General features: G+C 70.0%; 195 protein-coding genes, 7 tRNA genes, 3 rRNA genes, 8 pseudogenes and 1 riboswitch (2 of these 214 only partly in view). Of the genes and pseudogenes, 69 read left to right on the forward strand and 144 right to left on the reverse strand.

The window, feature by feature from the left end; genetic code table 11:
- Positions 1–500, reverse strand: the 5' portion of a protein-coding gene (gene recX, locus QFZ58_RS10305) for a recombination regulator RecX (protein ID WP_307124631.1). Its footprint begins 193 nt before the window's first position; only the first 500 of its 693 coding nucleotides appear in the window; the start codon lies at positions 498–500; its stop codon lies off the left edge, out of view.
- 3 nt (positions 501–503) lie between these two features.
- Positions 504–1,637: a recombinase RecA gene (gene recA / locus QFZ58_RS10310; protein WP_307124632.1), complete on the reverse strand. Its 1,134-nt coding sequence runs from the start codon at positions 1,635–1,637 to the stop codon at positions 504–506.
- A gap of 538 nt (positions 1,638–2,175) precedes the next feature.
- Between recA and QFZ58_RS10315 the strand changes: the two genes are divergently transcribed.
- Entirely contained in the window at positions 2,176–2,367 is a 192-nt protein-coding gene (locus QFZ58_RS10315) for a hypothetical protein (protein ID WP_307129097.1), read from the forward strand.
- Here the strand turns inward: QFZ58_RS10315 and QFZ58_RS10320 are convergent.
- Both QFZ58_RS10320 and QFZ58_RS10325 read right to left on the reverse strand, forming a co-directional pair.
- On the reverse strand, positions 2,326–3,447 hold the full coding sequence (locus QFZ58_RS10320) for an AI-2E family transporter (RefSeq protein WP_307128820.1): 1,122 nt from the start codon (positions 3,445–3,447) through the stop codon (positions 2,326–2,328). The two genes, QFZ58_RS10315 and QFZ58_RS10320, sit on opposite strands and share 42 nt — an antisense overlap.
- Before the next feature lie 126 nt (positions 3,448–3,573).
- Positions 3,574–3,768, reverse strand: a complete 195-nt coding sequence (locus tag QFZ58_RS10325; protein WP_307124633.1) for a DUF3046 domain-containing protein — start codon at positions 3,766–3,768, stop codon at positions 3,574–3,576.
- Between the two features lie 79 nt (positions 3,769–3,847).
- On the opposite strand from QFZ58_RS10325, the gene QFZ58_RS10330 reads away from it, so the two are divergent.
- Complete coding sequence (locus QFZ58_RS10330; protein ID WP_307124634.1) at positions 3,848–4,762, forward strand: hypothetical protein; 915 nt, start codon at positions 3,848–3,850, stop codon at positions 4,760–4,762.
- 19 nt (positions 4,763–4,781) lie between these two features.
- Here the strand turns inward: QFZ58_RS10330 and QFZ58_RS10335 are convergent, their stop codons facing one another.
- From QFZ58_RS10335 to QFZ58_RS10345, 3 genes are read right to left on the reverse strand one after another with little or no spacing between them, the layout of a single operon-like run.
- Complete coding sequence (locus tag QFZ58_RS10335) at positions 4,782–5,087, reverse strand: AzlD domain-containing protein (protein ID WP_307124635.1); 306 nt, start codon at positions 5,085–5,087, stop codon at positions 4,782–4,784.
- Positions 5,084–5,878: an AzlC family ABC transporter permease gene (locus QFZ58_RS10340; RefSeq protein ID WP_307124636.1), complete on the reverse strand. Its 795-nt coding sequence runs from the start codon at positions 5,876–5,878 to the stop codon at positions 5,084–5,086. The genes QFZ58_RS10335 and QFZ58_RS10340 overlap by 4 nt, the downstream gene beginning before the upstream one ends.
- Positions 5,879–5,888: 10 nt before the next feature.
- The gene (locus tag QFZ58_RS10345; RefSeq protein WP_307124637.1) at positions 5,889–6,758 is read right to left on the reverse strand and encodes an AraC family transcriptional regulator; all 870 of its coding nucleotides are present in this window, start codon (positions 6,756–6,758) and stop codon (positions 5,889–5,891) included.
- A 125-nt stretch (positions 6,759–6,883) separates the two neighbouring features.
- Between QFZ58_RS10345 and QFZ58_RS10350 the strand changes: the two genes are divergently transcribed.
- Together QFZ58_RS10350 and QFZ58_RS10355 are read left to right on the forward strand one after the other, a co-directional pair.
- Positions 6,884–11,611 (forward strand): DEAD/DEAH box helicase, encoded by a 4,728-nt coding sequence (locus QFZ58_RS10350; protein ID WP_307124638.1) that lies wholly within the window; start codon positions 6,884–6,886, stop codon positions 11,609–11,611.
- 63 nt (positions 11,612–11,674) lie between these two features.
- The gene (locus QFZ58_RS10355) at positions 11,675–12,484 is read left to right on the forward strand and encodes an Fpg/Nei family DNA glycosylase (RefSeq protein ID WP_307124639.1); all 810 of its coding nucleotides are present in this window, start codon (positions 11,675–11,677) and stop codon (positions 12,482–12,484) included.
- A 33-nt stretch (positions 12,485–12,517) separates the two neighbouring features.
- On the opposite strand, the gene QFZ58_RS10360 is transcribed toward QFZ58_RS10355, so the two are convergent.
- From QFZ58_RS10360 to QFZ58_RS10410, 11 genes are all read right to left on the reverse strand, one after another.
- Positions 12,518–12,742, reverse strand: a complete 225-nt coding sequence (locus QFZ58_RS10360; RefSeq protein WP_307124640.1) for a hypothetical protein — start codon at positions 12,740–12,742, stop codon at positions 12,518–12,520.
- 263 nt (positions 12,743–13,005) lie between these two features.
- Positions 13,006–13,200, reverse strand: coding sequence for a CsbD family protein (locus QFZ58_RS10365; protein ID WP_307124641.1), 195 nt, complete (start codon positions 13,198–13,200; stop codon positions 13,006–13,008).
- 64 nt (positions 13,201–13,264) lie between these two features.
- Entirely contained in the window at positions 13,265–13,735 is a 471-nt protein-coding gene (locus QFZ58_RS10370) for a Dps family protein (protein ID WP_307124642.1), read from the reverse strand.
- Positions 13,736–13,952: 217 nt separating this feature from the next.
- A complete protein-coding gene (locus QFZ58_RS10375) occupies positions 13,953–14,336 on the reverse strand; it encodes a helix-turn-helix domain-containing protein (RefSeq protein ID WP_307124643.1) in 384 nt (127 codons plus the stop codon).
- Between the two features lie 109 nt (positions 14,337–14,445).
- The gene (locus tag QFZ58_RS10380) at positions 14,446–14,958 is read right to left on the reverse strand and encodes a CinA family protein (RefSeq protein ID WP_307124644.1); all 513 of its coding nucleotides are present in this window, start codon (positions 14,956–14,958) and stop codon (positions 14,446–14,448) included.
- A complete protein-coding gene (pgsA, locus tag QFZ58_RS10385) occupies positions 14,955–15,749 on the reverse strand; it encodes a CDP-diacylglycerol--glycerol-3-phosphate 3-phosphatidyltransferase (RefSeq protein ID WP_307124645.1) in 795 nt (264 codons plus the stop codon). The genes QFZ58_RS10380 and pgsA overlap by 4 nt, the downstream gene beginning before the upstream one ends.
- A complete protein-coding gene (gene rimO / locus QFZ58_RS10390; RefSeq protein WP_307124646.1) occupies positions 15,746–17,224 on the reverse strand; it encodes a 30S ribosomal protein S12 methylthiotransferase RimO in 1,479 nt (492 codons plus the stop codon). The genes pgsA and rimO overlap by 4 nt, the downstream gene beginning before the upstream one ends.
- A gap of 166 nt (positions 17,225–17,390) precedes the next feature.
- A complete protein-coding gene (locus QFZ58_RS10395; protein ID WP_307124647.1) occupies positions 17,391–18,191 on the reverse strand; it encodes a helix-turn-helix domain-containing protein in 801 nt (266 codons plus the stop codon).
- A gap of 212 nt (positions 18,192–18,403) precedes the next feature.
- Positions 18,404–21,184 (reverse strand): DNA translocase FtsK, encoded by a 2,781-nt coding sequence (locus QFZ58_RS10400; RefSeq protein WP_307124648.1) that lies wholly within the window; start codon positions 21,182–21,184, stop codon positions 18,404–18,406.
- A gap of 141 nt (positions 21,185–21,325) precedes the next feature.
- Positions 21,326–22,006 (reverse strand): two-component system response regulator, encoded by a 681-nt coding sequence (locus QFZ58_RS10405; protein ID WP_307124649.1) that lies wholly within the window; start codon positions 22,004–22,006, stop codon positions 21,326–21,328.
- A gap of 242 nt (positions 22,007–22,248) precedes the next feature.
- On the reverse strand, positions 22,249–27,681 hold the full coding sequence (locus QFZ58_RS10410) for a HAMP domain-containing protein (protein WP_307124650.1): 5,433 nt from the start codon (positions 27,679–27,681) through the stop codon (positions 22,249–22,251).
- 413 nt (positions 27,682–28,094) lie between these two features.
- On the opposite strand from QFZ58_RS10410, the gene QFZ58_RS10415 reads away from it, so the two are divergent.
- Complete coding sequence (locus QFZ58_RS10415; protein ID WP_307124651.1) at positions 28,095–30,710, forward strand: SpoIIE family protein phosphatase; 2,616 nt, start codon at positions 28,095–28,097, stop codon at positions 30,708–30,710.
- A 58-nt stretch (positions 30,711–30,768) separates the two neighbouring features.
- Here the strand turns inward: QFZ58_RS10415 and QFZ58_RS10420 are convergent.
- The 7 genes from QFZ58_RS10420 to thyX form a co-directional block, all read right to left on the reverse strand.
- Positions 30,769–30,841: transfer RNA gene (locus QFZ58_RS10420), tRNA-Thr, on the reverse strand.
- A 297-nt stretch (positions 30,842–31,138) separates the two neighbouring features.
- Positions 31,139–31,255, reverse strand: a 5S ribosomal RNA gene (rrf, locus tag QFZ58_RS10425).
- Between the two features lie 79 nt (positions 31,256–31,334).
- Positions 31,335–34,459: ribosomal RNA gene (locus QFZ58_RS10430) — 23S ribosomal RNA — on the reverse strand.
- Between the two features lie 298 nt (positions 34,460–34,757).
- Positions 34,758–36,283 (reverse strand): 16S ribosomal RNA (locus QFZ58_RS10435).
- Together the 16S, 23S and 5S rRNA genes with 1 tRNA gene alongside form the textbook arrangement of a ribosomal RNA operon.
- Before the next feature lie 623 nt (positions 36,284–36,906).
- Positions 36,907–38,592: a ribonuclease J gene (locus QFZ58_RS10440; RefSeq protein WP_307124652.1), complete on the reverse strand. Its 1,686-nt coding sequence runs from the start codon at positions 38,590–38,592 to the stop codon at positions 36,907–36,909.
- Between the two features lie 130 nt (positions 38,593–38,722).
- On the reverse strand, positions 38,723–39,622 hold the full coding sequence (gene dapA, locus QFZ58_RS10445; protein ID WP_307124653.1) for a 4-hydroxy-tetrahydrodipicolinate synthase: 900 nt from the start codon (positions 39,620–39,622) through the stop codon (positions 38,723–38,725).
- 152 nt (positions 39,623–39,774) lie between these two features.
- Positions 39,775–40,512, reverse strand: coding sequence for an FAD-dependent thymidylate synthase (thyX, locus tag QFZ58_RS10450; RefSeq protein WP_307124654.1), 738 nt, complete (start codon positions 40,510–40,512; stop codon positions 39,775–39,777).
- Positions 40,513–40,687: 175 nt separating this feature from the next.
- On the opposite strand from thyX, the gene QFZ58_RS10455 reads away from it, so the two are divergent.
- Together QFZ58_RS10455 and QFZ58_RS10460 are read left to right on the forward strand one after the other, a co-directional pair.
- Positions 40,688–40,927, forward strand: coding sequence for a hypothetical protein (locus tag QFZ58_RS10455; protein ID WP_307124655.1), 240 nt, complete (start codon positions 40,688–40,690; stop codon positions 40,925–40,927).
- 93 nt (positions 40,928–41,020) lie between these two features.
- The gene (locus QFZ58_RS10460) at positions 41,021–41,572 is read left to right on the forward strand and encodes a hypothetical protein (protein WP_307124656.1); all 552 of its coding nucleotides are present in this window, start codon (positions 41,021–41,023) and stop codon (positions 41,570–41,572) included.
- Positions 41,573–41,694: 122 nt separating this feature from the next.
- Here the strand turns inward: QFZ58_RS10460 and QFZ58_RS10465 are convergent, their stop codons facing one another.
- From QFZ58_RS10465 to eccD, 6 genes are all read right to left on the reverse strand, one after another.
- Complete coding sequence (locus QFZ58_RS10465; protein ID WP_307124657.1) at positions 41,695–42,147, reverse strand: hypothetical protein; 453 nt, start codon at positions 42,145–42,147, stop codon at positions 41,695–41,697.
- Between the two features lie 14 nt (positions 42,148–42,161).
- Complete coding sequence (gene dapB, locus QFZ58_RS10470; protein ID WP_307124658.1) at positions 42,162–42,914, reverse strand: 4-hydroxy-tetrahydrodipicolinate reductase; 753 nt, start codon at positions 42,912–42,914, stop codon at positions 42,162–42,164.
- Between the two features lie 26 nt (positions 42,915–42,940).
- A complete protein-coding gene (locus tag QFZ58_RS10475) occupies positions 42,941–44,320 on the reverse strand; it encodes a pitrilysin family protein (RefSeq protein WP_307124659.1) in 1,380 nt (459 codons plus the stop codon).
- Positions 44,317–46,533: a polyribonucleotide nucleotidyltransferase gene (locus QFZ58_RS10480; RefSeq protein ID WP_307128821.1), complete on the reverse strand. Its 2,217-nt coding sequence runs from the start codon at positions 46,531–46,533 to the stop codon at positions 44,317–44,319. Before QFZ58_RS10480 ends, QFZ58_RS10475 begins: the two co-directional genes overlap by 4 nt.
- A gap of 269 nt (positions 46,534–46,802) precedes the next feature.
- A complete protein-coding gene (gene rpsO, locus QFZ58_RS10485) occupies positions 46,803–47,093 on the reverse strand; it encodes a 30S ribosomal protein S15 (protein WP_003965855.1) in 291 nt (96 codons plus the stop codon).
- Between the two features lie 178 nt (positions 47,094–47,271).
- Complete coding sequence (eccD, locus tag QFZ58_RS10490) at positions 47,272–48,753, reverse strand: type VII secretion integral membrane protein EccD (RefSeq protein WP_307124660.1); 1,482 nt, start codon at positions 48,751–48,753, stop codon at positions 47,272–47,274.
- A 184-nt stretch (positions 48,754–48,937) separates the two neighbouring features.
- Between eccD and eccCa the strand changes: the two are divergent.
- The 3 genes and pseudogenes from eccCa to QFZ58_RS10505 all read left to right on the forward strand — a co-directional run bounded on the left by eccCa (position 48,938) and on the right by QFZ58_RS10505 (position 54,082).
- A pseudogene (gene eccCa, locus QFZ58_RS10495) lies at positions 48,938–52,892 on the forward strand (type VII secretion protein EccCa).
- A 73-nt stretch (positions 52,893–52,965) separates the two neighbouring features.
- On the forward strand, positions 52,966–53,658 hold the full coding sequence (locus QFZ58_RS10500) for a hypothetical protein (protein WP_307124661.1): 693 nt from the start codon (positions 52,966–52,968) through the stop codon (positions 53,656–53,658).
- A 190-nt stretch (positions 53,659–53,848) separates the two neighbouring features.
- A complete protein-coding gene (locus QFZ58_RS10505) occupies positions 53,849–54,082 on the forward strand; it encodes a DUF397 domain-containing protein (protein WP_072489308.1) in 234 nt (77 codons plus the stop codon).
- 79 nt (positions 54,083–54,161) lie between these two features.
- Here the strand turns inward: QFZ58_RS10505 and QFZ58_RS10510 are convergent, their stop codons facing one another.
- The 4 genes from QFZ58_RS10510 to eccB all read right to left on the reverse strand — a co-directional run bounded on the left by QFZ58_RS10510 (position 54,162) and on the right by eccB (position 57,926).
- Complete coding sequence (locus tag QFZ58_RS10510) at positions 54,162–54,467, reverse strand: WXG100 family type VII secretion target (protein WP_307124662.1); 306 nt, start codon at positions 54,465–54,467, stop codon at positions 54,162–54,164.
- Positions 54,468–54,524: 57 nt separating this feature from the next.
- Positions 54,525–54,875, reverse strand: coding sequence for a hypothetical protein (locus QFZ58_RS10515; RefSeq protein ID WP_307124663.1), 351 nt, complete (start codon positions 54,873–54,875; stop codon positions 54,525–54,527).
- 224 nt (positions 54,876–55,099) lie between these two features.
- Positions 55,100–56,329: a type VII secretion-associated serine protease mycosin gene (gene mycP, locus QFZ58_RS10520; RefSeq protein ID WP_307124664.1), complete on the reverse strand. Its 1,230-nt coding sequence runs from the start codon at positions 56,327–56,329 to the stop codon at positions 55,100–55,102.
- Positions 56,330–56,378: 49 nt separating this feature from the next.
- Positions 56,379–57,926: a type VII secretion protein EccB gene (eccB, locus tag QFZ58_RS10525; protein WP_307124665.1), complete on the reverse strand. Its 1,548-nt coding sequence runs from the start codon at positions 57,924–57,926 to the stop codon at positions 56,379–56,381.
- Between the two features lie 223 nt (positions 57,927–58,149).
- On the opposite strand from eccB, the gene eccE reads away from it, so the two are divergent.
- From eccE to QFZ58_RS10565, 8 genes are all read left to right on the forward strand, one after another.
- On the forward strand, positions 58,150–59,502 hold the full coding sequence (gene eccE / locus QFZ58_RS10530; RefSeq protein ID WP_307124666.1) for a type VII secretion protein EccE: 1,353 nt from the start codon (positions 58,150–58,152) through the stop codon (positions 59,500–59,502).
- Complete coding sequence (locus tag QFZ58_RS10535; protein ID WP_307124667.1) at positions 59,502–60,224, forward strand: hypothetical protein; 723 nt, start codon at positions 59,502–59,504, stop codon at positions 60,222–60,224. The genes eccE and QFZ58_RS10535 overlap by 1 nt, the downstream gene beginning before the upstream one ends.
- A gap of 431 nt (positions 60,225–60,655) precedes the next feature.
- Positions 60,656–63,766: an SCO5717 family growth-regulating ATPase gene (locus QFZ58_RS10540; RefSeq protein WP_307124668.1), complete on the forward strand. Its 3,111-nt coding sequence runs from the start codon at positions 60,656–60,658 to the stop codon at positions 63,764–63,766.
- Between the two features lie 198 nt (positions 63,767–63,964).
- A complete protein-coding gene (locus tag QFZ58_RS10545) occupies positions 63,965–65,842 on the forward strand; it encodes an ABC transporter substrate-binding protein (protein ID WP_307124669.1) in 1,878 nt (625 codons plus the stop codon).
- 3 nt (positions 65,843–65,845) lie between these two features.
- Positions 65,846–66,937, forward strand: a complete 1,092-nt coding sequence (locus QFZ58_RS10550) for an ABC transporter permease (protein ID WP_307124670.1) — start codon at positions 65,846–65,848, stop codon at positions 66,935–66,937.
- Entirely contained in the window at positions 66,934–67,857 is a 924-nt protein-coding gene (locus tag QFZ58_RS10555) for an ABC transporter permease (protein WP_307124671.1), read from the forward strand. The genes QFZ58_RS10550 and QFZ58_RS10555 overlap by 4 nt, the downstream gene beginning before the upstream one ends.
- Positions 67,854–68,915, forward strand: a complete 1,062-nt coding sequence (locus tag QFZ58_RS10560) for an ABC transporter ATP-binding protein (RefSeq protein WP_307124672.1) — start codon at positions 67,854–67,856, stop codon at positions 68,913–68,915. The genes QFZ58_RS10555 and QFZ58_RS10560 overlap by 4 nt, the downstream gene beginning before the upstream one ends.
- The gene (locus QFZ58_RS10565; RefSeq protein WP_307124673.1) at positions 68,912–69,913 is read left to right on the forward strand and encodes an ABC transporter ATP-binding protein; all 1,002 of its coding nucleotides are present in this window, start codon (positions 68,912–68,914) and stop codon (positions 69,911–69,913) included. Before QFZ58_RS10560 ends, QFZ58_RS10565 begins: the two co-directional genes overlap by 4 nt.
- 223 nt (positions 69,914–70,136) lie before the next feature.
- Here the strand turns inward: QFZ58_RS10565 and QFZ58_RS10570 are convergent, their stop codons facing one another.
- The 10 genes from QFZ58_RS10570 to rimP all read right to left on the reverse strand — a co-directional run bounded on the left by QFZ58_RS10570 (position 70,137) and on the right by rimP (position 83,320).
- Positions 70,137–71,252, reverse strand: coding sequence for an XdhC family protein (locus tag QFZ58_RS10570; RefSeq protein ID WP_307124674.1), 1,116 nt, complete (start codon positions 71,250–71,252; stop codon positions 70,137–70,139).
- Positions 71,253–71,329: 77 nt separating this feature from the next.
- Complete coding sequence (locus QFZ58_RS10575) at positions 71,330–72,283, reverse strand: bifunctional riboflavin kinase/FAD synthetase (RefSeq protein ID WP_307124675.1); 954 nt, start codon at positions 72,281–72,283, stop codon at positions 71,330–71,332.
- 43 nt (positions 72,284–72,326) lie between these two features.
- Positions 72,327–76,019, reverse strand: a complete 3,693-nt coding sequence (locus tag QFZ58_RS10580) for a serine protease (RefSeq protein WP_307124676.1) — start codon at positions 76,017–76,019, stop codon at positions 72,327–72,329.
- A gap of 211 nt (positions 76,020–76,230) precedes the next feature.
- Positions 76,231–77,136 (reverse strand): tRNA pseudouridine(55) synthase TruB, encoded by a 906-nt coding sequence (gene truB, locus QFZ58_RS10585; RefSeq protein WP_307124677.1) that lies wholly within the window; start codon positions 77,134–77,136, stop codon positions 76,231–76,233.
- Positions 77,133–77,597 (reverse strand): 30S ribosome-binding factor RbfA, encoded by a 465-nt coding sequence (gene rbfA / locus QFZ58_RS10590; RefSeq protein ID WP_307124678.1) that lies wholly within the window; start codon positions 77,595–77,597, stop codon positions 77,133–77,135. Before rbfA ends, truB begins: the two co-directional genes overlap by 4 nt.
- 19 nt (positions 77,598–77,616) lie before the next feature.
- Positions 77,617–77,913, reverse strand: coding sequence for a DUF503 domain-containing protein (locus QFZ58_RS10595; RefSeq protein ID WP_307124679.1), 297 nt, complete (start codon positions 77,911–77,913; stop codon positions 77,617–77,619).
- 165 nt (positions 77,914–78,078) lie between these two features.
- Positions 78,079–81,198: a translation initiation factor IF-2 gene (gene infB, locus QFZ58_RS10600; RefSeq protein ID WP_307124680.1), complete on the reverse strand. Its 3,120-nt coding sequence runs from the start codon at positions 81,196–81,198 to the stop codon at positions 78,079–78,081.
- 140 nt (positions 81,199–81,338) lie between these two features.
- Entirely contained in the window at positions 81,339–81,626 is a 288-nt protein-coding gene (locus tag QFZ58_RS10605) for a YlxR family protein (RefSeq protein ID WP_307124681.1), read from the reverse strand.
- Between the two features lie 153 nt (positions 81,627–81,779).
- Complete coding sequence (gene nusA / locus QFZ58_RS10610) at positions 81,780–82,820, reverse strand: transcription termination factor NusA (RefSeq protein WP_307124682.1); 1,041 nt, start codon at positions 82,818–82,820, stop codon at positions 81,780–81,782.
- A gap of 2 nt (positions 82,821–82,822) precedes the next feature.
- Positions 82,823–83,320 (reverse strand): ribosome maturation factor RimP, encoded by a 498-nt coding sequence (rimP, locus tag QFZ58_RS10615; protein ID WP_307124683.1) that lies wholly within the window; start codon positions 83,318–83,320, stop codon positions 82,823–82,825.
- 171 nt (positions 83,321–83,491) lie between these two features.
- On the opposite strand from rimP, the gene QFZ58_RS10620 reads away from it, so the two are divergent.
- From QFZ58_RS10620 to QFZ58_RS10630, 3 genes are read left to right on the forward strand one after another with little or no spacing between them, the layout of a single operon-like run.
- Positions 83,492–84,043, forward strand: coding sequence for a hypothetical protein (locus QFZ58_RS10620; RefSeq protein ID WP_307124684.1), 552 nt, complete (start codon positions 83,492–83,494; stop codon positions 84,041–84,043).
- The gene (locus QFZ58_RS10625; RefSeq protein WP_307124685.1) at positions 84,040–84,585 is read left to right on the forward strand and encodes a ferritin-like domain-containing protein; all 546 of its coding nucleotides are present in this window, start codon (positions 84,040–84,042) and stop codon (positions 84,583–84,585) included. Before QFZ58_RS10620 ends, QFZ58_RS10625 begins: the two co-directional genes overlap by 4 nt.
- 28 nt (positions 84,586–84,613) lie before the next feature.
- Entirely contained in the window at positions 84,614–85,534 is a 921-nt protein-coding gene (locus tag QFZ58_RS10630) for an aminoglycoside phosphotransferase family protein (RefSeq protein ID WP_307124686.1), read from the forward strand.
- A gap of 64 nt (positions 85,535–85,598) precedes the next feature.
- On the opposite strand, the gene QFZ58_RS10635 is transcribed toward QFZ58_RS10630, so the two are convergent.
- From QFZ58_RS10635 to QFZ58_RS10695, 13 genes are all read right to left on the reverse strand, one after another.
- Complete coding sequence (locus tag QFZ58_RS10635; RefSeq protein WP_307124687.1) at positions 85,599–87,299, reverse strand: proline--tRNA ligase; 1,701 nt, start codon at positions 87,297–87,299, stop codon at positions 85,599–85,601.
- Positions 87,300–87,373: 74 nt separating this feature from the next.
- Positions 87,374–87,946, reverse strand: coding sequence for a GNAT family N-acetyltransferase (locus QFZ58_RS10640; protein ID WP_307124688.1), 573 nt, complete (start codon positions 87,944–87,946; stop codon positions 87,374–87,376).
- 29 nt (positions 87,947–87,975) lie between these two features.
- Complete coding sequence (locus QFZ58_RS10645) at positions 87,976–88,821, reverse strand: DUF4081 domain-containing GNAT family N-acetyltransferase (RefSeq protein ID WP_307124689.1); 846 nt, start codon at positions 88,819–88,821, stop codon at positions 87,976–87,978.
- 148 nt (positions 88,822–88,969) lie between these two features.
- Positions 88,970–90,127 carry a flavodoxin-dependent (E)-4-hydroxy-3-methylbut-2-enyl-diphosphate synthase gene (gene ispG / locus QFZ58_RS10650; protein WP_307124690.1) on the reverse strand — a complete coding sequence of 386 codons (1,158 nt, stop codon included), beginning with the start codon at positions 90,125–90,127 and terminating at the stop codon, positions 88,970–88,972.
- A gap of 190 nt (positions 90,128–90,317) precedes the next feature.
- The gene (locus tag QFZ58_RS10655; RefSeq protein ID WP_307124691.1) at positions 90,318–91,628 is read right to left on the reverse strand and encodes an RIP metalloprotease; all 1,311 of its coding nucleotides are present in this window, start codon (positions 91,626–91,628) and stop codon (positions 90,318–90,320) included.
- Positions 91,625–92,887 (reverse strand): 1-deoxy-D-xylulose-5-phosphate reductoisomerase, encoded by a 1,263-nt coding sequence (gene dxr / locus QFZ58_RS10660; protein WP_307124692.1) that lies wholly within the window; start codon positions 92,885–92,887, stop codon positions 91,625–91,627. Before dxr ends, QFZ58_RS10655 begins: the two co-directional genes overlap by 4 nt.
- A 147-nt stretch (positions 92,888–93,034) precedes the next feature.
- Entirely contained in the window at positions 93,035–93,529 is a 495-nt protein-coding gene (locus QFZ58_RS10665) for a nucleotidyltransferase domain-containing protein (RefSeq protein WP_307124693.1), read from the reverse strand.
- Between the two features lie 37 nt (positions 93,530–93,566).
- On the reverse strand, positions 93,567–94,199 hold the full coding sequence (locus QFZ58_RS10670; RefSeq protein WP_307124694.1) for a hypothetical protein: 633 nt from the start codon (positions 94,197–94,199) through the stop codon (positions 93,567–93,569).
- A gap of 54 nt (positions 94,200–94,253) precedes the next feature.
- Positions 94,254–95,492: a 3-phosphoshikimate 1-carboxyvinyltransferase gene (gene aroA / locus QFZ58_RS10675; protein WP_307124695.1), complete on the reverse strand. Its 1,239-nt coding sequence runs from the start codon at positions 95,490–95,492 to the stop codon at positions 94,254–94,256.
- Positions 95,493–95,571: 79 nt separating this feature from the next.
- Positions 95,572–97,518: an acyl-CoA dehydrogenase family protein gene (locus QFZ58_RS10680; protein WP_307124696.1), complete on the reverse strand. Its 1,947-nt coding sequence runs from the start codon at positions 97,516–97,518 to the stop codon at positions 95,572–95,574.
- A gap of 185 nt (positions 97,519–97,703) precedes the next feature.
- A complete protein-coding gene (locus tag QFZ58_RS10685; protein WP_307124697.1) occupies positions 97,704–99,149 on the reverse strand; it encodes an aldehyde dehydrogenase family protein in 1,446 nt (481 codons plus the stop codon).
- 164 nt (positions 99,150–99,313) lie between these two features.
- Positions 99,314–100,912 (reverse strand): PucR family transcriptional regulator, encoded by a 1,599-nt coding sequence (locus QFZ58_RS10690; RefSeq protein ID WP_307124698.1) that lies wholly within the window; start codon positions 100,910–100,912, stop codon positions 99,314–99,316.
- Between the two features lie 103 nt (positions 100,913–101,015).
- Entirely contained in the window at positions 101,016–103,463 is a 2,448-nt protein-coding gene (locus QFZ58_RS10695) for an ATP/GTP-binding protein (protein WP_307124699.1), read from the reverse strand.
- A gap of 245 nt (positions 103,464–103,708) precedes the next feature.
- On the opposite strand from QFZ58_RS10695, the gene gabT reads away from it, so the two are divergent.
- Together gabT and QFZ58_RS10705 are read left to right on the forward strand one after the other, a co-directional pair.
- The gene (gene gabT, locus QFZ58_RS10700) at positions 103,709–105,049 is read left to right on the forward strand and encodes a 4-aminobutyrate--2-oxoglutarate transaminase (RefSeq protein ID WP_307124700.1); all 1,341 of its coding nucleotides are present in this window, start codon (positions 103,709–103,711) and stop codon (positions 105,047–105,049) included.
- A gap of 383 nt (positions 105,050–105,432) precedes the next feature.
- Entirely contained in the window at positions 105,433–106,008 is a 576-nt protein-coding gene (locus QFZ58_RS10705) for a phosphatase PAP2 family protein (protein ID WP_307124701.1), read from the forward strand.
- Here the strand turns inward: QFZ58_RS10705 and QFZ58_RS10710 are convergent.
- Positions 105,993–106,589: pseudogene (locus tag QFZ58_RS10710) on the reverse strand (chitinase); the annotation flags it as partial. The gene QFZ58_RS10705 and the pseudogene QFZ58_RS10710 sit on opposite strands and share 16 nt — an antisense overlap.
- Before the next feature lie 38 nt (positions 106,590–106,627).
- On the opposite strand from QFZ58_RS10710, the gene QFZ58_RS10715 reads away from it, so the two are divergent.
- From QFZ58_RS10715 to QFZ58_RS10745, 7 genes are all read left to right on the forward strand, one after another.
- Positions 106,628–108,136 (forward strand): recombinase family protein, encoded by a 1,509-nt coding sequence (locus QFZ58_RS10715; RefSeq protein ID WP_307124702.1) that lies wholly within the window; start codon positions 106,628–106,630, stop codon positions 108,134–108,136.
- Between the two features lie 1,098 nt (positions 108,137–109,234).
- The gene (locus QFZ58_RS10720) at positions 109,235–109,648 is read left to right on the forward strand and encodes a hypothetical protein (RefSeq protein WP_307124703.1); all 414 of its coding nucleotides are present in this window, start codon (positions 109,235–109,237) and stop codon (positions 109,646–109,648) included.
- A 3-nt stretch (positions 109,649–109,651) separates the two neighbouring features.
- Entirely contained in the window at positions 109,652–110,215 is a 564-nt protein-coding gene (locus QFZ58_RS10725; protein WP_307124704.1) for a hypothetical protein, read from the forward strand.
- Between the two features lie 71 nt (positions 110,216–110,286).
- Positions 110,287–111,657 (forward strand): phage portal protein, encoded by a 1,371-nt coding sequence (locus QFZ58_RS10730; RefSeq protein WP_307124705.1) that lies wholly within the window; start codon positions 110,287–110,289, stop codon positions 111,655–111,657.
- Complete coding sequence (locus QFZ58_RS10735; RefSeq protein ID WP_307124706.1) at positions 111,654–112,484, forward strand: hypothetical protein; 831 nt, start codon at positions 111,654–111,656, stop codon at positions 112,482–112,484. The genes QFZ58_RS10730 and QFZ58_RS10735 overlap by 4 nt, the downstream gene beginning before the upstream one ends.
- Before the next feature lie 614 nt (positions 112,485–113,098).
- A complete protein-coding gene (locus tag QFZ58_RS10740; RefSeq protein ID WP_307124707.1) occupies positions 113,099–113,479 on the forward strand; it encodes a hypothetical protein in 381 nt (126 codons plus the stop codon).
- Positions 113,479–115,095 carry a terminase gene (locus tag QFZ58_RS10745; protein ID WP_307124708.1) on the forward strand — a complete coding sequence of 539 codons (1,617 nt, stop codon included), beginning with the start codon at positions 113,479–113,481 and terminating at the stop codon, positions 115,093–115,095. Before QFZ58_RS10740 ends, QFZ58_RS10745 begins: the two co-directional genes overlap by 1 nt.
- 108 nt (positions 115,096–115,203) lie before the next feature.
- Here QFZ58_RS10745 and QFZ58_RS10750 read toward each other — a convergent pair whose 3' ends face one another.
- Positions 115,204–115,425 carry a GntR family transcriptional regulator gene (locus QFZ58_RS10750; RefSeq protein ID WP_307124709.1) on the reverse strand — a complete coding sequence of 74 codons (222 nt, stop codon included), beginning with the start codon at positions 115,423–115,425 and terminating at the stop codon, positions 115,204–115,206.
- A 186-nt stretch (positions 115,426–115,611) separates the two neighbouring features.
- Here QFZ58_RS10750 and QFZ58_RS10755 point away from each other — a divergent pair, with 186 nt between their 5' ends.
- Positions 115,612–115,932, forward strand: coding sequence for a hypothetical protein (locus tag QFZ58_RS10755; RefSeq protein WP_307124710.1), 321 nt, complete (start codon positions 115,612–115,614; stop codon positions 115,930–115,932).
- Between the two features lie 281 nt (positions 115,933–116,213).
- Here QFZ58_RS10755 and QFZ58_RS10760 read toward each other — a convergent pair.
- From QFZ58_RS10760 to QFZ58_RS10795, 8 genes and pseudogenes are all read right to left on the reverse strand, one after another.
- A pseudogene (locus tag QFZ58_RS10760) lies at positions 116,214–117,467 on the reverse strand (carbohydrate binding domain-containing protein); the annotation flags it as partial.
- Between the two features lie 86 nt (positions 117,468–117,553).
- Entirely contained in the window at positions 117,554–118,024 is a 471-nt protein-coding gene (locus QFZ58_RS10765) for a hypothetical protein (RefSeq protein WP_307124711.1), read from the reverse strand.
- A 131-nt stretch (positions 118,025–118,155) separates the two neighbouring features.
- On the reverse strand, positions 118,156–119,571 hold the full coding sequence (locus QFZ58_RS10770; protein WP_307124712.1) for an FAD-binding oxidoreductase: 1,416 nt from the start codon (positions 119,569–119,571) through the stop codon (positions 118,156–118,158).
- A 25-nt stretch (positions 119,572–119,596) separates the two neighbouring features.
- Positions 119,597–120,397 (reverse strand): ABC transporter permease, encoded by an 801-nt coding sequence (locus QFZ58_RS10775; protein WP_307124713.1) that lies wholly within the window; start codon positions 120,395–120,397, stop codon positions 119,597–119,599.
- Entirely contained in the window at positions 120,397–121,320 is a 924-nt protein-coding gene (locus QFZ58_RS10780; RefSeq protein ID WP_307124714.1) for an ABC transporter permease, read from the reverse strand. The genes QFZ58_RS10775 and QFZ58_RS10780 overlap by 1 nt, the downstream gene beginning before the upstream one ends.
- A complete protein-coding gene (locus tag QFZ58_RS10785; protein WP_307124715.1) occupies positions 121,317–122,468 on the reverse strand; it encodes an ABC transporter ATP-binding protein in 1,152 nt (383 codons plus the stop codon). Before QFZ58_RS10785 ends, QFZ58_RS10780 begins: the two co-directional genes overlap by 4 nt.
- Before the next feature lie 51 nt (positions 122,469–122,519).
- Positions 122,520–123,767: a PotD/PotF family extracellular solute-binding protein gene (locus tag QFZ58_RS10790; protein ID WP_307124716.1), complete on the reverse strand. Its 1,248-nt coding sequence runs from the start codon at positions 123,765–123,767 to the stop codon at positions 122,520–122,522.
- A 47-nt stretch (positions 123,768–123,814) separates the two neighbouring features.
- Positions 123,815–125,329, reverse strand: coding sequence for a gamma-aminobutyraldehyde dehydrogenase (locus tag QFZ58_RS10795; protein ID WP_307128822.1), 1,515 nt, complete (start codon positions 125,327–125,329; stop codon positions 123,815–123,817).
- Between the two features lie 203 nt (positions 125,330–125,532).
- Here QFZ58_RS10795 and QFZ58_RS10800 point away from each other — a divergent pair, with 203 nt between their 5' ends.
- Positions 125,533–126,087, forward strand: a complete 555-nt coding sequence (locus QFZ58_RS10800; protein ID WP_307124717.1) for an NADAR family protein — start codon at positions 125,533–125,535, stop codon at positions 126,085–126,087.
- A 54-nt stretch (positions 126,088–126,141) separates the two neighbouring features.
- Here the strand turns inward: QFZ58_RS10800 and QFZ58_RS10805 are convergent, their stop codons facing one another.
- Positions 126,142–126,816: a DUF4190 domain-containing protein gene (locus tag QFZ58_RS10805; RefSeq protein WP_307124718.1), complete on the reverse strand. Its 675-nt coding sequence runs from the start codon at positions 126,814–126,816 to the stop codon at positions 126,142–126,144.
- 117 nt (positions 126,817–126,933) lie between these two features.
- Between QFZ58_RS10805 and QFZ58_RS10810 the strand changes: the two genes are divergently transcribed.
- The 3 genes from QFZ58_RS10810 to QFZ58_RS10820 all read left to right on the forward strand — a co-directional run bounded on the left by QFZ58_RS10810 (position 126,934) and on the right by QFZ58_RS10820 (position 129,610).
- Positions 126,934–127,968 (forward strand): adenosine deaminase, encoded by a 1,035-nt coding sequence (locus QFZ58_RS10810; protein WP_307124719.1) that lies wholly within the window; start codon positions 126,934–126,936, stop codon positions 127,966–127,968.
- Between the two features lie 23 nt (positions 127,969–127,991).
- Entirely contained in the window at positions 127,992–128,744 is a 753-nt protein-coding gene (locus QFZ58_RS10815) for a glycerophosphodiester phosphodiesterase (RefSeq protein ID WP_307124720.1), read from the forward strand.
- A gap of 65 nt (positions 128,745–128,809) precedes the next feature.
- A complete protein-coding gene (locus QFZ58_RS10820) occupies positions 128,810–129,610 on the forward strand; it encodes an SAM-dependent methyltransferase (RefSeq protein ID WP_307124721.1) in 801 nt (266 codons plus the stop codon).
- Between the two features lie 168 nt (positions 129,611–129,778).
- On the opposite strand, the gene QFZ58_RS10825 is transcribed toward QFZ58_RS10820, so the two are convergent.
- Both QFZ58_RS10825 and QFZ58_RS10830 read right to left on the reverse strand, forming a co-directional pair.
- The gene (locus QFZ58_RS10825) at positions 129,779–130,318 is read right to left on the reverse strand and encodes a hypothetical protein (RefSeq protein ID WP_307124722.1); all 540 of its coding nucleotides are present in this window, start codon (positions 130,316–130,318) and stop codon (positions 129,779–129,781) included.
- A gap of 201 nt (positions 130,319–130,519) precedes the next feature.
- A complete protein-coding gene (locus QFZ58_RS10830) occupies positions 130,520–131,959 on the reverse strand; it encodes a gamma-aminobutyraldehyde dehydrogenase (RefSeq protein WP_307124723.1) in 1,440 nt (479 codons plus the stop codon).
- Between the two features lie 177 nt (positions 131,960–132,136).
- Between QFZ58_RS10830 and QFZ58_RS10835 the strand changes: the two genes are divergently transcribed.
- The 5 genes from QFZ58_RS10835 (at position 132,137) to QFZ58_RS10855 (ending at position 137,244) form a co-directional block, all read left to right on the forward strand.
- Positions 132,137–132,628: an Lrp/AsnC family transcriptional regulator gene (locus tag QFZ58_RS10835; protein ID WP_069170433.1), complete on the forward strand. Its 492-nt coding sequence runs from the start codon at positions 132,137–132,139 to the stop codon at positions 132,626–132,628.
- Positions 132,613–133,992, forward strand: coding sequence for an aspartate aminotransferase family protein (locus QFZ58_RS10840; protein WP_307124724.1), 1,380 nt, complete (start codon positions 132,613–132,615; stop codon positions 133,990–133,992). The genes QFZ58_RS10835 and QFZ58_RS10840 overlap by 16 nt, the downstream gene beginning before the upstream one ends.
- A 216-nt stretch (positions 133,993–134,208) precedes the next feature.
- On the forward strand, positions 134,209–134,946 hold the full coding sequence (locus QFZ58_RS10845) for an ABC transporter ATP-binding protein (protein ID WP_307124725.1): 738 nt from the start codon (positions 134,209–134,211) through the stop codon (positions 134,944–134,946).
- Positions 134,928–136,091: a hypothetical protein gene (locus QFZ58_RS10850; protein ID WP_307124726.1), complete on the forward strand. Its 1,164-nt coding sequence runs from the start codon at positions 134,928–134,930 to the stop codon at positions 136,089–136,091. The genes QFZ58_RS10845 and QFZ58_RS10850 overlap by 19 nt, the downstream gene beginning before the upstream one ends.
- A gap of 34 nt (positions 136,092–136,125) precedes the next feature.
- Positions 136,126–137,244 (forward strand): LOG family protein, encoded by a 1,119-nt coding sequence (locus tag QFZ58_RS10855; RefSeq protein WP_307124727.1) that lies wholly within the window; start codon positions 136,126–136,128, stop codon positions 137,242–137,244.
- 13 nt (positions 137,245–137,257) lie between these two features.
- Here the strand turns inward: QFZ58_RS10855 and QFZ58_RS10860 are convergent, their stop codons facing one another.
- The 10 genes from QFZ58_RS10860 to rpsB all read right to left on the reverse strand — a co-directional run bounded on the left by QFZ58_RS10860 (position 137,258) and on the right by rpsB (position 148,079).
- A complete protein-coding gene (locus QFZ58_RS10860) occupies positions 137,258–137,710 on the reverse strand; it encodes an SRPBCC domain-containing protein (protein ID WP_307124728.1) in 453 nt (150 codons plus the stop codon).
- Between the two features lie 155 nt (positions 137,711–137,865).
- Positions 137,866–138,891 carry an ABC transporter ATP-binding protein gene (locus QFZ58_RS10865; protein WP_307124729.1) on the reverse strand — a complete coding sequence of 342 codons (1,026 nt, stop codon included), beginning with the start codon at positions 138,889–138,891 and terminating at the stop codon, positions 137,866–137,868.
- A gap of 2 nt (positions 138,892–138,893) precedes the next feature.
- On the reverse strand, positions 138,894–140,507 hold the full coding sequence (locus QFZ58_RS10870; RefSeq protein WP_307128823.1) for an iron ABC transporter permease: 1,614 nt from the start codon (positions 140,505–140,507) through the stop codon (positions 138,894–138,896).
- A gap of 56 nt (positions 140,508–140,563) precedes the next feature.
- On the reverse strand, positions 140,564–141,658 hold the full coding sequence (locus QFZ58_RS10875; protein ID WP_307124730.1) for a thiamine ABC transporter substrate binding subunit: 1,095 nt from the start codon (positions 141,656–141,658) through the stop codon (positions 140,564–140,566).
- Positions 141,659–141,729: 71 nt separating this feature from the next.
- A riboswitch (TPP riboswitch) is annotated at positions 141,730–141,846 on the reverse strand.
- Between the two features lie 77 nt (positions 141,847–141,923).
- Entirely contained in the window at positions 141,924–143,030 is a 1,107-nt protein-coding gene (gene rlmN / locus QFZ58_RS10880; protein WP_307124731.1) for a 23S rRNA (adenine(2503)-C(2))-methyltransferase RlmN, read from the reverse strand.
- Positions 143,031–143,489: 459 nt separating this feature from the next.
- A complete protein-coding gene (locus QFZ58_RS10885; RefSeq protein WP_307124732.1) occupies positions 143,490–144,578 on the reverse strand; it encodes a phosphatidate cytidylyltransferase in 1,089 nt (362 codons plus the stop codon).
- Positions 144,578–145,135 (reverse strand): ribosome recycling factor, encoded by a 558-nt coding sequence (gene frr, locus QFZ58_RS10890; RefSeq protein WP_073726823.1) that lies wholly within the window; start codon positions 145,133–145,135, stop codon positions 144,578–144,580. Before frr ends, QFZ58_RS10885 begins: the two co-directional genes overlap by 1 nt.
- A 115-nt stretch (positions 145,136–145,250) precedes the next feature.
- Positions 145,251–146,027: a UMP kinase gene (gene pyrH, locus QFZ58_RS10895; RefSeq protein ID WP_307124733.1), complete on the reverse strand. Its 777-nt coding sequence runs from the start codon at positions 146,025–146,027 to the stop codon at positions 145,251–145,253.
- 159 nt (positions 146,028–146,186) lie between these two features.
- Entirely contained in the window at positions 146,187–147,023 is an 837-nt protein-coding gene (gene tsf / locus QFZ58_RS10900; protein ID WP_307124734.1) for a translation elongation factor Ts, read from the reverse strand.
- A 102-nt stretch (positions 147,024–147,125) separates the two neighbouring features.
- Positions 147,126–148,079: a 30S ribosomal protein S2 gene (gene rpsB / locus QFZ58_RS10905; protein WP_307124735.1), complete on the reverse strand. Its 954-nt coding sequence runs from the start codon at positions 148,077–148,079 to the stop codon at positions 147,126–147,128.
- 477 nt (positions 148,080–148,556) lie between these two features.
- Between rpsB and QFZ58_RS10910 the strand changes: the two are divergent.
- Positions 148,557–148,991 (forward strand): annotated as a pseudogene (locus QFZ58_RS10910) (peptidoglycan DD-metalloendopeptidase family protein); the annotation flags it as partial.
- Between the two features lie 241 nt (positions 148,992–149,232).
- Here QFZ58_RS10910 and QFZ58_RS10915 read toward each other — a convergent pair.
- The 4 genes and pseudogenes from QFZ58_RS10915 to QFZ58_RS10930 all read right to left on the reverse strand — a co-directional run.
- Entirely contained in the window at positions 149,233–149,790 is a 558-nt protein-coding gene (locus QFZ58_RS10915; RefSeq protein ID WP_307128824.1) for a TetR/AcrR family transcriptional regulator, read from the reverse strand.
- Positions 149,791–149,887: 97 nt separating this feature from the next.
- Entirely contained in the window at positions 149,888–150,724 is an 837-nt protein-coding gene (gene whiG, locus QFZ58_RS10920) for an RNA polymerase sigma factor WhiG (protein WP_307124736.1), read from the reverse strand.
- Between the two features lie 252 nt (positions 150,725–150,976).
- Positions 150,977–152,150: pseudogene (gene dprA, locus QFZ58_RS10925) on the reverse strand (DNA-processing protein DprA).
- Positions 152,147–152,791 (reverse strand): annotated as a pseudogene (locus tag QFZ58_RS10930) (ATP-binding protein); the annotation flags it as partial. The pseudogenes QFZ58_RS10930 and dprA, both read right to left, overlap by 4 nt.
- Before the next feature lie 65 nt (positions 152,792–152,856).
- Here QFZ58_RS10930 and QFZ58_RS10935 point away from each other — a divergent pair.
- Positions 152,857–154,503: a recombinase family protein gene (locus QFZ58_RS10935; RefSeq protein ID WP_307124738.1), complete on the forward strand. Its 1,647-nt coding sequence runs from the start codon at positions 152,857–152,859 to the stop codon at positions 154,501–154,503.
- A gap of 78 nt (positions 154,504–154,581) precedes the next feature.
- On the opposite strand, the gene QFZ58_RS10940 is transcribed toward QFZ58_RS10935, so the two are convergent.
- A complete protein-coding gene (locus tag QFZ58_RS10940) occupies positions 154,582–155,181 on the reverse strand; it encodes a hypothetical protein (RefSeq protein WP_307124739.1) in 600 nt (199 codons plus the stop codon).
- Positions 155,182–155,248: 67 nt separating this feature from the next.
- Positions 155,249–155,443 (reverse strand): hypothetical protein, encoded by a 195-nt coding sequence (locus tag QFZ58_RS10945; protein WP_307124740.1) that lies wholly within the window; start codon positions 155,441–155,443, stop codon positions 155,249–155,251.
- 504 nt (positions 155,444–155,947) lie between these two features.
- Here QFZ58_RS10945 and QFZ58_RS10950 point away from each other — a divergent pair.
- From QFZ58_RS10950 to QFZ58_RS10970, 5 genes are all read left to right on the forward strand, one after another.
- Positions 155,948–156,136 (forward strand): helix-turn-helix domain-containing protein, encoded by a 189-nt coding sequence (locus QFZ58_RS10950; protein WP_307124741.1) that lies wholly within the window; start codon positions 155,948–155,950, stop codon positions 156,134–156,136.
- Entirely contained in the window at positions 156,133–156,411 is a 279-nt protein-coding gene (locus QFZ58_RS10955) for a hypothetical protein (RefSeq protein WP_307124742.1), read from the forward strand. Before QFZ58_RS10950 ends, QFZ58_RS10955 begins: the two co-directional genes overlap by 4 nt.
- Complete coding sequence (locus tag QFZ58_RS10960; RefSeq protein WP_307124743.1) at positions 156,408–156,599, forward strand: hypothetical protein; 192 nt, start codon at positions 156,408–156,410, stop codon at positions 156,597–156,599. The genes QFZ58_RS10955 and QFZ58_RS10960 overlap by 4 nt, the downstream gene beginning before the upstream one ends.
- A gap of 173 nt (positions 156,600–156,772) precedes the next feature.
- On the forward strand, positions 156,773–157,693 hold the full coding sequence (locus tag QFZ58_RS10965) for a hypothetical protein (protein WP_307124744.1): 921 nt from the start codon (positions 156,773–156,775) through the stop codon (positions 157,691–157,693).
- A gap of 485 nt (positions 157,694–158,178) precedes the next feature.
- Positions 158,179–158,418, forward strand: coding sequence for a hypothetical protein (locus QFZ58_RS10970; RefSeq protein ID WP_307124745.1), 240 nt, complete (start codon positions 158,179–158,181; stop codon positions 158,416–158,418).
- A gap of 4 nt (positions 158,419–158,422) precedes the next feature.
- Here QFZ58_RS10970 and QFZ58_RS10975 read toward each other — a convergent pair whose 3' ends face one another.
- Entirely contained in the window at positions 158,423–158,635 is a 213-nt protein-coding gene (locus QFZ58_RS10975; protein ID WP_307124746.1) for a hypothetical protein, read from the reverse strand.
- Between the two features lie 611 nt (positions 158,636–159,246).
- Here QFZ58_RS10975 and QFZ58_RS10980 point away from each other — a divergent pair.
- The 5 genes from QFZ58_RS10980 (at position 159,247) to QFZ58_RS11000 (ending at position 162,635) form a co-directional block, all read left to right on the forward strand.
- Positions 159,247–159,468, forward strand: coding sequence for a hypothetical protein (locus QFZ58_RS10980; protein ID WP_307124747.1), 222 nt, complete (start codon positions 159,247–159,249; stop codon positions 159,466–159,468).
- 3 nt (positions 159,469–159,471) lie between these two features.
- On the forward strand, positions 159,472–159,903 hold the full coding sequence (locus QFZ58_RS10985) for a hypothetical protein (RefSeq protein ID WP_307124748.1): 432 nt from the start codon (positions 159,472–159,474) through the stop codon (positions 159,901–159,903).
- Between the two features lie 499 nt (positions 159,904–160,402).
- The gene (locus QFZ58_RS10990) at positions 160,403–160,867 is read left to right on the forward strand and encodes a hypothetical protein (RefSeq protein ID WP_307124749.1); all 465 of its coding nucleotides are present in this window, start codon (positions 160,403–160,405) and stop codon (positions 160,865–160,867) included.
- A gap of 425 nt (positions 160,868–161,292) precedes the next feature.
- Positions 161,293–161,889, forward strand: coding sequence for a hypothetical protein (locus QFZ58_RS10995; RefSeq protein WP_307124750.1), 597 nt, complete (start codon positions 161,293–161,295; stop codon positions 161,887–161,889).
- Between the two features lie 86 nt (positions 161,890–161,975).
- Positions 161,976–162,635: a hypothetical protein gene (locus QFZ58_RS11000; protein ID WP_307124751.1), complete on the forward strand. Its 660-nt coding sequence runs from the start codon at positions 161,976–161,978 to the stop codon at positions 162,633–162,635.
- Positions 162,636–163,824: 1,189 nt separating this feature from the next.
- On the opposite strand, the gene QFZ58_RS11005 is transcribed toward QFZ58_RS11000, so the two are convergent.
- The 17 genes and pseudogenes from QFZ58_RS11005 to QFZ58_RS11085 all read right to left on the reverse strand — a co-directional run bounded on the left by QFZ58_RS11005 (position 163,825) and on the right by QFZ58_RS11085 (position 175,074).
- Complete coding sequence (locus QFZ58_RS11005; protein WP_307124752.1) at positions 163,825–164,658, reverse strand: helix-turn-helix transcriptional regulator; 834 nt, start codon at positions 164,656–164,658, stop codon at positions 163,825–163,827.
- Positions 164,655–165,170, reverse strand: a complete 516-nt coding sequence (locus tag QFZ58_RS11010) for a DUF6879 family protein (protein ID WP_307124753.1) — start codon at positions 165,168–165,170, stop codon at positions 164,655–164,657. Before QFZ58_RS11010 ends, QFZ58_RS11005 begins: the two co-directional genes overlap by 4 nt.
- Positions 165,154–165,360, reverse strand: a complete 207-nt coding sequence (locus QFZ58_RS11015) for a hypothetical protein (protein WP_307124754.1) — start codon at positions 165,358–165,360, stop codon at positions 165,154–165,156. The genes QFZ58_RS11010 and QFZ58_RS11015 overlap by 17 nt, the downstream gene beginning before the upstream one ends.
- 295 nt (positions 165,361–165,655) lie before the next feature.
- Positions 165,656–166,654, reverse strand: a pseudogene (locus QFZ58_RS11020) (YifB family Mg chelatase-like AAA ATPase); the annotation flags it as partial.
- Entirely contained in the window at positions 166,654–167,013 is a 360-nt protein-coding gene (locus QFZ58_RS11025; RefSeq protein ID WP_307124755.1) for a YraN family protein, read from the reverse strand. The pseudogene QFZ58_RS11020 and the gene QFZ58_RS11025, both read right to left, overlap by 1 nt.
- Positions 167,014–167,147: 134 nt before the next feature.
- On the reverse strand, positions 167,148–167,456 hold the full coding sequence (locus QFZ58_RS11030; protein WP_003965949.1) for a DUF2469 domain-containing protein: 309 nt from the start codon (positions 167,454–167,456) through the stop codon (positions 167,148–167,150).
- A 63-nt stretch (positions 167,457–167,519) separates the two neighbouring features.
- Positions 167,520–168,008, reverse strand: coding sequence for an NUDIX hydrolase (locus QFZ58_RS11035; RefSeq protein WP_307124756.1), 489 nt, complete (start codon positions 168,006–168,008; stop codon positions 167,520–167,522).
- Positions 167,998–168,792, reverse strand: a complete 795-nt coding sequence (lepB, locus tag QFZ58_RS11040; RefSeq protein WP_307124757.1) for a signal peptidase I — start codon at positions 168,790–168,792, stop codon at positions 167,998–168,000. Before lepB (QFZ58_RS11040) ends, QFZ58_RS11035 begins: the two co-directional genes overlap by 11 nt.
- Positions 168,793–168,842: 50 nt before the next feature.
- A complete protein-coding gene (gene lepB / locus QFZ58_RS11045; protein ID WP_307128825.1) occupies positions 168,843–169,769 on the reverse strand; it encodes a signal peptidase I in 927 nt (308 codons plus the stop codon).
- On the reverse strand, positions 169,687–170,745 hold the full coding sequence (gene lepB, locus QFZ58_RS11050; protein ID WP_307124758.1) for a signal peptidase I: 1,059 nt from the start codon (positions 170,743–170,745) through the stop codon (positions 169,687–169,689). Before lepB (QFZ58_RS11050) ends, lepB (QFZ58_RS11045) begins: the two co-directional genes overlap by 83 nt.
- Complete coding sequence (gene lepB / locus QFZ58_RS11055; protein ID WP_307124759.1) at positions 170,738–171,508, reverse strand: signal peptidase I; 771 nt, start codon at positions 171,506–171,508, stop codon at positions 170,738–170,740. Before lepB (QFZ58_RS11055) ends, lepB (QFZ58_RS11050) begins: the two co-directional genes overlap by 8 nt.
- 45 nt (positions 171,509–171,553) lie before the next feature.
- The gene (gene rplS, locus QFZ58_RS11060; RefSeq protein ID WP_307124760.1) at positions 171,554–171,904 is read right to left on the reverse strand and encodes a 50S ribosomal protein L19; all 351 of its coding nucleotides are present in this window, start codon (positions 171,902–171,904) and stop codon (positions 171,554–171,556) included.
- Between the two features lie 124 nt (positions 171,905–172,028).
- Positions 172,029–172,850 carry a tRNA (guanosine(37)-N1)-methyltransferase TrmD gene (gene trmD, locus QFZ58_RS11065; protein ID WP_307124761.1) on the reverse strand — a complete coding sequence of 274 codons (822 nt, stop codon included), beginning with the start codon at positions 172,848–172,850 and terminating at the stop codon, positions 172,029–172,031.
- The gene (rimM, locus tag QFZ58_RS11070) at positions 172,850–173,539 is read right to left on the reverse strand and encodes a ribosome maturation factor RimM (RefSeq protein ID WP_307124762.1); all 690 of its coding nucleotides are present in this window, start codon (positions 173,537–173,539) and stop codon (positions 172,850–172,852) included. Before rimM ends, trmD begins: the two co-directional genes overlap by 1 nt.
- 106 nt (positions 173,540–173,645) lie before the next feature.
- The gene (locus QFZ58_RS11075; RefSeq protein ID WP_014153811.1) at positions 173,646–173,885 is read right to left on the reverse strand and encodes an RNA-binding protein; all 240 of its coding nucleotides are present in this window, start codon (positions 173,883–173,885) and stop codon (positions 173,646–173,648) included.
- A gap of 2 nt (positions 173,886–173,887) precedes the next feature.
- The gene (rpsP, locus tag QFZ58_RS11080; protein ID WP_307124763.1) at positions 173,888–174,325 is read right to left on the reverse strand and encodes a 30S ribosomal protein S16; all 438 of its coding nucleotides are present in this window, start codon (positions 174,323–174,325) and stop codon (positions 173,888–173,890) included.
- Between the two features lie 155 nt (positions 174,326–174,480).
- On the reverse strand, positions 174,481–175,074 hold the full coding sequence (locus QFZ58_RS11085) for a hypothetical protein (RefSeq protein WP_003965961.1): 594 nt from the start codon (positions 175,072–175,074) through the stop codon (positions 174,481–174,483).
- A 555-nt stretch (positions 175,075–175,629) separates the two neighbouring features.
- Here QFZ58_RS11085 and QFZ58_RS11090 point away from each other — a divergent pair.
- Positions 175,630–176,505 carry a methyltransferase domain-containing protein gene (locus tag QFZ58_RS11090; protein ID WP_307124764.1) on the forward strand — a complete coding sequence of 292 codons (876 nt, stop codon included), beginning with the start codon at positions 175,630–175,632 and terminating at the stop codon, positions 176,503–176,505.
- A 144-nt stretch (positions 176,506–176,649) separates the two neighbouring features.
- On the opposite strand, the gene ffh is transcribed toward QFZ58_RS11090, so the two are convergent.
- The 6 genes and pseudogenes from ffh to QFZ58_RS11115 form a co-directional block, all read right to left on the reverse strand.
- Positions 176,650–178,197 (reverse strand): signal recognition particle protein, encoded by a 1,548-nt coding sequence (ffh, locus tag QFZ58_RS11095; RefSeq protein WP_307124765.1) that lies wholly within the window; start codon positions 178,195–178,197, stop codon positions 176,650–176,652.
- Positions 178,198–178,328: 131 nt separating this feature from the next.
- The gene (locus QFZ58_RS34455; RefSeq protein ID WP_373428541.1) at positions 178,329–179,276 is read right to left on the reverse strand and encodes an ACT domain-containing protein; all 948 of its coding nucleotides are present in this window, start codon (positions 179,274–179,276) and stop codon (positions 178,329–178,331) included.
- A gap of 19 nt (positions 179,277–179,295) precedes the next feature.
- Positions 179,296–180,918, reverse strand: a pseudogene (locus tag QFZ58_RS34460) ([protein-PII] uridylyltransferase); the annotation flags it as partial.
- On the reverse strand, positions 180,839–181,177 hold the full coding sequence (locus tag QFZ58_RS11105; RefSeq protein WP_307124766.1) for a P-II family nitrogen regulator: 339 nt from the start codon (positions 181,175–181,177) through the stop codon (positions 180,839–180,841). The pseudogene QFZ58_RS34460 and the gene QFZ58_RS11105, both read right to left, overlap by 80 nt.
- On the reverse strand, positions 181,174–182,526 hold the full coding sequence (locus tag QFZ58_RS11110) for an ammonium transporter (protein WP_307124767.1): 1,353 nt from the start codon (positions 182,524–182,526) through the stop codon (positions 181,174–181,176). Before QFZ58_RS11110 ends, QFZ58_RS11105 begins: the two co-directional genes overlap by 4 nt.
- Positions 182,527–182,874: 348 nt before the next feature.
- Positions 182,875–184,350, reverse strand: coding sequence for a hypothetical protein (locus QFZ58_RS11115; protein ID WP_307124768.1), 1,476 nt, complete (start codon positions 184,348–184,350; stop codon positions 182,875–182,877).
- 421 nt (positions 184,351–184,771) lie between these two features.
- On the opposite strand from QFZ58_RS11115, the gene QFZ58_RS11120 reads away from it, so the two are divergent.
- Positions 184,772–185,419, forward strand: coding sequence for a bifunctional DNA primase/polymerase (locus QFZ58_RS11120; RefSeq protein ID WP_307124769.1), 648 nt, complete (start codon positions 184,772–184,774; stop codon positions 185,417–185,419).
- A 75-nt stretch (positions 185,420–185,494) separates the two neighbouring features.
- On the opposite strand, the gene ftsY is transcribed toward QFZ58_RS11120, so the two are convergent.
- The 5 genes from ftsY to QFZ58_RS11145 form a co-directional block, all read right to left on the reverse strand.
- Positions 185,495–186,700 (reverse strand): signal recognition particle-docking protein FtsY, encoded by a 1,206-nt coding sequence (gene ftsY / locus QFZ58_RS11125; protein ID WP_307124770.1) that lies wholly within the window; start codon positions 186,698–186,700, stop codon positions 185,495–185,497.
- Positions 186,701–187,104: 404 nt separating this feature from the next.
- Positions 187,105–188,523 carry a sugar porter family MFS transporter gene (locus QFZ58_RS11130; RefSeq protein WP_307124771.1) on the reverse strand — a complete coding sequence of 473 codons (1,419 nt, stop codon included), beginning with the start codon at positions 188,521–188,523 and terminating at the stop codon, positions 187,105–187,107.
- Positions 188,524–188,777: 254 nt separating this feature from the next.
- Positions 188,778–192,473 carry an AAA family ATPase gene (locus QFZ58_RS11135; protein WP_307124772.1) on the reverse strand — a complete coding sequence of 1,232 codons (3,696 nt, stop codon included), beginning with the start codon at positions 192,471–192,473 and terminating at the stop codon, positions 188,778–188,780.
- A gap of 279 nt (positions 192,474–192,752) precedes the next feature.
- A complete protein-coding gene (locus QFZ58_RS11140; RefSeq protein ID WP_307124773.1) occupies positions 192,753–192,965 on the reverse strand; it encodes a hypothetical protein in 213 nt (70 codons plus the stop codon).
- A gap of 437 nt (positions 192,966–193,402) precedes the next feature.
- Positions 193,403–193,684: an acylphosphatase gene (locus tag QFZ58_RS11145; protein WP_307124774.1), complete on the reverse strand. Its 282-nt coding sequence runs from the start codon at positions 193,682–193,684 to the stop codon at positions 193,403–193,405.
- Between the two features lie 154 nt (positions 193,685–193,838).
- Between QFZ58_RS11145 and QFZ58_RS11150 the strand changes: the two genes are divergently transcribed.
- The gene (locus QFZ58_RS11150) at positions 193,839–194,801 is read left to right on the forward strand and encodes a CAP domain-containing protein (protein ID WP_307124775.1); all 963 of its coding nucleotides are present in this window, start codon (positions 193,839–193,841) and stop codon (positions 194,799–194,801) included.
- Between the two features lie 16 nt (positions 194,802–194,817).
- On the opposite strand, the gene QFZ58_RS11155 is transcribed toward QFZ58_RS11150, so the two are convergent.
- Positions 194,818–194,890, reverse strand: a tRNA-Ala gene (locus QFZ58_RS11155).
- A 67-nt stretch (positions 194,891–194,957) separates the two neighbouring features.
- On the opposite strand from QFZ58_RS11155, the gene QFZ58_RS11160 reads away from it, so the two are divergent.
- Positions 194,958–195,368 (forward strand): helix-turn-helix domain-containing protein, encoded by a 411-nt coding sequence (locus tag QFZ58_RS11160; protein ID WP_307124776.1) that lies wholly within the window; start codon positions 194,958–194,960, stop codon positions 195,366–195,368.
- 48 nt (positions 195,369–195,416) lie between these two features.
- Here QFZ58_RS11160 and mutM read toward each other — a convergent pair whose 3' ends face one another.
- The 9 genes from mutM to QFZ58_RS11205 all read right to left on the reverse strand — a co-directional run bounded on the left by mutM (position 195,417) and on the right by QFZ58_RS11205 (position 204,541).
- Entirely contained in the window at positions 195,417–196,274 is an 858-nt protein-coding gene (mutM, locus tag QFZ58_RS11165; RefSeq protein WP_307124777.1) for a bifunctional DNA-formamidopyrimidine glycosylase/DNA-(apurinic or apyrimidinic site) lyase, read from the reverse strand.
- Positions 196,275–196,351: 77 nt separating this feature from the next.
- Positions 196,352–197,176: a ribonuclease III gene (gene rnc, locus QFZ58_RS11170; protein WP_307124778.1), complete on the reverse strand. Its 825-nt coding sequence runs from the start codon at positions 197,174–197,176 to the stop codon at positions 196,352–196,354.
- A 19-nt stretch (positions 197,177–197,195) separates the two neighbouring features.
- Complete coding sequence (rpmF, locus tag QFZ58_RS11175; RefSeq protein ID WP_003965982.1) at positions 197,196–197,369, reverse strand: 50S ribosomal protein L32; 174 nt, start codon at positions 197,367–197,369, stop codon at positions 197,196–197,198.
- 2 nt (positions 197,370–197,371) lie between these two features.
- On the reverse strand, positions 197,372–198,037 hold the full coding sequence (locus tag QFZ58_RS11180) for a DUF177 domain-containing protein (RefSeq protein ID WP_307124779.1): 666 nt from the start codon (positions 198,035–198,037) through the stop codon (positions 197,372–197,374).
- Positions 198,038–198,185: 148 nt separating this feature from the next.
- A complete protein-coding gene (locus tag QFZ58_RS11185) occupies positions 198,186–199,355 on the reverse strand; it encodes an ATP synthase F0 subunit B (RefSeq protein WP_307124780.1) in 1,170 nt (389 codons plus the stop codon).
- A gap of 98 nt (positions 199,356–199,453) precedes the next feature.
- Positions 199,454–199,933: a pantetheine-phosphate adenylyltransferase gene (gene coaD, locus QFZ58_RS11190; protein ID WP_307128826.1), complete on the reverse strand. Its 480-nt coding sequence runs from the start codon at positions 199,931–199,933 to the stop codon at positions 199,454–199,456.
- Between the two features lie 26 nt (positions 199,934–199,959).
- Positions 199,960–200,544, reverse strand: a complete 585-nt coding sequence (rsmD, locus tag QFZ58_RS11195) for a 16S rRNA (guanine(966)-N(2))-methyltransferase RsmD (protein ID WP_307124781.1) — start codon at positions 200,542–200,544, stop codon at positions 199,960–199,962.
- Between the two features lie 87 nt (positions 200,545–200,631).
- A complete protein-coding gene (gene recG, locus QFZ58_RS11200; RefSeq protein WP_307124782.1) occupies positions 200,632–202,842 on the reverse strand; it encodes an ATP-dependent DNA helicase RecG in 2,211 nt (736 codons plus the stop codon).
- Between the two features lie 73 nt (positions 202,843–202,915).
- Complete coding sequence (locus QFZ58_RS11205) at positions 202,916–204,541, reverse strand: DAK2 domain-containing protein (RefSeq protein WP_307124783.1); 1,626 nt, start codon at positions 204,539–204,541, stop codon at positions 202,916–202,918.
- 256 nt (positions 204,542–204,797) lie between these two features.
- On the opposite strand from QFZ58_RS11205, the gene rpmB reads away from it, so the two are divergent.
- Complete coding sequence (gene rpmB, locus QFZ58_RS11210) at positions 204,798–204,983, forward strand: 50S ribosomal protein L28 (protein ID WP_003965989.1); 186 nt, start codon at positions 204,798–204,800, stop codon at positions 204,981–204,983.
- A 90-nt stretch (positions 204,984–205,073) separates the two neighbouring features.
- Here the strand turns inward: rpmB and thiD are convergent, their stop codons facing one another.
- On the reverse strand, positions 205,074–205,892 hold the full coding sequence (gene thiD / locus QFZ58_RS11215; protein ID WP_307124784.1) for a bifunctional hydroxymethylpyrimidine kinase/phosphomethylpyrimidine kinase: 819 nt from the start codon (positions 205,890–205,892) through the stop codon (positions 205,074–205,076).
- Between the two features lie 10 nt (positions 205,893–205,902).
- Positions 205,903–206,874, reverse strand: a complete 972-nt coding sequence (locus tag QFZ58_RS11220; protein WP_307124785.1) for a thiamine-phosphate kinase — start codon at positions 206,872–206,874, stop codon at positions 205,903–205,905.
- A gap of 317 nt (positions 206,875–207,191) precedes the next feature.
- Between QFZ58_RS11220 and QFZ58_RS11225 the strand changes: the two genes are divergently transcribed.
- Both QFZ58_RS11225 and QFZ58_RS11230 read left to right on the forward strand, forming a co-directional pair.
- Positions 207,192–207,425: an Lrp/AsnC family transcriptional regulator gene (locus QFZ58_RS11225; RefSeq protein ID WP_307124786.1), complete on the forward strand. Its 234-nt coding sequence runs from the start codon at positions 207,192–207,194 to the stop codon at positions 207,423–207,425.
- A 20-nt stretch (positions 207,426–207,445) separates the two neighbouring features.
- Entirely contained in the window at positions 207,446–207,934 is a 489-nt protein-coding gene (locus QFZ58_RS11230; protein WP_307124787.1) for a DUF3515 domain-containing protein, read from the forward strand.
- A gap of 58 nt (positions 207,935–207,992) precedes the next feature.
- Here the strand turns inward: QFZ58_RS11230 and QFZ58_RS11235 are convergent, their stop codons facing one another.
- The 3 genes from QFZ58_RS11235 to QFZ58_RS11245 are packed head-to-tail and all read right to left on the reverse strand — an operon-like array spanning position 207,993 to position 210,992.
- On the reverse strand, positions 207,993–209,198 hold the full coding sequence (locus QFZ58_RS11235; protein ID WP_307124788.1) for a D-alanine--D-alanine ligase family protein: 1,206 nt from the start codon (positions 209,196–209,198) through the stop codon (positions 207,993–207,995).
- A 34-nt stretch (positions 209,199–209,232) separates the two neighbouring features.
- Positions 209,233–210,243 carry an NAD(P)H-dependent glycerol-3-phosphate dehydrogenase gene (locus QFZ58_RS11240; RefSeq protein ID WP_307124789.1) on the reverse strand — a complete coding sequence of 337 codons (1,011 nt, stop codon included), beginning with the start codon at positions 210,241–210,243 and terminating at the stop codon, positions 209,233–209,235.
- On the reverse strand, positions 210,240–210,992 hold the full coding sequence (locus QFZ58_RS11245) for a 1-acyl-sn-glycerol-3-phosphate acyltransferase (protein ID WP_307124790.1): 753 nt from the start codon (positions 210,990–210,992) through the stop codon (positions 210,240–210,242). Before QFZ58_RS11245 ends, QFZ58_RS11240 begins: the two co-directional genes overlap by 4 nt.
- Positions 210,993–211,130: 138 nt before the next feature.
- On the opposite strand from QFZ58_RS11245, the gene cofC reads away from it, so the two are divergent.
- Together cofC and QFZ58_RS11255 are read left to right on the forward strand one after the other, a co-directional pair.
- Complete coding sequence (cofC, locus tag QFZ58_RS11250; protein WP_307124791.1) at positions 211,131–211,835, forward strand: 2-phospho-L-lactate guanylyltransferase; 705 nt, start codon at positions 211,131–211,133, stop codon at positions 211,833–211,835.
- A gap of 10 nt (positions 211,836–211,845) precedes the next feature.
- Positions 211,846–212,049, forward strand: a complete 204-nt coding sequence (locus QFZ58_RS11255; RefSeq protein ID WP_147959669.1) for a hypothetical protein — start codon at positions 211,846–211,848, stop codon at positions 212,047–212,049.
- 81 nt (positions 212,050–212,130) lie between these two features.
- On the opposite strand, the gene QFZ58_RS11260 is transcribed toward QFZ58_RS11255, so the two are convergent.
- From QFZ58_RS11260 to leuC, 4 genes are all read right to left on the reverse strand, one after another.
- The gene (locus QFZ58_RS11260; RefSeq protein ID WP_307124792.1) at positions 212,131–212,784 is read right to left on the reverse strand and encodes an HU family DNA-binding protein; all 654 of its coding nucleotides are present in this window, start codon (positions 212,782–212,784) and stop codon (positions 212,131–212,133) included.
- Positions 212,785–212,927: 143 nt separating this feature from the next.
- Positions 212,928–213,155 (reverse strand): hypothetical protein, encoded by a 228-nt coding sequence (locus QFZ58_RS11265; protein WP_307124793.1) that lies wholly within the window; start codon positions 213,153–213,155, stop codon positions 212,928–212,930.
- A 104-nt stretch (positions 213,156–213,259) separates the two neighbouring features.
- Positions 213,260–213,853 carry a 3-isopropylmalate dehydratase small subunit gene (gene leuD, locus QFZ58_RS11270; RefSeq protein ID WP_307124794.1) on the reverse strand — a complete coding sequence of 198 codons (594 nt, stop codon included), beginning with the start codon at positions 213,851–213,853 and terminating at the stop codon, positions 213,260–213,262.
- 5 nt (positions 213,854–213,858) lie between these two features.
- A complete protein-coding gene (leuC, locus tag QFZ58_RS11275) occupies positions 213,859–215,283 on the reverse strand; it encodes a 3-isopropylmalate dehydratase large subunit (protein WP_307124795.1) in 1,425 nt (474 codons plus the stop codon).
- 175 nt (positions 215,284–215,458) lie between these two features.
- On the opposite strand from leuC, the gene ndgR reads away from it, so the two are divergent.
- Positions 215,459–216,175, forward strand: coding sequence for an IclR family transcriptional regulator NdgR (gene ndgR / locus QFZ58_RS11280; protein ID WP_014048551.1), 717 nt, complete (start codon positions 215,459–215,461; stop codon positions 216,173–216,175).
- 333 nt (positions 216,176–216,508) lie between these two features.
- On the opposite strand, the gene QFZ58_RS11285 is transcribed toward ndgR, so the two are convergent.
- The 9 genes from QFZ58_RS11285 to QFZ58_RS11325 all read right to left on the reverse strand — a co-directional run bounded on the left by QFZ58_RS11285 (position 216,509) and on the right by QFZ58_RS11325 (position 220,437).
- Positions 216,509–216,581, reverse strand: a tRNA-Glu gene (locus QFZ58_RS11285).
- An 18-nt stretch (positions 216,582–216,599) separates the two neighbouring features.
- Positions 216,600–216,671: transfer RNA gene (locus QFZ58_RS11290), tRNA-Gln, on the reverse strand.
- A gap of 12 nt (positions 216,672–216,683) precedes the next feature.
- Positions 216,684–216,756: transfer RNA gene (locus QFZ58_RS11295), tRNA-Glu, on the reverse strand.
- A 60-nt stretch (positions 216,757–216,816) separates the two neighbouring features.
- Positions 216,817–216,889, reverse strand: a tRNA-Glu gene (locus QFZ58_RS11300).
- An 18-nt stretch (positions 216,890–216,907) separates the two neighbouring features.
- A tRNA-Gln gene (locus tag QFZ58_RS11305) sits at positions 216,908–216,979 on the reverse strand.
- A gap of 86 nt (positions 216,980–217,065) precedes the next feature.
- Positions 217,066–217,785, reverse strand: a complete 720-nt coding sequence (locus QFZ58_RS11310; RefSeq protein ID WP_307124796.1) for an HAD family hydrolase — start codon at positions 217,783–217,785, stop codon at positions 217,066–217,068.
- Between the two features lie 146 nt (positions 217,786–217,931).
- On the reverse strand, positions 217,932–219,404 hold the full coding sequence (gltX, locus tag QFZ58_RS11315; RefSeq protein WP_307124797.1) for a glutamate--tRNA ligase: 1,473 nt from the start codon (positions 219,402–219,404) through the stop codon (positions 217,932–217,934).
- Positions 219,397–220,173, reverse strand: coding sequence for a fumarylacetoacetate hydrolase family protein (locus QFZ58_RS11320; protein ID WP_307124798.1), 777 nt, complete (start codon positions 220,171–220,173; stop codon positions 219,397–219,399). The genes gltX and QFZ58_RS11320 overlap by 8 nt, the downstream gene beginning before the upstream one ends.
- 81 nt (positions 220,174–220,254) lie before the next feature.
- Entirely contained in the window at positions 220,255–220,437 is a 183-nt protein-coding gene (locus tag QFZ58_RS11325) for a hypothetical protein (protein WP_307124799.1), read from the reverse strand.
- A gap of 607 nt (positions 220,438–221,044) precedes the next feature.
- Between QFZ58_RS11325 and QFZ58_RS11330 the strand changes: the two genes are divergently transcribed.
- From QFZ58_RS11330 to QFZ58_RS11360, 7 genes are all read left to right on the forward strand, one after another.
- Positions 221,045–224,728 (forward strand): nitrate- and nitrite sensing domain-containing protein, encoded by a 3,684-nt coding sequence (locus QFZ58_RS11330; RefSeq protein WP_307124800.1) that lies wholly within the window; start codon positions 221,045–221,047, stop codon positions 224,726–224,728.
- A gap of 9 nt (positions 224,729–224,737) precedes the next feature.
- Positions 224,738–225,151 (forward strand): roadblock/LC7 domain-containing protein, encoded by a 414-nt coding sequence (locus tag QFZ58_RS11335; protein ID WP_024495006.1) that lies wholly within the window; start codon positions 224,738–224,740, stop codon positions 225,149–225,151.
- 134 nt (positions 225,152–225,285) lie between these two features.
- Positions 225,286–225,693 (forward strand): DUF742 domain-containing protein, encoded by a 408-nt coding sequence (locus QFZ58_RS11340; RefSeq protein WP_003966010.1) that lies wholly within the window; start codon positions 225,286–225,288, stop codon positions 225,691–225,693.
- Entirely contained in the window at positions 225,674–226,255 is a 582-nt protein-coding gene (locus QFZ58_RS11345) for an ATP/GTP-binding protein (RefSeq protein WP_203182662.1), read from the forward strand. The genes QFZ58_RS11340 and QFZ58_RS11345 overlap by 20 nt, the downstream gene beginning before the upstream one ends.
- A gap of 349 nt (positions 226,256–226,604) precedes the next feature.
- On the forward strand, positions 226,605–229,808 hold the full coding sequence (locus QFZ58_RS11350) for a nitrate- and nitrite sensing domain-containing protein (protein ID WP_307124801.1): 3,204 nt from the start codon (positions 226,605–226,607) through the stop codon (positions 229,806–229,808).
- 10 nt (positions 229,809–229,818) lie between these two features.
- Positions 229,819–230,232 (forward strand): roadblock/LC7 domain-containing protein, encoded by a 414-nt coding sequence (locus QFZ58_RS11355; protein WP_006127847.1) that lies wholly within the window; start codon positions 229,819–229,821, stop codon positions 230,230–230,232.
- A gap of 89 nt (positions 230,233–230,321) precedes the next feature.
- Positions 230,322–230,686, forward strand: partial view of a DUF742 domain-containing protein gene (locus QFZ58_RS11360; protein ID WP_307124802.1) — the 5' portion only. The gene runs 295 nt beyond the window's last position; only the first 365 of its 660 coding nucleotides appear in the window; its start codon is at positions 230,322–230,324; its stop codon lies beyond the right edge, outside the window.

Consider the following 230,686-nt stretch of genomic DNA (forward strand, 5'->3'; position numbering starts at 1 on the left):
TCCTGCTCCGGGTCGAGCTGCCCGACCGCCTCGTCGATCACCGCGGAGTCCACGCCCTTGGTGCGCAGCTCGCGCACGAGGGCGCGACGGGCCAGCCCTCTGCCGTGGTGCCGGGACTCGACCCAGGCATCTGCGAACGCCGCGTCGTCGATCAGGCCGACGTCCTCGAACCGTGACAGCACTTCTTCCGCCGCCTCGTCCGGGATCTCCCGCTTGCGCAGGGCGTCGGCGAGCTGCTTGCGGGTGCGTGGCGTCCCGGTCAGCAGACGCAGGCAGATGGCGCGCGCCTGCTCCACCGGGTCGCGCGGCTCCCCCTTCCCGGCCCTCGACGAGGAGGGGGAACCGCTGCTTCTGGAACGGGAGCGGGAACGACGGCCCGCCCCCTCGCCGAACCCGGCCCCCGGAACGGTCCCCGAGGAGCCGTCGGCGGACTCTGCGGCGTTTTCGGGACCGGGACCCGCACCCGCGTCGGCACCCGGCCACTCCGTACGACGCGTCACGGCCTAGCTCTTGGCCGCCGGAGCCTTGGCGGGCTTCGCCTTGGTCGCGGGAGCGGGCACCGCCTTCGCCGCCCCGTCGGCCGCCGCCGCACCAGGTGCGGCCGCCACCTCGGCAGCGGGCTCCGCCGCCGGTTCCTCCGGGCGGACGCCGACACCGAGCTTCTCGAGGATCTTCTTCTCGATCTCGTCGGCGAGGTCGGGATTGTCCTTGAGGAAGTTGCGGGCGTTCTCCTTGCCCTGACCGAGCTGGTCGCCCTCGTAGGTGTACCAGGCACCGGCCTTGCGGACGAAGCCGTGCTCCACACCCATGTCGATCAGGCCGCCCTCACGGCTGATGCCCTGGCCGTAGAGGATGTCGAACTCGGCCTGCTTGAACGGCGGCGCGACCTTGTTCTTGACGACCTTGACGCGGGTGCGGTTACCGACGGCGTCGGTGCCGTCCTTGAGCGTCTCGATCCGCCGGATGTCCAGCCGGACCGAGGCGTAGAACTTCAGCGCCCGGCCACCCGTCGTGGTCTCCGGCGAACCGAACATCACGCCGATCTTCTCGCGGAGCTGGTTGATGAAGATCGCGGTGGTCTTGGACTGGTTGAGCGCACTGGTGATCTTGCGGAGCGCCTGGCTCATGAGACGGGCCTGCAGACCGACGTGCGAGTCACCCATCTCACCCTCGATCTCGGCACGGGGCACCAGGGCCGCGACGGAGTCGATGACGATCAGATCCAGCGCACCGGAGCGGACCAGCATGTCCACGATCTCCAGTGCCTGCTCGCCGTTGTCCGGCTGCGAGAGGATGAGGTTGTCGATGTCGACGCCGAGCTTCTTCGCGTACTCCGGGTCCAGAGCGTGCTCCGCGTCGATGAACGCCACCGAGCCACCGAGCTTCTGCGCGTTCGCCACGGCGTGCAGCGTCAGCGTCGTCTTGCCGGAGGACTCCGGCCCGTACACCTCCACCACGCGGCCGCGCGGCAGACCGCCGACGCCGAGCGCGACGTCGAGCGCGGTCGATCCGGTGGGGATCACCTCGATCGGCTCGTTCGGCCGCTCACCGAGGCGCATCACCGCGCCCTTGCCGAATTGCCGTTCAATCTGTGCGAGCGCGGCGTCCAACGCCTTCTCGCGGTCGGTTCCTGCCATGGGTTCCACCCGATTTGCTTGAGTCGATCGCTTCACGTGACAGACGCTAACCCCTGCCACTGACAATGGGCCTCGACGTCCTCCCGGCCTGTGGACAACTCCACGGCCGAGCCCGGGAATCCCCGGCCGGAATCCCATATGAATGGATGTTCGATTTTAGTGTCAAGCGCACCACGCTGACCTGCCGCGCTCCCACACCTCCCCCACCGGACGACCCCACAGTGGACTGCGAGCCGCCTTGCCGGCCATGACCGACCACCCCGCGCGAAGGCGGCGGCCCCATGACAGCCGGGGGCACCCGGATCAGTTAGCTGCGATGTACACCATGTTACGTTCCGACCATATGGAGACACGTTCATACGATCCGCAGGGAAAGGTCGCTCTTGTCACCGGAGGCACCCGCCGCACCGGCCGGGGCGTCGCCTCGCAGCCAGGCGCGGCAGGCGCGGCAGGCGCGGCAGGCGCGGCAGGCGCGGCAGGCGCGGCAGGCGCGGCAGGCGCGAGCGTGCGCCAAGGCCGAGATTGAGATCGAGATCGGGTGAAGCAGGACCGTTCGGAGATCGTCACTGGACGCCGGTCCCACGCACCGTGCCCGGCCGTCGACACGCACGCGATCACCGGCCGTTACGCGATCCCGCTCCTCATCGGGACGCCGGGCGGTCTGGTCGTCGTCGAGGCCGCCCCGTCCTCACCTTCCGCGGACGCGCCCGACCGCGCGGCGGATCCGTGACAGGACCGGCTCGCCGCGGCGCGAGCGGTGGTCGCCGTGCACCCGCGGGTCGTCCGTCACCTCGTAGCGCCTCACATACGCGCCGAGGAACGCCTGGAGCGTCGCGACGGCCGGAATGGCGATGAGCGCGCCGACGGCACCCATCAGCGCGGTCCCCGCCACCACCGATCCGAAGGCCACCGCGGGATGGATGTCGACCGTCTTGGAGGTGAGCTTCGGCTGCAGCACGTAGTTCTCGAACTGCTGGTACACGACGACGAACCCGAGCACCCACAACGCGTACCAGGGGTTGACGGTGAAGGCGATCAGCATGGGCAGCGCACCGGCCAGGTACGTACCGATCGTGGGGATGAACTGCGAGACGAGGCCGACCCAGACCGCGAGCGCCGGCGCGTAGGGCACATCGAGGACGACCAGCAGGATGTAGTGCGCCACCCCTGAGATCAGCGCCATCAGTCCGCGCGAGTAGAGGTAGCCACCCGTCTTGTCCACCGCGATCTCCCAGGCGCGCAGGACCTCGCCCTGCCGGGCGGGGGGCATGACGGAGCACAGCGCACGCCGCAGCCGGGGACCGTCCGCCGCGAAGTAGAACGAGAACAGGAAGATCGTGAGCAGCCGGAACAGTCCGCCGAGCACCGTGGTGGAGACGTCGAGGACCCCGGTCGCACTGTTCTGGACGTATCTCTGGAGCCAGTCGGAGTGCAGCACGCTGTCCTGCACCTGGACCCGGGACAGTTTCGTGTGGAAGGTCTGGTTGACCCACTTGATCACCGAGTCGAGGTACTGGGGGAAGTCGTCGACCATGTTGACGATCTGTCCCGCGAGCATCGAGCCGAGCAGGACGACGAAGCCCACCCCCGCGATCAGCACCCCGAGGGAGACCAGGAAGGTCGCGAGTCCGCGCCGCATTCCGCGGCCGGCCATGCGGCTGACCGCCGGCTCGATCGCGAGCGCCAGGAAGAAGGCGATGAGGATGTTGGTCAGCAGCCCGATGAGCTGGTCGAACGCCCAGCTGCCCAGCCGGAAGCACCCGTAGAGCGCCAGGGCCAGGACCATCGCGCGAGGCAGCCAGCCGGGCATGCGGACCGGACCGTTGCCGGACGGCGGATTCGGTGGCGCGGCCGGCGGGACGGGCGGAGGGGTGGACGGCTGTGTCTGGGCGGTCTCGTCTGTCGGTGCCACGGGGCAAGTCTCGCTCACCTGGGGTCAGCGTTTGTCCGCGGGAACGCCCACCGCGGAGCAGACCGCCCGCCAGACGTCCTTCGTCTCCCATCCCGCGGCCAGGGCCTCCCGCACCGTGCGACCGCCGAGTTCGGCCATCACATGGTCGCGTGCGAAGGAATCCGCGTACGTCTCACCGAAGTGGTCCGCCATCCGCTCCCAGAAAATCGTCAACCGCATGACTTCAGTATCCCGCTCCTGGGGGTGCAGCCGGACCGGGAGGACCATGCCGGCGGTTCTTCCCCTCTACGGTCGGTCCATGGCTGGAACCGGAGAAGATCCTCTCGCCCGTGCCGAACAGTTCGTCTGGCTCACCGCACGCGTCCTCGAGCAGCGTCGGTTCGCCCACCTCTTCCTGGGCGGGAGCGCGGACGCCGTCGAGACCGCGCTCGCGGCCTATCTGAACGAGGACGGCGGCTACGGTCACGCGCTCGAACCCGATCTGCGCGGACCCGTGAGCCAGCCGCTGCACGTCGCCCACGCGCTGAAGGTTCTCGACTCGATCGGCCGTTGCCGTGGTCTGGGGGTGGAGCGGATCTGCCGCTACCTGACGGATGTGTCGACCAGGGAGGGCGCCCTGCCCGCCCTGCTCCCCTCGCAGCGCGGCTACCCCGCCGCCCCGTTCATCCCCGTCGTCGACGACCCGCCCGCCGAACTGCTGGCCACGGGCCCGGTCGTGGGGCTCCTGCACCGCAACCAGGTGTGGCACGCCTGGCTCTTCCGGGCGACCGACTTCTGCTGGGCCGCAGTCGACGCGCTGGAGCAGTCGCACCCGTACGAGATCGAGGCGGCCGTCGCCTTCCTGGACGGCGTCCCCGACCGTGGGCGGGCCGAGGCCGCTGCCGACCGGCTGGGCCACCTGGTACGGGAGCGGCGCCTGGTGGTCCTGGACCCGCTGCGGCGCCCGGACCACCCGGTGGCGCCCGGTTACGCGCCGGGGGAACACCACTTCCCGCACGACTACGCCCGGACACCCGGGTCGCTGGCACGCCGGTGGTTCAGCGACGGCGAGATGGCGAGCTCCCTGGAGCACTTGGCGGCCGAGCAGGAGGAGGACGGCGGCTGGCCGGTCACCTGGCGGCAGTGGGCTCCCGGAACGGCCCTGGAAGGGCGCCCGATCGTGACGCTCAAGGCGCTGCAGACACTGCGTGCGTACGGGCACGGCCCCGGCTGAACCGGCGGCGCCGTATGCGCTACGCCAGGGCGCGTACGCCCGCGGTGACCACGACGGCCGCACCGACCACGACGAGGAACGGGGCCCGCAGGACCAGGGCGACCGCCGCCGCCCCGAGCCCGGCCGCTCGTGCGTCCAGCACCACCTGCTGCCCGTCCCCGAACGTCTGCTGGGCCGTGAGGGCCGCGAGCAGCGCGACCGGGAGGAGTGCTGCCAGCCGCTGTGCGAGCGGCCGCTCCAGCAGACCGGCGGGCACCAGGAGCCCCAGGAGCTTGGCGAGGTAGCAACCGGCCGCGGTGAGCGCGATGGCGATCCAGATGTTCATCGGCTCTCCCGGGTGTTCTCGGTGCCGTCGGTGGCGGTCTCGTCCGGGCCCCGCTTCCCGCGCCCCAGCAGGAAGAGGACGACGGGTGCGGCAGACGCGGACACGAGGACCGGCACACCTGCCGGCAGCACCGGCAGCAGCCCCAGGGCCAACAGGACGGCCAGTCCGGCCGTGGCGCGTTCCGTGGTGGTCTTCAGCATCGGTGCGAGCAGGGCGAGGAACACCGCGGGACTCGCCGCGTCGAGACCCCAGGCGTCGGTGTCGCCGAGCGCTTCGGCGCCCAGCGCGCCCACCAGGGTGGTCAGGTTCCACAGGGTGTAGAGGGTGAGCCCCGTGACCGTGAAACCGATGCGGGCGGCGCGCCGGGTGGGCTGGGCGAGCGTGACCGCGGTCGTCTCGTCGATGACCCATTGGGCGGCGAGGGGCCGCAGCGCGCGTGGCAGGGACAGCAGCTGCGACAGCCGCAGCCCGTAGAAGGCGTTGCGGACGCCCAGGAAGAAGGCGCCGGCCGCCGCGGTGTACGGGTTGCCACCCGCTGCCAGCGCGCCCACCAGTGCGAACTGCGAGGCGCCGGTGAAGACGAGCAGGCTGAGCAGGCAGGTCTGCAGGAGGGTGAGCCCGGAGCCCGCCGAGGTGACCCCGAAGGCGAATCCGGAGAGACCGACGGCCATGCCCACGCCGAGTGCGTCCCGGACGACGGCCGCGTCCGGTTTCGCGCCGGCCGTGCGCGGGGCGCCGGCCGCGGTGCCGGAGGCTCCGGCACCCTGAGGAGGTGTTGTTCGTTCTGCCACGTCAGGCACGTTACGGGGAGGCGTCCGGGCCGGTCTTGTACGTTCTTGCGCGCTCCCGCCGGTAGGCGCCCGGGGGCACTCCCACGATCCGGGTGAAGTGGCGGTTGAGATGGGCCTGGTCGGTGAAGCCGACCGCGGTGGCGGCCTCGGCCGGCGCGGCCCCCGCCTCGAGCATGCGGCGTGCGCGGCGCACCCGGGCGTCCGTGAGCCAGGTGTGCGGGGGCATGCCGTACTGCTTCCTGAAGGCCCGCAGCAGGGCGAACGAACTGGTGCCGACCTCCGCCGCCAGGCTCTCCAGGGTGGGCGGCCGCTGCATCCGCTCCTCCAGCGCGGCGCGTGCGAGGGCCGCCCCGGAGGCTCCTGCGGAGTGGGGCGTACGTATGGGCAACGGCGCCGCCCTGCCGTGGCGGCCGAGCAGCCGGGCGACCGTGGCGCGCAGCACGGTGTCGGCCGCCAGGGCGTTGCCCTCCTCGGCGGCCCGGTGCACCTCGGTGATCAACCGGGCGGTCGGTGGATCGATGACGCTCGTCTCGGTGAAGCCGACGGTGCCGCGCAGGCTCGTGAGCTCGGCCGCGATGTCGTTGACGACCTGGGCCGAGGGGTAGAGCGTGGCGTAGACCCAGCCTTCGGGCACTCCTGCCCGGGCGGTGTGCGCCACTTCCGGATTGATCATGACGACGCTGCCGGGGCCGGCGTGCACGGTGTCGTGGGGAAGGCCGATCGTCTCGACTCCGCGGGTGACGGCGGCGAGGACGTAGCCCTCGTGGCTGTGCCGGGGGAAGGTGTGGCGTACGTACCGGGCACGCAGCAGATCGAGGCCGGGCAGTGCGTCGGGCTGCCAGTGCCTCGCCCACTCCCCTGTCGCGCCCGCTGCCGCCATGGCGGCATTCTCGCAGGTCCGGGGCAGCGGTATGCCGTTCGGTCCTGTCGGCGGGGGCACGCGGTGAGCACGCCGGGAGGCGTGCGCAACGGCCGTTGTCAGTGCCGGGGTGCACGATGGGTGGCATGGCCGGTTCCGCACTCGACTCGTTCTCGCCCGCGACCCGCAGCTGGTTCGCGGGCGCCTTCGACGCGCCCACGGCGGCACAGGAGGGTGCCTGGCGGGCCATCGGCGAGGGCTCGGACGTACTGGTCGTCGCGCCCACCGGTTCGGGCAAGACGCTCGCCGCCTTCCTCGCCTCGCTGGACCGGCTGGCAGCCGAGCCGCCGCCCGCCGAGGCGAAGAAGCGCTGCCGCGTGCTGTACGTGTCTCCGATGAAGGCGCTGGCGGTCGACGTGGAGCGCAACCTGCGCTCCCCCCTGATCGGGATCCGCCAGGAGTCGGTGCGCCTGGGTCTGCCCGAGCCGGAGGTGCGGGTGGGGATCCGTTCGGGCGACACCCCTCCGGCCGAGCGCCGTGCGATGGCGACCAGGCCCCCGGACATCCTGATCACCACTCCCGAGTCACTGTTCCTGATGCTCACCTCTTCGGCCCGGGAGGCACTCGCCGGGATCGAGACGGTGATCCTGGACGAGGTGCATGCCGTGGCCGGCACGAAGCGTGGCGCGCACCTCGCCGTGTCGTTGGAGCGGCTGGACGAACTGCTGGCCCGCCCTGCCCGCCGTATCGGGCTGTCGGCGACGGTCCGCCCGGTCGACGAGGTGGCGCGATTTCTGTCGCCGCAGCGGAAGGTGGAGATCGTCCAGCCTCCTTCGGCCAAGGAGTTCGACCTGTCCGTCGTCGTCCCGGTGGAGGACCTGGGGGAACTGGGCGGCTCGCCCGCGACCGACGGCGGGGCGGAGCAGGCGGAGAAGCCGTCCATCTGGCCGCACGTCGAGGAGCGGATCGCCGATCTCGTCCAGTCGCACCGCTCCACGATCGTCTTCGCCAATTCGCGGCGCCTGGCCGAGCGCCTGTGCAACCGGCTCAACGAGATCGCCTACGAGCGGGCGACCGGCACCGCGTTCGACGACAAGGCGTCCGTGGGAGCCCTTCCCGAGGCTCATTCCCCCGCCGAGGTCATGGCGCAGTCCGGGGCGGCCAAAGGGGCGCCCCCGGTGCTCGCCCGGGCCCACCACGGCTCGGTGTCCAAGGAGCAGCGCTCCCAGGTCGAGGAGGACCTCAAGGCGGGCCGGCTGCCCGCCGTGGTCGCCACCTCGAGTCTCGAGCTGGGCATCGACATGGGCGCGGTCGACCTGGTGATCCAGGTCGAGTCCCCGCCGTCCGTCGCCTCGGGACTCCAGCGGGTGGGCCGCGCGGGACACCAGGTCGGCGCCGTGTCCACCGGAGTCGTCTTCCCCAAGTACCGCGGCGACCTCGTACAGGCCGCCGTCGTCACCGAACGGATGCGCCAAGGGGCCATCGAGGCGCTGCGGATCCCGTCCAACCCCCTGGACGTGCTCGCCCAGCAGATCGTCGCCATGGTGGCGCTCGACAGCTGGCAGGCCGACGACCTCCTGGCCCTCGCCCGCCGCGCCGCCCCGTTCGCCTCGCTGCCCGAGTCCGCCTTCACCGCCGTGCTCGACATGCTCGCCGGACGCTACCCGTCCGATGCCTTCGCGGAGCTGCGCCCGCGGGTCGTGTGGGACCGCGTCGCCGGCACGGTCACGGGCCGCCCCGGCGCCCAGCGGCTCGCCGTCACCTCGGGCGGCACCATCCCCGACCGCGGACTCTTCGGCGTCTTCCTGGCCGGGGCCGACCCGAAGAAGGGGGGCGGCCGCGTCGGCGAGCTGGACGAGGAGATGGTGTACGAGTCCCGCGTCGGCGACGTCTTCACACTGGGCACCACGTCCTGGCGCATCGAGGACATCACCCGGGACCGGGTCCTGGTCTCGCCCGCCCCGGGCGTACCGGGCCGGCTGCCGTTCTGGAAGGGCGACCAGCTGGGCCGCCCGCTGGAGCTGGGACGCGCCCTGGGTGCGTTCCTGCGGGAGATCGGCGGGCTGTCCGCCGAGGACGCCCGCCTCCGGCTGCTCGCGGCCGGGCTCGACGCCTGGGCGGCGGACAACATCCTGTCCTACCTGGACGAGCAGCGCCGGGCATGCGGACACGTCCCCGACGACCGGACCGTTCTCGTCGAGAGATTCCGGGACGAGCTGGGTGACTGGCGGGTCGTGGTGCATTCGCCGTTCGGCGCCCAGGTGCATGCCCCGTGGGCACTCGCGCTGGCGGCACGGCTCGGCGAGCGGTACGGCATGGACGCCCAGGTCATGCATGCGGACGACGGCATCGTCCTGCGGCTGCCCGACGCCGACCTCATGGGCCTGGACCTCTTCGACTTCGATCCCGCCCAGACGGGTCCCGGCAGTGGGACGGGCGGCGCGTCGGCCGGCGGTGGAGCGGGCGGTGCGTCCGCCGGCGCAGGGTTCCCCGGCGGCGGGTTCGACGGCGAACAGCCGCCCGTGGGGGCGACCGACGTCGTCTTCGACAAGGGCGAGATCGCCCAGATCGTCACCGAACAGGTGGGCGGCTCCGCCCTGTTCGCCTCCCGTTTCCGCGAATGCGCGGCGCGCGCCCTGCTGCTGCCCCGGCGCAGCCCCGGCAAGCGCACCCCTCTGTGGCAGCAGCGCCAGCGCGCGTCCCAGCTGCTGCAGGTGGCCTCCGAGTTCGGCTCGTTCCCGATCGTCCTGGAAGCGGTCCGCGAGTGCCTCCAGGACGTATTCGACGTCCCGGGCCTCACGGAACTGATGGGTGATCTGGAAGCCCGCCGGGTCCGCCTGGTGGAGGTGACCACTCCCGAGCCCTCGCCGTTCGCGCGTTCGCTCCTCTTCGGCTACGTCGCGCAGTTCCTGTACGAGGGCGACTCCCCGCTCGCCGAGCGGCGGGCCGCCGCGCTCTCGCTCGACTCCCACCTCCTGGCCGAACTGCTGGGCCAGGCGGAGCTGCGCGAGCTGCTCGACGCCGATGTACTGGGCGAACTCGAACGTGAGCTCCAGTGGCTGACCGACGACAGGAAGATCAAGGACGTCGAGGGAGTCGCCGACCTGCTGCGCGTCCTCGGCCCCCTGACGGACGCCGAACTGGCCGAGCGCGCCGCCGAGCCGCACTGGGCTCCCGAGCTGGCCACGGCCCGGCGGGCCATCCAGGTACGCATCGGCGGATCCCCGCACTGGGCGGCGATCGAGGACGCGGGCCGGCTGCGGGACGCGCTCGGGACGGCACTGCCCGTGGGTGTGCCCGAGGCGTTCACCGAACCGGTGAAGGATCCACTCGGCGACCTCCTGGCCCGTCATGCCCGTACCCACGGCCCGTTCACCACCACGCAGGCGGCCGGCCGCTTCGGCCTCGGCACCGCCGTCACCGAGGGGGCACTGCAGCGCCTGGCCGCGTCGGGACGCGTCGTCCAGGGCGAGTTCCACCCGGCGGGCATCGGCCAGGAGTGGTGCGACGCCACGGTCCTGCGCCGGCTGCGCCGGCGTTCGCTGGCCGCGCTCCGCCAGGAGCTGGAGCCGGTCCCACCGGCCGCCCTGGCCGGCTTCCTCCCCCAGTGGCAGCACCTCGGCGGCAACAGCCTGCGCGGGATCGACGGGCTGGCCCGTGCCATCGAGCAGTTGCAGGGCGCCCCGGTCCCCGCTTCGGCTCTGGAGAAGCTGATCCTGCCGAGCCGCGTCGCGGGGTACACCCCCGCCATGCTAGACGAGCTCACCACCACCGGTGAGGTGGTCTGGGCCGGGTCGGGCGCGCTCCCCGGAAAGGACGGCTGGCTCTCCCTCTACCTCGCCGACAGTGCCCCTCTCCTGCTGCCGCCGCCCCGTCCGCTGGAGCTGACCGCGCTGCACGAGTCGGTCCTCACGACGCTTTCCGGCGGATACGGCCTCTTCTTCCGCCAGATCGCCGATCAGGTACGCGCCACCACCCACCCCGACTGCGCAGACCCGCAGCTGGCCGACGCCCTCTGGGACCTGGTCTGGTCCGGCCGGCTCACCAACGACACCCTGGCACCGCTGCGCTCGCTGCTCGGCTCGGGGCGCACGGCGGGCTCCACCGCCCACCGCGCCAAGCGCAGCGTGCCACGCGGCCGTTACGGGTCGTTGACCGCGGCCGCCCGCCCCGCGTCCCGGACCGGCCCTCCGACCGTCTCGGGCCGCTGGTCCCTTCTGCCCCCTGCCGAGCCCGAACCCACCCACCGCGCACACGCCCTCGCCCGCACGCTCCTGGACCGCCACGGTGTGGTGACGCGCGGCGCCGTGCAGGCCGAAGGGGTGGAGGGCGGGTTCTCCGCGACGTACCGCGTCCTGGCCGCGTTCGAGGACAGCGGGCAGGCCCGCCGCGGATATGTCGTCGAAGGCCTGGGTGCGGCGCAGTTCGCGATGGACGGCGCCGTGGACCGGCTCAGGGCCGTGTCCACCGCCCGCGACCGTACGGACCCCGGCGCGACTCCCCGCGCCCTCGTCCTCGCCGCGGCCGATCCGGCCAATGCCTACGGTGCGGCGCTGCCCTGGCCCGAGTCGCCCGACGGGGCCGGACACAAGCCGGGCCGCAAGGCGGGGGCGCTGGTGGTCCTCGTCGACGGCGAACTCACGCTCTACATGGAGCGCGGCGGCAAGACACTGCTCGCGTGGCCCACCGAACCGGCCGATCCGGCGCTCCGGGCGGCTGCCGAGGCGCTCGCGTCGGCGGCACGTGCGGGGGCGCTCGGTACGGTCACGGTGGAGCGCACGAACGGCGCCTCCTCCCTCACCTCCCCGCTGGGCCGCACCTTGGAGGAGGCGGGATTCCTCGCCACCCCGCGAGGGCTTCGGCTGCGCGCGTGAGGCCGGCGTCGGCGCGGGAGCCCGGCTCTCCCGCCGACGCCCCGGCCCGCGCATGATGGAGGCATGCCCGAAGGTGACACGGTCAAGCAGACCGCCAAGCGTCTCGACACCGCACTCGCCGGCCACGTCCTGACGCGTTCGGATCTGCGGGTCCCCCGGTTCGCCACGGCCGACCTGACGGGGCGGAGGGTCCTGGACGTCACCGCGCGCGGCAAACACCTGCTCACACGCGTCGAGGACGGGCTCACCCTGCACAGCCATCTGCGGATGGACGGCGCGTGGCGCATCTACGCTCCGGGCGAGCGCTGGCGCGGCGGTCCGGCCCACCAGATCCGGGCGATCCTCGCCACCGCGGACCACACCGCCGTCGGATACCGCCTGCCCGTGCTCGAACTGCTGCGTACCAGGGACGAGGCGAACGTCGTCGGGCATCTGGGCCCCGATCTGCTCGGCCCGGACTGGGACCCCGAGGCCGCGCTGCGCAACCTGCTCACCGGTCCGGCGCGCTCCGTCGGTGAGGCTCTCCTGGACCAGCGGAACCTGGCCGGGATCGGCAATGTCTACAAGTGCGAGCTCTGCTTCCTGGCGCGCGTCACACCCTGGACACCGGTGGGCGAGCTGCCCCTGCCGATCGTCTCGCGCATGGTCACCGTGGCCAAGCACCTACTGGAAGCCAATCGTGACCGTCCCACGCGGACCACCACCGGCGGCCCCACAGCCGCCCTGCCCCATCCGCGCGCCCGCGAGCCGCTCTTCGTCTACGCCCGGGCGGGCCGCCCCTGCCTGCGCTGTCGCACACCGATCCGCAAGGCGGACCAGGACACCCGGCCCACCTACTGGTGTCCGCACTGCCAGTCCGGCCCCACCGGCTGAGCCCGGGGCCGTACAGCGAGCTGCACCGCCGGTCTACGGCAGGGGGCGCTCCGGCCCGGCGGCACCGGTGGCCTCCTCCGGTTCGCCCGCGGGCCGCACGGCCGCCACCACGTGCACGGGCAGCAGGCTCAACCCCCACCCACCCGCCGCCACCGCGCCCTCGACCAGTCCCGCGTGCTCCGGCTCGAGCAGCATGCGCAGCACCGCCCACCACCACGCGCCACCGAGGACGAGCGCCGGCACCCATCGCCGCACCATGGCTGCCTCCTTCGGCCGACGCTAGTACGGCTCGCTCTCCTGCGGGGAGGGCGCACCGGTGCACCATCGGCGTACGCGGCGCGCAGAGGACGGCGGTACGCGCTCTCCTGGGCCGCGTGCGGGACAGGTGGACCACAGCCCTTCCAGGCAGTTTCTCCCGGACCCGCGCCGCCTGCATCCCGCCCTCACGCGCCTGTGCCCCCGCCGAACGGATCGGCGAGGGCACATCGGCGCCTGCCAGGCGCCCTGCGTGGGACTCGAGGTCAGCGGCGGTCCTTGTCGGACATGGAGTCCTTCATGCCCTTGGCGCGCTCACCTGCATCGTCGAGGGCGCCGCCGGCCTTGGCCTTCGCCTGGTCGGTCTTGCCCTCGGTCTCCTTGCGGCGGTCGCCCGTGAGCTTCCCCGTCGCCTCCTTGGCCTTGCCCTTCATCTTGTCCATGGCCTTGTCGTCACTCATGTCGCGCTCCTCACTCGTCGGCGGGCACTCGGTGCAGGACACCGCGGGGGTGTTCCGGCCCCTCTCAAGCACTCTCCGCCTGGAACATCCACGCGTGCTTCTCAAGATCGGCTGTCAGGGTGATCAGGATGTCCTGGCTGACGGGATCCGGGTCCGCGGTCGCATCGATCCGCTCCCGCATCCGGTCGATCACCACACGCAGGGCGTCCACCAGTACCTTCACCGCATCCCCGTCCTTGATCCAGCCGTCGGGCACGGAATCGATGGCCGTGGTCCGCGAGAGGGTCCGGGTCCGCCCGTCCGGGTTGACACCGACCGCCGAAGCCCTCTCCGCGACCGTGTCCGAGTGCTGTCGCGCCGTGTCCACGACCTCGTCGAGCTGGAGATGGACGGACCGGAAGCGCGGACCGACGACGTTCCAGTGGACCTGCTTCGCCACGAGGGAAAGGTCGATCAGGTCGACCAGAGCACCTTGCAGTGCGTCTCCGACAACCTTGCGGTCGTCCTCGGTCAGCGGGCTCTTCACGACAGACATGCACTTCTCCGATCAGGTAGCTGTTCGGCATACCACCCGTCCACGATGGCACATATGACTCAAAACAGTCATGCGGGCGACTGCCTCGATACGGGGCGGCCCCCCGGCCTCACTACGCACCTGCCCGGCAACCCGCGCCGCACACACAAAAGCCGGAAGCCCCGGCCGACCCCTTGTGGGGCCGGCCGGGGCTTCCGTTCACCACGGACCACGCAGGTCAGGCGGCGACGACATCCACCGCCTCCGCGGGCGCCTTGATGGTCACCCGTCCCGTCGGTACACCTGCCACCGACGTCACAGAGACAGAATTGAGCATTGGGCGTACCGGTACAGACACCGGGTCACTGGCTGCTGCCGACTCGGCCAGCTCGGCCAGCGACAGTTCATCGCTCACTTCACGCATGAGCTCGGACATCCGTACGTCAAGCGCGTCGCAAATGGCGGAGAGCAGCTCGGAGGATGCCTCCTTCTGCCCCCGCTCCACCTCGGAAAGATAGCCGAGCGAGACTCGGGCGGACGAGGAGACTTCGCGCAGAGTACGGCCTTGGCGCTGGCGCTGCCGACGCAGCACGTCACCAAGCAGGCGACGGAGCAGGATCATCGGTGGCTCCCTCCTCGGACCGCGTAGCCGCATCCTTCACGCCCCACCGTACCGCCTCGCGCTGCGGCCGTGCGGGGAGCGATGTCGTGTTCACTCAGGGCTGCAAACATCAATTCCCCCCGTTCTGTTCCGTATCCTGTGCCCTCGCATTTTCGCCGAGTTCGCCGGAGAGCAGCTCGAGCACGCTCCGTACACTCTCTCTACGGATGTCCGCCCGCCCGCCGTTCAACCTCAACCCGGCGACTTTCTGTATGCCGCCGGGTCCCGAAACGGCCACGTAGACCGTCCCCACGGGCTGTCCGTCCTGTGGTTCGGGGCCCGCGACGCCCGTGGTCGACACCCCCCAGTCCGCGCCCAGCACCTCCCGCACCCCTGCGGCCATCGCGCCGGCCACATCGGGGTCCACCGCGCCGCGCTCGGCGAGAAGCGCTCCGTCGACACCCAGCACCTGCTGCTTCAGGGGCGTCGCGTACGCCGTCACGGACCCCCGGAAGGATTGCGAGGCGCCGGGCACCGAGGTCAGCTCCGCGGCCACCAGGCCGCCGGTCAGGGACTCGGCGACGGCGAGCGTCTCACCACGCTCCTGAAGCAGTCGCAGCACCAAGGCCGCCTCGGACGTCACCGCTCGGCCTCCGCCGCGCCCCTGGCGCCCGCAACGCGCTCCTCGACACCGCCACTCGGGCGGCGGCCCCCGTCATGCCGCCTGCCGTCCGTCCCGGCGCCGTCGGCGTCCGCTGCCGCCGTGACCGCCTCCAGGGCCGCCGCCCGGTCGGCTGCGAGCCCCTTGCGGCGCAGCACCACGGCCTGGCGCACGTAGTCGAGCCCCGTCACGACCGTCAGCACCACGGCGGCCATCATCATCCAGAAGCGCAAGGTCGCCAGCGGTCCCGTCAGTGCCAGGACGTACATTCCGACGGCCGTGCCCTGAGCCAGTGTCTTCAGCTTCCCGCCGCGGCTGGCCGGAATCACCGCATGGCGGATGACCCAGAACCGCATGAGCGTGATGCCGAGTTCCCGGAAGAGGATCACGCCGGTGATCCACCACGGCAGATCGCCCAGCAAGGACAGGCAGATCAGTGCCGCACCCATGATCGCCTTGTCGGCGATCGGGTCGGCGATCTTCCCGAAGTCCGTGACCAGGTTGTAGGCGCGGGCGAGATGCCCGTCGAAGAGATCCGTGATCATCGCGACGGCGAAGGCCGCCCAGGCGAAAGAGCGCCACACCGGGTCGTATCCGCCGTCGTGCAGGAGCAGCATGACGAACCCGGGGACGAGCAGCAGCCGCACCATCGTGAGGATGTTGGCGATGTTCCACAGGCCGGCCTGGTTGACGGCCGACGCACCCAGCTTGCCGCCGCGGGGCGCCGGCGTCGAGCCGGAGCCGCCTGCCGCGGATGCCGGGGCTCCCGTCATCTGGCTGCCTCCGCAAGCTCGTGGTGTTCGGCCACGAGGTCCACTCCCTCGGTGCCCACTGCCTTAGCCTCGACCATACGGCCCGGCACGAGCCCCTCGCGTGTGGTGAAGACGACCTGCCCATCCGTTTCCGGCGCCTGGTGGGCCGCGCGGCCCACCGCGACCGGCCCGTCCTCCTCGGACTCCACGGACTCCACCAGGACCTGCAGGGTCTCTCCGACCCTCTCCTCGGCGCGCTGAGAGGTCAGCTCCTCCGCGAGCTGCGAGATGTGGGCGAGGCGTTCGGCGATGACGTCGGCGTCCAGCTTGTTCTCGTAACCGACGGCCTCGGTGCCCTCCTCGTCGGAGTACCCGAAGACCCCGATGGCGTCCAGGCGCGCTCCGGTGAGGAAGCGTTCCAGCTCCGCGAGGTCGGCCTCCGTCTCGCCCGGGAACCCCACGATGAAGTTCGACCGGGCGCCGGCCTGCGGCGCCTTGCTGCGGATCGTGTCCAGCAGCTCGAGGAACCGGTCCGTGTCGCCGAACCGGCGCATCGCACGGAGCACCCCGGGGGCGGAGTGCTGGAAGGACAGGTCGAAGTAGGGGGCGACCTTCGGCGTCGAGGTGAGGACGTCGATCAGGCCCGGGCGCATCTCCGCGGGCTGCAGGTAGCTGACGCGGATCCGCTCGATGCCGTCGACGTCGGCGAGCTCGGGCAGCAGGGTCTCGAGGAGCCTGATGTCACCGAGGTCCTTGCCGTAGGACGTGTTGTTCTCGGAGACCAGCATCACCTCCTTGACCCCCTGCTCCGCGAGCCAGCGGGTCTCCCCCAGGACGTCGGAGGGGCGCCGGGAGATGAACGAGCCGCGGAAGGACGGGATGGCGCAGAAGGAGCAGCGGCGGTCGCAGCCGGAGGCGAGCTTCACCGAGGCGACCGGGCTGGTGCCCAGCCTGCGGCGCAGCGGTGCCCGCGGCCCGGAGAGCGGCGCGACGCCTTCCGGCAGGTCGGCGGGGGCCGGGGCGACGTCCTGGGCGTGCCCGGGCAGCGCGACGGCGGCGTCCTGCCGCGCGGCCGGGCTGATCGGGAGCAGCTTGCGCCGGTCACGCGGGGTGTGGGAGGCGTGGATGCCGCCGTTGAGGATGGTCTGCAGGCGGTCGGAGATGTCGGCGTAGTCGTCGAAGCCGAGCACTCCGTCCGCTTCCGGCAGAGCCTCGGCGAGGTCCTTGCCGTAGCGCTCGGCCATGCAGCCGACGGCCACGACGGCCTGGGTTCTGCCGTGATCCTTGAGATCGTTGGCTTCCAGCAGGGCGTCGACGGAGTCCTTTTTGGCGGCCTCGACGAAGCCACAGGTGTTGACGACGGCGACATCCGCGTCGGTGGCGTTCTCGACGAGCTCCCAGCCGTCCGCTGCCAAGCGGCCTGCGAGCTCCTCCGAGTCCACCTCGTTACGGGCGCAGCCAAGAGTGACAAGGGCGACGGTACGGCGTTCGGGCATGGGCTCAAGACTACTTTGTCCCGGCACCCGCCCTGCCGTGCAGGGTTCACCGCTACAGGCTGTGACCGAACGGCCGGGGGAGAGCGGTCGAAAATGAGGACGGGGGCCGGCCGGCAGTGTCGCCGGTCGGCCCCCGTCCCCGGTGTGGCGGAGTGGGAGGGAGAGGTCAGCCGACCTCGGGGTCACCCTTGGTGTACGAGAGCCGTTCGACCTGACCCGGCTCGAACTGGTCGTCGACCTTCTTGCCGTTCACGAAGAGCTCGACCGCCCCGGCGTCGCCGAGGACGAGGTCGACCCGCTCCTTGTCCTGGAAGGTCTTGGACTCGCCCTTGAGCAGCAGCCCGTCGAACAGCAGCCGCCCGTTGTGGTCCTTGGCGGAGATCCAGCTCTTGCGCTCGGTGGCGCTCAGCTTCACCGTCACCTTGTCCCGCGGGGCCGCGGCGATGGCGCTGTCGGAGGGCACGGGCTTGGGGTCGGCGGGCTTGGTGGCCGTGGGCGTGGGAGTGGTCCTGTCCGGCGTCGAGCCCTCGGCCACCTGGGCCGCGCCCGAGTCGTCGTCGCCGCCGGTGAAGAGGGTGAAGCCGACGAAGCCGACCACGGCGACGATCGCCGCCACCATCGCGGCGGTCCAATTGGGCCGACGGGGGTCGGACCGGATGCGTTCCGCCTCGAACAGCGGCGCCGCGGGGGTGGGCGCGGGGCGCCCACCGTGCTCGGCGTCGTACTGCGCGACGAGCGGGTCCGGGTCGAGCCGGACGGCGCGCGCGAACATGCGGATGTGACCGCGTGCGTACACGTCGCCGCCGCAGCGGGAGAAGTCGTCCGTCTCGATCGCGTGCACGATGGGCATGCGCACCCGGGTGGAGTTGCTGACTTCCTCGACCGTCAGACCCGCCGCGATGCGTGCCTGCTGAAGCGCGAGTCCGATGGAAGGCCGGTCGTCTTCGGGGGAGTTGCCGATGGACACGGGGGCGCCTTTCGAGCGTGAGCCACCTGCTGGATGTTCAGTCTAGGGGTGGTACGAAAGGGTGGGGCAACCGGGAGCGACGACTTTGTACGCCATCGGGTTCGCCGGGCAGCCCCTTGGGCAGGGCACGGGCCGGAGCAGCGGATGGATCACCCGCTGCCCCCTTCTTCAACTTGACGTACGGCCGGGCGAAACGGTTGCCCGTAAAACTCTTACGAAGCGGTTTCCCCACGGATGACGGCCAGCACCCCGTCGAGTTCGTCCGCCTTGACCAGGACGTCGCGCGCTTTCGAACCCTCGCTGGGGCCCACGATGTTGCGCGATTCCATCAGGTCCATGAGGCGGCCGGCCTTCGCGAAGCCCACGCGGAGCTTGCGCTGGAGCATCGACGTGGAGCCGAACTGCGTGGAGACGACCAGCTCGGCCGCCTGGCAGAGGAGATCGAGGTCGTCACCGATGTCCTCGTCGATCTCCTTCTTCTGCTTCGTGCCGACCACCACGTCGTCACGGAACACCGGCGTCATCTGATCCTTGCAGTGCTGGACGACTGCCGCGACCTCGTCCTCGGTGACGAAGGCTCCCTGCATACGGGTGGGCTTGTTCGCCCCCATCGGCAGGAACAGTCCGTCACCCTTTCCGATGAGCTTCTCGGCACCCGGCTGATCGAGGATGACCCGGCTGTCAGCCAGTGACGAGGTCGCGAAGGCCAGCCGGGAGGGCACATTGGCCTTGATCAGACCGGTCACCACGTCGACCGAGGGGCGCTGAGTGGCGAGGACCAGGTGGATCCCGGCCGCGCGCGCCAGCTGGGTGATGCGGACGATGGAGTCCTCGACGTCGCGCGGGGCGACCATCATCAGGTCCGCCAGCTCGTCGACGATGACGAGCAGGTAGGGATACGGGGACAGCTCCCGCTCGCTGCCCTCGGGTGCCTTGGCCTTGCCGTTGCGCACCGCGTGGTTGAAGTCGTCGATGTGCCGGTATCCGTACGCCGCGAGGTCGTCGTAGCGCAGGTCCATCTCCCGCACCACCCACTGCAGCGCCTCGGCGGCCTTCTTCGGGTTGGTGATGATGGGCGTGATGAGGTGCGGAATGCCTTCGTAGGCGGTGAGCTCGACCCGCTTGGGGTCGACGAGCACCATCCGGACGTCCTCGGGGGTCGCCCGCACCATGATCGAGGTGATCAGGCAGTTGATGCAGGACGACTTGCCGGAACCGGTCGCGCCGGCCACCAGCACGTGCGGCATGTGCGCGAGGTTGGCCATCTCGTAGCCGCCTTCGACGTTCTTGCCGAGCGCCACCAGCATCGGGTGGTCGTCCTCTGCCGCGTCCGCGAGGCGCAGCACGTCACCGAGGTTGACCATCTCCCGGTCCGAGTTGGGGATCTCGATGCCGACCGCGGACTTGCCCGGGATGGGGGAGATGATCCGGACGTCCGGGCTGGCGACGGCGTAGGCGATGTTCTTGGTCAGGGCGGTGATGCGCTCGACCTTGACGGCCGGACCGAGTTCCACCTCGTACCGGGTGACCGTCGGGCCGCGGGTGAAGCCGGTGACGGCCGCATCGACCTTGAACTCGGTGAAGACCGTGGTCAGCGAGGCGACGACCGCGTCGTTGGCGGCGCTGCGCGTCTTGCCCGGGCCGCCACGCTCCAGCAGGTCGAGCGAGGGCAGGGAGTAGGTGATGTCGCCGGCGAGCCGGAGCTGCTCGGCCCGGGAGGGCAGCGCCCCGGAACGCTCGGGGACGGGTTTGGTCAGATCGGGCACGGCGCCGGAGGGCGACACGTCCTGCCCCGCGCCGCTCCTGGGCGCGGGCCTCGTCTCGGCCGACCTGGCCCCGGGCACCGGGGTGGCCGTCCGCTCGCCGTCCCGGTCGGTGAAGACGCCCTGCGTCAGGTCGGCGACCACCGGCGAGGGCGGCATGCCGTTGAGCACCGCACCGTCGAGCGCGGCGGCGGCGGCCGCCGCCACGTCCACGGCGTCCATCGAACGGTTCATCGCGGGCTGGGCCGAGGTCCGCCGCGGACGGCGCCGCTTGGCCAGGGCCTCCCCCTCGGCCTGATCCGGGCCGTACGCGCCGTCGGGCGCCGGGCGACGGCCCGGTGCTCGGCGCGTGGGCTCGGGAAGCGCCTCGCGCCACTGCTCGTCGTACCGCTCGTCGTCGCTCTCCTCGTACTCCCCCGGTACGTGTACCGGGGCGAGGACGCCGAGCCGGACACCGAGCTGCCGCAGCCTCTGGGGAATGGCGTTGACCGGGGTCGCGGTGACGACCAGGAGGCCGAAGACGGTCAGCAGCAGAAGGAGCGGCACGGCGAGGACCTCGCCCATCGCGAAGATGAGCGGCTTGGAGGCGGCCCAGCCGATCAGACCGCCCGCGTCCTGCATCGCGTCGGTCCCGTCCTCGCGCCCCGGCGATCCGCAGGCGATGTGGACCTGGCCCAGCACCCCGACGACGAGGGCGGAGAGCCCGATGACGATACGGCCGTTGGCCTCGGGCTTCTCCGGATAGAGGATCAGCCGCACCGCGACGGCGCCCAGCAGTATCGGCAGGAGCAGGTCGAGCCGGCCGAACGCCCCGGTGACGAGCATTTCGACCAGGTCGCCCACCGGGCCCTGGAGGTGCGACCACGTGCCGGCCGCCACGATCAGCGCGAGACCGAGGAGCAGGAGCGCGAGGCCGTCCTTGCGGTGCGCCGGGTCGAGGCCCTTCGCGCCCCGCCCTATGGAGCGGAAGAGCGCGCCGACGCCGTGGGCCGTACCGAGCCACACGGCACGGACGAGGCGGTACACACCCGCGGTGGGGGACGGCGCAGGTCGGGGCGGCGCCTTCTTGGCCACCGCCTTCCTGGCGGTGGCCTTCCTGGCGGGCGCGGTCTTCTTCGCGGCGGTCTTCCTGGCGGGCGCGGCGTTCTTCGCCGGCCCTTGGGTACGACCGGCACGCTTCGCGGTGCCCGCCGTGCCCTGGGAACCCTTGCCGGACGTACGTGAGGCCATGTGACTGAGGTTACCGGTGTCTACGGCGGTGGACACGGTGCCTACCGCTTCACCCGACCGTGTCGCCGTGACGAGGCACGAAACTGACGCGTTCTCAGTCGCCGCCGGACGGTCTCCGCGAGGGCGGAGCCGAGGCCGGTGTCAGTGCTGCGAGGGCAGAGCCGACGCCGATCCGCCCGTCCCGGGCTCCAGGGCGTCGAGTGCGCGGCGCAGCCCGGTGAGCTTGCGCTCGAGGTGAGCGGCGGTGGCGACGGCCGCGGCGTCCGCCGATTCGTCGTCCAGTTGCTTGGAGAGCGCCTCCGCCTGCTCCTCGACCGCGGCGAGGCGCGCGGAGAGCTCCGCGAGCAGCCCGGCCGGCTCCTTCTCCACGACGCCCGGGTGCGTGCCACCCTCGAGTTGCAGCCGCAGCAGCGCGGCCTGCTCCCGGAGCTGGCAGTTCTTCATGTACAGCTCGACGAAGACCGAGACCTTGGCACGCAGCACCCAGGGGTCGAACGGCTTCGAGATGTAGTCCACCGCACCCGCCGCGTACCCACGGAAGGTGTGATGCGGACCGTGGTTGATCGCTGTGAGGAAGATGATCGGAATGTCGCGGGTCCGCTCACGCCGCTTGATGTGCGCAGCCGTCTCGAACCCATCCATCCCAGGCATCTGGACATCCAGCAGAATGACTGCGAAATCGTCTGTGAGCAGCGCTTTGAGCGCTTCCTCCCCTGACGATGCCCGTACCAGTGTCTGATCCAGCGCGGAGAGGATGGCCTCCAGCGCCAGCAGATTCTCCGGCCGGTCATCGACCAGGAGGATCTTGGCCTTCTGCACCATGGCCCGCCCTCCTCGCCCCGGAATCGCACCGGGGGCCGCCCCAGGGGACGACTCCCTTTCGCCGTCCGTCCTTGTGCCGGTCATGGTAGCCGCACCCCGCCCGTCGCCACACCCTGTCACCGCGATGTCACTGTGCACATAGCGCAAACGCGGTGCGGGACCAGAAGGTTCCCCGGATCCGCGCGCTCACACCCTCCGGGGCGGGGAAGGCGCGCGACCCGCGAGGGCCCCGCGCCGCCGGGTCACTCTCCGCTCATCCAGCGCTCCATCACCGACAGCAGGTGGTCGGAGTCGACGGGCTTGGTCACGTAGTCCGAGGCCCCGCAGTCGATCGCCTTCTCGCGATCACCCTTCATGGCCTTCGCGGTCAGCGCCACGATCGGCAGTCCGGCGAACTGCGGCATCCTGCGGATGGCCGTGGTCGTGGCGTATCCGTCCATCTCGGGCATCATGATGTCCATCAGGACGATCGTCACATCGTCGTGCTGCTCCAGGACTTCGATGCCCTCGCGGCCGTTCTCCGCATACAGCACCGTCAGCCCGTGCTGCTCCAGCACGCTGGTGAGGGCGAAGACGTTGCGGATGTCGTCGTCGACGATCAGCACCTTCTCCCCGCGGAAGCGGAACGTCCTGCGGGACTCCTGCTCCTCCGGGACGCTCTGCACCCACTCCTCGGGAGTGACACCCTCCTGTCCCGCTCCCGCCCTGCCGTTCGCCGGGGCGGGCCGCTGCGCCGCTGCGCCCAGCGCCTTGCGCCGGCGCCTGAACACCCCGGCGGAGTTGCCCGGGTCACCCAACGGCAGCTCCGTACCGCGCCGGGAGGCCTCCAGGTGCAGCGCCTCGGTGGCGCCCGCGCGAACCTCCGCCTGGCCGGGCCCTGTCTGCGGGTATCCCTGGGGCGGCAGTTCGCTCGGGTGCAGCGGCAGGTACAGCGTGAACGTCGAACCGCGTCCCGGTTCGCTCGCCGCGTGGATCTCACCGCCCAGCAGCCGGGCGATCTCCCGGCTGATGGAGAGGCCGAGGCCCGTGCCGCCGTACTTGCGACTCGTCGTGCCGTCCGCCTGCTTGAAGGCCTCGAAGATCACCAGCATCTTGCTGGACGCGATGCCGATCCCGGTGTCGGTGACCGAGAAGGCGATCAGGTCCCCGTCGGCCTCACGCAACGAGCCGGCCTCCAGCAGATGCTCCCTGATGGAGTCGGGCACGTCCGCGCCGGCCGGCCGGATCACCAGCTCCACCGCCCCGCTGTCGGTGAACTTCACCGCGTTGGACAGCAGGTTGCGCAACACCTGGAGCAGGCGCTGTTCGTCCGTGTGCAAGGTGGCGGGCAGTTCCGGGGACACCCGTACGGAGAAGTCGAGCCCCTTCTCCGCGGTGAGCGGCCGGAACGTCGCCTCGACGTAGTCGACCAGCTGGACGAGGGCGATCCGGGTCGGGCTGACGTCCATTTTCCCCGCCTCGACCTTGGACAGGTCGAGGATGTCGTTGATCAACTGGAGCAGGTCGGACCCCGCCCCGTGGATCGTCTCGGCGAACTCCACCTGCTTCGGCGACAGGTTGCCCTCGGCGTTGTCGGCGAGCAGCTTGGCCAGGATGAGCAGCGAGTTCAGCGGGGTACGCAGCTCGTGCGACATGTTGGCCAGGAACTCGGACTTGTAGCGCATCGAGACCGCCAGCTGCTCGGCCCGCTCCTCGAGGACCTGCCGCGCCTCCTCGATCTCGGTGTTCTTCACCTCGATGTCGCGGTTCTGCTGCGCCAGCAGCTCGGCCTTCTCCTCGAGTTCGGCGTTGGAGGCCTGGAGCGCCTTCTGCCGGTTCTCCAGCTCCTGGGAGCGGTCGCGCAGCTGCTCGGTGAGCTCCTGGGACTGCTCGAGGAGCTTCTCGGTCTTCGTGTTGACGCTGATGGTGTTGACGCTCGTCGCGATCATCTCGGCGAGCTGGTTGAGGAAGTCGCGCTGGATGTGCGTGAACGGCTGGAACGAGGCGAGCTCGATGACTCCGAGGACCTTGCCCTCGAAGAGCACCGGCAGCACGATCACATGTGCGGGCGGCGCCTCGCCCAGGCCGGAGGAGATCTTCAGGTATCCCGGCGGAACGTTGTCCACCTGGATCGTCCGCTTCTCCTCGGCCGCCGTCCCGATGAGCGTCTCCCCGGGCCGGAACGACGTCGGCATCGAGCCCGCCGAGTAGCCGTAACTCCCCCGCATACGAAGCTCGTAGGAAGTGTCGTCGTCCCCGTCGACCCCCACCTCGTCGGTGTCCCCCGTGGTCATGGCCAGGAAGAAGGCGCCGTGCTGGGCCGAGACGACCGGGGTCAGCTCGCTCATGATCAGCGAGGCGACGTCGTCCAGGTCGCGGCGGCCCTGCATCAGGCCGGAGATCCGGGCGAGGTTGCCCTTGAGCCAGTCCTGCTCCTTGTTGGCGAGGGTGGTGTCGCGCAGGTTGGCGATCATCGTGTTGATGTTGTCCTGCAGCACCTGGATCTCGCCGGCCGCGTCGACGTCGATCTTGAGGTTCAGGTCGCCCCTGGTCACCGCGGTGGCGACCGCGGCGATGGCACGCACCTGACGCGTCAGGTTCCCCGCCATCTCGTTGACCGATTCGGTGAGGTCGCGCCACGTCCCGTCGACGTCCCGCACCCGGGCCTGTCCGCCCAGCTGGCCCTCGGTACCCACTTCCCGGGCCACCCGGGTCACCTGCTCGGCGAACGAGGAGAGCTGGTCGACCATCGTGTTGATGGTGTTCTTCAGCTCCAGGATCTCGCCGCGCGCGTCGATGTCGATCTTCTTCGTGAGATCACCCTTGGCGATGGCCGTGGTGACCGTGGCGATCTGACGCACCTGACCGGTCAGGTTGGACGCCATCGAGTTCACCGACTCGGTGAGGTCCTTCCAGGTGCCGGAGACGCCCGGAACCCGCGCCTGGCCGCCCAGCTCGCCCTCGGTACCCACCTCGCGCGCCACCCGGGTGACCTCGTCGGCGAACGACGACAGGGTCGTCACCATCGTGTTGACGGTGTCGGCGAGTTCGGCGACCTCGCCCCGCGCCTCGACGGTGACCTTCTTCGTCAGGTCGCCGTTGGCGACCGCGGACGAGACCCGGGAGATGTTGCGCACCTGGCTGGTCAGGTTGTTGGCCATCAGGTTGACGTTCTCGCTGAGGTCCTTCCAGATGCCCGTCGCACCGCGCACCCGAGCCTGGCCTCCGAGGATGCCCTCGGTACCCACCTCACGGGCGACGCGCGTCACCTCGTCCGCGAAGTTCAGCAGCTGGTCGACCATCGTGTTGACGGTCGTCACCAGTTCGAGGATCTCGCCCTTGGCGTCGACGGTGATCTTCTTGGACAGGTCACCCTTGGCGACCGCGGTGGTCACCTCGGCGATGTTGCGTACCTGGAGGGTCAGGTTGTTCGCCATGCCGTTGACGGACTGGGTGAGGTCCTTCCACGTACCGGAGACGCCCTGCACCTCCGCCTGGCCGCCCAGCATGCCTTCCGTGCCCACCTCACGGGCGACCCGGGTCACCTGCTCGGCGAAGTTCGAGAGCTGGTCGACCATCGTGTTGAGCGTGTTCTTCAGCTCCAGGATCTCGCCCCGGGCGTCCACGTCGATCTTCTGCGACAGGTCACCCCGCGCCACCGCCGTCGCGACCTGCGCGATGTTGCGGACCTGCGCGGTGAGGTTGCCCGCCATGCCGTTCACGGAGTCGGTCAGATCGCGCCACACGCCGGCCACACCCGGCACCTGCGCCTGGCCGCCGAGCCGTCCGTCCGTGCCCACCTCGCGGGCGACCCGGGTCACCTGGTCGGCGAAGGCGGACAACTGGTCGACCATCGTGTTGATGGTGTTCTTCAGCTCCAGGATCTCGCCCCGGGCGTCCACGTCGATCTTCTGCGACAGGTCGCCCCGCGCCACCGCCGTGGTCACCTGGGCGATCTGACGCACCTGGGAGGTCAGGTTCCCCGCCATGAAGTTGACGGAGTCGGTGAGCTCCTTCCACGTGCCGGACACGCCGTCGACGCGGGCCTGGCCGCCGAGGCGGCCCTCCGTGCCCACGTCACGCGCCATGCGGGTCACCTGGTCGGCGAAGTTGGACAGCTGCGCCACCATCGTGTTGACGGTGTTCTTCAGCTCCAGCATCTCGCCGGCCACGTCGACGGTGACCTTCTGCGACAGGTCACCGTTGGCGACCGCGGTGGTCACCTGCGCGATGTCGCGCACCTGTCCCGTCAGGTTGCGGAAGGCGGTGTTCACCGAGTCGGTGAGGTCCTTCCACGTCCCCGCCGCGCCCGGCACCTCGGCCTGGCCGCCCAGCCGGCCTTCGACGCCGACCTCCCGGGCGACCCGGGTCACCTCCGAGCCGAAGGACTGGAGCTGGTCCACCATCGTGTTGACGGTGTTCTTCAGCTCGAGCATCTCGCCGGCCACGTCGACGGTGACCTTCTGCGTCATGTCACCACTGGCCACGGCCGTGGTCACCTGCGCGATGTCGCGCACCTGGGTCGTGAGGTTGCGGAAGACCGTGTTCACCGAGTCGGTGAGGTCCTTCCACGTGCCCGCCGCACCCGGCACCTGCGCCTGGCCGCCGAGCAGACCCTCGCCACCGACCTCGCTCGCCACCCGTGTCACCTCGTCGGCGAAGGTGCGCAGCGTCTCGGTCATCTGGTTGATCGTCTCGGCGAGCTGCGCGACCTCTCCGCGCGCGCTCACCGTGACCTTCTGGGTCAGGTCGCCGTTGGCGACCGCCGTCGTCACCTCGGCGATACCGCGCACCTGGGAGGTCAGGTTCCCCGCCATCGTGTTGACGGAGTCGGTGAGGTCCTTCCAGACGCCTGCCACCCCGGGAACCGTGGCCTGGCCGCCCAGCTCGCCCTCCGTGCCCACCTCGCGGGCGACCCGGGTCACCTCGGAGGAGAACGAGGACAGCTGGTCGACCATCGTGTTGACGGTGTTCTTCAGCTGCAGCATCTCGCCGGCCACATGGACGGTGACCTTCCGCGACAGATCCCCCTTGGCGACCGCCGTCGTCACCAGGGCGATGTCGCGGACCTGAGCGGTGAGCCGGTACGCCATGGTGTTCACGGAGTCCGTGAGGTCCTTCCACGACCCGGACATGCCGCGCACCTGGGCCTGACCGCCCAGCTTGCCCTCGGTCCCCACCTCGACCGCCACCCGCGTCACCTGCTCGGTGAAGGCCGCCAGCTGGTCGACGAGGTTGTTGACCGTGCGCGCGACCTTCAGGAACTCGCCGCGCAGCGGCCTCACCGTCTCGTCGGACGTGTGCGACCGCAGTTCCATCCGCTGCTCGAGGTCACCGTCGGCCACTGCGGAGAGCACCCGCCCGACCTCGGACACCGGTCGCGACAGATCGTCGACGAGCTCGTTGGAGGCGTCGATCGCGGCGGCCCAGGAACCCTCGCAGGCGCCGGTCTCCAGCCGCTCGGTGAGCTTTCCCTCCCGTCCGACCATCCGCCGTACCCGGGCGAGTTCGCCCGTCAGGTGAAGGTTGCGGTCGGCCACCTCGTTGAAGACGGCGGCGATCTCCGTGAGCACGCCGTCACCGGAGACGGTCAGCCGCCTGCGGAAGTTGCCGTCGCGCATCGCCACGAGAGCCGCAAGCAGTCTGTTCAGAGCTGCCGCATCCACGTCGATGGTCCCATTGCGCTGTTTTCTCACGGGCTGTCCGCCTTTTGTGCGCATTCCTGAACCCCGCGCCGCCACGCCAGACTCCACCGTGTCCCTCCCGCAGGGGTTGACCGTATCGCTCGGGCCGTTGTCGGAAGTTTGCCCACTTCCACTTTGGCTCACCGCCACAGCACACCGTCGACGGGTGACTATGCGGACGTCAAATCGTTGAAACGTACCAGGCCGGAACCAGGTGGAGGGGAAAGTTCCATGGTTGCCTCATTCCCCTCACCCCGCACCCCTGGTTCGTGCGCCCCGCGCACAACTGCGGGCGGGCCCGAGCGCTCAAGTCTGCCCTCGTGTACCCGGGACACCGGCCGAGCGTCTAGCCTGGCAGCGAATCGAAGCGGCGAGAAACGGGCACAGGACTCGGGAAAGCGACGAGACACCATATGGGGAGTGCTGTGATCACCGCGCGCGCGGCTGCCACCTTCGATCCGGTCGGACGCTCGGTCGCGACGGCCCGCGCTTTCGTCCGCGACACCCTCCAGGGGTGGGGCTACACCGACGTGGTCGACGACGCCGTCGTCCTGACCAGCGAACTCGTCACGAATGCGGTCGTCCACGCGGGCACGGCCGCCGATGTTCTGTGCCTGCGCACCGAGGACGGCGTACGCGTCGAGGTGTCCGACCACTATCCGGAACGGGAGATCCCGCTCCAGAGCTCCGGCCTGGACTTCGGAAGCCCCGACCGGGAGGGCGGCCGGGGCCTGCTGCTGTGCGCGGCCCTCGCCTCCCGCTGGGGCGTCGAGTACTCCCCGACCCACAAGCACGTCTGGTTCCAGCTCGATCTGCCCGACCGCCCCGTGGGCATCCGCTCGGCGGGACCTGTCCTGCCGACGGCCCTGCTCCCGGTCACGGACGAGCGTGTGCGGGTGGCCGTCGTCCAGATCGACCGTTCCGGTTCCATCGCCGCGTGGAACGACGACGCCGCCTTCCTCTTCGGTCATACCGCGGACCAGGTCACGGGCAAGCAGCTCACCGACTTCGTGGCCTGGCCGCACACCCCGGGCACCAACACCGGGATCGCCGACGCCCTGCAGCTCTCCCGCTGGGAGGGCAGCTACGGCGTCCGCGGCGCCGACGGCCGGGTCATCCCGGTGTACTCCTCGCACCTCAGGGTCCGCGACACCCAGGGGGAGCCGTCCACGGTCTGCCTCCTGGTGCGTGACTACGAGCGTGCGGTGATCCAGACCCCGGCCCGCACCCCTGTCTCCGACGGCACGGCCGAGAACCGCTCCACGGACCCGTTCGAGGTCTTCATCGGTTCACCGGCCCCCGACGACCTCGACGGGCTGCTGCAGCGCACCGTCGAGCGGGCGCGGGACATGCTCGACGCCGACTCCGCCTTCCTGCTGCTCGCCACCGACGACGAGACGGAGCTGGAGGTGCGGGCGACGACCGGCCTCCCCTCGGCCCGTCAGCGCTTCGCACGGGTCCCTGTGGAGGCCGGGACGGGCCGCTACGGCTCCGCCCGCATGCCGGCGGTCCACGAGGACCTCATGGCCGTTCCGGGCGCCGTACCGCTGCTCACCGACACCGGCATGCGCTCCGTGGTCACGGTGCCTCTGAAGGTCGAGGGCCGGCTCACGGGTTCCCTGGGTGTCGCGGCCGAGGCGGCCGGGCGGTACTCCAACGAGGAGGCGCTGCGCCTGCAGTTCGCCGCGGACCGCATCGCGCTGGCCGTCGAGTCGGCGCGGCTCGGCGAGCTGGAGCGTCTGCGCCGCGGCTCGTTGTCCTTCCTCGTCGAGGCGTCCGACCTGCTCGCCGGCACGCTGGACAGGGACCAGACCCTGGCGCTGATGGCCCAGATGACGGTCCCCACCCTGGCGACCTGGTGTGCCGTCTACACCATCGCCGACCAGTCCTCGGAGCCGTTCCTCTCCTACGTCCTGCACGAGGACGAGGAGCGGATCGACGGGCTGAAGGCTCTGCTGTCCTCGATCGATCCGCCGGAGCCCGTGCCGACGCCGGGCGCCCGCATCTGGCCCGCTCCGGCGGCCGCCGGGCACAAGGCGGCCCTGCACATGTCCACGCGCAGCCTCGGCCGGGACGCGCCCCTGAGCATGGGCGCCGCGGCCCGGAACACGCTGGCCACCGCGGCTGCCGTGGGCGGTGAGACCGTGGTCCTGCCGCTCGTGGCGAGGAACCGTGTGATCGGCATGCTGACGCTCGGGAAGCCGTCTGACGACCACTTCCGCCAGGAGATCCTGGAACTGGCCGAGGACCTGTCCCGGCGGGCTGCTCTCGCCCTCGACAACGCCCGTCTGTACTCCGAGCGCATGGCGATCAGCCAGTCCCTCCAGCGCAGTCTTCTGCCGCCCGGCCTGCCCGACGTGCCCAATGTCGAGATCGAGGTCATCTACCGCGCGGCGGGCGAGGGCAACGAGGTCGGCGGCGACTTCTACGACGTGTTCCCGATCCGCGACGGAGCGTACGGCTTCGCCATCGGCGACGTCTGCGGTACGGGGCCGGAGGCGGCGGCCGTCACGGGTCTGGCCCGGCACGCCCTGCGTCTGCTGGCGCGGGAGGGCTTCAACGGCCCGGCGGTGCTGGAGCGGCTCAACGCCGCGATCCTGGACGAAGGGGCCCGCAGCCGCTTCCTCACCCTGCTGTACGGCGAACTGTGGCCCCAGGAGGACGGCAGCGCCCTCCTGAAGGTGGTCTGCGCCGGCCATCCCCTGCCGTTGCGCCTGCGCCAGGACGGGTCCGTCGAGGCGGCGGCCGAGCCGCAGCCGCTGCTGGGCGTGATCGAGGACCTCGAACTGTACGAGGAGGAGGTCGTCCTCGAGCCCGGGGACGTGCTCCTCTGTGTGACCGACGGGGTCACCGAGCGGCGTGAGGGGGCCCGGATGCTCGGCGACGACGGCCTGGCCGACGTCCTCACGATGTGCACCGGGCTGACGGCCGGCGCGGTGGCCGGAAGGATCCTGCGGGCGGTCGAGCGCTTTGCCGCGGAGCCGGCCTCGGACGACATGGCCATTCTGGCCATGCGCGTCCCGGAGCCGCAGACGTTCTAGAAACGGAGAAACATGAGAAAGGCCCCCCGCCTGAGGCGGGGGGCCTTTCTTCTTGCCGAGCCCCAATGCGGAATCGAACCGCAGACCTTCTCCTTACCATGGAGACGCTCTACCGACTGAGCTATTGGGGCCTGTCGCCTTGCGGCAACGAGGTAAAGCATACCCCGGGAGAATGGGTGTTCATAACCATCCGGCCCGGCTGATCGCGCGGGTCTCCTCGGGCTCCCTCCCGATGCTCGGGGTACCTGCCGGCCTGTTCGCGGCCCACCGGCTTCTTCGCGGCCTGACGGCCCGCCGGCCGGCAGAGAGGGTGCGACCGGCGGGTCGGCGACTCACCTGGCCCCTCCCGGCCGGGTCGTGAACGCAGTCGGGTCGTGAACGCAGAAAAGCCCCGTGCCACAAGGGCACGGGGCTTTCCCGGAATAATTGTTCGGCGGCGTCCTACTCTCCCACAGGGTCCCCCCTGCAGTACCATCGGCGCTGAAAGGCTTAGCTTCCGGGTTCGGAATGTAACCGGGCGTTTCCCTAACGCAATGACCACCGAAACACTATGAAATTAACCAACACCGGATGAAAACACGGCCGTTCGTTATTTCAGAACTAACACAGTGGACGCGAGCAACTGAGGACAAGCCCTCGGCCTATTAGTACCAGTCAGCTCCACCCGTTACCGGGCTTCCACATCTGGCCTATCAACCCAGTCGTCTACTGGGAGCCTTAACCACTCAAGGTGGTGGGAATACTCATCTTGAAGCAGGCTTCCCGCTTAGATGCTTTCAGCGGTTATCCTTTCCGAACGTAGCCAACCAGCCATGCCCTTGGCAGGACAACTGGCACACCAGAGGTTCGTCCGTCCCGGTCCTCTCGTACTAGGGACAGCCCTTCTCAATATTCCTACGCGCACAGCGGATAGGGACCGAACTGTCTCACGACGTTCTAAACCCAGCTCGCGTACCGCTTTAATGGGCGAACAGCCCAACCCTTGGGACCGACTCCAGCCCCAGGATGCGACGAGCCGACATCGAGGTGCCAAACCATCCCGTCGATATGGACTCTTGGGGAAGATCAGCCTGTTATCCCCGGGGTACCTTTTATCCGTTGAGCGACAGCGCTTCCACAAGCCACTGCCGGATCACTAGTCCCGACTTTCGTCCCTGCTCGACCCGTCGGTCTCACAGTCAAGCTCCCTTGTGCACTTACACTCAACACCTGATTGCCAACCAGGCTGAGGGAACCTTTGGGCGCCTCCGTTACTCTTTAGGAGGCAACCGCCCCAGTTAAACTACCCATCAGACACTGTCCCTGATCCGGATCACGGACCCAGGTTAGACATCCAGCACGACCAGAGTGGTATTTCAAGGACGACTCCACAACCACTGGCGTGGCCGCTTCAAAGTCTCCCACCTATCCTACACAAGCCGAACCGAACACCAATATCAAACTATAGTAAAGGTCCCGGGGTCTTTCCGTCCTGCTGCGCGAAACGAGCATCTTTACTCGTAGTGCAATTTCACCGGGCCTATGGTTGAGACAGTCGAGAAGTCGTTACGCCATTCGTGCAGGTCGGAACTTACCCGACAAGGAATTTCGCTACCTTAGGATGGTTATAGTTACCACCGCCGTTTACTGGCGCTTAAGTTCTCAGCTTCGCACACCCGAAAGTGCACTAACCGGTCCCCTTAACGTTCCAGCACCGGGCAGGCGTCAGTCCGTATACATCGCCTTACGGCTTCGCACGGACCTGTGTTTTTAGTAAACAGTCGCTTCTCGCTGGTCTCTGCGGCCACCCCCAGCTCATGGAGTAAATCCAATCACCAGTGATGGCCCCCCTTCTCCCGAAGTTACGGGGGCATTTTGCCGAGTTCCTTAACCATAGTTCACCCGAACGCCTCGGTATTCTCTACCTGACTACCTGAGTCGGTTTAGGGTACGGGCCGCCATGAAACTCGCTAGAGGCTTTTCTCGACAGCATAGGATCATCCACTTCACCACAATCGGCTCGGCATCAGGTCTCAGCCTTAATGTGTGACGGATTTGCCTACCACACGGCCTACACCCTTACCCCGGGACAACCACCGCCCGGGCTGGACTACCTTCCTGCGTCACCCCATCGCTTACCTAATACAAGTCTGGTTCGTCGGCTCCACCACTACCCTCAACTCCGAAGAGATCGGGCCGGCTTCACGGACTTAGCATCGCCTGATTCAGTATTGGGCGTTTCAAAGCGGGTACCGGAATATCAACCGGTTGTCCATCGACTACGCCTGTCGGCCTCGCCTTAGGTCCCGACTTACCCTGGGCAGATCAGCTTGACCCAGGAACCCTTAGTCAATCGGCGCACACGTTTCTCACGTGTGTATCGCTACTCATGCCTGCATTCTCACTCGTGAACCGTCCACAACTCGCTTCCGCGGCTGCTTCACCCGGCACACGACGCTCCCCTACCCATCCATACTCCCGTTGGGGATATGTGTATGAATGACACGACTTCGGCGGTACGCTTGAGCCCCGCTACATTGTCGGCGCGGAATCACTTGACCAGTGAGCTATTACGCACTCTTTCAAGGGTGGCTGCTTCTAAGCCAACCTCCTGGTTGTCTCTGCGACTCCACATCCTTTCCCACTTAGCGTACGCTTAGGGGCCTTAGTCGATGCTCTGGGCTGTTTCCCTCTCGACCATGGAGCTTATCCCCCACAGTCTCACTGCCGTGCTCTCACTTACCGGCATTCGGAGTTTGGCTAAGGTCAGTAACCCGGTAGGGCCCATCGCCTATCCAGTGCTCTACCTCCGGCAAGAAACACACGACGCTGCACCTAAATGCATTTCGGGGAGAACCAGCTATCACGGAGTTTGATTGGCCTTTCACCCCTAACCACAGGTCATCCCCCAGGTTTTCAACCCTGGTGGGTTCGGTCCTCCACGAAGTCTTACCTCCGCTTCAACCTGCCCATGGCTAGATCACTCCGCTTCGGGTCTAGAGCGTGCAACTCAATCGCCCTATTCGGACTCGCTTTCGCTACGGCTTCCCCACACGGGTTAACCTCGCTACACACCGCTAACTCGCAGGCTCATTCTTCAAAAGGCACGCAGTCACGACTGCATGTGCAAGCACATACAGCGACGCTCCCACGGCTTGTAGGCACACGGTTTCAGGTACTATTTCACTCCGCTCCCGCGGTACTTTTCACCATTCCCTCACGGTACTATCCGCTATCGGTCACCAGGGAATATTTAGGCTTAGCGGGTGGTCCCGCCAGATTCACACGGGATTTCTCGGGCCCCGTGCTACTTGGGTGTCTCTCAAGCAAGCCGTTGATGTTTCAGCTACGGGGGTCTTACCCTCTACGCCGGACCTTTCGCATGTCCTTCGCCTACATCAACGGTTTCTGACTCGCCTCACAGCCGGCAGACTGTGAAAGAGAGATCCCACAACCCCGTATGCGCAACCCCTGCCGGGTATCACACGCATACGGTTTGGCCTGATCCAGTTTCGCTCGCCACTACTCCCGGAATCACGGTTGTTTTCTCTTCCTGAGGGTACTGAGATGTTTCACTTCCCCTCGTTCCCTCCACACTGCCTATGTGTTCAGCAGCGGGTGACAGCCCATGACGGCTGCCGGGTTTCCCCATTCGGAAACCCCCGGATCAAAGCTTGGTTGACAGCTCCCCGGGGACTATCGTGGCCTCCCACGTCCTTCATCGGTTCCTGGTGCCAAGGCATCCACCGTGCGCCCTTAAAAACTTGGCCACAGATGCTCGCGTCCACTGTGCAGTTCTCAAACAACGACCAGCCACCCATCACCCCACCCTTACAGGCGAGTTCACTGGGGCCGGCAACCGAAGGCGACCTCACGGCCATACCTTCAGATACCCAACAGCGTGCCCGGCACAATCAACCCGTTCTCGTGTTCCACACCGAAGCAGTACTAACGAAAACCAGCCAACCGTGCCGAATAGTCAACGTTCCACCCATGAGCAACCAGCACCGAACATTCGCCGGTGTACTGGCCTCTGACCCGGAAAACCGGGTAAGAAGTGCTCCTTAGAAAGGAGGTGATCCAGCCGCACCTTCCGGTACGGCTACCTTGTTACGACTTCGTCCCAATCGCCAGTCCCACCTTCGACAGCTCCCTCCCACAAGGGGTTGGGCCACCGGCTTCGGGTGTTACCGACTTTCGTGACGTGACGGGCGGTGTGTACAAGGCCCGGGAACGTATTCACCGCAGCAATGCTGATCTGCGATTACTAGCAACTCCGACTTCATGGGGTCGAGTTGCAGACCCCAATCCGAACTGAGACCGGCTTTTTGAGATTCGCTCCGCCTCGCGGCATCGCAGCTCATTGTACCGGCCATTGTAGCACGTGTGCAGCCCAAGACATAAGGGGCATGATGACTTGACGTCGTCCCCACCTTCCTCCGAGTTGACCCCGGCAGTCTCCTGTGAGTCCCCATCACCCCGAAGGGCATGCTGGCAACACAGAACAAGGGTTGCGCTCGTTGCGGGACTTAACCCAACATCTCACGACACGAGCTGACGACAGCCATGCACCACCTGTATACCGACCACAAGGGGGGCACCATCTCTGATGCTTTCCGGTATATGTCAAGCCTTGGTAAGGTTCTTCGCGTTGCGTCGAATTAAGCCACATGCTCCGCTGCTTGTGCGGGCCCCCGTCAATTCCTTTGAGTTTTAGCCTTGCGGCCGTACTCCCCAGGCGGGGAACTTAATGCGTTAGCTGCGGCACCGACGACGTGGAATGTCGCCAACACCTAGTTCCCAACGTTTACGGCGTGGACTACCAGGGTATCTAATCCTGTTCGCTCCCCACGCTTTCGCTCCTCAGCGTCAGTAATGGCCCAGAGATCCGCCTTCGCCACCGGTGTTCCTCCTGATATCTGCGCATTTCACCGCTACACCAGGAATTCCGATCTCCCCTACCACACTCTAGCTAGCCCGTATCGAATGCAGACCCGGGGTTAAGCCCCGGGCTTTCACATCCGACGTGACAAGCCGCCTACGAGCTCTTTACGCCCAATAATTCCGGACAACGCTTGCGCCCTACGTATTACCGCGGCTGCTGGCACGTAGTTAGCCGGCGCTTCTTCTGCAGGTACCGTCACTTTCGCTTCTTCCCTGCTGAAAGAGGTTTACAACCCGAAGGCCGTCATCCCTCACGCGGCGTCGCTGCATCAGGCTTTCGCCCATTGTGCAATATTCCCCACTGCTGCCTCCCGTAGGAGTCTGGGCCGTGTCTCAGTCCCAGTGTGGCCGGTCGCCCTCTCAGGCCGGCTACCCGTCGTCGCCTTGGTAGGCCATCACCCCACCAACAAGCTGATAGGCCGCGGGCTCATCCTTCACCGCCGGAGCTTTTAACCCCGTCCCATGCGGGACAGAGTGTTATCCGGTATTAGACCCCGTTTCCAGGGCTTGTCCCAGAGTGAAGGGCAGATTGCCCACGTGTTACTCACCCGTTCGCCACTAATCCACCCCGAAGGGCTTCATCGTTCGACTTGCATGTGTTAAGCACGCCGCCAGCGTTCGTCCTGAGCCAGGATCAAACTCTCCGTGAATGTTTTCCCGTAATCGGGATCACAACACGAGAGCGGAACAACCGAACGGAATAAGAACGGTTGTTCACAGCGTCCTCGCTGTTGTTGCCTACCGGACCGGTAAAGGCCGGCAGGACTTTTTCAAAGGAACCACCAACCTGCCGAAGCAGGCCGGGGTATCAACATATCTGGCGTTGACTTTTGGCACGCTGTTGAGTTCTCAAGGAACGGACGCTTCCTTCGGTCCCGTTTCACCGGGGCCCTCCGGGCGCTTCCCTTCGTTCTTGCGTTTCCGACTCTATCAGACTCTTTCGTGTCCGATTCCCGGCCGAAGCGGGTTCCTGCTGTTTCGCTTTCCAGTTCTTCGCTTTCGCGTTTCCCTTTCCGGCGAGTCCGACTTTACCAGACTCTTTTTCGTTCCGTTTCCGGTCCGAGTTCGATTCCAGCGGCCTGCGGAGGGCCTTTGCCTTTCGGCGGATCCGACTTTATCAGAGATTCTGAGTCGGAATTCCTCCCCCTGCTGGGATGCTTCCGTGCACATACGTGCGCGGGGCGCTTCCCGTTCGGGCGGAGACGTAAACGTACTGGAGGGGGGCTCCCCGATGCAAATCGGGAAGCCCCCCTCCAGGGAGCGGCCGCCGGGATCAGACCTCGACGACGACCGGAAGGATCATCGGGCGCCGGCGGTAGGTGTCCGAGACCCACTTGCCCACCGTGCGCCTGATCAGCTGCTGGAGCTGGTGCGGCTCCATCACGCCGTCCTGCGCCGACTTGTTGAGCGCCTCCTCGACCTTGGGCACGACGGCCGTGAACGCGCCGTCGTCGATGCCCGAACCGCGGGCCTGGATGTGCGGGCCGCCCACGATCTTGCCCGAGGAGCTGTCGACCACGATGAAGACCGAGATGATGCCCTCGTCGCCGAGGATGCGGCGGTCCTTGAGGGAGGTCTCCGTGACGTCGCCGACAGAGAGACCGTCGACGTACACGTAACCCGCCTGCACCTTGCCGACGATCTTGGCCTTGCCGTCCACGAGGTCGACGACGACACCGTCCTCGGCGATGACGATGTGGTCCTTCGGCACGCCGGTCAGGGCACCGAGCTCGGCGTTCGCCCTGAGGTGGCGCCATTCGCCGTGCACCGGCATCAGGTTCTTCGGCTTGCAGATGTTGTAGAAGTACAGCAGCTCGCCGGCTGACGCGTGTCCCGAGACGTGGACCTTGGCGTTGCCCTTGTGGACGACGTTCGCGCCCCACCGGGTGAGGCCGTTGATCACGCGGTAGACCGCGTTCTCGTTCCCCGGGATCAGGGACGACGCGAGGATCACCGTGTCACCCGGAACGATCCGGATCTGGTGGTCACGGTTGGCCATGCGGGAGAGGGCTGCCATCGGCTCGCCCTGGGAACCCGTGCAGACCAGCACGACCTCGTCGTCGGGCAGATCGTCGAGCGTCTTCACGTCGACGACCAGGCCGGCCGGCACCTTCAGATAACCCAGGTCCCGCGCGATGCCCATGTTGCGGACCATGGAGCGCCCCACGAAGGCGACCCTGCGGCCGTACTCGTGGGCGGCGTCCAGGATCTGCTGGATGCGGTGGACGTGGCTGGCGAAGCTGGCCACGATGATGCGCTTCTGGGCGTTGGCGAAGACCGTGCGCAGGACGTTGGAGATGTCCCTCTCCGGCGGGACGAAGCCGGGTACTTCGGCGTTCGTCGAGTCGGAGAGCAGCAGGTCGATGCCCTCCTCGCTCAACCGGGCGAAGGCGTGCAGGTCGGTGAGGCGGCCGTCCAGCGGGAGCTGGTCCATCTTGAAGTCGCCGGTCGCGACGGCCAGACCCGCGGGGGTGCGGATGGCGACTGCGAGAGCGTCCGGGATGGAGTGGTTCACCGCGATGAACTCGCAGTCGAAGACGCCGATGCGCTCGCGCTGCCCCTCGGTCACCTCGAGGGTGTAGGGACGGATGCGGTGCTCCTGGAGCTTGGCCTCGATGAGCGCGAGAGTCAGCTTGGAGCCGATGAGCGGGATGTCCGGCTTCAGGCGGAGCAGGTAGGGGACACCGCCGATGTGGTCCTCGTGGCCGTGCGTGAGGACGATGCCCTCGACGTCGTCCAGGCGGTCCCGGATCGTGGTGAAGTCCGGAAGGATCAGGTCGATCCCGGGCTGCTCCTCCTCGGGGAAGAGCACACCGCAGTCGACGATGAGCAGGCGGCCGCCGTACTCGAAGACCGTCATGTTGCGGCCGATCTCGCCCAGGCCACCGAGCGGGGTGACCCGCAGGCCGCCCTTCGGGAGCTTCGGCGGGGTACCGAGTTCAGGATGTGGATGACTCAAAAGACTCTCCTTACCACGCGCGCCACGTACCGCTGAGGGCACGTGGCGCGCATGTCATTCGTGCACTTGCTGTTGTCAGGTGGTGTTTCGGTTGCGAGTCTCCTCGCGTATTCAGTTGTGAAGTCCGTGGTTACAGCTGTACCCCGCCGGCAGCGAGATCGATCTTGAGCTGGGCCGTCTCCTGCGCGGTGAGCTCCACCATGGGCAGGCGCAGCGGTCCGGCGGGCAGGCCCTGCAGGGTGAGCGCGGCCTTCGTGGTGATCACGCCCTGGGTGCGGAACATCCCGGTGAAGACCGGAAGCAGCTTCTGGTGGATCTCGGTGGCCTTCTGCACGTCGCCGCCGAGGTGCGCCTGGAGGAGCGCGCACAGGTCCGGGGTGACGACGTGGCCGACGACGGAGACGAAGCCCACGGCGCCGACCGAGAGCAGCGGGAGGTTCAGCATGTCGTCGCCGGAGTACCAGGCGAGGCCGGACTGGGCGATGGCCCAGCTGGCGCGGCCCAGATCTCCCTTGGCGTCCTTGTTGGCGACGATCCGCGGGTGCTCGGCGAGTCGCACGAGCGTCTCCGTGTCGATCGGCACACCGCTGCGGCCGGGAATGTCGTAGAGCATGACCGGCAGCCCGGTGGAGTCCGCGATGGCGCCGAAGTGCCGCAGCAGACCCTCCTGCGGGGGCTTGTTGTAGTACGGCGTGACCGCGAGGAGGCCGTGGGCGCCGGTCCGCTCGGCGGTGCGGGCCAGCTCGATGCTGTGCCGGGTGTCATTGGTCCCGATGCCGGCCACGACGTGGGCCCGGTCTCCTACGGCTTCGAGGACAGCCCGTACGAGCTGGTCTTTCTCCGCGTCGCTGGTGGTCGGGGACTCGCCCGTGGTGCCGTTGACGACCAGGCCGTCGTTGCCTGCGTCCACCAGGTGGGCGGCGAGCCGCTGGGCACCGTCGAGGTCGAGAGCGCCGTCCGCCGTGAGGGGCGTGACCATAGCGGTGAGGACCCGCCCGAAGGGGGTCTGCGGAGTGGAGATCGGAGCCATGGGTAACACGCTACTCGTTGCTCGGAGCGCCGGGTCCCCTCGGGGGGACGGGGAAGAGGAGCCCGGCACTGCCTGCTCGGGGGTTCAAGCAGTGCCGGGTCCGTTTCATCAGCCTAGATGAACTTCTCATAAGGCCGCAATACGGACACCGCCTACGGGGCTACCCGTCCGTTTTTGTTGAAGGCGGCATGAGTGAGCGGCATCAGCTTCTGCCAGTGCTGCTCCATCTGTTCGCCGACCATTTCGATCTCGCGCTGCGGGAAGGACGGGACCTTCGCCAGCTCGTGCTGGGTACGCAGGCCGAGGAAGTGCATCAGCGAGCGGGCGTTGCACGTGGCGTACATCGTCGAGAACAGACCGACGGGCAGGACCGCACGGGCGACCTCACGGGCGACTCCGGCGGCCAGCATCTCCTGGTAGGCGTCGTACGCCTGGCGGTAGGACGCCTCCATCGCACGGCTGGTGAGCGCGTGCTGCTCAGGGGTTCCCTCGACGAACTCGTACTTGCCGGGGCGGCCCTGCTGGATGAGCTTGCGCGACTCCCCCGGGACGTAGAAGACCGGTTCGAGCTCCCTGTAACGACCCGATTCCTCGTTGTACGACCAGCCCACGCGGTGCCGCATGAACTCGCGGAACACGAAGATCGGGGCGCTGATGAAGAAGGTCATCGAGTTGTGCTCGAACGGGCTTCCGTGCCGGTCGCGCATCAAATAGTTGATGAGCCCCTTCGAGCGCTCGGGGTCCTTCGTGACCTCCTCCAGGGACTGCTCGCCGGCCGTCGACACACGGGCCGCGAACAGTACGTCGGAGTCGGTGGCAGCCGATTTCACCAGGTCAACGGTGACATCGCTGCGGAAGTGGGCCTTCGTGGGCTCGGGGGTGTCGGTCACCGGCGGGGGTCCTTCCAATGGCGTCGCTCGGGCGGCGTCCACTCTACGGGCCCACGAGGAGAGCCTCCGTCAGCGGGAATTCTTGAACGTTTCGGCGATTCGGGGCACCGATCGGGTCGCCCGTACGTCTGACTCATTAGCACCACCCACCACAGAGTTCAAGGAGATCTTCCTCATGTTCCGCCGGCGTGAATCCGTCCCGTTCTCGTTCGTCGCCGAGGCCGACCGGTTCCGCAGCAATGTCACTCCGCCTCCCCGCGAACGGGCCAGCGTCTCGCAGCTGGCCGGCCGCTCCCTCGTGGGCCTCACCCTGATCGCCGGTTTCGCCGGGGCGCTCCTCTTCGGCGTCCCCGCCCTCGACACCGGCAGCGCGCCCTCGCACGGCCAGACGTCCGAGGCGTCCCAGCACCGCTGACCCGTACGGGCCCCCTGGGGTGGTCGCCCGGGGGGCTGCTCGGTAGCCTCACCGGGCACAGCAATCGAGCGTGCTTGTGAGTGAGGATCAGTCGTGCCCCTGCCCTTCCTGACGGCCGACCGCGCATTCGACGCGGGTGCGGAGGACATCGCGCTGCCGTTCGACGACCACGACAGCTGGCGGCGGCCCTACCGCCCCGGTCCGTGGCGGGTCGCGGCAGCGGCCGCCCTGCTGCTGCTGGCGTCCTTCGTGCTGCTCGCGGCGATGATCATCTCCCTCGCGGGGGCACTGTCCGGCGCGACCGCCTGTTTCGTCCTCGCCGGTCTGATGATCGTCTGCGCGTTGCGGCTGCTGCGCGTGGGCGCCTGGGTCAGCCGTCACGGCGTCCGCCGGGTGGGCTTCTTCCGCACGACCACCGTGCCGTGGGAGAGGGCCGCGTCGGTCCGCACGGTCCAGCAGCCGGTGCGGTGGCTCGGCCTCCCGCGCACCGTCCAGGGCCAGGCCCTGATCGTGGTGCGGCGCAGCGGTGAGCCGCTGCGGCCGCTGGTCACGGACCACAATGCCGACTTCCTGGCCCGTGCCGAGGCCTTCGAACGCGCCACCGACACGATCGAGGCCTGGGGCGACGAGTACCGCACCGGCTGACCTGGACGGCCCGCCCGGCCCCGCCCGCCGCAGGACGGGTCAGGGCGGGCCGGACGGAACGCCCCAGGACGGGGCCCGGCCCGGACCGCGGCAGGACGCACGGCAAGCCGGTACGGCGCCGCTCAGGCGCGTACCGGCTTGTTCGCGTGCAGGGCGATGGCCCGCTGCATCGCCTTGCGGGCCCGTGGGGTGTCCCTGGCGTCCTGGTAGGCGACGGCCAGCCTGAACCAGCAGCGCCAGTCGTCCGGGGCGTCCTCGGTCTCCTCGCGTCGCCGTGCGAACACGGCGTCGGCCGAGGCGCGGTCGATGCGTCCGGAGGGAGTACGCAGCAGCTCGTCGACGGGGAGGCCGCCCTCCGCGTCCAGTTCCACCGCCAGTGCGTTGGCCCGGCGGACGAACTGGGTGTTCTTCCAGAGGAACCAGATGCCGATCACCGGAAGGATCAGCACCGCCACGCCGAACGTGACCGTCAGCAGCGTGCCGTGCCGGATGAGCAGGACGCCGCGGCTGCCGGCCAGGACGAAGTAGAAGACCAGGACGGCGGCGGTGACGGTGTACGTGAGCTTTGCGCGCATGGGGTGGGGCCCAGTCAGTTCAGGTCGAGGAAGTGTTCCAGGCCGAAGGTGAGGCCGGGAGTGGTCACCACGCGGCGCGTGCCGAGCAGGATGCCCGGCATGAAGCTGCTGTGGTGCAGGGAGTCGTGGCGGATCGTGAGGGTCTCCCCCTCGCCGCCCAGCAGGACCTCCTGGTGGGCGAGGAGGCCGCGGAGCCGGACCGAGTGGACCGGGATGCCCGCGACGTCCGCGCCACGGGCGCCGTCCGGCCCGGTCGCGGTGGCGTCCGGCTGCGGGGCGCAGCCTGCCTTCTCGCGGGCCGCGGCGACCAGCTGGGCGGTGCGGGTGGCGGTGCCGGAGGGTGCGTCCGTCTTGTTCGGGTGGTGGAGCTCGATCACCTCGACGGACTCGAAGTAGCGGGCGGCCTGCTCCGCGAACTTCATCGTGAGCACCGCGCCGATGGAGAAGTTCGGCGCGATGAGCACACCGGTCCCCGGGGAGGCGGCGAGCCAGGTGTTCAGCTGCGCGAGCCGTTCGTCGGTCCAGCCCGTGGTGCCGACGACGGCGTGGATGCCGTTGCGGACGCAGAAGTCGAGATTGCCCATCACCGACGCGGGGGTGGTGAGCTCGACGACGGCCTGGGCACCGGAGTCCGTCAGGGTCTCCAGCGTGTCGCCGCGGCCGAGTGCGGCCACCAGCTCCATGTCACCGGCGGCCTCGACGGCTCGCACCGCTTCGGACCCGATGCGTCCCTGGGCGCCGAGAACGGCCACGCGCAGCTTGCTCATGTGCTCTGTTTTCCTTACGGGGGAGGTTAGGAGACCGCTTCGTGGAGGCGGTCCGCCTGCTTGTCCTTCAGGGGGCCGATGACCGAGAGCGAGGGCCGGTGTCCGAGGACGTCGGCCGCCACCGCGCGGACCTCGTCGGGGGTGACCGCCGCGATCCTCGCCAGCATGTCGTCGACCGACATCTGCTCGCCCCAGCACAGTTCGCTCTTGCCGATGCGGTTCATCAGCGCGCCGGTGTCCTCCAGGCCGAGGACGGTCGAGCCGGCCAGCTGGCCGACGGCGCGTGCGATCTCCTCGTCGCCGAGGCCGTCGCTCGCCACCCGGTCGAGCTCGTCGCGGCAGATCTTGAGGACGTCGTGCACCTGGCTGGGCCGGCAGCCCGCGTAGACGCCGAAGAGCCCGCAGTCTGCGAAGCCCGAGGTGTACGAGTACACGCTGTATGCGAGACCGCGCTTCTCCCGTACCTCCTGGAAGAGGCGGGAGCTCATGCCGCCGCCGAGCGCGGTGTTCAGGACGCCCAGCGCCCAGCGGCGCTCGTCCGTCCTGGCGAGGCCGGGCATCCCGAGCACGACGTGGGCCTGCTCGGTCTTGCGGTTCAGCAGTTCGACCTTGCCGGCGGTCCGCAGGGTGCGGGAGCCTTCGCGCGGCGCCGTGGGCACGGCGTCGGTGCGGGTCAGCGCGCCGGCGCGCTCGAACGCCTTGCGGACCTGGCGTACGACCGTCGCGTGGTCGACGTTGCCGGCGGCGGCGACGACCAGGTGCGTGGGGTCGTAGTGCTTCTTGTAGAAGCGGGCGATCTGGCCGCGGTTCAGCGCGTTGATCGTGTCGACGGTCCCGAGCACCGGGCGGCCCAGCGGGGTGTCGCCGAGCATGGTGTGCGCGAACAGGTCGTGCACGCAGTCACCGGGATCGTCCTCCGTCATCGCGATCTCCTCGAGGATGACGCCGCGCTCGGCGTCGACGTCCTCGGAGGCGATCAGCGAACCGGTCAGCATGTCGCAGACGACGTCGATGGCCAGCGGCAGGTCGGTGTCCAGGACCCGCGCGTAGTAGCAGGTGTACTCCTTCGCCGTGAAGGCGTTCATCTCGCCGCCGACCGCGTCGATCGCGGACGAGATGTCGAGGGCGCTGCGCTCGGCGGTGCCCTTGAAGAGGAGGTGTTCGAGGTAGTGCGTCGCGCCGTTGAGGGTGGGCGTCTCGTCGCGTGAGCCGACGTTGGCCCAGATCCCGAAGGTGGCGGAGCGGACGGAGGGCAGGGTCTCGGTGACGACCCGGAGGCCGCCGGGGAGGACGGTGCGGCGGACGGTGCCGATGCCGTTGGTGCCCTTGAGGAGCGTTTGGGTACGGGCGACGGCCCGCCCCTCGGAGGAGGGGCGGGCCGTCGTCACGGAACTACGGGACGTCACTGGGAGGCGTCGTCCTTCTTCTCGTCGGCCTCTTCGCCCTCGATCACGGGGATCAGGGAGAGCTTGCCGCGGGAGTCGATCTCGGCGATCTCGACCTGGACCTTGGCACCGACGGCGAGCACGTCCTCGACGTTCTCCACACGCTTGCCACCGGCGAGCTTGCGGATCTGCGAGATGTGCAGCAGGCCGTCCTTGCCGGGCATGAGGGAGACGAACGCACCGAAGGTGGTGGTCTTGACGACCGTACCCAGGTAGCGCTCGCCGACCTCCGGCATGGTCGGGTTGGCGATCGCGTTGATCGTGGCGCGGGCGGCCTCGGCCTGCGAGCCCTGCTGGGCACCGATGTAGATGGTGCCGTCGTCCTCGATCGTGATGTCGGCGCCGGTGTCCTCCTGGATCTGGTTGATCATCTTGCCCTTGGGGCCGATGACCTCACCGATCTTGTCCACCGGGATCTTGACGGTGATGATCCGCGGGGCGTTCGGGGACATCTCGTCCGGGACGTCGATGGCCTCGTTCATGACGTCCAGGATGTGCAGACGCGCGTCACGGGCCTGCTTCAGCGCGGCGGCCAGGACCGAGGCGGGGATGCCGTCGAGCTTGGTGTCGAGCTGGAGCGCGGTCACGAACTGCTTCGTACCGGCGACCTTGAAGTCCATGTCGCCGAAGGCGTCCTCCGCACCGAGGATGTCGGTGAGGGCGACGTAGTGGGTCTTGCCGTCGATCTCCTCGGAGATCAGGCCCATGGCGATACCGGCGACGGCGGCCTTGAGGGGCACACCGGCGTTCAGCAGCGACATGGTGGAGGCGCAGACCGAGCCCATGGACGTCGAGCCGTTGGAGCCCAGCGCCTCGGAGACCTGGCGGATCGCGTAGGGGAAGTCCTCGCGCGACGGCAGCACCGGCACGATGGCGCGCTCGGCGAGCGCGCCGTGGCCGATCTCGCGGCGCTTGGGCGAGCCCACGCGGCCGGTCTCGCCGACGGAGTACGGCGGGAAGTTGTAGTTGTGCATGTAGCGCTTGCGGGTCACCGGGGAAAGGGTGTCCAGCTGCTGCTCCATACGGAGCATGTTGAGGGTGGTGACGCCCAGGATCTGGGTCTCGCCACGCTCGAACAGCGCCGAGCCGTGCACGCGCGGGATGGCCTCGACCTCGGCGGCGAGCGTACGGATGTCCGTGACGCCGCGGCCGTCGATGCGGACCTTGTCCTTGATGACGCGCTCGCGGACCAGCTTCTTGGTCAGCGCGCGGTAGGCACCGGAGATCTCCTTCTCGCGGCCCTCGAAGGCCGGGAGGAGCTTCTCGCCCGCGATCTCCTTGATGCGGTCCAGCTCCGCCTCGCGCTCCTGCTTGCCGGCGATGGTGAGCGCCTTGGCGAGCTCGGTGCTGACGGCGGAGGTGAGCGCCTCCAGGACGTCGTCCTGGTAGTCGAGGAAGACCGGGAACTCGCCGGTGGGCTTGGCGGCCTTGGCGGCGAGGTCGGACTGGGCCTTGCAGAGCGCCTTGATGAAGGGCTTCGCGGCCTCGAGACCGGCGGCGACGACCTCTTCGGTCGGGGCCTCGGCACCGTCCTGGACGAGCTGGATGGTCTTCTCGGTGGCCTCGGCCTCGACCATCATGATCGCGACGTCGCCGTCCTCGAGGACGCGACCGGCGACGACCATGTCGAAGACGGCGTCCTCGAGCTCGGTGTGCGTCGGGAAGGCGACCCACTGGCCCTTGATCAGGGCGACGCGGGTGGCGCCGATCGGGCCGGAGAAGGGCAGGCCCGCCAGGATCGTGGAGGCGGAGGCGGCGTTGATCGCGACCACGTCGTACAGGTGGTCGGGGTTGAGCGCCATGATCGTCTCGACGATCTGGATCTCGTTGCGCAGGCCCTTCTTGAAGGAGGGGCGCAGCGGGCGGTCGATCAGGCGGCAGGTGAGGATCGCGTCCTCGGAGGGCCGGCCCTCACGGCGGAAGAAGGAGCCGGGGATCTTGCCGGCCGCGTACTGCCGCTCCTCGACGTCCACCGTGAGGGGGAAGAAGTCGAGCTGGTCCTTGGGCCGCTTGGAGGCGGTGGTGGCCGACAGCACCATGGTGTCGTCGTCCAGGTACGCGACGGCGGAGCCGGCGGCCTGCTTGGCCAGGCGGCCCGTCTCGAAGCGGATGGTGCGGGTGCCGAAGGTGCCGTTGTCGATCACGGCTTCGGCGTAGTGGGTCTCGTTCTCCACTAGTGATTTCTCCATACTCGTCGTCTTTCGTCCTGCCGCCCGTGTGGCGGAGGACGGTGCGGAGAAGCGCATCGTGTGTGCGGGCCGGTCTTCGATCGAAGCTCCCGGGCGTTGCCCCGGGGGCCACTACCGAGGACCGGCGGCGGCCGTGAGGCGCCTCTCCTCGTCTTGTGTTGTGCGTCCAGGTTACTGAGCGGAACCCGGGTCACGCACGTACAGCAAAGGGAGCGGCCCCCTGGAACCGGGAACCGCTCCCTCTCACAGCGTGCTTACTTGGCGCCGCCGGCCGCACCGCGGCGGATGCCGAGGCGGTCGACGAGCGCACGGAAGCGCTGGATGTCCTTCTTGGCCAGGTACTGAAGGAGGCGGCGACGCTGGCCGACCAGGATCAGCAGACCGCGACGGGAGTGGTGGTCGTGCTTGTGCGTCTTGAGGTGCTCCGTCAGGTCCGAGATCCGGCGGGAGAGCATGGCGACCTGGACCTCGGGGGATCCGGTGTCACCCTCCTTCTGGGCGAACTCGGACATGATCTGCTTCTTCGTAGCGGCGTCGAGCGGCACGCGTACTCCTCATAAGTGTTCGATGCGCCCACGAGTGCCCCTGGTCTGGATCTCAGGGGAGCTTCCGTGACTCGGAGGCGAAGGTCCGATGAGCGCAGCCCCCAGGATGACCCGAGGACGCGTACACAAACGGCCACCAGTCAGAGTACCAGCCCGTTCCGGCCGCCTTCGACGGATGTCAGCTGGTCATGGCCCGGGCCCGCATGAAGATGTCGAGTACGGCCAGGCAGAGCGGGACCAGGGAGAGCAGCAGCGCGCTCTCGGTGAGGTCGAGGAGACGGCCCCAGAAGGGGGAGAGGCCCTTGCGCGGGATGATCAGGCCGATCGCGGTGAGCAGGGCGGCGCCGGCCGCGACCGCTGCCGAGAGCCAGATCGTGCGGATGTCCAGGGAGCCCCGGTCGCCGTAGCGCACCAGGTCGTACAGCAGGTCGGTCGGCGGGTTGAGCGAGAGGCCGAGGACGAGCAGGGCGATCGCCCCGATGCCGGCCACCAGGACGCAGGCGACCTGGGAGGAGTAACGGAAGAGGCGGGCGCGCAGCAGCATCGCGAGCCCTGCGGTCAGCGCCAGGACCTGGCCCCAGATGTTGTCGGAGAAGCCGAGGACGGCGGCGGACCCCACGACGACCGCGGAGCAGCCGCCGACCAGGCCGAGGAGCATTTCGTGGCCGCGGCGGGCCTGGGCGGCGATGCGGTCGGCGTCGACGGGTTCGCCCTCGGCGTCGGGCGTGGGGCCCGGCTCGGCGAAGGAGTCGTCGTAGCCGGCGGGGGCGGTGCGCGGGGAGGCGTAACCGATGGGCAGCCGGGCGAAGCGGGCGGAGAGGCCGGGCAGGAAGGCGACCAGGCCGAGGGCCACGGGGGCGCAGACGGCCGCGGTCTCGGTGGCCGTGGCCTCGGTGAGGATCGCGACGAAGGTGGCGAGGGTGCCCACCGTGGCGAGGAAGGTGGCCGCGACGAAGGGCGCGTCGCCGCTCGGGGTGAGGGCGACCAGGACGACCGAGGCGAGCAGGACGGCGACGCAGCCGAGCAGGAACTGCAGCCGGCCGGGGCCCTGGCCCGCGTCCGGGCCGATGATGCCGGACCCCGCGATGAGGACGAGGGGCAGCGCGCCGAGTCCGAGGGCGACCGCCGTGGCGCGGTCCGCGTAGACCCGGGCGCGCACCCCCGCGAACGCGGTCAGCAGCAGGCCGGCGGAGCCGGCGATGATGCCGGGCAGGCTGTGCATGTCGTGCCGTACGGGATCGGCGAACCAGAGCACGAAGCCCATCAGGACGAGCAGCAGCACGCCTCCCACCAGCCCCGCGCCGCGCAGGAGTTCGTCGCTCCACAGGTGGCGGTCCCGGGTGACGGCCGAGGCGACGGCGTCCGAGACGTCGTCGAAGACGGCGGGCGGCAGTGACTGGGCGAAGGGCCGCAGGCTGAGGAGTTCGCCGTCGAGCACCTGCTGGGCGGAGAGCGTGCGGGCGCCGTCCAGGACGGTGCCGTCGCGGCGTACGAGGTGATAGCCGGCCGGTGTGCCGGCCGCCTGGGTCTGGCCCGTGAGACGCAGGATCTCGGGGTAGACGTCGGCGACGGCGATGTCTTCCGGGAGGGCCACGTCGATCCGGCTGTCGGGTGCCACGACAGTGACGCGGCAGAAACCCGTCGCTGCGGTCGTACTCACGTGTCTGGTCCCCCTGATTCGCGGTTGCGCACAGTGCGCGCGCCACCCTACCGGGAGGGGGAAAGGTGATCTGCAAGTAGGATCACCGTCGCGCGGATCCGAGTCCGCAGCAATCGCAGCCACGGGGGCGTCGGTGCGGGCGAACCGGCCTTCCGCCCGTCCGTATTGAGGGATTGATGTTCCGGTGAGCCAGATCGTCGTGAAACGGCCTCCGCGGTCTCTGCCGCCGGAAGTGCCCGCGGAAGAGTTGACGTTGGAGGCTCCTCCCGAACTGCCCCGCGGGCAGCAGGAGGGCATGCTGATGCAGATCCTGCCGGTGCTCGGCATGGGTTCCTCGGTGGTCTTCTTCTTCTCTCCGCAGGCTCCTCCGTTCATGCGGATCATGGGTGTCCTGATGCTGGTCTCGACCGTCGGCATGGTCGTCGCCCAGCTCGTCCGGCACCGTCGCGGTACGCAGGGGCAAATGGGCGATGTCCGACGTGACTACCTGAAGTACCTGGCGCAGACGCGCCGTACGGTGCGCAGGACGGCCCGTCTCCAGCGCGATGTGCAGCTCTATCTGCACCCGGCGCCGGAGCAGTTGTGGTCGGTGGTGGCGGAGGGCAGCCGGGTCTGGGAGCGCCGCGTCGGCGACAACGACTTCGCCCAGGTGCGGGTGGGGCTGGGTGCGCAGCAACTGTCGACTCCGCTGATCGCTCCGGACACGGCTCCGGTGGATGAGCTGGAGCCGATGTGCGCGGGGGCGATGCAGCAGTTCCTGGCGGTGCACGGCTCCCTGGACGGGCTGCCGATGGCGGTCTCGATGCGGGCCTTCTACCACGTGACGGTGTCCGGCCGGCCGGAGTCGGCGCAGTCGACGGCGCGCGCGCTCGTGGCGCAGCTGGTGACGCTGCACTCCCCCGAGGACCTGATGGTCGCCGTGGTGGCGGCGCCGGGCGCGGTGGCGCGGTGGGACTGGACGAAGTGGCTGCCGCACACGCAGGTGCCCGGGCAGATCGACGGTGCCGGTACGAAGCGGTTGTTCGGCGACGACCTGGGTGAGCTGGAGAAGCTGCTGGCGAGCCGGCTGGACGGGCGGCCGAGGTTCGGCCGGGAGAACCAGCCGGTGCTGGACCAGCCGCACATCGTGGTGGTGCTGGACGGCGGGATGGTGCCGCCGGACTCGCTGTTCGCGGCGGCCGAGGGCCTGCAGGGGGTGACGATCGTCGAGGTGGTGCCGGGCGAGCTCGACGAGCAGCGCGGTGGCCTGTCGGTGGTGGTACGGCCGGGGCTGCTGCGTCTGGAGTCGGGTGCCGGTCTCGCGTACGAGGGCGTACCGGACGTCCTGTCGCCGGAGGCCGCGGAGGCGCTGGCACGGCAGCTGGCGCCGCTGCGCATGGGCGGGGGCGACGACGACGAACCGCTGCTGGCCAACCTGGACTTCACGGACCTGCTGAACCTCGGGGACGCCGCCGCGGTCGACGTGACGCGCACCTGGCGGCCCCGGTCCGTCTCGGAGCGGCTGCGGGTGCCGATCGGTGTGGGTGAGGACGGCCAGCCGGTGATGCTGGACCTGAAGGAGGCCGCTCAGGACGGCATGGGCCCGCACGGGCTGTGCGTGGGCGCGACGGGTTCCGGGAAGTCGGAGCTGCTGCGGACCCTGGTGCTGGGGCTGGCGGTCACGCACTCCTCGGAGACCCTGAACTTCGTGCTCGCCGACTTCAAGGGCGGTGCGACGTTCGCCGGGATGTCGCACATGCCGCACGTGGCGGCGGTCATCACCAACCTCGCGGACGACCTCACCCTCGTCGACCGCATGGGTGACGCGATCCGCGGTGAGCTGCAGCGCCGCCAGGAGCTGCTGCGCTCGGCGGGCAACTACGCCAACATCCACGACTACGAGAAGGCCCGGGCGGCGGGCGCCGCGCTGGAGCCGCTGGCCTCCCTCGTCCTGGTCATCGACGAGTTCTCCGAACTCCTGACGGCCAAGCCGGACTTCATCGACATGTTCATCCAGATCGGCCGCATCGGCCGTTCCCTGGGTGTGCATCTGCTGCTGGCCTCGCAGCGCCTGGAGGAGGGCAAGCTGCGGGGCCTGGACACGTATCTCTCCTACCGGGTCGGTCTGCGTACCTTCTCCGCGGCCGAGTCGCGTACGGCGTTGGGTGTGCCGGACGCGTACCACCTTCCGTCGGTCCCGGGTTCGGGCTACCTGAAGTTCGGTACGGACGAGATGACGCGCTTCAAGGCCGCGTACGTGTCGGGGACCTACCGCACGGGTGGGCCCGACCTGTCGGTCGGGCAGCTGCCGATCGAGCGGCGGCCCGCCGTGTTCAGTGCGACTCCTGTGCCCGTCGTGTACGCGGCGCCGGATCCGGCGCAGCCGGCCGCCCCGACGGCGGAGGACGAGGCGCTGGCGGACACGGTGCTCGATGTCATCGTGCGGCGGCTGGAGGGACAGGGGGTGCCGGCCCACCAGGTGTGGCTGCCGCCGCTGGACCGGGCGCCGACGCTCGACCAGCTGCTGCCGGGACTGGCGCCGACCGCGGAACGCGGGTTCACGGCGACCGAGTACACCAGGCCCGGTGGTCTGACGGTCCCGCTCGGCCTGATCGACAAGCCCTTCGAACAACGGCGTGAGGTGCTGTACCGGGACTTCTCCGGGGCGGCCGGTCACATGCTGGTCGTGGGCGGTCCGCAGTCCGGCAAGTCGACGATGATGCGGGCGCTGATCTCGTCGTTCGCCCTCACCCACACGCCGCACGAGGTGCAGTTCTACGGGCTGGACTTCGGCGGTGGCGGTCTCGTCTCGCTGGCGGAGCTCCCGCATGTGGGCGGCATGGCCTCGCGGCTGGATCCTGAGCGGGTGCGGCGGACGGTCGCGGAGGTCGGCGGGGTGCTCAACCGGCGCGAGGAGTTCTTCCGCGCCCACTCCATCGACTCCATCGCCACCTACCGGCGCAAGCGCGCCCAGGGCGAGCTGCCCGGCGAGGCGTGGGGCGACGTGTTCCTGGTCATCGACGGCTGGGGCGGATTCCGTGCCGAGTACGAGGGCCTGGAGCAGGTCGTCACGGAGATCGCCCGCGCGCGGACTCGGGTACGGCATACACGTGGTGATCACCGCGGCCCGTTACATGGAGGTGCGGGCGGCACTGAAGGACCAGATCCTCGGGCGGCTCGAGCTGCGGCTCGGTGACGTCATGGACTCGGAGTTCGACCGCAAGGTCGCGGCGAACGTGCCCGCAGGTGTGCCCGGCCGTGGTCAGGTGCCGCAGAAGCTGCACTTCATGGGCGCCCTGCCGCGTATCGACTCCGTCAGCAGTGGTGACGATCTCTCGGAGGGCACCGCCGCGTTCGTGGCGGCCGTGAAGTCGAACTGGGCGGGGCCTGCGGCACCGTCCGTACGGCTGCTGCCGCGCAAGCTGCCGGCGGACCAGCTGCCCAAGGGCTTCGAGTTCCCCGAGCGCGGCATCGCGATCGGCATCGACGAGACCTCGCTGGAACCGGTGTTCGTCGACTTCGAGACGGATCCGTTCTTCCTGATCTTCGGTGAGAGCGAGTCCGGCAAGACCAACCTGCTGCGGCTGATCGCCAAGCAGATCGCGGAGCGCTACTCCCCCGACGAGGCGAAGCTGGTCGTCGGCGACTACCGGCGTGCCCTGCTGGGTGCGCTGCCGGAGTCCCACCTGCTGGAGTACGCGCCGATGGCGAGTTCCATGCAGATGCACATGGAGGCGCTCGCCGGGGTGTTCTCCCGGCGGCAGCCGCCGACGGACGTGACGCCGCAGCAGCTGCGGGACCGCAGCTGGTGGTCGGGCCCACAGATCTTCATCGTCGTCGACGACTACGACCTCGTGGCGACGAACGCGGGCAATCCGCTGGCGCCCCTCGCGGAGTACCTGCCGTTCGCCCGGGACACCGGGGTCCGGTTCATCATCGCGCGCAACTCGGCCGGCGCGTCGAGGGCGATGTACGAGGGCTTCATGCAGCGCATCAAGGAGCTGGGCGCGCAGGGCGTGGTGCTGGCGGGCGACCCGTCCGAGGGCGAACTGATCGGCTCCGTACGTGGCCACGCGATGCCGCCGGGGCGCGGCTACTTCGCGTCCCGGCGGCGCGGGACGCCGCTGGTCCAGACGGGGCGGCTGCCGGAGCAGCGCTGAGGGAGAGGGCGGTCCGTATCCCTACGGGCCCGACGGGCGTGAAGCATGTGACTGCGTGAGGAGAAGCGGTTCGATGGGCAGATCCCGGAACCTGCTGCGCTGGGGGACTGTCCTGGCGGTGGCCCTGCTGGCCGGCTGCCAGGGGAACACGGAAGGCTCCGGCGGCACCCGTGCGCGCGTGAGCGTCGAGGGCCTTGCGGCGAAGGCGGACGAGGTCGGTCCTGACGGCGCGGACACCTGCCCGCTCCCCTACGACTTCGCGAACGCCGTGTCCGCCGCGGAGATCACCGGCGAGACCGGCCCCGGCCCGGCGCCCGGTGGCGTGGACGAGCCCCCGGCCACGGCGGAGAACGGCCTCGAGGCGGAGGAGGGTGCGCCGTTCGCCCTCAACCCCGGCGCCCTCGTCAGCTGCTGGTTCCACATCGGGGGGCGGTCCCTGGAGGTCCACCTCGTCGCGACACGCAAACCGCTCCCCGAAGTGCTGCTGTCACCAGTGATACTCGAGGCCGGCGGGGAGGACGTCGACGCGCTGAAGGCCTACTTCCATGTGACGGGCGAAGCCGAACCGGGGCGACCGGTCCTCGGGAAGACCGGCGACTACGCCACCGTGCGGGTCGAGGCCGAAGGGCGAGGCGGTGCCGCCCTGCTGGTGACGCCGGGTGACGCGGGCGGCGGCCGCCTCCGGGGTGAACGGCTGTCGGCCCTGGGCCGGGCCTTGTACGAGCAGATCGTCCGGCCGGGAGCGGTGCCGGCACCACAGTCGTGAGCGGCGGCCGGAAGGCCGTTCCGGACTGCCGGCCGGGTTGATCACCGCCGGTCCGGCTGCGCCGCCCTGCGCGCCGGATGATCGTCCCGTTCCGGTCACCCCGGCGGGGCGGAGCGGGGATAATCGGCAGCCAGGTCGTAGGCACGAGGACCCGGCGGCGGATGTTTCCGCCTGGCAGGAAAGGCGTCTGATGGGCACTCAGCAGGAGAAGGACGAGCTGTACGCACTCGACATCTCGGGGGTGGAGTGGCTGAGCGCTCCGGGCACCGAGGAGGCGGAGGAGCGGGTGGAGATCGCCCATCTGCCGGGCGGCGCCGTCGCGATGCGGTCCTCGCTGGACCCGGGGACCGTGCTGCGCTACACGGAGGCCGAGTGGCGGGCCTTCGTACTGGGGGCGCGCGACGGTGAGTTCGACCTGAAGTAGTCCGGCCCGAGGCGGCGGGTCACACGGAAGAGGGGCACGGCCCGGTGGGCGTGCCCCTCTTCCGTGCGCGGTCCCGGGATCAGTACGCCTCGTCGAACAGGCGCGAGGCCTTGACGTCCGTGGAGCGGTAGCTGTCCTTGCCGTTCTCGATGATCTTCGCCGTCTGCTCGAGACGGTTCTTCATGTGGTCGGCCTTGCCCTTGTACTTGCCCTGGAGGACGACGTACCCGGCGTGGGCGTCACCGTCCCAGGTGTCGGTGACGACCTTGAGGGCGGCGTCCATCTCTTCGAGGTCCTTGATGATGTTGCGCGAGACCACACGGATGCGGTTCGCCATCTCCTGGACGCTCTCGTACTTGACCTTGGTGTTCGGATCTGCGGCCATCTGTCTGCTCCTCGGTGGTTCGGCGTACGACGGGTTCGTCGGAGTGCGGCAGCGCGCTCAGAGGTTGTTGAGCCCGGACGTGTTGCCCGAGGACGCCGATTCCTTCACGGCGGCGAAGGCCGCGCGGACCTCGTCGTCGTTGGCGTTGCTGAGGTTCTTCGTCTGGCTGACACCGTTGAGGAGCACCTGCAGCAGGCGGCGGATCTCGTCGTGGTCCTCGTTGATCGCGATCTGTGCGGATGTGAACCCGCCGGCGCCCACACCGGTCCAGCCCGCACTGACGGTGGCAAGGATGTCGGCGAGCTCGCGGGACTGCTTGGAGACCGCCTCGGCGGTCTCGATGATCTTGTTCTTCGCCTGGACGATCGGATCGTCGGCAAGTCCGAAACCCGAACCGGTGTTGCTCATCCGGAGGTCCTATCTCTCAGTTCCCGGGCCTGTCCGCGGGTCGCGGACAGGTTTTGCTGCACGGGTTCCCAGAAGCGTCCGGCGGCGCTGACGCACCCCGGAACCGGACTCGGCCACTTCTCGTTCCCCCGTCACACACGTGAAGTCTGCTACCACCCTAGTCATATCGTCTGCTCTCCCCAACTGGGCTTTGCAGGGAGAGATCTAGTTCACGGGAGGCCCGCTCAGCGCAAACCGCGCCGTCGCCGGACATCACGGACGACTGTCGCCGCACCGGCCACGACACCGACCAGGACGGCCGCCAGGGCCAGCGCGTAGGTGGCGTACCGCTCGCTGCGTTCCTGCGCGGTCTCGGACATCGCCAGGTGCGCGGGCTCGGGCGCGGGGGCCTTGGGCGGCGCGGGATCCGGGTGTGCGGCCTGGAGCGGGACGTCGTCCTTGTCCCCCGCCAGCGCCCGTACCGGGTCGACGACGCCCCAGCCGACGAAGTCGTCGTGGCCCGTGACGGAGCGTTCGGCGGTCTGCTCGATCCGGGCGACGATCTCGTTGGGCTTCCAGTCCGGGTACTTGGCGACGAGGAGGGCCGCCACCCCCGCGACGTAGGGCGCGGAGAAGCTGGTGCCGTTGTCGGTGCACTGGCCGTCGCCCGGGACGGTGGAGACGATGTCGACACCGGGGGCGGCGACGCCGACGAAGGCACCGGCCTGGGAGAAGGCGGCGCGTTCGTTGTTGCGGTCGGAGGAGGCGACGGCGAGGACGCCGGGGAAGGCGGCCGGGTAGGTGGTCTTCCGCCTGCCGTCCATGCCGTCGTTGCCTGCCGAGGCGACCACGACGATCTCCTTGGCGAGCGCCCTGGCCACGGCCCTGCCCAGCGCCGAGTCCTCGGTGAGCGGCTTGGTGGTGTCCTGGGAGATGTTGATGACGTCGGCACCCTTGGCGATCGCGTGGTCGATCGCGGTGGCCATCGTGGTGTCCTTGCCGCTGTTCTTCTCGTCGTTCTGCCGGATCGGGATGATCGTGGCCTCGGGGGCCAGCCCCACGAACCCCGTCCCCCGGCGGGGGCGGGCGGCGATGATGCCGGCGACCTTGGTGCCGTGGCCGACTTCGTCGGTGGTGCCGTCGCTCCTGCCGCCCTTGAGGAGGTTGCGTCCGGCGGAGGTGTCCACCGCCTTCTCGAGCTGCGGGTTGGCGTTGTCCACGCCGGTGTCGATGACCGCGACCCGTACGCCCTTGCCCTTGGTGTCCTGCCAGAGCTCGTCCAGCATGACGCGCTGGAGGGGCCAGGGGCGGCCCTCGAACTGCTTCTTCATCGGGAAGGTGCATTCGCCGCTGCCGTCGAGGACCGGGCCCGCCGGGTCCTTCGCTCCCGCGGCGGCGTACGCGGCGTTCGGCACGGCCAGTGCGGCGAGCGCCGCGGTGGCGGCCGTCAGTACGGCCGTCTTCCGGTACATCATGTGTTCCTCTCCCCCGGGTCCCCGCGTGCGTCCCCGTTTGTACGCGCGGTCAGGAGCCCTGGGGCTGGCGGGCGCTGTTGGTGTCGAGCCGGGGGCCCTTGGACAGGAACTCGGACCAGGCGATGGGGACGAGCGAGGGGGTGACCTTCTCGTATCCGAGCCGGATCTGCGCCTGACTGGCCTCGGGCCTGCCGTCCTGGGCCTCCTGCTGGTCACCGGCGCCGATGTCCGAGCGCTCGGCGTCGCTGTCGCCGTTCGCCTGCACCGCGTACCGCAGTCCCGTGTCGGTCACCAGGAAGAGTGACCCGTCGGGCTTCGTCTGCTTGCCCTGGACCTGTGTGTAGAGCAGGCCGCTGCCGGGGGTGACGTAGGTGCTGGTGCCCCCGGCGTTGATGGTGGCGGGGTAGGCGGTGCCCGCCCAGGTGGTCAGGGTCGTACGCCCCGTGTCGTCGACCTTGCGCAGCACGCTGCACACGGTGTCACGACCTCCGCCGCCGGTCGTGGAGTTGACCTGCTCGGCCTTGTGGGCGGGCCAGTGGGCGGCCTGCCCCGCGAAGGGCCGCGTATCGGGGACGAAGTCCTGCAGGCCGACGGAGCGGGCCTCGCTGTCGAGGTTGAGCAGCGCGGTCTGCGGGGAGTTGATCAGCAGCCAGGCGGTGAACTCGGAGACCGGCTGGACGGTGCCGTCCAGGACGACGTAGAAGGCCGTTCCCTCGCCGGTCCTGGTCCGCAGGACCATGCCGACCCTGTTCTCCTCGGTGGAGAGCTGGCCCTCGATGTGCGCGGGCGCGCCGATCGTCCCGGGGATGTGCGGGAAGACGAGCGGGCTGCCCTCGTGCAGGGTGGCGAGCCAGTCGTCGGTGACGGGCTGCGGTCGGCGGCTGCCGACGAGCGCGTTGGTCAGGTGCCCGTTGTCGGTCGCGCTCTCGTCGATGCGGTATCTGGTGCCGCTCGCGTCGACGAGGTGGCGGACCTGGTCCTGGCCCTGCACGTAGAGCACCTGGCCGCCGCTGAGCTGCTTCGCGCCCTCGGTCAGCTTGTTGTCCCGTTCGGCGAAGACGAAGGCCGCCTTCTGCACCGAGTTGCCCTTGCCGCCGGGCTGCTCGCAGACCGCCCACCGCTTGGCGGTGCCCGCGTCGTTCGCCTCGGGGAGCCGGTCGGGGGCGTACGGGATGCCGAGGATCGGTCCGCGTGGCGGCTTTCCGGCGTCCAGGATGTCGTCCCCGACCTGGACGACGTCGAACTGCTGGGGGGTGAGCAGGAGCCGCGCGGAGGCGAGGTTGAGCACGGGGTGCAGCAGCGTCTTCCTGCTCTTGCCCTTGCCCGTGCTGAGGACGACGTAGCGGGTGGTGGACTTCTTGCCGACGATCACCTTGGTGCCCGGCTTGTCCCAGTCCTTGGGCGCCGTGGGTTTGAACATCCCCCAGGCCCCGAAACCGGCCATGATCAGCGCTCCGACGATCAGGCTCGGGAGGACGGCACGCAGCGGGCGGGGGGCGCCCTCCTCGGTACCGGTGGGCGAGGGTTGGAGGAAGGCGGCCACCGTGCGCTTCTTCGCAAAGGTGTACGCGTTGAGCTCGTCCCGCCGTGATGCCATGAGTGTGTCCGTCTCCCGTGTCTCCCCGCGCGGCCCAGGAGCGTGAGCATCCCCGCCCCCTGTGCCGGACCCCGGATGCCGGACCTGGTGCCGGACCGGCCCCCTACTATGCCTGCTGATCGCGTGCGCCCGTGGGCCGGGTAGGGTGATCCAGCCGCCGAAGCCCCGGCGGGAGCGGGGCGACCGGGTGGAGTTGGGGCCTTATGAACGGGGGAATGCCGGAATGATGGCTTCCGCGACACGGACACGTCCGGCCGGGAACACACCGTCGTCCGGGGGGCCCGGAACGGGCGGCCCGGGAGGCTCCCGCCGCCGTTCGCGCACGTCCCCGAGTGGCCCGGCCGGCCCCGGCGGTGCTGCCGCGCCACGGCTGAACGGACGTGCCGGACAGATCGGTTCGTTCCGATTGCAACAGCTCGTACTGATCGAAATCGCGGCGGCGCTGCTGCTGGCGGCCTGGGTGATCGAGCCGCTGCTCCTGGTGCCGGCCGGCGTGGTCGCCGCGGTGCTGGTGCTGCTCGCCGTGGTCCGCAGGCACCGGCGTTCGCTGCCCGAGTGGCTGGGCACCGTCCTCGCGCTGCGCGCCCGCAGCCGCCGGGCGGCCTCCTCGGCGGTGCCCGTGGGCACGGAGCCGGGCCTGGCGCCCGCGGTGGAGTGCGAACCGGCCCTGCGCACGTACTCGTTCAGCGACCGCGACCGGCGCCCGGTCGGGATGATCGGCGACGGCACGTACCTCTCCGCCGTCGTCCAGGTCGAGTCCGACGCCACCGCGCTGCGGCCCGACCGCTCGGCGCGGCCACTGCCGCTGACCCTCGTGCGCGAGGTGCTGGAGGTCGACGGAATCCGGCTGGAGTCGGCGCAGATCGTCCAGCACACCCAGCCGGCCCCCGCCCCGCACCTTCCGCCGCAGTCGGTGGCGGCACGGAACTACGCGCCGCTGCAGGCCCGGACGGGCTCGCCCGCGCTGCGGATCACCTGGATCGCGCTGAAACTGAACCCGGAACTCTGCCCCGAGGCGGTGGCCGCGCGCGGCGGCGGGATCGTCGGGGCGCAGAAATGCGCGGTACGGGCGGCGGACCAGCTGGCGAGCAGGCTGGCCGGGGCCGGCTTCCGCGCCACGGTGCTGACCGAGCAGGAGCTGACGTCGGCGATCGCCACGTCGTCGTGCGTCAGCCCGCTGGCGATGGCGCAGGCCAGCCGTACGGAGGCACCCGGCCGCCGGACCGAGGAGACCTCGCGCACCTGGCGCTGTGACGACCGGTGGCACACCAGCTACTGGGTCAGCCGCTGGCCGCACCTGGGCGGTGGGGGCGCGTCGATGCCGCAACTGGTCGCGCTGCTCACCTCGATACCGGCGCTGGCCACGACGTTCAGCCTCACGCTGGGGCACGGTGACCGCTCGTCCGTCTCGGTCACGGGGCACGTCCGCATCACCGGGCGCAGCGACGAGGAACTCCTCGCCGCCCGTCACGAACTCGAGCGCACCGCGCGCGGCGTCAAGGCGTCGCTGGTGCGGCTGGACCGCGAACAGCTGCCCGGAGTGCTCGCCACACTGCCGCTCGGGGGTACCCGCTGATGTCCGCCACTGCGAACGCCCGGTCCCGGCTGGGTTTCGGTCTGATCGGCCCGCGCCGCGGCCGGCACACGGTATCGGTCGACGAACTGGCCTCGCTCGCCGTGCCCGTCGGGGACGACGGCACGGTCATCGGCGTGGACGCGGAGGGCCGTCCGGCGGTCCTGGGCATCAACCGGCCCACTCCGTACGAGGTGACGCTGATCGGCGGGCTCTGGACCGCTCAGGTGCTGGCGCTCCGCGCGGCGGCGACGGGTGCCCGGATCGCCGTGGAGACCGGCCGGTCGCAGGCCTGGACGAGCCTGGCGCAGGCGGCGGGCGGCGGGCAGCCGTGCATCGCGCTGCACGAGGTGGGACGGGTGCCGCCGCAGGGCGCGTCGGCCGGGTCCCCGGTGGTCGTGGTGCGCGACTGCGGCATGCGGCCACCGCGTGGCCGGGTGGTGGCGGGGCCCTGGCAGTCAGTGGTCACCCTGCTCCCGTACCTGAGCCCGGTGGCTCCGCGGCTGATGGAGAAGTCGGCTCTCGTCGGCATCCAGCGGGTCTCCCCCGACGAGGCGGCACAGATCGGGCGGATCATGAACCTGCCGCCCGCGGAGACCCAGGCGCTGTCCACGCTGGCCGACGGGGTCACGCTGTGGTGTACGGGCGGGGACCGGCAGTTCGTCATGACGCAGGCCACCGACGCCGAATCGGGGTTGCTGGGCAGCGCGCGCCGCATGGACTGAGCGGTCCGGCGGACGGCGGACGGGCCGGCCGTCCCGGCAGCGGTCCGCCGGAGGCCTGCGGCCCCGGCGGCAGGGACGGGCTTCACGCCGGACGCCATCGGTCCGGTCGCACGGAACGGGACGCACGGAACCGGGCGCACGGAACGGGACGCGATTCGTGCGCGTATGCACGTCTTCGGCCGCTTCGGCCTGCGGCGCTCGGCACACCCGGTTCTCTTGTGTGCGGTGCCTGACCCACTGGACAGTTCTTCCCGGGTGGTAGGCCCTGCCGCACTGCGCCCGATGGCGATTAGGGTGGGTGGGGGCGTGGCAGCGGAACCTGCGGGCAGGCACTGCGCGTCGCAAGGGGGAGAGCCGGGCGGACCGGACAACGGGAACGGTCGCCCCCACCCACCACGGCACAAGGGTGCTCGACCACACCAGGAGGCAAAGTGAACGGCGATCGGGACGAGATCCGCGGGGGATGGAACACACCCGCCGACGAGTCGTCCGACGCGGAGCCCGCCGAGATGACGGGTGAGTTCACCATCGACTACACCCCGCCGGCCTGGTACACGCAGAACGCGTCGGGGGACTCGTCGGGCGGGGCGGGGTCGCATCTGGCTCCCCCTCCGCCGCCGCACGGCGCTCCGCTGTCCGTGCCCGGACCGCCGGCCGGTGGCGGCTTCGAGCCCAACTGGCCGCCGGCGGCGCCCGGTCCGTCCGTGCCGCCCGTGGCCCCGGCTCCGTCCGCGTCCCCCTCTTCCGCTCCCTCGGCGCCGTCCCAGTCCGCGCCGGCTACGCCGTCCTCGGAGGCCGGCCCTGTCCCGTCCACCGCCGCTCCGGGTCCGTCCGGATCGGCGGAGCCGGATGCGGGAAGCGGCGCGTCGGGCCCGTTCGGTGGCGGCGACCTGGAGAGTGGCGCGACGATGCGCTTCTCGCCCGCCGCGCTCAAGCGGGAGATCGCCGAGCGTGAGGCGGCTGCCGACGCCGCCGGTCCCGCGTCGGACGGTCCCGCGTCGGACGGCCCCGCGGCTCCGGCGGAGGCGTACGTCCCGGCCTCTCCGCGTGCCGGGAAGCCGGGTGGCTCCGGTGACGTGGGTGCGAGCGACGCGGCTCCGTCCGTGGTGGTGAACGGGACGGCCGCGGGAGAGCCTTCGGGGAGTGACGACACGTCCGGCGGCGACGAGGACGTCCCGGCGTCGGACGCGGACCCGGTACAGGCATCCGCCGGCGCCGACGTGTCCGGGACGGACGCCGTGCCGTCGGACGGACCGGCACCGGACACGGAGCCGCAGGACACGCCGCAGGACACAGTGGGTCAGGACGGTTCGCCGGCAGGAGCCCCGTCGGCCGGTGGCGCACCGGCGGAGGAACCACCGGCACAGGAATCGTCCGGCGGGGGATCGCCCACCGAGGGATCCCCCGCCGTGGAGCCGCAGGACGCCGCGCCGGCGAACGTACCGGCCCCCTGGTCCCCCGCGCCGCCCGCGCAGGGTGCCCTGCCACCGCTGCCGCCCGCCTTCCAGCCGGCCGCGCCGCAGCCCAGCGCGCCTCAGCCGGCCCCGCAGTGGCCCGCGACCGCGTCGGCGCCCCCACCGCCCGCGCCCGCGCCGTCCGGCGAAGCCGCAGGCGGTTACGGATTCCCCCAGGCTCCCGCCCCGGCCGGCGTCCCGCTGCCGCCGGCCCGTCCCGACGCGCATGCGCCGCAGGGCGGTTACGGGTTCCCCCAGGCGCCGCACCAGCAGTTCCCGGCGCAGGGCGGCTACGGGTTCCCGCCCGGTCCCCCCCAGGCTCCGCAGCAGACACCACAGGCCCCCCAGCCGCACGTCCCCGCGCAGGGCGGCGTTCCGCTGCCCGCCCAGGCTCCGCTCCCGCCCCAGGTCCCGCAGGCCCCGCTCCCCCAGCAGCAGCCCGTGCCGCACCAGGGAACGCCGAATCTGCCTGCCCCACAGGCCCAGCAGCAGCCCGGCGCCTACCGGCCCCAGCAGCCGGGCCACCAGGCCCCGCCCGTCGACCCGCGCACCGGAGCCGCCTGGCCCACGCCGGTCACCCACGACCAGCGCGAGCGCTCCGTGCCGGGCGCACCGCTCGGCTACACGGCCGCGGTGGAGCTCTCCTCGGACCGGCTGGTCCGGGGCAAGCAGAAGGCCAGGAGCAGCCGTACGCCCTCCGCCGCGTCCCGGTTCAAGCTGGGCGGCAAGAAGGAGGAGATCGAGCGGCAGCGCAAGCTGGACCTGATCCGGACGCCGGTGCTCTCGTGCTACCGGATCGCCGTGATCAGCCTCAAGGGCGGCGTGGGCAAGACCACGACGACCACCGCGCTCGGCTCCACCCTGGCCACCGAGCGGCAGGACAAGATCCTCGCGATCGACGCCAACCCGGACGCCGGGACGCTCGGCCGCCGGGTGCGCCGCGAGACCGGCGCCACCATCCGCGACCTGGTCCAGGCGATCCCGTACCTCAACTCGTACATGGACATCCGCCGCTTCACCTCGCAGGCGCCCTCGGGTCTGGAGATCATCGCCAACGACGTGGACCCGGCGGTCTCCACGACCTTCAACGACGAGGACTACCGCCGGGCGATCGACGTCCTGGGCAAGCAGTACCCGATCATTCTCACGGACTCGGGCACCGGCCTGCTCTACAGCGCGATGCGCGGCGTACTGGACCTCGCCGACCAGCTGATCATCATCTCGACGCCGTCCGTCGACGGGGCGTCCAGTGCGTCCACCACGCTGGACTGGCTCTCGGCGCACGGGTACGCGGATCTGGTGCAGCGTTCGCTCACCGTCATCTCCGGTGTCCGCGAGACCGGAAAGATGATCAAGGTCGACGACATCGTCCAGCACTTCGAGACGCGCTGCCGCGGCGTCGTGGTCGTGCCGTTCGACGAGCACCTGTCGGCGGGCGCCGAGGTCGACCTCGACATGATGCGCCCCAAGACCCGCGAGGCCTACTTCAACCTCTCCGCCCTCGTCGCCGAGGACTTCCAGCGGGCCCAGCAGCAGCAAGGGCTGTGGACGTCCGAGGGTGGCAGCCCTCCCCCGCAGTTCGCCCCGCCGATGCCGGGCGGGCAGGCGCCGGGTCAGCCGGCCCCCGGCCAACCGCAGTACGCGCCCCAGCAGTACCCCGGGCAGCCGTACGACGGCCGGCCCTACCCCGGGCAGCCGCAGCCCGGGCAGACGCAACAGCCCTACCCGCCGCAGCAGTACCCCCAGCAGCCGTATCCGCAGCAGCCCTACGGAGGCCAGCAGCCCCCTCCCGCCGGCCCCGGGCAGCCCTATCCGCCGCACCCCGGCCCCGGCGCGCAGCAGAACGGCTGGCAGCAGAACGCCGCCCAGCCGAACGGGGCGCAGCCGAACGGGGCGCAGCCGAACGGCTGGCAGCAGTCACCGCCCTCCCAGGCGCAGTCGGGCGCGGGCCAGGCCGGACCGCCGCCGGCACCCGCGCACCCCGATGGCCAGGCACATCGGCCCGACCAGCCCGAACTGCAAGGTCCCGTTCCGCCGGCCGGCTGGCAGCAGTACCCGCCGCAGCCGCCGCCAGCGCCTCAGCAGTAAGGCAGTAGAGGTCTAAACCAATGAGGGCCCGCACCGTTCCCGACGGTGCGGGCCTTCTTGTATTCCCGCAGACCACACGCGGTTTGGCCGACCGTTGACGCGACTCGACCGCCGCTGATAAACCTTCGCTTCACCAGCTGGCGAACCAGAGATCTGCCCGCCTTCACCGTGCGAGTCATGACGCGAGGTCCACGTCCTATGGTCACAAGATTCCCACCACGCTCCTCCCGCCCACGCGGCAGCGTGCGCCTCCTGCTCGCCTCCGGCGCCGCCGCCCTGGCACTGGCCGCCGGTTCCGTCGTTCCCGGTAACCCGGTCGGTCCCGCCCCCCAGGAGGCGCAGGCGGCCGACGGCGGGAAGTCGACGCTCACGGTCGCGGTCGCGCAGAGCGTCGACTCCCTCAGCCCCTTCCTGGCGCAGCGGCTGCTGTCCACGAGCATCCACCGGCTGATGTATGACTTCCTGACCAACTACGACGCCAAGGACAGCCACACGATCCCCGGGCTCGCCACCAAGTGGGAGCCGTCGCCGGACAAGCTGACGTGGACGTACACCATCCGCTCCGACTCGAAGTGGTCGGACGGCGAGAAGGCCACCGCCGAGGATGCGGCCTGGACCTTCAACAAGATGATGACCGACGAGGGCGCGGCCACGTCGAACGGCAGCTTCGTCGGCAACTTCAAGAAGGTGACCGCCCCGAGCCCGGACAAGCTGGTCATAGAGCTGAAGCAGCCGCAGGCCACGATGACGGCGCTGGACGTGCCCATCGTCCCCAAGCACGTCTGGGAGAAGGTCGGCGACTTCTCGAAGTTCAACAACGACACGAAGTTCCCGATCGTCGGCAACGGGCCGTTCATCCTGACGGACTACAAGGTCGACAGCTATGTGAAGCTGAAGGCCAACAAGGACTTCTGGCGGGGTGCGCCCAAGTTCGACGAACTCGTCTTCCGGTACTACAAGGACCAGGACGCGGCCGTCGCCGCCCTCCGAAAGGGTGAAGTCTCCTTCGTCGCGGGAAGTCCCGGCCTGACCCCGGCCCAGGCCGCGTCGCTGAAGACGGCAGACGACATCAAGGTGAACGACGCCCCCGGCCGGCGCTTCTACGCCCTGGCCACGAACCCGGGCGCGCGCACCAAGGACGGCAAGAAGTTCGGTGACGGGCACCCGGCGCTGCTGGACCAGAAGGTCCGTCAGGCACTCTTCATGGCCGTCGACCGCACGGCCGTCATCGACAAGGTCTTCCAGGGTCACGCCGTGGAGGGCGAGGGCTACATCCCGCCGCGCTACGGCTCCTACTTCTGGAAGCCGTCGGCCGAGCAGAAGATCGCCTACGACCCCGCGAAGGCCGCCGCCCTCCTCGACGAGGCCGGTTACAAGAAGAACGGCGCGGGCAAGCGGACCGGCAAGGACGGCAAGCCGCTCGACTTCCGCATCCTGTGCCACGCCACGGACCCGAACGACAAGGCGATCGGCAAGTACCTCCAGGAGTGGTGGGGCGACCTCGGCATCGGCCTGGAGGTCGACTGCCGCGACAACGTCTCCGACCCCTGGTACGCGGGCGAGTACGACCTTGCCTTCGACGGCTGGTCCGTCAACCCGGACCCCGATTTCGTGATGTCGATCCACACCTGTGCGGCGCTGCCCGCCAAGGCGAAGGAGTCGGCGGCGACGGACAACTTCATCTGCGACAAGCGGTACGACGAGCTGTACGCCGAGCAGCTGGCGGAGTACAACCCCGCCAAACGGGCTGACCTCGTCAAGCAGATGGAGTCGCGGCTGTACGACACGGGGTACATGAATGTCATGGCGTACCCGAATGCCGTCGAGGCCTACCGCACCGACCAGATCAAGTCGATCACGACGATGCCGTCCGACGCGGGCAACATCTTCGGTCAGGACGGTTACTGGAGCTGGTGGTCGGCGGTTCCGGCCGCCGGTGCGTCGGGCGGTCCGTCCGGCGACAGCGGCAGCTCCACCGGTGTCCTCGTCGGTGTCGGTGTCGCCGTAGTCGTCCTCGCCGGTGGCGGGCTCCTGTTCGCCATGCGTCGTCGTTCCACCGCGGAAGACCGTGAATAGCACATGAGCACAGAAAGCACTCCCGCGCTCCTGCCGGGCGCGGCGGGCGTGGACGCTGTGCAGACCGGCGGTCCGGCTCCGGCCGGGCCGTCGGCCCGCAGCCCACGTGCCCGCAGCACGACCGCGTACCTCCGTTACGCGGCGGGCAAGCTGGCCGGTGCGGCCGTCTCGCTGTTCGCCGTGCTCGTCACCAGCTTCTTCCTCTTCCGGCTGATCCCCGGTGACCCGGTCAAGCAGATGACCGGCGGACGGCAGGTGTCGACCGAGCAGATCGCCGCGATGCGCAGGGAGTTCGGGCTGGACCTGCCGCTCTGGCAGCAGTTCACCGAATACTGCGGCAAGGCCCTGACCGGGGACTTCGGTACGTCGTACCAGTTCCACGCACCCGTCATCGACAAGATCACCGAAGCACTGCCCGCGACCCTCCTGCTCACCGGTACGGCCTTCGTGATCTACACCGCGATCGGCATCTGGCTGGGTGCCAGGTCCGCCTGGCGCAACGGCTCGGCGGGGGACCGCTTCCACACCGCCTTCGCCCTGACGCTGTACTCGGTTCCCTCCTTCTGGCTCGGTCTCCTCCTGATCGTCACCCTGTCGGTGGGCATCGGCCCGATCCCCGGTCTCTTCCCGACCGGCGGCATGGAGTCAGGGAACGAGAGCGGCTTCGGTTACGTCCTCGACGTGGCCCACCACCTGGTCCTTCCCGTCGTCACGCTCGTCGCCGTCGAGTACGCGCGGACCCTGCTGGTGATGCGCTCCTCGCTGCTCGACGAGATGGGCAGCGACTATCTGACGACGGCACGGGCGAAGGGGCTGCGCGACGACCTCGTACGCCGGCGCCACGCCGTGCCGAACGCCATGCTGCCGACGGTGACCCTGCTCTTCGTGAACCTGGGCAACACGGTGGCGGGCGCCATCCTCGTGGAGACGGTGTTCTCCTGGCCGGGCCTGGGCGGCCTGTTCTACCAGGCCCTGAGCGTGCCCGACCTGCCCCTCGTGCAGGCCCTGTTCTTCGTCTTCGCCGCCGCGGTGATCCTGATGAACACGCTCGCCGATGTGATCTATCCGCTCCTCGATCCCCGGGTGGGCCGATGACGACCACGACGACCGACGCCGCGCCGGCAGGCAGCCCGCGCGCCCTCACCTGGGCCCGCAGGCGCCATGCGGCGGCCCGCTTCTGGCAGCAGTACCGGAGCCACCGGGCGGGGCTCGCGGGCCTCGTCGTGCTCGTGCTCATCGCGGTGGTCGCGCTGGCCGCCCCGCTGCTCGTGGGCGCCGACTCGCAGAGCGTCACCGCCGCTCCCGGCGGCCCGCTGGAGTCGCCCAGCGGCGCCTTCCCGCTCGGCACCGACCAGTTCGGCCGGAGCCTCCTGGCCCTGCTGGCGTGGGGCACCCGGGTGTCGCTGACCGTCGGGCTGCTCGCCGCGTTCCTCTCGGTGGCCATCGGCACCCTCGTGGGCATCACGGCCGGTCACTTCAAGGGCTGGTACGGGAACGTCGTCATGAGGATCACCGACTGGTTCCTCGTGATGCCGACCCTCGTCCTCGCCATCGCCCTGGCCACCGTGCTCTCGCGGTCCGTCTGGACGACGATCCTCGCCATCGGTGTGACGACGTGGCCCACCACCGCGCGGCTCGTGCGCGCGCAGACGCTGTCGGTGGAGTCCCGCCCGTACATCGAGCGCTCCAAGGCGCTCGGCGGCGGGCACGGTCACATCATGTCCCGGCACGTGCTGCCCAACGTGATGCCGCTGGTGCTCGCGCAGACCACGCTGGTGATCTCCACCGCCATCCTCACCGAGGCGACCCTCGCCTTCCTCGGGCTCGGCGATCCCACGATCGTCTCCTGGGGCGGGCTGCTCCAGGACGCCCGTGAGGCCGGAGCGGTCAGCTCCGGCAACTGGTGGTACCTCGCTCCGCCCGGACTCGCCATCGCGGTCGTCGCCCTCGCGTTCACGCTCTGCGGCCGTACCATCGAGTCCGTGCTCAACCCCAAGCTGGGGGTGACCCGTTGACCGCCGTGAAGACAGAGACCGTGACGGAGACCGGGACCGGGCATCCGCTGCTCGAGGTCCGGGACCTCCATGTCACCTACGGCTCGGGGGCTGCCGCCGTCCCCGCCGTACGGGGCGTCGACCTGCGGGTCGACGCCGGCCAGAAGCTGGGCATCGCCGGGGAGTCCGGATGCGGCAAGTCCACCCTGGCGCTCGCACTGCTGCGGCTGCTGCCCGCGTCAGCGACCCTGAGAGGCGAGATCCTGCTGGACGGCGAGGACGTCCTCACCATGAAGTGGGGCCGGCTGCGGGCCGTGCGCTGGGCGGGGGCGTCGATCGTCTTCCAGGGCGCCATGCACTCGCTGAACGCCGTGCACCGCATCGGGGACCAGATCGCCGAGCCGATCCTGCTGCACCGCAGGGCCACTCCGGCCGCCGCGCGGAAGCGGGCCGGTGAGCTGCTCGAGCAGGTGGGGCTTCCGGCGGCGCGCGCGGACGCCTATCCGCACGAGCTGTCGGGTGGCCAGCGCCAGCGCGTGATGATCGCCATGGCACTGGCCTGCGACCCGCGGCTGATCATCGCCGACGAGCCGACCACCGCGCTCGACGTGATGATCCAGGCGCAGATCCTGCGGCTGATCGAGCGGCTCGTCGCCGACCAGGACCTCGGACTGATCATGATCAGCCACGATCTGGCCGTCCTCTCCGACACCTGCGACCGTCTGTCGGTGATGTACGCGGGCCGGGTCGTCGAGGAGGGCCCCGCCGAGCAGGTGTACGAGAACGCCCGGCACCCCTACGGCAGCGCGCTCTCGGCCGCCTTCCCCCGCATCGGTGACCTGTCGTCCCGGCACGCGCCGCGCGGCCTGCCGGGCGACCCGCCGGACCCGGCGGCCCTGCCGTCCGGGTGCACGTTCCACCCTCGCTGCCCGGTGGCGCTGGACTCCTGTGCCACCGAGGACCAGGAGCTGCGGCATGCCGGGCAGGACCGGCGGGCGGCCTGCGTGCTCGTGGAGCCGGGCGCGGCGACGGCGTCCGGCCCGCACGGCGGCGCCGACGAAGCAAGGAGTACATCGTGACCACCACTCCTGAGGCACCCCTGCTCAGCGCCCAGGCCCTGCAGGTCGCGTTCCCCGGCAGGCGCGGGGCGGCGACGGCCCGTGCGGTGGACGGCGTCGACCTCGACATCCGGCCCGGCGAGATCGTCGCCCTGGTCGGGGAGTCGGGCTGCGGCAAGACGACCCTGGCCCGCTCGCTGCTGGGCCTCGTACCGCCCACGGCGGGCCGGGTCACCTTCGCCGGGGAGCCGCTCGACTACTCGGCCCGGGCGCTCAAGGCGTACCGCAAGCGGGTGCAACTGGTGCTCCAGGACCCGAGCGGCTCCCTGAATCCACGGCACACGGTGTACGACGCGGTGGCGGAGGGCCTGCGCATCCACGGGTACGCGGGTGACGAGCACGCGGCCGTGTCCGGAGCGCTGGCTCGGGCGGGGCTGCGCCCCCCGGAGCGGTTCTTCCTGAAGTACCCGCACGAGCTGTCCGGTGGCCAGCGCCAGCGGGTCGTGATCGCGGGCGCGCTGGTCCTGGAGCCGGAGCTCATCGTCGCGGACGAACCGGTGGCCTCCCTCGACGCGTCCGTGCGTGGCGAGATCCTGGCGCTGCTGCTGCGGCTGCGCGACGAGCTGGGCCTGTCGGCGCTGGTCGTGACGCACGACCTGGGCCTCGCCTGGAACATCGCGGACCGGGTGGCGGTGATGTATCTGGGCCGGATCGTCGAGACGGGTGACGTGGAGCAGATCCTGACCGCGCCCCGTCACCCGTACACGCAGGCCCTGCTGTCCGTGCTGCCGGAGGCGGAGGGCGAGCCGGTGATCCTCACGGGTGAGCCGCCGGACCCGTCGAAGGTGCCGTCCGGCTGCCGTTTCCACGCCCGCTGCCAGGTGCTCGCCTCGGGTGAGGCGGAGCGGGCCGGGGTGGCGGACGCGTGCCGCACGAAGGACCTGCCGGTGCTGGGGGGCGGCGCCGGGACGCAGGTGGCGTGCCACTGGGCGGCAGCGTCGGTGGGCGCGGTCACCTGAGGCCTCGCGTCCGGATCAGGCCGGGCCCGGTGCCCTGCCGCCCCGCATCGCCGTGCTGTCGCCGGGTGCTCCAGGAGTCCTTCCCCGGGGCTCCCGGATCCGCCCTGGCAGGGGGGACCCCGACGGGCGCCTTCCTCGGCCCCGCGATGCACGGCACGGGGCCCCGCTCCCCCCGATCCGGCCTGATCCGGACCGGAGTCCCTGGACCGTGTCCGCACACAGGTCAGGCCTCCGGCTGCCGGGTGTGGTGGATCGTCCCGGTGAGCTCGCTCAGCGGGCGCCCCGTGCCGCCCCAGCGGTGCTGGACGATCTCGGCGGCGATGGACACCGCCGTCTCCTCCGGCGTACGGGCCCCGAGGTCGAGCCCCACGGGTGAGGCGAGGCGGGCCAGGCCTTCCTCGTCCACCCCGGCCTCGCGCAGCCGGGCGATCCTGTCCGCGTGGGTGCGCCGGCTGCCCATGACACCGATGTACGCGGCGGGCGTGCGCAGTGCCTCGGCCAGCAGCGGCACGTCGAACTTGGGGTCGTGCGTCAGCACGCAGACGACCGTGCGCGCGTCGACCGCGGTCGACGCCAGGTAGGTGTGCGGCCACGCGCAGACGACCTCGTCGGCCGTGGGGAAGCGCTGCCGGGTGGCGAAGGCCGGACGGGCGTCGCACACCGTCACCCGGTAACCCAGGAAGGACCCGATCCGGGCCGTCGCAGCCGCGTGGTCGATGGCCCCGAAGACGAGCATCCGGGGCGCGGGCGCGAACGTCTGGACGAAGACGGTCACGTCCTGCATGCGGCGCTCGCCGTGCGCGCCGTAGCGGTGGCTCGCCGTGGCCCCTTGCGCGAGGAGTCCCCGCGCGTCGTCGGTGACGGCGGCGTCGAGCCCCTCGTCACCGAGCGAACCGCTGACCCGGCCGGCCAGGACCACCCGGCGGGCCCCCATGGAGGCCGGCGGGGCGACCACGGTCGCGACCGCGACGGGCTCCCCGGCGGCGACGAGGTCGACCAGTTCACGCAGCCGGTCCCGGTCCGCCTCCGTGGTGCAGGGCTGCACCAGCACGTCGAGCGTTCCGCCGCAGGTCAGCCCCACACCGAGGGCGTCCTCGTCGCTGATGCCGTACGTCCGCAGCTGCGGACCGCCCGTGGCGAGCACCTCGGAGGCCACCTCGCACACATCGCTCTCCACGCAGCCCCCGGAGACGCTGCCCGCGACCGTGCCGTCGGCGCTCACCGCCATCACGGCGCCCGGGTCGCGCGGCGCGCTCCCCCGGACCGCCACGACGGTGGCGAGGGCGAAGGGCGTGCCGGAGGTGTGCCAGTCGCGCAGTTCGGACAGCAGTTCACGCACGGTGCGCGCCTCCCGGGGTTCGGCGGTTCCTTCCTCCGACGATGCCCGGGTGCGGGCGTGCCCACCACAGGAGGGCGTCAGCCCCGCTCGTACGCCGCGATCAGCTCGGCGGACCGCTTCACGTCGGCGGCCATCGCCACGAGCAGGTCGTCGATCGAAGCGAACTTCAGCATGCCGCGCACATACGCGAGGAAGTCCACGGCGACGTGCAGCCCGTACAGCTCGAGGCCCACCCGGTCGATCGCGTACGCCTCGACGGTCCGCTCCGTGCCGTCGAACTGCGGGTTGGTGCCGACCGAGATCGCGGCCGGCATGGCCTCGCCGTCCACCGTCAGCCAGCCCGCGTAGACGCCGTCGGCCGGGATCGCGGTGTGCGGCAGCGTCTGCACGTTCGCCGTCGGGAAGCCGAGCTCGCGACCTCGCTGCGCGCCACGCACCACGACGCCCTCGACCCGGTGGGGGCGGCCGAGGATCTCGGCGGCTCCTTCGACGTCGCCCTGCGCGACCAGGCGGCGGGTGAGCGTCGAGGAGAACGGCTCGCCGCCGCCCGCCTCACCGCTGACGAAGAGATCGATGACCTCGACGTCGTAGTCGTACGTCCGGCCGAGCTCGGCCAGGAGCGTGACGTTGCCGGCGGCCTTGTGGCCGAAACGGAAGTTCGGGCCCTCGATGACCAGCCGCGCGTGCAGCTTGTCGACGAGCACCTTGACGATGAACTCGGCGGGCGCCAGCTTCGAGAATTCGGTGGTGAACGGCAGGATCAGCACCGCGTCCACGCCGAGGCCCGCCATCAGTTCGGCGCGCCGCTGGTGCGGGGCGAGCAGCGGCGGATGGGTGCCCGGACGGACGACCTCGCTCGGGTGCGGGTCGAAGGTCACGACGACGGCCGGGACGCCGAGCTCGCGCGCCCGTTCCACCGCCCGGCCGATGATCAGCTGGTGCCCGCGGTGCACCCCGTCGTAGGAGCCGATGGTGACGACGCTGCGTCCCCAGTCCTCGGGGATGTCCTCCAAGCCACGCCAGCACTGCACTGTGACCGCTCCTCGCCCGAACCTGTGTACGTGTGTATGACCATTACGCAGGTCTAAGACTGCCATGCTCACGTCCCGCCGCCTGCATCGGCACCGTCATCCCCTGCTGTGATCCGTCCAGGGCCCCCACCGTGCGCCGGGCACCGGGGCCTACGACGGCCGCCCACTCCTGTGGGGCGTCGGCCAGCCAGCCGGTGACGAGCGCGGCGAAGCCGGCCACGTTCCGGGCGAGTTCGACGAGCGCGCCGTCGAAGAGCGCGGCGCCCTCAGGGGTCCGTACGAGGAGCATCCCGGTGCGGTGCACCAGCGCCCTCGTACGGGCTTGCGGGTGCCGGGCGCAGCCGGCCGCCGCGGCCCGCAGCAGGGCGGTCAGCACGTCCGGGTCTGGGCCGGTGTCCTGCTCGAAGTCCAGGAGCACCTCCAGGAGCTCGGCCCGCAGCGGCCTGGACACCGCGCTCCCCCGGCCGGCGAGCACCCGGGCCAGCGCGGCGCGCACCGGAGGCGCTGCGGGGCGGTCCCGGAGCAGCCCGGTCACCAGGGGCAGGAGCAGCGCGCGGGCGGCGGGGCCGTGCTCGAGCCTGCGCTCGACGTAGGCGGCGACCCGGTCCGCCGAACCGGCGTCCGGATGACAGTCGATGTACTGCCGCAGGAGGCCTGGGGCGTGCAGGGCCAGCGCGGGCGTGTCCGTGCCCGCCAGCTCCCGCAGGACGTCGTCGGCGGCGTCACCGGGGAGCGACAGCCGGGCCCGCAGCGCGGCGAGCACCGGCTCCGGATGCTCGGGGAACACCTCGGTCAGCACGGTCACCGGCAGCCCGGGATCACCGGTGGCGAAGATCCGCAGGGCCTGCGGCAGATGGCGGCCCCTGGTCTGCGGATCCCGTACGAGCAGGGTGAGCGCCGGGGCGTGCAGGTCCGCGTCCGCCGGCCGGGCGAGCAGGGTCTGCGCCGCGCCGCGCAGCAGGGCCCGATCGTCGTCCGAGGTGACGAGGCCCGCGGTCAGCGTGGCGTGGACGGCCGCCGCTGCCCGGCGTTCGGGCCGGTCCTCGTCACGGGCCCAGCGGTCGACGGCCCGGCAGAGCGCGGACGGTTCGTCCTCGGCGAGGGCGGCGAGGAGTTCGGCGGCACGGGGATGCGCGGTGTCGACGAGCGCCTCCGTCAGGTCGTCCACCGCGAGGTCGCGGCGGGCGTACAGCAGGGCCTGCGCGGCGGCGGCCACGGTGAGCCGCATCGTCGCGCCGTCCTCGGCGTGCAAGGGGGTCTCGTCGGTGAACCAGCGGCAGAGCAGCGGCTGGACGGCGCGGGGGGCGGCGGTGAGGCGCCTGGCGACGGCGTCCAGGTAGCGCTCCGCGCCGTCAGCGCGAGGAGCGCCGTCAGCGGGTACGAGTCGGCGCAGGAGGTCGAGCCGGTCCGCCTCCGGCAGCCGGATCCGCCGCCAGAACCACGGCCCGAAGGCGGCGTAGGGTCCGAGCGCCTCGGGTCCCTGCCCGGCCCGGGAACGCCGGGCGATCCGGCCGGAGAGCACTCGGAGCACACCGAGGTACGGCAGCCCGTCGGGCACCCGCAACAGGCTCTCGCGCAGCAGATGGGCCGCCCACCAGACCGCGTCGGCGTGCCGGCCGGACATACCGCCGCCCCGGCCGGCCGGCAGGCGGTCCATCGCCTCGATCAGATCGGCCATCCGGTGGGCCTGCGCGGCGCTGCCCCGACGGCGTTCCAGCAGGAGCATCGCCTGGACCACCGGGCCGATGCGGTGACGCGGTACGGGAAGGTTGCGGGGCTCCGGGCGGGAGGTCCCCCCGTCCCCTGCCCGGCCGGTCCTCCCCACCGTCCACATATGCTCCTGCGCCCCCGCCCGCCGCACCGTCCCCGCCTTGCCCGGACGGGTGACGGACCACGACGCCGTGCCCCGGCCTCCAGGACCGCCCTGCGCGTCCTGCGCGTCCTGCGGCGGCGGGTCCTCCGCGTGCCAGCGGTGGACCAGTGACCGCAGCGCGGCGTCCAGATCCAGGTGGGCACCCTGCAGCCAGTCGCCCAGCTCCTCGTGGGCGAAGCGGTATCCGGCGCCCGCCGGGACCAGCAGCCCTTCGGTGAGGACGGCCGAGGCCCATCCCGTGCGCCAGGGGAAGACCTCCTCGAAGGCCCCCCTGTCCAGCTCCCCCTGCCCCGGCCCGAGACAGCGCCGGGCCGCTTCGTGGACCTGCCCGGCCACCTTCGCCGCCAGTCTGCGGACGGCCGTGCCCCGCAGCCGGGGTTCGGCCCGGGCCCCGATGCGGACGGCGATCCGGACGCACGCGAGGTCCAGATGGGCGGCGAAGACCTCCTCCGTACCGGGCCTTCCGGGCACGTCGGACGGCAGCGCCTCCCGTACCTCGGCGAGCAGGCGGAGAGTGAGGGGGTGGCGGTCGTGGCCCGGGGCGATCGCGCCGGGCGGGATGCCGTACCGGTCCCTGGCCCGCTCGGCCTGCTCGGCGGTCAGCTCCGCCAGCCGGACCGCGGGCGGCAGTCCCCCGGCGGGCCGCTCGGGGCGGTGCAGGGCGCCCCGGGGGTACAGCGCCCCGGCGGTCTCCCAGTGTTCGGGGCGGCAGGCGACGACCATCCGCACCCGGTGGGAGCGCAGCCAGCCGGCCGTCCCCCCGGTCCACGCGGCGAGCCGGTGGGCCAGCAGCGGAGGCATCTCCTCCGGACCGTCCACGACGACCAGCAGCCGGTTCCCGGACGCGGCGGCGAGGCCGGCGATCCGCTCGGGGGTGGCCGTCGCCATGTCGCCGGGGGCGCCGGCCGCGGTGACGATCCGCGCGGAGCGCCGGAGGACCCGCGTCATCGCGTCCGCCACGGAGGTGTCCTCGGCCAGCAGGTCGGCTCCGCGCAGCCAGAGGGTGAGGGCGGGGACGGCTCCGCGGGACCGGCGGACGGCCAGGGCGGCCAGTTCGGTGGTGCGGCCTGTCCCCGGCGCGCCGACCAGGCCAAGCACGAGCCCCGTACCTGCCTCGAAGGCGGTGAACTCCGCACTGACGTGCGGGCGTTCCACCGGTTCCCCGCTCCCCGGGCGGCCCGGGTGGCCGAGCGAGGTGGCGGTCAGCTGCAGCGCCCCTGCGAGATTGAGGTCGCGTCCGTATCCGGGGACGCCGTTGGCGTTGCGCCGCAGCAGCTCCGCCAGCGGCCCGTGGCCGACCGCGCCGGTGAGCGGCACCGCGAGTCCGGCCGCCTCGTGACCGGCCCGCAGAGCGGTGGAGAGCAGCCCCAGGACGGCACCCGTGTGCGGATCGGTCACCGGCCCGCCGACGGCGGCCCCGCCCGACCGCAGCGCGTCGCGCCCGTCCGTGCCGAGGGCGAGTTCCAGCGCCTCCCCCAGCGTGTGGCCGCGCCCGCTCTCCGTGTACGTCGCCGGCGTCGTCCCGAGCACCCGCGCCTCCCGCAGGCCGTGGGCGGCGATCCGTACATACGTGCCGGTCTCGATCCGGTCGCGAACGGCGATGGGGAGCGGCTCCACGCCCAGCGCCCCGGGCCCTCCGGTGGCGAGCAGGGCGAGGCCGAGCTCCGGAAGGGCGGTGATGTCACCGGGATCCACGCCACGGCTGCGGCCGCCCTCGCCGTGCAGCACGACGGCGGTGGCACCCGCCACGGCCTGATGGCAGGTGAGGACCGTGCCCCGGTCGTCCGCGACGAACCCGGTCCCCCGCGGCCGGCCGGCCTGATCGCAGATGCTCACCAGTGTCGACCGGTCCCCGCTGCCCATCCTCCGACGGTAGGTCCGGATGATCAGCACGCGTGGTGCGGGAGGCGAAAGCGCCCCCCGCACACCCCCCGGTCACTCCGAGCGCCCGTCCATCGGGGTGAAGGCGCGGGTCTTTCCGGACAGGGATGGTGCGGGGGAAGGGGGATCGTGGGGCGGGCATCGGGGGGACTGCCCGCCCCACGACGGTACGTACGTCCGGCGGAGGTGGCGATCAGGCGAAGACGGCGAGGCTCTTGGCCTTGCCCTTCTGCTCCTCGACCAGCACGAGGAACGTGCCGTCGGGCCCGAAGACCGCGACCGGCCCCGGCGGGCAGGCCGGCATGTCCAGCCGCACGCCGTTGAGCAGCAGCTTGGCCCGCTTCTCGTCCACGTCCCATCGGGGGAACGCCGAGGCCGCCGCCTCGGCCACGGGCATCACGGTCAGCTCCTGCTGGTGCTGTTCGAGTGTCCTGGCGGCGTCGAGCCCGTACGGGCCGACACGGGTGCGCCGCAGAGCGGTCAGATGCCCCCCGACGCCGAGTCCGGCACCGAGATCGCGGGCCAGCGCCCGGATGTACGTACCCGAGGAGCAGACGACCGAGACGACCAGGTCGACGACGGGCGTGCCGTCCTCGGCGACCGCCTCGCGGACGTCGTAGACGCGGAAGGACGAGATGGTCACCGGGCGGGCCGGGATCTCGAACTCCTCGCCGCCCCGCACCCGGGCGTACGACCGTTTGCCGTCGATCTTGATGGCACTGACCTTGGACGGCACCTGCATGATCGCGCCGGTCAGTCCGGCGACCCCGGCGTCGATGCCCTCACGCGTCACGCCCGAGGCGTCGGTGGACGAGGTGATCTCGCCCTCCGCGTCATCGGTGACGGTGTCCTGGCCGAGCCGGATCGTACCGAGGTACTCCTTCTCGGTCAGCGCGAGGTGGCCGAGCAGCTTGGTGGCCCTCTCGACGCCGAGCACCAGCACGCCGGTGGCCATCGGGTCGAGCGTGCCGGCGTGGCCGACCCTGCGGGTGCGGGCGATGCCGCGCATCTTGGCCACGACGTCGTGCGAAGTGAAGCCGGACGGCTTGTCGACGATGACAAGTCCGTCCGGCGTCCTGTTCTGCTTGTTCTGCGTCATGCGGACGGCGAGCCCTCGTCGTTCTCGTCGGACTCGTCGTCCTCGGGCTTGCGGTACGGGTCCGCGTCACCGGCGTAGGCGGCGCCGGAGGACGCCTCACGGACCTTGGCGTCCGAGGCACGTGCCCGGTCGAGCAGGTCCTCGATCGCCTTGGCGTTGTCCGGAAGGGCGTCCGCCACGAAGGCCAGGGTCGGGGTGAACTTCGTCCCCGCCGCCGCGCCGACCGCCGAGCGCAGGATGCCCTTGGCGCTCTCCAGGCCGGCGGCAGCGCTCGCCCGCTCCTCGTCGTCGCCGTAGACCGTGTAGAAGACCGTGGCCTCCCGCAGGTCGCCGGTGACCCGGGTGTCCGTGATGGTCACGTGCGTGCCCAGACGCGGGTCCTTGATACCGCGCTGCAGTTTCTCGGCGACCACCACCTGGATGAGGTCCGCCAGTTTCTTCGCCCGCGCGTTGTCGGCCACTGGACCGTCTCCTTCTTGCTCAATCGTCTTCGTCGCTGTGCAGCCGCCGTCGTACGGACAGCAACTCCACTTCCGGCCGACCCGCGATCATGCGCTCGCACCGGTCGAGTACGTCTGTGAGGTGCCCGGTGTCCCCGGAGACCACGGCAAGACCGATCTCGGCCCTGCGGTAGAGGTCCTGGTCGCCCGTCTCCGCGACGCTCACCCCGAACTTGCGGTGCATCTCGGCGACGATCGGGCGGACGACCGAGCGTTTCTCCTTCAACGACCGTACGTCGCCGAGGAGCAGATCGAAGGACAGTGTCCCCACATACATGTAAGTCCGGATGTCCCGCCGGTTCGGGATAGTGCCCCGCCCCTGCTTGGCGGGGACACCAGAACCGTACACGGAACGGCCGGGGCCGATCGACGGGAATTACGACCCGTCGACCGGCCCCGACCTCTGAGGAGAGCCGGGGTTCCCCCCGGCACTCCCCGTGGATCAGCCTCGCGGCTTCTCGCGCATCTCGTACGTCGCGATGACGTCGTCGATCTTGATGTCGTTGAAGTTTCCGAGGTTGATACCGCCCTCGAAGCCTTCGCGGATCTCGGTGACGTCGTCCTTGAAACGGCGCAGACCGGAGATGTTGAGGTTCTCCGCGATGACCTTGCCATCGCGCAGCAGGCGCGCCTTGGTGTTGCGCTTGACCTCGCCGGAGCGGACCAGCACACCGGCGATGTTGCCCAGCTTGGACGAGCGGAAGATCTCGCGGATCTCCGCCGTGCCGAGCTCGACCTCTTCGTACTCCGGCTTGAGCATGCCCTTGAGGGCCGCTTCGATCTCTTCGATCGCCTGGTAGATGACCGAGTAGTACCGGACGTCCACACCCTCGCGCTCGGCCATCTGCTCGGCACGCCCTGCGGCGCGCACGTTGAAGCCGATCACGATGGCGTCGGAGCCGGTCGCCAGGTTGATGTCCGACTCGGTGACCGCACCCACACCGCGGTGCAGGACCCGGATGTCGACCTCTTCACCGACGTCGAGCTGGAGCAGCGAGGACTCGAGGGCCTCCACCGAACCGGACGCGTCGCCCTTGATGATGAGGTTGAGTTCCTGGACCAGACCGGCCTTGAGCGCCTCGTCCAGGTTCTCCAGGGAGAACCGGACACCCTTGCGGGCGAAGTTGGCGTTGCGCTCGCGGGCAGCACGCTTCTCGGCGATCTGACGGGCCGTACGGTCCTCGTCGACCACCAGGAAGTTGTCGCCGGCACCCGGGACGTTGGTGAGACCCAGGACCAGGACGGGGGTCGAGGGACCCGCTTCCTGGACGTTGTTGCCGTTGTCGTCGAGCATCGCCCGGACACGGCCGTACGCGTCGCCGACGACCATCGTGTCGCCGATGCGCAGCGTTCCGCGCTGGACGAGGACGGTCGAGACGGCACCGCGGCCGCGGTCGAGGTGGGACTCGATCGCAATACCCTGCGCGTCCTGCTCCGGGTTGGCCCGCAGGTCGAGCGAGGCGTCGGCGGTGAGGACGACGGCCTCCAGCAGTGCCTCGATGTTGAGGCCCTGCTTGGCGGAGATGTCGACGAACATCGTGTCGCCGCCGTACTCCTCGGCCACCAGACCGAACTCGGTGAGCTGACCGCGCACCTTGGTCGGGTCGGCACCCTCGACGTCGATCTTGTTGACCGCGACCACGATCGGCACGTCGGCCGCCTTGGCGTGGTTCAGCGCCTCGATCGTCTGGGGCATCACACCGTCGTTCGCCGCCACCACGAGGATCGCGATGTCGGTGGACTTCGCACCACGTGCACGCATGGCGGTGAACGCCTCGTGACCCGGGGTGTCGATGAAGGTGATACGGCGGTCCTCGCCGTTGACCTCGGAGGAGACCTGGTACGCACCGATGTGCTGCGTGATACCGCCGGCCTCGCCCGCGACGACGTTCGTCTTGCGGATCGCGTCCAGCAGCCGGGTCTTACCGTGGTCGACGTGACCCATGACGGTCACGACCGGCGGACGGGAGACCAGAGCCTCTTCGCCGCCCTCGTCCTCACCGAACTCGATGTCGAAGGACTCGAGCAGCTCGCGGTCCTCCTCCTCCGGGCTGACGATCTCGAGGACGTAGTTCATCTCGTCCGCGAGGAGCTTCAGCGTCTCGTCGGAGACGGACTGCGTGGCGGTGACCATCTCGCCGAGGTTCATCATCACGGCGACGAGCGACGCCGGGTTGGCGTTGATCTTCTCCGCGAAGTCGGTCAGGGACGCACCGCGCGACAGCCGGACAGCCTGCCCGTTGCCGCGAGGCAGCATGACGCCGCCCACCGACGGGGCCTGCATGGCCTCGTACTCCTGGCGCCTCTGCCGCTTCGACTTGCGGCCACGACGCGCGGGACCACCGGGACGGCCGAACGCACCCTGTGTGCCACCACGGGCACCCGGGCCGCCGGGACGTCCACCGAAGCCGGGACGACCGCCGAAGCCGCCGCCACCACCGGGACGGCCTGCGCCGCCACCGCCACCGGGACCACCGGGACGGCCGGCGAAACCGCCACCGCCACCACCGGGACCGGCCGGACGGCCTGCGAAGCCGCCGCCACCGGGACGACCGCCGCCGCCACCGCCGGGACGACCCGCACCGGCGCCGGGACCACGGCCACCGCCGGGGCCACCACCGGGACGCGGGCCCGCGGCGGGACGCTGCGGCATCATGCCCGGGTTCGGACGGTTACCCGAGGGGGCACCGCCCGGACGGGGAGCCTGCGGACGGGGCATGCCGCCCGGAGCGGGTCGTGCACCACCCTGGCCCTGGGGGCGCGGAGCGCCGCCGGGACCACCCTGCGGGCGCGGGGCGCCGGGGCGCTCCTGACCGCCGCCGGGGCGCGGGGCACCGCCGGGACGGGGCGCCTGGGGGCGCGCCATGCCGGTGGAACCGCCGGAGGTGAAGGGGTTGTTGCCCGGACGGGGTCCGGCCGGACGTGCGCCGCCGGGGCGGGGTGCGCCCTGGCCCGCGGGACGTGCGGGACGGTCTCCGCCGCGCTCGCCGCCACGGCCGCCGTCACGCTCGCCACCGCGGCCACCGTCACGCTGACCGCCGGCCGGAGCCGGACGGGCGGGGCGGGGACCCGGGGTGGCACCCGCGGGACGCGGGGCCTGGGGCTGCTGGGGGGCGGCCGGCTGGGCCGGTGCCGGAGCCGAGAACTCGGCGGCGGGCACCGGGGTGACCGGGGCGGCCTTCGGCGCGGGCTTGGGGCCCGGACGGGGGCCCGCCGACGGCGCGGAGGGCGCCGCGGGGGCGCTGCTCGCCGGGGCCTCGGCTGCGGCCGGCTTGGGGGCCGGGGCGCCGGGCTTCGGGGCAGCGGGACGGGCCGCGGCGGCCGGAGACGGCGCCGCGGGCTTTGCGGGGGCGGCCTTGCGAGGCGCGCCAGGCTTTGCTGCGGACTTGCCGGCGTTGCCGCCGGGACCCTGCAGTGCGTCAGTCAATTTGCGTACAACCGGCGCCTCGATCGTCGAGGACGCCGAACGGACGAATTCACCGAGTTCTTGGAGCTTGGCCATGACGACCTTGCTCTCAACTCCGAACTCCTTGGCGAGTTCGTATACCCGGACCTTAGCCACTTCGCTCCTTTTAGGTCCGGGTTACCGCCGGACCGTCGCTACTTCATGGGCGTACTCATCGCGTACTCATCGAGTGCTCATCGCAATCTCGACCTACTTCCAACTCGCGAGGTACCTGACCGCACGGGGACCCGTGCCGTTCACTTGTCTTGCTCTGTCACCCGCTCGACGAACCGCTGCAGTGCCGCGGCGCCGAACGGCCCCTTGGCCTTGAAGGCCCGGGGGAATGCCCGGCGGCGGACCGCCAGGTCGAGACAGACGGAGGCGGGGTGCAGATACGCACCCCGGCCGGGCAGCGTACCGCGTGGATCAGGGACAACGTCTCCCCTGTCCACCACGATGCGCAGCAGCTCGCTCTTGGCCGCCCGCTCCCGGCATCCCACACAGGTTCGTTCGGGGCAAGCGCGGGCGTGCGTCCGGCCAGACACGGCTAAGTCTACCTCCCCGTATCGACCTCACCCCTTTGGGGCAAAAATCGAACGGATGTTGTCGTGATCTCAGCGGCTTCACGCCTCGATCTATTCCTTCGGTCTCCGTCCGGCGCCACCTGGGCGGCCCGGACGCGGGACCCGGCGGGCGGGTCAGCCGCGCTCGGACCGCTCCCTGGCACGCTCGGCGCGCTCGCGGTCGGCGATCTCCCGCTCGGCGTCGGTCTCGGTGTCCGGACGGATGTCGATGCGCCAGCCGGTGAGCCGGGCGGCGAGGCGGGCGTTCTGCCCCTCCTTGCCGATCGCCAGCGACAGCTGGTAGTCGGGGACGGTGACCCGGGCGGAGCGGGCGCCGAGGTCCACGACCTCGACCTCGCTCACCCGGGCGGGCGACAGCGCGTTGGCCACCATCTCGGCCGGGTCGTCCGACCAGTCCACGATGTCGATCTTCTCGCCGTGCAGCTCCGCCATGACATTGCGCACACGGCTGCCCATCGGGCCGATGCAGGCGCCCTTGGGGTTCAGACCGGCCCGGGTGGACCGGACGGCGATCTTGGTGCGGTGACCGGCCTCACGCGCGATGGCCTCGATGACGACCGAGCCGTCGGCGATCTCCGGGACCTCCAGCGCGAAAAGCTTCTTCACGAGGTTCGGGTGGGTGCGCGACAGCGTCACGGAGGGGCCGCGCACGCCCTTGGCCACCCGTACGACGTAGGTGCGCAGCCGCAGGCCGTGGGTGTACTGCTCGCCCGGCACCTGCTCCTGCACGGGCAGGATGGCCTCCAGCTTGCCGATGTCGACCAGGACGTTCTTCGGGTCCTTGCCCTGCTGGACGAGGCCGGTGACGACGTCGCCCTCGTGGCCCGCGTACTCACCGAACGTCCTGTCGTCCTCGGCGTCACGCAGCCGCTGCAGGATGACCTGCTTGGCGGTGCTCGCGGCGATGCGGCCGAAGCCGGACGGGGTGTCGTCGAACTCCTTGGGCTCCTGGCCCTCCTCGAGATCGGCCGGGTCCTCCTTCGCCCACACCGTGACGTGGCCGCCGGCGTCCAGCTCGACGCGCGCACGGCGGTGGCTGCCCTCGGTGCGGTGGTACGCGATGAGGAGGGCCGACTCGATCGCCCCGACGAGCACGTCGAAGGGGATCTCCTTGTCCTGCGCCAAGCCCTTCAGAAGCTTCACATCGATGTCCACGGCTACGCCTCCTCTTCCTTCTTGTCCTTGCGGTTGAATTCGATCTCCACGCGGGCCTTGGCGATCTCGTCGAAGGCCACACGGCGCGCCGTGGGCTTGCGGCCCTTGACGCCCGGCACCTCGAGGTCCAGCCCCTCGTCGTCGGTCTCGACGATGCGCGCCACCAGCTCGCCGCCGTCGTGGAGGGTCAGCCTGGCCAGCCGGCCGACGGCCCGTACGTAATGGCGGTGCTCGGTCAACGGGCGGTCGGCGCCCGGAGAGCTCACTTCGAGGACGTACTCGCCCTCGCCCATCGCGTCGGTCTCGTCGAGCGTCTGGGAGATCGTGCGGCTCAGCTCGGCGCAGGCGTCCAGCTCCACGCCGTCCTCCGAGTCCACGACGACCCGCAGCACCCGGCGGCGGCCTGCCCGGGAGACCTCGATCTCCTCGAGGTCCAGCTCCTTGGCGCTGACGAGCGGTTCGAGCAGCCCGCGCAGCCTCTCGCTCTCGGTGGTGCTCATCCGGGTGACTCCTCGGCCGCGTGTGCTGTTGTGGGGATCGTCGCGTGTCAGGTCAAAGGGTATCCGGTCCCCAGGGGTGTTGCCGTCCGCCTCCCGCCCGGTCGCGGGTACGCTCACCAACGGTGATCACTTCAAGACAGAAACTGTCATAAAGTAGCCCGAAGGAGACAAGTGCGGCGCACGGGGACGACGCGCAGGGGTGCGCTGACGGCGACGGGGGCGCTCGCACTGGGCGCGGCACTGACCGGCTGCGGGGACGGTGACGAGGCGGGAACACGGCGGGATCCGGCCGGGGCCGACGCCCGGACGACTTCACGGCGTACCCAGAAGGCACTACGGGCCGCTGCCGCCCGCGCCAGCACCGTGCTGCTCGCCCGGTACGAACGGACCGCGTCCGCCCACCCCGTGACGGCGGCCGGACTCGCACCGCTGCGCGCCGCCGTGCGGGAGCACGCGGCGGCGCTGGGCGCACCCGCGAAGGGCCCGGCCCCCACGCCCCGGTCCGCGTCCCCCCTCCCCCCGGCCGCGTCCCCGGCACCCGCCGCCGAAGCGGCAACGGCACTCAAGGAGCTGGCCGCCGAGGAGCGACGGCTGGCCGACGAGCGCGCCAGGGCGCTGCTGGACGCCGAACCGGAGCTGGCCCGGCTGCTGGCCTCGGTCGCCGCCGCCGGGGCGGCCCACGCGTACCTGCTGACCGAGCTGGCCAAGGAGACCTCGTCATGACGCAAGCGGCCGCACGGGTGGAGGCCCGGCAGGTCCTGGCCCCCCAGGAAGAGGCCGGACAGGACGACGCGCCGGGCACGCTGCGGGCAGCCCAGGCCGCACTCGCCGCCGAACACGCGGCGGTGTACGGCTACGGGGCGCTGGGCGGCCGCCTGGAGGGCAGCCGGCGCACCGACGCGGCTGCCGCCCACGCCGGGCACCGGGCGCGGCGTGACGCGCTGGTGCGGACGGTGGGCGACCTGGGTGGCAGGCCGGTGGCGGCGGACGCGGCGTACGCTCTGCCGTTCGCGGTGAGCGACCCGGCGAGCGCGATGCGGCTCGCCGCCGTGCTGGAGGACCGGGTCGCGGGCGTCTACTCCGACCTCGTACGGGCCGCCCGGGGCCCGCTGCGGCAGGAGGCCGCGGGGGCACTGCGCGAAGCCGCCGTGCGTGCCGTCCGCTGGCGCGGCACCGGCGTAGCCTTTCCCGGGCTCACCGAGAAGGCCGGGGCACACCCGCCCGACACCACGGCGGAGGCAGGCGCCGCGGGCGTCGCGCCGTGAACTCCTTCTGAAAGGGAACAAGGCACGTATGGGTTTCGAACCGCCGCAGCGTCTGGTGCGGGCGCTCGGCGAGACGTACGGGGACACGGCCGCCGCCGACTGGCTGGACCGGCTCCCCGCGCTCACGGATGAGGCGTTGTCCGCAACGGGACACGACGTCTCCCCGGAGCGCGTGGTCGCTCCCGGCGGACGCAGCAGCCTCGTCCTCCTGGTGCGCCGCCAGGACGGCACGCCCGCCGTACTGAAGATCGCGCCCGCCGGTGCCGCGCCCGCCCTGGAGCGGGCGGCTCTCGCCCAGTGGGACGGCTGGGGCGCGGTGCGGCTCCTGGCACCCGGGGACGGAGCGGTACCCGAGGGCGCCCTGCTGCTGGAACGGCTGCACCACGAGGTGTCCCTGCGCTCCCTTCCCGACGCGAAGGCGTTGCTGGAGGCGGCGGGCACGGTGCGGCGGCTGTGGGTCGAACCGGCGGACGGCCATCCCTACGAGAGCGTCGAGGCACGCACAGGCCGGCAGGCGGAGCCGATGAGGGCCGCCGCCGCGGCGGATCCGGCGCTGGAGCCGCTGGTCTCCGCGGCGCTGGCGGCGCGCGGGGAACTGGTCGCGCACGCCCCCGAACTCCTGTTGCTGCACGGCAACTTCCGCCAGAGCAAGGTTCTGTCCGGTGAGCGGGCGCCGTGGCTCGCGGTCGGCCCGGAGCCGCTGGTCGGCGAGCGGGCGTACGACTTGGCGCGGCTGGTGCGTGACCGGGTCGAGGACCTCATCGCCTCGCCCGGCGGGGCGGCGACTGCCCGTCGCCGGATCAGGAAGCTCGCGGACTCCCTGGAGGTGGACCAGGGGCGGCTGCGCGGCTGGACGCTCTTCCGGGCCGTGGAGTCCGGGACCCGTGCGCTGGCGGCGGGGCGGCGCCAGGACGGCGAGGTGGCCCTGGAGTTCGCGGGCTGGCTGTAGCGCCCGCACACGGCAGCGAGGAGGCCCCCCACGCGCTCGCGTGGGGGGCCTCCTCGGTGTTGTCTCAGCCCTGGTCGCGCAGGCGGGCGATCGCCTCGTCGACGGTGAGCTCCTCACGCTCGCCCGTGCGACGGTCCTTCAGCTCCAGGACGCCCTCGGCGGAGCGGCGGCCGGCGACGAGGATCTTCGGGATGCCGATCAGCTCGGCGTCGGTGAACTTCACACCGGGCGAGACGCCTGCCCGGTCGTCGACCATGACCCGGACACCGGCGGCATTCAGCTTCTCGGCCACGTCCAGGGCCAGTTCAGTCTGGAGCGCCTTGCCCGCGGCGACGACGTGCACGTCGGCCGGCGCGACCTCACGGGGCCAGCACAGACCCTGCTCGTCGGCGGTCTGCTCGGCGAGTGCGGCCACCGCGCGCGAGACACCGATGCCGTACGAGCCCATCGTGACGCGGACGGGCTTGCCCTGCTGGCCGAGGACGTCGAGGGAGAAGATGTCGGCGTACTTGCGGCCGAGCTGGAAGATGTGGCCGATCTCGATGGCGCGGTCCACCTGGAGACCGGTGCCGCACTTGGGGCAGGGGTCACCCGCCTCGACGACGACGACGTCGAGGTAGTCGTCGACCTCGAAGTCCCGGCCCGCGACGACGTTCTTCGCGTGCGTGCCCTCCTTGTTGGCGCCGGTGATCCAGGCGGTGCCCGGGGCGACGCGCGGGTCGGCGATGTAGCGGACCTTCTCCAGGCCCTGCGGGCCGACGTAGCCGCGCACGAGGTCGGGGCGGCCCACGAAGTCCTCGGCGGTCACGAGCTCGACGACGGCCGGGGCGAGGTGCTCGCCGAGCTTGCCGAGGTCGACCTCGCGGTCGCCGGGCACGCCCACGGCCACGATCTCGCCGTCCACCTTGACCAGCAGGTTCTTCAGGGTGGCGGAGGCGGGGACGCCGAGGTGGGCCGCGAGGCTCTCGATGGTGGGGGTGTCGGGGGTGTCCAGCTCCTCGACGGCGCCGGCCGTCGAGGCGTCGGCGGGGGGCGCCGTGAAGGTGACGGCCTCGGTGTTGGCGGCGTAGTCGCAGTTCGGGCAGTCGACGAAGGTGTCCTCGCCGGCGGGCGCCGGGGCGAGGAACTCCTCGGAGGCGGAGCCGCCCATGGCTCCGGAGACGGCGGAGACGATGCGGTGGTCGAGGCCGAGGCGCTCGAAGATCCGGATGTAGGCGGCGCGGTGCAGCTGGTACGCCTCGACGAGGCCCTCGTCCGTGGTGTCGAAGGAGTACGAGTCCTTCATCTGGAACTCACGGCCGCGCAGCACACCGGCGCGGGGGCGCGCCTCGTCGCGGTACTTGGTCTGGATCTGGTAGAGGATCACGGGCAGGTCCTTGTAGGACGAGCACATGTCCTTGACGACCTGGGTGAAGATCTCCTCGTGGGTGGGGCCGAGGAGGTAGTCGCTGCCCTTGCGGTCCTTGAGCCTGAAGAGCAGGTCGCCGTACTCGTCGTAGCGGCCGCTCGCCTCGTACGCCTCCTTGGGCAGCAGCGCGGGCAGCAGGACCTCCTGGCCGCCGATGGCGTCCATCTCCTCGCGGACGACGCGGGTGACGTTCTCCAGGACCTTCTTGCCGAGCGGGAGCCAGGTCCAGATGCCGGCTGCGGTGCGACGTACGTATCCGGCCCGGACGAGGAGCTTGTGGTTGAGCGTCTCGGCGTCCGCCGGGTCGTCGCGCAGTGTCTTGATCATCAATCGGGACATGCGCTGGACCTGGGCCATGATGAACTCCTGCTCGGAAGGGTGATGCGCCCGAGGTTAGCCGGGCGCCCCGTGCGGGCGGAAATCCATAACCCTCAGTGGCGGAGCGGAAGGGGCGCGCCCATCACCGCGTACGGCTTCGGAGCGCCGGGGAAGAGGACCTGCCGGGCCAGGTCCTGGTAGCCGAGTGCCCGGTAGAGGCCGCGGGCGGGGCTGTCCGTGTCGATCGCGGACAGGATGGACCGGGGCAGGTCGACGGCGTCCGTGACGGTGGTGATCAGGCTGCGGCCGATGCCGCGCTGCTGGAACTCGGGATGGACGTGGAGTTCGGTGATCACGAACGATTCGTCGAGCCAGTCCTGGGAGCCGGTGGCACGCAGATACGGCTCGACGACGGTGGACCACCAGTGGGCACGGTCGTTGGGCAGCCCGTAGACGAACCCGACGAGCCGTCCGGCGGCGGTGGTGGCACCGAGGGCGCGGGCTTGTGGGTGGTCGAGGTGTCTGAGCACGATATGGCGGCGCACGTCGATCTCGTCCTGGGTGAGGCCGAAGGCGTGTGCCTGCACGTCCAGTGCCTCGTCGACACGGGCGGCGAGGTCGAGCGGTCCGACCAGGATGCCGGGGGCCCCGGAGCCGCTGGGGGATGCGGGGGTTGCTGCTGCCATGCCGGAACCCTACTGGCCGCGCCCTCCGGTCAGAACAGCACACTCATGAACGCACCGGTCTCCCGGAAGCCGACACGGCTGTAGGCCCTGCGTGCAGCGGTGTTGTAGTCGTTCACGTAGAGACTGACGACGGGTGCCACATCGGCCAGCGCGTACCGCAGGACTGCCGCCATGCCGGTCTCGGAGAGTCCGCGTCCGCGGTGTTCGGGGGCGACCCAGACACCCTGGATCTGGCAGGCACGGGAGGTGGCGGCGCCGATCTCCGCCTTGAAGACGACCTTGCCGTCCTCCACGCGGGCGAAGGAGCGGCCGGAGCTGATCAGTTCGGCGACCCGCGCCTGGTAGAGGAGCCCGCCGTCACCGGCCAGGGGGGAGATGCCGACCTCCTCGGTGAACATGGCCACGCACGCGGGCATGAGGATGTCCATCTCGTCCTTGCGGACACGGCGTACGAGGGGGTCGGGCGCCACCTCGGCCGAGGGGCTCTCGGTGACCATGAGCGGCTGATGCGGCCGGACCTCGCGGGCGGGGCCCCAGCTCGGTTCGAGCAGGCGCCACAGCTGGGAGGTGGGGCCGGCCGGGCCGACGATGGAGGAGCAGCGGCGGCCGGCCCGGCGGGCTCGGTCGGCGAAGCCCCTGACGGCTTCGGGGGTGGCGCAGATGGGGACGAGGTTGGCCCCGGAGTAACAGAGCGACGTCAGCCGTCCGTCGGCGTACCAGCCCCACATCTCGCCGCCCAGACGCCAGGGGTCGAGCCCGGCGATCTGGACGCGGGACGTCACGAACGCGTTGTCCACGGGCTCGCTCTCGAGGATGGCAAGCGCAGCGGGGAGCTCGCCGGGGTCGAGGACCCGGGTAGTGGTCTGCGTCAACACTAAGGGGCCTCACCATATGGTCTGCTGATTTCCGCACTGTACCGAACACGGCCGTGGGGCGCCGCCCGCGCGGGCGGAACCGGCCTCGGACACGGCTGTGCCCCGCGGAACCCGGGGGTCCGGCGGGGCACGGCCGACGAGAAGGGGGTCAGCCGGCGATGGAGACCTGGGGCTCGCCGGAGGCGATGCCGTCCTTCTCCATCTGCTCGGCGATCTTCATGGCTTCCTCGATGAGGGTCTCCACGATCTTCGACTCCGGGACGGTCTTGATGACCTCGCCCTTCACGAAGATCTGTCCCTTGCCGTTGCCCGAGGCCACACCGAGGTCCGCCTCACGCGCCTCACCGGGGCCGTTGACCACACAGCCCATCACGGCGACCCGCAGCGGAACCTCCATGCCCTCCAGACCCGCACTCACCTGGTCCGCCAGCTTGTACACGTCCACCTGCGCCCGCCCGCAGGAGGGGCACGACACGATCTCCAGACGCCGCTGCTTCAGGTTCAGCGCCTCCAGGATCTGCAGACCGACCTTGACCTCCTCCACCGGCGGAGCCGACAGCGAGACCCGGATCGTGTCCCCGATCCCCTCCGACAGCAGCGCACCGAACGCCACCGCCGACTTGATCGTCCCCTGGAACGCCGGACCCGCCTCCGTCACACCCAGGTGCAGCGGATAGTCCGACTGCGCGGCCAGCTGCCGGTAGGCGTTCACCATGATGACCGGGTCGTTGTGCTTGACCGAGATCTTGATGTCCCGGAACCCGTGCTCCTCGAACAGCGACGCCTCCCACAGCGCCGACTCCACCAGCGCCTCCGGCGTCGCCTTGCCGTACTTCTTCAGCAGCCGCGCGTCCAGCGAACCCGCGTTCACCCCGATGCGGATCGGGGTACCGGCGTCCCCCGCCGCCTTCGCGATCTCCTTGACCTTGTCGTCGAACTGCTTGATGTTCCCCGGATTCACCCGCACCGCCGCACACCCGGCGTCGATCGCCGCGAACACGTACTTCGGCTGGAAATGAATGTCCGCGATCACCGGGATCTGCGACTTCTTCGCGATCGTCGCCAACGCGTCCGCGTCATCCTGCGTGGGGCACGCCACCCGCACGATCTGGCAGCCCGACGCCGTCAGCTCCGCGATCTGCTGGAGCGTCGCACCGATGTCCGACGTACGCGTCGTCGTCATCGACTGCACCGACACCGGTGCGTCCCCACCGACCGCCACCGACCCGACCTGGATCTGACGGCTGACCCGTCGGTCGGCGAGCTTGGTCGGAACGGCCGGCATTCCGAGAGAAATCGCAGTCATGCGCTGAGCATCCCCAAGGTGTGGATCGGTGTGGATCGAGGTCCCGAGAACGGCGGACTCCAGGCTTCGAGGTTACGGCACCGGAGGAAAACCGGGCGCACCCCGTCGCCGAAACCCCCCGACCGAGGGCGGCCGGGCACCACCCGGGTGACCGGCCGCTCTCCGTGAGGCGCGTGAGACGTGTGAGGCGTCAGCTGATCTTCACCGGGTTCACGATGTCGGCGACCAGCACGAGCAGCGTGAAGCAGATGAAGACACCGGCGACGACGTAGGCGACCGGCATCAGCTTGGCCACGTCGAACGGGCCGGGGTCGGGGCGGCGGAAGACCCGGGCCACGGTGCGGCGCAGGGATTCCCAGAGCGCGCCCGCGATGTGTCCGCCGTCCAGCGGCAGGAGGGGCAGCATGTTGAAGAGGAACAGCGACAGGTTGAAGCCCGCCAGCAGGAACAGCATCATCGCGATCTGGTTCTGGGCCGGGACGTCGAGGTTCATCACCTCTCCGCCGATCCTGGCCGCGCCGACCACACCCACCGGTGAGTCGTCGGCGCGCTCCCCGTCGCTGAACGCCGCGTTCCACAGGTCGGGGATCTTGGAGGGCAGGGCGATGATCGAGTCGACGCCGTTCTCGATCATGTCGCCCATGCGGACGACCGAGTCGCCGAAGGAGAGCGGCAGGATCTCGGTCTTGGCGGCGAAGCCCAGATAGCCGGCCTCGACGTACTTGTCGGGCACGATCTCGCCGTCGGCGTCCTTCTCGGCGACGGCGTTCTTCTGGAGCACGGCGTTCAGGGTCTGTTCCCGGCCGTCGCGCTCCACGGTGATGGTGGCGGGGCCGATGGTCTTCCGGATCCTGTCCGAGAGGGTGGACCAGTCGTCGATCTTCCGGCCGTCGAAGGCGACGATCGTGTCGCCCTCCCGGAGCCCCGCCGCCTTGGCCGGCGAGACCGGGTCGGACGCCTTGCAGGTGTCGCGGTCCTCGCTCTGGTCGATCACGCACTGCTGGACGCCCGCGACCTCCGTGGTCTGGGTCTGGAAACCGAAGGTCATCGCCACGCCCATGAAGATCGCGACGGCGAGGACCAGGTTCATGAAGGGCCCGGCGAACATCACGATCACGCGCTTCCACGGCTTGCGCGTGTAGAAGAGGCGCGACTCGTCGCCCGGCTGGAGCTCCTCGAAGGCGGCGGACCTGGCGTCCTCGATCATGCCGCGCCACGGCGAGGTGGAGCGGGCTTCGAGCCGTCCGTCGGGTCCCGGGGGGAACATGCCGATCATGCGGATGTAGCCGCCCGCGGGGATGGCCTTGATGCCGTACTCGGTGTCGCCCTTCTTGCGCGACCAGACGGTCGGCCCGAAGCCGACCATGTACTGCGGCACCCGGATGCCGAAGAGCTTGGCCGTCGACAGGTGGCCCAGTTCGTGCCAGGCGATCGAGAACAGCAGACCCACGGCGAAGATGGCGATCCCCAGGATCGTCATCAGGATCGTCGTCATACTCATGCGTGCGCCTCCGCTGTCGCTGCCGCCGAGAGCTCCCGGGCCCGGGACCGGGCCCAGGTCTCCGCCTCGAGGACGTCCGCGACCGTCAGTGAAGTTCCCGTGGCAGGGGTGCCGTGTTCGGCCACCACTGCGGTGACCGTATCCATGATTCCGTTGAAGGGCAGCCGTCCCGCCAGGAACGCCTCCACACACTCCTCGTTGGCGGCATTGAACACCGCCGGCGCGGTGCCGCCCAGTGTGCCGACGTGCCGGGCGAGCCCGACGGAGGGGAAGGCCTCGGTGTCCAGGGGGAAGAAGTCCCAGCTCGAGGCCGTCGTCCAGTCGAAGGCGGGGGCCGCGTCCGGGACCCGTTCGGGCCAGCCGAGACCGATGGCGATGGGGCCCCGCATGTCGGGCGGGGTCGCCTGGGCGAGGGTGGATCCGTCGGTGAACTCCACCATCGAGTGAACGTAGGACTGGGGGTGGACCACGACCTCGATGCGGTCGAACGGGATGTCGTAGAGGAGGTGCGCCTCGATGACTTCCAGGCCCTTGTTGACGAGCGTGGCCGAGTTGACCGTGATGACCGGGCCCATGGCCCAGGTCGGGTGCGCCAGCGCCTGCTCACGGGTCACGTCGGCCAGCTCGCTCCTGGTGCGTCCGCGGAACGGCCCGCCGGACGCGGTCACGACGAGCCTGCGCACGTCGGCGCGCTTGCCGGCGGCGAGCGCCTGGAAAAGCGCGGCGTGCTCGGAGTCCACCGGAATGATCTGCCCGGGGGCGGCCAGGGCCTTCACCAGCGGGCCGCCGACGATCAGTGACTCCTTGTTGGCGAGGGCGAGCGTGCGGCCCGCCTTCAGCGCGGCGAGCGTGGGGGCGAGGCCGATCGAGCCGGTGATCCCGTTCAGCACGGTGTGGCAGTCGCTCGCGGCGAGCTCCGCGGCGGCGTCGGGGCCGGCCAGGACGGTGGGGAGCGGCTCCCCCGCTCCGTAGTTCTCCCGCAGTGCCTCGCGCAGGGCCGGCGCCTTGTCCGCGTCGGCGACCGCGACGGTACGCACCCGCAGCCGGCGCGCCTGCTCGGCGAGGAGTGCGACCCGGCCGCCCGCGGCGGAGAGCGCGGTGACGCGGAAGCGGTCGGGGTTGCGCAGCACCAGGTCGATGGCCTGGGTGCCGATGGACCCGGTGGAGCCGAGGATCACCAGATCCCGGCGGCCTGCCGCGGCGTCGAAGACGAGATGCGGGTCGGCGAGGGGTGCGGGGCTGTCGCTCATGCCCCCCATTGTTGCCGCATCCGCTGTGCGCGAGGACAGGGCGTCCCCGTCCCCGCGCACAGTGGATGAGGGGCAGGCACGGATTTCGGCCGCCGGGCGGCGGCGCGGAGCCGGTGCCCGATCACGGCCGGGTTCCGATCGTCCGGCGTCCGGGCGTCAGAGGCCCGCGTCGATGCCGAACTTCAGCCTCAGGCGCTCCATGTCGCGCACATCGCGCTCGGCCGGTTCGTAGCCCTGGTGGAACAGCGCCTGCTGCTCGGCCGAGATGCAGCGCACGGTGGTCGTCCCGATGGTGCCGGTGACGAAGCAGGAGGCGGGGTAGCGGAAGGGCTCGGCGGGGTCGAACGAGGACTGGACGGCCGACCCGTCGGCGGCGAACCCCAGAGGGTGCAGGTCGATGTCGAGCCCGGAGGGACGACTGAGCACGAAGCGTACCGGGCGCTGATCCAGTGTCTCGGTGTACCCGGCCGCTGCCAGGGCCGCCACGACGGTGCTCTCCTGTTCCCGGTCGTGCAGGAGATCGAGATCGCGGTGCTCGCGGGTCTCCTCGCCGAGGAGGGCGTCAATGCCCCAGCCCCCCGCGAGGGCCACCTCGGCACCGGCTCCGCGCAGCAGGGACAGGACGGCCAGGACATCGCTCGCGGACATCATGCGGGCGAGCGTAGGCCGCGCCCCGGCCGGGCGCTCGTCATTTCTCCATGGGGTGGGCGCACAACTGCCTGTTCTCGGGGCTGTAGTCCAGGTGCAGCAGCCAGTCCTTGCCCCAGCAGCGTTCGCGGTCCGAGATCCAGAACTCCGCCTCCTTCGAGCTGCAGCCGACCACTTCCAGGTCCTGTTCCGGCCACTGGGCCCTGTTGCGCCCGCAGTCACCGGCGGTGAAGGTGGCCTGCTCCGCCGGAACCAGCTTCGGCACGGCCACCACCCCGAGGCCGATGACCAGGGCCGTCATGACGGCGAGCGCGGGCAGCCGGAGCAGGACCGGGCGGCCCGGCGCGAGCGGGGGCCGCAGGTTGCCCACCGGGTGCGGCAGGGAGCGGATCCGGGAGCGGGCCCCGAGGTTCAGGAGGAGGGTGACCGGGGCGGCGAACACGGACAGCAGGCCCCACCACCCCTGCCACAGGGTGTCCGAGGTCATCCTGCGGTAGGTGGCGGTCCCGCAGGTCCGGCAGAACGCCCCCTCCTCCGTCAGGAAGCGCAGGGTGACGACGAGCCCGCGGTGGCCGCGCACGACGGCGTGGACGGCGGGGATCGCGCCGCAGATCCCACAGGCGAGCGGCGCGCCGTAGCCATGGGCGTACGGCGGCGGGGACGGTGTGACCACGAGTTCTCCCGGGAGTGACCGGAGACGACCGGAGACGAAGGGGGCCGGGAAACCCTATCCGGTGCTGTCCACCGCGAACCGCGCGAACTCCTCGTGGAAGTGCGGGAACGTCTTGCGGACGCAGCCTGGGTCGTCGTAGCTCGTCCCGGGCGTGCGCAGCCCCGCGACCGCGAACGACATGACGATGCGGTGGTCGCCGTGCGTGGCGATCTCGGTGGGGCGCGGAGTGCCGGGGTGGATCTCGATCCAGTCGGGTCCGGTGTGCACGGTGATGCCCATGTTCCTCAGGTTCTCGGCGCAGGCCTCCAGGCGGTCGCACTCCTTCACCCGGGTGTTGGCGACGTCCTCGATCCGTACCGGCGAGGAGGCGAACGGCGCGATCGCGGCGAGCGTGGGCATCGTGTCGGAGATGTCGCGCATGTTGACCGTCAGGCCCGAGAGCCTGCCGGTGGACCGCACGGTCGTGGCCTCGGCCGTGGTGCTGACCTCCGCTCCCATGCGGCGCAGCACGTCGGTGAAGCGCAGGTCGCCCTGGAGCGCGCCGGTGCCGAGGCCGGGGACGGTGACCTCGCGGCCGGTGAGGGCGGCCGCCGCGAAGAAGTACGAGGCCGTGGACGCGTCGGGCTCCACGGCGTACGTGGTGGCGCGGTAGCCGGTGGGTGGGACGGTGAAGGTGTTCCCCTCCCGGGCGACCTCGACGCCGAAGCTTCGCATCATCGCGAGGGTGATCTCGATGTACGGCGCCGAGACGAGCTCCGTGACGTCGATCCGGAGTCCCTCGGCGGTGAGCGGGCCGAGCATGAGCAGCGCGGTGAGGTACTGGGACGACTCCCCCGCGTCCAGGGTGAGTTCGCCGCCCTTCACGCCGGACGCCTCGATGCGCAGCGGGTGGTGGCCCTCGGCTCCCTCGTGACGGAGGTCGACGCCGAGGGCGCGCAGGGCCTCCGTGAGCGGGGCGAGGGGACGGCGGCGCATCTGTGCGGAGGCGTCGAAGCGGTAGCTGCCGGTGGCCGCGGCGGCGGCGAGCGTCGGCAGGAAACGGGCGGTGGTGGCCCCGTCCCGGCAGTGGACCTCGGCCTCGGCGACGGCGGGTCCGGCGGGGCGCCCCTCGATGTGCCAGCGGTCGGCTTCGCGTGTCACTCCGTACCCGAGGCGGGTCAGGCCTTCGGTGAACCCCTCGGTGTCGTCCGAGTGCAGGGGCCGCAGGAGGGTGGTGGTGCCGTCCGCCGCGGCGGCCAGGAACAGGGCGCGGGCGGTGACGGACTTGGAGCCGGGGACGTGGATGACGGTCACGGGCGTCCATCCTGCCGTGCGGCGGGCGTGCCCGCGGGGCGCGTCCACTGCCTGGACGCGCCCCGCGGGGCGGCCGCTTTCAGCGGATCGGGCGGTGGACGTTCTCCCCGGCGGCCGGGCCCGGGGTGGCGTCGGCGATCCAGGGGCCTTCGCCGCTGGGGTCGATGACGCCCTCCTCGAGCCAGGTGTAGGTCCCCGACAGCACTCCGTCGACCACGCGCCGGTCGATGTCGTCGGTGTTGGACCACAGCCGGGTGAAGAGCTCCTCGACACGGACGCGGGCCTGCCGGCAGAAGACGTCGGCGAGCTGGTAGGCCTCGCGGCCGTGGTCGCCGCCCGCCCGCAGGTGCTCGGCCCGGACGCAGGCGGCGCTCATGGCGAAGAGTTCGGCGCCGATGTCGACGATCCGGCCGAGGAAGTTCTGCTTCGTCTCCATGCGGCCCTGCCACCGGGACATGGCGTAGAAGGTGGAGCGGGCCAGCTTGCGGGCCGAGCGTTCGACGTAGCGCAGGTGGGCGGAGAGGTCGGGGTGCCCGGGGACGCGGAACTCGCCGTAGGAGCTGGGGATCTGGCCCGGACCGCTGACCAGCTTCGGGAGCCAGCGGGCGTAGAACCCGGCGGCGTTGGCGCCCGCCTTCGCCTTGTCGGAGAACGGTTTGTCGGGGTCGATGATGTCACCGGCGACCTTGAGGTGGGCGTCGACGGCCTCGCGGGCGATCAGCAGGTGCATGATCTCCGTGGAGCCCTCGAAGATCCGGTTGATCCTCATGTCGCGGAGCATCTGCTCGGCGGGGACGGCGCGTTCACCGCGGGCCGCGAGGGAGGCGGCGGTCTCGAAGCCGCGGCCGCCACGGATCTGGACGAGCTCGTCGGAGATCAGCCAGCCCATCTCGGAGCCGTACAGCTTGGCGAGGGCCGCCTCGATGCGGATGTCGTTGCGGTTCTCGTCGGCCATCTGCGAGGAGAGGTCGACGACCGCCTCCAGGGCGAAGGTGGTGGCGGCGATGAAGGAGATCTTGGCGCCGACCGCCTCGTGCCGGGCGACCGGCCTGCCCCACTGCTCGCGCGCCGCCGACCATTCGCGGGCGATCTTCAGGGACCACTTCCCGACGCCCACGCACATGGCCGGCAGCGAGAGGCGGCCGGTGTTGAGCGTGGTGAGGGCGATCTTGAGACCGGCGCCCTCGGGGCCGATCCGGTTGGCGGCGGGCACCCGGACCCCGTGGAAGCGGGTCACGCCGTTCTCGATGCCGCGCAGGCCCATGAAGGCGTTGCGGTGCTCCACCGTGATGCCCGGCGAGTCCGCCTCGACGACGAAGGCCGTGATGCCGCCCTTGTGCCCCTCGGACTCGGGGACCCGGGCCATGACGACGAGCAGGTCGGCGACGACGCCGTTGGTGGTCCAGAGCTTCACGCCGTCCAGGACGTACTCGTCGCCGTCGGGCACGGCCGCGGTCGCGAGCCTGGCCGGGTCGGAGCCGACGTCGGGCTCGGTGAGGAGGAAGGCCGAGATGTCGGTACGGGCCAGACGGGGCAGGAAGGCGTCCTTCTGCTCCTGGGTGCCGAACATCTTCAGCGGCTGCGGTACGCCGATGGACTGGTGGGCGGAGAGCAGCGCGCCGATCGAGGGGCTGGCGGAACCGGCCAGTGCCAGCGCCTTGTTGTAGTAGACCTGGGTCAGCCCCAGGCCTCCGTACCTGGTCTCGATCTTCATGCCGAGCGCGCCGAGCTCCTTGAGGCCGTTCACCACCTCGTCGGGGATCCTGGCCTCGCGCTCGATGAGGGCGCCGTCGACCCGCGTCTCGCAGAAGTCGCGCAGCCGGGCGAGGAAGGCCTCGCCGCGCCGTACGTCGTCCGCGGCGGGCGCGGGATGGGGGTGGATCAGGTCGAGCCGGAAGCGTCCGAGGAAGAGTTCCTTGGCGAAACTCGGCTTGCGCCAGTCCTGTTCGCGGGCGGCCTCGGCCACCTGCCGTGCTTCACGCTCGGTGACTTTCGGGGCCTGCGGGATGTCGGATGGGGCGGACATGAGGAGCTCACCTCGCCGCGAGTCGGGGTATGGGTCGGGCCGTACGCGTGCCGATCGGTACCACGTGTCCGTATCTACCCGATCCACGCCACCCCCACCACCCTGCGACGGCCTCCCGGCGGCCTGCGGAGACGGCCGGAGCCCCCGCACAGCGGGCTCCGGCCGTCTCGTTCCCCGGGGCCGGCCTACAGGGCCAGGCCAGTGAGGACCAGCACCCGCTCGTAGGTGTAGTCGTCCATCGCGTAGCGCACGCCCTCGCGGCCCACGCCCGACTGCTTGGCGCCGCCGTAGGGCATCTGGTCGGCGCGGTAGGAGGGGACGTCACCGATGACCACGCCGCCGACCTCCAGGGCGCGGTGGGCGCGGAACGCGGTCTGCAGGTCGTGGGTGAAGACGCCCGCCTGCAGGCCGTAGGGGGAGTCGTTGACGGCGGCGAACGCCTCTGCCTCCCCGTCGGCCTTCTGTACGTACATGACCGGGCCGAAGACCTCTTCGCAGGCGATCTTCGCCGTACCGGGGAGATCGGCGAGGACCGTCGGGGCGTACGTGGCCCCGTCGCGCCGGCCGCCGGTGAGCAGCTCGGCACCGCCCGCCACGGCCTCGTCGACCCAGGACTCGACACGGCGGGCGGCGTCCTCGCTGACCAGCGGGCCGACGTCGGTGGCCGCGTCGGAGGGGTCGCCCGTCACCAGGGCCTCGACGGCCGCGACGATCTTCGGGACGAGCCGGTCGTACACGGAGGCGTCGGCGATGACCCGCTGCACGGAGATGCAGGACTGGCCGCCCTGGTAGTTGGAGAAGGTCGCGATGCGGGTCGCGGCCCAGTCCAGGTCCTCCTCCGATGAGTAGTCGCCGAGGACGACTGCCGCGCCGTTGCCGCCCAGCTCCAGGGTGCAGTGCTTGCGCGGCACCGACTCCATGATCGAGTAGCCGACCGGCCCGGAGCCGGTGAAGGAGATCACCGGCAGTCGCTCGTCACGGACGAGGGCGGGCATCCGGTCGTTGGGAACGGTCAGGACGGACCAGGAGCCGGCCGGAAGGTCGGTCTCGGCCAGCAGTTCGCCCAGGATCAGGGCCGAGATCGGGGTGGCCGGCGCCGGCTTGAGGATGATCGGCGCGCCGACGGCGATGGCCGGGGCCACCTTGTGGGCGCTCAGGTTGAGCGGGAAGTTGAAGGGGGCGATTCCGAGGACGGGCCCGCGCGGGAAACGCCGGGTCAGCCCGAGGCGGCCGGTGCCTCCGGCGTCCGTGTCCAGCCGCTGGGCGTCGCCGCCGTTGAAGCGGCGGGCCTCCTCGGCGGCGAACCGGAAGACGGAGACGGCGCGGCCGACCTCGCCGCGCGCCCACTTGATGGGCTTGCCGTTCTCCGCGGAGATCAGCTGGGCGATCTCCTCGGTGCGCTCCGCGAGCCGTCGCACGACGTGGTCGAGCGCGGCTGCGCGCACGTGCGCCGGGGTCGCGGCGAACTCCTCGCGCACCGCGTACGCGGCGGCGACGGCCTCCTCGGTCTGGGCGTCGGTCGGCACGGAGACCGTGCCGACGAGACGGCCGTCCCAGGGGTTGGTGACGTCGAAGCTGTCCTCGCCGGTGGCCTGGCGGCCGGCGAGCCAGAAGGCGTGGGTGGAAGTCATGGTGGTTCCGGCCCTTCGGGGTGGTGAACGAGGATCGCGGGCACCACGGAGGAGCCCTCGGGCCCACGGTAGGTGGACCGGGCACGGATGACGTTTGTCCGGTGTGGAGCGGAGCACGGGTCCGATGCGCCGCTTTGGCGGAGGCGGGCAGCGGGGCGCCCCTCTCAGCCGCCCGTGGGGGCCGACGACGAGGCGGCCGACGTCTTCAGGGCCAGCCAGAGCTCCATGCGGACGTCCGGATCGTCGAGTGAACGGCCCAGGATCTCCTCCACCCGCCGCATCCGGTAGCGCAGCGTGTGGCGGTGGACGCCCAGGTCGGCGGCGGCGGCGTCCCACTGGCCGTGGCGGGAGAGCCAGGCGCGCAGGGACGCGACCAGATCGCCGCGTCCCTTCGCGTCGTGCTCGCTCAGGGGCCGCAGGATGCCGTCGGCGAAGGCCCGTACGGCGTCGTCGGCGAGGAGCGGCAGGAGCGAGCCCGCCGCGAGTTCCTCGTGTTCGACCAGGGCCCGGCCCCGGCGGCGGGCGACCGAGAGTGCCTGTTCGGCCTGCTTGTACGCGGCGGAGACGGCGATGGGGCCCGCGGGCGCGGACAGACCGACGACCACGTCGCCGTCGTCGGCCCCGGGTTCGCGCGCCGGGCGGTCGTCCTGCGCCTGGGCGTACGCCGTGCAGGCCTCGACCGCCGCACCACCGTCCGCGGCCAGCACGACGACCCGCTCACCCTCGGGCACCATCAGGAGCGTCTCGCCGGATCGGGCGGCGGCGGCCTCCATCGTCTCGGCGAGCAGTTGGGGCGCCGCGGGGGCCGACGGGGCGGGCGTCTCGGCGATCAGGAGCCGGAAAGGGGCGTCGAGCAGCCCGCCGTACAGATCCCCGGCCACGGCCCGGGCGTGGTCGGGCTGCCCTGCCAGCAGCATCCGCAGGACCGCGGCGCCCAGGCGCTGCTCCGCCCCCTGGAGGGAGCGGGAACGGGCCGTGGTCAGGGTCAGCAGGGCGACGGCCGAGTGCACCGCATACCGCTCGGCGGTGCCGGGGGCAGCCCCCGTGCCGACGGCCAGCGCGCCGCGGATCCGGTGGCCGCTCCCCAGGGACTGGATCTCGATCCGGTCGGTGTCGTCGGCCGTGGTGCCGACGACGACGCTGGCCGGGGCGGGGCGGTCCCGCAGGCGCTCCACGTCGGGCGTCAGCCGGGCGGCACGGCGGGCCGCCCAGTCGGGCGCGGCGGCCACGACGGCACCCGAGGTGTCGTACAGCGCGGCCCAGCCGTCGACGTGGGCGGCGAGCCGGGCGAGCAGTTCGGTGGGGCCGTCCCCCGCGAGTGCGGCCCGGGTGAGGTCCCGCTGGGCCTCGAAGCCGGCGGTGACCGCGCGGTACTGGTCGGCGGCGATCGCCGCGGAGACGGCCTTGCTGATCGCGAGGAACGGCGTACGCCGGGGCACTTCGAGCAGCGGCAGCCCCGCCTCGCCGGCGGCGTCGACGAGGGCGGCGGGGATGTCCTCGTAGGTGACGCCCACGGCGAAACCGAGCCCCGCCACCTTGGCGCCGGCCAGCCGCTGGACGTAACGGCGCATCGTCTCGTGGTCCTCGGCGTCGAGGTTGGTCGCGGTGACGAGGAGCAGCTCACCGCCGTCCATGTACGGCACAGGGTCGGCGAGCTCGCTGGCGTGGACCCAGCGCACCGGCGTGTCGAGCCGGTCCGCCCCCGCGCGGACCGTGAGCTTGAGGGCGGAGTGCTGAACGAGCGAGGCGAGGGTGAGGGGCATGGGACCGCCGGAACTCTGGGAGTCGACTGCGCCGTCCCGTACAGACGGCCACATCCGATTCTGCCAGGGCGGCAGGGTCGCTGTGACCGGCACCCGCCGGTCCTCAGCCGCCCAGGTCGACCAGGAGCGGGGGTGCGTGCTCGCCCTTCACCGTCGTCAGGGACAGGACCGCGTGCCCGGCCGGCAGCTCGTAGGCGAGGGCGGAGGCGGACCAGCGCTCGCGCTCGACCCGCCGTACCGTGACGGCCTCGGTGGTCACGGCCTTGCCGGTCGCCATCCTCCGCAGGGCGTGCAGGGCGCGTGTGAGCGGCTGGTCGGCGAACACCGTGTGCTGGGCCACCTCCCGTACGTCGACCCACTCCTTGCCCCAGGCCTCGGCGAACCGCCGCCCGTCCCAGGTGGTGATGCCGGAGAAGATCATGCCGCAGCCCACCGCGCCGAGCAGGGCCGGGTGCAGCTCCTCGGGCACGTCGTCGACGGTGCGCAGCACCAGTACGGCGCCGGCGTTGACGGATCGCAGGTGCCGCAGGCCCCGGACCGTCTGTGTGGTCAGGGTGTTCGTCGCGTCGTCCAGCACGAGGCAGGTGAAGAGGGAGCGGTCGGCGCGCGCCGCGGCCATCGCGTTGAACTGTGCGAGGACGAGCCTGGCCAGCACGCGGGACGCCCCGGCGTGGGCCCGTTCGGGAAGGTCGATACGGACCCGGAGGGGGTGCTGTTCGAGAGACCGGAGGGAGAAGGGCCGTGCCTGCTCTCCCGTGGCGAAGAAACCGGCGAACGCGGGCCGGTCGAGCAGGGCGATCCGGTCGGCGAGGACCGCGGCGACGTCGCCCGCCGTTCCCGCCTGCCGGACTCGCGCCTCCAGCTCGCGCAGCATCGAGTCGTGGCCACCCGTCCGCAGGGCCTGCCGCAGCGGGGCGAGGGCCTGCTCGCCTCCCGCGAGGAGTTCACGAAGCTCGGGTACGGCCGGAAAGTGCCCGTGGACGGCGCGGTAGGGGCCGAGCAGCTGGCCGAGGGCCAGCGCCGCGCGCCGGCTGTCGAGGTCGGGCACGTCCCCGGCGAGCCCTTCGGCGAGCGTGGCCGCCGCCTCGTCGGGGTCGAGTGTGCCCCCGTACAGATCGAAGTCGTACACCGAGGAGGCGTCGCCGAGCTTCACGACGACGTCGTACGCGTCGTCGGGGCCCAGGGGTGTTCCCGCGGCGCAGACGGCGAGCACGGCGGACCGTCCGGCGAGGGCCTGGAGTGCCAGCGTCTCGACGACGGGGCGTACCAGCCGCGTCGTCTTGCCGGCCCCCGAGGGCCCGACCGCCAGGAGGGAGGTGCCCAGGACGGCCGCGTCGAGGGCGGCGCCGGAACCTCGGCGGGCGTAGGGGTTGCGCTCGTCGTCCACGCAGCGCCCGACCCGGACCTGACCCGCCAGCAGATCGTGACGGGCGGCGCGCAGGGGGACGTCCCGGTTGCCCGAGGGGTGCAGGAAGGCATCGGGGCCCTCCCGCACCACGGCCGCGGCGAAGGCCTGCGAGCGGTCCGCAGCGGTACGCGAGAGCGTCCACGCGTGGTCGAGGCGTACGCAGTCCACGTCGTTCATCCGTTCGGCACGCACCGCCGCGGTGAGGACGTCAGCCGCCTCCGTGAGTCCCGAGGCACGCAGCTCCGGCCACCTCGCGCGGCCGGTGCCGGCGTGGGCCGGCCGGGGAGGGGCGGTGCCGCCGGGCGGCCCCGCCGGCTCCCGCTCGCGGGCCTCGCGGACCTCGGCGCGCCAGCGGCCGGCCCGCGCGAACGGCCACACGGTCCCCGCCAAGATCACGGCGTAGGCACCGTAGGCGACCAGGGCCGCGAGGTACTTGTTGCCGCCACCCTGCAGCCAGTCGCTCACGAGGTACATCACGGCGTCCACGACCGGGACGTAGCCGCTCCAGACGGCCCAGAGCGCGAGGAGGGCTCCGGAGCCGGAGAGGGTCAGCCGCACCCGCCGCAGGTGCGGCCCGGCGTGGTGGCGGACGAGTCCGGCCCAGTTGCCCAGCCGGGCGGCCCACAGCCCCACCAGCAGGACGAGCGCCTGCAGGTAGAGGGTCTGCAGGGAGTTGGCGGCGGGCGGCACGTAGTCGGCGCGCAACCTGTCGAACGCCCACCAGTCCCCCGGGGTGAACACCATGAACGGCACGTTCACGTAGGGGACCCGGAAGTCCATGAGCAGGCCCCAGAAGATCAGCCAGAGCACCAGCGTGGCCAGGGGGGCCAGCAGCGAAGGGTTCGGAGGCTTCCGGGGCGGCCGCGGCACGTACGCGTACCGCCAGATGCCCGGGTCCGCGGCGGGACGGTCGGTGTCCAGCCACTCCTCGGTGGACGGTCCGCCCAGGGGCGAGCCGGCGGGCATCGGCGGGGCGGCGGGCATGGACGGTGCGGCGGGCATCGGCGGGGCGGCGGGCATGGACGGCGGGGCGGGCGGAGGCCCTGCCGGACGGGGCACCGGGTACCGGGGCGCTTCCGGGTGACCGCCCGGCCCCGGCGGGCCGCTCGCGCCCCTCGCGTCACGCATGTCGTCGCTCTTCATGAACCGCTGCCCCCTGACCAGCCGGGTCCCGCCCTCTGCACCGGTCAATCTAGTGCCAGGACACGGTGAGTTCAGCAAGGCGGCCGGATGGCGCGGCCCCGGCCTCCCGCCGCTTGTGGCGGGCCACCTGTCCGCGGCGGACAAGGAAACACGGCCACCACTCCCGATCGGAGCATGACCTCGGGCCGCACCCGCCCCTAGCCTGCACACGAGAGAAGCGTCCGGAACACCCCCAGGAGCCCCGCATGTCCCACATTCCGCAGGAGCGCCGCGTCGTCACTGCCATTCCCGGCCCGAAGTCGGTCGAGCTGCAGGCTCGCCGTGTCGCGGCGGTCGCCGCGGGCGTGGGGTCCACGCTGCCGGTGTTCACCGCCCGGGCGGGTGGCGGAATCATCGAGGACGTGGACGGCAACCGGCTGATCGACTTCGGTTCCGGCATCGCCGTGACCTCGGTGGGCGCCTCCGCCGAGGCCGTCGTCCGCCGGGCCTCGGCGCAGCTCGCCGACTTCACCCACACCTGTTTCATGGTCACGCCGTACGAGGGGTACGTCGAGGTCTGCGAGCAGCTCGCGGAGCTGACCCCGGGCGACCACGCCAAGAAGTCGGCGTTGTTCAACTCGGGCGCCGAGGCCGTCGAGAACGCCGTGAAGATCGCCCGGGCCTGGACCAAGCGCACCGCGGTCGTCGTCTTCGACCACGGCTACCACGGCCGGACCAACCTCACGATGGCTCTGACGGCGAAGAACATGCCGTACAAGCAGGGCTTCGGCCCGTTCGCGCCCGAGGTCTACCGCGTGCCGGTGGCGTACGGCTACCGCTGGCCGACCGGCGCCGAGAACGCCGGCGTCGAGGCGTCCGCGCAGGCCATCGACGAGATCACCAAGCAGATCGGCGCGGACAACGTCGCCGCGATCATCATCGAGCCGGTCCTCGGCGAGGGCGGTTTCATCGAGCCGGCCAAGGGCTTCCTCCCGGCGATCGCCCAGTTCGCGAAGGACAACGGCATCGTCTTCGTCGCGGACGAGATCCAGTCCGGCTTCTGCCGCACCGGCCAGTGGTTCGCCTGCGAGGACGAGGGCATCGTCCCGGACCTGATCACCACGGCCAAGGGCATCGCGGGCGGCCTCCCGCTCTCCGCGGTGACCGGCCGCGCCGAGATCATGGACGCCGCCCACGCCGGCGGCCTCGGCGGCACGTACGGCGGCAACCCGGTGGCCTGCGCGGGCGCGCTCGGTGCCATCGAGACGATGCGCGAGCTGGACCTGAACGGGAAGGCCAGGCGCATCGAGGAGGTCATGAAGGGCCGCCTCGCCGAGATGCGGTCGAAGCTCCCGAACGGTGACATCATCGGCGACATCCGCGGCCGCGGCGCCATGATCGCGATCGAGCTCGTGAAGTCCGGCACGAAGGAGCCCGACGCGGCCGCCGCGGGTGCGCTGGCCAAGGCCTGCCACGCCGAGGGCCTGCTGGTGCTGACCTGCGGCACGTACGGCAACGTCCTGCGCTTCCTGCCGCCGCTGGTCATCGGCGAGGACCTGCTCGGCGAGGGCCTCGACATCCTCGAGCAGGCATTCGCCCAGCTCTGATCCGTGCGAAACCGCCCGGGCGCCATGAGGCGATTTGGGCGGCGATGACCGGTGCCCGGGTGAGGGCCTGTGAAGAAGGTGTGGGGGGCCGATGGCGGGTTACCTTTGCCGCTGTCGGTCCACCTCCCTCTGACGTACGGTCTTCCCAGATGAGAGAAACACCGCGCCCGCAGGGAACTGCGGGCGATGCCGGGCCGGATCTCCCCCAGCGCCGTCCCGGTCGTGCCCTGGCGCACACCACTGGAGCTTCGGGCTCCGGAACTCCTCACCGATCGGATGGCCGCTCGCCCCACACCCCCCGGGGCGCGCGGCACACCGATCCGACCGGCCACCCCGGAACAATCCCCCCTGTTCCCCGGTGGCCGGTCCCTCTCGTTTCCGCGGTGTCCGCACTGCTGGCGGTCTTCGCCCTGGTGACCTGGCAGGTGCTGGCCGACGGCCCCCTGCTCGGGCCCGACGAGCGGCTGGGCCTGGCTCTCGCCGGGCGCGGTCCCGCCCGGCTCGCCGACCTCTTCGCCGACCTCGGCAATCCGCAGGTCGCCGGTTCCGCACTGGTGTGCGCGGCCGTCCTGGCCTGGTTCCGGGGCGCCCGGCGTCCGGCGGTGTACGCCCTCCTCGCCCTGGCGGCCGTACCCGCGCTGGTCGTGCCCCTCAAGCTGTGGACCGACCGCCAGGGGCCCTTGACGGAGGCGACCGGCTACTACCCGTCGGGTCACACGACCACGGCGGCGGTGGCTTACGGGGCCGCGGCACTGCTGCTGTCGCCGTACCTGGCACGGTCGTGGATGACGCTCGCCGCCGCCGCCTCACTGACGGCGGCGACGAGCGCCGGTCTGGTGCTGCGCGGCTACCACTGGCCGCTGGACGTGGTGGCCGGCTGGTGCCTGAGCGCGGTGGTGCTGCTCGTGCTCCGGGCCTGTACGGGGACCGGTCGCGGGAATGCTCAGCCGCCGAAGTAGGCGTCGAAGTTCTTCGAGAACTCCCAGTTGCTGAAGCGGTCCCAGTTGATGGACCAGGTCATCAGCCCGCGCAGCCCGGACCAGGTGCCGTGCGTCTGGTAGGAACCGCAGTCCGTCTTCTTCGTCAGGCAGTTGAGCGCCTTGGTCACCTCGGCGGGTGAGGTGTGGCCGTTGCCCGCCTGGGTGGACGCCGGGAGGCCGAAGGCGACCTGCTCGGGGCGCAGCGCGGGGAAGACCCTGTTCCGGTCGCCCGCGACGGGGAAGCCGGTGAGCAGCATGTCCGTCATGGCGATGTGGAAGTCGGCGCCGCCCATGGAGTGGTACTGGTTGTCGAGGCCCATGATGGAGCCGGAGTTGTAGTCCTGGACGTGCAGCAGGGTGAGGTCGTCACGCAGGGCGTGGATGACGGGCAGGTAGGCGCCGGCGCGCGGGTCCTGGCCGCCCCAGGGACCTGAGCCGTAGTACTGGTAACCGAGCTGCACGAAGAAGGTCTCGGGGGCCATGGTGAGGACGAAGTCGTCGCCGTACTTGGCCTTGAGCGTCTTCACCGCGGAGATCAGGTTGACGATCACGGGGGTAGTGTGTAAACCCTGACAACTCAAGGGGAGGGACACACACCATGGCGAAACCGCAGGTAGACCTACTCGTCCGCAAGTCCAAGGTCGTACGCGAGGGAGAGCGCGCACTGTCGCTGCGTGCGCAGGAGGACCGGGGCCGACGTTGGGCCGACGACCACGGCTACGACGTCCGGGAGGTATGGAAAGAGAACCTTTCCGCATGGTCCGACATCGAGCGACCTAAGCAAGACGCCGCCATGGCTGCTGTTCTTGCTGGGGAAGTCTCCGCGCTCTGGTGCTTCGCACTCGACCGATTCAGCCGCAAGGGTGCCGAGTCCGTAATCCCCCTACTGGGCAAAGCCCGAGTGATTTTTGACTATGAACAACTGGACTCATCCAACGAGCGGGACCGCCAATGGATTCTCCAGCGCAGCGAGGATGCCCGCGCCTACTCGCAACGCCTCTCCCACAATGTCCGAACCACGAAAACACGGCAGCGCAGCGAGGGACGATGGCTTTCGCAAGCCCCGTTCGGCCTCAAGGTCGATAAGGCGCGCAAGCTAGCGCCGGACACCGACGAGTACGCCGGGGCTGACTACTCCCCGTGGGAAGTGGTCGTACGGATCTTCACTGATATTGCGAACGGGACTTCCTGCCGCGCGTTGGCTCGTGCATTCAATGTCGAGGGAGTCGCGGATATCACGGGCCGCAAGTGGCACGCCGGGGCAATTCGAAAGATCGTCATTCACCCAGTCTATGAAGGGTGGCAGGCCATTAATCCCAAGAGGATTGACCCTGTCGCCTACTTGGACGAGACAGGCGCACGCGTCCGCTGCGTTCCTGACGACGTCGTCCCTCACATGATCAGCGAAGAATTGGCAGCACGCGCACGGCAGGTTCTTTCCGGTCACTTGCTTATGGACCGAACACCGGTGCCGGGAAGAGCTAGCGCACTGCTGGCCGGGCGGCTTACCTGCGCAGGATGCGGCCGGTCAATGCTCGCAAGCGGAAACTCATACGTATGTCAGACCAACCAATCCGGTGGCGACTGTGCGGCCCGCGCTTCCGTATCCCGCGTAACGATCGAAAAGCGCGTAGCCGAACGATGGCTAGCCCGAGTGTCGGCATCCGATCCAGAGGACCCGCTTATGGCTACGGTCGCGGGGCGCTGGACGGCCCTACAGAAGCCCACGGAAACCCAAGAGCTACGGGAGGCGCGCGCGGCTGTCAGTGAGGCAGAGGCAACCCTAGGGCGGTTCCATGCGGACGACCGGGCGGGGTTCTATGAGGGCCGTTCCGCCCGGTACCGAATGCCCGCAAAGACCGACGCGGAGAACCGACTCACGGCAGCGGAGGAGAGACTAGCCAAGCTGGACACAAAGAGCGTGGATATCACGTTCCTGACAGAAGGCTATGCGGCCCAATACTGGGAAACGGCAGGGCCAGCACTGAGACGAGAACTCATTGCGACGGCGATTGACCGGGTCCGCGTGAGCAAGGCACCGGGCCGGGGCGTGCGCCTCACGGACGACCGGGTCCAGATCGAATGGGCCATTACCGAAGACGCGTAGCACACAGCAAGACAGGGGCCCCGTTCGGAGCAATCCGGGCGGGGCCCTTCGCTATGCCCTAGGAAGCCGCAGGCGGCCGTGTGAGCGCCTTACGGCCCACAGGTGGCACCGAGTACCGGCGAGCGGGCGCTAGGTCCTTAGACGGGCACGCAGAGCCTTTGGGTGCGCCGGGAACAGAAAAGGCCGGTTACACAGCGGGCAGGGGGTGAGTGTGTCGAGTGCTGGTTTCGAGAACGGTTTTGGGTCAGGGCCTATGTATGTGAGGTGTAACCAACTTTTGTATTCAGAATCAACACTCAACACACTCTAGAAACAGTAACCCCAGGTCAGAAGGGGTTTAGGGGTGTGTCGTTTTCTCTCGGGCGGTGCCGAACCCCTCCCGCTGAGTGCGGATTTCGATCCGATGGAATTGCCACCCTTTCGGTCCTATATAACGGTACGGTAACAGTCCCCAGCCAGCCTCGATATTGCGGCGAAATCCATGCGGCGCACTTAACAGAAACGCTCTCTATAGGTGTGGGCATACGAGCGCGTGTCTCGCTCAATCACCTAGGAACGTTCCCAGGTGCCCCACATTCTCGCCCGTGCGTTACCGGCTCCCGTCCCCTCTCTTGGCGGTTGAGCTTGCGCATGTGCGGTGTGTCCCTCACGGGTGTGGTCCGTTCGCCCGGCACCCGTGAGGGCCCTTTCTTTTCCCCTTTTGTCACAGACCAGAAAGGGGGTTGCTGCGTGACTGCCATCTCTCTCTCCCGCTCCCGCTGTCGCATCTGTGGCTCACGGTTCCTGGACATCCGCCACGGCGGCATCCCGTCCGAGCACTGTTCGCAGGATTGCAAGCGCGCTGCCGCCCGCATTAGGCAGCGTCGGCACCGTTCCGGGGGTGTGTCTCAGTGCACGTAATCACCCTTCGCATTGACCGCGAGGTAGCCGCATCGCTACTCGCTGATGATCCGGCCGCATGGGCAATCGCCACGGCCTTTATTCGCGGGCAGGCAGCGGACGTAATGGCCGGTCGCCCGACCCCCCTAACTGAACTGCTCGCTGATCTCCGGAGGCTCACGCGTGACAACACCAATTGAGCCTGTGCCCATGTGCACCGTGGACGACGTAGAGGCCCGAATGGGAACCACGTTTAACGACACCGACCGGCAGATGATTAGTACGGGCGTTCTCGATATTTCGGCGCTCATCGACCTAGAGGCAGCGTGGACCGACGGTATCCGTCCCGATCCCCTGCCCTATCTGTTCCGCATGATCTCCGCGCAGGCAGTCATTCGCTGGTTCCGCAACCCCGAGGGATTCCGCTCAGAAATGGCCGGTGAATACCAGTATCAGTACGGCGGCGCGGGTGCCACGTTGGGAAAGCCGACGCTCACCCCCGAGGAAAAGCAGCAGATCGCGCGCTACCTCGGTCGGGATGGCATTACGTCCGTGTCCGCTGGCGCTGATTTCGACGCTTGCGAACGCGCGCAGATCGTTCCCGCATTCCGTTCCCGAACCTATTGGGGGTAATCCATGAGTTTCCTAGATCCGAACGCATCGACCGACGACATTCCGGACGTTGACCCGGCCACTTTCGACGCCGAGGACACCGAGCTAGTCAGCCTCGCGGAGCAGCTACGAACGCAGCTTGAAGAGATCGACGGTAAGCGCGCCGATATCTCAAAGCGTCGCGCCGAGGCAGGCCCGTCCCGCGCTCAGATTCGCGCCGACTTCATGGAAGAGATGAATCTCTTTGATGATGACGACGACCCGATGCCGACCGGAATTAAGCGCATTCTTGACGGACACGTTAAGGAATGGCAGCGGACTTACCGGGAGCGCGCCCGCGACGGAAAGCTTCCGGTAATTCGAAAGGATGGCGGCGGCGTTGCTGGTACCGGCGTTGACACTCGCGCGCTGATGGGCGACAAGTTCATGCCTACAGTCACCCGCGAGATTGACGACTGGTTCACCTCTCGGGCCAATTCGCGAAACCGCCGGGGTGCCGATGCGGTCAATTACGACTCGGCGCTAGTTGACCGGCTGTATGAGCAGACCCGTACGGGCCGTAACCCAATGACTTCCGGTGGTGAGTAATGGACGTTTGGCTATCCCCTGACGCCCGCCTCACTCGACCGGACGGCCCCGAGGGTACGGACTCGCCGACAATGGGCCCGGTCCTAGACACAATCCTCGGGAAGTACCGGGAGACGTACCCGCGCCTACAGCGGGTGGAGCAGTACCTACACGGCCACCACGCACCGGCGTACATGCCGGAATCTGCCGCTGACGAGTTCGGCGTATTCCGTGAGCGCAGCGTGAAGAACTTTCTTCCGTTGGTAGTCGATGCGGTCGCGTCGAACCTCTACGTTGACGGGCTCCGTGCGGCCGGTGGAGGCGACAATTTCCCTGTCTGGGAGTCCTGGGACCGGAACGGCATGGAAGAGGCTCAGACGGCCGTACACCGTGACGCGCTGGCCTATGGCGAAGCCTATGTGCGGGTCCTTCCTGGCAGCAACGGGCCGGAAATCGAACCGCTCTCCCCGCTGTCCGTCACGGCCCTATTCAAGCGACCAAATGACCCGTTCCCGATTGCCGCTGCCGTCCACGGAACAACGTTCATTAATGGTGAGCGTCGCGCGACCGTGGACCTGTACGACGACGAGTTTGTTTTCCGGCTTGTCAGCAAGGAAGAGGGCGACGACCCCGGCGCATCCGACTATGTGGTTGTCGAGCAGCTAGCGCACGGCCTTACGCACTGCCCGATTATCCGTTTCCGGAACATGGCGTCAACATCGCCTAACGTCCCCTCGCTCGGGGAGGTTGAGCCGCTGATTCCTATTCAGGATGAGCTAAACAACATCGCGCTTTCCACGAATATCGCGATTCAATACGGCGCGCATCGTCAGAAGTGGGTAGCGGGTGTCACTCCTCCTAAGGAGGATCAGCACGACGTAGACCTTTGGGGCCGCATCAAGAAGCGCGCTGTTATGTTCTCGGCGTCGCGGCTGCTGATCTTCCCTGATAAGGACACAAAGACCGGCCAGTTCGACGCCACGGACGTTAAGCCGTATCTCGACGCCTACAACAACACCGTTAAGCACCTTGCCTCTATCGGATCGCTTCCCCCGCACTTTATTACCGGGGACATGGTGAACCTTTCGGCCGAGGCTCTAGCGGCTGCGGAGGAATCGCTACGTAAGAAGGTTCTCGACCGGCAGCGGGCATTCGGTGGAGCGTGGCGGCGCGTGTTCCAGACGGCTGCTGAGCTAATGGGTGTCGTCCTTCCCGCTGATGCTCAGATCGTTTGGCGCGATTGCACCCCGCGTTCTTTCTCGGCCACTGTGGACGCTCTCGGGAAGATGGTTGCCACGATGGGTGTTCCGCCCGAGGCAGCGTGGCAGATGGTTCCCGGAATGACTCCGGCACAGCTTGCCGAATGGCGCATCCTCGCCGAGCAGGTGGACCCGGCAACCAAGATGGCTAACGCACTGGCAAAGTCCGTGATTCCGCCCGAGGTTGAGCCGGTGGCAGCATGACGCAAGCGGATATCGACCGTGAATCTCGGGCCTACTACAACGAACAGCTAGCCATTTCCGGGACGTTGGCACAGCGGGTAATGCAGTGGTGGGCAACGCTTAGTTGGCGCGCTGTGGATTCCGACTCTGACGCACTGTGGGAGACGTACCGCGAATTGGTGAGTGAGAGCCGGGACCAGTCTTATGAGGCTGGCACCCGGTATCACAACCAAGTTCGTGAGCTTGCTCTAGACCACACCCGAACGTTCAGGGGTGGTCAGCGAGATACGCACTCGGAATCTCGACAGGCTGCGGCATCATATTTCGTGCACGCTGCGCCGGTGGCTCGGGCAATTAGCCAGGGTCGAGGCCGACTGGATAATCCCGATTTTCTAGCTGAACTCGATTCGGTAATGAACAGCGCGGGTACGAACCTTGCGCGCGATGGTGGCCGACTGGCCGAGCAAGGCGGACGTGATGCGCTGGCCGAGGCACGCGAGAACGACCCCGAGGTAATCGGCTACTTCCGCAAGACGGACGCCGACCCTTGCGGTTTCTGCGCAATGCTCGCTAGCCGTGGCGCTGCCTACAGCGAAAGCCGGAATGCGTCCCGTTCCACTCGGTCATTCGTAGCCGAGGACAACCCGGATCAGTACCACCCGGATTGTCACTGCCAGGTTCTCCCGCTGTTTCGTGGCGTCTCGCTTCCTCCCGAGGATGAACGAAAGCGCACCGAATATGTGCGGCGCTGGAATGCAACCGAGGGATCGGGAGAGGCGCAGCGGCGCGCATTCATTCGCTCATTCAACGAACAGCGGGAGGCAAGCCGTGGCGTGGGACAGCAGTAACCGGCGCTCCCGCCTACCCGCGAACTGGGCACAGATTAGACGGCAGGTGATCCGGCGAGACGGTGGCATTTGCCAGGCCGTTCTAGAGGACACTGGCCAGCTCTGCGGGGCATATGGCAGCGACGTGGATCACATAGAGCGCGGTGATAACCATTCGCTGTCGAATTTGTGGCTACTTTGCCGCTGGCATCATGCGGCGAAAACTCAGGCTGAATCAGCAGCAGCGAGAGCCGCTAACCCACGGCCAATCACCCGCCTAGGTCGGGACAGAGAGTCGCCGCCATTCCCTTGGTAGTCGTCGGCATACAGCGATTGGCAGTCACTCGCATTCACGTTGGGTGACTGCGATTCGCGTCTCTCCCGTGCATTCGAAGGCGGACGGTGGGGCACCCCCCGTCTCCGCACCTCTCATTCATCGTTACCGTGTAGATCGTCGGGCTCTACGGGTCCAGACGTCGCCGAGGCTGACCACTCGCCTTGCATTCCACGGAATCCCTATCCGGGGCCGTCACGCGCTGTGCCCATCACCCCTAAACGTTCAGGGGTGCTCCATACCTATTTCCCTTTGGGGGTTCCTCATGGGCACTCACGGCCCTATTCCTAAGCGCTCCGATATGCGACGTCGGACCAACCAGCCGGACACGCCGATTACTCGCGCTCCCGCTGGTGAACGTCCCAACAATCCCCAGGCTGACCCGAATTGGGACCCGATCGCTATTGAGTGGTTCGAGTCGCTGTTTGAGTCTGGCCAATCGTTCTTTTACGAACGTTCCGATATCGCGCAGGCCCGATATGTGGCCGAGGTGATGAGCCGAAATCTCAGCCAGGGACAGCGCGTAAGCGGCCAGCTATTCGCGTCGGTCATCAGCGCTGCCAGTGAACTACTAACAACCGAGGGCGCGCGGCGTCGTCTCGGTGTGGAGCTGACTAAGTCGCCGTCCGCTGATATGGACGCGGGCCTAGATGAGCTACTTAATTCGTACCGGGACGAGTGATGGAACCAGTACGCACAATCCCGGATTCCGTCCCGCCCGCGAACCGCACGCTAGGTGATATCGCTATCCGCTGGTGCACTCGTTACCTCCGTCAGCCGGACGGCCCCGAGGCTGGCGACGCATGGAAGTTCACCCGTGAGCAAGCGCGTACGGTAATGCGCTTTTATGAGCTGGACGACAACGGCGCTTTCGTCTATCGACAGGGGACCGTGCGGAGAATCAAGGGTGCCGGTAAGGACCCGTTCGCTGCGGCGCTGTGTGCATTCGAGTTCGTCGGGCCCTGCCGTTTCTCCCATTGGGACGCCGACGGTATGCCGGTCAGCAAGGCTCACCCCGCCGCTTGGGTGCAGGTGGCTGCCACGTCCAAGGATCAGGCACAGAACACAATGGCCCTGTTTCCTGGGATGTTCTCGAATTCCGCCCTAGCCACGTATGGAATCGACCTCGGTAAGGAGATTATTTACAGCGGAACCGGTGGCCGGATTGAAGCTGTGACCGCTTCGGCCCGTGCGCTGGAAGGACGCCGAGCAACCTTTACGCTGATGAACGAAACTCAGCACTGGGTCAAGTCCAATGGCGGCCACGACATGGCAATGACCATTGCGGGAAATGTGGCCAAGTCTCGTGGTGGTGGTGCTCGAACTCTTGAGATTACGAATGCCCCGTTGCCCGGTGAGGACAGCGTGGCTGAGCGCACGTTTCACGCGTGGTCAAAGCTACACGATAAGGGCCCTGATGTTCCCCGCCTCGCTGGTATTTACTACGACAGCGTAGAGGCCCCGCCGTTCGATATCGGTAACCGCGATGAGCTAGAGGCCGCGATCATTTGCGCCCGAGGTGACGCCACGTGGCTTGATGTGGACTGGATCATTTCCACGATCTACAGCGGCACGTACCCCGTTTGGCAGTCGCGCCGCATGTTCGCCAATCAGTTGGTTGTCGATGAGGACTCGTTGATTAACCCGCAGCATTGGGACGCTCTCGCTGTCACGGATCGAATCAACGATGGTGACCGAATCACCCTCGGGTTCGATGGTGGCAAGACGGATGACGCAACGGCGCTAGTCGCAATGCGCGTATCCGATCGGCTCATTGAACCGTTGGGTATTTGGGAACGCCCGGACGGTCCCGCCGGTGAGAATTGGGAGGTTGACCGTGCGGCCGTAGAGGATGCCGTGCACCATGCGTTCGCACGGTTCGACGTTGCCGCATTCTTCGCCGACCCCGTTCTATGGGAAGGGCACATTGCCCGTTGGTCCGAGGAGTACCGGGATCGATTCGCTGTACGGGCCTCTACCGGCTCCGCAGTGGCACGCCGGATGGATGGCTCGGGTGGGCAACAGCGGGAGTTGACAGACGCCAATGCGCGCCTTATAGCTGCCATCGAGAACGGCCACGTACGGCACACCGGAAACCTGACACTGCGGCGTCACGTGATGAATGCGAAGCGCTGGATTAACCGATATGGCGTCAGCTTCGGAAAGGAGAACCGCAGCTCTCGTAAGAAGGTTGACGGTTACGCGGCGCTGTTGCTCGCTGATCTCGCCCGTAATCGCCTGGCCGAGGCGGGCAAGCTGGAAGAACCGCAGCGTGACGGGCGCGTGTTCTTCGGCTAGTGACCACCCCTAAACACTCAGGGGTGATATTCGTGCATTAGTTCGACTGTGGCCCCGATGACCTAGCCGGTTGTCGGGGCCTTTCGTTTACTCTGCGTATCCGACTTGTTACAGAACGAAGAAGCCGTGCGGGATGACCTTGCGCAACCGGCCCTCGGTCACCAGGACGCCGACGGCGCGCACGGCCGTGGACTGGCTGATGTCGTACTCGGCGCTGATTGCCACGGTTCCGGGGAATCTCTCGCCTGACTTCCACTCGCCCGCGTCAAGGCGTCGGCGTAGGTCGTCGGCAACCTGGTTGGCAAAGGGGATCGAACGGTCTAGCTCCATGTGATCAGCGTGCGAGCTGGTCCACACGTGCGCTATCGCAGTAACCCACTAGTCAGCTAGTCTCGCCCCCAAAGCAAGCGCCCCCGAGGAAGCCGGGCAAGGGCTCACCTCGGGGGCTGACCGAACACAGGAGGTTCGGCTAATGGGTGACCTTATCCGCTGGGTTTTCGAATTGCGGGTGTCGGCATGAGCAAGGAACTGCGACTTCTGCCGTGGCCCGGCCCGAACGGACAGCGGGCATACCTGAGCACCGAGGACCCGAACGGCTTTCTCTCTCGGCTCGCTGATGATCTCGAAACGGTGCAGCTCATGACGGGGGCCGAGGTGCTGGCCCATGCCCGCCGGATGTTGGAAGATTCGCGCGCATCCTCGGGCGAACTCCGTTACGCGGTACGCCGGTTGGCTGAATGCCTAGATGACGCGCTGCGGGTCGCAGACTCTCGCGGTGGCCGGTTGCCCGAACCGGAGGGCGGCGACCCCGCAGAACGGCATACGCAGCCGCTGTGACGGCTCGGCGAAAGCGGGCGACCGACGACCGGCCGTCTAGCTATTGCGGCACCTGCGCCGGACATGGGCGCGTGTGGTGCGACGGCTGCTGTGGGTTCGCCGGTTGTGAGCTGTGCAGCGGCACGGGCAAGCGGCCCTGCCCTACGTGCGTCGGCGGAGATGCCGAGCGCATCCGATGGTGAGACCGGCCCCGTTCGTCTGCCCAACTAGCAGGCGCGCGGGGCCTAACTACGCCTGTAGATCGGGTAGTTGTGGGCGTTCGGTCAAACCTCCCATGGTGTTACGACGACGGGGGTCGTCGGGCTGCGGAAGTCGGTGTCACCCGTGGCGAGTGAGAGCGAGTGGCCCTCGAAGTCGATGTCCAGGCCGTCGAGGCCGTAGGTGTCGATGATCTTGCTGACGGAGGTGACGAAGGTGTCGCGCGCCGCGGCTGAGGCGAGCTGCACCTGGCCGTTCTGGCCGCCGATCGAGATCAGCACCTTCTTGCCCGCGGCCTGCTTGGCCTTGACGGCTGCCTTGAACTCCGCCTCGCTCTCCACGCCCGGGCACTCCGTCGCGGGGCAGAGCGAGAAGCGGATGTCGCCGGAGGTGACGGAGGTCGGCTCGCCGAAGGCGAGGTTGATGACGTCCCACGAGTCGGGCACATCGGCCATCCGCGTGTAGCCGGAGCCGTTGGCGAAGCTGGAGTGCAGGTAACCGACGAGGGCGTGGGCGGGAAGGCCGTCGCCGCCGCCCCCGCCGCCCCCGCCGCCCGCCGCCGTGGTGACGCCGACGGCGGCGGACCTCGCGGACTCCCCGGCGGCGTTGACCGCGGTGACCTGGAAGCTGTACGCGGTCGACGCGGCCAGCCCCGTGACGGTCGTCGAGGTGCCGGTGGCGGTCAGGGTCTTCGTACCGTCGCGGTAGACCTGGTAGCCGGTCGCGCCCGGGACGGCCGTCCAGGACAGCGGGACCGATGACGAGGTGGCCGTGCCGGCCCGCACTCCGGTGGGGGCGGCGGGGACGACGACCGGGTCGCCGCCCGGGCCTGTCAGGGTGAGGTCGTCGGCGTAGTAGGCGGGAGTGCCGTACCAGCCGTGGGTGTAGACGCTCACCGAGGTGGTCGAGGGACCGGTGGTGAACGTGGTGCGCAGCTGGGTGTAGCTGCCGGCGGACTGGGTCCAGGTGGACACGTCGGTGGTGCCGGTGCCGGAGGCGCCGAGGTAGGCGTAGCCGCCCTGGACCCACGCGGCGAGCGTGTAGGTGGAACCGGGCTTCACCGTCACGGTCTGGGAGCACTTGGCGTTGTCGCTGCCGGCCGGGGTGGCCTTCAGGGCCGAGGTGCCGCCGTGCACGGGGCTGCCGACCGCTACGCCGCTGCCGCCCGTGCAGCTCCATCCGTCGAGGCCCGCCTCGAAACCGCCGTTGCGCGCCACGTCGGCGTCGGCCGCGCCGGCGGCCGGTGCCGTGGCGACCAGGCCGCCGGCGGCGAGGAGCGCCGCCGAGACGACAGCCAGGAGTCCGGCAAATCGGACAGGTGGTCCGGTGCGTTCCACGACAGCCTCCGTACAGGGGGGAATTGGGTGGGGCCGCGCACAACATGGTCCAGACCAATCAGGTTGTCAAGACCTTTGGCAGTGCCTCACCCCTCCTCGCGTACGCCGCCGTGGGCGCGGCGGACGGCCACGGCCTCGTGCATCGCCCATTCCAGGACCACCGGGTCGGTGAGGGTTCCCGAGCCGTCCGGCTGGATCAGCCACCGCACCCCGCCGACCGTGCGACCGGGGTAGGGAACGACGATCCAGGTGCCCTGACCTGCACCGCGCACCCCGGTGCCGAGCCAGTGGGCGGCCGTCCCCGGGGGCACGAAGAACCCCAGGCGGGCATCTCCGAAGTCGGCGAGGACCGGGCCCGGCCGGTCCAGGAGACGGGTGAGCACGTCGAACGTGGGGTAGCCCAGCGCCCCCGGAAGAATCAGTACGTCCCAGCGCTTCCCGGCGGGCAGCAGGGCGATGCCCTGCGGGTCCCGCTCCCATTCCCACCGGCAGACGTCCGGATCCGGTGCCACCGACGCGAGCCACTCGACCGCGGCTTTCGCCCCCGTACCGGTCATGTACGCCTCCTCTTCCCCGTGGGCGCAGGCAGGGTCCTGCCGGCGCGTTCACGGGAGAGAGGGGGCTGCGCCCGGATCATGACGCGGGTTCGGCCACCGGCCGTACGTGAGCTGGGTCACCTTCCCGGCCGTCAGCTGTCGAAGCCGAGCCCCATCCGGTCCATGGCCCGCAGCCACAGGTTGCGGCGCCCGCCGTCGGTGTCCGCCCGGGCGAGGGACCGCTTGGTCAGCTCGATGCCGGCCCAGGCGAACGGCTCGGGCGGGAAGGGCATCGGCTTGGAGCGGACCATGTCGAGCGCGGTCCTCTCGGTCTCCCGGCCCGCCAGCAGATCGAGCATCACCTCGGCGCCGAAACGCGTGGCTCCCACACCCAGTCCGGTGTATCCGGCGGCATAGGCGACCCGTCCGCGGTGGGCCGTGCCGAAGAAGGCGGAGAAACGCGAGCAGGTGTCGATCGCACCGCCCCAGGAATGGGTGAAGCGGACGCCGGAAAGCTGGGGAAAACACTCGAAGAACTGCCCGGCCAGCTTCAGGAACGTCTCCGGCCGCTGGTCCAGCGAGGAATCCAGCCGGCCGCCGTACGGATAGACGGCGTCGTATCCGCCCCACAGGATCCGGTTGTCCGCGGAGAGCCGGAAGTAATGGAACTGATTGGCGCTGTCCCCCAGCCCCTGACGGTTGCGCCAGCCGATCGACGCGAGCCGGCCGGCGTCCAGGGGCTCGGTCATCAGCGCGTAGTCGTACACCGGGACGGTGTACGGGCGCACCCGCTTGACCAGTGACGGGAAGACGTTGGTCCCGAGGGCCACCCGGTGGGCGAAGACCCTGCCGTAGGGGGTGCGTACCGCCGTTCCGGACCCTGAACGGGCGATCTCCAGGCCCTGCGTGTGCTCGTGGATCCGTACACCCGCCCGCAGGCAGGCCTCCTTCAGCCCCCAGGCGAGCTTCGCCGGGTGCAGCATGGCGACCCCGCGGCGGTCCCAGAGACCACCGAGGAATGTCGGTGAATCGACTTGGGCCCGCACCGCGTCACGGTCCAGGAACTCCACGCCGGTGAAGCCGAGCTCCTCCGCCCGCCGGTGCCATTCCCGCAGGTCGTCGAGCTCATGGGGCCGGGTCGCCACATCGATCTCACCGGTGCGCTCGAAGTCGCAGTCGATGGAGTGGCGGGTGACCGCCTCCTCGATGGCGTCGAGGTTGCGCCGGCCCAGCTCCTCCAGCTTGCCGATCTCCTGCGGCCAGCGCTCCAGCCCGTTGGCCGGACCGTGGGTCAGCGAGGCGGCGCAGAACCCGCCGTTGCGGCCCGAGGCGGCCCAGCCCACCTCGTGGCCCTCGATGAGCACGACGTCGCACCCGGGGTCCCGCTCCTTGGCGAGGAGCGCGGTCCACAGTCCGCTGTAACCGCCGCCCACGACCAGGAGATCGCACTGTTCGTCCCGGGTGAGGGCGGGGAGCGGGTCGGGCTTTCCCGGGTCGTCGAGCCAGTAGGAGAGGGGGCGTGCGTCACGGAGGGATCGGGCGGCAGTACGCATGGCGTCCGGGGCCATGGTTTCCAACTCCTTCGGGGCTTGCTTACTTTCCGGTGTTCTTCCGTCGGTGGGCGACGAACTGCCCGACGAGAACGACGGTCACGGCGATGGCGAACATCGCCGTGCCGATGACGTTGATCTGCACGGGTGTGCCACGCTGCGCGGATCCCCAGACGAACATGGGGAAGGTCACCGTGGAGCCGGCGTTGAAATTGGTGATGATGAAATCGTCGAAGGAGAGCGCGAAGGCGAGCAGCGCTCCCGCGGCTATTCCGGGAGCGGCGATCGGCAGGGTCACCCGCAGGAACGTCTGCACGGGTCCGGCGTAGAGGTCGCGGGCCGCCTCCTCGAGCCTCGGGTCCATCGACATCACACGCGCCTTGACGGCTGTCACCACGAAGCTGAGGCAGAACATGATGTGCGCGATCAGGACCGTCCAGAAGCCGAGCCGGGCACCCATGTTGAGGAACAGCGTGAGCAGCGAGGCGGCCATGACGACCTCGGGCATCGCCATGGGCAGGAAGATCAGGGAGTTGATCGCGCCGCGCGCCCGGAAGCGGTAGCGCACCAGCGCGAAGGCGATCATCGTGCCGAGCACGGTCGCGCCGAGGGTCGCCCAGACGGCGATCTGGAGCGAGAGGGAGAGCGATCCGCAGAGGTCGGCGACCCCGCAGGGGTCCTTCCAGGCGTCCAGGGAGAACTGCTGCCAGGCGTAGTTGAAACGTCCGTTGGGCTTGTTGAAGGAGAACACCATCACGACGATGTTCGGCAGGACCATGTACGCGAGGGTCAGCAGCCCCGCGATCACGACGAGGTTCCGGCGAAGCAGGCGGAGTACGGGCATCAGACCAGGTCCTCCGTACCGGAGCGGCGGATGTAGACGGTGACCGCGAACAGGACGACCGCCATGAGGATGAAGGAGAGGGCGGCCGCCGTCGGGTAGTCCAGGACCCGGAGGAACTGGGTCTGGATGACGCTGCCCACCATCTTGGTGTCGGTGGATCCGAGCAGTTCCGCGTTGACGTAGTCGCCGCTGGCCGGGATGAAGGTCAGCAGGGTGCCGGAGACGACCCCGGGCATGGACAGCGGGAACGTCACCTTGCGGAAGGTGGTGGCCGGGGTGGCGTACAGGTCGCCCGCCGCCTCGTGCAGCCGGCCGTCGATCCGCTCCAGCGAGGTGTAGAGCGGCAGGATCATGAACGGCAGGAAGTTGTACGTCAGACCGCAGACGACGGCCATCGGTGTGGCCAGTACGCGGTCGCCCTCGGTCCAGCCGAGCCAGCTGGTGACGTCCAGGACGTGCAGGGTGTTCAGGACGTCGACGACCGTGCCGCCGTCCGCGAGGATCGTCTTCCAGGCGAGTGTGCGGATCAGGAAGCTGGTGAAGAACGGCGCGATGACCAGGACCAGCACCAGGTTGCGCCAACGGCCGGCCTTGAAGGCGATCAGGTAGGCGAGCGGGTAGCCGAGCAGCAGGCACAGGAGCGTGGCGGTGCCGGCATACAGCAGGGACCTGACGAACTGCGGGTAGTAGTCGGCGAGGGCGTCCCAGTACGTCCGGAAGTGCCAGGTGACCTCGAAGCCCTTCTCCAGGGACCCGGTCTGTACGGAGGTCGACGCCTGGTAGACCATCGGCAGCGCGAAGAAGACGAGCAGCCACAGGATGCCGGGGAGCAGCAGCCAGTAGGGGACGAGCCGCTTGCGCGTGGACGGCTTTCGGATCTTCGGTTCGGTGGACGGCGCCGGCGGCGCGTCGGTGACGCTCACGCCGCGTCCTCCACGCTTTCCACGCCCGCGGCGATGTCCTGGGCGGCGTCCAGGCCGAAGGTGTGGGCCGGGTTCCAGTGCAGGACGACCTCGGCCCCGGGGAGGAGCCCCTCACGGTGCTCGACGTTCTGTTCGTAGCACTGGAGTGCCTTGCCGGCCGGGCTCTCGACGACGTACTGGGTGGAGACACCGATGAAGCTGGAGTCGACGATCCGGCCGGTGACGCGGTTGCGGCCGGCGGCTATCGCCCCGGCTTCGGCGGCGCGGGAGAGGGAGAGCTTCTCGGGGCGGACGCCGACGAGCAGCTTTCCGCCGCGTGCCGTCGGGGCCGAACACCGGGCGGCGGGCAGCAGCAGTGTCCCGTCCCCCGCCGTGACGGTGATGTCGCCACCCGCGGAGACGATCTCGGCCTCGATGAGGTTGGAGGTGCCGAGGAAGTTCGCCACGAAGGTGGTCCGCGGGTTCTCGTACAGGTCGGCGGGGGCGCCGAGCTGTTCGACCCGGCCGCCGTTCATCACCGCGACGGTGTCGGCCATGGTCATGGCCTCCTCCTGGTCGTGGGTGACGTGGATGAACGTGATGCCGACCTCGGTCTGGATCCGCTTGAGTTCGAGCTGCATCTGGCGGCGCAGTTTGAGGTCGAGGGCGCCCAGCGGCTCGTCCAGCAGGAGCACCTGCGGGTGGTTGATGAGCGCGCGCGCCACGGCGACGCGCTGCTGCTGTCCGCCGGAGAGCTGGTGCGGTCGGCGGTGGGCGAAGTCGCCGAGCTGGACGAGGTCGAGCATGTCGCCGACCTGCTTCTTCACGGACTTGATGCCGCGGCGGCGCAGGCCGAACGCGATGTTCTCGGTGACGTCCAGGTGCGGGAAGAGGGCGTAGCTCTGGAAGACGGTGTTGACGGGCCGTTTGTACGGGGGCAGGTCCGTGATGTCGCTGCCGCCGAGCGAGACCGTGCCGGTCGTGGCTTCCTCCAGGCCGGCGATCATCCGCAGGGTGGTGGTCTTGCCGCAGCCGGACGCGCCGAGCAGGGCGAAGAAGGAGCCCTGCGGGACCGTCAGGTCGAGGGGGTGTACGGCAGTGAAGGAGCCGTAGGTCTTGCTGATCCCGGTGAGACGGACGTCGCCGCCCGCTGTCTGCTGCTGTGTCATGGGTCGCAGTCCCAGTGGTGTCGGGGGAGATCGGGAAGGGGGACGGGCCGGTCAGGCGCCGATGAGCTTGGCGAACTTCTCCTCGTACGCCGTCTCTTCCGCGGCATCGAGCGAGCGGAAGGCGTGCGACTTCGCGGCCATCGCCCTGTCCGGGAGGATCAGTGTGTTCGACGCCATCGACTCGTCGATCTTCGCGAGTTCCGGGGCGACCCCGTCGACCGGGCAGACGTAGTTGATGTAGGCGGCGAGCTGGGCGGCGACCGGGGGCTCGTAGTAGTGGTCCATGAGCTTCTCGGCGTTGGTCTTGTGCCGGGCCCCGGCCGGGACCAGCATGTTGTCGCTGGAGGTGATGTAACCGGCGGCCGGTATCGCGAACTCGATGTCCGGGTTGTCGGCCTGGAGCTGGATGATGTCGCCCGCCCAGGCGACGCAGGCCGCGATGTCGCCCTTGCTCAGGTCGGCGGTGTAGTCGTTGCCGGTGAAGCGGCGGATCTGCTTCTTGTCGACGCCCTTCTGGATACGCCCGATCGCCGCGTCGTAGTCGGCGTCGGTGAACGAACCCGGGTCCTTGCCCATGTCCAGCAGCGTCATCCCGACCGAGTCGCGCATCTCGGAGAGGAAGGAGACCTTCCCCTTCAGCCGGGGGTCGTCGAGCAGCTGGGTGATGGAGTCGACCTTGCGTCCACCGGTCGCCTTCCGGTTGTAGGCGATGACGGTCGGGATGCCGGTCCAGGGGTAGGAGTAGGCGCGTCCGGGGTCCCAGTCGGGGGTGCGGAACTGGGCCGACAGGTTGGCGAAGGCGTGCGGCAGGTTCGCCGGGTCGAGCTTCTGCGCCCAGCCCAGCCGGATGATGCGGGCGGCCAGCCAGTCGGTGACGACGACGAGGTCGCGGCCGGTGTCCTGGCCGGCGGCGAGCTGCGGTTTGATCTTGCCGAAGAACTCGACGTTGTCGTTGATGTCCTCGGTGTACTTGACCGATATCCCGGTGCGCTTCGTGAACGCCTCCAGGGTCGGGCGGTGCTTCTCGTCCTCGCTGACGTCCATGTACTCGGTCCAGTTGGAGAAGTTGATCCGCTTCTCCGTGGCCGAGTGGTCGTCCGACGCCACCGCGTCCCCTTCACGCTTCGCGGGCGGGATGCCGCACGCACTCAGCGTGCCGAGGCCGCCGAGCGCGAGTGCGCCCATGCCCGACGCACGAAGAAGCGAGCGGCGGGTGAGGGCGCCCCTTCCGTTCGTGAGGCTGCGCCTCATGGCGGCCAGCTGCGGCGCGGAGAGGCGCTCGGGCTCGTACTGCTCCATACGCGTTGCCCTTCCGGGTGGGTGGGGCCGCCGGCCGGCGGCCGCTGCTATCGGTCCCCGAAGACGGTGCGGTGCCAGTCCTTCCTGGCCACCGCGGTGTTGTCGTACATGACGTGCTTCACCTGCGTGTACTCCTCGAAGGAGTACGCCGACATGTCCTTGCCGAACCCGCTGGCCCGGTATCCGCCGTGCGGCATCTCGCTGATGATCGGGATGTGGTCGTTGATCCACACGCAGCCCGCCGCGATCTCACGGGTGGCGCGGTTCGCCCGGTACAGGTCGCGGCTCCAGGCGGAGGCGGCGAGCCCGTACGGGGTGTCGTTGGCGAGGCGGATTCCCTCGTCGTCGGTGTCGAAGGGCAGCACGGCCAGGACGGGGCCGAAGATCTCCGAGCTCACGATCTCGCTGTCCTGGGCCGCCCCCGTGATCAGGGTCGGCCGGTAGTAGGCGCCGTCGGCGAGGGCGCCGCCGGGGGCCTCGCCGCCGGTGACGACGGTGGCGTAGGCGCGGGCACGCTCGACGAAACCGGCGACGTGGTCGCGGTGCCGGTGGCTGACCAGCGGGCCGAGGTCGGTCGACGGGTCGAAGGGGTCGCCCAGGCGCACGCTCTCCATCAGGGCGGCGACACCGGCCACGAACGCGTCGTACAGCGGGCGCTGGACGTAGGCGCGGGTGGCGGCCGTGCAGTCCTGCCCGGTGTTGATGAGGGATCCGGCGACCGCTCCGTTGACCGCGGCGTCGAGGTCGGCGTCGTCGAACACGAGGAACGGCGCCTTGCCGCCGAGCTCCAGGTGGAGACGTTTGACGGTGGAGGTGGCGATCGCGGCGACGCGCCTGCCGACGGCGGTGGAGCCGGTGAAGGAGGTCATCACGACGTCCGGGTGGCCGACGAGGTGTTCGCCCGCGTCCTTCCCGGCGCCCGAGACGATGTTGATCACACCATCCGGGATGCCGGCCCGGGTGGCCGCCTGGGCGAACATCAGCGAGGTCAGCGGAGTGATCTCGGCGGGCTTCAGCACGATGGTGTTGCCCGCCGCGACGGCGGGGAGGATCTTCCACGCGGCCATCTGCAGCGGGTAGTTCCAGGGCGCGACGGAACCGACGACACCGATGGCCTCGCGGCGTACGTAGGAGGTGTGGTCGCCGCTGTACTCGGCGGCCGACCTCCCTTCCAGGTTCCGGGCGGCGCCGGCGAAGAACGCGGCGTTGTCGACCGTGCCCGGCACGTCGAACTCGGTGGCGAGCCGGACGGGTTTGCCGCACTGCAGCGACTCGGCGTAGGCCAGCTCGTCCGCCTCCTCGGCGAGTACGGCGGCGAAGCGGTGCAGCAGCGTGGACCGCTCGGCAGGGGTGGCGCCGGACCAGCCGGGGAAGGCGTCGCGGGCTGCCGAGACCGCGGCGTCGACATCGGCGGTGCCGGCCAGTTCGTAGCGGTACACCGTCTCGCCCGTGGCGGGGTTCACCACCTCCTGATGGCGCCCCGAGGTGCCGGGGCGCAGCCGTCCGCCGATGTACTGCGCACCCTCCGCGAAGCGGTCCTGCACCTGGAAACCGTCGACCATCACGCTCTCCTCCGCTGCCCCCGTGATCAAGGGCGGCGTAGCTCCGTCTCGAATTGAGTGCCGATCCTGACAGAGAGGTCTACCGGCAACAAGGGATTCCGTTGTTGCCTTTTGGTTACGCGACGGAATCTGTCGACCATGTGTCGCGCGGCTGCGGAAAACCCGGTACGGACTGTCAGTGGCGAATGCCAGACTCGGCTGCCATGGGACAGGAACACAGGGACGCCCTGGTGGAGCGGACGGCACGCGGCGACAAGGTGAAGTACCTGCCGTTCTGGGGGCACCGCCCCCGGTCGGACGGCAGGCTCTCGGAGAGCTGCCTCAGCCAGTGGTGGCCGGCGCCGTTCACGGTCGACGGGGTGACCTACGCCTCGGCGGAGCACTGGATGATGGCCGGCAAGGCGCGGCTCTTCGGCGACGCCGAGGCGGAGGAGCGGGCCGTGGCCGCGGAGAGCCCGGCGCAGGCCAAGAAGGCGGGCCGGCTGGTCCGGGGCTTCGACGACGACATATGGGTGAAGGAGCGGTTCGCCCTGGTGGTGGCGGGCAGCGTCCACAAGTTCGGCCAGGACCCGGCGCTGCGGGCCTACTTGGCGGGCACGGGGGAGCGGGTGCTCGTCGAGGCGAGTCCGTTGGACCGGATCTGGGGCATCGGACTCGCCAAGGACGATCCGCGGACGGCGGACCCGGCCGCCTGGCGGGGGCTGAACCTGCTGGGCTTCGCGCTCATGGAGGCGCGTACGCGGCTGCGCGCGCGGTGAAACGGCCCGGGACGGGGGTTGGTTCCCCGCCCCGGGCGGCGTCCGTACCCCGTGTCAGCGCGCGGCGCCGACGACCAGCGACGTGGCGTACGGGTCGTCGTAGTCGTAGTCGCTGCTCCCGTCGTCGTTGGCGACGGCCCAGATGAGGAATCCCAGGAAGATCGCGCTGATCACGATCGACACCGATCCCAGGATGATTCCGGCGAGCGCCATGCCCCCGTTGGTCGCCTCGCCCCGCTTGGCGCGACCGCGGCCGATGATGCCGAAGATCAGCGCGAGGATGCCCAGGATGATCCCGAAGCCCCACATGCAGAAGCCGACGACGGCGATGATGCCGAGCACCATGGCGGCGATACCCAGGCCGTTCGCCGGCGCCGGGCCCCAGGCCGGCTGACCGCCGTAGCCGGGATAGCCCGGGTATCCGCCGTACGGCGCCGCGGGCGCAGCGGGCGCGGCCGGGTAGCCGTACTGCCCCCCGGGCGCTCCCGGTCCGTTCGGTGCCACCGGCGGCGCGGGGACGGGCGGCGCGGAAGCCGCCGGCTGCGGCGGGCCGAAGCCTCCGGCCGCCCCGGGTATCGGCCCGGTGCCCGAGTCGACGCCCGGCATGGACGTGACCGTCGGCTGGTCGTGCACGGCCGGCGGCTTGCCCAGCTCGACCCGGCTGTCCGGTGGCGCCCACGGATCGCGCGGCGCGGCCCCGCCTCCTGGCTGCTCTGTGTTGTCTGACATGGGCCTCCCCCATCGTGGTCCCGCCATGCTACGGCCCGCCGCCGGGCCGCCGAGTCCCCCTACGATGATCGGTGCGGCCGGTGTGCCCGGCCCAGTGACGAGATCCGGGAGAATCCGATGAACGCTCTGCACCCCTTTATCGCGGGGCTGCCCAAGGCCGAGCTCCATGTCCACCACGTCGGTTCCGCCTCGCCGCGCATCGTGGCCGAGCTCGCGGCCCACCACCCCGACTCCAAGGTCCCCACGGACCCTGAGGCGCTGACGGACTTCTTCACCTTCACCGACTTCGGGCACTTCATCGACGTGTACCTCTCGGTGGTGGACCTGATCCGCACGCCGGAGGACGTCCGGCTGCTGACCTTCGAGATCGCCCGGGACATGGCGCGGCAGAACATCCGGTACGCGGAACTGACCGTCACCCCGTTCAGTTCCACCCGCCGGGGCATCCCGGAGCAGGGCTTCATGGAGGCCATCGAGGACGCCCGCAAGGCCGCCGAGGCCGAACTCGGCGTGGTCCTGCGCTGGTGCTTCGACATCCCCGGCGAGGCGGGTCTGGAGGCCGCCGAGGAGACCACCCGTCTCGCGGTGGACCTGCGGCCCGAGGGGCTCGTCTCCTTCGGTCTCGGCGGGCCGGAGATCGGTGTGGACCGGCCGCAGTTCAAGCCGTACTTCGACCGGGCGATCGCCGAGGGTCTGCACTCCGTGCCGCACGCCGGGGAGACCACCGGTCCGCAGACCGTCTGGGACGCGCTGACCGCGCTGCGCGCCGAGCGCATCGGCCACGGCACCAGCTCCGTCCAGGACCCCGGGCTTCTGGCGCACCTCGCCGAGCACCGCATCGCGCTGGAGGTCTGCCCGACGTCCAACATCGCGACCCGTGCCGTGACGGACCTCGACCTGCACCCGGTGAAGGAGATGGTCGAGGCCGGCGTCCTCGTGACGATCAACAGTGACGACCCGCCGATGTTCGGCACCGACCTGAACAACGAGTACGGGGTCGCGGCCCGGCTGCTCGGGCTCGACGAGCGGGGTGTCGCCGGGCTCGCGAAGAACGCCGTGGAGGCGTCGTTCCTCGACCCGGCCGGCAAGCGGGCCCTGACCGCCGAGATCGACACGTACACCACGAACTGGCTGGAGGCGCCCGGCCGGTGACCCCCGCTGGTCACAATGGCCCCATGGACACCACCGTCACGGCCGTGGCACACCGCGGCGACCCGTACCGCGCCCGCGAGAACACGCTTCCCTCGATCCGGTCCGCCGTCGACCGGGGGGCGGACGCGGTCGAGATCGACGTCCGCGTGACCCGTGACGGGGTGCCCGTCCTCCTCCACGACTCCACCCTGGAGCGCCTGTGGGGACACGACATCCGGCTGGACCATCTCGACCACCGGGATCTGACCGAGATGACCCGGGGCGGCGTGCCCACCCTGCGCGAGGCGCTGCTGGCCACGGAGAGCCACCGGATCATGGTCGATCTGCCCGGCTCCACGGACGCGTCGGTGCGCAGGGTCGTCGACGTGGTGCGCGAGTGCGGGGCCGCCGAGAGGGCGTACTACTGCGCCGGCACCCAGGCCATGCTCCGGGTGCGCGACGCCGACCCGTCCGCCGAGATCGCACTGACCTGGACCACGCCGGCTCCTCCGCGCCCCGTACTCCTCGCGGCCGTGCGGCCACGCTGGCTGAACTACCGCTTCGGCCTGGTGGACCGGGAACTGACGGACCGTGTCCACCGCGACGGGCTGCTGGTCTCCGCCTGGACCGCCGACACCAGGCGGACGATGCGCCGGCTCCTGTCGTACGGCGTCGACTCGATCACCACCAACCGCATCGACGCCCTGCGCTCTCTGCTGACCGCCGCCCCCCGGCCCGGCGGCTCCGGGCCCGGCGTCCCCCGGCCCGGAGCCGCCGGGCCCGGCGCCGTCGTCTGATCCGTCCGGCATCATGACCGGTGGCGAACTGCCCGTGATCCTCACCCGGCGCCCCAGGAGCAGACGTGACCGAGCCCAGCCCTCGCACCGCACCCGCCCGCATACGGTCGGACATCGCCCACAACGCACGGGTGTGGAACTACTGGCTGGGCGGGGCGGACCATTACCCCGTGGACCGCGCGGTCGGGGACCGGGTCACCGAGATGTACCCGAGCATCGGCGAAGTGGCGCGCGCCGACCGGGAGTTCCTCGGCAGGGCGGTGCGCCATCTGGCCGGCGACGTGGGGATCGGCCAGTTCCTGGACATCGGCACCGGGCTGCCGACCGCGCACAACACCCATGAGGTCGCGCAGCACACCGCCCCCCACGCCCGCGTCGTCTACGTCGACAACGATCCGGCCGTGCTGGCGCACGCGCGCTCCCTCCTCACCAGCTCTCCCGAGGGAGCCACCGCCTACGTCGACGCGGACGCCCGCGACCCCGAGCGGATCCTGCGGGCCGCGGAGCCGACCCTGGACCTCCGCCGGCCGGTCGCGGTGACGATGCTCGGCATCCTCAACTTCGTCCTGGACACCGCCGAGGCGCGGGGCATCGTGACGACGCTGATGGGCGCCCTGCCCTCGGGCAGCCACCTGGTGCTCACCCACCCGACGCTGGAGCTGGGCGGCGGGGGGAACGAGGCCGCGATGCGCTTCTGGAACGAGAACGCCACCCCGCCGATCACCGCCCGCGGCCGCTCCGAGTTCGTGTCGTTCATGGACGGCCTGGACATCCTGGCACCCGGTGTCGTGTCCTGCTCCCGCTGGCGCGCCGCACCCGGCAGCCCCGCCGTCGCACAGTTCGGCGCGGTGGCACGGAAGCCCTGATGCCGGCACGGGGGGAAGTACCGCGAGGGGCCGGGCGGAAGGTGTGGGAGGGGATGCGGCGGCGGATGCCCGGGCTCCGGAGAGGCCGCGTGCACCCGGGCCGCGGGGCCGAAGTGCGTGTGACCCGGGTCGGCGCCACCCGGGCCACGGGGTCGCGGGCCGCTGGACTCAGGCCGCGGGGAGGGGCGTCGGGGTTCCTGCCGGCGCACCCTCCAGCGCCTCCAGCCGCTTGGTCATGCGCCGCACGACGAGCAGCGGGACGACACCGAAGACCCCGAAGGACATGTCGATGACGGACCACCAGGCGGGGATGTCCCGGATCGGGCCGCAGATCAGGGCCAGCGGGATGATCCCGGCGCAGGCGATCATGCCGAACTCGACGACCCAGATGTTGCGGACCGGGTCGCGGTAGGGCCCGTAGAAGGCGACGGCGATGACGAGGTGGGCGAAGGCCAGCCAGTCGGTGCCGTACAGCACGAAGGGGTGGTTCGCGTCCGTCTCGTCGAGGCCGGTGCGGACCCTGGTGATCCACTCCGCCAGGGCCGGGAAGTGCTCGGGTACGGGGGAGGCGGAGGAGTTCAGCAAATCCTCGGCCCAGTGGAGTTCGTGGACCAGCGGGAAGGCGGTCAGCCCGCTGAGCACCAGACAGACGATGAAGGCGGCCAACCACACGCGTATGCGCCTCAGCAGGGCGCGTCGCTCGCTCATGCCCGCAGCGTACGCCCATCATGAACACGTTCAATTACGGGGGCGACCGCCGGAGTTCGGCGGCTGCCGGCCGGTGCCCCGGCCCACGCGGACGGCCCCGGGCCGGAGCCCGGGGCCGTTCGCGCGGATGCTGCGGTGCTGCGGTGCTGCGGTGCTGCGGTGCAGCGGTGCAGCGGTGCAGCGGTGCAGCGGTGCAGGGTGTCAGCCGTCGAGCGACGTCATCACGTGCTTGATGCGCGTGTAGTCCTCGAAGCCGTACGCGGAGAGGTCCTTGCCGTAGCCGGACTTCTTGAATCCGCCGTGCGGCATCTCGGCGACGAGCGGGATGTGGGTGTTGATCCACACGCAGCCGAAGTCGAGGTTCTTGGACATCCGCATCGCGCGGGCGTGGTCCTTCGTCCAGACCGAGGAGGCCAGCGCGTACTCCACGCCGTTGGCGTACGTCAGCGCCTGCGCCTCGTCAGTGAAGGACTGGACGGTGATGACGGGACCGAAGACCTCGTGCTGGATGATCTCGTCGTCCTGCTCGAGACCGGAGACGACGGTAGGGGCGTAGAAGTAACCCTTGTCGCCGACCCGGTGCCCGCCGGCCTCGACCTTGGCGTGCGCGGGGAGCCGCTCGATGAACCCGCTGACCTGGGCGAGCTGGTTGGCGTTGTTGAGCGGGCCGTACAGCACGTCCTCTTCGTCCGGCGCGCCGGTCTTGGTGTCGGCCGCCGCCTTGGCCAGGGCGGCGACGAACTCGTCGTGGACCGACTCGTGGACCATGACGCGGGTCGCCGCGGTGCAGTCCTGCCCGGCGTTGAAGTAGCCGGCGACAGAGATGCCCTCGACGGCCTTGGGGATGTCGGCGTCCTCGAAGACGACGACCGGCGCCTTGCCGCCGAGCTCCAGGTGGACACGCTTGACGTCCTTGGCCGCGGACTCGGCGACCTGCATGCCGGCCCGCACGGAACCGGTGATGGAGGCCATCGCGGGGATCCGGTGCTCGACCATCGCGCGGCCCGTGTCGCGGTCGCCGCAGATGACGTTGAAGACGCCCTTGGGCAGGATCTGCCCGATGATCTCCGCGATCAGCACGGTCGACGCCGGGGTGGTGTCGGACGGCTTGATCACGACGGTGTTGCCTGCGGCGAGCGCCGGGGCGAACTTCCAGACCGCCATCATCATCGGGTAGTTCCACGGGGCGACCTGCGCGCAGACGCCCACCGGCTCCCGGCGCACGATCGAGGTCAGGCCCTCCATGTACTCGCCCGCCGAGCGGCCCTCGAGCAGCCGGGCGGCCCCCGCGAAGAAGCGGATCTGGTCCACCATCGGCGGGATCTCTTCGGTGCGGGTGAGCTCCAGCGGCTTGCCGGTGTTCTCCGACTCCGCCGCGATGAGGTCCTCCGCCCGCTCCTCGAAGGCGTCCGCGATCTTCAGCAGTGCCTTCTGGCGTTCGGCGGGCGTCACGTCCCGCCAGGCGGGGAACGCGGCCGCGGCCGCTTCCATGGCGGCATCGACGTCGGCCTGTCCGGAGAGCGGGGAGGTCGCGTAGACCTCTTCCGTCACCGGGTTGACCACGTCGATGGTCCGCCCGTCCGCGGCGTCCCGGAACTCTCCGTTGATGTAGTTGCGCAGACGGCGCACCTCGGTGGTCACAACCACCCCTCCTGTCGGCTGTCCGATGGGTGAGACATCCACCCTAAACGGTCCGGTGACGCTTTCGACATACCCAACCCTCGGGAACTTCGGATTCAGTTAGATCAGGGCACTCAAACAACGAATTTCATCGATCCGGGGTTGCCAGACAGACGAGTCTCGGTGCAGAGTGGGTGCGTGGCCAGTCGTAGCGCAGACTCCAGGACCGGGAACGGATCGTCACCAGCGGTCGATGCCGTCTCCCTCGCGATCATCGAGCAGCTCCAGGAGGACGGACGCCGTCCGTACGCCGCGATCGGCAAGGCCGTGGGCCTCTCCGAAGCGGCTGTACGCCAGCGCGTGCAGAAGCTGCTCGACCAGGGCGTGATGCAGATCGTCGCCGTCACGGACCCGCTCACCGTGGGTCTGCGGCGCCAGGCGATGGTCGGCATCAACGTCGAGGGCGACCTCGACCCCGTGGCCGAGGCCCTGGCGGCCATGGCCGAGTGCGAGTACGTGGTCATGACCGCGGGCTCCTTCGACCTGATGGTGGAGATCGTCTGCGAGGACGACGACCACCTGCTGGAGACGATCAACAAACGCATCCGGGCCATCCCCGGAGTGCGCTCCACCGAGAGCTTCGTCTACCTCAAGCTCAAGAAGCAGACCTATATGTGGGGAACCCGATAGCCGTGAGCAAGGACCTCAGCCGAACCGCGTACGACCACCTGTGGATGCACTTCACCCGCATGTCGGACTACGAGAACGCGCCCGTTCCCACCATCGTGCGTGGCGAGGGCACCTACATCTTCGACGACAAGGGCAAGCGCTACCTCGACGGCCTCTCCGGCCTGTTCGTGGTCAACGCGGGCCACGGCCGTCACGAGCTCGCCGAGGCGGCGTACAAGCAGGGGCAGGAGCTCGCCTTCTTCCCGGTGTGGTCGTACGCCCACCCGAAGGCGGTCGAGCTCGCCGAGCGGCTCGCGGACTACGCCCCGGGCGACCTCAACAAGGTCTTCTTCACCACCGGCGGCGGCGAGGCCGTGGAGACGGCCTGGAAGCTGGCCAAGCAGTACTTCAAGCTCAAGGGCAAGCCGACCAAGTACAAGGTCATCTCGCGTGCGGTCGCCTACCACGGCACCCCGCAGGGCGCCCTGTCGATCACCGGCCTGCCGGCGCTGAAGGCCCCCTTCGAGCCGCTGGTCCCCGGCGCGCACAAGGTGCCGAACACCAACATCTACCGCGCCCCGCTCTTCGGTGACGACCCGGAGGCCTTCGGCCGCTGGGCCGCCGACCAGATCGAGCAGGAGATCCTCTTCGAGGGCCCGGACACCGTGGCGGCCGTCTTCCTGGAGCCCGTCCAGAACGCCGGCGGCTGTTTCCCGCCGCCGCCCGGATACTTCCAGCGCGTGCGCGAGATATGCGACAAGTACGACGTACTGCTCGTCTCCGACGAGGTCATCTGCGCCTTCGGCCGCCTCGGCACGATGTTCGCCTGTGACAAGTTCGACTACGTGCCGGACATGATCACCTGCGCCAAGGGCATGACGTCGGGCTACTCCCCGATCGGCGCCTGCATCATCTCCGACCGGCTGGCCGAGCCGTTCTACGAGGGCGACAACACCTTCCTGCACGGCTACACCTTCGGCGGCCACCCGGTCTCCGCCGCGGTCGGTCTCGCCAACCTCGACATCTTCGAGCGCGAGGGCCTCAACCAGCACGTCCTCGACAACGAGAACGCCTTCCTCACCACGCTCCAGAAGCTGCACGACCTGCCGATCGTCGGCGACGTACGCGGCAACGGCTTCTTCTACGGCATCGAGCTGGTGAAGGACAAGGCCACCAAGGAGACGTTCACCGACGAGGAGACCGAGCGCGTCCTGTACGGCTTCCTCTCCAAGGCGCTGTACGACAACGGCCTCTACTGCCGCGCCGACGACCGCGGTGATCCGGTCGTCCAGCTCGCGCCGCCGCTGATCTCCGACCAGTCGACCTTCGACGAGATCGAGGGCATCCTGCGGGCCGTCCTGACGGAGGCCTGGACGAAGCTCTGACCGCTCTCCGGCGACCGGCACCACCGGTCCCGGCAGTCATTTCATACGGTCCACTGCGGCCCGGATGCACCCGTTCGAGTGAGAAGGGGAGTGTCCGGGCCGCGTGCTGTGCCGACACTCCGGTCCGACTACCTAGCGTGCCCTGTGACCGATCGGCCTTGTTTTCGTTCCCCCGTACGGGGGATGTGACATCTGATCCGAACCGAGGTGTACGCCATGGTTGCCCCGTCGGACAACGACGTGATCTGGGCACGTTCCCTGCAGCACTCCCACAACGGATCCCCGGGGCTCGGCGGTGTGTCCCTCGGTGTCCGCAGCGGCGAGGTCCTCGCCGTGACGGGTCCTCGCGGGAGCGGTAAGACGACGCTCCTGCACTGCCTCTCCGGCCAGCTGGTGCCCCAGGAGGGCGAGGTCTGGTTCGACGGCGTCCCCGTGCACACGATGGGCCCGCGACTGCGGGAGCAGCTGCGCCGCGACCGCTTCGGCTGGATCGCTGCCGAGCCCCAGCTCGTGCCGGAGCTGACCACCTGGGAGAACGCCGCCCTGCCGCTGCTGCTGCGCGGCGTCTCCCACCGGGCGGCGAAGAAGGCGGCGACCGAGTGGCTGGAGCGCCTCGACATCGGCCCGCTGGCCAAGAACCGGCCGCACACCCTGCTCCAGGCCCAGCGCCAGCGGATCTCCGTGGCACGTGCGCTGACCGCCTCGCCGTCCGTGATCTTCGCCGACGAGCCGACCGCCTCGCTGCACCGTGCCGAGCGGGCGCAGTTGCTGCGCACCCTCACCACCGCTGCGCGGTCCCACGGCATCACGGTCGTACTCGCCACCCACGACGCGGAGATCGCCGCCCTCGCCGACCGTACGGTCGCCCTGCTGGACGGCCGCCACGTCACCACCGTCGCCCTGCCCGCCGCGACCGATACGGAAGGCCGCTCGGCGTGCTCGCTCTCCGTCTGACGCGCGGTTCCCACCCCCTGGTCCTGGTGCGGCGGCTGCTCCTCGCCTCCGCATCGGCCGGGGTCGGTTTCCTGCTGCTGTGCACCCTCGGGTACGCCTCCGGGCACCCGGCGCACGCGTCGAGTTCCGTACTGCGGCTGCTGTGGTGCGCGGTGCCGCTGGCCGCGACGGTCCGGTTCGCGGTCGCGGTCGCGCGCACGGACCCGAGCACCCGCCCGCGCCCCGGCCTCTTCGCCGCGGGCCTCGGGCCGGTGCGGCTGGCCCTGCTGGCGGCGGCCTCGACCGCGGTGTCCACCACGCTGGGCTCGGTGGTGGCGCTGCTCGTCTTCCTCCATCTGCGCGGGGACCTGACCGGGCTTCCGTTCGACGGCGGCGCCGCCGAGTTCCTGGGCGCGGGCACGCCGCTGCCGCTCGCGGCGGCGCTCACGCTGCTGGCCCTGGTGCCGCTGGCCTCGGCCACGGCCGGCGGGCTCGCGCTGCGCTCCCGGCCGGTCCCCCCGTCCGACGCCCAGGAGGCCGAGGACGATCTCGCCCCGGCCCCGGTGCCCACAGGGCTGCCGTGGGGCGTGGCCCTCACCGCGGCCGGACTGGCCGTCGAGGCGTACGTCGGCCGTGGGGCACCGGGCAAAACCTTTCCGCTGCCCGGGCGGCTCGACTCCGCCCCGGCGAGCCTGCTGGCGGGCTGGGTCCTCACCGCGATCGGCCTCGCCATGGCGGGACCCGGCCTGACCCATCTGTGCGGGCGGCTGCTGCAGGCGACGCGCCCCGGAGCCGTGCGTCTCCTGGCGGGCCGGGTGCTCATGGACGAGGCGTGCCGGATCGGGCGTCCGCTCGGAGTCGTCTGCGCGGTGCTGTCGGGCGTGATCGCGGCCACGGCCCTGTACACGGACGGGCCCCGCCCCTTCGGTCCGCTCACCGCGCTGGGCGCCGTACTCGTCCTCGGATGTACGACGGCGACGCTGCTGACATCGGCGCTGGAGGCGAAGCAGGCTCGGGTCCGGACGGCCCAGACCCTGCTGCGGCTCGGTGCGCCCGCCGCCGCGCTCCGCTCCGCGACCGCGCTGCGCGCGCTGGTGCTGCTGGCCGTCTTCGCCCCGCTGACCTGGGTGATCGCGGAGCTGGCGGCTCTGCCGCTGACGGGGTGACAGCCCGCCGGTGGCCGGTCCGTAGCATGGCGGCGTGGAGAATCCGGACGAGAACACGTACGCACCCGGCGTCGAGATAGAGACGCTCGCCGCATTCGACCTGGCGGTCGCCGCAGGGACACTCGCCGGCCATCGGATCCAGTCCGTCGACCTGACGGACCGCGGCGCCTCGCTGCTCGCGACCGACACCCGCGGCGCCGTCTTCCTCGGCTGCCGGATGGACGGTGGCGCCGAGGCCAAGGTACGGGCGGACGGAGCCTTCGTCTTCCCCCCGGTGCCCGGGTTGCCCTTCGACCCGTACCGCGGCCTGCTGTACACCCCGGAAGCCCTGTACGAGGGACTGGCACAGGGCGGGTACGAGGCGACGCCGGACGCGCTCGCCCACCGCTGGTTCCGGCGGACCGGTACGGACGGTGACGTCTTCGCCTCGATGCTGCGGGCGCTCCATGACGACGCGGTCTCCGACGCGCTGGACGAACACCTCGCCGGGGCCCGGGTCGTGGGCGTGATGGGCGGCCATGCCATGGCCCGCGGTACCGCGGCCTACCAGGGGGCGGCCGTGCTCGGCAGGGAGCTGGCCCGCAGCGGCCTGACGGTCGCGACGGGTGGTGGTCCCGGCGCCATGGAGGCGGCCAATCTCGGCGCGCACTGCGCGCCGCACTCCGACGCGATGCTGGTCAAGGCCTGCGAAATGCTCGCCGACGTCCCGTCGTTCAGCCCCTCGGTCACCGAGTGGGCGATGGCCGCCTTCGCGGTACGGGAACGCTGGCCGGAGGGCGGCTCGTCGGTCGCGATCCCGACGTGGTTCTACGGGCACGAGCCGCCGAACGCCTTCGCGGACCACATCGCCAAGTACTTCGCGAACGCCGTGCGCGAGGACGGGCTGCTGGCCCGCTCGACGGCCGGGGTGATCTTCCTGCCCGGCGCCGCGGGGACCGTGCAGGAGATCTTCGACAACGCGACGCCGAACTACTACGAGTCGCGGTCCGCGCCGACACCGATGGTGCTGGTGGGCCGCGCGCACTGGACCCGGACACTGCCGGCCTGGCCGCTGCTGAGCGCCCTGGCCGCGGGCCGTGCCATGGAGTCCCGTATCGCGCTCGTCGACACGGTGGAGGAGGCTCCGGCGGCGCTCGCCCGGCTGACCGGCTGACCCGCCGGCCGGCTCAGCGCCCTGCGAGCCGGGCCTCCAGTGCGTCGAAGAAGGCCTCCCAGCCGTCCTCGGCCGCCGCATACTGCTCGGGCGTGAGGTTGCCGCCGCGCTGCTGGAAGACCATCTCCGTGGACGTGCCGCTCAACGCCGTGAAGGTGACGGTGACGGTCTCCCCGTCGATTCCGGTGGCCGCGCTCGCGTCCTTCAGCGTGAAGACCAGCCGGCCGGGATCGGACACCTCGTGGTAGACCCCGCGGAACGGCATCTCGGCGCCCGGCACGATGACCACCAGGCTCCAGCTCCCGCCGGGCCTGACATCCATCGACACCCGGTCGAGCGGCACGTCCGCGTCGGCGCCGTACCAGGCGGCGAAGTCCTCGGGCACGGTCCAGGCCGCGAACACCCGCTCCTGCGGGGCACCGAGGACCCGGGTGATGTCGATGCCCTCACGCGGTGACTGCGCCATGGTCCCTGCCCCTTCCGGATGTCTCCGTGCCCAGGGGATCACGCGCCGAGCGGCCCTGCCAGCCGGTCGCAGGTCCCGTCCCACCCCCCGGCTTCGTCCGCACCCCGTCCTGCCTCAGCCCCGACGGGCGAGGCCCCGGTGCGATGCCGCAGGGGCTAGGCGACCGGGGGCAGCACCACCGTCTCCGCCGCGTCGAAGGCGACGCCCACCGCCGCCCCCTCGTCCGGGGTGTCCAGCAGGCCGCACTGCGCCTCCAGGGCAGGGCCGTCGCCGGGGTGCAGGGTGACGGTCACGTGGTGGCCCCGGAAGGTGCGTACGCCCACGGTGCAGCGCAGTCCGTCCTGCGGGCCGCCGATCCGTACCCCGCCGGGCCGGACCAGCAGCTCGCACGGGCCCTGGGGCGAACCCTCGGGCACCGGTACCTTGCCCCAGACCGTGTCGGCGGCCCGGCCCGTGACGGTCGCGTCCACCACGTTGTCGAAGCCCAGGAACCGGGCCACGAAGGCGGAGGCCGGCCGCTGCCAGACCTCCAGCGGGGTGCCCTCCTGGGCGATCCTCCCGTCCCTCATGACCACGACCCGGTCGGCGAGCGCGAAGGCCTCGCCCTGGTCGTGGGTGACGGCGAGCACCGTCGTACCCAACCGGCCGAAGAGGGTGCGCAGTTCGACCACGAGCCGTTCGCGCAGGCTCCGGTCCAGCTGACCCAGCGGCTCGTCCAGCATCAGCAGCTTCGGCCGGGGCGCCAGCGCCCGGGCCAGGGCGACCCGCTGCTGTTCACCACCGGACAGGGCGGCGACGGCCCGGCGGCCGGCCCCAGGGAGGCCCACAAGGTCAAGGAGCGCGTCGGCCCTGCGGTCGCGTTCGGCGCGGGAGACGCCGTGCATGCGCAGCCCGAAGGCGACGTTCGCGCCGACGTCGCGGTGCGGGAACAGCTGGTGGTCCTGGAACATCAGGCCGAGCCCGCGCCGGTGCACGGGCACGGAGGCCTGGTCGGCGCCGTCCAGGAGCACCCGCCCGCCCTCCAGCCGCTGCAGTCCGGCGACGGCACGCAGCAACGTCGACTTGCCGCTGCCGCTGGGGCCCAGCACACAGACGATCTCGTGGTCGGCGACCTCCAGGTCGACCGTGTCCAGCGCGGTGCGTCTGCCGAACCGGACCGTGGCCGACTCCACTGTCAGCATCTCTAGAACTCCCCGGATCGGTCGGTGCGGATACGTTCGAGCACGAGCAGCGACACCGCGCAGACGAGCATCAAAAGGGTGCTGAGGGCCATCGCCTGGCCGTAGTTGAGCTCTCCGGACCGCCCCAGCAGCCTGGCCACCGCCACCGGGAGCGTGGGGTTGTCCGGGCGTGCGATGAACACGGTCGCGCCGAACTCGCCGAGCGACACGGCGAACGCGAAGCCCGCGGCCACCAGTAGCGCCCGGCGCACCAGCGGCAGATCCACCTCGCGCCGGGCCCGCAGCGGCGAGGCGCCGAGCACGGCGGCCGCCTCGCGCAGCCGTTCGTCGACCGCTCGCAGGACGGGCAGCATGGTCCTGACGACAAAGGGGACCCCCACCAGTGCCTGTGCCAGCGGTACGAGGATCCAGGACGTGCGCAGGTCGAGCGGTGGCTCGTCGAGCGTGATCAGGAAGCCGAAGCCCACGGTGACGGCCGACACCCCCAGCGGCAGCATCAGCAACGCGTCGAAACCGCGCACCAGCCGCCCTGCCCGCCGGGTGAGGGCGGCGGCGGCGAGGCCGCCGATCACGAGGGCGATGAGGGTCGCGACCAGGGCGTAGCGAAGGGAGTTCCCGATGGCGTCGAGCGGCGGAACGAGGAAGGTCGAGCCGCTGGCCTCGGCGGACTGCAGCGCCCGGTAGAAGCCGAGCCCGTAGCCGCCGGACGTGTCCAGGGAGCGTTCCACCAGCACTCCGAGCGGCAGCAGGATGAGCAGCAGCACGGTCAGCAGCACACCGCCGAGCAGCGCCCGCTGCCCTGCCCCGCGTGGCGGCCGGGCGGTGGTCGCCGGATCGACCAGTTTCAGCACCGTCTCCCTGCGCCGCACGGTCCACGCGTGCAGGGCGAGGACGCCGCCCACGGCCGCGAACTGCACCAGGGTCAGCACGGCTGCCGTCGGCAGGTCGAGCAGCTGCGCCGTCTGCCGGTAGATCTCCACCTCCAGCGTGGAGTAGGCCGGGCCACCGAGGATCTGGACGATCCCGAAGGAGGTGAAGGTGAAGAGGAAGACCATCAGGGCGGCGGCGGCCACCGCCGGGGCCAGCGCGGGCAGCGTCACCCGCCGCCAGGCGGCGAGGCGTCCGGCACCGAGGACCCGTGCGGCCTCCTCCTGGCGGGGGTCCAGCTGCGACCACAGACCGCCCACGGTGCGGACGACGACCGCGTAGTTGAAGAACACGTGGGCGAGCAGGATCGCCCAGACGGTGGTGTCGAGCCGGATGCCCCACAGCTCGTCGAGGAATCCGCCGCGCCCCAGCAGTGCCAGGAACGCCGTGCCCACGACGACGGTCGGCAGGACGAACGGCACGGTCACCACGGCCCGCAGCAGCTGCTTGCCGGGGAAGTCGAAGCGGGCGAAGACGTAGGCTCCCGGCAGCGCGATCAGGAGGGTCAGCGCCGTCGAGGCGAGGGCCTGCCAGGTGGTGAACCGCAGGACGTCGAGGATGTCCGGCCGGCTCAGCACCTCGCCGACGCGGCCGAACTGCCAGGCGCCGTCCGCCTTCAGCCCCCGGCCGACGATCGCGACGACCGGGTAGGCGAAGAACAGCGCGAAGAACACGGCGGGCACGGCCATCAGGCCGAACCGCACCGCGCTCCCCCGCGCGTCACCCCGGCGGGCGGGGCGGGGGGTTACTTCACGACGAGCGAGGACCACGACCGGACCCACTGCTCACGGTTCTCGGCGATGTCGTCCGGTGCCACGGTCGCCGGCTTGTCGACGGTGGCACCGAACTTCGTGAAGAGCTCCGGCAGCTTCGCGTCCTTCACCACCGGGTTGACGAACATGTTGAGCGGCATGTCCTCCTGGAACCGCTTGCTGATCAGGAAGTCCAGCAGCGCCTTGCCGCCCGCCTCGTTCTTCGCGCCGTCCAGCAGACCGGCGAACTCGATCTGGCGGAAGCAGGTGCCGGTGGCGACGCCGGTCGGGGCCTCGGTGGGCTGCGGGTCGGCGTAGAGCACCTCGACCGGCGGGCTGGAGGCGTAGGAGACGACGAGCGGCCGGTCCGCCTTCGCCTTCTTCCCGCCGGCGGATCCGGAGAATTCCTCGTTGTACGCCTGCTCCCAGCCCTCGACGACCTTGACGCCGTTGTTCTTCAGCTTCTTCCAGTAGTCCTGGTAGCCGTTCTCGCCGTGGGTGGCGACGGTGCCGAGGAGGAAGCCGAGGCCGGGCGACGAGGTCGCGGCGTTCTCGGTGACGAGGAGGTTCTTGTACGCGGGCTTCAGCAGGTCGTCGAAGGAGTTCGGCGGGTCGAGCTTCTTGTCGGCGAAGTACTTCTTGTCGTAGTTGACGCAGATGTCGCCGGTGTCGACGGGCGTGACCCGGTGCTTCTCCGCGTCGAGCTGGGTGTCGGCGGCGACGCGGTCGAGGCCCTTCGCCGCGTACGGCGTGAACAGGCCGTTGTCCAGAGCGCGGGAGAGCAGCGTGTTGTCGGCGCCGAAGAACACGTCGCCCCGGGGAGAGCCCTTGGTGAGGATCTCCTGGTTGAGCGCCGCTCCGGCATCACCGCTCTTGAGTACCTTGACCGTGTAGCCGGTCTCCTTCGTGAACGCCTTCAGGACGGCGTCCGACGCGTTGAACGAGTCGTGGCTGACGAGGGTGACGGTCTTCGAGCCGGCCCCCGAGCCACCGGAAGCCTTGTCGTCGGAGTCCCCGCAGCCCGCGAGCACGGTGACCCCGAGGGCGGCGGCGAGAGCCGTCGCCGCGTACTTCGTGGTGGTGTTCATGTGATTCCTCCTGGAGATGACCAGGAAGAGACGCGGCCCTGCCCGCTCCGTGAGCGGGCAGGGCGCAACAGCTTGAGTAAGGTCCGAACTTCCTACCCGGAATGACCCGGGCGAGGTTCAGAGGGTCTGCGGCCGACCTGTCCTCGGTGCCGCACTCTCAGCGCTGTGGCGCTCCCCTGTCGGAATATGAAGTTGATTTCCGCACCAGGCTACACCGGCCGGATCATGCCCCTCCGGCCGGATCACGCCGCCCGCCGGACCTGCCTCAGCGCTCGGCGGCCGCCAGCTGCCCGCAGGCCCCGTCGATCTCCTGGCCGCGGGTGTCCCGGACCGTGACCGGCACACCGTGGGCCGCGATGGCCTCCACGAACGCCTTCTCGTCCTCGGGCCGCGAGGCGGTCCACTTGGAGCCCGGCGTCGGGTTGAGCGGGATCAGGTTGACGTGCACCCGCTTGCCCTTGAGCAGCCGGCCGAGCCGGTCGCCCCGCCAGGCCTGGTCGTTGATGTCGCGGATCAGGGCGTACTCGATGGAGATGCGGCGGCCGGACTTCTCCGCGTACTCCCAGGCCGCGTCCAGGACCTCCCGGACCTTCCACCGCGTGTTCACGGGGACGAGCGTGTCGCGCAGCTCGTCGTCCGGGGCGTGCAGGGAGACGGCGAGGCGGCACTTGAAGCCCTCGTCGGCGAAGCGGAGCATGGCCGGCACCAGACCCACCGTGGAGACGGTGATCCCCCGCTGGGAGAGCCCGAGGCCGTCCGGCTCCGGGTCCGTCAGCCGGCGAATCGATCCGACCACCCGGTTGTAGTTCGCCAGGGGCTCGCCCATGCCCATGAAGACGATGTTGGACAGCCGCGCCGGCCCGCCCGGTACCTCACCGTCGCGCAGCGCCCGCATCCCGTCGACGATCTGGTGCACGATCTCGGCGGTCGAGAGGTTGCGGTCCAGGCCGGCCTGGCCGGTGGCGCAGAACGGGCAGTTCATCCCGCATCCGGCCTGCGACGAGATGCACATGGTCACCCGGTCCGGATAGCGCATGAGGACGGACTCGACGAGCGTCCCGTCATGCAGCTTCCAGAGCGTCTTGCGGGTGGTGTCGTCGTCACAGCTGATGTGACGCACCACGGACATCAGGTCGGGGAACATCGCCTCGGCGAGCTTGTCGCGCGATCCGGCCGGGATGTTGGTCCACTCGGCCGGGTCGTGCGCGTACCGCGCGAAGTAGTGCTGCGACAGTTGCTTGGCGCGGAAGGGCTTCTCGCCGATCGCGGCGACTGCTTCCTTGCGCTCGTCGGGCGTGAGGTCGGCGAGATGCCGCGGCGGCCTCTTGGCTCCGCGGGGCGCGACGAAAGTGAGTTCTCCGGGCTTAGGCATGGTTCTTCCAGTGTCGCAGACGAGCCGGAACGCTCAGGTCCACCGAGGGGCCGGGCGGGATTCCGGGGGCGCGCACGGTCGACGTCGGCCGTGGCCGGCGGTGTTCCACGGCCCAGGGACGGCCCACGTGCGCGCGAGGAGCGTGACCGATCGCACGGTGGACCCCGCACCCCGCCCCCGCGCCGGCGAACGCCTGTCAGCCCTCGTCCGGCGGGGCGACCGCAGGCGCGGGTGGTGCTCCGGGGCCCGGCGGTGAGCTCCCCGCGTCGAGGCGCCAGGACACGGCCCCTCGACGACTCGTCCCCTACGGCTCCGCAGGACGGGCTGCACGTCTCCCAGGCGCCGGGGGGAACGAAACGTCTCCCAGGCGCCGGGGGGAACGAAGACGGGTGGGGCCCGGCGTCCACCGGACGCCGGGCCCCACCCGTTACTGCGCGACGCGGGAAGCCGCCGCCCGGCTCAGCCGGATCCGACGAACAGGACCAGCAGCAGCCAGACGACCGGCGCGGTCGGCAGCAGAGAGTCGAGGCGGTCCATGATGCCGCCGTGACCGGGCAGCAGCGTTCCCATGTCCTTGATGCCGAGATCCCGCTTGATCATGGACTCGCCCAGGTCGCCGAGGGTGGCGCTGGCGGCGACGGCGAGGCCCAGCAGCAGCCCCTGCCACCAGCGGCCGTCGTCGATGAGGAACTGCATGCACAGCGCGCCGGCGACCATGGCGAAGGTGACGGCCCCGAGCAGACCCTCACGGGTCTTCCCCGGGCTGATGCGCGGGGCGAGCTTGTGCGTGCCGAAGCGCCAGCCGACCGCGTACGCGCCCGTGTCGCTGACCACGGTGAGCAGCAGGAAGGTCAGCACCCGCCACGAACCGTCGTCGGCGGTGAGCATCATGGCGACGAACGTGGCCAGGAACGGCACGTAGAACACGGCGAAGACACCGGCCGTGACGTCTTTGAGATAACCCTCGGGCGGCTCCGTCATCCGCCAGACGAGCACCGCGAGCGCCGTGAGCGCCATGGCGACCCAGGCGCCCTCCGCTTCCCGCACGTAGCCGGCGACCACCATGGCGGCACCGCCGACGGCGAGCGGCACGAGGGGTGCGTTGATCCCCTTGCGCTCCTTGAGACGGGAGGTGAGTTCCCACAGACCGACCACCACCGCCAGCACGACCACGCCGACGAACACGGCCTTCACGATGAACAACGAGCCGGCGACGACCGCGCCGAGTCCCACGCCGACCCCTATGGCGGCCCGCAGATCACGCCCCGCACGCTTCTTGGGCGGCGGGGGCGGCTGCGAGGGGCTGGACATGGGCACCTGCGGCTTCTCGTCACGGAACAGGGGGCCGCTGACGCGCGCGGCGTCCCTGCTCCGGTCATCGCGGTCGTCAGCGTCTCTACCTGCGTCGGGAACGTCCGGCACGATGGGCATGGGCCGAGTCTGCTGGGCGCCGTGCACATCGTAGGCAGGACCCGCCGGGGCGGCCCCCATCTCGGGCGCGCCCCAGGAGCCGGCTCCCTGCGGGGCGCCCCAGGAAGAGTCGTTCATCAGACTTCGAGCAGCTCGGCTTCCTTGTGCTTGAGCAGCTCGTCCACCTGCGCGACGTACTTCGCGGTGGTGTCGTCGAGCTCCTTCTCCGCGCGGCGGACCTCGTCCTCGCCGGACTCCTTGTCCTTGACGAGCTTGTCGAGCGTCTCCTTGGCCTTGCGGCGGATGGAGCGGATCGAGATCTTGGAGTCCTCGGCCTTGGTCTTGGCGACCTTGATGTACTCCTTGCGGCGGTCCTGCGTGAGCTCGGGGAACGTCACGCGGATGATGTTGCCGTCGTTGCTCGGGTTGACACCCAGGTCGGAGTCACGGATCGCCTGCTCGATGTTGCGCAGTGCGGTCTTGTCGAACGGGGTCACCACGGCCATCCGCGGCTCGGGGACCGAGAACGAGGCGAGCTGGTTGATCGGGGTCAGCGCGCCGTAGTAGTCGGCGACGATCTTGTTGAACATCGCCGGGTGCGCACGGCCGGTACGGATCGCGGCAAAGTCCTCTTTGGCGACGACGACGGCCTTCTCCATCTTCTCCTCGGCCTCGAGGAGGATTTCTTCGATCACCACGTGCTCCTGCGTGTCTTGGGTGGACCCGGCATCGTCGGGTCCTGCGGATCCTGCGTCGCGTCCTCACCTGCACGGTGTCCGACCGGCAGGCCGTTGTCCATCCTGTGGGCCGTCAGGCCCGGGTGCTCGCGTCGCTCACGAGCGTGCCGATCTTCTCACCCTTGACCGCGCGCGCGATGTTGCCCTCCGCCGTCAGCTCGAAGACGAGGATCGGGAGCTGGTTGTCGCGGCAGAGGGTGATGGCCGTGGCGTCGGCGACCTTGAGATCGCGGGCGATCACCTCGCCGTACTCCAGGGCGTCGAACTTCACCGCCTCGGGGTTGGTGCGCGGGTCGGAGTCGTAGACCCCGTCCACCCCGTTCTTGCCCATCAGCAGCGCCTCGGCGTCGATCTCCAGGGCGCGCTGAGCAGCGGTCGTGTCGGTGGAGAAGTACGGCATCCCCATACCGGCGCCGAAGATCACGACCCGGCCCTTCTCCAGGTGCCGTACGGCCCGGAGCGGAATGTACGGCTCCGCGACCTGGCCCATCGTGATGGCCGTCTGGACGCGGGAGTCGATGCCCTCCTTCTCCAGGAAGTCCTGGAGCGCCAGGCAGTTCATGACCGTGCCGAGCATGCCCATGTAGTCGGACCGTGCCCGGTCCATGCCGCGCTGCTGGAGCTCGGCGCCACGGAAGAAGTTGCCTCCACCGATGACGATGGCGATCTCCGCACCGTCGCGTACGACCGCGGCGATCTCGCGGGCGATGGCGTGCACGACGTCGGGGTCGACACCGAGACCCCCGCCTCCGGCGAACGCCTCGCCGGACAGCTTCAGCATGAAGCGTCCGGAAATCTTGCCGTCGTCGCGCTTGTGGTCACCCTGTGTGGCGTCCGCGCCCTTGTTCATGGAGATTCTCCTCGTGCACATACGAAGAAGGCCATTGCCGGTGGGTCTGTTGTCCCTCAGCGGCAATGGCCTCCTCGTCAGATCTGCGGTCGTCCGGCATGGATGCGGCCGACGACTGCACCAGACCCTATCCGGGTCCACCGATGTTCGCGGACGGCCTCAGATGCCGACCTTGATACGCGCGAAGCGCGTCAGGCTGACACCGGCCTCGTCCAGAACCTTCTGGACCGACTTCTTGTTGTCCTTGGCGAAGGCCTGCTCGAGGACGACGACGTCCTTGAAGAAACCGTTGACGCGACCCTCGACGATCTTCGGGAGCGCGGCCTCGGGCTTGCCCTCCTCGCGCGAGGTGGCCTCGGCGACACGACGCTCGTTCTCGACCGTCTCGGCCGGGACCTCGTCGCGGTTGAGGTACTTCGGGGCGAAGGCGGCGATGTGCTGCGCGACATCCTTGGCGACCTCGGCGTTCTCCTTGTCCAGCTGGACGAGGACGCCGACCTGCGGCGGGAGGTCGGGCATCGTGCGGTGCATGTACGCAGCCACGTAACCGCCGGTGAACTGCGAGAAGCGGTCCAGGACGATCTTCTCGCCGAGGTTGGCGTTGGCCTCGTCCACGTAGGCCTGGACGGTCTTGCCGGCCTCGATCTCGGACGCGAGGAGCGTCTCGATGTCGGCCGGGGAGGTGGCGGCGACGTGCGCGGCGAGCGTGTTGGCGACGGCCTGGAACTTCTCGCCCTTGGCGACGAAGTCCGTCTCGCACTTCAGCTCGAGCAGGACGCCGGACGTCTTGTCCTCGGAGATGAGGGAGACGACGGCACCGTTCTCGGCGGAACGGCCTTCGCGCTTGGCGACGCCCTTCTGGCCCTTGATACGGAGCGCCTCGACGGCACCGTCGACGTTGCCGTCGGCCTCGTCGAGCGCCTTCTTGCAGTCCATCATGCCGGCGCCGGTGAGCTCGCGGAGCTTCTTGACGTCAGCGGCGGTGTAGTTCGCCATGAGTCTGTGTTCTCTCTCGAAGTCTGAAAGATCTACGGGTGGACGGCGGGGGCGGTGCCTGTGCACCGGCCCCCGCCGTCATTCAGCCGTGACTGACGGGTGTCAGGCCTGCTCGGCGTCCGCGGCCGGAGCCTCGGCAGCGGGAGCCTCGGCGGCAGGGGCCTCGGCAGCGGGGGCCTCGGCCTCGTCCTGCTCGGCGGCGATGGCGGCCGGCTGGGCGTCGGCTTCGGCGTCCTTCTCGGTCTCGACGGAGGACTGGACCTCCGCGTCGTCCTTCTTCTCGCCCTCGAGCAGGTCGCGCTCCCACTCGGCGAGGGGCTCGCCGGCGGCCTTCTCGCCCGGCTTCGAGTCACCGGTGGCGGCACCGGAGCGGGCGATGAGGCCCTCGGCGACGGCGTCGGCGATCACGCGGGTGAGCAGGGTGACGGAGCGGATCGCGTCGTCGTTGCCCGGAATCTTGTAGTCGACCTCGTCGGGGTCGCAGTTGGTGTCGAGGATCGCGACGACCGGGATGTGGAGCTTGCGCGCCTCACCGACGGCGATGTGCTCCTTCTTGGTGTCGACGATCCAGACGGCGCTGGGCACCTTCTGCATCTCGCGGATACCACCGAGGGTCTTCTCCAGCTTGGCCTTCTCGCGGGAGAGGACCAGGAGCTCCTTCTTGGTGAGGCCGGAGGCGGCCACGTCCTCGAAGTCGATGAGCTCGAGCTCCTTCAGACGCTGAAGGCGCTTGTAGACGGTGGAGAAGTTGGTGAGCATGCCACCGAGCCAACGCTGGTTGACGTACGGCATGCCGACCCGCGTCGCCTGCTCGGCGATGGCCTCCTGGGCCTGCTTCTTCGTACCCACGAACATGATGGAGCCGCCGTGGGCGACGGTCTCCTTGACGAACTCGTAGGCGCGGTCGATGTACGACAGCGACTGGAGCAGGTCGATGATGTAGATGCCGTTGCGCTCGGTGAAGATGAAGCGCTTCATCTTCGGGTTCCAGCGACGGGTCTGGTGACCGAAGTGGACGCCGCTTTCCAGCAGCTCCCGCATCGTGACGACGGCCATGGCCGTACTCCTTGAGGTACTCGGTTTCGCGACCGCAGGATTGCTGTCGCGCCTGACGCCCCGACGCGCCGTGCCACGAGGGACCGAGGAGCGCGGCCACCGTCCGCTGAGAGGGAGGTGGCGGGGCGTGCGAAGTCGACCCGGTGACCCGGATCGCCAGAAGAAGTGTACGGGACCCGCCGGGTGCCGGGTGACGGCGATGTCCACAAGCGGTCGGTTGTCCACAGATCCCGAGCATGATCCCCGCCGTTCGGGACGCAGGGGCATCGTTCGCTCATGCGCCGCACACCTGAGCCGACCCCCTGCCGGTCCCGCGTCTCGGGGCCGGTCCCGCTGTCTGTACGGGACGCGCCAACTGCGCTGTCCGTGCCGCGTGTGCCGCGTGTGCTGCGTGTGCTGCGTGTGCCGCGTGTGCCGCGTGTGCTGCCTGTGCTGCCTGTGCTGCCTGTGCTGTCGATGGTGCTCGTGGTGTTCGTGATGCTGCTCGGGCAACTGGCAGCCCGATCCGCCCCGCCGCCGGCACCGGTGTCCGCGTCGGTACCGGCCCAGGTCTCCGCACCGGCACCGGCCTCCGCACCGGCCCTGACACCGGCACCGGACGGTGACCGGGCCTGGCCCCTCGCGGGCCGCCCCCTCGTCGTACGGGGGTGGGAGCCACCCACCGGCCCGTACGGGCCGGGCCACCGCGGGGTCGACCTCGCCGCCCGGCCGGGCGCCGCCGTGCGGGCGGCAGGCCCGGGCCGGGTCCTGTTCGCGGGGCCGGTCGCGGGACGCGGGGTGATCTCCGTGGAGGTGGCCGGCACCGGGGAGCCGCCGTTGCGCTTCACGTACGAACCGGTCCGGGCGGAGGTCGTGACGGGTGACACCGTGATCGCCGGTCAGGTGGTGGGTGCGGTCGGCCCCGGGCCATCCCACTGCGCGGCAGGCTGCCTGCACTGGGGGCTGCGGCGTGGTGACGCCTACCTGGACCCGCTGTCCATGCTCCCGCCCTCACTGCTGCGGCGGGGCCCCTCCCGGCTGCTGCCGGTATACGGTGTGCCGCTTCCCGAAGCCGCGCTCCCAGGGGCTGCACGAGGCACCGCGACGGCAGGACCGGGCGTCCCGGCCGGCTCCCCGCTCCGCCGGGAACGGCGGAGTACGGCCGACGGCCGAGTCAGCCGCGTACACCGCGCAGGATCATCGCCACGGCCGTGTCCGCGACCACACCCGGTTCCTCCGCCGCGCCCAGCTCGATCCGGCGCACCGCGGCGTCCACCGAGCCCTGCAGCAGCATGGCCGCCAGCCGGGGCTCGGCGTGGCCCAGGTCGGCCAGCGCCTCGACGATCATGGCGATCAGGCCGCCGTGCGCGGCGCGGATCTTCTCCCGCGCCCCCGCGTCCAGCTCGCTCGCGGAGATCGCCACGACAGCCCGGTGCCGGCGGTCCCCGACCAGGTCGAGCTGCCTGCGGACGTACGCCTCGACCTTCTCCTCCGGCGTACCGGCCCGGCCCATGGCGTTCTCGACCTCGGCGGCCCACACGGGGAAGTCGACCGCGCAGAGTTCCTCGACCACGGCCGCACGGGAGCGGAAGTACTCGTAGACGGAGGACCTGGCGAGGCCCGTGCGCTCGGCGAGGGCGGGGAAGGTCAGCGCCTCCGTTCCTCCCTCGGACAGCAGGGATCGTGCGGCGTCCAGGAGGGCGCCGCGCTGCATGGTCCGGTGCTCGGCCACGGAGGCCGCTCGAATCCTGGGCACGCCACCACTGTACGGCGGCCCCTGTTCGAAGGGGGGTGCGTGTCCGCCACCGGATGGCCGAAGCCGCCCCGCCTCAGCGTCCGGCGTCGGCCAGTTTCGCCCGGAGCTGCAGGACCGACTTGGTGTGGATCTGGCTGACCCGGCTCTCGGTGACCCCGAGTACGTTGCCGATCTCGGCGAGGGTCAGGCCTTCGTAGTAATAGAGCGTGACGACGGTCTTCTCCCGTTCGGGCAGCGTGTTGATGGCTCGGGCCAGCAACCGTCTGAGCTCGCGGCCCTCGGCGACCTCCACGGGATCGTCGGCGGCGGTGTCCTCCAGGGTGTCCATCAGGCTCAGCCGGTCGCCGCCCTCGCCACCGACGTGCAGCAGCTCCTCCAGCGCCACGACGTTGGCGAGGGACAACTGGCTGAAAACAGCGTGCAGATCCTCGAGGGCGATGCCCATCTCCGCGGCGACCTCGCTCTCCGAGGGCGTACGCCGCAGTCGCGCCTCCAGGGTCGCATAGGCGCGCTCCACGTTGCGTGCCTTCTGCCGGACGGATCTCGGAATCCAGTCCAGCGCGCGCAGTTCGTCGATCATCGCGCCGCGGATTCTCGTGATCGCGTACGTCTCGAACTTGATGGCGCGCTCGATGTCGAACTTCTCGATGGCGTCGATCAGTCCGAACACCCCGGAGGAGACGAAGTCCGCCTGCTCCACGTTGGACGGCAGTCCCACGCTCACCCGGCCGGCGACGTACTTCACCAGGGGTGAGTAGTGAAGGATCAGCTGCTCACGCAACCGCCCGTCGCCGGTGGTCTTGTACGAACGCCACAACTCGTCGAGCGAGGAGGGGGCAGGAGGGCGCACAGTGCCACGCGCAGCCGGTGGAACTGCCGCGCGGTCAGACCCGGAGGTGTGCTGGGGCATGTGGTGCCTTGAGCCGTTCTGCTGTGGAGTGCTGGGACGTGTCTTCGGGGCGAAATCCTTGTGAGCGTAGCGTGACTGAGTTGTTGCGGTGAGCGCGGGACAAGCGATCCGCAGGGTGCGTTTCCCTCGGATTTCCCCCGCGCCGTCGGAGACGGCCGACGGCGCGGGTCGTCACCGCGCGCACCGGTGCCGGAGGCCTGAGCAGGTACCGCGCGGGTCGACGGCATCACCTTTTCACCCGAATGCCCGAGGTCAAGTACCGCCTCGCCGCGTGCCCTCATCGCGTAGGGGGTACGGGCGTCAACCGCCACCCGTCGCCCTCCCGTTCGACGAACCCCAGTGAGTGCAGTTCGTACAACCGGCCGAGGGCTTGGTCCGTCGACGTCCCCGCGGTCCTGGCGACGTCACGCCCGCCCATGAAACCCTTGCGGGGCAGCGCGTCCAGCACCTGGGCGGAGACGTCGTCCAGCAGGTCCCTGGGCAGGACGGGACCGCGCCTGACCGGCGCGAGATCGCCGATCTCCCCCACCAGCTCGGCGATCTCGGCGGCATCGGTGACCAGTACGCCTTCTCCCCGGAGCAGTTCGTGGACTCCGGCCGACAGGCCGCTGGTGGCCGGTCCCGGCACCCCCATGGTGAAGCGGCCCAGGCGCTGCGCGTTCCTGGCGGTGACCAGCGAACCGCTGCGGTACTCGGCCTCCACCACCACGGTGCCGCGCGTGAGTGCGGCGATCACTCTGTTGCGGAGGATGAACCGGCTGCGCGTCGGGTGAGCGGACGGCGGCAACTCGCCCATGACGAGGCCCTGTTCCACCATGCGCCCGATCAGCTCGGCGTGCCCCCTGGGATAGGCGGCATCGACGCCGCAGGCCAGCACCGCCATGGTCGCCCCGCCGACGGCGAGCGCCCCACGATGGGCCGCGCCGTCGACCCCGAACGCCGCACCCGACACCACCACCCAGCCCCGCTCGGCCAGACCGGCCCCGAGGGTGGCCGCCATGTGCGCCCCGTACGGGGTGCAGGCCCGGGCTCCGACCAAGGCCACCGAGCGCAGCGCCCACAGGCGCAGGTCGGGTCCGCCCCGCACCCACAGTCCGATCGGCCGTGCATCTCCCAGGTCGTCGAGCTGGCTCGGCCACTCCGCGTCGCCGGGGCAGACGAACCGTCCGCCGACCGCGGCGACGTCCGCCAGGTCCCGTCCAGGATCGGCGGCCACGGCCCGCAGCCGGTAGCCGGCCAGCCGTGGCGGCGTCATCCCCCTCAGCGTGTTCGCCGAGCCGTCCCCGCCCACGAGACGCCGCATCAGCTCGGCGGGCCCCACGTCCCGGATCCAGCGGCCCCCGCGCTCGTCCCCCGGCTCGAACACCCGGGTCAGGGCTGCCCGCGCCCGACGGTCCCCCTCGAGCTCCTCCTGCGGGCCGCTCACGCGGCGTTCACCCCCATCGCGACCCCTCGGTGCAGTCCCGTCCGCAGTTCCAGGGCGACTGCGATGTCGGAGGCGTCCGGCCGGTCGGCGGCCCGCAGGTCCGCGACCGTCCACGCCACGCGCAGGACCCGGTCCAGACCGCGCGCCGTGAGGATCCCCCGCTCCATGTCCCGTTCGGCCGCCATCAGCGCGCCGGGCGCCGCGAGCAGTCTGGTCCGCAGCTCATGGCCGGGGACCTCGCTGTTCGTCGTCCACGGGGTGCCGGCGAGCCGGTCGGCGGCCCGCGCCCTCGCCGCCCTCACCCGGGCGGCCACCTCGGCCGAGGACTCGCCCCGGCCGCCGGCCCCCATCAGGTCCGCCCGGCTGACCGGCTCGACCTCGACCCGCAGATCCACCCGGTCCAGCAGGGGGCCGGAGAGCCGCGCCTGATAGCGGCGGATCGCGGACGGCGGGCACTCACACCCCGCACCGGCCAAAGTGTGCCTGCCGCACGGGCAGGGGTTCGCGGCCAGCACCATCAGGAAGCGCGCCGGCAGCCGCACCACTCCGGCGGCACGTGCGACCACGACGTGCCCGGATTCCAGGGGCTGGCGCAGCGCGTCCAGCGCCCGCCCGGAGAATTCGGGAGCCTCATCGAGGGAAGTGAACTTACTCCGCCCAAATGCCAGCGCGTAGGGTGCTGGACTGAGCAGGAGGAATGGGAAGTATGGCAAGGGTTCTGGGCGCGCTGCGCCTGTCGAGGGCATCGGACGAGTCAACCTCGGTCGTCCGTCAGAAGATGTCCATCCAGCGATGGGCTAACGACCGAGGGCATGAGGTGGTCGCTTGGGTCGAGGACGTTGACGTGTCCGGCGCCATCGCCCCATGGGAGCGGCCGAGCCTTAGCGAGTGGCTCCCCTCCACCATCGGCAAGGACGTAAGCACGGTAGAGGCTCGCCTCGCCTGGGAGGCGTCACGAGCGAGCGAGTGGGACATCCTCTGCGGAATGAAGCTCGACCGCATCTCGCGTCGAGTGCTGCACATCGCGCACCTCGTCGAGTGGGCCGGCGAAAGCGGCAAGGAGATTGCTGCGGCCGAGGACGGATTCGACCTCTCCTCGCCAATGGGGAAGATTCTTTTCCAGCTCATCGCCGCCTTCGCAGAGGGTGAGCTCGAAGCGATCAAGATGCGAGCGAAGTCCTCGTACACCCACCTGATGAAGTCGGGCCGGTGGCGTGGAGGCTTCGTGCCGTATGGCTACCGGGCTGAGAAGGAAGCCGAGGGCGAAGGGTGGAGGCTCGTACCGGATGAGTTCGGCGTAGCCACGGCGAAGACCCTCCGGGAGATCGTCCGGCGCATCGTCGAGGACGGCCAGGCCATCAACGCCGTATGCCGGTGGCTTAACGAGGACCGAACCAAGACCCCTACCCCACTCGACGCGCAGAGGATGAGGGCAGGGAAGGAAGCGAAGGGAGCTCTCTGGCGTGTCGGCAACCTGAACAAGATGCTCCACTCTCACACCCTCCTCGGACAGGTTGAGATGACCGAGGAGGTGGTTCTCCCCGATGGCGCGAAGGAGAAGAGGACGCGTCTCGTGCGTGACCCGGAAGGACTACCTCTCCAGCGCGCGGAGCCGATCCTCAGTAAGGGGGAATGGGACACCCTTCAGGCGAAGCTCACGGAGAACTCTCGACCGCACTCCGCCCACCGTTACGACCGGTCCCCCTTGCTCCGCGTGGCGTTCTGCACCTGTGGGCGTGCCCTGTACAGGAACCACGGCAGGCACCACATGTACTACCGGTGCAGCTCTCGGAACATCTCCGGTGCCGAGTGCGGCCAAGGCGACGCCATACAGGCGAAGCTCTTGGAGGGGGCGATCGAGGAGGCGTTCCTCCGTGCCGTCGGCCACGCGGAGATCGTCCGTCGAATCTTCCGCCCCGGAGTCGACCACACGAGCGATGTCGCCGAGGTGACACGCGCGCTTGCCGAGCTCCGCGAGGATCGCGAAGCAGGGCTCTACTCCTCCGAGCTCGGGAAGAGGGAGTACCGGGAGGAGTACCTCCGGCTCGAAGCGAAGCGCGAGGCGCTCAGCGCCATGCCGGTGGTACCGGACAGGTGGGAGGAGATCCCTACCGGGCAGACCTATGCAGACAGGTGGGAGGAAATCAACTCTCCGGCGGAGAAGAACAAGGAGCTCCGCGAGGCAGGCGTGAAGGCGATCGTGCACAGGGAGGATCTCCCGAAGGGGCTCCCCCTCGTGGAACTTGGCGAGACCAAGGGCACCGTTCGCCATACGCTCGGGAGAATTGAGCTCCTCTTGCCGAGGGACCTCTACGACCGAGTGCGCCGCTTCGCGGCCAAGCACTCCGCGTAGCCTTCCCGGTCGACGTTCGCCCCGGCTCTCACCTACGAGGGTCGGGGCTTCGTCGTATCTGCTGGGGCGGCGTCTCGCTCATCGTGTTACCGAGGACCGCACCGAACGCTGCGGCACAATGCGGCGCCATCCTCGGCGAGCGTGCCGGTTACGCCTCCATTCCTCGTAGGCGAGCGCTTCGAAGTCGGGGTCAATGCCGTGATCGAGGAGCGTCACGGCGTACCCCTCGGGCGTCATGACGTTCGCCATCTGATGCTCGGCCTGCATGTCGAGCCAGGCTGTCGGGTCGTCCATCTCAGGGAGCTTGTCGCCTCTCGCTGCGGCAGTCAGGCACTCGATTGCATCTTCGAAGTAGGTACCCCACACCTCTTCGCGTGTTGCCGAATCCGCAATCATCCTCCACTCGGCGGCTCGCTTGAAGTCGTAGCGGACGCGTGCGCGTAGCTTCGCGTGATACAGGAGCGAGGCGTCATGCTCGACAGCGTCCAATTCGTCGTCGCCACTCAGCTCGTAAGTCTCTTGATCGTAGTTGCGAAGGTGTCTCAATTTGTCGCAGATCGAGAGCATCCGTTCTCGATCGCTCGTCCGGCGGTCATGCCTGTGCGCGTACGCCTGCTGAGCCCAGTGCCCCAAGTATCCGAGAACGGCGGCGAGGATCGGCAGTACCCATGTCGTCATGGTGCGCCATTCTGCCTCTTCGCACCCACGCCAACCTTGGGCAGACGGGGTCCCCCACTTCCACGACTCACGGGAGGAGAGGACGCCCCTCCTGGGCGGCTCCAAGGTGCTCCGGCTTGAGCGCCTCCTCGCCGTACTGAGCGACGAAGTCGCGCACGCGGCCGAGGGGCGAGTCTGGCGGGGGTGGCTCTTCACTCACTGCGCCGCCAAGGATCATCGCGCCGAACGCTGCGCCGACGTCTTGCGGGTTACTTATGTCCATGCGGAGACGGTAGGCCAAGGGTCTGACTGTCGGGTGACCGGCGTCACGGATAGCCCTCAGCAACAAACCAAGATCATTCTCCGTATACATAGGTGAGGGTGGTTCGCTCCTCGCTCGCCCGGCCTGCGAGTCGGGCCCCTCCCTGGCTCTCCTCGGTGAGGATGACGCCATCAGGCCTCACGGGCGTGTCTTCCTCCTGCTCGCCCTCCCTGGACCGAGCCGGGCTCCCCTGCCCGCGCTCCCCACACCTCGCCTCGGCCTCGCCGGCCCCGTCGCTGATCGGCGAGGCGGGGGTGACGCACACAGACTTCCCCCTCTGTCTCCTTCGCGTTCGTCGCGGCTCGCCGGATCTGGACAGAGGGGGATCGCTCGTCCGCCCCACGCGCGCGGGGGCGGAACGGCCCTGGGTTGCCTACTCCGGTAGGCGGCTCGGGGCCTCTTCTTGGACCTCACCAGTGATGACAAGTAACAACAGCCTCGCCCGAGGCAGGAAGGAGGCCCTTCGTGTTCCAGATCGAAGGCACCAACTACATGACCGTCCGGGAGACAGCACGTCGCCTCGGACTCCACCCCGGCAGCGTCCGCAACTGGCGAGCCAACGGCGTCGAGCCCATCGAGAGCGTCAAGCTCGGGGCGTCCGTGCTGTACCGAGTGCAGGACGTCGAGCGCCTCGCTGTGGAGCGTGGCCGGTGACCGACGAACACGACTACTGGACAGTCAGGGACACCGCCGCCTACCTCGTCGGATGCCACCAGAGCTGGCTTCGAGAGGACTTCGGAGTCAACAAGGAGTTCTGGAGACCGCTCTTCGCCACCGACCCGGATGGTGGCTGCCTGATCGACGTCACCGCGCTTGCGGACATCGTGACCCGCGATCCCGAGCGGATGTCCTGGCCGAAGACTCGGGCACCAGGCTCCACTCGCTCGGCCAAGCGTCGCCGTAAGCGTGAGCGGGAGGCTGGCCGATGAGCTACTTCGTCACTCTCGATCAGGCCGCCGTGCGCCTGGGAGTGCACCCGAGGGCGCTACTCCGCGCTCTCAAGCGCCCCGGCACGGACTTCCCGTATCTGACCATCCGGCGCCGCGTGTACATCGATCCTGACGACATGCAGCGCCTCGCCGACGAGTACGCCCCGCCCCTCACAGAGCAGGACTGAAGGCCTCTCTCGCAGCCCTCCCGCCCCTCTGGTCACCGATGGCTGTAGGGGCGTTCTCATGCCCGCACGCAGCCTCTCAGCGCCGTCTCGCCTGACGGCCGGCTCGCGCACGTGGGCGCTCACCAAACCCCATGACCGGCACGTATCCCGTGCCAGAACAGGAGACCCAAACAGTGGCTACCAAGACCAAGCTCACCACCTACGCCGACCAGATCGCCGAGGCTGACGCCATCGCCGCCGACAAGGCAGCGCAGGCGCGCGAGGCGTTCGAGGAGTTCAAGGAGAAGTCCGAACGCCTCGCCGACGAAGCCCACGAAGCACGGGCGAAGCTGACGTGGATGCAAGGCCGCTTCCGCGTCGGGGACGAGACGGTCTCCGTCGAGGAGTACGCCATCGCCAAGGCTCGCCATGAGCGGGCAGAGCTCCTTGCGGCACTCGGCGAGCTGAACGACCGCACTGGCGAGAACTCCTCGGATCGACGCATCAAGGCGGCCGAGCGGGCGCTTCCTGCGATGGAATCCAAGCTCGCCCGAGTCGTCGCCGAGGCCCTGCGGGCACCCCTCCGAGGGATCACCATCTACGCCACGTTCGGCGACGTGCCCGCCCCCGAAGAGTCGGACCTTCCCGTTGCCGTCGTCTCCCAGAGCAAGCCGACGAAGAACTACGCGAAGGACGGCGACAGTGACGGCAAGCGCGTCTTCGCGAACGCCATGAGCCGCTACCTCATCCACGGCGAAGTGAAGGTGACCCTCTTCAAACTCCCTGTCCATCGGGAGCTCGCAGGCAAGCAGATCGCCGACGCGCTCAGGAAGCATGGCATCGAGGTCACCCCCGGCGCCGGGCTCGACCACAGCCACCCCATGACGGCGGCCCGCAACGGCTACGAGGTGCAGGAGCTGCGTGTCATGGTCGGCAAGGCGCTTGACCCCGACGCCGATCCGGAGCGAGTCGCCGAGGCCGAGGAGCAGATAGCCGAGACCGCGAACCGGGCCGCGGCGCAGACCTTCCGGCACATCAACGCGCACTCGCCCGATTGGCAGATGGGGACCGGCTTCGAGGAGCACGGGGCCCGCGACTACGCGCGCACCCTCTGATGGCCCGCTGAGTGTCGCCCCCGAGTGGTCCGCGCCGGGGGCGGTGCTGAGCAATCCGATCAAGGACTGTCACACAGGAGGCACCCCGCACAACAGTCGTCGCTCTCATCGCCTACATCGCCGCTCTCGTCACGCTCGTACGCACAACCGTCGATCTGCTCGTCACACCGGGAGCACCGGCACGTAAGACCGACTGACCAAGCTCGACCAACACAGAGGCGCTCCCGCCACACAGGGGGCGCCTCTTTGTCATGCCCCCAGGAGGAACCCACCAGCATGAGTAGGACAACGATCTCCGTCCGCCACACCGACGTCACACGCGAGCAGCTCGCAGAGATCCAGCGCATGACCGGCAGTATGACGACAGCCGAGGTACTCACACAGGCGCTCGACCTCTACCTGTTCTTACTTGAAAATGCCCGCCGGAACGCCCCTTGTGGCGACTGGTCACACGCGCGTCCGACCGATGCGAGGGGGTGTCACGCATGAGCCGTAAGACGTACCTCGACGTCCGTAAGACAACGGCGCCCGAGCTGTCACACCTGCCAGTCGGCACCATCGTCGAGTTGCCGGTAGGCACCGGCCGACTCCTCTTCCGTCACACAGCCGACGGGCGTTACTGCCCCGTCTCCGGCTCGGGCATACCGGTTTGGCTGCTCGTCGAGGTGGCCGAGACGCTGGTGCCGCCGTCACTGTCCGCTCAGTCGGCCGTCGACCGAGGGTGACCGATCACCAGGGGACGTGATCCCACGTCACCTGGTAGCAGTACCCATCCCGCTGCATCATCTGGTAGTAGTCGTAACCCTGGTCCACGTCGTCGAACTCCTTGACGTGCACGTGATCCTTGCCGGTCTCGACGTGCTTCCACGTCACCCGGTACGTGACCGGGACTCCGTCGATCTCCCATCTGCGGGTCACAGGGTTCATCTTCTTCTCTGCCATGGCCCCCCCCTCGGGCTGGTCTACGGGTTGAGCGTCAGGACCGTCGCTCAACGCAGTCAGGGCCCGGCCGTAGCCGAACCCTGACCTCTCTTACTTCTGGTCGCTCACACGGCATGCACGCCGCGCGTCATTGAGACGCACCACCTCGTTCACACAGCGAACGACGTAGTACAGGACCTGAATCCACGTCTCTACATCATCAACAACCATTTGAGTCACCCCGAGTGCTCAGCACTCCCGTGGAGGGAGCGCAGAGACTCAACCGCTGGAAGCGGCCCCGCCCGGGGATGTGGGCAGGGAGTGCGTTGTGTACCCCTTCAGGCTTGAGAACGTCGCTGCGAGCCCTGCGGTTCCGGGCCGAACGACTGAAGTTGACCGAACATTAGTTCCTCGTGTATTGATCTCTTCCCGCTCCTTTGAAGAGCGAGCACCGTAGCTCCCGCCGTTCAGCGACGGTAGAGCTGGCCACTCCGAGAGAGGCCGCCATCCCAAGGGGCTGGCAGGGGAAGCCGACAGCACCCCGAGCGCGAGCGGTACGCGCGATCTCCCATCCACACGCCGAGGCGTAGCTGTGCGCTGCCCTCGGCCTCCCTGAAGGAGGTCGCACACTCGTGCCCAAGACCAACCCCGCCGCCCCTTCCTGGGTCGGCCATACGTCCCGCTACCTCACGCTCCCCGCGAGCGAGCCGTTCCGGCTCTCCCCTCGGAAGCTGGCCCGGAAGTGCTCCCTCCCCGGAGCCGAGTTCGAGTCTGGGCTTCGCTCACTGCAAGAGGAGGGCTTCCTCCGGCGCCTCGGTTACGACACCTGGCAGCTCTCCCGGCCGGTGCGGTAGTCGATGCTGGAAGACCTGTTCCCCAAGATCGAGGAGAGTCGAGCCAAGCTGCGGAAGCGCGGATACGCCCTGGCGGCCGAGCACTACCCCCCGGCCGGTCAGGCTGCCCAGTGGTACGCCGACGTGATCCAGTGCGTTCCTCGCAGCGGCCAACTGGTGGCGAAGCAGCTTGCCCGGCTCTGCGGCCAGGACTCCCTAGTGACCGTGCCGTGGCGCTCCCTGGCGGACGCCGTGGGCGTCCGGGACAGCGCCGGTCGAGAACGCGCGTACACCGAGCGAGGCGTTCAGGTGCTCATCGAGGCCGGGTGGCTGACGGTCGAGACGATCGGCCTCAAGCGCGGTGCGAAGACGACATTCAGTCTGGAACCCGGAGAGCGAGCCACGGAGTGGCTGGGCTGGATCGACGCTGACGACTGGCTCGACGAGGCCGCCTGACCCCGCTCGAACTTTTGGCCAGAGTAAAAGCCCGGTCCTGCTGAGAAGTTTTGGCCAGAGTAGGAGCCCCTCGTGCGTCGAGGACTTTTGGCCAGGACAGGAAGCCTCGAAGGTCAGAGCACGGTCGTGCTCGGCTCCTGGCGGAGCCTCCGCGCGTACCGACGTTGTCACGCTCTTGAGTAAGTGGCTCTGCGTTCTGGGCCGCGTACGCGGCCACAGCCCGGAGACTGCAACGGCGAGAGTAAGCAGTAAGTAGCTCTTGCTCGATGGGCGCCGTAGGCGCCACAAGCCGAAGACCCCTTACTCACTGGGGGCCGTAGGCCCCACTTCCCGAAGACGCCTTGCGCTCTTCGAGGACTGCCGCCAGTCGGCTCCTGGCGGAGCCTCTGGCTCGCAGTGCACCACCTGCACCCCTTCGCCGCCGCGTACTCCTCGTACGCCGCTGCGCCATGCTCAGCGCCGCCGACAGGCGGCCATACCCAAGGAGATAACCCACCCCATGAATGACTACTCCCCGATCGTCACCACCGATGGCCGCAAGCTGTGCGGCATCGAGTCGTGCGGCCGTGCGCACCGTGTGCGCGGCCTCTGCCTGGCGCACGGTCAGCGTGTCCGCGTGCACGGCGATCCGCAGGCCGACAAGCCGTTGCGCTTCCATTCCTCGCGTCCCTGGAAGGGCGACGACGTCTCGTACATCGGTGCCCACAACCGCGTGACTCGCGAGCACGGCAAGGCTGCCGAGTGGAAGTGCGCTTGCGGCTGCGGCCGACAGGCCACCGACTGGGCGTACCTCGGGACCGACCCGGCGGCGAAAGTCGACGAGACCGGCCGCCTGTACTCCGTCAGCCCAGACCACTACGCGCCCTTGGCGAAGACGTGCCACCGCGGCTTCGACACCTGGCAGGCGCAGCGCCGTACTGGCATCCCTCTGTCCCTCGTCATCACGGAGGCGATGGCCGCGTGAGCCGACCGAGCCAAGCGGAACTCGACCGCCGATGGAACGAGGGACTCTGTGCCCGATGCCTGGAGCCGTTCGAGCCCCGGCCCGTGGACCATGTCTACTGCTCTCGGCTCTGCCGACAGCGCGACGAACGAGAAGGCGAGCGGCCCGAGGCTGGCCACTGTGGCGCCTGCGGCGCCTCCCTAGAAGGGCGTCGAGCGGATGCCCGATGGTGCTCGGACGCCTGCCGGATGCGGGCGCAGCGTGCGGGTAAGGGGACGTCGCCCCCCTGAGAGACCCCCTCGATTTCGGGGGTGGTGGGTCAGTGCCTGGCTTCAGTCCGAGGCCGGGCGCCCTCACCCCTGCGGGTCGGCCGGCTCGGGGGTACTCCCTGATCAAGTACCCAAAATTCAGTACGAGTTGGGCCACCCTGATGACAAACTGGAGACATGGACGAACTGTTTGTAGTCAGGCATGAGCCGACCTGGCGCATCGAGCCCGAGCCGGACACCGAGTACGACAACGGCACGGACGAGAAGACCGTGTACGCCCTCTTCGGCCTAGCCATCTACAAGGCCAACGTCCTGGAGCACTCCCTCGTCAACCTTCTCGCCTTCACGAAGATCATCACGGCGAGGGAGCAAGGGGAACAGCTCATCCGCGACCCCTGGACTCAGGGCTTCAAGGACATGATGGGCAAGCTCATCAAGCGCGCGGAGGCGCACACCAGCGCCCACCCGGAGGTCCTCGACGACCTCACCAACAGCCTGAAGCGGCGCAACCGCCTGGTTCACAACTTCTGGCGCGAGCGCATCCCGGACATCATCTCCGAGGCTGGCCGAGCCAAGCTGTGCGCGGACCTGAAGGCGGACTGCCGGCTCTTCACCCAGACGGATGAACGCTTCAGCGAGCGACTCCTGGACCCCCTCATGGCGGACATGGGTGTCACGCCTGAGACGATTGCAGCTCAGTACGCGAAGGAGCGCCGCGAGGCGATGGCGCGCTACGAGACCGAGGCGTTCACGGCCGAGGAAGAGCCCGCCTGACCTACCCGTTCACCTCATGCCCTCGGCCGAAGTTGGGGTTGACCAAGCGAGTTACGCACTGTTAATCGGTCATGTAATTTCTGAGCATGGAGACACTTGCGGGGCAGTGGTGGGAGAACGTTAACGTCTGGGCGATCGTCGTCGCGGCTCTGATCGCTCTCCTCGTTGGCTGGCTTAGCGCCTGGGCTACCCTCCGGGCCGGCAACCCCAAGCGCAAGCTCGGCTGGTGGGAGCAAGCCAACACCCCTCTCTTCGCCGAGTCGAGGTACGCCGGCCAAAGTGGGCCACTGACGGTTCAGCTCGGTAACACACACCTTGAGAAGCCACGCATCATCGACCTCGTAATCACGAACTCGGGTAAGCGCGACATCACGGCCGCCATGTTCCATGATGGCGCTCCGTTGCGGTTCTCGTTCGGTGCTCCAGTTCTTGTAATCCTGGAATACCAATCGCATCCGGCCGCCACCCTCGGCCAATTGATCGACACGTACGCCGATATCGGCTCGATGCCCACTCGGCCTCCCGTGGGTGGCGTCGAGCTCAAACCGACTCTGCTGCGGAAGGGACAGACGGTAACGATCACGGTGCTAGTCGATGGCGACCGCCAGGCGACGTCGTGCACCGACTTCCCTCTGATCGACGTCGCGGAGGTCGCGGGACAGCCCGGCACGCGAGCAGCGACGTTCGCGGGGGGCATGCTTGGAGAGGTGGCCGGCCGCGTTCTCTCCCTCCCACTCTTCCGGTAATCGACCCCTAAACCGTGGCGCGATCTTGGCCGCTAAGACGTAGCGGTCGGGCCCCAGTGTTACCGGGGGTTACTCCCCACCCCCTTCGTCAATCTCAACTCTCAGCACTGTGCACCGGGCACCGGACTCTGCCAACTCCTGCATGGTGTCGCCCGACGTCAGGCAGGAGGGGTTGTTCCCTCGGAGGGCGGCAGGTCCCTGAAGAGGATGTGAGCAAGCTGGAGCCGTTGCTCCTTCGACCAGGTGACCATGCGCCACTCCACCGTCACCCGCGGGTTGGCCTTCGACCGGTAAGTGCTGACACGGGTCGGCTCGGTCGGCGACTCTCCTTTAGGTCCGTCGTGCTCCACTATCGGCATCCGAGCCATAAGCCCGCCTCCCGCACTTCCGCTCATCCAACGTGTGCGAGTGCTTCGTTCGGTATTCGCACCTCGCCGGTGTTCAACGAGCCAAGACCGCTTAGGTGCCGACCCTGGTGACCACGGCGAAGGAGGCACAAGTACGCCGGAACCCTGAGTGGCCTGTCCGGCCGGTGTGGCTCATGCACTCGACGTCGACCGCTGCGCCGTCCGTCGAAGGGGCCGCCTCCCACTCGCACGTCTGGCACTCGGCCGTGAAGGTCACTGCTGCGCCCGGCTCTTGAGTGATCCGGTGCTTCACGTACCGCAGGACAGTCACCTGAGGCGCACCGAAGTGTTCATCGCCTCAGCGATCTGCTCCGCTACCTCCGCGCGGACCATGCCCACGTGCACGTAAGGCACGCCCTTATGGGTGACGACGGGGCGCACGGTGCTCCGCGCACTCTCTGGGACTCCAACCGCAGCCAGCGCAGTTTGGAGTCCGTCGCTCGCGTCAACGGCCCGTGCTCGGGCGTCTCGCCACGTCTGCATGTCCATCACCGTCGCCCCCTTGTCCGATGCGGGTGGTTGCGGATCTCCACATCGGCATCCGTCGCCGCCGACAGGTCCCCCCTGTCCCGCGCTACGTCTCGTTGCTTGACTAGCGCCCTGCACACTTCGCAATCCGCTACCGCTTCAGGGGGTGGGAGCGGTAGTGCCAAGTTCACCGGTCCCGCCATCGTCGTCTGCCGTGCACTCATTCCGTGCGACCTCCCCGGTTGCATGTGTACCAGGGAATGATCCCGCAAAATTTGCATTGCTTCGCAGTTCATGCACGTTGTTGGGTAAGGTCATGAACGACAGCCTGCCGACCATTCCGCAAGCATCACTCTTGCCTCTCCATCGAACACTGCGCATTCCTCGTACCGAGTGAACTCATCGAGGTAGCTCTGCACGTCTCGGCCGTCACGAAATACAAGACTCCCAGCCGAGGTTTCGATGGTGACTAGCGAGGCGTCGTAGACGGTGAATGTATTCAGCGGGGTTCGCGGAGTGGGCACTCCTATCGGGATTACCCCGATACGCACGTTCGGGAGATAGGTCAACGAAGAGAGTCGATCCATCTGCTCAGCCAATGACAACGGCGAAACGACCGGCCACCGAACAGCCTGCTCTGTCAAAATGAACGTGAACTGTTTCGACACGTCATACAGGACGGCTTGCCGTTCCAGCTTCCCCGCCACTGCCTTACTCGTGTCCGCCGGGGAATGAGCGAGGCTCGCCCGTACGTATTCTGGGGTCGCCAATAGGCCGGTAACCATCGAGAGCAGGAAGTAACGTATATGCGCCGAGGACGCTTCGAGCGACTTCAGTTCTGCCTGCCTCGTCCCGAGCCCCTTGCGGCGTAGCTGTCGGACGTTTCGCCACTCCGTATTGGCGAGCCTGGCAAGGGCCGCCACCTCGGCAACCATGCTCGAAGGCGCGTCCAGGGCTCTCAAGATCTGCTCGACGTCAACGAGGGAGGGTCTCGTCTTCCCGCTCTCGATCCGGCTCACCTTGGACTGCGACATGTTGCAACGCGCGGCGAGCCGATCTCCGGAGAGACCGGCTCGCTTGCGCAGCTCTCGCAGCAATGAAGCGAGTTCCGTACCGGAATCGCCGAGCTGCTCAGCTTCGAACGTCACTCCCCCACGTACTCCAAGAACGGCACCGACTCGGCAACGGCAATTCGCTGGTACTCGATGAACGGCGCAGGGTCACCCTCGTGCAGTTCGCGACTGATCTGTGTTCCGTTCTCCTCGTAATTCATAAGGACAACCTTCGAGCGGTCGAAAATCCAGAAGTCTTGAGCCTCCGGCAACGGGTTCTCTCTGTCAGTCACATCGAGAATCCGAATCTCCTCGCCGGCTCGCACATGCGGCGCATAGTACCGGGCGAACTCAAAGCGCAGATACTCGGAGAGCGGTCGAGTCAGGATGTGCACTCTCCCCTTACTCTTCCCTTCCCTTCGTATCTGCTTCAAGTTCTCGGTGTACGGAGATGAGTAGGTACTCGGGTCAACCCGCTTACCGGCCCGGAATGCTTCGAGCTCCTCGGACTCCTGCGGCATGAGATATTGCGGCAGGGTCTCCAGTCTCCACGCCTCCAACCGAAATTCCCGCAGAGTCACCCGCCACTCGTCACCATCCAAGAGCACGAATGGCCTCCCGAAGAACGCTCTCGGGAATCTCCACGAGCCCCTCTCCCTTCGGCGGAGTGAAGGCGCCGGACACTTCACCCTGCACGACAAACGTTCCCCGCTCGGTCCGGTACACGTTCGGGCAGTCGTCCTCGCCGCACTCGCCGTTCCCGTTACCCGTGAGTCGAGTCAGTTCTTCGCGCGCCATGCGAAACCCCCTGCTCCATGGCCCCTATTGGGACCCCTGGGCATGACGGTACGAGGGGCAAGCGCACCCGTCCATGCATGAACGTGAGTATGCACGTTGTTGCATGAACCGGCCCTCGGCGGTGCAGGCGCAGCCGTCGCCGCCCCGTGCGGGCACGTGACGGCCGATAACGTTGCAGCCGGTACGAAGCCTGCCGGGAGTAGCGGGAGGCCGCGAGGCGGGCCGCGGAGCACCGCGGCGAATCGCCTGTGCCCGGCCGGATCACTGATGTACCTTGATCACGGCGTAAGTTCTACTCTCGCGCTTCGTCCAGGAACAGCACGCCCCGGTGTGCCAGCGAGACCGCGCCCGGCCTCGGCAGTCCGTTGCCCCCGCCGATGAGCGACTGCATCGTCGCCGAGTGGTGAGGTGCGCAGTAGGGCGCCCTGCCGATCAGGGGTTCGCCCGGTGGGAGGATGCCCGCCACCGAGTGCACCGCCGTCACTTCGAGGGATTCGCGCTGTGTCAGCGGCGGCAGGATCGCCGTGATCCGCTCGGCCAGCATGGTCTTCCCCGCTCCTGGCGGTCCGGAGAGCAGGAGATGGTGTCCGCCCGCCGCCGCGACCTCCAGGGCCTTGCGTGCTCTCACCTGGCCTGCGACGTCGGCCAGGTCGGGGCGGTGCCCCGCACCCTGCGCCCCGTGCGACGCGAGCCCCGTCCCGATGCCCGCGCCCGGCACGAGCAGTCCGGCCAGCATGGTGTCGGGGCGGCCCCGCTCGGCGGCCGGCTCGTCGGGCACGGGTTCGTCGCCGAGCACCGCGATCAGCTGACGCAGGCTGCGGACACCGAGGACCGAGACGCCGGGCACGAGGGCGGCCTCGCCCGCGGTCTGCTCGGGCACGACGACCTGCTCGTACCCCGCCTCCGCCGCCGCGAGCACCGCGGGTAGCACCCCGCGCACCGCCCGCACCCGGCCGTCCAGGCCGAGTTCCCCGATCATCACCACGTCGGCGATGGCCGCCGGATCGATCCGCTCGGCCGCACCGAGCACCGCGCACGCCACAGCCAGGTCGAAACCCGAACCGGCTTTCGGCACGGAGGCCGGGGACAGCCCCACGGTGAGCTTCTTCTGCGGCCACTCGGCCCCTGAGTTCACGACGGCTGCCCTGACCCGGTCCCGGCTCTCCACCAGGCTCTTGTCGGGCAGACCGACCAGCGTGAACGCGGCCACACCCGGCTCGAGATCGGCCTGGACCTCCACCACCACGCCCTCGACGCCCACGAGAGCCACCGAACACGCACGCGCGAATCCCATCAGGCCACGCCCCGTACGTGCTCGGCGACCGGGGCCCCACGCCTGGGCAGGACCACTCCGACCAGGTCGATCCGGACGCCGCCGGGCGGCGGTCCGCCGTGCCGGTCGAGCCAGATCTCGGCGAGCCGGCGCAACCGGTCCGCCTTGGCCGGGGTGACGGCCTCCATCGGCTGCTCGAAGGAGTCCGCCCTGCGGGTCTTCACCTCGCAGACGACCACCGCGTCACCGTCCGCGGCGACGATGTCGATCTCTCCGGCGCGACAGCGCCAGTTGCGGTCCAGTACGGCCATCCCGGCGTCGGTCAGCAGCCGCGCCGCCAGATCCTCGCCGTACCGCCCGAGTGCCCCCCGTGCGTTCATATCGGCACCACCTCCGGCACCGACTCTGACGCTCTCCGCCCGATCCATTGGATCTTGGTGGACAACCCGGCCGTTGTGTATATCCCGGCCACCCGGACGAGTGAAGCGGCGCCCGGACCTCATGCGACCGCCGATCAGCCGCCCGGAAGCTCGAGGTCGCTCTTGTTGAGCTCCTCGATGTTCACGTCCTTGAACGTCAGGACGCGGACCTGCTTGACGAACCTGGCGGGCCGGTACATGTCCCAGACCCACGCGTCCGCCATGGAGACCTCGAAGAAGACCTCACCCTGAACCGAGTGCACCTGCATCTCGTAGTCGTTGGTGAGGTAGAAGCGCCGTTCGGTCTCGATCACGTATTTGAACAGACCGACGACATCGCGGTACTCCCGGTAGAGCTTCAGCTCCATCTCGGTCTCGTACTTCTCGAGGTCCTCGGCGCTCATGGCATGTTCCCCTTCAGCCGTGCGTCCCCCTATTGTGCGTCAGCCTCACACACCCCTGGCCGATTAGACGATTTCGGGGGCGAGAACCAGTGGTACGCGTGGGGGACCCTCGTCGAGCAGCGTGCGCAGCAGCTCGGCGAGCCTGGTCGGATACACCGTCTCACGCGTCGCGGAGAGTTCGGCGGAGGTCCACCACCTCAGACCGGCGACACTGCGCCGCTCCAGTTCGGTGAGGCCCTTCTGGTCGGTGGCGGTCCGCGTCGTCCGGGCCAGGAAGTACCACTCGTCCTGGTCCCAGCGCCTTCCGTCGAAGGGGAAGGAGCAGATCCGCGTCCACAGCAGGGGGCCGAGGGCGATGCCGGCGATCCCGGTCTCCTCGGCGAGCTCGCGCACCGCCGCCTCCTCCCGGGTCTCCTCCCCCTCCAGGCCGCCACCGGGCGTGAACCACCAGCTCGTCGCCGGGTCCTCGGGCTCGAAGCCGTGCAGCAGCAGCACCCGGTCGTCCGGGTCCAGGAGCACGATCCGTGCGACCTTGCGTGCCTCAGTGCGCACCGGCGGAGACCCCCGGTCGCCTCTTCCCGCGCGCCGAGCGGGCTGCGATCGGCCCATAGGCGGATCCGCCCAGGATGAGCAGCAGGCCCAGCCCGAGCGCGCCGATCTGCAGCGGCAACGGACCGCTGGAGGACACGCCACCGGGCAGGTCGGCGAACGCCTCGGGCCGCTCGATCATGCCGTTCATGGGCCATGCCACCGCGTCGACCCGGGCCTCCACGGCGCTGCGGGGCACCGAGCCCTGCCCCGGGTCCTTGAGGTGGACGCGGGAGTCCAGCGATTCACTGCGTTCGTCCCCGAGCAGGAAGAGCTGTCCTTCGGGCACCTCGGCCGTGAAGTTCTGGCCGGAGGCCGGAGTCCCCTTGCCGGCGGCGTTCCCGTCGCCGCCCGGGAGGGCCCCGCCACCGCCCCACACCTGCAGATACGGTTCCTCGATGGGCTTGCCGTTGATGGTGAGGCGGCCTTCGCTGTCGCAGCAGGCGACCGTGTCGCCGCCCACGCCGACGACCCTCTTCACCATGGGTACGTCGCCCCAGGCCTGATCCGTGAAGACGACCACGTCACCGCGCCGTACGTCGCCGCCTTCTATCCGCTCCGCGAGCACCCGGTCCCCGGCGTTCACCGTGGGCGTCATCGACCCGGTCGGTACGGTGTACGGCTTGTAGACCACCGCTCCCCAGGCGAAGCCGCCGAGGAAGAGCACACAACCGACGGCCACGGCCAGGTTCGACAACGTGTTGCCGAGCCGGCCCCGGCCGTCGCCCGTACGTCCTGTTCCGCTCATCCCAGCGCTCCCCCATCGGAGATCGACAATCGCTGATCCGAGTCGGCACCCTACCCGGCGGTACGCCCGCTGGTCAGCCTCCGGCGACGCCAGAACACGAGGGGCAGCGCCCCGGCTACACCGAGTGCTCCCGGCACGGCCGCCGAGGCCGCCGCGTCCAGTCCGGGCTGGTCGAACGTGCCCGGGACCGGAAGGGTCGCCCAGCGGTTCACCGGCCAGGCGATGACGATGGCCCGTCCGACCACCTCGTCCGTGGACACGGTGCCCTGTCCCGGAAGCTCCTGGTGGTACCGGGAGTCCAGGGAGTTCTGCCGGTGGTCGCCCATCACCCAGATCCGGCCCTCGGGCACGTGGATCGGCCCGAAGGGCTGGTCGTCGCACGCGCTGTTGCCCTCGAAGATGAACGCCTTGTCGTCCAGCGCCTTGCCGTTGACCGTCACCGGGCCGTTCTTCTTGCACTCCACGGTGTCGCCGCCCACCGCGATGACCCGCTTGATGAGGTCCTTCTCCTCCGCGGAGGGCATCAGCCCGATGAAGCTCAGGAACTTCTGCACGGCGTTGGGCTCCGGCGTCGCGGTGTCCTCGAGCCAGCCTCCCGGGTCGTGGAACACGACGACCTCGCCGCGCTCGGGCTCCGAGCCGAACCACGGCGTCAGCTTGTCCACGAGCACCCGGTCGCCCCGCTGCAGCGTGTTCTGCATGGAGTCCGAAGGGATCGAGAACGCCTGGACCAGGAACGTCTTGATCAGCAGGGCGAGGATGAGCGCGATACCGATGAGAAGCGGCAGTTCCTTCCAGAACGACCGCGGCTTCCGCTGCGCGGTGCCACCGCCTCCCGGGGAATCGTCGCCCGGAACGTCCCCGGGCGGGTGGTCGCCACCCCCGGATCCGCCGTCACCCGCCGCCTCCCGCGCAATCCCGTCGCCCGAAGGCCGGTCCTCGGGCCCGTCGTGTCCGGATCGTGCGCCGACCGCCAAATCCCCCACATCCACTCCTCACTCCGTGCCACCGCCCGCGCCGGAACCGGCGCAGGCCCACCACTCCCATAACGAGCGGGAGTTCCGCAGGGGTCGGGAGCAGGACCATTCCGTTGCGATCCTGGGAGGACACACTATTCGACGGGCCGGGCGCCGCCGTCGTCCCGGCACGCCCGTCCGGGACCGAGGCGTACGTCGCGGGCTCCTCCAGCCTGCGCCAGTGGGCGTACGGCCAGGCGATGAGGACGGCCCTGCCCACGACCTCGTCCAGCGAGACCGTGCCGTTGCCCGGATCGTCGAGGTGGAAGCGTGAGTCGGCGGAGTTGGACCGGTGGTCGCCCATCACGAAGATCCGGCCCGGCGGAACCTTTACCTCGAATTGGAGAGTGGATGGCTCGCTGTCGGGATGCAGGTACGGCTCGTCGAGTGCCGTGCCGTTCACCGTGACCCTGCCGTCCGTGCCGCAGCACTTGACGGTGTCGCCCCCGACGGCCACCACGCGCTTGATCAGATCCTGCTCGTCGTCGGAGGGCAGCAGCCCGATGAAGGTCAGCAGTTCTTCGGCCTGTTTGACGCCGACCGGCGGTTCCTCGGTGGAGGCTTCCTCCTGCGGCAGCCAGCCGCCGGGGTCCTTGAAGACCACGACGTCACCCCGTTGCGGTTCGGAGCCGAACCACGGCGTCAGCTTGTCCACCAGCACCCGGTCGCCGATGCGGATGGTCTGCTCCATCGACCCGGACGGGATCACGAAGGCCTGTACGAGGAAGGTCTTGAGCACGAGCGCGATCACGAGCGCCACCAGGACGAGGAGGGGTATCTCCTTGATCGCGGACCGGCGTCTGCGGCGCTTCACCTTGCGGGCCAGCTTGCGGCGCTCCGCCCGGGTGGGCAGCGAGCGGCCCGTGGTCGGCCGCGATCCGGTGGGCAGCGGTATCTCCGGGTCCGGTTCCCCGCGTGTGCGGCCCCGGTTACCCATGTCCGGCGCCCGTCGGCCGTACGTCGGCGAAGGCGTCGGTCCCGGCCAGGGAGCCGAGCCTGCCGAGCGGCCAGCCGAGCCAGTCGACCCGCCCGATCACGCGGTCGACGGGCACCATGCCGCCGCCGGGCTGCCCCAAGTGGTCGCGGGAGTCACGGGAGTTGCTCCGGTGGTCTCCCATCATCCACAGCGTGCCGTCGGGGACCACGATGTCGAATGCGACCTCGGACGGGTTGTCCCCGGGGTGCAGGTAGTCCTCGTCCAGCGCACTGCCGTTCACCTCGAGCCTCCCCCGCTTGTCGCAGCAGACCACGCGATCGCCCCCCACGCCCACCACACGCTTCACGAAGTCGGTCTCCGCGGGCTCGGCCAGCCCCAGGGAGGCGGCCGCCCCGCTCAGCAGTGCGGTGACGGCGTTCTCCTCCCGCACCTCCTGCACGAAGGATCCGGTGCCGTCGAAGACCACCACGTCGCCGCGCCCGGGCCCGGATCCGAAACGGTACGCCAGTTTGTTGACGAGTACACGGTCTCCCACGCGCAGCGTGGGCTCCATCGATCCGCTCGGGATGAGGAAGGGCTGCAGGACGAACGCGCTGAAGAGCAGCAGGGCCACCGTGGTCAGCGCACCCAGGAAGACGGCCCGCCCCCAGGACATCGGCGTGGCCGGACGGTCCGGGACATGCGTGGAGCGCGACCCCTCCTCCTGCCCCTCTTCGGGGGCGGAGGAGCGATCGCGCTCCGTGTGCTCTGCTTCCGTGTCCATCGGGGCCGAATCCTATCCGGCCGCTCCGCGGACGCCGGAGGTGAATCAGCGGTCGCGCTTCTCCTTGATCTTCGCGGCCTTGCCGCGCAGCTCACGGAGGAAGTACAGCTTGGCGCGACGGACGTCACCGCGGGTGACGAGCTCGATCTTCTCGAAGATCGGGCTGTGCACCGGGAAGGTGCGCTCGACGCCGACGCTGAAGGAGACCTTGCGGACCGTGAAGGTCTCGCTGACGCCCGAGCCCTGACGGCGGATGACGATGCCCTTGAACTGCTGGATACGGGAGCGGTTGCCCTCGATCACGCGCACGTGGACGTTGACCGTGTCACCGGGGCGGAACGCCGGGAGGTCGGTACGGAGCGAGGCGGCGTTGAGGCCGTCGAGCAGGGAAGCCATGTTGTCTGCTTTCTTCGCCGATGCCACAGGTCATCGACGGGAGAGAGTGAAGTTCGGATGCTGATCACATCGGGCGGGCGTCTTTCCCCCTGTGGCAGGGGCGCACACCGGACGTACAGCGGGCCTATTCTTCCACGGCGCCGGCCCTGCGCCAAAATCGCCCACCGGGCTCCGGGGACCAGCCGAGGATGGAGAGGATCTCGCGGTCCTTCTTGTCGAAGCCGGCCGCCTCGCAACGCTCGATGAGATCGGGGCGGTTGAGGGCGGTGCGGCGGAAGGCCTCGTCCCGTCGCCAGCGTGCGATACGGCCGTGATGACCGCTGAGGAGCACATCCGGGATACCGCGCCCGCGCCACTCGGGGGGCTTCGTGTAGACGGGACCCTCCAGCAGATCGGCCATCGCTCCGGGCGCGAAGGAGTCGTCCCGGTGCGATTCGGCGTTGCCCAGCACTCCGGGCAGCAGCCTGGCCACAGCCTCCGTGATCACCAGGCAGGCCGCTTCCCCGCCCGCCAGGACGTAGTCCCCGATGGAGACCTCCACGACGGGCATCCGGGTGGCGTACTCGTCCATCACACGGCGGTCGATGCCCTCGTACCTCGCGGGAGCGAAGATCAGCCACGGCCGCTCGGACAGCCCGACCGCCAGCTCCTGGGTGAAGGGCCGGCCACTGGGCGTGGGCACCACGAGCACGGGGGAGTGCGCCCCGGCCTCGTAGCCGTCGGCCAGGACGTCGTCCAGGGCCTCGCCCCACGGCTCGGTCTTCATGACCATGCCGGGGCCACCGCCGTACGGGGTGTCGTCCACGGTGTTGTGCCGGTCGTGCGTCCAGTTCCGCAGGTCGTGGACGTGCACGTCCAGCCGGCCGCGGGCACGCGCCTTGCCGACGAGCGAGACGTTCAGCGGTTCCAGGTATTCGGGGAAGATCGTGACGACGTCGAGCCGCATCACGCGTCACCCTGCTTCGCCCCGCCGGAAGCCTCCCCCGGCGCCTCGCCGGACGCCGGTGCCTCGCCGGACGCCGGTGCCTCGCCGGACGCCGGTGCCTCGCCGGACGCCGGTGCCTCTCCGGCTGCCCCACCCTCGCCCTCCGCCTCGGCGTCCCGGGCGGAGGCGACCACGGCCTCGCTCTCGTCGATCAGGCCGGGTGGCGGGGAGACGACGGCACGCTGCTCCTCGAGGTCGATCTCGGTGACGATCTCCTCGACGAACGGGATCATCACCTCGCTGCCGTCCGGGCGCTCCACGATGAACAGGTCCTGCGAGGGCAGGTGGGTGATCTCGGTGATCCGGCCGATCTCCGTGCCGTCCGCGAGCACCACGTCGAGGTCCATCAGCTGGTGGTCGTAGAACTCTTCGGGGTCCTCCGGCAGTTCGGCCGGGTCCACATCGGCGATCAGCAGGGTGTTGCGGAGTGCCTCGGCCGCCGTGCGGTCGCGTACGCCCTCGAAACGCAGCAGTAGCCTGCCGCTGTGCACCCGTCCGGTCTCGATCGTCAGAGGCCCTGTCTCTGCCGGTTCCGTGGCCAGCACGGCCCCGGGCCCGAGGCGGAGCTCGGGCTCGTCGGTGCGCACCTCGACGGTGACCTCGCCCTTGATGCCATGGGCGCGGCCGATCCGCGCCACTACCAACTGCACGCTGTTACTCCCGGTGATCGTGTACTGAGGAGGCGGTCATGTACGGACGACAAAGGCCGGGGACGGCTCGAAAGCCCTCCCCGGCCCCGGCCGGTGTTCAACTCTTTCAGCGAACCTGGTCCACATCGACGAGGTCGACACGGATCCCACGTCCGCCGATGGCACCCACGACGGTACGCAGGGCGCGTGCGGTGCGGCCGTTGCGGCCGATCACCTTGCCGAGGTCGTCGGGGTGGACCCGGACCTCCAGCACACGTCCCCTGCGCAGGTCACGCGAGGCGACCTGCACATCGTCGGGGTTGTCGACGATGCCCTTCACGAGGTGCTCAAGAGCCTCCTCGAGCATGCTCAGGCCTCGGTCGACTCGGTGGACGCGGCGTCGGCCGCCTCGTCCGCCTTCTTGTCCGACTTCTTGGCCTTCTGGGTGATGGCCTCACCCTTGGCCTCGTCGCCGTCCGTGTTCAGGGCCTCGAACAGGGCACGCTTGTCGGCCTTGGGCTCCGGCTGCAGCAGCGGCGCGGGGGCCGGGAGGCCCTTGTGGGCCTGCCAGTCACCGGTGAGCTTCAGGATCGCGAGGACCGGCTCGGTCGGCTGGGCGCCGACGGACAGCCAGTACTGCGCGCGCTCCGAGTTGACCTCGATGCGCGAGGGGTTCTGCACCGGGTGGTACAGGCCGATCTCCTCGATGGCCCGGCCGTCACGGCGGGTACGGGAGTCGGCGACGACGATGCGGTAGTGAGGCGAACGGATCTTGCCCAGACGCTTCAGCTTGATCTTGACTGCCACGGAAGTGGTGTCTCCTGGTCTCTGACGTGGTTGGGCACAAAAGATGCCACGTGGGGTTGCGGTACTCGGGTGCCCGATGGACGCGTCAGCCGGAGGAGAGAGGGGTCCTATGCGACTGTCGAGTACAGCTGACCATTGTGCCACACCACGTCGGGTCACCCCACCGCGACCGCCGCTTCGGGGATCCGGAAGGGCTTGCCGCACCCGCCGCAGACGATCGGCGCCTGGGCGAGGACCGACGGGACGACGCGCACGTTGCGCCCGCAGTCACAGACGGCCTTGACCCGCACGCCTCCTCCGGAGGATCCGTGCCGGGCGGCGGGACCGCGGAAGGAGCGCTTGGTGTCCGCGGCGGTGGCCACGGTGTGCGCCTTGAGTGCGCGCTGCAGCCGTTCCGTGGTCGGGCGGTATCTGCGTTTGGCCTCGGGATTCAGCGTCACCAGCGAGAATCCGCTGCTGGGGTGGGGCTCCTCGGCATGATCGAGGCCCAGTTCCTCGGCGATCGCGAGGAAACGTCGGTTGTGGTAACGGCCGGCCCGGGAGGTGTCCCGGACACCTCTCGCGGCGGCGATGCCGTGGACTGCCTCGTGGAGCAGTCGTTCGAAGGAGAGCTCGGCGCCACAGGCGGACGAGGACTCTCCGATCAGGGACTCTGGCGCGGCAAGATCGGGCAGCTCGGGGTGGTACCGCTGAATGTCGGCCCACGCCTGTGCCAGCTCTGCGGCAAGTACAGGTGGTGTCGTGCTCACGTCGTGACAACGAGCCTGACTGCTCCGGTGTTCCTATTCCGGGGCATCTCAAATAATTTGCACGTACCAGTTCAGTTGCCGTTGATGCGTCCGGACGAGGGCGGGTGCCCTGATCTGCGGAGAAGTCACACAGCTCACACCAAGGCGGTACGTAGCGTGCTGTACGCACCCGAGTGGGTGGTGCCCTACGCACCGGCGCGTAGAAGGGGTCCCCCGGCAGGCGACGGCCGCCACCGGCCGACCCTACCCGGCGCGCGGAAGGAGCGCCGAACGCCCCCACCGGCCCGGCCGCGAGGCTCTCGACGTGCTGCGGCTCGCGTGTCGGGTAAGACTGTGAGGAAGCGAGCAGCAGGCGTGCTGGTCCCGGCCCCGCCGTCACGACCCGGATCCGGGGGCGCACGACCGGAGCACGTGGGCACTGCCATCCGACCCCATCCAACCCCTAGACGGAACCGCTGATGCGGAGTTCTCTGGCATACGGGGGCTGCGGGGCGCATACACCAGGGGGACCGAACTCGGGCACGACCGAACTCTCGGCGGATTGGGGCGCATTCCATGACACCAACGCTCGTCCGGCACCAGAGGTACGCGGACTCGTCCGCCCCGGTGGATGCCGGTACCCGTGCCCGTGACTGGGCCGAGATCCAGGAGCGCATGCTGGCACCGCTCTACGAAGCGGTGTTCGACCGGCTCGAAGTGGGAGCCGGCACCCGGATGCTCTCCATCGGCTGCGGTTCCGGGCTCGCGCTGCTGATCGCGGCCTCGCGAGGGGCGCGCGTCACCGGCGTCGACACCGACCGTGAACGGCTCGCCCTGGCACGGAAGCGCCTCGTGTCCGATCCGGGCCCGGAGCCCGCGCCGCGCCGCGCGGGGCCCGAGGCTCGCGCGAGGCTCGTCGAGGGCGCTCCTGCGGCGGCCGCTCCGGCCGGCCAGGCGCGGTACAACCTGCTCACCGCGTTCAACCCGATCGGCTGCACGACCGGCGACTCCGAGGGCCTGGCGCCCGCGCTGGCCTCGGCCGTCCCGCTGGCCGCGCGCGGAGCCACCGTGGTCCTGACCGGCTGGGGGCCGCCGGAGCGGTGCGCCACCGCCCCGGTGCTCCGGGTGGCGAGCCGGCTCGCCGAGTCGGCACGCACCCCGCGCTCAGGGAACGACTGGCGGCCGGCGCTGCGGGACGATCTGGAGGAGGTCGCCGCGCGGGCCGGGCTGAAGCCCGACGGCTCGGGCCGGGTGTCCTGCCCCTTCGGTTACGCGGACGTGGACAGCGCGGTGCGCGGTCTGCTGTCGACCGGGCTGTTCGACGCGGCGATACGGGCGACGGACCGCTCCCAGGTCGAGAAGGAGGTCGCCGAGGCCCTCCACCCGCACGTGCGCCACGACGGCACGGTCTGGATGCCGAATGTGTTCCGCTACCTGGTGTGCGTGGCGTAGGAACGCCGTCCTGAGCCGGACGGGCCGGACAGACAGCGCCGAAGGGGCGCCCCGCCGAGCGGAGCGCCCCTTCGTCACGTGGTTCCTGGTCCTGGGTGGCCAGGGCGGCCCGACCGGCCGTGGACCGGCCGGCCCGGGAACCGGTCAGCCCATGAACTTCTTGAACTCGTCCGGCAGCTCGAAGTTCTTGTCCTCCTGGGCGGGCAGACCGAACGCACCGCCCTGCGCCGCCTGCTCACGGCGGGCCGCGGCGGCCTGCTCCTCCGCCTTGCGCTTCATCGGGTTGCCGCTCTTGCGCTTGCCCTTGGCCTGCTTGATCTGCTTCTTCTGACGGCCGGGGCCGCCACCCATGCCCGGCATCCCCGGCATTCCCGGCATCCCGCCGCCCTGGGCCATCTTCGACATCATCTTGCGGGCCTCGAAGAACCGTTCGACGAGGTTCTTCACCGCGGAGACGTCGACACCCGAACCCTTGGCGATACGGGCCCGGCGCGAGCCGTTGATGATGGTCGGCTCGGCGCGTTCCTTCGGGGTCATCGACTTGATGATCGCGGCCGTACGGTCCACGTCGCGCTCGTCGATGTTGTTGATCTGGTCCTTGATCTGCCCCATGCCGGGCAGCATCCCGAGCAGCTTGGAGATGGAGCCCATCTTCCTGACCTGCTCCATCTGCGCCAGGAAGTCGTCGAGCGTGAAGTCCTTGCCCTTGCTCGACGCCAGCTTGGAGGCCATTTTGGCGGCCTCTTCCTGACTGAACGTCTTCTCCGCCTGCTCGATCAGGGTGAGCAGGTCACCCATGTCGAGGATGCGGGAGGCCATGCGGTCGGGGTGGAAGGCGTCGAAGTCCTCGAGCTTCTCACCGTTCGACGCGAACATGATCTGCTTGCCCGTGACATGGGCGATCGAGAGGGCGGCGCCACCGCGGGCGTCACCGTCGAGCTTGGAGAGGACCACGCCGTCGAAGCCGACGCCGTCGCGGAAGGCCTCGGCGGTGTTGACCGCGTCCTGGCCGATCATCGCGTCGACGACGAAGAGGATCTCGTCGGGGCTGACCGCGTCGCGGATGTCCGCGGCCTGCCGCATCAGCTCCTCGTCGATACCGAGGCGGCCGGCGGTGTCGACGATCACGATGTCGTGGACCTTGGCCTTGGCGAACTCGATGGAGTCCTTGGCGACCTTGACCGGGTCGCCCACGCCGTTGCCCGGCTCCGGCGCGTACACCGCGACACCCGCGCGGTCAGCGACGACGCTCAGCTGGTTGACGGCGTTGGGGCGCTGGAGGTCGCAGGCGACGAGCAGCGGGGAGTGGCCCTGGCTCTTGAGCCAGAGACCGAGCTTTCCGGCGAGGGTGGTCTTACCGGCACCCTGCAGACCCGCGAGCATGATCACGGTGGGCGGGTTCTTGGCGAACCGCAGCCGCCGGGTCTCGCCGCCGAGGATGCCGACGAGCTCGTCGTTGACGATCTTGACGACCTGCTGGGCCGGGTTCAGCGCCTGGGAGACCTCGACGCCGCGCGCCCGCTCCTTGACGTTGGCGATGAACGCGCGGACGACGGGGAGGGCGACATCCGCCTCGAGGAGGGCGATACGGATCTCGCGAGCCGTGGCGTCGATGTCCGCCTCGGACAAGCGGCCCTTGCCCCTGAGGTTTTTGAAAGTCGCGCTAAGGCGGTCGGAGAGAGTATCGAACACGGCGCTCGTCGGTCCTCAGGGTCGGGGGCGGGGCAGGTCAGTCGCCCTCCAGGGTATCCGGACGCCGGAGAACGCGAAGCCCTCGCCCGTTTCTCGTGACGGACGAGGGCTTCGGGACGTGGCCGGAGGGCTCAGCCCAGCGCCTTCTCGACGTCCCGGGCGACTTCCGCCGCCTTCTCCCGGGCCAGCGGTTCGCCGTCCCCGTCCGTGACGTAGAACGCGTCCACCGCGTTCGCCCCGAGCGTCGAGACGTGGGCGCTGCGCACCCGGACCGCACTCTGCTCCAGCGCCCGGCCGATCCGGTGCAGGAGTCCCGGGGCGTCCTGGGCGCGCACCTCGATCACCGTGGCGAGCCGTGAGCCCGTCGGGGCCACGGTCACCCGGGGCGGCGGTGCCTTCACCCCGCGCCGCCGCGGATAGGCGGCTTCACGTTCGGCCAGCCTGGCCCGGATGTCCAGCGAGCCGTCCAGGGCGCGTACGAGGTCGGAGCGGAGCCGGGCGGCCTGCGGGAGGGACCCGTACTCGGCCGCGACCCTCCAGCTGAGGACCAGCAGGCCGGCCGATTCACCCAGCTCGGTGGGGAGCTCGACCGCGCGCAGGTCGGCGGCCCTGACGGTGAGCCGGTGCAGGGCGAGCACCCCGGCCGCCGCGGGCAGCACCCCGGGGCGGTCGGGCAGGGCGATGAGGAGTTCGACGCCGACGGGTTCCGGTTCGCCGTCCTCGGAGGCCGGCTCCGGCTGGGTGTGCAGGGCGAGGGCGGGTTCGCCGGTACGCAGGGACTCGACGGCCAGGCGTTCCTGTTCGGCGCTGGGGGCGAGCGGCTCCGGTTCGGCGGGTTCCTCGCCGGCCAGCAGCGCGGCCACGCGCCTGACGAGGTCGGTGACGAGGGAGGCACGCCAGGAACTCCAGGCGGCGGGCCCGGTGGCCAGCGCGTCGGCCTCGGTGAGGGCGTGCAGGAGCTCCAGGGTGGAGGCGCTCTTCACGGCGGTGGCGACGGAGCGCACGGTGGCGGGGTCGTCGAGGTCGCGCCGGGTGGCCGTCTCGATGAGCAGCAGGTGGTGACGCACGAGGGTGGCCACGACGCCCACGTCCTGCTTGTCGAAGCCGATGCGGGGCGGCCATGTCCCGGGCGATGACCTCTCCGGCGACGGAGTGGTCCCCCGGCCAGCCCTTGCCGATGTCGTGGAGCAGGGCCGCTACCAGGAGGAGGTCGGGGCGGCCGACGCGACGGGTGAGGGAGGAGGCCCGGACGGCCGTCTCGACGAGGTGGCGGTCGACGGTCCAGGTGTGGACGGGGTTGTGCTGCGGGCGGCAGTGGACCCGCTCCCAGTCGGGCAGCAGGCGGGTGACGATGCCCTCCGCCTCGAGGGCCTCCCAGACGCCGACGGTGGCCTCTCCCGCACCGAGCAGGGTGACGAGTTCCTCGCGGGCCTCCGCGGGCCACGGCACGGGCAGCGGCTGGGCCGCGGTCCTGAGGTGACGTACGAGGTGCCGGGAGAGCGGCAGTCCGGACTCGGCCGCCGCCGCGGCGGCCCGCAGGGTCAGGACGGGATCCTTCTCCGGGCGCGCGGTGCGCGCGAGCACGACTTCGCCCTCGGCCTCGACGACGCCCTCGGCGAGCGGGGTGCGCTCCGGGGCGGCTTTGGGCCCCCCGCCGAGCAGCGCCCGCAGCCTGGGCCGCACGGAGCGGGCGCGCAGGACGCGGTTGACCTCGCGCCAGGTGACGTCGGTGGCGTAGGAGACGGTCCGGGCGGCTTCGTACACCTGGCGCAGCAGGGCGTCGGAGTCGAGGAGGCCGAGTGCCCGGGCGACCTGTTCCTGTTCCTGCAGGGCGAGGCGGTCGGTGGCCCGGCCGGTGGCGAGGTGGAGGGCGTCGCGGACGTCCAGGAGGGTGCGGCGCGCTTCGGCGAGGCCTTCGCGCGGGGCGTCGGCGACCCAGGACGCGGCGACGGCGCGCAGGGCGGTGGCGTCCCGGAGGCCGCCCCGGGCCTCCTTGAGGTCGGGCTCCAGCAGGAACTGGAGCTCACCCATGCGCTCGGCCCGTTCACGGCAGAGCGCGTCGAGCGCGGGAAGGCGTTCGGCGGCCTGGTTGCGCCAGTCGGCGAGGATCGCGGTGCGTACTCCCGCGACCAGACCGAGGTCTCCGGCGACGGGCCGCGCGTCGAGGAGACCGAGGTGGACCTTGAGGTCCTCCCGCGCGGTCGCCCGTGCCTCGCCGGGGGTGCGTACGGAGTGGTCGAGGGCCAGGCCGAGGTCCCACACCGGGTACCAGATCCGGTCGGCGAGTGCCGCGACGGCTGCGGCGTCGGCACTGCCGTCGTGCAGGAGCACGAGGTCGAGGTCGCTGCGCGGGGAGAGTTCGCCGCGCCCGTACCCGCCGACGGCGGCCAGGGCCGCGCCGCGGACGCCCGTCGCCTCGGCGGCTGCGGAGAACAGGGCGCCCAGCCAGTCGTCGGTGAGCCGGGCCAGGGCGGCACGGCGCGGCGGCCCTGGCTGCGCCTCCTCCTGGAGGAGGCGCAGCCGGGCCGCCGCGTAGCCGCTGGGTCCCGAGTCCTCTGATTCGGTGGTCACTTCGGTGCTCGTCACCCAGCTGCCTTTCCGTCTGCTCGGTCCGCGCCGTGGCCGGGGTCGGATCCGTCGGTCAGAGTGCGTCCGGTCCGCGTTCGCCGGTCCGTACGCGGATCGCGGTCTCGACCGGGACGCTCCAGACCTTCCCGTCACCGATCTTGCCCGTACGGGCCGCCTTGACGACCACGTCGATGAGCTGTTCGGCGTCCCCGTCCTCGACGAGGACCTCGATGCGGATCTTCGGTACGAGGTCGACGGTGTACTCGGCTCCGCGGTAGACCTCGGTGTGGCCGCGCTGACGCCCGTAGCCGCTGGCCTCCGTGACCGTGAGGCCCTGGACGCCGAAGGCCTGGAGGGCCTCCTTGATCTCGTCAAGCCGGTGGGGCTTCACGACTGCGGTGATGAGCTTCATGCGTCCACCTTCTTGTTCGTCGGGGCTGCCGTCGTGCCGGTCGCCGGCGCCGTGGTGCGGGGGGCCGAGCCACCGCCCGCGCCGCTGAAGTCGTATGCGGTCTCGGCGTGCTCGACCTGGTCGATGCCGGAGACCTCGTCGTCCTCGCTGACCCGCATCCCGATCGTCCTGTCGAGCAGGAAGGCGAGGACCGCGGAGACGACGAGAGAGTACGCCAGGACCGCGAGGACTCCGACGGCCTGCTTGCCGAGCTGGTCGAGGCCGCCGCCGTAGAAGAGGCCCTTGGCGTCGGACTGCACACCGCCGGTGGCGAAGATGCCGACGAGCAGGGAGCCGAGGATGCCGCCGACGAGGTGGACGCCGACGACGTCGAGGGAGTCGTCGTAGCCGAACCTGTACTTCAGGCCGACGGCCATGGCGCACAGGACACCGGCGATCACGCCGATCGCGATGGCGCCGAGCGGGCTGACCGCACCGCCGGCCGGGGTGATGGCGACGAGCCCGGCGACGGCGCCGGAGGCGGCGCCCAGGGTGGTGAAGGAGCCGTGGCGGATCTTCTCGTAGGCGAGCCAGCCCAGGACGGCCGCACCGGTGGCGACCTGGGTGTTGACGAACATGACCGCGCCGACACCGTCGTCGTTGCCGAGCCACGAGCCCGCGTTGAAGCCGAACCAGCCGAACCACAGGAGGGCGGCGCCGAGCATGACGAGCGGCAGGCTGTGCGGCCGCATCGGGTCCTTCTTGAAGCCCACCCGCTTGCCGATCACGAGGATCACACCGAGCGCCGCGGCACCGGCGTTGATGTGGACCGCCGTCCCCCCCGCGAAGTCGATGACGCCCAGCTCGAAGAGCCAGCCGCCGGCGCCCCAGACCCAGTGCGCGACCGGGAAGTAGACGACGGTGACCCACAGGGTGATGAAGAGGGCCCAGGAGGTGAACTTGACCCGGTCGGCGAGGGCGCCGCTGATGAGGGCCGGGGTGAGCACGGCGAACATCAGCTGGAAGACCGCGAAGACGTAGGTGGGGATGGTGTAGCCGTCCCACAGCTCGGTGACACCGATGCCGCTGAGGCCCACGAAGTCCGAACTCCAGCCGAGGACGGAGCCGACGTCGCTGCCGAAGGCGAGACTGAACCCGTAGAGCACCCACAGGACCGTGACGATCCCGAGGCTGATGAAGCTCATCATCAGCATGTTCAGGGTGCTCTTGACGCGGACCATGCCTCCGTAGAAGAAGGCCAGGCCCGGGGTCATGAGCATCACCATAGCGGTACAGATGAGCATGAACCCTGTGTTGGCGGCAGACAGCTCAGGGGCGTCTGCGGCAAGCGTCGTGATGCCTGGGGGCATCGGCGTCTCCTCGTCGTCGGTGCGGCCACGTGCGGGGGTGCGGGACCACTGTGAAAAGGTGCGGGCCGGTTATGCGCCATGAGATTGGCGCAGCGCCGTTTCCACGAATGCCGCACGATGTTTCACCGCAGTGACGAAGGGACCGGGCGTGTTACGTCCGAATGAACCGGGAGTGGCGGACCCGGTGTGCTGCCTACCATGCTGCCCACGCCGCATACGGTGCGGTGCCGTCCTGCCGGAGCGCGGCAGGACGGGAACCGGCCACGGCAGTCGTCCGCTGACCTGGCGATGGGGGAGCCGAGTCGGGGTGTACGGGACGGCTGTCGTGGCCGGTGGCCGGTGGCCCGGTCAGACCGCTTCGGCGGTCTCCGGGAGCTGTTCGGTGAGCAGGTCGGTGAGCCGGGCCACCTCGGGGATGTCGCCGAAGTCCCTGGCGGCGGTGTCGACGGTCTTGCGGAGCCGGGTGTTGACCCGCTCGGACCTGACCCTCTTGGCGATCTTCAGGGCCCGGGTGGCCAGCACGGTCGACTGCTCCGGTTCGCGCTTGAGGAGGTGCACGGTGGCCATGCCGATCAGGTTGAGCGCGTACGACCTCTGGTGTTCGTCGTCCTCGCCGAAGAGCTCCACGGCGCGCGCCATGACGGGTTCGGCGAGCGAGGCGTACGTGGGACTGCGGCCCGCCACGTAGGCGAGGTCCCGGTAGGAGTGGGCGTTCTCGCCGTGCAGTTCGGCGTCGGAGAAGAAGCGGATCCAATCGGGCTCGGTCTCGTCGTCGAGGACGGCGTCGGCGAAGGTGTCCTCGGCCATCCGGACGGCCCGCTTGCACTTGCCCGGCTGGCCCATGTTGGCGTACGCCCGGGCCTCCATCGCATACAGCATGGCCTGGGTGCGCCCCGTGGCGCAGTCCCGGCTGCCGTACTGCGCGAGGTGGATGAGTTCGAGGGCGTCGTCGGGCCGCCCGAGGTGGATCATCTGACGGCTCATGCTCGACAGGATGTACGACCCGAGTGGCTTGTCGCCGGCCTCCTTGGAGGCGTGCAGGGCGAGCACGAAGTACTTCTGGGCGGTGGGCTGCAGGCCCACGTCGTAGCTCATCCACCCCGCGAGCTCGGCCAGCTCGGCCGCGCAGCGGAAAAGGCGTCTGGCGGTCGCCTCGGGCTGCGGCTCCTGCAGCAGGTCGGTGACCTCGTGGAGCTGGCCGACGACGGCCTTGCGGCGCAGTCCGCCGCCGCACTGGGCGTCCCACTGGCGGAACATCGCCGTGGTGGACTCCAGCAGGTCGAGCTCGGGCGAGGAGAGACGTGAGGGCCGGGAGCCGGTGGAGGCCTGTCCGGGATCCGGGCCGGCCGAGGGGGCGACGGGCACCAGCCAGCGCTGCATGGGCTCGATGAGGGTGGGTCCCGCCGCCAGGGCCAGGGAGCTGCCGAGGAAACCACGCCGGGCCAGCATCAGGTCGCTGCGGGAGAACTCGCTGAGCAGGGCGACGGTCTGCGGCCCCGCCCAGGGCAGGTCGACCCCGGCGACCGAGGGTGACTGGTGGGCCGCGCGCAGTCCGAGGTCCTCGACGGCCACCACGGTGCCGAAGCGCTCGGAGAAGAGCTCGGAGAGGATGCGCGGGATCGGCTCGCGGGGCTGTTCGCCGTCGAGCCAGCGTCGCACCCGGGAGGTGTCGGTGCTGATGTGGTGGGCGCCCATCTGGCGGGCCCGCCGGTTCACCTGGCGGGCGAGCTCACCCTTGGACCAGCCGCTGCGGACGAACCACGATCCCAACTGGCCGTTGGAGCGCTTTCCGGCACTCGTCTCGTCTGCGCCGCTGCCAACCACTGGAACGCCCCCATCCCCGCCGAAACCTGTCGCGCGAACCTCTATCAGAGTGCTGTGCCTGGGTGCAGTCTGTACGGCCATCGCCACCATCGAACAGTAAGTCGAATTGCCCGGGGCATACCCACGAGCGCACATGCAATTGCAGGATCGAGTACCGACAGTAATCCCTCGATCACCGCTCCGGCGAGGGTGGTTGCAGAAACGCCACCATTCGCCACCCCTTCGGATGAACGCGCCGCGCCCCGTCCACGATTCACTTGACAGACCGCGATCAGTGACGAGCGGAGTGAAGCATTCAGGGGCGCGTTCTGGTGGCGCACGCCCCTGTGGCGCCACCGCCGTGCCGCCGGATCGCCGTCACCGGAGGACCGCAGGGGCTCCGGGTCGTAACCACCGGTGAGTCGGACCCGTTGGAGGGTGCATGGGCTTCACGATCGGCGGCATCCGCGAGATGCGACCGGGCTCGTGGCGCCGCGGCCGTACGGCCGGGGCGACCGCGGTGGCCGAGTACACAGGGCTCCGGGGCTGGGCGGTGGCGCCGGGCGCCCGGGCCGTGTCCGGCGTCTGCTCGTGCGGCGACGCCGCCTGTCCCGCCCCCGGTGCCCATCCGCTGGACTTCGCCGACGAGGTTCCGGCGGGCGCCTCCCTCCAGGCCGCCGCGGACGCCTGGGCGCGGGTTCCGGGCGCCTCGATGCTGCTGCCGGTGGGCCGGACCTTCGACGTGCTCGACGTCGCGGAGGCCGCCGGCCGGCGCGCCCTCGCCCGGATGGAGCGCATGGGTCTGCCGCTGGGGCCGGTCACGGTGACACCGACCGGCCGGACCCAGTTCTTCGTCGCCCCCGGGGCCGCGGCCGGGCTGCCCGGGCTGCTCTACCGGATGGGCTGGGACGACGCGGACCTGGACCTGCGGGCGCTGGGCCCGGGTTCCCACATCACGGCGCCCCCGTCGGACCTCGCCGGTCTCGGCCCGGTCCGCTGGCTCCGCGCGCCTGTGCCGGACACGGCGGCCACTCCCCCGCAGGCACGCCTGCTGCTGGGCACCCTGGCGTACATATGCCACCGCTGGTGAACGCCGAAGGGCGGTGAGCCTTCCCCGGTCCGGGGAAGGCTCACCGCCCTTCGGGCGCCGCGGCGGGAACGCGGATCAGTCGCCGATCAGCGCGTCGACGAAGGCCCCCGGCTCGAACGGGGCGAGGTCGTCCGGACCCTCGCCGAGGCCGATGAGCTTCACCGGCACGCCGAGCTCGCGCTGGACGGCGATGACGATGCCGCCCTTGGCGGTGCCGTCCAGCTTGGTGAGGACGATGCCGCTGATGTCGACGACCTCGGCGAACACCCGCGCCTGCACGAGGCCGTTCTGCCCGGTGGTGGCGTCGAGGACGAGGAGGATCTCGTCGAGCGGCCCGTGCTTCTCCACGACCCTCTTGACCTTGCCGAGCTCGTCCATCAGGCCCGTCTTGGTGTGCAGCCGGCCCGCGGTGTCGATGAGCACCACGTCAGCACCCTCGGCGATGCCTTCCTTGACCGCGTCGAAGGCGATCGACGCGGGGTCGCCGCCTTCGGGCCCGCGGACCGTACGGGCGCCGACGCGCTCGCCCCAGGTCTGGAGCTGATCGGCGGCGGCGGCACGGAAGGTGTCGGCCGCACCGAGCACGACGCTGCGGCCGTCCGCGACGAGCACCCTGGCGAGCTTGCCCGTGGTGGTGGTCTTACCGGTGCCGTTGACCCCGACGACCAACACGACGCCCGGCGTCTCCTCGCCGCCCTCCGTCCTGACCGTGCGGTCGAAGTCGGGGCCCAGCAGGGTGATGAGTTCCTCGCGCAGCAGCGCGCGCAGCCCTTCGGGCGTACGGGTGCCGAGGACACGGACCCGCTCACGGAGCCGCTCCACCAGTTCCTGGGTGGGAGCGACGCCGACGTCGGCGGTGAGGAGCGTGTCCTCGATCTCCTCCCAGGTGTCCTCGTCGAGGTTGTCGCGGGACAGGAGCGTGAGCAGCCCCTTGCCCAGGGAGTTCTGCGAGCGGGCGAGCCGGGCGCGGAGCCGCACCAGACGGCCCGCGGTGGGCTCGGGCACCTCGAGCGCGGGAGTCTCCGGCTCGATGACCACCGGGGCTTCCTCGACGGGAACCTCGGTGCCGGGGAGACCGACCTCCTCGATGGTGCGCCGCGCTTCGTCGCGCGGCGCCTCGGGTTCCTCGCCGACACGGGGTTCGGCGGGAGGAGTGATGGTCGGCGTGCTCGACGGTGCCGAGGGCGGCAGCTGCTTCTTCTTGCGGCTGCTGACCACGAGCCCGCTGATCAGGCCGACCGCGACCAGGGCGATGACTACAGCAAGGATGACGATTTCCATAACGCGTCCAGTATCGGCCACGGCTGTGGTCCGGGCGCGGTTGCGGCGGACGGGCAACGGCCCACGGAGACGTTATGCACCGTTTGGCCGTAAAGCTACGCCGCTGCCCCTGGAGAACCGCGACCCGGATCCTGTCCCCGACGCGGAGCGCACCGACCGGGTCCCTGCCGTCGTCACCACCCGGCCCGGTCCCTCCCGCCCGGCCCAGGTCGTTGCGGGCTGTCCGGCCGTCGCGGCAGGGGCGTACGCGGCGCTCCCGCGCCCGTCCGTCCGCGGGGCCGCCGAACCGGCCGGCGTCCGGCCCGGTGACGGACGCCGGGGCCGGAGCGCGACAGCACACCGCCCCGGGCCGGCATGGGCCGGGCCGGGGCGGTGGCCGGTGTCGAGGAGAGGGGCAGCGGGGATCAGCCCATCTCCTCCAACGCCTTGCCCTTGGTCTCCTTCACGTACCTGAGCACGAAGGGGATCGAGAGCACGGCGAAGCAGGTGTAGATGATGTACGTGCCCGACAGGTTCCAGTCGGCGAGGCTCGGGAAGCTCGCGGTGATGGCCCAGTTGGCGATCCACTGCGCGGAGGCGGCGACACCCAGGGCGGCGGCGCGGATGCGGTTCGGGAACATCTCGCCGAGGAAGACCCAGACCACGACGCCCCACGACAGTGCGAAGAAGAGCACGAAGACGTGGGCGGCGATCAGGGCGACGGTGCCCTGGGCGGTGGGCAGCTTCCCGTCGACCAGGTCCGCGGAGAAGGCCCAGGCCTCGAAGGCCAGCGCGACGGCCATACCGATGGATCCGACGAGCGCGAGAGGCCTCCGGCCCACCCGGTCGACGAGGATCATCGCGATCACGGTGCCGATGATGTTGATGATCGACGTGGTGAACGAGTAGAAGAACGAGTCGGTCGGGTCGATGCCGACGGACTGCCAGAGCGTCGCCGAGTAGTAGAACGCCACGTTGATGCCGACGAGCTGCTGGAACACCGACAGGCCGATACCGACCCAGACGATCGGCAGGAACGCGAAGCGGCTGCCCAGCAGATCGCTGAACTTGGACTTGTGCTCGCGGCGCATGGCCGTCTCGATCTCGTCGACGCGCGCGTCGAGATCGACGTTCTTGCCCTCGACCTCTTCGAGGATCTTCCGGGCCCGGTCCTTCTTGCCCACGGAGATCAGGAAGCGGGGCGACTCGGGGATCGCGAAGGAGAGGAGCCCGTACAGGATGGCGGGGACGACCATCACGCCGAGCATCCACTGCCAGGCCTCGAAGCCGGCGATCTCACCACGCTGGTCGCCGTCGGCGATCTGCAGGATGCCGTAGTTGACCAGCTGCGAGATGGCGATGCCGACGACGATCGCGGCCTGCTGGAAGGAGCCGAGGCGGCCGCGGTAGGCGGGCGGCGAGACCTCGGCGATGTAGGCCGGGCCGATGACGGAGGCCATGCCGATGGCGAAGCCACCGATGACGCGCCACATGGCGAGGTCCCACAGGGCGAACGGCAGTGCGGAACCGACGGCGCTGATGGTGAACAGCACCGAGGCGATCTGCATGCAGCGGATACGGCCGATCCGGTCGGCGATGCGTCCCGCAGTGGCCGCTCCGATCGCACAGCCGATCAGAGCGATGGCGATGACCTGCGCCAGCGTCCCGGATCCGATGTCGTACCGGTCGCGGATGGCCTCGACGGCGCCGTTGATCACGGAGCTGTCGTAACCGAAGAGGAAGCCGCCCATCGCTGCGGCTGCCGTGATGAAGATGACATGGCCGAGATGGTCCGGGTGGGCCTCTCTGGCTCCGGACTCCGGTCCGCGCGCTGTGCTGGTCACATGAATCTCCTGATGCCTGGCCGCAACGTCAGGCGTGGGGGGTGAGCCCTCCCAGTGGCGCACAACATGGAGCCGAACACCACTTGAAGGCAAAAACAACATTGCCGAGGGTATGCGTTCAAGTTTCGAAGTCAATACCGGGGTGGAAGCCTGCGGAAACTCACAGGTACCCCGAGGGTGCCGGAAGGCGCGTTGAAGGCTTGTAGATTTCGTGAAGACCGTGTGAGCAGGCGGATCCGCAGGCCGGACGCGTCTCAGCGCAACCGCTGGCTGATCACCTTGGAGACGCCGTCACCCTGCATGGAGACGCCGTACAGCGCGTCGGCGACCTCCATCGTGCGCTTCTGATGCGTGATCACGATGAGCTGGGAACTCTCCTGGAGCTCCTCCATGATCCGGATCAGGCGCTGCAGATTGGTGTCGTCGAGTGCCGCCTCGACCTCGTCCATGACGTAGAACGGACTCGGCCTCGCCTTGAAGATGGCGACCAGGAGGGCAACGGCCGTAAGGGATCTCTCGCCACCCGACAGCAGCGAGAGCCGCTTGACCTTCTTGCCCGGCGGCCTCGCCTCCACGTCCAGACCGGTCGTCAGCATGTTGTCCGGATCGGTGAGGACGAGGCGTCCCTCGCCTCCGGGGAAGAGCCGCGAGAAGACACCTTCGAACTCACGAGCCGTGTCGCGGAACGCCTCGGTGAACACCTGCTCGACCCGCTCGTCTACTTCCTTGATCACCTGCATCAGATCGGCCCGGGTCTTCTTCAGGTCTTCAAGCTGCTCGGAGAGGAACTTGTGCCGTTCCTCCAGCGCCGAGAACTCCTCGAGGGCGAGCGGATTCACCTTCCCGAGCTGCTGGTACGCCCGTTCGGCCGCCTTCAGCCGCTTCTCCTGCTCGGTCCTGACGAACGGTTTCGGCTGGTTGCGGGGATGTCCGGGATCCTGCGGCAGCTCCTCCCCCTCCGCGGCGGGGGACGGCGGCACGAGCTGGTCGGGGCCGTACTCGGCGGCAAGACCGGCCGGCTCCACGCCGAACTCCTCCAGCGCCTTCGTCTCCAGCTGCTCCATCCGCAGCCGCTTCTCCGCCCCGAGCACCTCGCCCCGGTGCACCGAGTCGGTGAGCCGGTCGAGCTCGGTCTTGAGGTCACGGCCCCGGGCGCGTTCGGCGGTCAGTTCCCGCTCCCGCTCGGCCTTGGCCGCCTCCGCCATGGCCCGCTCCTGCTGTGCCCGTCCGACGGACACCTCGACATGTGCGAGAAGCTGACGGGCGCCGCTGGCCACGGCCGCGGCCACCTCCGCCTCGTGGCGCAGCCGGGCACGGCGCTGCTCGGCGCGGGCCCGGGTCTCACGCTCGGCCCTGGCCCCGCGGTCCAGGGCGTCGGCACGCCCGGCGAGTCCCCGGACGCGTTCCTCATGGGTACGGACCTGGAGGCGCGCCTCCATCTCGGTCTGGCGGGCGTTCGCCCCGTCGGCGGCGAGCCGGTCCCGTACGGAGGTGTCCGGTTCCTCCTCGACCGGTGTCTCCTGCGCCACCAGCAGCCGCTCCGCGAGCTCCTCGGCCTCCTCCGTCGCCCGTTCCAGCGCGTCCTGGGCCCGGGCCGCGGACGCGGTCATCCGTTCGGCCTCCCCGGCGGCGCCGCGGGCCTGCCCGGCCAGCCTGCCGAGCTGCTGGGCCACGCCCGACTTCTCCCGTTCGGCGGCCCGGCGCCGCTCCCCCAGCTCCTCCACGAGGGCAGCTGCCTCGTCGCGCCGCGCGACCGCGTGGCGCTGGTCCGCCGCGAGTTCCTCGCACCGTACGGCGAGCTCGGCCAGCTCCGCGGCGGCCTCGTCGACGGAGGCCTGCACCTCCAGCAGGCTGGGCGCCCCGGCCGAACCGCCGTGCGCGAAGTGGGAGCCCAGGACGTCACCCTCCACCGTCACGGCGGTCAGGCCGGGGTGGGCGGTGACCAGGTCCTCGGCGTCCTCCAGCGTCCCCACGACGACCATGTCACGCACGAGCCGCCGTACGGCGGCCATCAGTCCGGCCGGCCCCCGCACCAGTGCGGCGACGGCCGGCGCCTCGGGTCCCTCCGTGGCGAGGGCCGGGCCGGCCGCGGAGGGACCCGTCTCCGCCGCCCGGACGGTGAGGGCGTGCTCCGCTCCCGTGGCCTGACCGGGTACGTGGCCGGCGGCGGGCACCGGAGCGGCGGACGCGACCGTCTGCTCCGCCCCCTGGGCGGGGACCTGCCCGCCTCCGGCGCCGGCCGGCACCAGGGCGGCCCGCCCGGCGTCCTGCTTGCGCAGCAGGCGGATCGCGTCCGCCGCGGTGGCCGGGTCCGCCACCGCGACGGCGTCGGCCGCCGCCCCTAGCGCCGCCGCCACCGCGATCTCGTATCCCGGGGTCACCGTGAGCAGCTCCGCCGCCGGCCCGAGCAGGCCCGGGAGCCGGTCTCCCGCTTCGAGCAGTGCCCCGGTGCCGTCCTTGCGGCGCAGCCCCAGCGAGAGCGCCTCGTGCCGGGCCGCGACCGCCGCGCGCTTGCGCTCCGCCCCGGTGGCCGCGTCCCGTGCCTCGCCGAGGGTGGTCTCCGCCCGCGCGAGATGCCGTTTGGCCTCCTCGTGTCGCTCGGCCAGTTCCGCGTCGTCCGCGTCCAGGCCCTCGACCTCGGCCCTGAGCTGCTCGTACTCCTCCTGCGCCGCGACCGCCCGCTCCTGAGCCGCATCACGGGAGGCGGCCAGCCGGTCGATCTCCGCCTGCGCCGAACCGGCGCGGCTGCGTGCGGCGTTGACCTGGCCGTTCAGCCGGGCGAGGCCCTCGCGCCGGTCGGCGATGGCCCGGGCGGCATCCCTGAGCCTGCGCTCCTCGGCCGCCAACTCCCTCTCCAGGTCGGCACGGTGCGCGGCCGTGTCCTCCAGCGCGTGCTCCGCCGCCTCGAGAGCAGCCGTCAGCTCGGCCTCCTGCTCGCGGATCCGGGCCGCTTCACGTTCCATGTCCTCGGGATCGCGTCCGCGCCGCTCCTCCTCCGGAGCGGTGGTGGCGCTCTTCACCCGGGCGTCGGCGAGCGAGATCGTCCCGCGGACCCTCTCGGCCAGCTGCGAGAGCTCGTACCAGGTCTGCTGGGCCCGCTGGAGTCGCGGCGCGAGCCGACGGACCTCGTCCTCCAGGTCCGCCTCCCGGGCGAGCGCCGCCTTGAGTTCGTTCTCCGCCGTTTCCCTGCGCCGCTTGAGGGCCGCCTCGTCGGCGATCTCACCACGCAGCGCCTCCCGGATCCGCACCAGGTCGTCGGCGAGGAGACGCAGCCGCGCGTCACGCAGGTCGGCCTGGATGACGGCGGCCCTGCGGGCCACGGCGGCCTGCCTGCCCAGCGGCTTGAGCTGGCGTCGCAACTCGTCGGTCAGGTCCTGGACCCGGGCGAGGTTGGCCCCCATCGCCTCCAGCTTCCGCAGCGCCTTCTCCTTGCGCTTGCGGTGCTTCAGCACGCCGGCCGCCTCTTCGATGAAGGCGCGGCGCCCGGTCGGATCGGCGTGCAGGACGGAGTCCAGCCGGCCCTGGCCGACGATGACGTGCATCTCGCGGCCGATACCGGAGTCCGAAAGGAGTTCCTGGATGTCGAGCAGCCGGCAGGTGTCGCCATTGATCTGGTATTCGCTGCCGCCGTTGCGGAACATGATCCGGGTGATCGTCACTTCGGCGTACTCGATGGGCAGCGCCCCGTCGGAATTGTCGATGGTCAACGACACTTCCGCGCGTCCCAGCGGCGGCCGGCCGGTGGTGCCGGCGAAGATCACGTCTTCCATCTTGCCGCCGCGCAGGCTTTTGGCCCCCTGTTCACCCATGACCCAGGAGAGCGCGTCCACCACATTGGATTTGCCGGACCCATTGGGCCCGACCACGCAGGTGATCCCCGGTTCGAACCGCAGGGTGGTGGCGGAGGCGAATGACTTGAAACCACGCAGGGTCAGGGCCTTGAGGTGCACGCCGCCGGACTCTACCTTTCACTCTCGGTTTCGCTGATGAAGGTGCAGGGCACATCAGACGGTAAGCGAAGAGGGATAGGGCGGGGACAGGCCGGGGGGAATGAAAAAAGGGACGCCGAAGCGTCCCTTGTCCATCATGCAGAGTCGGCGTGACGGATCACGAACGGCGGGAGACGAGCAATCCTCGGCGCCCGGTACGACGATCCGTGACGAAGACTTTCCGGTGGTGATCTTGAGCGACAGACCCGAGCTGCCTGACCGGCCCGGCCGGGCCGGCGATCAGGTCAGCGCGGGCTCCGCCTGGGGTACGTCGATGTCGATGCTGTCGAGCAGCGACTCCTGGTGCTGGGCGGCGGCACTGAGCGCATCCCTCTCGTCCTGGATCCGGGCGAGCTCGGATTCCAGGTCCTGGACGCGCTTCTGAAGCCGTCGCATCTCGGCGAGGAGTCGCGGGTCGGAACCGCCGACGTAACCGAGAAGCGCCTTTGCCATGATGAATGGTCCTCCACACTGAGTGACCGACCGATGCGGTGTGGGTCGTATGGGAATCGCACCCGCGATGTTCGACAGGGCTCGGTCGTCACTGCAGTCCTGCCGTGAACCAGCACTGCCGAACAGCTGAGGTGCGCGGGGATTTCAGCGTCTCACCAAAAAGTTTGACGGTCAACACGATCACACCCCGTGAGGCGGGTGACCCGGGGGCGCGCGGCTCGACGATCATGCGGCGCGACTCTCCTGCGGGATCCCGAGGGGCGTGGAGATCTTCGTCAATGCCGCAGCCTGGCACGACATCCACTTCTTGGCAACCATGTTCCTGTGCCGGATGCTTTCGCAGGTCATTTCGGGTGCCCGGCTCCCGCGGCCCCTCTTGTTCACCCCCTGCCGCGCGTCGGACACACAGCGGATACGGACCCCGCACGCCGGCCGGATCAGCGGATCGCGAATCCGTCGTAACCACCGCGGGGCGTGTCCCAGATCTCAGTCACGCCTTCCACCTCGCCGGGTGTGTCGCCGGAGGCGAGCCAATCGAGCAGACGGTGGCAATTCTCACGCGGCCCTTCCGCGACGACCTGTACCCGGCCGTCGTCGAGATTGAGGGCGAAGCCGGTAAGGCTTCCGATCTCCAAAGCATTTGCCCTGGTGAACCAGCGGAACCCTACTTGCTGTACTCGGCCGCGTACCCATGCGACGAGTCGTGCGTCTTCGTTCATGCCCGAACGCTAACCGGCGGATTACGCGAGGAGCACGTCGCCCGAATACGCCATGGCGTACAGTCCCCTCGCAATAGCTCACCCGATCGGGTGAGCCGGACGGTTGACACGGTGACGTCACAGCGGCGCTCCGAGCACGAGGAAGGCACAGCGCATGGGACGCCATCGACGCGCAGGCGCAGCCCCCGCAGCTGAGCAGCAGGCGGCGGACGCCGCCGACGGACGCCGCGGTGCTCGCCGGAAGAAGCGGAGCGCCGCCCCCTTGCGCACCGGACTGCTCGGTGTCTCCGCTGCCGTGGCCGTCGGCGCCGTCGCCGTCGCGTCGGGTCTGCTGCCCGGCGGCGACACCTACAGCGTCAGCGGCAGCTCCGCCACGGACCAGGTCCGTGCGGGCGGCGTCCCCGACCTGCTGACCCAGGGCGGCGCCTCCGCCGATCCGACCGGCCGCGCGTCCGGCTCCGCGTCCGCGCAGGCCAGTAGGGGTACGGACCGTTCCGCGGCGCCGTCGGACTCCGCCTCGGCAACGCCCACCGCAAAGCCGTCGGCCGGCGCGTCGAAGCAGGCCGGCCGGCAGACGCGGAAGCCGGCGCAGACCGGGAAGCCCACGCCGACCAGGACGCCGGAACGGACCAAGGCCCCGTCCCCGGAGGCGAAGAAGAGCACGAGCCCGGCCGCGAAGGCTCCGGCCGCGCCGAGGACGCCGTCCGCTTCGCCGAGCAGTGAGACCTCCTCGCCTGCCGCCGCCTCCGCCCAGGACGCCGTGCTCGCCCTCGTCAACGAGGAGCGAGCGAAGGTCGGCTGCCGCCCGGTCACCTCCAGCGCCCCGCTGACCGCTCTCGCCCAGAACTTCAGCGAGGACATGGCCGCCCGCGCCTTCTTCGGCCATACGGACCCGGACGGCGCCACCCCCTGGGACCGCGCGGCCGAGGCCGGCGTGGAGGGTCTCGGCGGCGAGAACATAGCCCGTGGCCAGGCCGACGCGCAGGCCGTGATGGACGCCTGGATGAACAGCGACGGCCATCGCGCAAACATTCTCAATTGCGATTACACGACGCTCGGGATCGGTGTGCACTTCGGTTCCGGCGGCCCCTGGTGGACCCAGGACTTCGGCTTCTGAGAAGCCGGCGGTGAGGCAGGGCCGGCCGGATGCGAACCGGCGTCCTCCCCTATGCCATGAGGGCGCGACCACCGCTGCGCCACGGCCCTGCCCTGCGCGCGTCCTACGGTGCAGCACTCTCCCTCGGTGAGCACTGCGCAGGCGTAAGCTGGCGCCATGAGCAAGCCGGAGGCCGAGGGTGTGCGGGACGGTGACGAGGACGTCTCCCCGTTCGACGTCTTCTCACGGCAGTGCCCCTCGCGCGGAACGCTGGAACACGTCACGGGCCGCTGGGGTGGCCTGACGCTGGGAGCGTTGCTCGAGAACAGTCTCCGCTTCAACGAGCTGCGCCGTCGGGTCGACGGGGTCAGCGAGAAGATGCTCTCCCAGACCCTGCACGCGCTGGAGCGCGACGGTCTGGTGCTCCGGGACGCGCGGCCCACCATCCCGCCGCGCGTCGACTACGAGCTGACGGCCCTCGGTCGCGAGGTGGCCGGCCGGCTGGTGGAGCTCATCCAGCTCGTCGAGGGGCGGATGCCCGAGGTGCTCGACGCCCGCGTCCGGTACGACGCCGCGCGCGAGGTCTGAGCCCGCTCCGCCCGTCCGGTCCTCGGCACCCCGACGCTCCCCGACCGCTCAGCCCGCGCGCGGCGGGCGCTGGCAGCGCGGGCAGAAGTAGCTGGACCGGTTCATCCACGGCCGGCGGCGGATCGGCGTGCCACACCGGTGGCACGGCTCGTCCTCGCGGCCGTACGCGTCGAGCGACCGGTCGAAATAGCCCGATTCGCCGTTCACGTTGACGTACAGGCTGTCGAAGCTGGTGCCGCCCTGGTCGAGGGCCTCGCGCATCACCTCACGGACATGGCCGAGCAGCGCGGCCGTCGCGGTGCGGGTGAGGGTCGCCGTCGGCCGTTCGTAGTGCAGCCTGCTGCGCCAGAGCGCCTCGTCCGCGTAGATGTTGCCGACGCCGCTGATCAGGGACTGGTCGAGCAGGGCGCGCTTGACCGTCGTGCGGCGCAGGCGCAGTGCCACGTGGAACGCGGCGTCGTCGAAGGCCGGGTCCAGAGGGTCGCGGGCGATGTGCGCGATGACGTCGGGCAGCCCGTCCGGGGTGTTGTCGTGCAGCGACAGGCCGCCGAAGGTGCGCTGGTCGACGAAGCGCAGCTCCGTGCCGAGGGAGTCGTCGAAACGGATCCTGATGCGCAGGTGTTTCTCGTCAGGGGCCTCTCCCGGCTGCACGAGCAGCTGACCGCTCATGCCGAGGTGGCCGAGCATCGAGAAGGCCACCTCGTCGAGGGGGACCCAGAGGTACTTGCCGCGGCGCATCGCCGTGCCGAAGCGCAGGCCGCGGAGCCGGGCCGCGAAGTCCACGCCGCCGGCGAGATGCCTGCGGACCGCGCGGGGGTGCAGGACCTCGACGTCGTCGACGGTCCGGCCGGTGACCCAGCGCTCCAGACCGCGTCGGACGACTTCGACCTCGGGCAGTTCCGGCACGATGACACTCCTTCGGGACGGCAGGACACAGCGAGAGCCCCTCGGTGCACCAGGCACCGAGGGGCTCTCGGTAACGCTCAGGCAGGAGCGGCGTCCGTGTGCGGCTCCGGGGTGGCAGGGGTGTCGGCGGCCCCTGTCTCGGCAGCGGTCTTCGCCGCCACCTCCCGCGCCTCCGCGGCGGCGCTGATTTCACGCCAGGCGGATTCCGCCGCCTGCTGCTCCGCTTCCTTCTTGCTACGGCCGGTGCCGGTGCCGTACGAGACACCACCGACGCGAGCAGCAGCAGTGAAGGTCTTCTCGTGATCGGGACCGGTCTCCGTGACGAGGTACTCGGGGACTCCGAGGCTCTCGCTCGCGGTGAGCTCCTGCAGACTGGTCTTCCAGTCCAGGCCGGCTCCGAGGCTCGAGGACCTGTCGATCAGCGGGTCGAAGAGCCGGTGGACCAGCTCCGAGGCCGCGCTGAGGCCTTGGTCGAGATAGACGGCGCCGATCACCGCTTCAAGGGTGTCGGCGAGGATGGAAGCCTTGTCCCGGCCCCCCGTGCCCTCTTCACCACGGCCGAGCCGGATGAAGGAGCCGAGTTCCAGGCCGCGGCCCACTTCCGCAAGTGCACGCGAGTTGACCACCGCGGCCCGCAACTTGGCCAGCTGGCCTTCGGGCAGGTCGGGGTGGGTGCGGTACAGCGTGTCCGTGACCACCAGGCCGAGCACCGAATCCCCGAGGAATTCGAGTCGCTCGTTGGTGGGCAGACCGCCGTTCTCGTATGCGTACGAACGGTGGGTCAGCGCACGCACCAGAAGGGCGGACTCGAGGTGATACCCGAGCCGCCCTTCCAGAAGCGTGTGGGACGAGGCTGTGTTGACGTTGTCTGCCTGCTTCTTGGCGCTGGACAACTCAGACATCGGGCCTCTCACCAGCCGCTCAGACCTCGAGGACCTGGCGCTTGTTGTAGGTGCCGCAGCTCGGGCACGCAATGTGCTGGAGCTTCGGCTCCTGGCAACGCTCGCACGAAACCAGGGTGGGGACCGCAGCCTTCCACTGCGACCGGCGGTGGCGCGTGTTGCTGCGCGACATCTTCCGCTTCGGAACAGCCACGGCTACTTCTCCTGCTTCTCGTCGACGCCCGGTTCGGCGCCGCCCATGTTGTCCTTCTCGCCGTCCTGAACGGTCTCGGCGAGTCCTTGCAGTGCCGCCCAACGCATGTCGACGGCATCGTGGTGGTGGCCCGGATTCTCGTCCAGCCTGATTCCGCACTCGGAACACAGACCGGCACAGGTCTCCTTGCACACCGGCTGCAGCGGCAGTGCGAGCACCACCGCGTCACGCAGCACAGGCTCGAGGTCGAACAGACCGTCCTCGAGAAAGAACCTGTCCTCGTCGTCCTCGGCGTCGTCGACCGGGTCCGCGGTCCTGCTGCGGTTCCGGTCATCGGCGTCAGGGTACGAGAACATCTCCTGGAAGTCCGCTTCGACGTCGAGGCCCAGCGGCTCCAGACACCTTACGCACTCCCCCTCGGCCGTCGCGCGGGCGGTGCCTGTGACGAGCACCCCCTCCATGACCGATTCGAGGCGGAGGTCCAGCGCCAGGGGCGCGTTCTCCGGTACACCGATGACCCCGTCGATGCCGAGGTCCTTCGGTGCCTGAACCGAGCGGGTCAGCCGCTTCAGGGCACCAGGACGCCGACCCAGCTCGCGCGTATCGAACACGAGGGGGTTGCGGTGGTCGAGGTGGCCGTTCAGGGCTTCTCCTGCTTTCGAGCTCATGTGCGATGTGCGGCTTCGGGAGGGCCGCTCCGATCCGGAGAGGATGCGGGCAGCCGGGATCGCGGACATACGCGCGACCGAAGAGCCAGGATACTGGACGTACCGCCCAGGGCCCAATCCGGTCCCTCCGCCCGACGGGCCGCCCCCGTCAGCGCCCCTGCTCGTACCGGCGCAGCTGCTCCAGGTCGATCATGCTCGTGTCGAACAGGCTGGTCTCGTCGAGCGCGTTCTCGCCCTGTTGCGCGGGCACCTGGGCCTGCTGCGCCCAGCCGTAGTCCTGCTGCTGGTTCGGGTCGTAGCCGCCCTGCTGCTGGTAGCCGGCGTACGGGTCGGGCTGCTGCTGGTACGCGGCGTACGGGTCCGCCTGCTGGAGCGGCTGGTCCTGGTAGGCATACGTCTGGGCGTACTGCGGCTCGGACTGCGCCTGGGCCGGGAAGCCGGCCTGCGCGGGGTCCTCGTAGCCGGCCTGGGAGGAGTCCTGGTAGCCGGTCTGCGAGGGGTCCCGGTAATCGGCCGCCGGTGCGTAGTCCGGCTGTACGGGCTCCGTGTACTGCGGCTGCGGGACGTGCTGCGGCGCCGGGCTCGCGAGCTCCGCGAGGTTTGCCCAGTGGTCCTCGTCGCTGGTGTGGAGGGAGCCGCCCGCCGCCTCCTGCGCCGCCATGTGCGTGCCCAGCTCGTCGGTGGCGACCCGGCCGTGCAGCTTCTGCCGGCCGCGGCCGACGGCTTCCAGCGTCTTGGCGAGCACGGCCTCGAACGCACCGAGCTTGGTGTCGACGTAGTCGTCCGCGCGTCGCCTGAGCGTCTCCGGGTCCGCGCTGCGCTCGGGCGCCTCCGCGAAGTCGGGGTCCTCGTAGCCCTGCTCGCCGAGTCCTTCGCTGCGGCCCAGGAGCTTCTCCCGGCCGCGGTCGACGGAGCCGATGGTCTTGGTGAGGACGACCTCGAAGTTGGCGAGCTTGCTGTCGACGTACTCGTCCGCCTCGCCGCGCACCTCGTCAGCCTCCCGGCGGGCCTCGGAGAGGATCCGGTCGGCCTCGGCCTGGGACTGCCGGGCGATCTCCGTGTCGGAGATCAGTGAGTCGCGCTGGGCGCGGGCGGCCTCGATGATCCGCTCGGCCTCCTGCCGGGCCTGCTCGACGAGCTGCTCCCGGCCGCCGATGAGCTCCTCGGCGTGGGCGAGGGAACCGGGCAGGGCCTCGCGCACCTCCTCGAGCAGCGCGAGCAGCTCGGCGCGGTTGACCACGCAGGAGGCCGACATGGGCATGGAACGGGCGTTCCCGACCGTTTCGACGATCTCGTCGAGCTTCTTCTGCACGTCCACCGTGTGCTCGCCACTCTCTTGCTGCTGTTGGAGACGGACGGGACGACTGTAAGGCCACTCGCCTGCCGTCCGACACCTGGTGACGGGGGGTCAGCCCGTCACTTGTGGCCGAGACGCTCCACCAGTGCCTCGTGGACCTTCGGCGGCAGCAGGTGCGAGACGTCGCCACCCCAGGTGGCGACCTCCTTGACCAGGGAGGACGACAGGAAGCTGTAGGTCGGGTTCGTCGGCACGAAGAGCGTCTCGACCCCGGAGAGCCCGTTGTTCATCTGGGCCATCTGCAGTTCGTAGTCGAAGTCGCTGACGGCGCGCAGGCCCTTCACGATCGCCGGGATGTCCCGCTGCTTGCAGAAGTCGACCAGCAGGCCGTGGAAGGACTCGACCTCGACGTTGCCGAAGTCGGCGGTGACCTCGCGGATCAGCTCGATCCGCTCCTCCACCGTGAACAGCCCCTTCTTGGACTGGTTGATCATCACCGCGACGTGCACGACGTCGTACAGCTTCGAGGCTCGGCCAATGATGTCGAGATGTCCGTTGGTGATGGGGTCGAACGACCCCGGACAGACGGCGCGGCGCAACGTGATTCCCTCGCTCTCCGATGCGGTCATCGTGCGTCTTCGCACGTGGAAGCGGCGCGACCGTACCAAAGCGTTCCCTCGCCGTAGCGACGGGCCCGCAGTGGCTCGAATCCCCGTGGCCAGCTGAATTCTCCGCCCCGTGTGCTCCGTTCCACCGTGACGAGGGCATCGTCCGAGAGCCACCCCTGAGTACGGAGTGTGAGCAGGATCTCGCCGAGGTCGCCATCCGTGACGGCGTACGGCGGGTCGAGGAACACCACGTCGTACGGCCGCTCGGGCGCCGGTCCTGTCACGATCTGTTCGGCTTTGCCGGCACGGACCTCGGCGCCGGGCAGACCCAGGGTGCGGACGTTGTCACGGACGGTGCGCACAGCCTTGGCGTCGGCCTCGACGAGCAGCGCGTGGGACGCTCCGCGCGAGAGCGCCTCCAGGCCCACGGCGCCGGAGCCGGCGTAGAGATCGGCGACACGGATGCCGTCGAGGGTGCCCAGGAGCGCTGCCCACGTGGAGAACAGTCCCTCGCGCGCACGGTCGGAGGTGGGGCGGGTGCCGGTGCCGGGCGGGACGGCCAGGCGGCGTCCGCCGGCCGCGCCTGCGATCACGCGGGTCATGGGTGTCTGGTCCTCGGGTCGCGGGCGGCGCGCAGGACGGGACGCGCGCCGTGCTCCCACGATATGGCGTCGGGGTGGGTCCGGCCCTCACCCCTTGTCGAGGTACTCCTCCCTGTCCTTGTCCAGCAGCGCGTCCAGGGCGGTGCGCAGCTCCGGCAGCGCTTCGAGGTCCGGGTCGGCCGCGACGACGCGGACGGCCTCCTCGCGCGCCGCCGCGATGACCTCCTCGTCGTCGATGACGCTGAGCACCCGCAGCGAGGAGCGGACGCCGGACTGCGCCTGGCCGAGGACATCGCCCTCGCGGCGCTGTTCGAGGTCGATCCGGGAGAGTGCGAAGCCGTCGAGGGTGGCGGCGACCGCCGAGAGCCGGGCCCGGGCGGCGCTCGCCTCGTGGGCCTCGCTGACCAGCAGGCAGAGGCCGGGGGCCGAGCCGCGCCCGACACGGCCCCGCAGCTGATGCAGTTGGGAGACGCCGAAGCGGTCGGCGTCCATGATGACCATCGCGGTGGCGTTGGGGACGTTGACCCCGACCTCGATGACGGTGGTGGCGACCAGTACGTCGGCCTGGCCGGCGGCGAACCGGCGCATCACCTCGTCCTTGTCGTCGGGGTGCATCCTGCCGTGGAGCACCTCGATCCGCAGGCCGGCCAGGGGGCCCTTGGCGAGCTGGTCGGCGATCTCCAGGACCGCGAGCGGCGGCCGCTTCCCGGGGTCGTCCTCGGGGGCCGCCTGCTTCTTCCCCTTCTTCCCGTCGGCCGTCTCCTCGGCGTCGTCGCCGATGCGGGGGCACACCACGTACGCCTGGTGGCCGTTCTCGGCCTCCTCGCGTACGCGTTCCCAGGCGCGGCTGAGGAAGTGGGGTTTGTCCTTGGCGGGGACGACGTGACTGGCGATGGGCGAGCGGCCGGCCGGGAGCTGGTCCAGGACGGATGTCTCCAGGTCGCCGAAGACGGTCATCGCGACCGTGCGGGGGATGGGGGTCGCGGTCATCACGAGCAGGTGCGGCGGCTGCTTCCCCTTGGAACGCAGGGCGTCGCGCTGCTCCACACCGAAGCGGTGCTGTTCGTCGACGACGACGAGGCCGAGGTCGTGGAACTTCACCTTGTCCTCGATCAGCGCGTGGGTGCCGATGACGATCCCGGCCTCTCCGGTGACCAGGTCGAGCAGCGCCTGGCGGCGGCCCGCGGTCCCCATGGAGCCGGTGAGCAGGACGACCTTGGTGCCGCGGTCGGAGCCGCCGAGCATCCCTCCCTCGGCCAGTTCGCCCATCATCTCGGTGATGGAGCGGTGGTGCTGCTGGGCGAGGACCTCGGTGGGAGCGAGCAGCGCGGTCTGCCCGCCGGCGTCGACGACGCGGAGCATGGCGCGCAGGGCGACCAGGGTCTTGCCGGAGCCCACCTCGCCCTGGAGCAGCCGATGCATGGGGTGCTGGGTCGCCAGGTCGCGGAAGATCTCCTCGGTGACCTTCTGCTGGCCTTCGGTGAGCGTGAAGGGGAGCGTGGCGTCGAAGGAGTCGAGGAGACCGTCGGCGACGGCTTCCCGGGCCACCGCGGGAAGCTGGGTGTCGGCGTACCTGCGGCGGGCGAGGGCGACCTGGAGGACGAAGGCCTCGTCCCATCGCAGCCGCTCGCGCGCGGCTGCGATGTCCGCCTTGGTGCGCGGACGGTGGATCTTGAGCAGTGCCTCGGGCAGGGGGACGAAACCGCGCCCTTCGCGCAGTGACGGCGGCAGCGGGTCCACGACGTCCCCGGCGCTCGGAAGGACGGTGTCGACGGCCTTGGCGATGCGCCAGGAGTCGAGCTGCTTGCAGGCGGGGTAGATCGGCAACAGCTGCCCCGCGAACGCGTCGACGGCCCCGGTCGCCTCGTCCTCGTCGGCGTCCAGGAGCTGGTACGTCGGGTGGGCGAGCTGCATCCGGCGGTTGAAGACGGAGACCTTGCCGGCGAACATCGCGCGCCGGCCGGGGAGGAGCTCCTTGTGGGGCTTGTGGACCCCGTGGCCGAAGAAGACCAGCTGGAGCCTGCCGCTGCCGTCGGTGAGGGTGACCTCGAGGCGCTTGCCGCGGCCGTTGTTGAACATCATGATCCGCGCGTCGGCGACCTGGGCCACGACGGTCACGTGCTCGTCCAGCGGGAGCTCGGCCAGCGCCGTGAGGCGGCCCCGCTCCTCGTAGCGCCGCGGGTAGTGGTGCAGCAGATCACCGACCGTGTGCAGGTCGAGGTGTTCGGCCATCACCTTCGCGGTGGCTCCGCCGAGCAGCTTCTTGAGGGGTTCGTCGAAAGCGGACACGCGGTCCATTGCACACCACGCCACTGACAGATGTCGCGGGGCGCCGGACCGCGGAGGGTCGTCGTCCCGCGCCTGCCGGCCGTCACTCGACGCCGATCAGCAGGGGCGCGTCCTGGTGGCCGCCCCGGTAGACCACCGTGTCGACGGCGACATGGCCTCCGCGGACGTGTGCGCACAGGTCCTCGGCCAGGGCGTCGGGGACGTCCTGGCCGAGGACGAGGGTGACGAGTTCGCCGCCCGCCGACAGCATCCGGTCCAGGACCGTGCGGGCGGTGGCGGGGACGTCCCCGCCGATCACGGCGACGTCCCCGTCGATGAGGCCGAGGATGTCCCCGGCCTGGCACACGCCGGCCATGGTCCAGGACTGCCGCTCGGCGACGGCCAGTTCGGCGTACCGGGTGGCGCCGGCCGCCGCGGTCATCGCGACCACGTCCTCGTCGAAACTGCGGTCCGGTTCGTGGACGGCGAGCGCGGCGATGCCCTGGACGGCTGCGCGGGTGGGGACCAGGGCCACGCGGACGCCTTCGGCCCGGGCCTGTTCGGCGGCCGCGGCGGCGGTGTGGCGCAGCTGGGCGTCGTTGGGCAGCAGGACGACCTCGCGGGCGTGGGCCCGGCGGATCGCGTCGACCAGCTCCCCGCTGGCGGGCGGCTCTCCCGGGCGCGCCAGCACGGTGGTCGCCCCCGCCTCCGCGCAGATGCCCGCGAGCCCGTCGCCGGGCACGACCACGACGACCGCGCGCTGGGCCGGCTCCTGGTGGGCCCGGATCCGGTCCGCCGCGAAGTGGGTGATCCGGATCCGGTAGGGCCGGCCGGCCTCGACACCGGCCTCGACGGCCGCTCCGGCGTCGTCGACGTGGACGTGGACGTTCCACAGGCCGTCGCCTCCGACCACCACGAGGGACTCCCCCAGCGCGTCGAGCCGGCTCCGCAGCAGGGCGACGGCTTCGTCCCCGGCCTCCAGCAGGTAGATCACCTCGAAAGCGGGTCCGCCCACCGGGTCCGCCTCGGCACAGTTCCCGGTCATGGGGAGGGCGTCGGGGTCCACCGTCCGTACCGCGGGTGCCGGAGCCCGGCCGCCGACCGCCTCCAGCAGCGCCCCGAGGACGGTCACCAGGCCCTGGCCGCCCGCGTCCACGACGCCCGCGCGTCCGAGGACGGCGAGCCGGGCGGGGGTGGCGGCCAGCGCGGTGAGCGCTCCGCCGTACGCGGCGTCGAGCACGGCCGTGAGGTCCGCGGCCGGCGCCGTGGCCGCCGCGGCTCGGGCGGCCTCGGAGGCGACGGTCAGAACGGTGCCCTCCACGGGGTGGGCGACGGCCTGCCGGGCGGCGGCGGCCGCCTCGGTCAGCGCCCGGCGCAGATGGTCCGCGTCGCCCGCGTCGGCCAGCACGCCCGCCATCCCCCGCAGCAACTGGGCCAGGATGGTGCCGGAGTTGCCGCGGGCACCGATCAGCGCCCCGTGCGCCATGGCCCGTACGGCGTCGGCGGCGGTGGGCGTGGTGGTGCCGGTCTCATGGGCGGCGAAGACGGCTTCGACGGCCGCCGCGGCCGACTCGACGGTCAGGTAGAGGTTGGTGCCGGTGTCCCCGTCGGCGACCGGGAAGACGTTGATCGCGTCGATCGCCCGGCGTTCGCGGCCCAGTGCCTCCAGGGCCAGGGAGCACCAGGTGCGCACCGCGACGGCGTCCACATCGTCGGGGGGCTGCGGCACCGTCGGTCCTCCTTGGGGCGGCCGTGGGGGGCGGGCTGCACCGCAGAGTAGCTCTGCGCGGGGCAGCCGCCGGGGACAGGGCCGGGGCGGGCGGCCCGGCAACCCGTGGTAGTTTCGTATCTCCGAAGCAGGCGTTGTATGCTGCTCCGGTTGCCCGACGAGAGTCGGGACATTCCTCCGGTAACGCCACTTCAGTAAAATGATTCCGGCGTGCCGGAATTCACTGTAAGTGCATCTGAAGTCTTTGGAGTGACCCGTGGCTGCCAACTGCGACGTTTGCGGCAAGGGGCCGAGCTTCGGCAACAGCATTTCGCACTCGCACCGCCGTACGTCCCGTCGCTGGAATCCCAACATCCAGCGCGTGCGTGCAGTGGTCGGTCGGACGCCGAAGCGGCTCAACGTCTGCACCTCGTGCATCAAGGCCGGCAAGGTCGCGCGCTGACGTCCCCGTCGTAGCGCAGCCTTCCGGTTGCCCAAAAAGCCGGTCCATCTCGGTGGACCGGCTTTTTGCTGTGCTCAGGCGTGGTGCGCTTCAGGCGGGCGCCGCGCTGCCGCGTGCGAGCCAGCCGTGGTCGACGGGCCCGATCCCGCCACCCAGCGCGAAGCCGGCCCGTATCGCGCCGGTGACGTACGCCTTCGCGCCCCTCACGGCGGTCGGCACGTCCTGGCCCCTGGCGAGCCCGCAGGCGATCGCGGAGGCCAGGGTGCAGCCCGTGCCGTGGGTGTGCCGGTTGTCGAGCCTGGGGGCGCGCAGCCAGTGTTCCTCGCTGCCGTCCGTCAGGAGGTCCACGGCCTCGCCCGGCAGGTGGCCGCCCTTGACGACGACCCAGCGCGGTCCGTAGGAGAGCACTTCGGCGGCGGCCCTCCGCATCCCCGGCTCGTCGGTGACCTCGATACCGGTGAGCTGGGTCACCTCGTCGAGGTTGGGAGTGGCCACCGTCGCGACGGGCAGCAGTTTCGTGCGTACGGAGTCGAGTGCCTCGGCGGCGAGCAGCGCGTCGCCGTGCTTGGAGACGCCCACCGGGTCGACGACGACAGGGGCGTCCGTCCCCGCGAGGAGTGCGGCGACGGTCTCGACGAGCGCGGCCGAGGACAGCATGCCGGTCTTCACGGCCTGGACGCCGATGTCGTCGACGACGCTGCGGTACTGGGCGCGCACGGCCTCCACCGGGAGCTCCCAGGCCCCCTGCACGCCCAGCGAGTTCTGGGCGGTCACCGCGGTCAGCACGCTCATGCCGTGGGTGCCGAGGGCGAGCATCGTCTTCAGGTCGGCCTGGATGCCGGCACCGCCGCCGGAATCGGATCCGGCGACGGTGAGTACGCGGGGCGGTACAGCGGTGGTCACGGTCATGCCCGGGAATCTACTGGGCTTCCTCGATCGACCCGAAATGGTCCCAGCCGCCCTTGCTCGTCCACGGCGCCCCGTCGACGGTGACCTGGGGCAGGGCCGAGGGGTTGAGGACCTCGCCGATCACCTTCCAGCGGGCCGGGAGTTTCACGTCCGGCGGGAACGTCGCCACGATCGCGTGGTCCTCTCCCCCGGTGAGCACCCACTGCAGCGGGTCGACGCCGACGGCCTGCCCGATGTCGGACATCTGGGAGGGGATGTCGACCAGCCCGGAGCGCAGATCGATCCGGACCTTGCTGGCCTCCGCGATGTGCCCGAGATCGGCGACAAGTCCGTCGCTGACGTCGGTCATCGCCGTGGCGCCCAGTCCGGCGGCCGCGGGGCCCGCGTGGTACGGCGGCTCGGGGCGCCGGTGGGCCTCCACGAAGGCGCGCGGCGAACGGAAGCCCCGGGAGAGCACGGCGAATCCGGCGGCGGACCAGCCGAGCCAGCCGGTGACTGCCACCACGTCGCCGGGCCGGGCGCCGGCCCGGGTGACGGGTTCGTGGTTGCGCAGGTCGCCCAGCGCGGTGATCGAGACGGTGATGGTGTCACCGCCGACGACGTCGCCGCCGACGACGGCCGCCCCCGCGACCTGGCACTCGTCACGCAGCCCGTCCATGAGCTCGGTGGCCCAGGTGACGGGGAGATCGGCGGGTACGACGAGGCCGAGGAGCAGCGCGGTCGGTACGGCGCCCATGGCCGCGATGTCGGCGAGGTTCTGTGCGGCCGCCTTACGCCCGACGTCGTACGCCGTCGACCAGTCGCGGCGGAAGTGCCGCCCTTCCAGCAGGATGTCCGTACTGGCCACGACCCTGCGGTCGGGAGCGGCCACGACCGCGGCGTCGTCGCCGGGTCCCAGCCGTACCGCCGGAGTGGTGGTGAGCCGGGACGTGAGCTCTCTGATGAGCCCGAACTCCCCCAACTCGCCCACGGTTCCCTTCACCGAGTCTCACCTCTCATCTATCGCACCGGACAGCTGTCCGGGCTGCTTCAGCGGCCGGTTGTCCGGGCCGTGGACGGGCCGGCGACGGCCGCCCGCAGCCGCGCGGCGTACGGGCATCGTCCCTCTTCCGCTCCGGTGGGCCCGCGGTCGCGGGCCCCTGCTGCTGTCGGTACCGTCAGGAGATACGTCAACTTCTGTGGTGCGTACGCCACGCTGTGGGCGTCGACCGGCCCGCAGGTCTCCCCGCGGCCCGCGGCAACGCGATACCGTGGCGTCCCTTTCCCCCACATGATCCTCGTGGCCGCCCTGGAGGTTCCGTGGTACAGGCGTACATCCTTATCCAGACCGAGGTGGGCAAGGCGTCGATCGTCGCCGACACCATCGCGAAACTCCCGGGAGTGATGCAGGCAGAGGACGTCACAGGCCCCTACGACGTGATCGTGCGCGCGCAGGCCGACACGGTCGACGCCCTCGGCCGCATGGTGGTCGCCAAGGTCCAGCAGGTGGACGGCATCACACGAACCCTGACCTGCCCGGTCGTCCACCTCTGACCCCCGTCTACGCTGGGCCGGTGACGTTGATCTGCCGCCGGTCCCTCCGCTCCGCACTGCTCGGTCCGTCCGCCGCTCTGGCCGTCCTGGCCGCGGCGGGCTGTTCCGCCGGTGACGCGGCTCCCTCGGTCTCGGTTCCCACGCCGCCGCCGGAGGAAGCCGCGTACTGCGAGGCGCTGCACAAGGAGCTGCCGGAGACCATCACCGGCCTGCAACGGAGTGATCCCGGGCCGGAGTCGGTGCTGACCGCCGGCTGGGGGGACGGGGCGATCGTACTGCGCTGCGGCGTCCCCCGGCCCGCGAAGATGGATGACGCCCAGTCCAAGGGCGTCGACGCGGACGGCGTCAACTGGCTGCTGGAGCAGCGGGGTGACGCCGGCCCCCGGTTCACGACCACGTACCGCAAGGCATACGTCGAGGTCACGCTCTCGAAGGCGTACGCCCACGACATCACTCCCCTGTCGGCGTTCGCCGCACCCGTCAGGAAGACGGTGCCCGACAGCATCTGACGCCTCTCGTCCGGATCGGGCCGGGCTCGCGGCTCCGATCCGAACGGGAGGGCCGGGCTCAGCGCAGTCCCGTGGAGCGGTTGAGCGCCGCCTGGATGAGCCGGTCCACCAGCTCCGCGTAGCTCACGCCGCTCTCCTGCCACATGCGCGGGAACATGGAGATCGGGGTGAAGCCCGGCATGGTGTTGATCTCGTTGATGACGAAGCCGCCGTCCTCGGTGAGGAAGAAGTCGGCGCGCACCAGGCCCTCGCAGGACGCGGCCTCGTAGGCCTCGACGGCGAGCCGCCGCACCTCTGCGGTCTGCTCTGCGGTCAGGGGGGCGGGGACCAGTCCGGCCGCCGAATCGATGTACTTGGCCTCGAAGTCGTAGAAGTCGTGCGCGGTGACCGGCGGGATCTCGGCGGGCACGCTCGCGCGGGGCCCGTCCTCGAACTCCAGCACGCCGCATTCGATCTCGCGGCCGCGCAGCAGTGCCTCCACGAGGAACTTGGGGTCGTGCCTGCGGGCCTCCTCGATGGCCTCGTCCAGGCCGGAGGGGTCGTCGACCTTGGTGATGCCCACGGAGGAGCCGCCGCGGGCGGGCTTGACGAAGAGGGGCCAGCCGTGTTCGGCGGCGAACTCCATGATCCGCTTGCACGCGGCGGGCCGGTCGGCCTCCCACTCGCGGGGGCGGACCACCTCGTACGGGCCGACCGGCAGCCCGAAGGAGGTGAACACCCGCTTCATGTACTCCTTGTCCTGGCCGACCGCCGAGGCGAGGACGCCGGCGCCGACGTACGGCACACCGGAGAGCTCCAGGAGCCCCTGGAGCGTGCCGTCCTCGCCGTACGGCCCGTGCAGCACGGGGAAGACGACGTCGACCTCGCCGAGAACCCTGGGAAGCGCACCCGGCTCGCTGACGACGACGTCCCGGTTGCCGGGGTCGACGGAGAGCGTCACCGCTCCGAGCCCGGGCTCGGCCAGCTGGTCCACGTCGGGTACCTGCCGGTCCGCGATGGCCATGCGGGCGGGGTCGTCGGCCGTGAGTGCCCACCGGCCGTCCCTGGTGATGCCGATCGGCAGGACGTCGTACTTCGTCCGGTCGACGGCGCTCATGACGGCACCGGCCGTGACGACGGAGATGCCGTGTTCGGAGCTCCGGCCGCCGAACACGACGGCCACGCGCGGCTTGCGGCGCTGCTCGCCGCTCTGCTCGGAGCTCTCGGAGCTCCGGGCGGAACTCTCGGCGCTCTCAGGGCTCTGGGGGAGGTTCTGGCTGCTCATATCGCGATGAGCGTACCTGCTGGTAGGGCTCGAGTCAGCGTCGCTCGGGCTTGGCGCTGCGCGACATCAGCTCCTTGAGCGCGACGACCGGCGGCTTGCCCTCGTGGACGATTCCGACGACCGTCTCGGTGATGGGCATGTCGACCCCGTGCCTGCGCGCCAGATCGAGCACCGATTCGCAGGACTTGACGCCCTCGGCGGTCTGCTCGGTGACGGCGACGGTCTCCTGCAGCGTCATTCCGCGGCCGAGGTTCGTGCCGAAGGTGTGGTTGCGCGACAGGGGTGACGAGCAGGTCGCCACGAGGTCGCCCAGGCCCGCGAGTCCGGAGAACGTCAGGGGGTCGGCGCCCATCGCGAGGCCCAGCCGGGTGGTCTCGGCGAGACCGCGGGTGATGAGCGAGCCCTTGGCGTTGTCGCCGAGGCCCATGCCGTCGGCGATGCCCACGGCGAGGCCGATGACGTTCTTGACGGCGCCGCCGAGTTCGCAGCCGACCACGTCGGTGTTGGTGTACGGCCGGAAGTACGAGGTGTGGCAGGCGGCCTGGAGGCGCTGGGCGACGGTCTCGTCCGCGGAGGCGACGACGGCGGCCGCGGGGCGGCGTTCGGCGATCTCCTTGGCGAGGTTGGGGCCGGTGACGACGGCGATGCGGTCGGCGGTGACCGCGGTGACGTCCTCGATGACCTCGCTCATCCGCTTGGCGGTGCCGAGTTCCACGCCCTTCATCAGGGAGACGAGGACCGTGTCCGGTTCCAGGTGCGGCGTCCAGTCGGCGAGGTTGGCGCGCAGCGTCTGGGAGGGCACGACCAGGACCGCGAAGTCGGCACCGTGCAGGGCCTCGGCGGCGTCGGTGGTGGCCCGGATCGAGTCGGGGAGCTCAATTCCCGGCAGGTAGCCGGGATTGGTGTGGGTCGTGTTGACCGCCTCGGCGACTTCGGCGCGGCGGCCCCAGAGGGTGACCTCGCAGCCCGCGTCGGCGAGGATCATGCCGAAGGCCGTACCCCATGAGCCGGTTCCGAAGACGGCCGCTTTGCCGGGGTGCGTCACGTGGGTCCCTTTCCCTCTGCCTTGCGCCGCTGCTGCGCACGGGCCTTGCGGTGATCGTAGAGCTCGGCGGGGGCCTTCTCGCCGCGCAGGTCCTCCAGCTCGGCCGTGACCGCGGCCATGATCGCCTCGGTCGCCTGGCGCAGCACCTCGGGTGTCGGCTCGAGCCCGTGGAAGCGGGAGAGGTCGACCGGCGGCCCGGCCTGCACGCGCAGGGTCTTGCGGGGGAACAGCCGGAGCTTGTTCTCCTTGGCGTAGGGCGGCATCGCGAGGTTGGCGCCCCACTGGGCGACGGGGATGACCGGGGCCTTGGTCATCAGCGCGACCCGGGCGGCGCCGGTCTTGCCGGCCATCGGCCACATGTCGGGGTCCCGGGTGAGCGTGCCCTCCGGGTAGAAGGCGACGCATTCGCCCCGCTCGATGGCGTCGACGGCGGCGCGGAAGGCGTCGAGCGCGTTGGTCGTCTCGCGGTAGACGGGGATCTGCCCGGTGCCGCGAAGAATCATTCCGACGAAAGGCGTCCTGAACAGTCCGGCCTTGGCGAGGAGCCGCGGCACGCGTCCGGTGTTGTACTGGAAGTGCCCGTAGGAAAGCGGGTCCAGATACGAGTTGTGATTGACCGCGGTGATGAATCCGCCATCGGCCGGAATGTGTTCCATTCCCCGCCAGTCGCGCTTGAACAAGACCACCAGGGGCGGTTTTGCGATGGCCGCCGCCAGGCGGTACCAGAAGCCGATTCTGCGGCGGGACACTCGGACGCCTTCCTCTAGGAACTGACCTGCTGCCCGACTGCGGCGGTGACGTCTCGCCCCGGGCCCCTGCTGTGTGGAGAACACCGTACGCCTCGCCCATGGGGGCGGACCTCCGGGCCGTCGTACCGGCAGGCGAGAATGACGGCCTCGTCAGTCCTGACGCGTATGGAGGGGGAGATCGCCACGAACACCGACCCGACCGGCCCCTGGTCCCTGGTCGTCCCGCTCAAACCGCTCGCCCGGGCCAAGAGCAGGCTGGGGCGGGCGACGGGTGAGGAGCTGCGTCCCCGCCTCGCCCTGGCGTTCGCCCTCGACACGGTGGCGGCGGCGCTGTCGTGCCGGGCGGTGCGGGATGTGGTGGTCGTCACGGACGATCCGGTGGCCGCTCCCGCGCTGGCCGCGCTCGGGGCGCGCACGGTCCCGGACGCACCGGCGGCCGGGCTCGACGCGGCTCTGGAGCACGGGGTGCGGTCGGTGCGTTCACGGCGGCCCGACGCGGCGGTGGCCGCGCTCAACGCGGATCTGCCGGCACTGCGGGCGGAGGAATTGGCGCGGGTACTCGAATTCTCCACCGAATTCCCCCGGGCTTTTGTCACCGATGCCCAGGGAATCGGCACCACATTTCTTTCGGCGATGCCGGGATTCGAATTGCGGCCGTCCTTCGGCGGGCCGTCCCGGGCCCGGCACCTGGAGTCGGGCGCGGTCGAGGTCTCGGCTCCCGGCCTCGACTCGGTCCGCAGGGACGTGGACACGGGCGACGACCTGCGCGTGGCGCTGGAGCTGGGCGTGGGGCGGTTCACCGCGGGTCTGACGGCCGCGGTGGGCCCCGTCGCCGACCGATAGGCTGCGAGCCATGCAGGCGACCTCGTTCACGTACGACTCCGAGACCCGGACCGGCAGTGTGCTGCTCGACGACGGCACCCCGGTGGACTTCGACGCGCCGGCCTTCGACGCGGGGGGACTGCGGCTGTTGCGCCCGGGGCAGCGGGTGCGGATCGAGACCGAGGGCGAGGGCGCCTCGCTGCGCATCACCCTGGTGACGCTCCAGACGCTCTGAGCGGCTCCTGACAGCCCGCGGGCCGGGCTCCCCGAGGGGAGCCCGGCCCGGCGCGCAGGAGAAGGGGAGCGGTGCCCGGTCTCACTTCTTGCGTGCGGTGACCTTCTTGGCCGCGGTCGTGCGTGCCGTGGTCTTCTTCGCGGGCGCCTTCTTCGCCGTCGTCTTCTTGGCGGGCGCGGTCTTGGCGGCGACGGCCTTCTTCGTCGTGGCCTTCTTCGCCGGTGCGGCCTTCTTCGCTGCCGGCGTGGCCTTCTTCGCCGCCGCGGAGGTGCTCTTCGCGGTGGTCTTCTTGGCGGCGGGCGCGGTCTTCTTCGCCGCGGCCGTGCTCTTGCGCGCCGTGGCCTTCTTGGCGGTGGCCTTCTTGGCGGCCGCCTTCGCGGTCGTACGGGTGGAAGGACCGCCCGACAGGCTGCCCTTGGGTGCCTTCTTGACGGACACCTCGCCGCCCTTGGGGAGCTTCTTGGAGCCGCTCACCAGGTCCTTGAAGCCCTGTCCCGCACGGAAACGGGGCACGGACGTCTTCTTGACCCGTACGCGCTCGCCCGTCTGCGGGTTGCGTGCGTAGCGGGCGGGGCGGTCGACCTTCTCGAACGAGCCGAAGCCGGTGACCGAGACACGATCCCCCGCGACAACCGCACGGACGATCGCGTCGAGTACCACGTCGACGGCGTCAGCGGCCTGCTGACGGCCGCCGACCTTGTCGGCAATCGCTTCTACGAGCTGCGCCTTGTTCACGTCTTCCCCTTCGGAGACATTGCCGGAACCAAACCGTCCAGGCTTTTTCGCACGTTAGGCAGATATATACCGCAAATCAAACACGAAACGGGCTAATCACCCTAGTGCCGCAACGAAGTCGACCGCCGCACTGTTCTGCGGAGTCAGTCACCTTCGGGGAATCGGCCCTCATCGAGGTCCTTCATCAACCGGTCCAGACGCCTTGCCGCGCCCGGGAGATCGTGTTTGGCCGAGGCCGTGACGGCCATCAGCTTCCGGGAGAGCGCCATCCGTACGTCCTCCGGGACTTGCAGTACGCGCACCCTTGCGTGCGCTTCTTTCAATCGGTCGGCGACGCGGCCGTAGAGCTCGAGTTGGCTGTCGCGTCCCATGCACCGATTGTGCCATCTGGGGCGAGTTGTCGCCCGAGGGGGTCTCAACAAAGCGCTACGCCCCCTACCGGAAAGCAGGGGGCGCAGTTCGGGAAAAGCGCTGCTCAGACGTAAAGCGTACGCGGCTTGTGGGACGGCCGGGCCGCCTCGTAAGTCGCAATGTCCGCTTCGTTCTGAAGAGTGAGGCTGATGTCGTCGAGGCCGTTCAGCAGGCGCCAGCGGGCGTTCTCGTCGAGCTCGAAGTCGGCTGTGATCCCCTCGGCGAGGACCTGGCGCTTCTCCAGGTCGACGGTGACCGCGGCCGTCGGGTCGGCCTCCGTCAGCTCCCACAGCCGGTCGACGACCGGCTGGTCGAGGACGACGGTCAGCAGACCGTTCTTCAGCGAGTTGCCGCGGAAGATGTCGGCGAACCGGGAGGAGATGACCGTCTTGAAGCCGAAGTTCTGCAGGGCCCAGACCGCGTGCTCACGGGAGGAACCCGTACCGAAGTCGGGACCGGCCACCAGGACCGAGGCACCCTTGCGCTCGGGGCGGTTGAGGACGAAGTTCTCGTCCTTGCGCCACGCCTCGAACAGGCCGTCCTCGAAGCCGTCCCGGGTGACCTTCTTCAGCCAGTGCGCGGGGATGATCTGGTCGGTGTCGACGTTGCTGCGGCGCAGCGGGACGGCCCGGCCGGTGTGTGCGGTGAATGCTTCCATGACTCTCAGACTCCGGCGGGCGTACGGGCGTCGGACAGGTCCGCGGGCGAGGCCAGATGGCCCAGCACGGCGGTGGCGGCGGCGACCTGCGGGGAGACCAGGTGGGTGCGGCCGCCCTTGCCCTGCCTGCCCTCGAAGTTGCGGTTCGAGGTGGAGGCGGAGCGCTCACCCGGGGCCAGCTGGTCGGGGTTCATGCCGAGGCACATCGAGCAGCCCGCGTGCCGCCATTCGGCGCCGGCGGCGGTGAAGACCTTGTCCAGGCCTTCCTCCACGGCCTGGAGGGCGACCCGGACGGAACCCGGGACGACCAGCATCCGTACGCCGTCGGCGACTTTGCGGCCCTCGATGACGGCGGCGGCGTTGCGCAGGTCCTCGATGCGGCCGTTGGTGCACGAACCTACGAAGACGGTGTCCACGCCGATCTCGCGCAGCGGCTGGCCCGCGGTCAACCCCATGTACTCCAGGGCCTTTTCGGCGGCGTTGCGCTCCGAGGCGTCCTCGTACGAAGCAGGGTCGGGGACGTTGGCCGACAGGGGCGCACCCTGGCCCGGGTTGGTGCCCCAGGTGACGAACGGCGCGAGTTCGGCGGCCTCGATGACGACCTCGGCGTCGAAGACGGCGTCGTCGTCGGTGCGCAGCGTCTTCCAGTACGCGAGCGCGGCGTCCCACTCCTCGCCCTCGGGGGCGTGGTCACGGCCCCGCAGGTAGTCGAAGGTGGTCGCGTCCGGGGCGATCATGCCCGCGCGGGCACCGGCCTCGATCGACATGTTGCAGATGGTCATCCGGGCCTCCATCGAGAGCTTCTCGATGGCGGAACCGCGGTATTCGATGATGTAGCCCTGGCCGCCACCGGTGCCGATCCGGGCGATGATCGCCAGGATCAGGTCCTTGGCGGTGACGCTCTCGGGGAGTTCGCCCTCGACGGTGATCGCCATGGTCCTGGGGCGGGCCAGCGGCAGTGTCTGGGTGGCCAGGACGTGCTCGACCTGGCTCGTGCCGATGCCGAAGGCCAGCGCGCCGAAGGCGCCGTGGGTGGAGGTGTGCGAGTCACCGCAGACGACCGTGGTGCCGGGCTGGGTCAGGCCCAGCTGCGGGCCCACCACGTGCACGACGCCCTGCTCGACGTCGCCGAGCGGGTGCAGCCGGACGCCGAAGTCCGCGCAGTTCTTGCGCAGGGTCTCCAGCTGGGCGCGGGAGACCGGGTCGGCGATCGGCTTGTCGATGTCGAGGGTCGGGGTGTTGTGATCCTCGGTGGCGATGGTGAGGTCGAGGCGCCGGACCGGGCGTCCTGCCTGGCGCAGGCCGTCGAACGCCTGCGGGCTGGTCACCTCGTGCAGCAGGTGCAGATCGATGAAGAGAAGGTCGGGCTCGCCCTCCGCGCGCCGGACGACGTGGTCGTCCCAGACCTTCTCCGCGAGTGTCCTACCCATCGCTTTCCCTCCGGCCGGCGTCCTCGCCGGCCCAACTAGAGATTTCGGTGCGCCACCGTCCGGACCCCCGAGCGGGGCGGCGACTACGAGCCGTCGTGCGGCCGCCTCTACAGGTTCGCAACTTCTGGAGAAAATTGAACTTGCGTTTCACAGAGTGAGACGCGAGTATCGTCGTATGGACAACTCTAGCGGCGTCGGCGTTCTCGACAAGGCAGCTCTGGTATTGAGCGCCCTGGAGTCCGGTCCGGCCACCCTCGCCGGACTGGTCGCGGCGACAGGGCTCGCACGACCCACGGCACATCGACTGGCCGTGGCACTCGAACACCACCGCATGGTGGCGAGGGACATGCAGGGCCGATTCATTCTCGGTCCCCGGCTCGCGGAGCTCGCGGCAGCGGCCGGCGAGGACCGCCTCCTGGCGACGGCCGGACCCGTGCTCACGCATCTGCGCGACATCACGGGCGAGAGCGCGCAGCTCTATCGCAGGCAGGGTGACATGCGGATCTGCGTGGCGGCGGCGGAGCGGCTGTCCGGACTGCGGGACACCGTGCCGGTCGGCTCCACGCTCACGATGAAGGCGGGCTCCTCCGCGCAGATCCTGATGGCCTGGGAGGAACCCGAGCGCCTGCACCGGGGACTGCAGGGCGCCCGCTTCACCGCGACGGCGCTCTCGGGCGTACGGCGGCGTGGCTGGGCCCAGTCGATCGGCGAGCGCGAGCCCGGCGTGGCCTCGGTGTCGGCCCCGGTCCGCGGCCCGTCGAACCGTGTGGTCGCCGCCGTCTCCGTCTCCGGGCCGATCGAGCGGCTGACCCGCCACCCGGGCCGGATGCACGCCCAGGCGGTCATCGACTCGGCCGCGCGGCTGAGCGAGGCGCTGCGCCGCACCGGCTGACCCACCCGTCTCATCCTCCCGGGCCGCCCCAGCGTCGTGGCGGTCCCCCTTCAGCCCCTCCCGCCGGCCCGGCCAACCCGCGCGGCGCTCGTCCCCGATATCGCTCATGGGCGGACTCCCGCGTACCGCCCGTGGACGAACTCCCGTGTTCGCACCGGCCTTTGACCTTCCCGACGGCCGCCCGCTTTGCCCTTCCCGGTGGCCGCCCGAGTCCTGCGGGCCGAGCCCTCTGCCGGACGGAACGACATCCCCGGAACAACCACCGCCCCCCGATTGCGGAACACGAGAAAGACCCTCCACCGAAGTGAAGGGCCTTCCCGGACTGCCGTGTTGTACCCCCGACCGGATTCGAACCGGCGCTACTGCCGTGAGAGGGCAGCGTGCTAGGCCGCTACACAACGGGGGCTTGTACTACGGTCTTGCGCTGGGCTACCAGGACTCGAACCTAGAATGACGGTACCAGAAACCGTAGTGTTGCCAATTACACCATAGCCCATGGTGTTTCAAGTACCCCCGACCGGATTCGAACCGGCGCTACTGCCGTGAGAGGGCAGCGTGCTAGGCCGCTACACAACGGGGGCCCTAGCGATCCTGCATCAAGAACGTGGGTGCGACCCAGATGTCCTCGCGGGAAGGATCTGTACCCCCGACCGGATTCGAACCGGCGCTACTGCCGTGAGAGGGCAGCGTGCTAGGCCGCTACACAACGGGGGCTTGTACTTCGATCTTGCGCTGGGCTACCAGGACTCGAACCTAGAATGACGGTACCAGAAACCGTAGTGTTGCCAATTACACCATAGCCCACTGAAACGCAACCCCTAGAGGGTTTTGTTTCTGTCTGCGCTTCCCGACCGGATCTTCCGGCCCGCTCGGGCGGCGCAGGAAGAACATTACCCGAAGGTGTCCGGCGCTCCAAAACGGGTATGGCCCGCGAGCAGGTCGGGCAGCTCGCCGAGCCCCGTGATCCTGACCAGCTCGGGCCGGCCGCCGAGCCCGTCCCGGTCCAGCCAGATCCCGGTGAGCCCCGCGGCCACGGCGCCGCCCGCGTCGATGTCGGGCTCGTTGCCGACGTACGCCACCTCGTGCGGATCCAGCTCCAGGGCCTCGCACGCGACGTGGAAGGCCGCGGCGTCCGGCTTGGCGACCCCGATCTCGACGGCGCACACCACCACCTCGAAGCGGTCCCGCACACCGAGGGTGCGCAACTTGCGGTCCTGGTTGTGGATGCTGGAGTTCGACAGGACGGCGTGGCGGAAGCTTCCCGCCAGCCGGTCCAGGACCGGCAGGGTGTCCGGGAAGAGCCGCCAGGCGGCCTCGTAGTGGGCGGCGTGCCGGCCGAACCAGCCGTCGGCCTCCCCGTCGCTCAGCCCCCGCCCCAGGAACGCCCGCACCCGCTCCCGCCGCTGCCCCTGGAAGTCGAGCTCCCCGGCGGCGAAGCGCGCCCACTGCACGTCCGTGACGGCCTTCCAGGCGTCGAGTGCCTTCGTGAGGGAGCCGTACCCCTCCGGGAAGCCCTCGGTCTCCAGATGCTTGCGCATGCCGGCGCGGTCGGCGCCCGAGTAGTCGAAGATCGTGTCGTCGATGTCCCACAGGACGGCGCGGATGACCATGGTGCCGAACCTACCGTTCACCGGCGCGCGCGCGGTACGGAGCGCCGGAACACCGCCCCGGCGCGGCTGCGTGCGCCCCCGCGGACGCCGGTGGGCGGCCACGGGAACGTCCCGTGACCGCCCACCCGGGGCATCGGCCGGACCGCCTACGCGGCCAGCTTCGCCAGCGCCGCGTCGATGCGGGCGATCGTCTTCTCGCGGCCCAGGATCTCCAGGGACTCGAAGAGCGGCAGGCCCACCGTGCGGCCGGTCACGGCCACGCGGACCGGGGCCTGCGCCTTGCCGAGCTTCAGGCCGTGCTGCTCGCCGGCGGAGAGGACGGCGGCCTTGAGGGCCTCGGCGTTCCACTCGGCGGCGATCAGCTCGGCGCGGGCCGTCACGAGGAGGGCGTCGGAGCCCTCCTTCATGGCCTTCGTCCAGGACGCCTCGTCGTGGACGGGCTCGTCCAGGAAGAGGAAGTCGACGTTGGCCGTGATGTCCGAGAGAACCGTCACACGGGTCTGGACGTGCGGGGCGATCTCGGCGAACTGCTCCGCGTCGAAGGCCTCGGGCGCCCAGGGGGCGAAGGGGGCCTTCAGCCAGGGGCCGCACGCCTCGGTGAAGGTCTTCACGTCGAGCATGCGCAGGTGCTCGGCGTTGATGTGCTCGGCCTTCTTGAGGTCGAAGCGGGCGGGGTTGGCGTTGACGTCGGCGATGTCGAACGCCGCGACCAGCTCGTCCCGGCCGAAGATGTCGCGGTCCTCCGCGATCGACCAGCCCAGCAGCGAAAGGTAGTTGAGCAGCCCTTCGGGCAGGAACCCGCGCTCGCGGTACAGGTTGAGCGAGGCCTGGGGGTCGCGCTTGGAGAGCTTCTTGTTGCCCTCGCCCATGACGTACGGGAGGTGACCGAAGGCGGGGGTGTCCTTGGCGATGCCCAGCTCGATGAGCGCCCGGTACAGGGCGATCTGGCGCGGGGTGGAGGAGAGCAGATCCTCGCCGCGCAGGACGTGGGTGATCTCCATCAGCGCGTCGTCGACCGGGTTGACCAGCGTGTAGAGAGGAGCGCCGTTGGCGCGGACGATGCCGTAGTCCGGCACGTTCTCCGGCTGGACGGTGATGTCGCCGCGGACGAGGTCGGTGAAGGTGATCGCCTCGTCCGGCATCCGGAACCGGACGATCGAGGTACGGCCCTCGGCCTCGTACGCGGCCTTCCGCTCGTCGCTCAGGTCGCGGCAGTGGCCGTCGTAGCCCGACGGCTTGCCGGCCGCACGGGCGGCGTCGCGGCGGGTGTCGAGCTCCTCGGTGGTGCAGTAGCAGGGGTACGCGTACCCGGCCGCCAGCAGCTTGCCGGCGACGTCCTTGTAGAGGTCCATCCGCTGCGACTGGCGGTACGGGGCGTGCGGGCCGCCGATCTCGGGGCCCTCGTCCCAGTCGAGGCCGAGCCAGCGCATCGACTCGAGCAGCTGGCCGTACGACTCCTCGGAGTCGCGGGCCGCGTCGGTGTCCTCGATGCGGAAGACCAGGGTGCCCTCGTGGTGCCGGGCGAAGGCCCAGTTGAACAGGGCCGTGCGGACCAGTCCCACGTGCGGGTTGCCGGTCGGGGAGGGACAGAAACGGACGCGGACGGGTGCGTTAACCACGCTTGATCACCTTGTTGGTGAGAGTGCCGATGCCTTCGATGGTGACGGCGACCTCGTCGCCGACGTGCAGGGGTCCGACCCCTGCGGGGGTTCCCGTGAGGATCACGTCGCCCGGGAGCAGCGTCATGGCCTCCGTGATGTGGACGACCAGGTCCTCGATGGACCGGACCATGTCGCTCGTACGGCCGAGCTGACGCTGCTCACCGTTGACCGTGGCCTGGATCGCGAGGTCGGTGGGGTCGACGTCGGTCTCCACCCAGGGACCGAGCGGGCAGGAGGTGTCGAAGCCCTTCGCCCGGGCCCACTGGTTCTCGCGGCGCTGGACGTCACGGGCGGTGACGTCGTTGGCGCAGGTGTAGCCGAAGATGACGTCCTTGACGCGCTCACGCGGAACCTCGCGGCACATGCGGCCGATCACCACGGCCAGCTCGGCCTCGTGGTGCAGTTCCTCGGAGAAGGAGGGGAACTCGATGGAGTCGCCGGAGCCGATCACCGAGGTGGTGGGCTTGAAGAAGGCGACGGGCACATCCGGGACCTCGTTGCCGAGCTCGGCGGCGTGTTCCGCGTAGTTGCGGCCGATGGCCACGACCTTGTTGGGGAGCACGGGCGGCAGCAGCCGGACTTTCTTCAGCGGGACCTTGGTCCCGGAGAGTTCGAAGTCGGCGTACGGGATGCCCTTGATGATGTCGAGGACGAGGCTGTCGGGGCTGTCGCCCTCGACCGCGCCGAAGGCGACATTGCCGTCGATGGAGAACCTGGCGATGCGCACGGGATGCTGTCGCCCCTCACTTGCTGGCTGGCTGAAGACTGACGCTCCAGGCTAGCGCGGGTGAGGGGGCAGCCTCGTCGATCAGCGAGCGGCCGTGGCCGGTGCTTCCATGAGGATGGTGCGGCGGGGGTTGGCCGTCTGGGTGGGCAGGTCGACGGCGTGCTCCGGCTGCTCCGGCGTGCTCAGCGCTTCGGCGTCCTTGAGGTGCGCCAGCGTGGTGCGCCGGGGGTTGGCAATGTTGCGGAACGTCATCGTCGTCTTCATCTGCCGTGTGGACCCTTGTCGCTGGGGCGCCGCCCGGAGGGGGCGCCGGTTGTCGGATTCGCTATCCCTGTAAAGCGCCAGGCTAAACATCCGATTCCCCCTCATGGCCGAGATGAGACGGCGATCATGATGTGAGTTTGCTCACGAAGTTGCCGACAAATCACCAATATCAGGCAGGTGACCGCACGAAGCAAAACGGACAATGCATAACTGAATCTCTCATTCCGCTCCCGATCATGTCGACTGGGACACCCCGCTCCCCCTGCAGGTCCACCCGGAATCATCCGGTTTGACCACGAACACGCCCCACCCCTTGTCACCCAGCCATCACACCGTGTCATCCAGGTCACAGCCAGGTACGTGGGCCTTGTTGGAGATCCGCCACTGTGCTGGAATTCCACGCACCGCCGCGGGTTCAGACCCGGCGCGCAGGGGCGCAACGCAGCGCCGAGTGAGCGGCGGGAGGGGGAAGTACGCCGGTCACTCACGACCACCATGGGGCGCGTCCAGCGCCCCACGACGCCGACACCGTCCCGCCCGCGCCAGCGGAGGGACGCCTGGTCCAGAGGTTGCGACGCTAGTGCAGGGACGTTTCAAGAGGGATGGCATGGGGTCTCCCCAGCCCCGCCAGGGCCGAGGGGAAGCTCCGGCGGATCAGGAGCCGCGCGGCGGGAACGACCGCGGTTCCTCGCCCCAGCACGCCCAGAAGCCCGGGCAGCCGGCAGCCGGCGAGAGCGGCGACCGCGCGCAGCGCCCCGGCGCGGCGAGCGGCGGCGCCGAGGCGGCGGCATCCCTCAAGCCCGCCGGGCCCCCCGGCACCGGCTCCCGCATGGCCCTGCGCAACTGGCGCATCAGCACGCGTCTGGTCTCCCTGCTCGCCCTGCCCGTGGTCGCGGCGACCACACTCGGCGGACTGCGCATCAACGAATCCATGAACGACATGGAGCAGTTGGAGCACATGCAGCTGCTCACCGAGATGACCAAGCAGGCGACCGCGCTCGCCAACGCGCTGCAGGACGAGCGCGACAGCTCGGCCGGACCCCTGTCGAACGGCGGGAAGGCGACCGACTTCGAGGTCTCCGAGCCCCGCAAGCGGACCGACCGGGCCAAGGACGCGTTCTTCGAGGCGACCGACGAGATCGGCAACACGCCGGGCGACGCGGCGCTGGACAGCATCCACGCGAGCGTCAGCCAGATCGGCAACCAGCTCGGCGACATCACGAGCATCCGCAAGGACGCCTACGCCGACAACGCCCCCAGCCTCAACACGATCGACCGGTACAGCCAGCTGATCACGTCCCTGCTGAGCCTCTCGCAGGACATGGCGCAGGCGACCAGCAACCCGGACATGATCAAGCGGACCCGGGCCCTGGCGGCCTTCTCCTCCTCCAAGGAGTACGCCTCGATCCAGCGCGCGGTCATCGCCGCGGCCCTGCCGGGCGGCGGCAGCACCAAGACGGACCTGGACGAGAACGAGCAGGCCTTCGGCCGTAACGCGCTCACCAAGGAAGACCTGGCGCGCAAGACGTTCGAGACCACGTACGAGACCACGGGCAACAGCTCTGCCGAGCTGATCGCCCCGCTGGAGAACGGCAACCCGGAGATCACGGCTGCCGACATGTACGCGAAGAAGGTGCTCGACAGCCCGCTGGGCATGGAGGGCAGCAAGACCCGCTCGTACAAGGACTGGTACGACCAGGCCTCCAACGAGATCCAGGCCATGAAGACCATCGAGTCGACCCTGCTGGGTCAGATGGACAGCAAGGCCCGTGAGTTGCGTGAGGAGTCGCAGCGCGACGCGATCCTCAACGGTGCCGTCATCCTCATCGTCCTCGGTGTGTCACTGGTCGGCGCCTTCGTCGTGGCGCGGTCCATGATCCGCTCGCTGCGAAGGCTGCAGGACACCGCAACCCGGGTCGCCCAGGACCGGCTGCCCGAGCTCGTCAAGCAGCTCTCCGAGACGGACCCCCAGGACGTCGACACCTCCGTGGAGTCGGTCGGTGTGCACTCCCGGGACGAGATCGGCAAGGTGGCCGCGGCCTTCGACGACGTGCACCGCGAGGCGGTCCGTCTGGCCGCCGAGCAGGCGCTGCTGCGAGGCAACGTCAACGCGATGTTCACCAACCTCTCGCGCCGCAGCCAGGGCCTCATCCAGCGTCAGCTCTCGCTCATCTCCGAACTGGAGTCCCGCGAGGCCGACCCGGACCAGCTGTCCTCGCTCTTCAAGCTCGACCACCTCGCGACCCGTATGCGCCGTAACGGCGAGAACCTCCTCGTCCTCGCGGGCGAGGAGCCCGGCCGCCGGTGGACCCGGCCCGTTCCGCTGGTCGACGTGCTCCGTGCCGCCGCCTCCGAGGTGGAGCAGTACGAGCGCATCGAACTGGCCGCGGTGCCCGCCACCGAAGTGGCCGGCCGCGTCGTCAACGACCTCGTGCACCTCCTCGCCGAGCTCCTGGAGAACGCCACGTCGTTCTCCTCGCCGCAGACCAAGGTCCGGGTCACCGGTCACGCGCTGCCCGACGGGCGGGTGCTCGTCGAGATCCACGACACCGGCATCGGCCTCTCACCCGAGGACCTGGCCGCGATCAACGAGCGGCTCGCCTCGCCGCCCACCGTGGACGTCTCGGTCTCGCGCCGCATGGGTCTGTTCGTGGTCGGTCGGCTGTCCCTGCGACACGGCATCCGCATCCAGCTGCGCCCCTCCGACTCCGGAGGCACGACCGCGCTGGTCATGCTGCCGATGGAGGTCGCGCACGGTGGCAAGCTGCCGACGGCGAAGCAGGGCCAGGGCCAGCAGGGCGGTGCTCCGGGCGGTCTCCTGGCCGGTGCGGGCGCGCCCGGTGCGGCCGGAGGCCAGCGCCCCGGTCTCGGTGGAGCCCCCGCGGCTCCGGCCAAGGGGCTCGGGTCCGGAGCTTCGGGCGGACAGGGCGGTACGGGCTCGGGTCAGCGGGCCGTGCTGCCCGCACGCGACGGCGGGCCGCGCCCGCCGCAGCAGGGGACGAACGCCGGCCAGCAGGGTCCCGGCCTGCCGAACCAGGGCCGGCCCGAGGCCCCCCGGCAGGGCGGCGGCCTCTCCGGCGCCTTCGGCGGCGGCGGCTCCCGGACGGGCGCACGTGGCCCGCAGGGTCCTTCCGCCGGTACGGACGCGGGCGGCCCCAACCTGTTCGGTCACTCCGGCCCGGGTCAGCCCGGCCGGCAGAGCGGCCCGCCCACCCGGCAGGCCCCGCAGCCGCAGCAGGCCCAGCACCGCCAGGGCGGCCAGAACGCTCAGCACGGTCAGGGCGCTCAGGGCGGCTTCCAGCAGCCCGGTGGCCCCGGCCGTCAGCTCCCGCCGTCCGGCGGTCCGCGCGCCGAGCTGCCCGGTGGCAACCCGCAGCCGCAGCGCCCCCAGAGCGCGAGCTGGGGCGTCGAGGAGCAGGGCGCGCCCCGGCGTACGCCTCTGGACTCCCCGCGTGGCCACGAGGACCCCGACGCCGGCAGGTTCGCCCGCCCGGGCGACTCCGGTCCGAACCAGCCGTTCAACGTGCCGGACCAGCGCCCGCCGACGAACGACCGCCAGGGGCCCGGCGCCACCGCGGAGTTCGCCCGCCCGGACTTCTCGGCACCGCAGGCACCGCAGGCACCGCAGGGTGCCGACCCGGCGAGCACGGCGCAGTTCGCCCGGCCGGACTTCGGGGCCCCCCGCCGGCAGGACCAGGGCTTCGGCCCGCAGGCCCCGCAGCAGACGCCTCCGCAGCGTCAGCAGGGCAACCCCGACTTCGGCGCACCGCGTCCGGCGCTGCCGCAGCAGCCCGAGGCGCTGCCGCCGGCCGGCCCCGGTGACGGGCGTACCCCGCTCTACGACACGCTGGAGACGAACTGGTTCCACGGCCCGCAGCAGGGTGGCCAGCAGCCGCCCGCCGCCGAGCCGCAGACACCGGCCGCTCCCGAGCCCGCCGCCCACCAGGCTCCGCCCGCGCCGCGGCGCGGCGCGGGCGACACCGCCGCGAGCAGTTCCTGGCGCGCTTCACCCAACGACGAGCTCGTACGGCAGGCGGAGCGGGTCAAGAAGCCCGCCGCCGGCGGGATCACCACGTCCGGCCTGCCCCGCCGTGTCCCACGTGCCAATTTGGTGCCGGGCACTGCTCAGCAGCAGAATCATCAGTCCGGACCTCAGGTCTCGCGTGCGCCCGATGACGTACGTGGCCGTCTCACCAATCTCCGCCGGGGCATCCAGCAGGGACGACAGGCCAACAACGGCCCGTCTACCGGCAGTTTCCAACTCGGCCCCACTCACCAGCAGGAGCGTTAGTTGAGCCCCATGAGTCAGGCCGCGCAGAATCTGAACTGGCTGATCACCAATTTCGTGGACAACACCCCTGGGGTGTCCCACACGGTGGTGGTCTCCGCGGATGGCCTGCTGCTGGCGATGTCCGAAGGTTTCCCGCGCGACCGCGCCGATCAGCTGGCGGCCGTCGCCTCCGGCCTGACGTCGCTGACAGCGGGCGCCTCCCGGATCTTCGAAGGCGGCGCCGTGAGCCAGACCGTCGTGGAGATGGAACGCGGGTTCCTCTTCCTCATGTCCGTCTCGGACGGTTCCTCGCTGGCCGTTCTCGCCCACCCGGACGCGGACATCGGTCTGGTGGGCTACGAGATGGCACTCCTCGTCGACCGCGCGGGGACCGTCCTCACCCCCGACCTCCGCGCCGAACTACAAGGCAGTCTGCTCCACTAGACGGTTTCACGGCAGTGACCTGACACGATCCCCCCAGGTACTACTCAAAACCCTCACCCGTCCGGCCGTCCCAGTCCCCCCACCGGCCCCTTTCGACGGCAAGGCGACACCCTGCTGTCACGCCCGGAGGATTCATGACCCCGCCACCCGCCTCACCTGATCCGTACGGCGCACTGCACCACGCGTCGTACGACGGTGAAGGCGACCAGCCGCTGGTCCGTCCGTACGCAATGACCGGCGGCCGGACCCGGCCGCGCTACCAACTCGCGATAGAGGCGCTGGTCAGCACCACAGCAGACCCCGCCCACCTCGGGACCCTGCTCCCGGAGCACCAGCGGATCTGCCACCTCTGCCGCGAGGTCAAGTCGGTGGCCGAGGTCTCGGCGCTGCTGTCCATGCCTCTGGGCGTGGCCAGGATCCTGGTGGCGGACCTGGCGGAAGCCGGCATGGTGGCCATCCACCAGCCGGGCAACGGAGAGGCCGGCGGCGCGCCGGATGTGACACTGCTCGAAAGGGTGCTCAGTGGACTTCGCAAGCTCTAGCGGCGGGACGGCCCGCTCCACCACGTCGGCGAAGATCGTGGTGGCAGGGGGCTTCGGCGTGGGTAAGACCACGTTCGTCGGTGCCGTTTCGGAGATCAACCCGCTGCGCACCGAAGCCGTGATGACGTCCGCGTCCGCGGGCATCGACGACCTGACCCACACCGGGGACAAGACCACCACCACGGTGGCCATGGACTTCGGACGCATCACCCTGGACCAGGACCTGATCCTCTACCTGTTCGGCACCCCCGGACAGGACCGCTTCTGGTTCATGTGGGACGACCTGGTCCGCGGCGCCATCGGCGCCGTCGTCCTCGTCGACACCCGCCGCCTCGCCGACTGCTTCCCCGCCGTCGACTACTTCGAGAACAGCGGCCTCCCCTTCGTCATCGCCCTCAACGGCTTCGACGGACACCAGCCCTACACGCCCGAGGAAGTGCGCGAGGCGCTGCAGATCGGCCCCGACGCTCCGATCATCACGACGGACGCCCGTCACCGGGCCGACGCCAAGAGCGGTTTGATCACGCTGGTGGAGCACGCCCTGATGGCGCGGCTCAAGTAGCTGCAAGTCGGTATTGATCTACGGAACTTGTTGTAGTCGCTCGGGGGCGGGCTGTGTCCTTTGACACGATCCGCCCCCGTGTTCATAACATTTCGACAGAGAATTGGAACCACATCAACACCCGACGCATCCGAGTGGTACCACTGTGCTCACATGAGCCCCGCCTTTTGACGGGGCTCGCTCTTTATGCCCGTTTTATCTGAGGCGTGAGCCACTCGGAACCTTTCGTTCCGACTGTTTGGAACGCAGCCCTTCCGCGTGCTGCAATGCCTCGAACTACCCAGTAGTACGGCCCCTGAACGATAATCCGGCACAACGTAGGTGCCGACGCCGAGAGGTTGTTGGTCGAGTGAGGCGAAGCAACGAGGGCTCCGCGGCGCAGCCGGAGCGGGGTAACTTCACCCCGCCGCCGCGCGCTGCGGTGTCGCCGGTACCGGAACCGTCCGAGACGGAACCGGCAGGTGGGGGCAGCAGCAGCCGGCTGTCACCGCGCAACTGGCGGGTGCCCACCCGGCTGAACGCGATCCTCCTGATACCCGCCCTGGTCGGCCTGGTCATGGGCGGCTTCCAGGTGAAGGGGGCGATCGACACCTGGAACGAGGCCCAGGACGCCGAGAAGACGGCCCTGGTCGTCCGCGCGGCCGCCGAGTACGGACAGGCACTGCTGAACGAGCGTGACCTCACCGCCCAGCCGCTGCTGTCCAACAAGCGCACCGCCGCCGAGGTGGAGCAGGTCCGCGCCACCACCGACCAGGCGGCCGCCAAGTTCAACACCGCCGTGCAGGGCATGCCCGCCAAAAAGGGCCTGGAGCGCCGCCTCAAGCTGTTCAAGGTCGAGGAGCCGCTGCTCCCCGAACTGCGCAAGGCCGCCTACGCCGAGGCGATGGACCCGGTGAAGACGGAAGAGGGCTACACCAAGGTCCAGCACTCGCTGATGGAGTTCTCCAACGAGCTCGGCCTCGGCACCGGAAACATCACCAGTTACGGCCGTACCGTCTACGCGATTGAGCTGGCCAAGGCCGCAGAATCGCTTCAGCGCTCGATCGGCATGCACCTCCTCGTGCGCCCGAGCCAGGAGGACGGCAAGTTCAACGACCAGGTCAAGGCGTTCGGCTCGTACAACTACCTGGAGCAGATCGCCCTCGGCGAGTTCGTCTCCGGCGGTACGGAGGCCGACGCGGCCCGGCTCAAGGAAGTCATGGCCGGCAAGGCCGCCGAGGGCGCCAAGCAGCTCAAGGAGGCCAAGGCGCAGGCCCAGGCCACCGGAGAGCCGTTCGTGGCACCGCCGAGCATCGACGGTTCGGTCTTCGACGGCATGGCCCAGCAGATCGGGCAGGGCAAGGACCCGGACAAGCTGAAGGCCAAGGGCATCACGCCCGAGACGTGGATGGCCGCGGCCACCGCGAAGTTCGACGGCTACTCCACGGTCGAGAACGAGCTCGTGGACAAGGCCGTGGCCGAGGCTGCGGAGATCTCCTCCGACGCCAAGACCGACGCCATCGTCAACGGCGCGATCGTGATCGTCGCCCTGCTGGCCGCGTTCATCATCGCCGGCCTCATGGCCCGCCAGATGAGCCGCTCGATGCGCCAGCTGCGCACGGCCGCCTTCAGTATCGCCGAGCAGCGGCTGCCGATGCTGGTCGACCAGCTGTCGCGGACCGAGCCCGGCCGGGTGGACACCCGGGTGCAGCCGATTCCGATCGACAGCCGGGACGAGATCGGCGAGGTCGCCCGCGCCTTCGACCAGGTGCACCGCGAGGCGGTCCGGCTCGCGGCCGAGCAGGCCATGCTGCGGGGCAACGTCAACGCGATCTTCACCAACCTCTCGCGCCGCAACCAGTCGCTCATCGAGGGCCAGCTGACCCTCATCACCGACCTTGAGAACAACGAGGCAGACCCGGACCAGCTGGAGAGCCTCTTCAAGCTGGACCACCTGGCCACCCGTATGCGCCGCAACGGTGAGAACCTCCTCGTCCTCGCGGGTGAGGAGCCCGGCCGCCGCTGGAACCAGCCGGTACCGCTGGTCGACGTGCTGCGGGCCGCCTCCTCCGAGGTGGAGTCCTACGAGCGCATCGAGCTCACCGGTGTCCCGGAGAGCGAGATCCACGGCCAGGCCGTGACCGACCTCGTCCACCTGCTGGCCGAGCTGCTGGAGAACGCGACCACGTTCTCCTCGCCGCAGACCAAGGTGCGCGTGACGGCGACCCGGCTGCCGGACGGCCGGGTCATGGTCGAGATCCACGACAAGGGCATCGGCCTGACCGCCGAGGACTTCGCCGACATCAACCACAAGCTGGCCAACCCGCCGACGGTGGACGCCGCGGTCTCCCAGCGGATGGGCCTGTTCGTGGTCGGCCGGCTGGCCGACCGGCACGGCATCCGTGTGCAGCTCCGCCCCTCGGGCGAGCAGGCGGGCACGACGTCGCTGGTCATGCTGCCGGACGCGATCACCCATGGTGGCGGTGGCGAGAGCCTTCCGCAGGACGACTTCACCGTCTCCTCGATCATGCCCGCGCAGCAGCAGGCGTTCGACCCGATGCCGCAGCAGGCCCAGATGCGTACGGCGGCGGAGCTCGGCTTCGACGACTCGCGCTACGACGCGGCGGCGGCGGACGCCCCGCAGCTCGACCCGGTCAACCGGTCGCTCATGCGTGAGGAGCGACGGGCTGCTCTGGAGGCCCAGACGGGCGGCGAACGCCAGCCGTTCCCCGGCGAGGACGCCAACCGGCAGGCCTACGCCCAGGACGGCTTCGGCCAGCAGCAGCAGTACGCGCCGGAGAACTACGCCCAGGAGCCCCAGGGCTACGCACAGCCCGCCTACGAGGGCGGCTACGAGCAGTACGGTGCCGAGGGCGGCTACCCGCAGCCTCAGCAGCAGGAGGGCTATGCGGAAGCGGCGTACGCGGCTCCGCAGGAACCTCAGCAGCAGTACGCCGATCAGTTCGCGCCGCAGCCTGACCAGTCCCACCAGGGAGATTGGGCGAATCAGAGCGCCTACCAGCAGACGTACGAGCCGCTCGGGCAGCCCGAAGCGGAATCACTTCCCAGGGCTCCCGCCGAGCCGCAGGAGCACGTAGGCTTCGACCGGCCGGGCCTGACCCCGAACAGTGGTCAGGAACTCACGGGGGCGGGTCTTCCGCGCCGGGGCGCCGGCCAGCAGCACTGGCAGCCGACCGGCCGCGGCAACGAGTCACCCGCCGCGCCGGAGCAGCGGCAGCGACCGCAGCAGCCGGAGCAGGCACAGCAGCCGCAGACGGCGGCGGCGAACGGGGACGGCCCCGACGACTGGCGCTCGACCAACGACGAGCGCTGGGAGCGGGCCGAGAAGCTCCGGGAGCCCAAGGCGGGCGGGGTCACCCCCTCCGGCCTCCCCCGGCGGGTACCCAAGGCCAACCTGGTCGAGGGCACGGCGGAGCAGACACAGCAGGGCGGCCCCCAGGTCTCCCGCGCCCCCGAGGACGTCCGGGGCAGGTTGAGCAACCTGCGCCGGGGCGTACAGCGGGGACGTACCGCGGGGTCGGATACAAGTAACACCTACAACCAGGAGCGTTAGTGTGAGCCCGATGAGCCAGGCGGCGCAGAATCTCAACTGGTTGATCACCAACTTCGTGGACAACACCCCAGGGGTGTCCCACACGGTGGTGGTCTCCGCCGACGGACTCCTGCTGGCGATGTCCGAGGGATTCCCGCGCGACCGTGCCGATCAGCTGGCGGCCGTCGCCTCCGGTCTGACGTCGCTGACGGCGGGCGCCTCCCGGATCTTCGAGGGCGGCGCGGTCAATCAGACGGTTGTGGAGATGGAGCGTGGATTCCTCTTCATCATGTCCATCTCCGACGGATCCTCGCTCGCCGTTCTCGCCCACCCGGATGCCGATATCGGTCTGGTTGGGTACGAAATGGCACTGCTTGTGGACCGCGCCGGGAGCGTTCTCACCCCGGACCTCCGTGCTGAGCTCCAGGGAAGTCTTCTTAACTAATAGACAGACAGTGCGTTTCTCGCCACCGCACCATAAGGTGCGGTGGCGCGGCACCACTGGGATGGCGACCGGCAGTCGGAGGAGGAAACGTGGCAGCACCCACAGGCGGACACCCGTACGAGGGCGGTCAGCGGGTTTCGGGTGAGCAGGGTGACAACCGTTTCGACACTCCCTCGATGCCCGGCAGACAGGGTTCGCAAGACCCTTACCAGCCGTATCCGCCGTACGGGCAGCAGCAGCAGCAGCCCAACGGCTGGCAGCAGGACGGCGGCTGGCAGCAGCAGCAGCCGGGGTCCGGATGGCCGGAGCAGCAGCCGCATCAGCAGCCGCCGCAGCGGTACGAGTCGCCGCCGTCGCGCATCCAGCCGGTGCAGCGCCAGACCTCTCAGCCGGCGAAGCCCGCGGCACACAACCCGCTGGTCCGTCCGTACGCCATGACCGGCGGCCGGACCCG

The organism is Streptomyces sp. B1I3 (assembly GCF_030816615.1).
Taxonomy (GTDB): domain Bacteria; phylum Actinomycetota; class Actinomycetes; order Streptomycetales; family Streptomycetaceae; genus Streptomyces.

Coding starts and splice junctions, on each gene's coding strand:
- recA (WP_307124632.1), bottom strand. CDS start 1,637: ATGGCAGGAACCGACCGCGAGAAGGCGTTGGACGCCGCGCTCGCACAG.
- QFZ58_RS10320 (WP_307128820.1), bottom strand. CDS start 3,447: ATGCCCGGCTGGCTGCCTCGCGCGATGGTCCTGGCCCTGGCGCTCTAC.
- QFZ58_RS10325 (WP_307124633.1), bottom strand. CDS start 3,768: ATGCGGTTGACGATTTTCTGGGAGCGGATGGCGGACCACTTCGGTGAG.
- QFZ58_RS10330 (WP_307124634.1), top strand. CDS start 3,848: ATGGCTGGAACCGGAGAAGATCCTCTCGCCCGTGCCGAACAGTTCGTC.
- QFZ58_RS10335 (WP_307124635.1), bottom strand. CDS start 5,087: ATGAACATCTGGATCGCCATCGCGCTCACCGCGGCCGGTTGCTACCTC.
- QFZ58_RS10345 (WP_307124637.1), bottom strand. CDS start 6,758: ATGGCGGCAGCGGGCGCGACAGGGGAGTGGGCGAGGCACTGGCAGCCC.
- QFZ58_RS10350 (WP_307124638.1), top strand. CDS start 6,884: ATGGCCGGTTCCGCACTCGACTCGTTCTCGCCCGCGACCCGCAGCTGG.
- QFZ58_RS10355 (WP_307124639.1), top strand. CDS start 11,675: ATGCCCGAAGGTGACACGGTCAAGCAGACCGCCAAGCGTCTCGACACC.
- QFZ58_RS10360 (WP_307124640.1), bottom strand. CDS start 12,742: ATGGTGCGGCGATGGGTGCCGGCGCTCGTCCTCGGTGGCGCGTGGTGG.
- QFZ58_RS10365 (WP_307124641.1), bottom strand. CDS start 13,200: ATGAGTGACGACAAGGCCATGGACAAGATGAAGGGCAAGGCCAAGGAG.
- QFZ58_RS10370 (WP_307124642.1), bottom strand. CDS start 13,735: ATGTCTGTCGTGAAGAGCCCGCTGACCGAGGACGACCGCAAGGTTGTC.
- QFZ58_RS10375 (WP_307124643.1), bottom strand. CDS start 14,336: ATGATCCTGCTCCGTCGCCTGCTTGGTGACGTGCTGCGTCGGCAGCGC.
- pgsA (WP_307124645.1), bottom strand. CDS start 15,749: ATGACGGGAGCCCCGGCATCCGCGGCAGGCGGCTCCGGCTCGACGCCG.
- rimO (WP_307124646.1), bottom strand. CDS start 17,224: ATGCCCGAACGCCGTACCGTCGCCCTTGTCACTCTTGGCTGCGCCCGT.
- QFZ58_RS10400 (WP_307124648.1), bottom strand. CDS start 21,184: ATGGCCTCACGTACGTCCGGCAAGGGTTCCCAGGGCACGGCGGGCACC.
- QFZ58_RS10405 (WP_307124649.1), bottom strand. CDS start 22,006: ATGGTGCAGAAGGCCAAGATCCTCCTGGTCGATGACCGGCCGGAGAAT.
- dapA (WP_307124653.1), bottom strand. CDS start 39,622: ATGGCTCCGATCTCCACTCCGCAGACCCCCTTCGGGCGGGTCCTCACC.
- QFZ58_RS10455 (WP_307124655.1), top strand. CDS start 40,688: ATGTTCCGCCGGCGTGAATCCGTCCCGTTCTCGTTCGTCGCCGAGGCC.
- QFZ58_RS10465 (WP_307124657.1), bottom strand. CDS start 42,147: ATGCGCGCAAAGCTCACGTACACCGTCACCGCCGCCGTCCTGGTCTTC.
- dapB (WP_307124658.1), bottom strand. CDS start 42,914: ATGAGCAAGCTGCGCGTGGCCGTTCTCGGCGCCCAGGGACGCATCGGG.
- QFZ58_RS10500 (WP_307124661.1), top strand. CDS start 52,966: ATGGGCAGATCCCGGAACCTGCTGCGCTGGGGGACTGTCCTGGCGGTG.
- QFZ58_RS10505 (WP_072489308.1), top strand. CDS start 53,849: ATGGGCACTCAGCAGGAGAAGGACGAGCTGTACGCACTCGACATCTCG.
- QFZ58_RS10510 (WP_307124662.1), bottom strand. CDS start 54,467: ATGGCCGCAGATCCGAACACCAAGGTCAAGTACGAGAGCGTCCAGGAG.
- QFZ58_RS10515 (WP_307124663.1), bottom strand. CDS start 54,875: ATGAGCAACACCGGTTCGGGTTTCGGACTTGCCGACGATCCGATCGTC.
- mycP (WP_307124664.1), bottom strand. CDS start 56,329: ATGATGTACCGGAAGACGGCCGTACTGACGGCCGCCACCGCGGCGCTC.
- eccB (WP_307124665.1), bottom strand. CDS start 57,926: ATGGCATCACGGCGGGACGAGCTCAACGCGTACACCTTTGCGAAGAAG.
- eccE (WP_307124666.1), top strand. CDS start 58,150: ATGATGGCTTCCGCGACACGGACACGTCCGGCCGGGAACACACCGTCG.
- QFZ58_RS10535 (WP_307124667.1), top strand. CDS start 59,502: ATGTCCGCCACTGCGAACGCCCGGTCCCGGCTGGGTTTCGGTCTGATC.
- QFZ58_RS10545 (WP_307124669.1), top strand. CDS start 63,965: ATGGTCACAAGATTCCCACCACGCTCCTCCCGCCCACGCGGCAGCGTG.
- QFZ58_RS10550 (WP_307124670.1), top strand. CDS start 65,846: ATGAGCACAGAAAGCACTCCCGCGCTCCTGCCGGGCGCGGCGGGCGTG.
- QFZ58_RS10555 (WP_307124671.1), top strand. CDS start 66,934: ATGACGACCACGACGACCGACGCCGCGCCGGCAGGCAGCCCGCGCGCC.
- QFZ58_RS10580 (WP_307124676.1), bottom strand. CDS start 76,019: ATGGGCAGCGGGGACCGGTCGACACTGGTGAGCATCTGCGATCAGGCC.
- truB (WP_307124677.1), bottom strand. CDS start 77,136: ATGACGCAGAACAAGCAGAACAGGACGCCGGACGGACTTGTCATCGTC.
- QFZ58_RS10595 (WP_307124679.1), bottom strand. CDS start 77,913: ATGTATGTGGGGACACTGTCCTTCGATCTGCTCCTCGGCGACGTACGG.
- rimP (WP_307124683.1), bottom strand. CDS start 83,320: ATGAGCACCACCGAGAGCGAGAGGCTGCGCGGGCTGCTCGAACCGCTC.
- QFZ58_RS10625 (WP_307124685.1), top strand. CDS start 84,040: ATGACGCAAGCGGCCGCACGGGTGGAGGCCCGGCAGGTCCTGGCCCCC.
- QFZ58_RS10630 (WP_307124686.1), top strand. CDS start 84,614: ATGGGTTTCGAACCGCCGCAGCGTCTGGTGCGGGCGCTCGGCGAGACG.
- QFZ58_RS10635 (WP_307124687.1), bottom strand. CDS start 87,299: ATGGCCCAGGTCCAGCGCATGTCCCGATTGATGATCAAGACACTGCGC.
- QFZ58_RS10640 (WP_307124688.1), bottom strand. CDS start 87,946: ATGGCAGCAGCAACCCCCGCATCCCCCAGCGGCTCCGGGGCCCCCGGC.
- ispG (WP_307124690.1), bottom strand. CDS start 90,127: ATGACTGCGATTTCTCTCGGAATGCCGGCCGTTCCGACCAAGCTCGCC.
- QFZ58_RS10655 (WP_307124691.1), bottom strand. CDS start 91,628: ATGAGTATGACGACGATCCTGATGACGATCCTGGGGATCGCCATCTTC.
- dxr (WP_307124692.1), bottom strand. CDS start 92,887: ATGGGGGGCATGAGCGACAGCCCCGCACCCCTCGCCGACCCGCATCTC.
- QFZ58_RS10665 (WP_307124693.1), bottom strand. CDS start 93,529: ATGATGTCCGCGAGCGATGTCCTGGCCGTCCTGTCCCTGCTGCGCGGA.
- QFZ58_RS10680 (WP_307124696.1), bottom strand. CDS start 97,518: ATGTCCGCCCCATCCGACATCCCGCAGGCCCCGAAAGTCACCGAGCGT.
- QFZ58_RS10685 (WP_307124697.1), bottom strand. CDS start 99,149: ATGACTTCCACCCACGCCTTCTGGCTCGCCGGCCGCCAGGCCACCGGC.
- QFZ58_RS10690 (WP_307124698.1), bottom strand. CDS start 100,912: ATGCCCCTCACCCTCGCCTCGCTCGTTCAGCACTCCGCCCTCAAGCTC.
- QFZ58_RS10695 (WP_307124699.1), bottom strand. CDS start 103,463: ATGAAGAGCGACGACATGCGTGACGCGAGGGGCGCGAGCGGCCCGCCG.
- gabT (WP_307124700.1), top strand. CDS start 103,709: ATGTCCCACATTCCGCAGGAGCGCCGCGTCGTCACTGCCATTCCCGGC.
- QFZ58_RS10715 (WP_307124702.1), top strand. CDS start 106,628: ATGGCGAAACCGCAGGTAGACCTACTCGTCCGCAAGTCCAAGGTCGTA.
- QFZ58_RS10725 (WP_307124704.1), top strand. CDS start 109,652: ATGAGTTTCCTAGATCCGAACGCATCGACCGACGACATTCCGGACGTT.
- QFZ58_RS10730 (WP_307124705.1), top strand. CDS start 110,287: ATGGGCCCGGTCCTAGACACAATCCTCGGGAAGTACCGGGAGACGTAC.
- QFZ58_RS10735 (WP_307124706.1), top strand. CDS start 111,654: ATGACGCAAGCGGATATCGACCGTGAATCTCGGGCCTACTACAACGAA.
- QFZ58_RS10740 (WP_307124707.1), top strand. CDS start 113,099: ATGCGACGTCGGACCAACCAGCCGGACACGCCGATTACTCGCGCTCCC.
- QFZ58_RS10745 (WP_307124708.1), top strand. CDS start 113,479: ATGGAACCAGTACGCACAATCCCGGATTCCGTCCCGCCCGCGAACCGC.
- QFZ58_RS10750 (WP_307124709.1), bottom strand. CDS start 115,425: ATGGAGCTAGACCGTTCGATCCCCTTTGCCAACCAGGTTGCCGACGAC.
- QFZ58_RS10755 (WP_307124710.1), top strand. CDS start 115,612: ATGAGCAAGGAACTGCGACTTCTGCCGTGGCCCGGCCCGAACGGACAG.
- QFZ58_RS10765 (WP_307124711.1), bottom strand. CDS start 118,024: ATGACCGGTACGGGGGCGAAAGCCGCGGTCGAGTGGCTCGCGTCGGTG.
- QFZ58_RS10770 (WP_307124712.1), bottom strand. CDS start 119,571: ATGGCCCCGGACGCCATGCGTACTGCCGCCCGATCCCTCCGTGACGCA.
- QFZ58_RS10775 (WP_307124713.1), bottom strand. CDS start 120,397: ATGCCCGTACTCCGCCTGCTTCGCCGGAACCTCGTCGTGATCGCGGGG.
- QFZ58_RS10785 (WP_307124715.1), bottom strand. CDS start 122,468: ATGACACAGCAGCAGACAGCGGGCGGCGACGTCCGTCTCACCGGGATC.
- QFZ58_RS10790 (WP_307124716.1), bottom strand. CDS start 123,767: ATGGAGCAGTACGAGCCCGAGCGCCTCTCCGCGCCGCAGCTGGCCGCC.
- QFZ58_RS10795 (WP_307128822.1), bottom strand. CDS start 125,329: ATGGTCGACGGTTTCCAGGTGCAGGACCGCTTCGCGGAGGGTGCGCAG.
- QFZ58_RS10800 (WP_307124717.1), top strand. CDS start 125,533: ATGGGACAGGAACACAGGGACGCCCTGGTGGAGCGGACGGCACGCGGC.
- QFZ58_RS10805 (WP_307124718.1), bottom strand. CDS start 126,816: ATGTCAGACAACACAGAGCAGCCAGGAGGCGGGGCCGCGCCGCGCGAT.
- QFZ58_RS10810 (WP_307124719.1), top strand. CDS start 126,934: ATGAACGCTCTGCACCCCTTTATCGCGGGGCTGCCCAAGGCCGAGCTC.
- QFZ58_RS10815 (WP_307124720.1), top strand. CDS start 127,992: ATGGACACCACCGTCACGGCCGTGGCACACCGCGGCGACCCGTACCGC.
- QFZ58_RS10825 (WP_307124722.1), bottom strand. CDS start 130,318: ATGAGCGAGCGACGCGCCCTGCTGAGGCGCATACGCGTGTGGTTGGCC.
- QFZ58_RS10845 (WP_307124725.1), top strand. CDS start 134,209: ATGGTTGCCCCGTCGGACAACGACGTGATCTGGGCACGTTCCCTGCAG.
- QFZ58_RS10860 (WP_307124728.1), bottom strand. CDS start 137,710: ATGGCGCAGTCACCGCGTGAGGGCATCGACATCACCCGGGTCCTCGGT.
- QFZ58_RS10865 (WP_307124729.1), bottom strand. CDS start 138,891: ATGCTGACAGTGGAGTCGGCCACGGTCCGGTTCGGCAGACGCACCGCG.
- QFZ58_RS10870 (WP_307128823.1), bottom strand. CDS start 140,507: ATGGCCGTGCCCGCCGTGTTCTTCGCGCTGTTCTTCGCCTACCCGGTC.
- QFZ58_RS10875 (WP_307124730.1), bottom strand. CDS start 141,658: ATGAACACCACCACGAAGTACGCGGCGACGGCTCTCGCCGCCGCCCTC.
- rlmN (WP_307124731.1), bottom strand. CDS start 143,030: ATGCCTAAGCCCGGAGAACTCACTTTCGTCGCGCCCCGCGGAGCCAAG.
- QFZ58_RS10885 (WP_307124732.1), bottom strand. CDS start 144,578: ATGAACGACTCTTCCTGGGGCGCCCCGCAGGGAGCCGGCTCCTGGGGC.
- pyrH (WP_307124733.1), bottom strand. CDS start 146,027: ATGAACAAGGGCGCGGACGCCACACAGGGTGACCACAAGCGCGACGAC.
- tsf (WP_307124734.1), bottom strand. CDS start 147,023: ATGGCGAACTACACCGCCGCTGACGTCAAGAAGCTCCGCGAGCTCACC.
- rpsB (WP_307124735.1), bottom strand. CDS start 148,079: ATGGCCGTCGTCACGATGCGGGAGCTGCTGGAAAGCGGCGTCCACTTC.
- whiG (WP_307124736.1), bottom strand. CDS start 150,724: ATGCCCCAGCACACCTCCGGGTCTGACCGCGCGGCAGTTCCACCGGCT.
- QFZ58_RS10935 (WP_307124738.1), top strand. CDS start 152,857: ATGGCAAGGGTTCTGGGCGCGCTGCGCCTGTCGAGGGCATCGGACGAG.
- QFZ58_RS10940 (WP_307124739.1), bottom strand. CDS start 155,181: ATGACGACATGGGTACTGCCGATCCTCGCCGCCGTTCTCGGATACTTG.
- QFZ58_RS10945 (WP_307124740.1), bottom strand. CDS start 155,443: ATGGACATAAGTAACCCGCAAGACGTCGGCGCAGCGTTCGGCGCGATG.
- QFZ58_RS10960 (WP_307124743.1), top strand. CDS start 156,408: ATGAGCTACTTCGTCACTCTCGATCAGGCCGCCGTGCGCCTGGGAGTG.
- QFZ58_RS10970 (WP_307124745.1), top strand. CDS start 158,179: ATGAGCCGTAAGACGTACCTCGACGTCCGTAAGACAACGGCGCCCGAG.
- QFZ58_RS10975 (WP_307124746.1), bottom strand. CDS start 158,635: ATGGCAGAGAAGAAGATGAACCCTGTGACCCGCAGATGGGAGATCGAC.
- QFZ58_RS10985 (WP_307124748.1), top strand. CDS start 159,472: ATGCTGGAAGACCTGTTCCCCAAGATCGAGGAGAGTCGAGCCAAGCTG.
- QFZ58_RS10990 (WP_307124749.1), top strand. CDS start 160,403: ATGAATGACTACTCCCCGATCGTCACCACCGATGGCCGCAAGCTGTGC.
- QFZ58_RS10995 (WP_307124750.1), top strand. CDS start 161,293: ATGGACGAACTGTTTGTAGTCAGGCATGAGCCGACCTGGCGCATCGAG.
- QFZ58_RS11000 (WP_307124751.1), top strand. CDS start 161,976: ATGGAGACACTTGCGGGGCAGTGGTGGGAGAACGTTAACGTCTGGGCG.
- QFZ58_RS11015 (WP_307124754.1), bottom strand. CDS start 165,360: ATGGCGCGCGAAGAACTGACTCGACTCACGGGTAACGGGAACGGCGAG.
- QFZ58_RS11025 (WP_307124755.1), bottom strand. CDS start 167,013: ATGAACGCACGGGGGGCACTCGGGCGGTACGGCGAGGATCTGGCGGCG.
- QFZ58_RS11030 (WP_003965949.1), bottom strand. CDS start 167,456: ATGAGCGCCGAGGACCTCGAGAAGTACGAGACCGAGATGGAGCTGAAG.
- lepB (WP_307124757.1), bottom strand. CDS start 168,792: ATGAGCGGAACAGGACGTACGGGCGACGGCCGGGGCCGGCTCGGCAAC.
- lepB (WP_307124758.1), bottom strand. CDS start 170,745: ATGGGTAACCGGGGCCGCACACGCGGGGAACCGGACCCGGAGATACCG.
- lepB (WP_307124759.1), bottom strand. CDS start 171,508: ATGGACACGGAAGCAGAGCACACGGAGCGCGATCGCTCCTCCGCCCCC.
- rplS (WP_307124760.1), bottom strand. CDS start 171,904: ATGGCTTCCCTGCTCGACGGCCTCAACGCCGCCTCGCTCCGTACCGAC.
- trmD (WP_307124761.1), bottom strand. CDS start 172,850: ATGCGGCTCGACGTCGTCACGATCTTCCCCGAATACCTGGAACCGCTG.
- QFZ58_RS11075 (WP_014153811.1), bottom strand. CDS start 173,885: ATGCTCGAGGAGGCTCTTGAGCACCTCGTGAAGGGCATCGTCGACAAC.
- QFZ58_RS11090 (WP_307124764.1), top strand. CDS start 175,630: ATGACACCAACGCTCGTCCGGCACCAGAGGTACGCGGACTCGTCCGCC.
- QFZ58_RS11105 (WP_307124766.1), bottom strand. CDS start 181,177: ATGAAGCTCATCACCGCAGTCGTGAAGCCCCACCGGCTTGACGAGATC.
- QFZ58_RS11110 (WP_307124767.1), bottom strand. CDS start 182,526: ATGCCCCCAGGCATCACGACGCTTGCCGCAGACGCCCCTGAGCTGTCT.
- QFZ58_RS11120 (WP_307124769.1), top strand. CDS start 184,772: ATGGGCTTCACGATCGGCGGCATCCGCGAGATGCGACCGGGCTCGTGG.
- ftsY (WP_307124770.1), bottom strand. CDS start 186,700: ATGGAAATCGTCATCCTTGCTGTAGTCATCGCCCTGGTCGCGGTCGGC.
- QFZ58_RS11140 (WP_307124773.1), bottom strand. CDS start 192,965: ATGGCAAAGGCGCTTCTCGGTTACGTCGGCGGTTCCGACCCGCGACTC.
- QFZ58_RS11145 (WP_307124774.1), bottom strand. CDS start 193,684: ATGAACGAAGACGCACGACTCGTCGCATGGGTACGCGGCCGAGTACAG.
- QFZ58_RS11150 (WP_307124775.1), top strand. CDS start 193,839: ATGGGACGCCATCGACGCGCAGGCGCAGCCCCCGCAGCTGAGCAGCAG.
- QFZ58_RS11160 (WP_307124776.1), top strand. CDS start 194,958: ATGAGCAAGCCGGAGGCCGAGGGTGTGCGGGACGGTGACGAGGACGTC.
- rnc (WP_307124778.1), bottom strand. CDS start 197,176: ATGTCTGAGTTGTCCAGCGCCAAGAAGCAGGCAGACAACGTCAACACA.
- QFZ58_RS11180 (WP_307124779.1), bottom strand. CDS start 198,037: ATGAGCTCGAAAGCAGGAGAAGCCCTGAACGGCCACCTCGACCACCGC.
- rsmD (WP_307124781.1), bottom strand. CDS start 200,544: ATGACCCGCGTGATCGCAGGCGCGGCCGGCGGACGCCGCCTGGCCGTC.
- recG (WP_307124782.1), bottom strand. CDS start 202,842: ATGGACCGCGTGTCCGCTTTCGACGAACCCCTCAAGAAGCTGCTCGGC.
- thiD (WP_307124784.1), bottom strand. CDS start 205,892: ATGACCGTGACCACCGCTGTACCGCCCCGCGTACTCACCGTCGCCGGA.
- QFZ58_RS11235 (WP_307124788.1), bottom strand. CDS start 209,198: ATGAGCAGCCAGAACCTCCCCCAGAGCCCTGAGAGCGCCGAGAGTTCC.
- cofC (WP_307124791.1), top strand. CDS start 211,131: ATGACGGCCTCGTCAGTCCTGACGCGTATGGAGGGGGAGATCGCCACG.
- QFZ58_RS11255 (WP_147959669.1), top strand. CDS start 211,846: ATGCAGGCGACCTCGTTCACGTACGACTCCGAGACCCGGACCGGCAGT.
- QFZ58_RS11265 (WP_307124793.1), bottom strand. CDS start 213,155: ATGGGACGCGACAGCCAACTCGAGCTCTACGGCCGCGTCGCCGACCGA.
- leuD (WP_307124794.1), bottom strand. CDS start 213,853: ATGGAAGCATTCACCGCACACACCGGCCGGGCCGTCCCGCTGCGCCGC.
- leuC (WP_307124795.1), bottom strand. CDS start 215,283: ATGGGTAGGACACTCGCGGAGAAGGTCTGGGACGACCACGTCGTCCGG.
- ndgR (WP_014048551.1), top strand. CDS start 215,459: ATGGACAACTCTAGCGGCGTCGGCGTTCTCGACAAGGCAGCTCTGGTA.
- QFZ58_RS11310 (WP_307124796.1), bottom strand. CDS start 217,785: ATGGTCATCCGCGCCGTCCTGTGGGACATCGACGACACGATCTTCGAC.
- QFZ58_RS11325 (WP_307124799.1), bottom strand. CDS start 220,437: ATGAAGACGACGATGACGTTCCGCAACATTGCCAACCCCCGGCGCACC.
- QFZ58_RS11330 (WP_307124800.1), top strand. CDS start 221,045: ATGGGGTCTCCCCAGCCCCGCCAGGGCCGAGGGGAAGCTCCGGCGGAT.
- QFZ58_RS11335 (WP_024495006.1), top strand. CDS start 224,738: ATGAGTCAGGCCGCGCAGAATCTGAACTGGCTGATCACCAATTTCGTG.
- QFZ58_RS11340 (WP_003966010.1), top strand. CDS start 225,286: ATGACCCCGCCACCCGCCTCACCTGATCCGTACGGCGCACTGCACCAC.
- QFZ58_RS11355 (WP_006127847.1), top strand. CDS start 229,819: ATGAGCCAGGCGGCGCAGAATCTCAACTGGTTGATCACCAACTTCGTG.